The following is a 230,686-nucleotide window of genomic DNA, read 5'->3' as shown; positions in this document are numbered from 1 at the left end:
TAAATGAACCAGCCCGCGACTAACGCACCCACACCAATCGCAATAGCAGTGGTAGGTGACAGGCCAGAGCCTGGTGCAATCAGATAGATTTCTGCGTTGAGATAATAAACAACCGCCAGTAGCAACACACCAGTAATCCAAGTGAAGTATGCTTCCCATTTAAACCAGTGCAGGTGCTCTGGCATTTCTGGTGGCGCAAGCTTGTACTTTTCAAGGTGGTAGATACCACCGCCATGAATTGCCCACAAGTCGCCTGACAGGCCAGTTTTCGGGTTAACGCGGTTTAGGTTGTTCTCCAACCAAACAAAGTAAAACGATGCGCCAATCCAGGCGATCCCGACTATCATGTGAACCCAGCGAATCGCCAGATTCAACCACTCCGTGATATGTGGATCCATAATAAACTCCTATTTACTGCCAACGCTTTCCATCACAAGGGAACCCTGTGATGGGCAGTGCCAACATTACAACGCTTGTTCCATGCGTTGCTCTTCATCCGTGCTGCTGTTGCCTGGAATATCTTCCAGATGCAGAGAGACCAAATCGGTGTCGAAAAACACTTCATCACAGTTATGCCCTTCACCACCTCGATCGACGATCAAAAACTGATCACGCTCGGTCAGCGCCAACACCGGGTGGTGCCAAACACCTTTGTGGTAATTGACACCTTGTCGGCCATTGCTGATAAAGGCACGGCTTTGCGACAACTGCGGGTCATCTCCTTTCGGTGCAACAACAATTAAATATGGTCGCCCAAGCAACGGAACGAAGGCCTGTGAGCCAAGCGGATGACGTTCCAGCATTTTTATCGTTAACGGGTAACTCAGCGGCGTGGCCTGAAAGATACTGATGATGGCTTCACCACCTTGATCTTGTACATCCGTGCTCGCTAGCTTGTGGTAACGACGGGTCGAGCCGTTATTGATCATAAAGTAGTCGCTGTTTTCGACTTCAATAACGTCTCCAAATTCTGCAAACGCCTCTTTGGTGAGTGGCTCTATTTTTAATCGGCGAATTCCATTGCTCATTGTGCTTCCCTCGCTTATTCCGCTTTAGTTCCAAATAAACGCAGACGGCTAATACCACCATCCGGGAAGATATTCAGACGAACGTGCGTCACAGCACCCAGTTCATTCACTTCAGAGACAAACTCATGAATGTCGTGTGCCTTGAGCTTCTGCGCAGGCAAAAGTTCACGCCAGAACAGGCTTTGTGTCGCTACTTGGTCATCCGTGCCACCTTTAACGTAGGCCGCCTGAATAGAGCAGCTGTCTGGGAAGTTGCCTTTAAAGTGCGCAGTATCCACCACAACACGGTCAATATTGCCAGCATGGCCCAGCGCAACGATCACCCAGTCATTCCCTGGAGTACGTCGACGTGCGGTTTCCCAGCCATCCCCCATATTTTCGCCTCGTCCAGGGCCAAGAATGTTTGATTTATTACCATAGTGCTCGTCACTACATGCCAACGCACGACCACCATTTTCAACAGCGGCTAAGTCCACTTTCTGCTGAGCATCAATGCGGTCCCAATCCACGCTTGGTCGGCCGTAAACACGAAGACGTGCAACACCGCCATCTGGATAGATGTTAAGACGTAAGTGAGTGAACACTTCGTCGCTTTCAATTTGCTCAAGGTGATGATGGTCGCCTTGCAAGCTCATTGACGGCAGAATTTCTTGCCACTCAGTGGCATCCGTTGGGTCGCCATCTGGTGAGTAACACGCATCAATAGATGCCGATGGTGGGAAGTTGCCCGTAAAGAAAGAGGTATCGATATCAACGCCTGCAATTGTGCCAGCTAGGCCTAGACGAATCACACAATAGTCGTAGCCTTCACCACGTTTACGGCGGCTTTCCCAGCCATCCATCCATTTACCATTATCGTCATAAACACCCTCCTTCCACTCCGGCGCTTCACGGCGCAAAAGGCGGCTTTTATCAGCAAAGAAATCGTCGGTCGCGTAAATAGCTTGAGCGCCCAGTTTGTCATCAGCGAGGTTTATGTATTGTTCAAAATCTAAGGACATTTCCTTCATCCTTCCAATTAATCAAAAATAGGTTAAGTGAGTCAGTTATCTGCTCTCTAGAGAGCGTTATTACGGGATAGTCGCCAGCTCTGTGACTTACATATCTCGCAGGCGAAACAGCGCAATCTTGTTGATTTCCTGAATCGCAGTAGCAAACTCAGTTTCACTATCATTTCCTAATCGCATCTCGAACGACTCAAGAATTTGGTAACGATTGGCCCCTTTCACAGCCATAATGAAGGGAAAATTGAAGCGACTTTTGTAGCTGTTGTTATAAGTGGTAAATTTCTCGAACTCGTCCGCAGAGCATTGGTCAATGCCCGCCCCCGCTTGTTCAGCAGTCGAGGCTGCGGTCAGTTCCCCATTAACGGCAGCACGTCCGGCTAAATCCGGGTGAGCGTTAATCAGATCCAGTTGTTGATCTTTGTCTGCACCCAGCAAGGTTTTAGCCATACGCAGGTGCAAGTTTTCAATTTTGTTGTCTTCGGTATTAAGCCCTTGATCGAATACCGATTCGGCCACCCATGGGCTGTGCTCATACACATCACCAAAATGCGAGACAAATTCCGCGCGAGCCATCTCTGATGGTTTACAAGTACGAAATTCAGTCATATTACTTCTCCTTTTTTGGTGTGTATGGGTGGTGCTCATGCCAGTGGTGAGCAATATCAATGCGGCGACATAGCCACACATCATCATGTTGTTTTACGTAATCGAGAAAACGCTTGAGTGAAGCAAGACGACCGGGTCGACCAATCAATCGACAATGCAATCCGACCGACATCATCTTCGGGGCGGATTCCCCTTCTTCATAAAGAGTGTCAAACGTGTCTTTCAGATACTGGAAGAATTGCTCACCAGAGTTGAACCCCTGAGCGGTAGCAAAACGCATGTCATTAACATCCAAAGTGTATGGAATCACCAACTGAGGACGACCCGCTTCAGTGTGCCAATACGGCAAATCGTCATCATAGGCATCGGAGTCGTATAAGAATCCGCCTTCTTCCGCCACCAAACGGCGGGTATTTGGCCCAGTGCGACCGGTATACCAACCGAGTGGTCTGCTACCTGTGATCTCTTTGATGATTTCAATCGCTTTTGCCATGTGGTCACGCTCTTGTGACTCATCCATGTACTGATAATCAATCCAACGATAACCGTGGCTACAAATTTCATGGCCTGCTTGCACCATGGCTTCTGCCACGTCAGGGTGTCGCTCAATCGCCATAGCCACCGCAAAAACGGTGAGTGGAATTTCGTATTCGTCAAACAGGCGTAAGACACGCCACACACCAGCACGACTACCGTATTCATAGATAGACTCCATGCTGATATGGCGCTCACCCTTAATAGGTTGAGCGGCTGGGATTTCAGATAGAAAGGCTTCGGACTCGTCATCTCCATGCAGAAGGCAACGCTCACCACCTTCTTCATAATTCAATACAAATGACACTGCGATACGAGCACCGCCCGGCCATTTGGGATGCGGAGGATTCGCCCCATAGCCAACCAGATCTCGTGAATAATCCTTATCCATTCAGGCTCTCCTTAAAAAGCTTGGCGCGATTGTAACGCCACATCAACTTCATACATTCATTGTATACAATAAAATATCTTAATGTAAAGATTTTGTTGCTAAAGTTACTTTTTATCAACATAAGCATATTAATCAATTAGTTACAAATAAACGCACTTCAATACAGACGAAATTACACTTCACATAATTCATTTTTCAATTTATCCACTAGTAACATTTTTATAACAACGAGCTTTACTATATGAATATTTTGTGTACATATATAGGTATCCAACAAAGTTTAAAAACAACTTTGTATACAATTTAAAATAACCTCAAAGCTAAGGAGAGCGCGACGCGCGAACAGGAATTATGGGAAAACTAACCACACACGTATTGGATACAATGCATGGCCTGCCAGGTGCAGACATCGAAGTTGAACTGTTCCGAGTGGAAGGTGACAACCTAACCAAGATTAAAACCGTCACGACTAACTTTGATGGCCGCACTGACGCGCCTGTTTTAGAAGGCGAAGCTTTTGAACTTGGAAAGTATCAGCTTGTTTTTCACGTTGCCGATTATTTTCGCAACAAAGACGTCGACCTGGGCGACATTGCCTTTCTCGATGACGTCGTGATCCGTTTTGGATTGGGTGAGAAAGATGCGCACTATCACGTGCCGCTACTGGTTTCACCGTATAGCTTCTCGACTTATCGGGGCAGCTAACTCAATAACGATAAGCGTCACCTAACAGCGTCATATAACTATTCAATCGGGATAATTGAAGTTCGTCTGAGACAGAGAAGTCCGGGCGAAGTGCGGTCTTCAATTGAAGAAACACCAAAATAAAAGGACTTGCTGACATGAATGAAAGCAAAGCAGAAGTGCTTAATACCGAAGGTCAACCTAGTGGCTTTTTGGAGCGCTTTTTCAAACTGAAAGCACATGGAACCAGTGTCAAAAATGAAATGATTGGGGGCATCACCACCTTTGCCACAATGGCGTACATCATTTTCGTAAACCCTCAGATCATGGCCGCTTCTGGAATGGATTCAGGCGCCGTCTTTGTCGCAACCTGTATCGGTGCAGCCATCGGCTGTCTATTAATGGGGCTGTTTGCTAACTGGCCTGTCGGTCTGGCACCGGGTATGGGCCTCAACGCGTTTTTCTCATTCACCGTTGTCAGCGAAATGGGTTACAGCTGGGAAGTGGCACTAGGTGCGGTGTTCCTCTCTGGTATCCTGTTTGTCGGGATGAGCTTCTATAAGATTCGTCAGTGGATCATCGAAAGTATTCCTGAAAGCTTGCGCTTCTCTATGACAGCCGGTGTCGGACTATTTCTTGGTCTGATTGGTCTTAAAACCGCAGGCATTGTCGTCGAAAACCCAGCAACTTTGGTCTCACTAGGCGATTTCACCAAGCCAGATGCCATGCTCGCTGCCATCGCATTCCTTATCATCGCTGTGCTCAGCGAACGTAAAATCTTCGGTGCTGTTCTTATCGGCATTCTGAGTGTGACTCTGATTGGCATGATGCTAGGGCTGGTGCATTACAACGGCTTCTTCTCTGCACCGCCAAGTATTGCTCCAACCTTTATGGCAATGGACATTTCTGGCGCATTTAATATCTCAATGGTGAGCGTGATTCTAGCCTTCTTGTTCGTCAATATGTTCGATACTGCAGGTACCCTGATGGGCGTGGCAGAGCGAGCACACTTGATCAACAAGGAAACAGGTAAGATTGAAGGCCTAAGCAAAGCGTTGAAAGCCGACAGTATCTCTAGTGTGGCAGGAGCGTGTGTAGGTTGTCCTCCGGTAACTAGCTATGTTGAAAGTGCCGCTGGTGTAGCTGCGGGCGCTCGTACAGGTCTGTCTGCCATTGTGGTTGCTGCGCTTTTCCTCGCGGCAATATTCTTATCGCCTCTGGCGGGGATGATTCCATCGTACGCGACCGCTGGCGCACTGATTTATGTAGCCTTTGTGATGATGAGCAGTATGCAGCACGTCGACTGGAAAGACTTCACTAATGGTGCTCCTGCTGCGATTACAGCACTGATGATGCCACTGACCTTCTCGATTGCTAACGGTATCGCGTTAGGCTTCATCACTTACACTGTGCTCAAAGTTGCCACGGGTAAAACCAAAGACGTCTCTATCTCGATGTACATCCTGACAGTCATCTTCGTTGCCAAGCTGATTTACATCTAATTCATCTCCACCACCTCGCCTGAGCTTCTGCTCAGGCGAGACTGTTACACGTAAAATCCATCGACCCTACGCAGTTTGTAGAAGTCTGTCACCTGTTTAGTGGGAGCATTCCCCACTCAACGAGAGATAACCAATTACGCCAACTCTCTCTGAGGTAAAACAAATGAAACTTCTGTACACGCTTGACCAAAAACCGCCTCATGGCATCACTTTACTCCTTGCACTCCAGCATATGCTGGCGTCTATCGGCGGCATTGTTGCCGTTCCTCTCATCGTCGGCGCCTCTATTGGGCTTCCCAACGAAGAAATTGTTTCTCTGATTAATGCCGCCCTACTCGCCTCAGGTATTGTCACCATAGCGCAGTGTCTCGGCTTAGGTCCGATTGGTATTCGCTTACCTGTGGTAATGGGCTCCAGTTTTGCGTTTCTTGGCGTCGCCATTGCGATAGGCCTCGAAGGCGGTGTGGCCAGCATCATGGGATCGGCGTTAATCGGCTCACTGGTGGTGATTCTCGCCAGCTTCTATATGGACAAGGTACGCAAGCTCTTCCCGACCGTGGTCAGCGGCGTGGTCGTCACCTTGATTGGTTTGACCATATTGCCAGTCGCAATGAACTGGGTTGGCGATGCGCCTGCCGCCAGTGAAAACTTCGCGACACTACCCAAGCTTTTCCTCGCCATAGTGTCACTGGGCATTGTGGTCGCGGTATCAGTTTACTGTAAAGGTGCCGTTGCAGCATCCGCCATCGTTATTGGTCTGGCTGGCGGTTATATCGTTGCCCTTTCCATGGGCATGGTCAATCTGGACGACGTCTCGACCGCCGCTTGGGTCGGTGGCCCAGAACCGCTTAAATACGGTTTAAGCTTTCACGCCAGCGCCATTGTCAGTATGAGTTTGGTTTACATTGTCGTGATCGCAGAAGCCACAGGCGACTTCATGGCGCTCGCCAATAACTGTAACAAGCAAGTATCAGGTAAAGATTTACAACGTGGCTTGCTGGGCGATGGCCTCGGCAGCACGCTTGCCGCAATTCTTACCGCGATGCCACTGGCTTCATTCAGTCAAAACGTTGGTATTGTCGGCATTACCGGCGTTGCCAGTCGATTTGTCGTTGCTGCAACTGGTGGCTTGCTCATCCTAGGCGGACTCTTCCCGAAACTGGCTGCGATTGCCGTCACCATTCCAAAGCCGGTATTAGGCGGCGTCGGTTTTGTGATGTTCGGTATGATTGCTTATGCTGGGATTCGTATGCTGATCACAGCCGCGGACACCAAACGTAACGCTCTGGTGATTTGTGTTGGCCTTGCTTCAGGTTTGGCGGTCACGTTTGAGCCGCGTCTGCTACAGCACTTACCACATGATATTGCTAACTTCCTTCACTCAGGTATCACAACGGGCACCATCGCAACCGTTCTTCTGCATCAACTGTTACCTAAATCGAGCCGCAGAGAAGAGCGCGATGCACTCAAAGAGAGCCGCGATCAAGTGCAAGAAGAGCTGGCACAGTCTAAGAAAGAAGAGCAGACACCAGACGCACAAAGCCCGTTGAAAGCTCAGCAAGAATAACGACTGTTTCGGTTGTTCCTCTCTAGAAGCAACCGAAACACACTTAGCGTCAGACCAGTCTGGCAATAACTCAACCTAAAATCGATCAAGACCCTCTCCCCTGAAATGGCTGAGATGGCTAAGGATTACTATGAATGGAAACCATCTGGATTAAGAATCCACTGGCAATTTACACTGCAAATCATCAAGACGCGCAAGGCGGCTTGGTGGTGCAGGGAAACAAGATTGTCGAACTTATCGCAAAAAACGAGACGCCGTCTCATCAGATAGATTACGTCGTCGACGCCTCGCACCATGTGGTGACCCCCGGCTTAATCAACGCCCATCATCACTTCTACCAGACTCTGACTCGCGCCTATCCTGATGCCTTGAACAAAGAATTGTTCCACTGGCTGCAAAGCCTGTACCCAGTGTGGGCGAATCTAGACGAAGAGATGATGAGTGTCGCGACTGAATTGGCACTGGTGGAACTGATGCTATCTGGCTGCACCACGGCATCCGATCATCACTACCTACTGCCAAACGGACTCGAACATGCGATTGATCTTCAGGTTGAAGCGGCGCAAAAACTCGGCGTACGAGCCATCTTTACCCGCGGTTCAATGAGCCTCGGCGAAGATGAAGGTGGCCTTCCTCCTCGTCACACCATTCAGACAGAACAAGCGATTGTCGATGACAGCCAACGCTTGATTCGCCAATACCACCAGCACCACGATGGCGCCATGACGCAAATCGCCCTCGCGCCGTGTTCGCCCTTCTCTGTAACCACAGATCTGATGAAGGAAACTGCTTACATTGCCGCGCAGGAAAACGTCATGATGCATACGCATTTGTGTGAAACACTCGACGAAGAAGATTTCTGTCTGCAGAAATTCGGCCTGAGACCCGTCGACTATCTCGAAGACGTTGGTTGGCTGAATGATAGAACCTGGCTGGCACACGGTATTCATTTCAATCAAGAAGAGATTCGCCGTCTTGGCAAAGCAGGTGTGGGGATCAGCCATTGTCCGACATCGAACATGATGTTGGCATCGGGGATCTGCAAAAACAACGATTTGGAGGCCGCTGGCGTCAAAGTCGGTTTAGGTGTCGACGGTTCGGCATCCAACGACGGCTCTAACATGATTGCCGAAGTTCGTATGGCGATGTACTTGCAACGATTGCAATACGGCTCAGCCAATGTTACCCATTTCGACGCCCTTCGCTGGGCAACACAAGGCTCTGCTCGTGCCATGGGCCGTAGCGATATCGGTGAGCTGGCCGTCGGAAAACAAGCCGATCTTACCATGTTCAAGCTCGATGATATCCGTTTTTCTGGCAGTCACGATCCGTTAGCCGCTCTGATCTTATGTGGCGCACAGCAAGCAGACCGAGTTATGGTCGCGGGCCACTGGCGCGTGCTAAATAGTGAAGTGATTGGTGTCGACTTGCATCAGCTACTCGAGCGGCATAAACACGCCGCCGCACGTTTGGCGAAAAAAGCACTCGGTGAATAAACCTAATTCAGCCCTAGCATCACGCTAGGGCTTTTTATAAGATAGATTCAATTCCATTATCCAAAAATCCCCTAATGAAACTGATCCGTTGACGCTTTTTCCTCTTTCTATTTAAACAATCACTTTGTTAAATCTGAAGGGGTCGCTTGCGACCTGAAAAAGGAACAATATGTACAACAAGACGACAAGTTTTATTCAAACGGATGGGTTCAGACTAAAAGTCATTGAGCAAGGCCAAGGACCAACACTTCTGATTATCGGTAGTGCAGATTATTACTACCGCATTATGCCTGTCGATATCTATCAACATTTTTGCTGCGTATTCATTGATCACCGAGGTTTTGCGCACTGCGAAAGGCCTGTGAATTTAAATGACGTGTCATTGGAACAGATATCGCAGGATGTTGAACTAGCCTGCAGACAACTCCACGTAGAACGTTGTTGGGTGATGGGACATTCTGGCCATGCCTATATGGCTCTCGACTTCGCCTACCGATTTCCAACTCGCGTAAAAGGGTGTGCTTTAATCGGCGCTTCGCCAAGCTTATCAGAGGAAATACGAACTCTGCAGATGGCTAATTGGGAAAAACATGCCTGTCAGGATCGCAAAACGGCCTTTGAGAAAAGCATTGCGTTGTTGGAAGGCGATATTCAGCTTGAGCCACATCGAAAGTTTTCCCATCTCTGTCGGAGATTAGGTCCAATGCGCTGGTTTAATCCAGACTTCGATGAGCTCCCATTGTGGCGAGATATTCCAATGCATACCGCATTGCTCGATAAACTATGGGGCAATGAGTTCGCTTATTTGGACATCAGCGCCTACACGCAAGCTATTGCGCTACCCACACTGGTGCTAGGAGGTCTTCAAGATTTCAGCATCGCGCCACTTTCAGCGTGGTCAGACGTTCACCCTCCTTTCTGCAACGCAGACTTTATCAGTCTACCAGAGTGTGGTCACACTCCGATGTTGGAACAGCCAGACGCATTCATTACCGCCTTAAGGGACTTTATCACTCACTAAAACTTGGCCTCGGGATACTTCCGAGGCTTATCTTTTGTTGATAACTCGATCTTCCCCACCGAATGCTTCGAGCGCTTTCATTACACTGGTGTATCCAATTTACACTGCAAATCAGACTCTCACCCACCCGAGTAGGTAGATACAGGATTCACTCTCAGTATGGAAACACTCTCAATTGCACAGGCTCAGAAGCTTGCTCTACTGTCCCAAGGTTTACCACAAAACCCGAAATCAGGTGGTGCGTTACAAAACACGCTTTCAACATTTGAGCGTATCGGTTATGTGCAAATCGACACTATCTCGGTCGTCCAGCGCGCCCACCATCACACCTTGTGGAGCCGCAATTCAAAGTATCAACCCAATCACCTCGATAAGCTGGTAAAAAATCGTTCTGTGTTTGAATACTGGTCTCATGCCGCCGCTTATTTGCCCATGCGAGATTATCGCTTCACTCTGCCACGTAAACAGGCCATAAAATCCGGAGACCAGAACCATTGGTATCGCCGCGACAACCAGTTAATGAATGACATCATGAGTCGAATTGAGCACGAAGGGCCATTAATGGCAAAAGACTTTGAGTCTGCGGGCGTCAAAAAACAGGGCTGGGGAACCAAACCCACTAAGCAGGCGCTGGAGAATCTCTACATGCAAGGTGATTTAATGATCACCGAGAGACGCAACTTCCATAAGGTGTACGACCTGACAGAACGAGTCCTGCCGCCAGGAATAGATACCTCAATGCCAAGCGACGAAGAATATGGGCGCTATTTGGTGATGAATTACCTCAGAGCGCATGGTTTTGGTCATCTGTCGGAAATCAATTACCTGCTCAAAAACACTAAGCAGTTGGTCAGCAACACGATGAAGCAGTTGTGCCAACAAGGTGAAATTTTCCCATTTAAGGTCGACGGCCACACCTATTACACGTTCCACGGCGCGTTGGATTTGCTTGGTAAGCGCCTCAATCGCCAAAAGGCCAAAATACTCTCTCCGTTTGATAATTTACTGATCCAGAGAAAACGTGCTCAGAAGATTTTCAACTTCGATTACCTGCTTGAGTGCTATGTGCCAGCGGATAAACGCCAGTTTGGTTACTTCTGCCTGCCTGTCATGTGGGATGGAAAGTTAGTCGCTCGTGTTGATTGCAAAGTAGACAAGCCAACCTCGACACTTCAGGCGCTAAGCTTACATATCGAACCCACACTGAGAAAGCGAGATGACTTTCACTCTGCCCTCGAACAAGAGCTGTCGGAGTTTGCCCAGTTCAACCAGTGTGAGCAGTTTAAAATCCAACAGATTCACGCTTAACCTTCAGATACAAACAAACCCCGGCCAGTGTCTCTGGTCGGGGAATTGAGTTCACTCAAAGGCAGTGGTTAACTCAAATTAGAACACTTTTTTAATTGCGGCATCAGCGCATTCCACATCTAGGTGACCACCCGGTGCTCCACCTACACCAACTGCACCGATTAGGTTGCCATCAAGCTGAACAGGAACACCACCCGCTAAGAACAGCAAGTTGTCATCCATATTTTGCAACGGCTGCATAATCGGCTTGTCAGCTATCAGCTTCATCAAGTTCCCTGACGGCTGTTTCATACTGGTCACAGTAAAGGCTTTCTTACGTGAACTGTCTAAGGTGTGGATGCCTGCACCGTCTGAACGAAGCTGAGCCAGTACATTGCCCGATAGGTCAACCACCGTCGCGGATACTTTGTAGCCTTTCACTTCACATTGATTAACGGCTTCTTTTGCCAGACTAAAAGCGGACTGAGACGAAATTTGCGTCACTGATACGGTGTGGCCTTTATCTGCGGCTGACGCATTAAAAGACATAGAAAGGAAGCCAAGAGACGCTGCTAGTACGCTAAGTTTGATAGTTTTCATGTTCACTCCTGTAAGGTAGACCTTGTTTGATTCGACAGGTACATCCTAACTAAGGCTCTATTACTGAAGACTTTCCCAATCATTACAAAGCTGTAATGTTGGTTAAATTCATGAAAGGTTGTTGGTAGAGTATGAAGGACTGTTTAGGGAGAGTGAGGAAATGGACAGCTGATGAAAATACTTTTGATTGAAGATGACACCCACATTGCACGCTTTCTTATCAATGGCTTCCAGCAGGAAGGCTGTACAATAACACACGCCACCAACGGCGTTGACGGATTGCATGAAGCCATCAGCGAATCTTACGATGTGATTGTGCTCGACATTATGCTGCCACAAAAAGACGGCTTTGAAGTCTTGGCTCAACTGAGAGGAGAAGGCCATGCAACACCAGTTCTCATCCTGAGCGCAAAACACTCTGTAGATGAAAGAGTCAAAGGGCTGCAATCTGGTGCGGATGATTATCTGGTCAAGCCGTTCGCTTTTCCGGAACTGCTAGCTCGCTGTCAGTCACTGGCCCGCCGAGGTCAGCAGAACCCTGCCCAAAGTTATCAATTGAGCTACAGTGAGTTATCGCTGGATCTGCTCAAACACTCACTTGAAAGAAATGGCGCCTCGATTCAACTCAATCAACGAGAGTTCATGTTGATCAAGCTGATGCTGGAAAACCCTGAAACCGTCATTTCAAAAACCGCCATTCTTGAGCAAGTCTGGGGGCATCAGTTTGATCCGCAGACTAATGTGGTGGATGTACTGGTATGTCGTTTACGCAGCAAAGTGGATAAAGGCTTTGATACCCCATTAATTCATACACTCAGAGGGGTTGGCTATGTCCTCAAGTCACAACATTGAGCAGGCACTGGCTAAGGCTCGCAACACGCTACTGATGCGTTTTATGGCGATCTTATTGCTGTGCTTGATACTGGTTGAAATAGTGGTGGGTGTGATGTTCTTCTTCGATTTATACCGCACCGAAAAGAAAATCCTCAACTCAATGGCCACAGAATACCAGCGTATTCTTACCTACGATTCAGCCGATCAACTGATTCACGTCATGACTGCCAATCCGCATCGCCTGATCGAAAACAATATCGCGGCCTTTTCTATTTCGAAAGAGCCTGCGGCAAGCCCCAACTTTGTCGCTGGTGATAACAACTTGCCAGCCGACATCAAACTCAATGATTACGTCACAGATGATAAATCCTGGTTCACGGCTTTCATTATTAACCCATATATGTCGCTGCAGATTAAAGGAGAAACGCTAGATTTTTGGTTAGTTCTCGACAATCAACCGCGTTACGCTATCGCCTATAAACAATGGCTGATGACTTTGTACGCTTTAATTGTGTTGGTTGCTATCACTACTTTGTTCACTCACCGCATTATTCGCAGCGCGATGTCACCACTGGTTACGCTCGGAGATTCGCTGGATAAGCTTAGCCAAGGCAAATTAGAGATGACGGACAAACCAGCCGCCACGCCGCAAGGGCTGAGCGTCATCAGTGCCAGTGTGCATGACGCTATCGCCCGATTGCATCATGTCACCACTACACTCAATACGACCGTCGATGCCATTGCTCATGATATCCGTACTCCCTTATCACGAATTACGCTCTCTTCACAATCCGCGCTGTTAGGCAGCAAAGACCCCCAGCAGATGGAGCACGCTTTATCTGATTGCGCTGAATATGCAATGCAGGCCAGCAATATGCTGACCGCTCTAATGAAGCTCAACGATGAGGTCACCGGCAAACGTCAGCAACAAAGCACCTCAACCAATGTCTCTGAGGTTCTGAAAACCGTTGTGAGCTGGTATGAAGACGTAGCGGATGACAAACAGATTCAATTGCAGGCAATAGCTGACGACAATCTCATCATTCAATCAGACCCAGAAAAACTCACACAGGCGCTGGTGAACTTGGTCGATAATGCAATTAAATACACCGAAACAGGCGGAAAAGTTAGTCTAAAAGCCGATAAAACCAGTGATCATCACGTTCAGATTCTTGTCTCTGATACGGGTATTGGTATCGACAAACAGTATCAGGATTTGATTTTCGAACGACTCTACCGCGTCGATGCCAGTCGCAGCAACATAGAAGGGTACGGACTGGGCCTATCACTGGCCGCCGCTATGGTTGATAACTTAGGTGGCAACATTCAACTGGTGTCTGAACCGAATCAAGGCAGTACATTTACGATTACGTTGACCGCGAACTCAAACAGTAATTGATAAAAAAGGGGACAAGCGTCCCCTTTTTAAATATCACACAGTTTATCGGCTGTAGCGCCATAGGCGGAACTTCACCAACAAATTAAACATCTTATTGTCCCATGGGGCAGCAATCATACTCGCGAGATCGATTTTCCCTTTCTTCACCACACCTTTTGCTTTGCTGAAATTCAGAAAACCCTCTTTACCGTGGTAATGTCCCATTCCTGAAGCGCCCACGCCGCCAAAAGGAATATCGTCTGCCATCACATGAATCATAGAATCGTTGATGCAAGCACCGCCAGAATGAGTCGTATCAAGGAGCTGATTTGCCCGGCGCTGATCATCATCGAAGTAATACAGTGCCAGTGGTCTCTCGCCCGCTTGAACGTACTCAGTCACTTCCGACATATCCGAATAGGTGATGACCGGAAGAATCGGACCGAAGATCTCTTCCTGCAGCACCAACATGTCGTTAGTTGGATTAAGCACAAGCGTCATTGGCATTTTTCGAGTGCCTGAAAAATCTTCATTTGCAGGATTTATCTCAATTAAGGTGGCGCCTTTGTCCTCTGCATCTTGCAGATACTGCTGAAGTCGATGCAACTGGCGTTCATTAATGATCGCAGTGTAGTCCTGATTGTTTTTCATGCTTGGATAACGGCTGGAGAACACGTCACTGAATGTCTCGCAAAACTCTTCCACTTGAGAGTGATGACAGAACACATAGTCAGGAGACACACACACCTGACCGGCATTAATTGCCTTACCAAATGCGAGACGTTTGGCCGCTTCTTTGGCGGAATAGCTATCGTGAATAATAGCGGGCGACTTCCCTCCAAGCTCCAGTGTTACAGGCGTTAAGTTCTCTGCCGCAGACTTCATCACCAATTTGCCCACGCTGGTTGCTCCCGTAAACACTAGGTGGTCAAAAGGTAATTTGGTGAACGCGCTGCTGACCTCAACATCGCCTTCCACGACTGCCACTTCATTCTCATCAAAAATTGAACCTAGCATCTCTTTCATTACCGTAGACGTCTTCGGAGCAAATTCTGAGGTTTTGATCATGGCTCGATTGCCTGCCGCCAGAGCACCGATAAGAGGTGATAAACCAAGAAAAATCGGGAAGTTCCAAGGGACAACGATGCCAATCACACCGAGTGGTTGATATCTAACTTCAACCCGAGACGGCTTAAGGGAAAGAGGCACATGGCGTTTTTGCGCTTTCATCCATTTGCGTAAATGCTTTTTGTTGTATGCAATACCTTCCAATGCAGCAAGAATCTCAACCATCATGGTTTCCGCCGAGCTGCGGTTACTGAAGTCAGCGCTGACAGCCTCAATAAGCTGATCTTTGTAGTCCAACACCGCGTAGTTCAGCTTCTTCAGCTTAGCGATACGCTCATCTGCATTTGGCATTGGGTTTTCTGCAAATGCTTGTTTCTGAACGTCAAGCACCTGACTTAGGTAGTCAAATGAAGAGTGTGTGTGGTCTATCATTACGGCTGTCATAGTTCTGTCCTCCAATCTGATTTACACAAATTATACGAAGAGAACGGCAATAAAATAATTGAATATTTTTCTTATCCGTTACAAAAATTTGGAATAACCAAGTTTATACTGGAGCTATGCACAAAGTTTGTCGGTGTTGAAAAGATCCTTCATTAGCCAAACTGTACCAGTGGCATACAATCAATAGCCATGAAACCTAGAATCACCCCACACTGACTCATTTCCTAATGTGCTATGTGGCCGACAATTAAAGAGAAGAACTATGCTTGATGTTTCGGATATAAAGCTGCTGCAGAAAGTGACAGAATTGGGCAGTATTAACAAGGCCGCTGACGAGCTTTATATGTCGCAGCCAACTTTGAGCAAGCGTATTTCACGACTAGAACAGACTCTTAACGTAAAGTTGTTTTTCCGTCATAGCTCAGGAATGCAGCCGACTGATGTGACTAACTACCTGATAAAAAACGGACAGTTGGTGCAGGCCAAATTGGATTCAATGTGCCGACACGTTGAACGACTTGCCTCTCTGGAAGGCGGTAAGCTGAATATCGGTGTTGGGCCTATCATCGAACAACTTTACTTTCCCAAAGTCCTATTGGACTTTGTCGAGCAAACCAGTCAGGTCAAGACGTTACTCAAAACCGCGAATGCGAGTGAACTGCTCACTATGACAATGGATGGTCACCTCGATGTCGCAGTAGGGCCATTTAACATTGATGACTTACCCAATGAGCTTATTTCAGCCCCTGTGCAAGGTGCGCCCATTGTGTTTGTCGCTCGCCCAGAGCATCCATTGTTTAGCGACAAGAAACTCAATTGGGATAAGCTTAAACAGTACCCAGTGATTGCTCCTGATGCTGGCAACACACTTAAAAGCTATCACTCAAGTCAGTTCAACAGCGATTTCGTCCAGATAACCTGCGATAACTACACCACATCGAAATCTCTGGTGAAGACATCAGACTTTATCACCGCGGGTCCCAGACTGCTCTTTTCCCGCGAGATTCAAGAACAACAGTTAGCTGAGATTCCTCTAGAATCAAATATTTACTGGCAGTCATCGTGGATAGCACGGCGAGAAGCGGTCTACACCCCAACGGTCAACAAATTCATTAAGATTCTGGAATCTAACGCGCTCGCTGGAGGCTAAGTTCAGCCAACACTGGCCTGAGCGTAAAGGCTTCAGGCCAAATCGTTACACTGCAAAGTTAACGCATTGCTTCAAAGCTAAGTGGGTCCGCGTTACCATCACAATCAAACTTAGCGACATGCTCGTACCCCTCTAACGTCATCGGTACACCACTTTTCGCATTCCATTCAAAACCGCATTGCTTGCTCTCAATCAGGCTGTAAATGTAGCTGCTACTAATAGACAACGGGTCGCCGTCATTGCTGCAATCAAACTTGGCTATATGCTCATTACTGCCCATTGGGCTTGGCGTACCTTTGGCGGCATGCCATTGCAATCCGCAGGAAGAGCCATAAATATTGGCATAGATGTAACCGTCTTCTATCTGCACAGGATCAGCTGAGCCATTACAATCAAATTTTGCCACATGCTCGTAACTGGCTAGCGCTATCGGTGAGCCCTTGTCTGCATCCCACTCCAAACCACAACGCTTACTTTCAATCGTCGCGTAAACTTTTTGTGCCTCTATATCACCAACAAGAGGAAAACCATCAAGGCGTAATCGGTTTTGCTTGATACCGAGAAACTCTAAAATCGTTGGTACAATAAAAGTTTGAGCTGGCAGGTTATACAGGCCGTCAAAGTCTTGGTTCACCACGGAAACATAAGACTGATAGCGGCTGTGCAGAGGTTGGTTGGAAGCAATAAAAATGGTCTTTTCACTCGAGGTTTGGTTACCATGGCCACTGCCTGTTCTCGCATTGCGGCCATGATCAGTGGTGACCAGAACCAGCCACTCCTCGTCTTTCTCAGTCTGGCGTTTCTCAACCGCATCTAGCAGCTTACCCAGTCTAGCATCGCTGTCTGTAATTGATTTGTCGTACTCATCACCCCAGCCATGGCTATGACCTGCACCATCAGGCTCATCCAAGTGAACAAAGATGAAGTCAGGGCTGTGAGAGCCTAGGACTTCCAGCGTTCGATTCACACTGTAATCGTCACCGCCCCCTTCAGAATGGGCTGCTAACAGAGGCATATCTGCAGGGAAATAAAGCGTATTGATGGTCCCCCAGGTCGAAAATGAGTACATCTGAGCTTGGTCTTTGGCGTTGTGAATCTGACGAAAGATACTCGGCCAGTCAGCATCGGCGGGGCCGACACTATTACTCGAAATGCCGTGTTTGTTGACCCAAACACCAGTAAGAATCGTTGTCCAACCCGGGCCACTACTGGTCTTCTGTTCACTAAATCGCCCTTTAACACCTCCAGCATAAGCTTTCGTGATCTGGAGACGATCAAAAGCAGGGGTCGGCAATTTAGCGATATGTTCAAACTGCATGCCATCAATGCCAACCAGCAATACCTTCTTATTGCTGGCCTGCGCAGTGGTGGCAAAGATGAAGATTAGCGGTAGCAGCCAACGTAACGTTATTAGTCCTTTTGTCATGATTGTTGTTCCTGTGGAGTTAAACACGCGGACGATTTAACACAGCATTCATGACATCAATGTTATCTGGTGATGAATTTTAATACGCAATAAAGTCAATAAGATGGAGGCAATTCCATCTACATATGTGGCCTCATCGCAGTAAGGTTATATTCTAACGCGGAGCTGATCAGTTTCGGGGTCGGCAGCTTTGGGTTTCCCGCGCTAGGCTGATGAACAGAGCCCTGATCGTGCAATTCATCACCAAGCGTCGTCTTATAAACCAACTCATCTGGGCTGCTTGGTTCGTTATGACACAGGTACACTTCGGTCGAGTCTTTGAGTTCATATATCTTAGATAATGACTCAAATGTCGGGTCGCTATCTTTAGCCGAATCCCCTTCTCCAGAATGAAGATGTGAATCACCCACGAATAATGCATCACCAATTTTAAAGGTAAGATCAGATGGTGGATGACCGGGAGTTTCTAACACTTCAATATGAGAATGGCCAAAATCCAATTGTTCATTTTCCAACAGGAAATGCTCAAAATGATAAAGATCGGTAAGTGACAAATCATCCTTGCAGCTAGCGTATACCTCTTTGACATGATCAGAAATGTAGATTGGCGCTTGTAGTACTTTGCTGAGGTAGAACGAACCCGACAAATGATCAGCATGAATATGTGTTTCAAGAATCGCGGTGACATGAAGTTGATTTTGTTCAACGTGGTCAATGATTTGCTGCGCGGATTCAAAACTGATCTTACAGTTTTCCTCATCATAATCAGCAACAGGATCAATCACTATCGCCTCATTGGTGTCCGAATCTGCCACTACATAACTCAAGCTACCGGATTCAGGATGAAAAAAGTGCTGAATGTTCTGGGTTGTCATTATGCCCTCCCGCAAAGACCGCTTTTCATTGAACGTAACTTTGAGTTTAGTCGCGATTGGCGTTTAACGAGAGGTGCATAGACCATAATTTAATCTCCTTTTTAGGGAGAAAAAATACACTGAGATTTTTTCTGTTTAAGAATCAGGCCAGTACCAATTTGGAGATGAAAGAGGGTCCAAACCCGGAATAATCGTCTGACCAAACTCCTTGTCTAGCTGAATAGCATTGCATTCTGGATGCTCGGCCAACGCCGCAATCAAACGTGGAGCATGAGACACAACCCAGACCTGAGTATTCTCGGCCGCGTGAGAAATTAGACGCGCTAAAGCAGGCAACAAATCTGGATGAAGACTGGTTTCTGGCTCATTAAGAATCATCAAGCTTGGTGGTCGAGGCGTAAGAAGAGCGGCCACCCACAGCAAGTAACGTAAAGTCCCATCTGACAACTCAGCACCACTCAATGGTCTAAGCAAACCATTCTGGGAAAACTCCAACGAGAATCGACCATCAGCCTGATTCACAATACGGATGCTGGCGCCGGGAAACGCATAGTCGATTGCTTTATAAAGTACCTCTTTGTCACCAATTTCGATAATGGTCTGTAAAGCAGCAGCCAGATCGCGGCCGTCATGGTGTAAAACCGGAGTACGAGTCCCAAGTTGAGGTTGTCTGGCGGGGGCATCTTTGTCAGTTCTGAAATGATCGTAGAAGCGCCAGCCGCGAATCGTTTCCCGCAGCATAAATGCCTCTGGCGTTGCCATTGGGTCGGCAATTTGATCAAACAGGCTATGATAAGTGGCGATGTGGCTTGATATGACTTGCCATTTTCGTCCTTCACGCGCTTTAATCGCAGGCCCATTTCGGTCTATCAGTGCACTGGCAGGTCGATATAAAGGACCATTCCAAATACATTCACGTTTAATCTCTGGGTCAAAGCCAAACATTGACATCGTCGGCGCTGGTAAACCTAATGAAATCGCGTAGCTGAACTCTTCAGTGGCAAAGCCAAGTTTGAGGCGTTTGACCTTCTGCCTTACTGTCGCTTCAATGGCATGTTCGCCTCGCTTCATCGAGTTGGTTATCTTTTCCGGCCCCGCCCAGAAAGTTGAATCTAGGCCACCTTCAGTCGCGAGCGCAGACACCACACCACCTTGCGCTGTATCCGCCAACAAACGAAGTGCTTTATACAAGTTGGATTTACCGGTGCCATTGGCGCCCGTTATCACATTCAATCTGCCTAGTGGAATAACCAGATTTAGAATCGAACGATAATTATTGATCGCCAACGCTGTAATCATATTCACATCTCGTTTAAATAAAATAAAACATATATTGAAAAACTATTAATCGAACGTTAACATTCAATCGTCTACATGTCATGCGGCCCCCAGTATTGACAAGCTCCACAGTGTGGACCCTACCTTTTTGTGAGACATTCAGCCAAAACCTTTCAATTTAGTCATTTAGAACGGTAAACCATTCATTTTAACTAACCTTTTGGTTAGATTGATGTGCGCTTTATTTTATATCATTGCTTATCTTTTTTGTTGATTCAGGTTACATCATGGGTGTCACAGTTTGCGCAAATGGGCTGAGCGTGGTCCACAAGGGATCGGGAGGAGAAGCAAATGCGACTCTCCCCGACGTTTGTTTGACGACAGTAGGTAATTCCGTTGTACCAATTCCATATGGTAACAATGCGAAGTCGGCAGATCTTGTCGGCGGGACCACAACGGTATCTATGGATGGTGGTAATAGTATTGCCATCAAAGGCAGCAAATTTGCAGCAAGTACTGGTGACGCCGGTGGTGATAAAAAAGGCGTGTCATCTGGCACGATTGAGTCCGAAGCTGAATTTATCTCTGCTTCCCCAACCGTCACAATGGAAGGGATTGGTGTTTGTCGCCTGACGGACCAGATGACCATGAATATGGCTAACACCATGTGCCTTGGTGGTGTACAAAACCCTTCCGTCTCTGTCACTGAGGATCAGGAAGGCACCTACACACTCGAACTCACTTGCAAATACCCCAATGGACAGCCTTACGCGAATGCACCATTTGAACTGAGAGAGTCAGGCGGTGGGCCAATTGGCGCAGGTGTACTGGATGCAACAGGTTGTGGCACCGTCAGCGGCTTACCTCTAAAAGAGTGTATTTTGGTGCTAAAAGAGACCGCAGACACCTATACCCCGAACGCAACCTTGCCAGAAAACGCCCCAACAGAGACATACGAAGATTCTCATGACTTTTGTACTTTTGTTGCGGGAAGAAGAGCGCCGTTTTGGGAAGACAAAGTCGGTGTTGCCAATGACTGGGGCATCTTGCTCTCGCCTTCTTTTAGCGATGATGATTTCAAAGCTATGGTCTACGAACAAAGCCGAATCTTGTCACCCCATGTCGTCAGCAAAAATCATTCTAACGATTTCTCCGAGTCTTTCGTTTCATCCCTTTTCCACATTCAGGAAGATCTTGAATCACTAGAAAAGTACGAATCTCTACTTGAACTCCTTTTCGAGAAAGTGCATGAGAACGGCGATATCCTGCGCATCCTGTTCCAGGCCGATCTTCTGGACCCGCCTTCTGAACTGCTTGCCAAGCTACGTTTGTTGGGTACAGGTAATACCATACAGCACCTTCAACTGGTTCTTTGGACACTCATCAACCAACAGCTTTGTGGCTTTATTGATGACTTGATAGCTGCATTGGACATGCGATTAGAGTTTATTCAGGCGCAAGCTGAGGCTCGCTCTCTGACCGCAGTTCAAGAAGGCGTTCAAGGCTATCGAGATGGCATGAAAGTGATGTCTCGTGCGCTTCCTGATGTCTTCAGTGAAATCCTCACCCAGGCTAACGATAAGCTTTTAACCATTTCAGGCATGGCGATTGGCACCATAGTGAATGTCACGGGTCAATCAGGTTTCGCAACGAACTCAGGTGAAATCAACGCCGTTGTCTACACCAAAGCCAACAACCTCAACCGTCCTTCTTTCATTGTCTTTGACGACGTTTTCTCAGATTAAGGTATGACCTCATGGATGCAGTTTTTCCTATAACACAAAGAAATGGCGAGCCCTATCATACACTTAGTGATTTCACTAAACTGTTCGACCAAGTTAAGAGTGGTCGTTACCTCCTAGGGCAAGGTTATGGTTGGCACAGTGGTGTTCACTTGACGTCCAAGATGGTGCCTTGGGGTAAAGGATTAAGACCTATCCAAGCAATGATGGATGGGAAAATTGTCGCTTATCGTATTCACGCTGACTACCAAACCACCACATACAAAGACCAAGAGCTCAAATACAGTAACAACTTCGTTCTACTGGAACATGAATACAAAAACCCTGAGAAAGATGACGAAGTCTTTAAACTGTACTCTCTCTACATGCATCTTGCTCCGCCATCCGATATCGGGGCTAATTCATCGCTGACGACTCGCTATAAGTTGGTTGACGATGGGTGGAACGTCCGAACGTTTAAACTTGGTGGTGCTCCTGAAAGAGGGAAAGTGGAAAGCAAAGTCTCTATGTCAAGCGGTACGGTTTTGGAGTATTTGCATGCGGAAGAGCAAGAAACCGTAGGGTTTGAAATTGGGGGCCACACTTATAAGATGATTAAGTGCCGCGTTGTTCAATTGGGTGACTCCCCTTCATCTAGCGAAAAGAAAATGAAAGGCAAAATCGTCTGGTTTGCGGCAGGCAAAGACAGCGATTTCGATATTCTTAACGACACTTCTGTGATGGTCCCAGAGCCTGTCTCTGAACCAGAGTGGATGTCTAAAAATGCCGCCTCATTGCGCGATGGCAGCGTCGTAACACTGGGCCTCCCCTTACCACTCAACATCGACTTTGGCGCTATCGAAGTGAAAGCGGGGGACGAACTGGGCTATATGGGGCTTCACGAGTACAGTAACGATGCCCACGCCACCAAGAAAGAAGATAACCGAGTCCACATAGAGCTATTTTCCGTAGAAAAACCGCCTGAGTTTTTCTTAAAAAAGATTGCCCCAAAAAATGCAGAAGAAAGCCCTCTTATCACCATTGACGGCAGTGGGAGTGATGGCGCTCTGAGCGTATCCAATGCGTTCTATAGCCAACTGCTCGAAGAGCTATCCAAAGGTGAAGAGATTGATTTCTCGGCATTCAAACCAAGAGAAGCCAAAGTTTACTTAGAAAACAAACGTAAACACTTTGAACGCGTTATCGCAAAGCACCCTTCTGACTGGTATACAGACGTCACTAAAGAAAGCTATTCTATGATTCATCAACTCGCCAAAGAAGTGATGGATGAAAAGTACATGACAGGTTTTGTTTCTGAAAAGGACTATCTAGAGTCACCTTGGCGTAGTGAGGTCATGAACCATCACGAAATATTCTCACAGCATGAACTAGAAAGAGCGGATAAGTTTTCCTGGATGCAAGACACCCAAAGCAAGATTACGCTCCCAGACGATAAAAGTGTCTGGCATTATTGGCCTTTTTCCGTTTATAAAGAAGAGCTTATTACGTTTGATATGGTGTATGCTGCAAATCTACAACGAGATAAGCATCAGTGTCTGGCTGTTTTACCGTTTTTAAACAAATATGCAAAAGCATACGGTTTAAATGGCAGCAATGTAATTGCACACTTTCTATCACAAATAGGGCATGAGAGTCATTTTAAAGCAGCAACTGAGAACATGATGTATTCAGCGAAAAACATGCGGAAGACATATGGTTGTAGACGTGGGGCTAGATACTATGACCCGGATACGGATACTTGCAAATTAGGAGTGTTGCCTGGAAGAGAAAAGCTCTGGAGCCATGAAAGTGATTACGCTAAAAATCCCGAAGCTTTAGCAAACTACGTCTACTCTGAACGTATGGGTAATGGCAATGAAGCCTCAGGAGACGGTTACAAATATCGAGGTAGAGGACTCATACAGTTTACAGGTAAGGATAAATACAAGGCAATAACACAGTTTCACAATGAGAATAACCCTGAAGATCAGAAAGATTTTGTCGCTAACCCTGAATTACTTGCAGACAATTTGGATTATGCCGTTTCATCTGCATTTTATTACTGGTATGTATTTAGAAATATAAAAAATGAAACTATAAAAACTTCCTCTGTTGAAGAGGTCACTTATTTAGTTAACGGTGGTTACAATGGGCTTGAAGATAGGATTAAAAGATATAATGAAGTATGCAAGAAGATGGGTATTAAAAGTGATCAATAGGTATTTATTATTAATAACAACTTTATTCATTTCTTTATATAGCCATGCTAACGAAACTCCTGTACCAATAAAGACAGAAAGTGGATATCTAATAGAAATAAAAGAACAAGACAGTGAATACTACCCACTAAAATTGTCAATTAGTAAAAATGGAATTTTTAATAAAGTTGATGAATATTCATATGAAGGTGGAACACCGATAGTCGATTCAATGAAGATAGTTAACTTAGAAAACTCTAATAACCTTGTAGTTCTCGTATATTGGAATGTTGCAAACCCTGAATTAAGAGGAACTGTTTATAAAACCTACGTTTATACTTTAGAAAATGACGTTCTTTCCATAAACAAAAAAATCACTAATGATAATAATCTAGAAGGTTTCGAAGGTTTATATAATGAAGGTGAAGGTGGTAATGGTCAATATCAACTAAAAGAACTACCAGAAGTAGAAGAATATCTACTATCTAAATATTCTCAATCTAGTAAAAAAACAAGCGAGTTATCTATGTGTAATGAAGGTACAGAAGAAGTTTTCTCATGCACTTTAGAAAACAATAAACAAGTATCTTTATGTGCCCTTGGATCTAGTTTTATTTATCGATATGGAACTCCAGATAATATTGAACTTGAATATCCTAATGATGGTGAAAAACCTCTAGATTGGCGCTTAATTCAAGGCCCTAGCCTGAAGCAAGAAGTATTTTTCAACAGAGGAAAATATAATTATGCTCTCAGCTACTCAATGGATGTTGTCGATTTACTTTCTGCTGAATTTCAAGATACCTATGCTTTGGACGTTGAGCATAATGGAAAATCCATCTTTTCTAGAACATGTAAAGAAGTATCAAAGCCATTTCCTCCCCATTTTGGAGCGAGCTTTCAATAACAAACTTTTTATCACTTTAAGGATAAGTAAACTTTGGTCAGATCTTGGATGATAATCGGATGCAGTCTTTTGCTAGGCTGCACTACAACCTATCGGTTGGAAGACGTAACCCAAAAAGAAGGGGTAACAATAGATAAGCAAGCTTTTTCTCAAGGAAAGATCCAACCAATATCCGGTAAGGTGCAGTCAATAAAAAACGATCAAATATCTACTAATTGGTTTAAAGATGGCAAGCTAACAAGAGAACAGCTTTACACTGGATCTGAGCAATTAATAGAGGATGCCAGCTATGATGATAACGGCTCACTCCATGGTTTCTTCTACTCTAAAACTGACTCAACTGGAAATGGTAGTGAAGGAAAATATATACATGGTGTAAGGCACTATGCTTGGAAAGATTGGAGTAATAGACGGACAACGGCCTCCAAATTAGATGTAGAATTTGAGTTTGGTGTCCAAAAATCAAATATTGATATCATACGTAACAAAATGGGGATAGATCTTCCATGGAAGTTTACATTTAACGAAAGCACCACGTTCTCTAATCTATATTCTCAAGATATATTCCATCATACTTTTTCAGAGACCCTCAACGGATGGGCTGAAAGTAAAAATAAATATGGTATTACTAGGGCGTTCTTCAATAATGGTAAGTTCATTGCTTACTGGAAGTTTGATCGAAAAGGTAGGGCTCAACGTTATATGGAGCTAGATGGTAATAATGGAAAGAAGGTTTGTAGCTTTAGTCTAGGAAAAATTTATAGCTGTAAAAGTGAAAACTCAAAAGGAGTTATACAAGGGTTTCAGTTAAAGACTGATGGAACAAAACGTACATATACTATCTATCACGTTAATAATGGTGTATTAAATGGACAGTTTCTCGAATGGTCAGAGCGAGATAAAAAATTAGTCCGTGATGAATATATAGATGGTGTTTTTTCTTCATCAACTACAGCCATATCTAATAGTTTCTCTATAAATTATGATTGGCACGGCAAAAATCCCGGCAAGGAAAATATAAAAATCTTCGAAGATAAACGCCAAATAGATAAAAAATTCAGCGGTTGGGCAGAGATATATAATATATATGACTTACTATATTTTCGTGGTCAATACCTAAATGGGAAACAGGTAAAAGCTTGGGATTTTGACTATTACGGTAAATTACGTAACTACAACGAATATAGTGAAGATGGAAAAAAAACTAACTTTTACTTCAATAATGGAAAACTTGAACGTTACACCCAGTATGACTCTAACGGAAAAATGTATGGTACAAGGATTACATTAATTGCATTGAGAGAACAAGAACCATACTACTTAAAAACTGATGTAGATTTACCACTCAAGAAACCAGAAAAATACTTCTGGAATGCACCACTAAAACGCTACACATTGCTTAGCGAGTTCCAGCAGAACTAAAAAAGCGCCCCGTCCTTTCTCTGCTTACACAAACATGCCGGTATCGGATATCTCAGGCATAAAACCGTTATCGGCTTAGCAGGTTCAGGAAGGAGCGCTTAACTCGTTAGATGGGTAGTGGAATCAGCTCCAGACCCAGCACGCCACTGATGCTCATCACCACCAGCAGAGAGACTTTAAACACCGATTTCGACCATTGGACGTAATTGCTGTAGTCAACCTTGCGAAACGTCACCTGTGTCCACATAAAGCACATAACAGCGGCAACCGCTAGGTACTCATAGCCAGCCTCTCCCAATAGGAATAGAGCCAGTGAGACGGCACCAAAAGCCACAACATATGCCTTCATATGGCGATGAGCTTTGTTGATGCCTTCTTTCACTGGCAAAACCGGAATGCCCGCGTCGCGATAATCTTGCATACGGAACATCGCAATCGCGTACGAGTGCGGCATTTGCCATAAACAAAACATGGTAAACAGCAGAATGGCCTCAAGGCTGATGTAGTTTGTTACCGCCAGATAGCCCACCAAAGGTGGCACTGCACCGGAAATGCTACCCACTAGCGTGCCGTACACAGACGTGCGCTTGTACCACATGGTGTAGAAAAACACGTAAAACACGTAGCCCAGCAGTACTACCACTGCTGACAGCGGATTGGCGAGCTGAAACAACAAGGCGGTCCCGCTGAGCAGCATCACCAAGGCATAAACAAAAGCAACATCGATATTGATGTTACCTTTGACTGTTTCACGATTCTGAGTGCGCTTCATCTTTTGGTCGATGTCTCGGTCAAAGATGTTGTTCACTACGCAGCCTGAAGCAATCACAAGCCCGACACCAGCGAGTGTCGCCAGTAACAAGTTCAGACTTGCGTGCTCTGTTTTTGCGGCAAGGAAAAACCCCGCCGCAACAGATATCAGGTTGCCGAAAATGATGCCCGGTTTGGTAATAGACAAATAACTTTTCAGCATACTCTGGCCTACAGCTTCATGTTGACGTTCATGTTGTAGATGATCCACACCGAGCCAGCGATAAGAATCAAGACAACGATGGCTGTAAACATCAGTGACACTAGGTTCCAGCGACCATCGGAGGTTTTTACTTCCATATGCAGGAAGTACTTAAAGTGCACAAAGATTTGTACCAGAGCACAACCAAACAGAAGAACATATGTCGCCGTGTCAGGCAGCGATTGCGTCCACACAAAGTAGAACGGAATCACGGTCAAAATCAGAGATGCAACGAAACCTTTAACGTAATCCGACGCACCCGTTTCCAGATGTTGATCCATTACATTACCCCCAACAAGTAAACGATGGTGAAAACACAGATCCAAACAATGTCTAGGAAGTGCCAGAACAGGCTCAGGCAGTTAAAGCGCATCGCCATATTGTCGTTAAGACCTTTCGTCGACAGTTGGTGATAGCACACCGCCAGCCAGATAAGACCAAACGTCACGTGCAGGCCGTGAGTGCCCACCAGCGTGAAGAACGCAGAAAGAAATGCGCTCGCCTGTGGGCCGTAGCCCTCAGCAATCAAGTGATGGAACTCGTACACTTCCATGCCAATAAAGCCAAGCCCGAGCAAGAAAGTTACTTGCAACCAACGCTTTAAGCCCGCGACATCTTTGCGTTTCATCGCAATCATGCCAAAGCCAAACGTAATACTACTGAACAGCAGCAGCATGGTTTCAACGAACACAAATGGCAGTTCGAAAATATCTTTACCTGTCGGCCCGCTAATCGAGCCGCTTTCTAGTACTGCGTAAGTCGCAAACAGGGTCGCAAACAGTACGCAGTCACTCATCAGGTAAACCCAGAAACCAAACAGTTTGTTGCCGCTGGTATCGTGGTGATCATGATCGTGAGACGCGATGTTAGCTTGCATACGTCACCTCCAGATCGTCTTTCTTATTATCATCTTGCACAGGTTTTTTATTCGCTTCTTCAAACTGAGCACGGCGCTCAGCTTCAATCGCTTTTATCTCTTCGACTTCAACGTAGTAGTCCACGTCATCGTTGTAGCTATGTTGAATACAGGTCACGATGATGCCGACGAAACTCGCTGCTGCCAGCCACCAGATGTACCAAATCATCGCAAAACCAAATACCAGCGCCCATGCAGACACATAAATACCTGTAGGCGTGTTCTTCGGCATATGGATGCGTTCGTATTCCACTTCTTTGGTTGGGTCGAACTCACCGCTCTGCTTCTGATACCAGAATGCGTCTAGCTCGTCGCCTTTTGGTAAATGCGCGAAGTTGTAGAACGGCGGAGGTGAAGACGTCGCCCACTCAAACGTACGGCCACCCCATGGGTCACCTGTCAGATCACGATTCTGTTCGCGATCACGGATACTGACGTAGATCTGGATGAACTGGCATATGACGCCCATCGCAATCACAGCAGTACCTGCCGCAGCAACAGCCAGCAGAGGGAAGTACTCTGGGTTAATGTCTTGGCTCAAGCGACGAGTCATGCCCATAAAGCCCAGTGCGTACAGTGGTAGGAAAGCCATCAGGAAGCCGACAATCCAAAGATAGAATGCACGTTTGCCCCACGCTTCGTTCATCGTGAAGCCAGTCGCTTTCGGGAACCAGTAAGTGATTGCCGCAAAGCAACCAAACACCACACCACCGATGATCACGTTATGGAAGTGCGCGATTAGGAATACTGAGTTATGAAGAACAAAGTCAGCCCCCGGAACCGCCATCAGTACGCCAGTCATACCACCGACTGAGAAGGTGATCAGGAAGCCCACCGTCCACATCATTGGTGTAGTAAAGCGAATGCGGCCTTTGTACATGGTGAACAACCAGTTGAAAATCTTCACCCCGGTTGGGATGGAAATGATCATGGTTGCGATACCGAAGAAGGCGTTAACGTTCGCACCCGATCCCATAGTGAAGAAGTGGTGCAGCCATACAACAAACGCCAGAATAGTGATCACTACCGTTGCCCATACCAGCGAGGTGTAACCAAACAACTTCTTGCGAGAGAAGGTTGCGGTCACTTCCGAGAACACACCAAAAATTGGCAGGATCAGGATGTACACCTCTGGGTGGCCCCATGCCCAAATCAAGTTGACGTACATCATCACGTTGCCGCCAAGATCATTGGTGAAGAAATGGAATCCGAGGTATCGATCCAGTGTCAGCAATGCAATCGTCACTGTCAGGATTGGGAACGAGATGATGATGAGGATGTTGGCACATAGAGACGCCCAAGTGAAAACTGGCATCTTCATCATTGGCATAGACGGAGTGCGCATACGCAGGATGGTGGCGAAGAAGTTCACACCCGTCAGCGTGGTACCGACACCAGATATTTGCAAGGCCCATATCCAATAATCGACTCCAACTCCTGGGCTAGCATCAATACCCGACAGTGGCGGATACGCTAACCAGCCAGTACGACCAAATTCACCTAAGCCTAGCGACATATTGGTCAGGATGACACCAACAATAAACAACCAGAAACTGAGGTTGTTCAGATACGGAAAGGCAACATCACGAGCACCAATCTGCAACGGAACAATGATGTTCATCAGGCCGATAACCAGAGGCATCGCGACGAAGAAAATCATGATCACGCCGTGCGCGGTGAAAATCTGGTCATAGTGATGAGGCGGCAGGTAACCCGCTTCACCCGCAGAAGACAGCAACTGCTGACTGCGCATCATGACGGCGTCGGCAAATCCGCGCACAAGCATCACCATCGCAACTGCGATGTACATAAAGCCGAGTTTTTTGTGGTCTACTGACGTAAACCATTCGTTCCACAGGTACTGCCATTTCCCTGCTTTGGTCACCGCGACAACCACTGCCAAACCAACCAAAGCGACAATCGCTAAGGTGATGACGATGATGGGTTCGTGGTATGGAATTGAATCGAGAGTTAATCTTCCAAACATTACGATTGTCCTTGGTTTTCAGGCAAACAGTTCATTGAACCAGGATGCTGGGTCACGACATCAGTAAACAAAAACGGTGGCACACTGGAGAACAGCGTGACTGGCTCAGCGACACTTGGTGCTGCCAGCGAACGGAATTGCTCCCAGTCTTCGATGCGATCTGGGCTGGCTTTCACCTTCTGCACCCAGTTCAGGAATGCCGCGCGATCAGGCATAGCGGACGCAGTAAACTTCATCTGCGAGAAACCTTTTCCGCTGTAGTTTGAAGCAAAGCCTTTGTAATCGCCTTCATGGTTAGCAATCAGGTTCAGCTTGGTCACCATGCCCGGCATCGCGTAGATCTGTGTCCCAAGGCGTGGGATAAAGAACGCGTTCATAATGTTGTCTGACGTCAGTTTGAAATTGACCGGGACATCTTTCGGAAACGCAACGTAGTTAACCGTTGCAATGTGTTCTTCCGGATAGATGAACAGCCATTTCCAGTCGAGTGACACCACTTCAATCGTCATGGGTTTCACATCACTCACCAGAGGCTTAGACGGCTCCAGTTCGTGCGTTGAACGCCATGTAATGGTGGCAAGAATCGCGATGATGATGATAGGAATCGTCCATACCACCACTTCGATCTTGGTCGAGTGAGCCCATTCAGGCGCGTACTCTTCGTCGGTGTTAGTTGCGCGGTATCGGTAGGCGAAGTAAATCGTCATCAGAATCACTGGGATCACAACGATCAACATCAGCAAAAGAGCGGTAATAATCAGCTCTTTTTCCTGGACACCAATAGCACCTTTCGGGTCAAGCAAAGCAGAATTACATCCTGAGAGCAGCAGAATGGCGGTCACCAAACTTCCCCTCGACAAGATGCGTTTATATCTTGAGGCTTCCATTAACTTTCTCGATGTTTGTCCGGTTGCAGGGCAATGCCTGAAGGCCGGTTGTTATAGTCATTAGAATGTTTATGTGTTGAGCATGTGCAGCATCGCAAAGCAAAGTGTGGGGTTATCAAATAAGCAATCCGGTTAAAAACCATGCTGCTTATATGGTTTAATTGTTACACTTCGAAATACAATGTTACATTCTGCGCATTATGCTTAGATCGAAATTGAAGCTCATCTGTCGAACTTGGAAACTAACCTTCCATTAATGAAATTGACGTATTGATGAACAGCCGCTTATCGCCCACAACACCGTTGACGTGCCACATAAGAAAGCCATGAAAGGTAAGGGATAGCTGCCGATTAACAGTTCAATTGAGCAATAAGTCATTTGCTCGCGTTTAACTGGCTAAACAGATCGATCTACAGATAGATAAATGTGATATTGATCACATTAAGGAATTCACGTAGTTTTTGGTGGGTATTCACTGTAAAAATCACCCATAGCGCCAATGCATTCACCAATAAAATCATTACGACCTTATCGACGCTATGATGAGCAATGCGACTGCGCGCCAAGCAGAGAAGGTAAAAAAATCCCCATCATATGACGGGGATTGGAGATGAAAGTGAAGTGAGCGAAAAGCTACTGAAAGCGTTCTCCAGCCGCAGCAACAAACGCCATTTCGACCAAGAGATCGGGATTTGCCAGTTCGACTTTTACACATGCACGGCTCGGTGCTGCTCCTGGCGGAAACCAGTTATCCCACTCTTGGTTTAACGCATCAAAATAAGCAAAATCAGTTACATATATGGTGACTGATAAGATGCGGGACTTATCACTGTCGACGCTGCTGAGCATCTTCTCTGCCTGAGCGAAGATCTGCTGAACCTGACCTTGCATGTCAGCAGAGGTATCACCCTCTGCCACTTCGACAAAATGCGCGATGCCGTTAAATACGGTCACGTCAGACCAACGTTTGGTCGGGTTAATTCGGTGTACTTGTTTCATTTGATTCTCAATATTAGTGCTCAATCAGACAAACAGGTGCATCAATTTGGCACTGGTAATTTGCCGGACTCAGGAGACCTGTTGATTGGCAACGTAGGTAGCTAGCGAGATTATTAGAATGTTGATTGGCGACAATTAGCCAGTTGCCATCAGATGATAGCGTAAAGTCCCGCGGAAACTGGCCCTGACAATCTTGCGCCGCTAACCACGAAGGTAACCCATCTACCAGCTCGAAAATACTAATCGCATTCTGCTGACGACAAGAAACGTAGATAAAGCGCTCATCACAAGACAGCTTGATCGCTGCGGCGGCCTCTCCTTTTGGCTGGCCGGGCAGCAAGTCGCACTGGTCTACCATACGCCAGTGGTTACCTTCCTTAGTCAGCGTAATCAGCGTTTCCGCTAGCTCGCATACAACGTAAGCCATGTCTTCATCGCCATTCATCACCAGATGCCTAGGGCCACAGCCGGGGGGCAGTGAGATGGTTTGATGAAGTTGGAACTGGTCACTTTGTGTATCAATGTCATAGAGATGCAGCGAATCACTACCCAAATCGACCACAGCCAACTGAGGTGTGTGATTTAAAAACTGCACCTGATGAGCATGCGGCGATTGCTGACGCTCACTGTTAGCGCCTTTACCATCCACAAACAGGTCCGCGACGAGTTTGAGCGGCTTTCCATCGCCATCCAGCACGTAGACATTCACATTTCCGGAACCATAATTGGCCACCGCCACATATCGCTGCTGGCAATCCACATCAATATGACAAGGGTAGTCACCTTCAATGGCCAACACGCCAGAACGAGCATCCGACTGAAACACCAAAGCAGCGCTGTCGGTACGGCAAACTTCAGAAAATGTATAAAGACCAGAGGAAGTATGAGTGAGGTAAGAGGGATTGCGTATCACCATGGCATCATCAAGTCGTGTCAGTTCCCCCGAAGAGGTGTTTAGACTCACTTGAGCAATGCCTTGGCTCTGACTTGGATCGTCGGTATAGGTACCAACATAAAAATGTAAGTGATTACTTGCTTTCATTATTGACCAGATAAATAAAACATTAGATTCTTAATACATTGCCGCCAACACACGTTGACGGCAATGCCAAAAGTCAATTAGTTGGCCAGTTTGTGAAGTAACATCTCGGTCGGTTTGACAATCGCCACAATGGTTTCATCAAGAATAATGGCGTTATCATCGATGATGCGTTGATATTCAGCCACATCACTCGCACGCAGTGTTTGTCCTTGCTTTGCTGCTTCTATCAAAGTCAGAGCTAACTCAGAAACTCGCACTGTCGCGTCTGACACCACCACGGTATCCACTGATGCCACATTGGCAGCAAAAATCGGTTTTGCCTGCTGCGCCGCAAGCTTGGCAGTCTGGTAATGAAGTGCCAACTTATCCAGTGCAAGAGTGTCCCCTTTGGCGAACGCTTCAACCAAATCGTTCATCTCGTACACCGTGAGGCTTTCCATCGGTAGCGCATCCGCAAAACGATTTAGACGCTCGTACTTGTTGTACAAGTCACCTTTGTTTGGTGTGGAGATCCACTTCTCCCAATGACGTGCGTAGTACTGCGCGGGTTCGATGTAGTTCGACAACGTTTGCAACGGTGCAACATCAGCACTATTCGCCAGACGCTTGAGCATCATGTTGGCATCCGCGTGATGACGAAGGCCCAGCGAGATTTCAGACCAAGTGTCCATCACTTTCATGCGCTGATACATGCTGCGCTCATCGGTCAACTCCTGACTAGACCAAAGGCGCTCTGCAATCGCATAGCTACGAGGCCACAGTCGATGTTCGATGGTGGTTGAATCCAGATTCTCACCCCAGACGGTAATCTCACCACCTAAAATCAGATCCTTCTCATCACCTTCTAGTACTGCTGGATAGCCACCGTTTGGAGCAGGAATCACGCTGCCTTTCACGTCGCTACTTGCCACTAGCTCACCCGTTGCAGGCCAGCGCACGTTACCAATCAACTGGTAGCTGCCCTCTTTAAGCTTGCCGCCTGCAAACTCATAGTTGAACTCGGTGTACGACATAAAGTTATCGAAGTGACCACGGAATTTCACACCCGGGACGTATTCTAGAATATGCACTTCCTGACGTGATTTGCCGTTGTAGTCGGTAAAGGCTCTGAATGAACCGTCTGCCGCTTCAATAATGGTCAGGTTACCCTTACGCGGACCGCCCTTATTGCGTGGTTTAACCCAGTCGTAGGTGGCAAACTTTTCACCTTGATGTAACTTGTCGTCAACGGTGATGCCGCTTGGCATTGGGTCATTGCGATAGTGGTAGCTGGTCGGTTGTGGTTGATCCAGATAGTAGCCGGTCGAAAGCACACCCTGATAGCCCTGCTTCGCCGCGCGACCAATGCTGTCGTGACCACGCCAGCTCTGGATGACAATCGATGTAGGCAGATCTTTATGCCAGATCTCATCCCAGCCCGTCATCTTCTTACCACGCTGTTCAAGCATCTTTTCAACTTTGGTGTTGAGGTAAGATTGCAGGCCACGCTCACCATCCAGCTCGTTGTCAGCGATAAACTGCTGGATGCGTGGGTTTTCTTGCCACTGTTTATAATCCGGCTCATCACCACCGATGTGGAAATACTCGTCTGGGAACAGTTCAACCACTTCATCGAATACACTGGCCAACATCTTGTACAGCTCTGGGTTAGTTGGATCCATCAGAGGTTCAAACACACCCCAGCCACGTTGCTGCGGGTAGGATTGCTCACCAAGGCCAGACATGAGTTCAGGATAGGCATGCGCGACAGCAGAAGCATGACCCGGCAGGGAAATTTCAGGAATGACACGAATACCAAGATTGCGCGCGTAATTCACCACATAACGGATTTCGTCTTTGGTGTAGTAATCACCATCAGCCGTCTCTTGCCACAGTTTCTGGTAGTTATCGAGCTGAATGCGAATCCCTTGGTCATCCCAGATATGCCAGTGGAAGACGTTCATCTTCGCGGATGCCATTGCATCAAGTTGACGCAGAATCACGTCCAATTCAATAAAATGACGCGCAGTATCATAAGAGACACCACGCCATTTGAAACGCGGTTCATCCTCGATCTCTACATTCGGTACAAAGTAACCGGAAGCGTCTGTGGTCACCAGTTGTAGAAACGTCTCCAGACCATGCAAAGCGCCGTATGGGCGCTCGGAGTCAATACGGATTTGGCCATCTTTGATCGACAGCTGATAAGACTCATCACTCTCAACGTTTTGTACTTCATCTTTCGGTGCCTTACTGATATCAATTACCAAGGTAGCCTTGTCTTCCGACTCAGCCTGCCAGTGGAGCATTGGCAAACCCGTCTGACGATAGAGGCGATCCACCGTTCGTTTGGCGTTGAACTGAACACGTTCAGAATCATAGCCTTTGATGTAAATGCTGAAAGATTTGTCGATTGCGACCTTGCCCTCGCCCAATTCCACTGTTTGTGGATAAGGCATCAGATTAAGGTCTGTGTTTGGAGCCATAGCCATTGTCATAGGGGCCGCCATTAAACCAGAGATAACCAGTGCTAATGTAGCTTTCTTCATCCGTATTCACCCACTGTTTGCTTTTATTCGTTATTGTTTTCGATTCATATCACGCTACGTGCGCGACTGCTTCACGAACCAGTTGACCAATTTCTTCCCATTGTTCGTTCTCAATCAGCTTTGGTGCGACCATCCAGGTGCCACCACAACAAACAACGCGCTCGATCGCTAGGTAGTCGTTCACATTACCCTTTCCGATCCCACCTGTTGGCATCAGGCTGACATCCACATACGGCGCCAGTAACGACTTAACCATCGCGACACCGCCAGACGCTTCTGCTGGGAAGAACTTAAGGAAATTCAGACCAAGTTCTAACGCTTGCTCAACCTGACTCGGGCTGTTAACACCCGGTACGATTGGCATGCCAACTTCCTGACAGCGACGTACCGTATTAGGATTAAGACCCGGTGCTACGACAAATTCTGCGCCAGCTTGTTGCGCTTGTTCGATTTGTTCTGCGTTGAGCACCGTGCCCGCGCCGATGCACATTTCAGGGTAAGCTTCGCGCATAGCTTTGATCGCCTCTGCGGCCGCTTCAGTTCTGAAGGTTACTTCCGCCACTGGCAGGCCGTTTTCAACTAACACTTTGGCAAGCGGAATGGCTTGCTCAACGCTGTTGATTTGAATCACTGGAATTACTTTGAATTGTTTAAGTTTGTTGATCATTTCGATAGTCATGTTGCTTACCAAAAAATTTTATTGAGTCAGATGGGCCATCGCTTCACGAGGAATGATGGCGCCAGAATATTGAATAACAGTCGCGGCCAGCTGATGGCCTAGCGTTGCAGAAGATTCGGGCGTTAGACCCGTTAACCGGCCTGCAAGATAGCCCGCGGCAAAAGAGTCGCCAGCGGCACAAGTATCGACAACATGAGTGACACGTTCAGCGCCGACCGTACAACGCTCAGGCTGCGCTGCATCAAAACGGATAATCTGGCAAGGCTCACTGCCTCGCTTGATCACCACTTCTCTGCAACCAAAACGCTGACAACGTTGCTCGACACTTTCTTCGTCGCCCCAGACACACTGATCGTCGTCTTCCGTGATGAGAGCAATATCAACCAATGGCAATAGCAGGCCATACCAATGCCTTGCCTGTTCCGCGCTCCACAGTTGAGGGCGGAAGTTGTTATCGAAGATGACTTTGCCACCACGCAGAGCAAAGCCCTTTAACTCCTGAATTAGGCGTTCTTTACTTGCGTCATCAAGAATGGCGAGGCTGATACCACTGAGATACACGTATTGCACCTCTTCCCGCATCATCGCCTGTTCAAGTTTATTGGCAGACTCAGTCGCTAAATAGCCTTTCACGGCAGCGCTATCGCGCCAGTACATAAAACTGCGTTCGCCCGTTGCATCAGTTTCCACCATGTACAAACCAGGCAATTTGTTTGCAAAGCATTCCACCAAATGGGTTTGAATGCCCTCTTGCTGCCAAGCCGATAACAGCTGCTGAGATAACTTGTCTTCACCCAGCCCGGTGGCGTACGAAACCGATAATCCAGCTTGCGCGGTTAAGCGCGCCAGATACAAAGCAGTATTGAGCGTATCGCCGCCAAACCCTTTGCGAAGAGGTTCGCCGCTCAGCTCAATCATGCACTCCCCGAAAAAGGCGATATGGGGTTGAGAAACTTGTGTCATGAATACTCGACCTGTGAATTAGAGGCAGCGGTCAGAACAGACCGCCGCCGTTTAGAAAGGATTAGGCACTTTCCGCTGCTTTGCGGTTTTGTAGAGACTCGTCGTTTTGTAGTACGCCGTTTTCTGACAGTTCCATTTCCATCAGAGCGCGCTCGTCATCAAGAATCGCACGTGCCATTTCTGGAGATACCTTATTCGCTGGTGTCATCAGGCTAACAACCACACCAGCAAACAATGCAACTGCACAAGAAGGGATCACAGGGTTACCCCAGTAAGCGGTTAGGTCAGCGCTTAGCATCACAGTGAAAGACGCTACCGAAGCACCAATTAATGTTGCTAGTGCCCCCTGCCAGTTGTAACGCTTCCAGAAGCGACCCAACATACCGCACACAAACATGCCCGACATGACGGTAGAGATCATCTTAGTGATGTAGCCAATGATGTCGTTCGAGGTCAGGGCAAACAGCAGAGCGAAACCAATTACGATCACCAATGCCAGACGAGAGTAGTTCAGCATTGACTCTTTGTTTGGCACCCGACCCGTGAACATTACATAGACATCGCGCAGCAGGATAGAGACACCCGCAATCGCGTCCGAACTTGCACTTGACATGGTCGCAGACAAACCCGCAATCAGAACAATCAGGCCAACACCAACAGGAAGCACGGTTGCTGCCACGTAAGGGAAGGAGAAGTTCGGATTATCCAGCGTCGGGTCAATCGCGTGAGCGGCCATACCAATCACAGCTGGGATGATTGAGAAGAATAAGTACAGAATGCCTGAGCCGACGAATGAACGACGGATAGTCGGCACATCTTTACCCGAGTAGATACGCTGACGGAACGATGGTGTTGCCAGTACGCCGACACCAATTACTACAGCCAGTGATAGCGCTGGCACCACGCCAAGCTTTTCAATCGCTAGGAAGCTGGTCGCTGCAGGGTCCATTGCTGAATACAGGTTCTCAAGACCACCAATGTGTTGTACAGACAGCACCGCCATCAGGATAAAGCCAACAAACAAAATGATTGCCTGAATAGTGTCGGTCCATACCACAGCGGTGTAACCACCGATCACAACATAAATGGTAAAGGCAGCAGCGATGATGATCTTAGCGGTGTTAAGGTCAATATCCGCGATCCACGCTAGATACATACCGCCACCCAAGATGTGAGCGCCAAGCCAGCCGATTGAAGCGATGAAGATCAGCAGACCAACAACGTTCTTGACGATGCGATTTGCACCCACGTAATAAGCCAACTCTTCACTCATGGTCATGAAGTTCAGTTTACGCACTGGCGCAAACCAGAGTGCCAGTAACAAAATACCAATCGCACCACCGATACCATAGAGCGCACCCGCCCAGCCGTTAGCGTAACCAAAACCAACAGCCCCCATACTTGAGCCAGTACCCACCATAGTGGCAACGGTAGTACCTAATACTAAAAACAGAGGTAAGCCGCGTCCGCCTAACAAAAAGTCTTCACCTGATTTTTGGTTACGGGAAACAAACCATCCTAACCAAATCAGAAATACGACATATGCGCCGAAACCGGTAAGAAAAAGTGTGCTATTCATTGAACACCTCTCAATATCAAAGTCCATCTTTCAGAGTGATATAATTCCAGCAGCTTTAATTAAGAATAATAAATACAATTATTAACTTGTTATTTTATTTGCTTATTAAATGCAATTATTAGCACTGCGAATTAGAATTATATTTGTAGGGAGAGAGTGCCGAGAATATATTAACAGGGAACAAATATTTCCCGGCACTCTTAATAGAGTTTTGTGACGTTTATCGGCGGTCTTCGCGATAACAAGTCACATCTACTTCGACTTTCACATCTACCACCAAATCACACACCATACAGATGCGTGCTGGAGGATTTGCACCGAAGAACTCTTTAAATACTTTGTTAAAAGACTGGAAGTAACGCGAGTCCGTCAGCACGACCTTCACGTGTACAACGTCTTCTAGGCCATAGCCCGCTTCTTCCATGATATCGACACAGTTCTGAATCGCTAGACGTGACTGGTCAACGATACCACCTTCAACCACTTCGCCATCAACCATAGGTGTCTGGCCTGAAACGTAAAGGAAACCGCCAGCTTCTGTTGCACGGGCAAATGGTAGATGTTGACCACCAGTACCGACACCGCCTTCTACACCATATCGTTTAATTGACATAATATTCTCCAGTTTTAAATCTATTACTTCTGATTTATATATTTAGCTTGTTTTCAGGTATTTAATTTCTATAAATAAATACACCGTTTCTATTCTCAGTGACTTCGCCTTTTAAATAAGACAGTTCACCATTAACAAATACCGATTCTATTCCTTCTGCTACTGAAATAGGATTTTCAAATGTAGCGGTATCTTTTATCGTGTCAGGGTTAAATAAAACCAAATCGGCAAATGCGCCTGGTTTTATTTCCCCGCGATTTTTTAGGTTATATCGGCGTGCCGACATGCCTGTCATTTTGTGGATCGCTTCCGCTAGCGAAAACAAAGCTTCTTCACGGCAATAATGGCCAAGAACTTTAGGGAACGTGCCCCACAACCTTGGGTGCGGGTGCGGATCGTTTGGCAAACCATCCGAACCGACCATAGTCAGCTTGTACTTAAGGACACGTTTAACATCCTCTTCATCCATGCAGTGATAAACCGCACCTGCTGGTTGAATCGCTTTAGCGGCTTCAAGTAACGGCAACGCCATTTCGTCAGCAATGTCTTTCAGCATTTTCCCCGCATGCTCGGGCTTGGCTTCAGACCAGGTAATGAAAATATCAATCTCATCAGTCACCTGTTTGAGATCCAACGTGGAAGAGCTGGCAGAATACGGATAACAATCGCAAGACACATCTTGCTGCTGAGATACCTTGTCCATCAAATCCAGTACCTCAACAGTACGACCCCAGTTCCCAGCTCCGGCACACTTAAGGTGGGAGATAACCACTGGCACTTTAGCGTACTGACCTGTCTCGAACGCTTCTTCCATCGCACTGAGAATTTCTTCAAACTCAGTACGCATATGTGTGGTGTAAATACCGCCATGCTGACCGAGAATCTGAGCCAATCTCATCACTTCATCTGCAGTAGATTCTTTGGCGCTGGCATATGCCAGACCTGAGCTCAGACCGAGTGCTCCTTCTGCCATTGCCTGATCTAACGCAGCACGCATCTGAGCAATTTCGCTATCGGTTGCGGTGCGCTGCAAATCATCCATCACGTTGTTACGCAATGTCGTATGGCCAACCAAGGCAGCAACGTTGACCGCTGGGTGAGCATCTTGCACTGCCTTGGCATAAGTGGCGAAAGTCGGATACTCAAAGTCTTCTTGCTTACCCAACAAATTCATTGGGTCAGGTGGATCATCTGCCAACACGGTCGGGCTCGCACTAATACCACAATTGCCAACGATCACCGTCGTTACACCTTGGCTGATCTTTGGCAAGCAGTCCGGGTAGCGAATCACATTGGTATCATCATGGGTATGGACATCAATAAACCCCGGAGCCAGAGCAAGGCCTGAACCATCGACGACACTGCGAGCCGTAGTGCTATCGAGCTGACCGACTTGTTCAATTCGATCCTGACGAATAGCCACATCGGCAATAAATGGCTTGGCGCCCGTACCGTCAAAGACTTCTACACTTTTGATAATGGTATCGAACAACTTTTCACTCTCTTCGTCCGTCGTTTTCATAACCTCCATATTAATAATTCACACACTAGAATCAGTGACAAAACACACAAACAATCTCAATTTGTTTGATAGTTTCTAACATTTAATTTATTCTTGACAACATCAAACATTAAATATCAATAACTTAAGTCATGTTAGAAGTGAGCTCCCCATGATAACGGATAATCAAAAGTGTGATAAAAACTATCAAAAACAAGAAATGGTAACGCCAGGTTACGGCGAAAAAGCCCAGCCCGTCGCCTGCAATGACGACGGTTTACACAGTTTGGTCAACGAAGAGATCACTCTGCCTGCAGCAGTGATCAAAGCCTCTTCACTGCAAAATAATATCGATTGGATGAAAGACTTTGCATTGCAGCACGGAGTCAAGTTGTGCCCACATGGGAAAACCACCATGACACCGGATTTCTTCTCTCAGCAGCTCAACAATGGTGCTTGGGGCATTACCGTGGCGACACCGGCTCAAGCAGAAATCGCCGTTGCAGCGGGCGCAAAGAATGTCATCATGGCTAATCAATTGGTGGGTAAAGCCAACATGGCCGTGATCGGTAGCTTGCTACAAAACAACGATGTCAACTTCTACTGCTGTGTGGACTCCACGCGCAATGTGCTGGCACTAGAAGCCTTCTTTTCAGAGCATGAGCAACAACTCAATGTGCTGATTGAATTTGGCGTAGAAGGAGGCCGATGTGGCTGTCGCAGTCAGCAGCAAGTTGCCGAGCTCGCTCAGTTGATTCACCAACAGTCACATCTTTCCCTGCGTGGTATTGAAGTCTATGAAGGCGTGATTCACGGAGACAATGCCGAGCAGGACATTCGAGATTTTCTAGGCCAGACTCTTCATCTCACCAAACAGTTGCAGCAAGACCTTCTGATCGATGGTAAACCTCTGGTCACTGGCGCAGGCTCCGCTTGGTATGACGTGGTATCCGAGTGCTTTTCCCACCTTAAGGAGTTTGATGCCATAATTCGCCCGGGGTGCTACGTCATCCACGACACCGGTATCTACCTCGATGCTCAAAACAAAGTCATGCAACGCGCCCAAACCAATCAGGGCATGGCCTGCGAGCTGGGCGGAGATCTTGAATCTGCGCTTGAAGTGTGGGCGTACGTCATTTCCCGACCTGAGCCGACCAAACTAGTGGCAGGCATTGGCAAACGGGATGTCGCTTTTGACGCTGGCTTGCCGATTCCTGAACGTGCCTATCGCGATGGGCAAGCAATTTCGGTTTCAGGCGCGGTAACAACCGCAGTTATGGATCAGCATGCCTTTATCGAAGTCGACGCCAGCAGTGAACTGGACGTGGGTGACGTGATTGCCTTTTCTACTTCTCACCCATGCCTGACGTTCGACAAGTGGCGTGCTATTGCGGTGTGTGATGATGAGTTCAACGTGACACATTGGGTCAACACACGCTTTTAACCCTATTTCAGGTATACTGTGGCACAAATCAAATGGCGGCCAACTGACTCGCCGCCATCATTGGACAGGAAGACGTTTTGAGCTTAGAAGTCGATATTATTTCTCGAATTACAGAACGATTTAGCGCCCTTCGTGACGCTGAAAAAAAAGTCGCCAAACTGATCATGGATGATATCCAGAGCGCAGCCAATGCCAGCATTACAGAATTGGCAGAAAATGCACAAGTCAGTGAAGCGACCATCACCCGCTTTGCCAAAGCAGTGGGCTGCAAAAATGTTCGTGATATGAAGATCAAGCTGGCTCAGACTCTGACCGTCGGACAACGCTTTATTCTTGAGCCGCCGGATCAAAGTGGTTATCAAGGTATTTACGAGTCGATCAAGCAATCACTGGACGTCAACCGCAACCTAATCAATGAGCAGGATATCGACACTGCGGTCGGCTGGCTGCACAACGCACGCCAAGTGATCACCATTGGTATGGGCGGTGGATCTACAATTGCGTCGCAGGAGATGCAGCACAGGCTGTTTCGGTTAGGCTACCCTGTAGTTGCTTACAATGACGGCCTGCTATCACGTATGATTGCCGCCACCGCAGATAATAACGATGTGTTGGTGATGCTCTCAGCAACAGGCTACACGCCAACCATCATTGAAACGGCAGAACTGGCCAAAGAATATGGCGTCAAAGTCATTGCGATTACACCCGCTGACTCGCCACTGTCCGAGATTGCCGATCTGACGCTCCCTATCGAGCACAAAGAAACTGACTTTATCTACAAACCTTCAGCATCACGCTACGCCATGCTGGCACTGGTTGATGTGATTTCTATGGCTTTGGCTGTCAATCATAAACGCCGCTCACGAGACAAACTGCGCCGCCTAAAACTGGCGCTTGATTCTTACCGTGGCGGCCTTGATAGACAACCTCTCGGCGACTAAAACAAAAAAACCTCAGCAAATGCTGAGGTTTTTTGTTCGCTAAACGTTATTTAATCCCATACTTCGCCAGAATCTTATCAAACGTACCGTTAGACTTAATTTCCGCCAACCCCTTATTGAAAGCATCTATGTACTCCGCATTGTTTGGGTTAGCCAAACCTGATGTAACATGCAGCGGATTCACAGAAAGGGCGTTACTGGTAAACTCAAAATCATCGAGATTCATGCCTGCACCTGACAAGGTCGACTTCGCGACGAGTTCATCTTCCAACGTCAGATCGATTCGTTTCGCCATCAATTTTTTAGCATTCGCCACTAAATCATTCGCTTCTGGCTTTTTAAAGTTAGAAGCGCCAAGAAAATCATCGCCATAGCCGTAGTTACGAATGATACCAACAGTTTTGCCAGATAAACTGTCCATTCCGTTGTACTCGAATCCGTCACCTTTTCGCTTAATGAATTTCAGTGAGTTCTCTAGATAAGGCTCGCTGTAATTCAGATAAGACGTTCTTTCGTTCGTGAACCATGTGGCAACTAACACATCGACACGGCCACCTTTCACTTCATTCAATGCGCGCGTCCAAGGCATGATCTTAAAGTCCACGTCATGACCTTGAGATTTGAAAGCTTCAGTAATAATTTCAACTGACACCCCGGGATTGGCGCTATCTTTTTGCACAAAAGGTGCCCAAGGGTCCTGTGCAGCCGTAATCGTGGCAGTATAACCAGTGATTGAAAATAGGGCCGTGAAAGCCAGTAGTACGAAATTTCTCATAACATATCCTCTATGAATTACCTAAGTGCGGAATTTCGCCATATGACTGGCGATACTCTGGCTTAAGCCCAGCACTTCTTGTGTCCTTTGTGCATTTTGTGTCGCACCTGAAGACACTTCGTTGGTTGCTTCCGATGCTTCTACTATCGCTTGACTGATTTCCTCAACTGCCATCCTTTGCTCATCCGTTGCCTGAGAAATTTGGCCACTGCGGTCTGAAATAATGGTGATTAAGGACTGCACCTCTCCAACTGAAGCTTGAGATTCACTGACGCGCGATGCCGTCGCCTCTAACAGGGTCGCAATACGGGTAAGTTCATCTTCAACGGATTTGGTTGCTACTCCGAGCGCGGTAATATTTTTCTGAATCTGCTCTGTCGACTCGCTGGTCTTCACAGCAAGGTTACGCACTTCATCGGCCACGACTGCGAAGCCTCTACCTTGCTCACCTGCTCGAGCAGCCTCAATAGCGGCATTGAGCGCCAGTAGGTTGGTTTGCTCTGAAATATCATTAATCACGTTCAGTACAGTGGTGATTTTCTCGCCTTCTTCAATCAATATGTGCATCTCTGCATTCACGTGGTTCATCTCTTCACGCATATTGATGATATCGTTCGCAGAACTTTCAATGGCATCATTAACGCTCGATGCCAGACCTGTGGCGGTTTGAGCCTGATCAGCCGTTTCTGAGGCAGTATCAGCCACCGTTGATACCGATTGATTCAGCTCGGTAGCGGCAGCTGCCACTGTGGTGAGCTGCTGCTTTTGGGATTCTAGTTTCTCAGCATTGGTTCGCGCTGTTGCGCCATTCGCCTGTGCTTTCTCACCCAAAGCTTCAGAGGATTGATTTACGTCCTGAACAATGACTCTCAACGACTCGGTAAAGCTATTGATGCCGTTAGTGATTTCGTCGAACTCTCGATATTTCGCCGGAGCAAGTTTGTTGGTTAAATCACCATCTCCTGAAGCTAAATCTTTTATAACATCAGTCAGTTCAGAAATCGGCCTTAGTACAGTCATCGACAACACAACGATAATGACGATAGAAATGATGATGTCGAGAACGATTAACTCAATGATATTCGTCCGCAATGAGTCTGCCAGCTTGGCATCCATCGCATGAGTATCAAAATAAACGACTACTTTACCGACCTTGTTTTCTTCACCATAATCGACAAACGTCAGCTCTGTAGTCATGCTGTTTTCAGCTAGATAGGCGTCTTTGTTTGTCACATCAACCAGTTGTTTCTCGTCCCCTTCCCCAGTCTGAGTCAAAAACAATAATTCACTTTCCTGCGCGTCAATTAACTGAATCGCGGATATTTCAGCGAGATCGAGTTCAGCAGCCATAGCAACCTTGGCTGTGTCTAAATCAAAATCCCAAACGGCTTTGGGCAAACTGATCGACATCCTCTGGCTGGTATTTTGCACGTTAACCAACAGCTCTTGATGTAAATTATCTTTAAAATTCTGATATTTAATAAATGCTGAGACCAGTAATACCAGCGTCAATGCCACGATTACTTGGGCCAAAAATACTACCTTTAATCTTTTCAAAACTTGCCCCTTCTGATTTTCGGCAGTTATCTAAAAAAGTAGTAAGTGATTAATCAATTATCAAATTGAAATAAAAATGAGACAAACATCACACCAAAGTGAGTTTATGGCACTCCACCTTATAAAAAGTGTGGAATTAGGAAGGAAGCGATTAGAAGTCTGATTATGCCTAGACTTACACGTCAATTGTGGAGTTCATATGATCGGTAACTTATGGGTAGACACTGACTTCAATCAGGTTACTATCCGGGTCGAGAAAGTAGACCGAGCTAATAGCTCCAGTCGCGCCCGATTTTTCGACTGGTCCCTCAACAATCCTAATATTTTGCTGCTGTAAGTGAGTAATCACATCTTCCAGTGACCAGTGTGTGATTAAGCACAGATCACCTGAGCCGACCTGAGCATGATTACGGGGTTCCTGACCTAAGAGCTGAAGATTGATTTTCTGATTACCGAACCTCAATGCTTTACGACCACCAGCAAAAGTTACCTCTTCCATTTTTAATACACGGCGATAAAACTCAACCGAAGCTTTAATATCCGAAACGGTAAGAACAATGTGATCAATATGGCTAATCATGAAACCCTCCTTATCTAGTTGTACCCTAACTCAATACAATGGCTGTGCTATACCAATGAACGGTATACACAAACCTCACGTTTTTCACCGTGTACCTCAACCGTCCGGTCTTCCTGATACTTAATCCCCAGTTTTTCAATTACTGACTTTGAACGCTGGTTGTGCACCAAATGCTGAACTTCAATCTCGACCAGATTCAGGTGCTGTTTGGCATACTCAATTAAGGCTTGGGATGCTTCAAACGCGATGCCTTTCCCCCAATAGGGTGTCCCTAACCAATAACCAAGAATGCCAACACCTTCTTTCAGTGTTGGAAGGCTGACGGCGCCAATGATGTCGTCACAACCTTTAATTGTGATGGCAAAAACAACCGCCGTTTTCTCGCTAAAATGATGAATATGTGTCTTGATCCACTCCACGGCCATATTCGATTCGTACGGGTGAGGTATATTCGCCGTCATCTCCGCGATAACCTTTTCTCCCGCTAAATGGGCCACTCTCTCGCTGTCTGATAAACGAAAGGGTCTTAGGACTAATCTGTTTGTTTCTATATTGGGTTGCATTGCATGCCTTGGTTTACAGTGTAAAAATGACAAGCTTTAAAATATCAATAGCAAAGCTCTACCTGAGTATTGATCGTCATAGTGAGTTCAGAAACAGACTCATCATCAACTCGATAATAATCTGTCATTTCCCCAACAATTCGAAATCCATGTTTGAGATAAAGATTTTTAGCGGCAAGATTGACTGATAACACATTTAAGTCGAGCCAGACGATCTGCTCATTGCGTTGACAAAACTCGATCACGGTTTGGATTAGCCGACTGCCTAATCCCATTTTCCGGCACTCCCGCTCTACGCCCATCCCTAGCCAAACGCGATGAGAGCAATAATCTTCCATATGATGTCGAAGGTCAATGTGGCCACAAATCTTACCCTGTACGTCTTTCGCTAACCAGAGTTGTCTCCATGCAACGTCAGAAAACTCAACGCTCACCCCGTCTATAAACTTTTGCTGTGTTTGAGTCGGAATGGCCCTGTTTGTACGTGATAGTGGCTGAAAAAGTGGTGTGCCATCGACACCATTTTCCGCAAGTTGATTTTCAAGGTAAACAAAAAACTGAGGTAAATCACTCTGCTCAGCTTGAACAATAGATATCTGCATCTGAGTATTCTTCAAAAGTAAATCGATTACAGCTTCAGTTTGAAGCCCTCATGGCTGGGTAGAAAGCCCAGTTTTTCGTAAAAACGCAGCGCATCGGGTCTCTGTTTATCGCTAGTCAGTTGCACCATAGAGCAACCTCTTTGCTTCGCAAGTTCGATGGCATGCTGAAACAAACACTCACCTAGTCCCTGACCGCGAAAGTTTTCATCCACTCGTACCCCTTCAATCAAGCAACGCCAGCTTCCCTGATGCGTTAAGTACGGAATGTATGTCAGTTGTAGCATTCCAACCACCCGTTGCTCAAACACGGCAACGATCAGTTCATTGTTTGGGTCTCGGTTAATCTCAGCGAAAGCCGTCTGGTATTTATCGAATTGCGTCTTATCTTCACGCTGCTGACCTAATGGATCGTTGGCCAGCATACCAACGAGAGCGCCTAAATCATCCTCAGTCGCCGATCTGAATATCAACTCCATGTGTTTCCTTATTTTTCTATTTCTTCAAGCAATTGTGTCGCAATGCGTTCTATCTTCTCCAACGAGTGGTCACTCTTGTCTAACAAGAGCAAATCCGCCAATTCTGGATTCTCCCATTGTTTACCTTTAATAAAACAGCGCTCCGACAGCTTATCTAGCTTAAGGTCTTTCAACTCGAAGCTCAGCTCTGTCCAGAGCAATGACAGCTCTCCTTCAGTATCAATATCTCGAATAGGGTTCTGCTTTTGTTTTCTGATGTAAATGGCAGTTTTTCGACTCGCAACCACCACCTTACGCAGCGCAGCGGTTGACTCCAGCTTTCGGGATTGCTTCGCACGCTTCAGGTTAGATACCCAGGTTCCGGCATGCTTCACTAACTCCCAAAGCGACACACTGGTGACCAGTTCGATCAAATCATCTTCCTCTCAACATGGATTAACTGACACGCTCAAGTTAAGCGACATTATCAGACACTATGCAACAACACGAGTTTGTCGAATTAAAAACGTGCCTCAGGTAGGAAGTCTTAACGATAAAAATGGGCACACTAAGGTGCCCGACAGGAGCAGTACGTTCTTGGGGGAAGAACTGAACTAATTATTTGCGAGGAGTGAGCATGCCTTGTGTGACAATAAAGTCGATGATGGTATTCAGACCATGGCTCTCTTTGAGGTTAGTGAATACATAAGGCTTGGTTGGGCGCATGCGTTGCGTATCTTGCTCCATCACTTCCAATGAAGCACCGACATAAGGTGCGAGGTCGATTTTATTGATCACCAATAAATCTGAACGCGTAATACCCGGGCCGCCTTTTCGTGGAATTTTCTCGCCTTCGGCGACATCAATCACGTAGATAGTTAAGTCCGCCAATTCAGGGCTAAACGTCGCGCTGAGGTTATCACCACCACTTTCGACAAACACGACATCCAGATTCTTATGTCGCTTTGCAAGCTCTTCAACCGCAGCTAGGTTCATGGAAGCATCTTCCCTAATTGCCGTGTGCGGGCAGCCTCCGGTTTCAACACCAATAATTCGATCCGGTTCGAGTGCTTCCGCGCGGGTGAGAATCTTAGCGTCTTCCTGTGTGTAGATATCGTTGGTAACCACAGCGATATTAAGCTTGTCGCGAATCGCTTTACATAGCACTTCCAATAGCGCCGTTTTACCCGACCCCACTGGGCCGCCGATACCCACTCGCAGTGGTTGTTTGTAACTTTCCATATTAAAACCTCTGATTAAATTCCGTTATGAGCGAAACAGCCGCGTGTATTGCGTTTCGTGAAGGCTGCTTGCGATAGATACCGAAGGTGTAAAGCTGCCTATCATCCAGTCTTCCGTCTGCTCGGCTTGCAACAGCGCTTGAGGAAACAACTCACTCAGGTGAATCAAAACGCGCTGTCCGTCAGTTTGCCCTAAAGGCACCAGTTTCACGCCTGCCATGACCAAGTTTTCAGCCCAGCTCCACAGGTAGCCTTGCTTCAAAGCCAGCGGATCAATGTTCCAGTGCTGCGCGGCAATACACAGCCCTAATAGCTGATTCATTTCCAACTCTTCATCGATAAAGCAGGCATGCTCAATGTCCAATTGCTTGAGCAGCGTTTTCAGTGCCAAACCTCGCTGACGCTCTTCAGCTCTTAGCTCACGGGTTTCCCGACTGGAATAAAGTAGCTCGCTGCAATGACGTATTTTCTCCATGTCATCGTCTCGAAGCGCCTGCATATACTGCTCGATTAAGGGCAGCTCCAATGTCGCCACGCTATTAAGCAACATGTTCGCTAGCCAATCCTCCATCGCATGCCGTCCGTCGACCCACCCCGCTTCTACGACCCATTCCAGACCTTGCGAGTAGGTAAAGCCGCCAATAGGTAAGGAAGGGCTGATGAGCTGAAAAAGTCGGTATAGCGCTAAATCGGATTGCGTTTTCGTTGGCTCCATATTATTCAATTAGATCAAAACCAATGCACTGACACCAGCAACCCCTGCCGCTAACCAAGGGCTGAACATTGCTCGGCCAAGCTGCATGCCTAAAAGAATCAATGCACTTGCGCTGGCCACCATGCCGGCAGCAAACGCAGACACCGCACCTTGCGCTTCCACACCATGGGCGTAGCCGTGGAAAAAAATCAGCCCAATACATAAGGTGACAGCCAATCGCATCACATTCTCAGAAGCGTGAAAGGCTTGCCAGATAGCGCCACTGACCACAAACAGAGAAGCGCCAATAGCAAGCTCCATGGCAGAAAATCCGCCCATCACCTGCCCTGTTGTCAGCCCCACAACCAAAGACATTAACGCGGCCGCTACGAGGCCGATTTGGCGCTTAACCGACGTGCGAAGACAAGCAATCAAAATACCAAACGCAACGAGCATAGTAAGGTGATCAAAGCCTGTGACGGGATGCGTCAAGCCTGAAGAAAAAGAATGACTATCGTGCCCCGGATGAGCCAGAACAGGTGTTGAAATCAGAAGCAGCGGCAGCACTGACGTAAGTGTTTTTTTCATAATAACTTCCTTGTCGTTTTTGTAGTAAGTAATTCGTTTTATTGGCAGTTAATGGTGGTGATGGTGCCCACCAGAACGGCCACCATAAGCACCACTTTCTGGCTCAAACGGAGCTTCTTCCGTCGTGACATTTGCGCCAAGCCCTTCCACCATCTCATCCAGAACATGATCATGTTGATAGCGCACCCAGCCAAACTCGACTTGCAGTGGTACATGGCGATTACCAAGGTGATAAGCGACACGAGTCAGCAGGTGCAGATCACTGCAGTACACCGTCGATACCTTCTCAGGCGCGGCTTTGACTTCAACCACCATGCCGCACTGACTTTTTAGCTGCTCACCACCACGTAAAATATGCCCGCGAGGCAGAAACAGCCCCGCTTCCCGACCATCATCCAGCTCGACCTTAAGACGGCTTTTAATTCGACTGTCAATCGGCAGGCTGAGAAATGCGTTGGGTTGTATTGTGATTTCAGTATTGATTTCGGTTAGCTCAATCATCTCGCTCCCTCATTGATGGTGTTAAAACAAAAAATATCGTTGTGCCATAGGTAGCACGTCGGCAGGCTCACAAACCAACAGCTCACCATCAGCACGAACCTGATAAGTTTGGGAATCGACTTCGATCTTTGGCTGCCAGTCATTGAGCTTCATGTCGGCTTTGCTGATATCGCGGCAATGGCTGACGACACCAATCTGACTGCCAAGCCCAAGCTGCTGAGCAACACCGTCACGCTGTGCCTCCTGAGAAACAAACAGCATGGATGTGTTCTGGCTCGCTTTGCCGTAACTGCCAAACATACTGCGATAGTGAACCGGTTGAGGGGTTGGGATCGACGCATTCGGGTCCCCCATTGGCGCCATGGCAATCATGCCACCTTTGAGAATCACGCTAGGTTTGACACCAAAGAAAGCGGGCTTCCACAAAACTAAATCCGCTAGCTTACCCACTTCGATCGAACCAATTTCATGGGCCATACCGTGAGTAATCGCCGGATTTATTGTGTATTTAGCGATATAGCGGCGAAGACGGAAATTATCACTGTAAGACGAGTCCTCAGCCAGACTGCCACGCTGGACTTTCATCTTGTGCGCCGTTTGCCATGTACGGGTGATCACTTCACCAACTCGGCCCATTGCTTGTGAGTCCGACGCAATCATAGAGAAAGCACCAAGATCATGAAGTATGTCTTCAGCGGCGATGGTCTCGCGGCGAATGCGAGATTCCGCAAACGCGACATCTTCGGCAATCGAAGGAGATAGGTGATGACACACCATCAGCATATCGAGGTGTTCATCCACGGTATTAACCGTGTAAGGGCGTGTCGGGTTGGTTGATGATGGCAAGACATTCGACTCACCCGCAGCGCGGATAATGTCAGGTGCATGGCCACCACCGGCACCTTCGGTGTGATAGGTATGGATAACACGATCACCAATCGCACCCAGCGTCGACTCCACAAAACCAGACTCGTTAAGCGTATCGGTATGAATCGCAACCTGCACGTCCATTTCATCGGCGACCGTCAGACAAGTATCAATTGATGCGGGTGTTGTACCCCAATCTTCATGCAGTTTAAGCCCCACTGCACCTGCCGCGACTTGTTCTCGCAGGGCTTCTGGTTGGCTGGCATTCCCTTTGCCGAGCAAGCCAAAGTTCATCGGAAACTCGTCAAGAGACTCAAGCATACGATGCATGTTCCACGGCCCCGGAGTACAGGTCGTCGCATTGGTTCCGGTATTGGGGCCAGTGCCGCCACCGATCATGGTTGTCACACCAGACGCGAGCGCTTCTTCTATCTGTTGCGGGCAGATGAAATGGATGTGAGAGTCGATACCGCCTGCGGTCAAAATCGAGCCCTCTCCTGCCAGCACTTCCGTCCCGGGACCAATCACAATGGTCACTTCTGGCTGAACATCTGGGTTGCCCGCTTTGCCTATCGCTTGAATTCGACCGTTTTTAATCGCGACATCCGCTTTCACAATCCCCCAATAATCAAGAATGACAGCATTGGTGATCACTAAATCGGGTGTTTCAGCGCTGGGTCTCTGACTCTGGCCCATGCCATCGCGAATCACTTTACCACCACCGAATTTGACCTCATCGCCGTATACGGTGAAATCCTTTTCTACTTCAAGCCATAACTCAGTGTCCGCGAGACGCATGCGGTCGCCCACTGTTGGCCCAAACATTTCGGCATACGCCTGTCGGGAAATGCTTGCCATTACCTATCCTTGTGTTTGCTTTTTCGTTGTTCAGGCGATCACTAATCCAATTTGCCCATAACTTTGCCCTGAAAGCCGTATACGTGCTGGCTGCCTGCGTATTCGACGAGTTCGACGCTGCGAGATTGCCCAGGTTCAAAACGCGTCGCAGTGCCTGCTGGGATATTGAGTCGATAGCCACGACAAGGCGTTCGATCGAACACCAAGGCATCATTGACTTCATAGAAATGATAGTGGGAGCCGATCTGCACCGGACGGTCGCCAATGTTCTCAACGCTCACCTGAATGGTTTTACGTCCGACATTGAGCTCAATTTCGCCAGCTGCGGTTTCAATCTGACCGGGCACAAAGCCGGATAAATGAGTGGTTGTTCCTGCCATATATCCCCCTTAGACAATCGGCTCGTGGACCGTGACCAGCTTAGTTCCGTCAGGGAATGTCGCTTCTACCTGCACATCCGGAATCATTGAGGCCACTCCTTCCATTACGTCTTCTACCGTAAGTAGGGTGCGACCAAAATCCATCAGTTCAGACACGCTTTTGCCTTCACGAGCACCTTCGAGAATGGCACTGCTGATGTAGGCAACAGATTCGGGGTAATTAAGTTTGAGACCTTTTTCTTTGCGACTTTGCGCCAGCATGCCAGCGCAAAATATCAGTAACTTATCTTTTTCTCGAGGTGATAATTCCATGTTTGTCCTTATGTCGCCCAAATCCTCGGTGGATGTGGGAGAGTGCCTGTCCATTGCTGACGTGCCTGCTGCCACACGAGCTGAAAAATGTTGAGGATCACTTCACTCCAGTGACCCAATGCTCGAATCACCACCAGCTCTTCTAACTGTGTCGCAGCGATGATGACTTTGTCTGTGCCCACTTGGCTTTGTATGTTAGAGAGCAAGCTCTGTACCAAATGGAAAAAATCGTCATCCTGTGAGGAAATGTAAAGCGTTCCCGACATAGGAAATCCGAGAAGGCCTTTTTGTTTCATATACTTATCACCACCTCGAATATTTAACCCCTCGGTCAGAATTTTTTTGCCTTGGCGATAAATCTCTGTTTTTCCGACCAAATGCCCTGAGGAAAATCCCTCATTTAGTGCAGGACGTCCAAAACAGTGCATCTCCCAGCCCACAAATTGTGCATCCTTTTCTAAGTGAATCTGAGTGTCTAAACGCGCGTGCGCATCGGGGAAAAAAATGTTCTCCTGTGGCAGCCATTCGAGTAATCCACCACTTTCGACAGTCAGGACTTGTTGCTGGTGCGCGTAGCGCTGTTCGGAGCGGTAAAACTTCGTTGCCCCCGGCGTTGTCACTAAAGCGTGTGCCCCTTGCGCAACTTGTGTGTCAATGCGTAACGTGTCACCACCCACGACGCCACCGGGAGGATGCAATAGATAGGTGTGGCAAGCCTTACCTTCAGGGTAAAGCGGACGCTGAATCGCCAAAGGCCCTTGTTGCTGGCGTTCGCGAATCACGGTTTTGTCACCACGATCCGTAAACAGCAGTTTGAGTTTCGCTTTCCAGCCAGATTCAGTATCAGATTGAATCAGCTTATCCAGTCGCTGATTGTTGTTTTCGATGGCGAACGCCACCGCAGGATCACACATCATACTGTCAGATACTCCTTTATCAGTGTGTCATTCAGTTGGCCCATTTCACCCTGAGCAACATTCCGTCCTCGGTCGAGAATGCAGAATTGGTCACCCACTTTGCGTGCAAAAGGCAGCTTCTGCTCAACCAGCAACACCGTCAGGCCGAGCTTTTCGTTAAGCATGCGTATAATGTCACCAATTTCCTGCACAATATTGGGCTGTATCCCTTCCGTCGGCTCATCGAGGATCAAAAGTCGCGGGTTGATTACCAAAGCACGACCAATCGCAAGCTGCTGTTGCTGGCCTCCTGATAAGTCACCACCTCGTCGATGACGCATCTCCTTAAGAACCGGAAACAACTCATAAATAAACTCAGGAATCTGCCTGTCGCCCTTATCTCTGATAGGTAAACCAACCTGAAGATTCTCCTCAACCGTCAGCATAGGGAATATTTGCCTGCCCTGAGGGACATAGCCGATTCCAAGTCTTGAACGCATTTCCGCATCCACATTGAGTAATGAATTACCTTCCAGAGTGATATCGCCACTCTTGCTCGCCACCAAGCCCATGATGCACTGCAATAGTGTTGTTTTTCCGACCCCATTTCGGCCCATCAACACGGTGCATTTTCCCTCAGGGATGGTCATATTCAGATCCCATAGCGTGTGACTCTCGCCATAGAACTGATTCAGTCCAGATATCGTCAGCATTCTATTCCCCTAAATAAACCTGTTTCACTTGTTGATGTGCCTGTACTTCATCCATGGTTCCTTCAGCCAGCACATGTCCCTGGTGGAGCACAGTGACATGGCTGGCGATGGAACGGACAAAGTCCATATCGTGCTCGACCACAACGACGGAATGCTTACCTGCCAGAGAGTTAAGCAGTTCAGATGTGCGATCCATTTCTTGATGCGTCATACCAGCGACAGGTTCATCAATCAGCAGCAACTTAGGGTTTTGCATAAGCAGCATACCGATTTCCAGCCACTGCTTTTGCCCATGAGAAAGGTTTCCAGCCAGCGATTTCGCACAGTCTTGAAGGTGGATAAGGCTCAGTACCGACTCGATCTGATCCCTTTGCTCACCAGTCAGGTTGGCGGTGTAGGTCCCCCAGACTGAGCGCACACCGGACATCGCCAGCTCAAGATTTTGCCAGACGTTGAGGCACTCTATGACGGTCGGCTTTTGGAATTTACGACCAATCCCAGCGTTGGCAATTTGTGCTTCGTTCATCTTTAACAAATTGATGTTCGCTCCCAGCCAGACAGAGCCTGAGTCGGGTTTGGTTTTACCAGTGATAATGTCCATCATGGTGGTCTTGCCTGCCCCGTTTGGGCCGATAATGCAGCGTAATTCACCTTCACGAATGTACAAATTCAGATCATTGATTGCCTGAAAACCATCAAAGCTTTTATTGACGCCTTCGACGTAGAGCAAGATGTTGTGGCGAGTATCAATCAAGGGGTGATTGTCGGGCTTTAGAAAAGGAAAAACTTGATCGCGGCGAGTCAGAGTACGCATTGATTCACTGATCTGCCCCGGTTGAGTATACGCATTCATACCAGCGCCTCCTTGTCAGTCTGCTGACTGGCCTTTTTGTTGGACCATGTAAAGAAAGCGGATTTATCGCTGATAAAACCCATCAAGCCTTTCGGGAAATACATGGTTGAAAGCACAAACAAACCGCCCAGCGCGAATAACCAGACTTCGGGAAATTCAACCGTAAACCAGCTTTTGGCGTAGTTGATCAGCAGCGCCCCAACAATCGCACCAAACAATGTCGCTCGGCCTCCCAGCGCTACCCACACCACGACTTCGATAGAGTTGAGTGGCGCAAACTCACCGGGGTTAATAATACCGACCTGAGGAACGTATAAAGCCCCAGCAATACCAGCAATCACAGCTGAAAGGACAAACACCCACAGCTTGATGCCATCAACGTCGTAGCCCATAAATCGGGTGCGAGACTCTGTATCACGGATCGCCAGTGCAACACGGCCGAGGCGACTGGCGACAATCGAACGGCACAGCAGGTAGCTGAAAATCAGCGCTATACCTGTTGCAATAAACAACGCGATGCGGGTTGAGTCCTGTTGCAAACTAAAGCCAAGGATATCTTTAAAGTCCGTTAGGCCATTGTTGCCGCCAAAGCCCATTTCATTGCGGAAGAAAGCCAGCATCAGAGCGTAAGTCAGTGCCTGAGTGATGATCGACAAATACACACCAGACACCCGTGAACGAAACGCCAGATAACCAAACACATAAGCCAGCACGCCCGGAACCAACACCACCATCAGGCTGGCAAACCAGAATTGATCAAAGCCATACCAGAACCATGGCAACTCCTGCCAGTTAAGGAACACCATGAAATCCGGTAGTTCAGGATTGGCGTACACGCCGCGATCGCCAATCTGACGCATCAGATACATACCCATCGCATAGCCACCCAGCGCAAAGAAAGCGCCGTGGCCTAAGCTGAGGATCCCGAGATAGCCCCACACTAAATCTACCGCCAATGCCAACATGGCGTAGCTGAGATACTTACCTAGCAGTGAAATGGCAAAGGTTTCCACATGCAGAGGGTGCCCTGCTGGAAGCAGAACATTCGCCAGTGGTATCAACACTACCGCAGCCAGAATCGCCAGCAGCGTCAGTTGCCCGCCTTTGTCTCCAGCCAGAGAAGAGAGAAGAAATGATCGTGACAGACCATTTTTAAGTACTTGATTCATAGTCTGGTTACCCCTCTGCTGCTCGACCGCGCTGCGGGAATAATCCGCGAGGGCGCTTTTGAATGAATAAGATGATGAACACCAGCACCAGAATTTTCGCCAGTACCGCACCCGCCCATGGTTCTAAGAGTTTGTTGAACAGGCCAAGGCTTAAGCCAGCAACCAGCGTGCCCCATAAGTTACCGACACCGCCAAACACCACCACCATAAATGAGTCGATGATGTATGCTTGCCCCATATTCGGACCGACGTTGGTCAACTGTGAAAGTGCGACACCTGCGATGCCTGCCACACCAGAGCCTAAACCAAAGGTCATGGCGTCAACGCGCTCCGAGCGAATGCCCATTGCTCTCGCCATCGAACGGTTCTGCGATACTGCACGCACTTGTAAACCTAGTGGCGTCTTCTTCAACACCATGACCAAGCCAATAAACACCATGGCGCAGAATAGAATGATGTAGAGGCGATTAAATGTCAGAGACAGCATTGGGTTGATTTCCAGCGCACCAGACATCCATTCTGGCGTACTAACAGAGCGGTTAAGTGGAGAAAACACCGAGCGAACCGCTTGCTGCAGAATCAAACTGATACCAAAAGTAGCTAACAAGGTTTCAAGCGGTCGGCCATAGAGGTGACGTATCACCGAACGTTCAATGACAATACCGACTAACCCCGAGACCAGAAACGCCATTGGAATAGATAGAATCAGCGCTAGCCCAGTTTGTTGAGGCAATAACTGCTGCATAACGTAAGTGGTGTATGCGCCAAGCATGATCAGCTCACCATGAGCCATGTTGATCACCCCCATCACACCGAAAGTGATCGCCAGACCAATCCCAGCTAAAACCAGCACAGAGCCAAGACTCAAACCGAAAAACAAGGTTTCTACGCCTGAGTAAAAGCGCTGACTTTGCTGATAGTCGTCTAGTGCTCTTTGCGCAGCAGCAATCACAGCCTGATCCTGTTCACGGCTTAACACCTTGTTAAGCGTTTTTAGCACTATGGGTTGCTGGTAATCCGCCAGAATCTCAATCGCTGCGATGCGTGCCTTGGTATCCGCATTCAAAGCGCTATCCACCGCCAACGCCAGATGCAAAGCTGCAATCACTGATTCATCGCTTTCAGCCTTAAGTTGCAGCTTAAGCAGTGCGACCGTGTCCTGACTCATCTTCGCCATTAAGGCATTCACGGCACTAACGCGTACCGAGGGCTCTGGGTGGTTCAAGTCGAGCGAAGCTATTTCAAGGCGCAATATTCCGCGCAATTTATTGTTCACTCTCACTTTTTTAAACTGACGTTTATTTTCAATCACATAAGTTTCATTACTCCAGACATTCATTGCCTCAGAGCCAGCAGCCGGAGACGATGTGATATACAGTGCCTGCTCGCGGGGTTCACCCGGCGCCTTAAGATGGTAGAGCTGACCATTGAGCCAGGCAGAAAGAATAGGGTGAGCGATATCGGCAGGCTGAGTGCGCACCAGCCAATAGATGGCCTGCTGTTTTTTGGCGGTGCTTTTACCAGTCAGAATCTTTGAAAATTCCGATGGGTTTATTGCTGGCCCGTTATACGCGAAAGCAGTCTGAGATATAAAGGGTAGCCACACCAAGGCTAAACAGACCACCAGCTTTTTAAGCACCCGAACTAAGCTTGTCATGAATTGTATCCTTACAAGACATATGGCAGAAAAGAAAAAGCAGCGCCGTAGAGGTTGCCCTCCTTGGCGCCGAAGGGAGACATCTAATTTGTGCTACCTGCACATTTATTGGTTTCAACATTAAATGCGCCGCAAGAAAACGGCTTAGACCAGCTGGAATAAAGCTTGGCGGATTCCGGTAAGTATTGTGACCATGCATCCCCTGCAACCAGCCCTGTAGTTTCCCACACCACGTCGAACTGACCGTCATCCTGAATTTCACCAATCAGGACGGGTTTGGTGATGTGATGGTTTGGTAGCATGGTTGAGTAGCCGCCAGATAAGTTAGGCACAGACACCCCAATTAAGGCATCCTGCACAGCTTCTGAGTCCGTGGTGCCAGCGTTCGTCACCGCTTGCGCCCACATATTAAAGCCAATGTAGTGCGCTTCCATAGGGTCGTTGGTCACACGTTTTTCGCTGGCGATAAACTTCTGCCAAGCTTCAACAAACTCAGCGTTGTTATCAGTATCGACACTCATGAAGTAGTTCCACGCCGCCAAGTGACCAACCAGTGGCGCTGTATCCATACCAGACAGCTCTTCTTCACCCACAGAGAAAGCCACCACAGGGATATCTTCAGATGAGACCCCTTGCGCCCCTAACTCTTTGTAGAAAGGTACGTTAGCGTCGCCATTGATGGTTGAAACAACGGCGGTTTTCTTACCTTCAGCACCGAACTTCTTAATATCCGAGACAATCGACTGCCAATCAGAATGACCAAATGGCGTGTAGTTGATCATGATGTCCTGTTCACTGACACCTTTACTCTTAAGGTAGGATTCCAAAATCTTGTTGGTAGTGCGAGGGTAAACGTAATCGGTACCCGCCAGCACCCAGCGCTCAACTTCCAGCTCTTCCATCAGATAATCCACTGCTGGAATCGCTTGTTGGTTTGGCGCAGCGCCAGTATAGAAAACGTTTTTCGAAGACTCTTCGCCTTCATACTGAACAGGGTAGAAAAGAATGCTGTTGAGTTCTTCAAAAACCGGCAGCATGGATTTGCGCGATACCGAGGTCCAGCCCCCAAACACAACGTCCACTTTCTCTTTTTCGATCAGCTCACGTGCTTTTTCAGCAAACAAAGGCCAGTTGGAAGCCGGATCGACCACCACAGCTTCAAGCTTCTTGCCTAGCAGACCGCCCTTTTTGTTTTGCTCCTCAACCAGCATCAAAACAGTGTCTTTCAAAGTGGTTTCGCTGATTGCCATGGTGCCAGAAAGGGAGTGCAGAACGCCGACTTTAATCGTCTCTTCCGCCTGAGCAGCCCCCGCCGCAATTGCCAGTGAAGTGCCTAATGCAGCAAGCTTAAGTTTGAACATCATGTTCATGTTGGATATCTCCTTATAATGAATGGTTATTCAACCTTTCGGTATCTGAGAAGAGAAATCCAAGAACAGTGCCAAGCTTAAAACCCACACTAAATAACAATTAATTTATTGATTTTTAAGTAATTAAAATTCAAACCCACCAAGTTAGGGCGGAGAGTAGAATGATATTTGCTGCATAGTAGTGCAATCACATAACTATTTTCACCATTATGGCGATATGGCTCGAAAAGTGTGTGGGGGGGGGATTGAGAAGAACTATGTGGGAGGGCTGAATCTATAACAAGCTTCTGCCCCATTGTGTTTTACGTTAAAGCTTTATTGTGCAGCAGTCACCTTAGTGTTTGAATTACATTCTGTTATGAAAAACACATTAAGTTGATTACCCCCCCTACATACGCAGCCGACGTAAATAAGCTTAAGTACTCAATGTAATATCGAGACCGATAACATCAGTCACCTCTTTCTTGTATGGAACATATCGGAATCGTTTTTTGCAGGAGCGTAAAACAACGTGCTAACTGGTAAAATGAACAATTCCAAGTTCTACAGCTTTACCAATGTTTACTTTGCCTTGGACTAAAGCTTGTAATGCAGCTTCACTCATAAGCATGACGGATGATGGCTTGGCTGAAACGGGTGAGACATGAATCTCAATATTTTGATCGGGGGATACCTTAGTCCATAAATGGCTGTCGATAAGATAAATATATGACACAGACCGAAGTTCAACTTGCTGCTTCTTTGCAATTAGTTTTAGCCACCAACTCGCGCGTCGTAATCCTTGCTTACCTTCAAGAGTTTCAACGCTTTCAAGATAGTTTTTCGCTAACGCATCTTGTGTTGCCATTGCAATATCGAGTGAACCTGGAAAGCTTTCGGTAAAGGGGTTATTGAACTGCCCATCATAGGAGCAAGCATGAGTCGCCATGCTTGCTCCTAATGTAAGGCTCAACAATACCATTGGGTATAATGCCTTCATATTACCTTCCTAGGGTGTCACAATATTGAACCAGAAATTGAAGGTATCAAGCATACCAACAAAATCTTTGAACACTTTCTTATCACCGTTGAGCTTAATATCCCCATTGGAAATAGCCTTCTCAAGAGTGGTTACACCAAGTTGTACGTCATCAAGCGTTGCTTTGGTTAAAGTGAGCGAAACATCTGGATCATCATTGAATTTCGTTGTGTGGTTAAGCACTGAGTTTTCGATATACAAGGTATATTTTTCACCAAGATCGGTGAAATTGATGTTAATGGTGTAGTCCTTGCCTGCCGCTTTTTCTGGAAGCAATCGAACCGCAAGATAGTCGAATAACATCTCCGGTGGCATATTTTTGATGATGTCAGGAGAGGCTGTATTGGTTCCACCTGCAGATGGAGTACCGTTTCTTAATTCATATGCACCTTGTAAGTAGACGGAACGCCAAGGGCCAGACTCAGCTTGATAGCCAAGTTGCTCATAAGTATCAGCCAGTAATGCTTTACCGTTTTTACTTTGAGGGTTTGCAAATACAACGTGTTTTAACACTTCCGCTACCCATCGATATTTTCCGTTATCGAAATCTTGTCTCGCTTTGTCGATGACGGTTCTTTCCCCACCCATATATTCAACATATTTTACCGCAGCATTCGTCGGTGGAAGGTTATTGAGGTCTGATGGATTACCGCTGTACCAACCCATGTAGCGTTGATAGACGGCGCGACTGTTGTGGCGCAGAGTTCCGTAGTAACCACGAGTACTCCAATTATTCTCAATTTCATTTGGGAATTGAATTATTTCAGAGATTTCAGAACCAATGTAACCTTGATTCATTAAGCGAACGGTTTGGTCGTGAGTATATTTGTACATATCGCGTTGAAGCTTGAAGTACTCGACAATTTCTTCTTGTCCCCACATAGGCCAGTGGTGACTTTGGAATTTAACTTCGACTTCGTCGCCCCACATTTCGATGGTTTCATTTAAGTAATGTGACCATTTCAAAGCATCGCGAACTTGTGCACCACGGAGGGTCAATATATTGTGCATGGTATTGGTACTATTTTCAGCCATCCACAGTGCTTTTTTCTCAGGGATCCAAGTATTTATCTCTGTTGGTGCTTCAGACCCTGGTGTGTATTGGAACACCATTTTAATACCATCAACAACGTGCTCTTCACCTGTTTTTTCGATAATCAGAGTTGGGCGAATTAGCGTCGCAAGGCCGGTTGAGGTTGTTTGACCTAAGCCCCCGTTGACACCACCTTCAGGATTACGTGGCAACAGCGCGCCATACATATAAATTGCGCGTCGACCCATTGCATTGCCAGCGATGACGTTTTCAGAAACTGCATGCTCCGTAAATCCGTGTGACGCGATAATCTGTACTTTGCCAGCTTCTACATCGGCTTCATCAACAATACCTCGAACACCGCCAAAGTGATCTATGTGGCTGTGGCTATAGATCACCGCAGTAACAGGGCGCTCACCAAGTTCTGCGTTGATAAATGCTAACGCCGCTTTAGCGGTTTCTTGAGAAATCAACGGATCAAAAACAATCCAACCATTTTCACCTTCAACAAAGGTAATATTGGTCAAGTCATAGCCGCGAACTTGGTAGATACCGTCAGTAACTTTAAATAGGCCGTTTATAACGTTTAGCTGAGCATTACGCCATAAACTAGGGTTAACACTATCCGGGGCTTTGGCATCTAGTGTAATGAACTTTTTATACTCTTCTAAATCCCAGACAACGTCCCCATTTTCATTAGTAATGGTGACAACATCTTGCTTGGCGATGAAGCCCTTTTGAGCACGTTCAAAATCTTTGGTGTCTTTAAATGGCAGGGTTTTATAGAGTGCTTGATTAGTATCAATAGTGGCTTGAGTTGCAGGTTTCGACTCTGCTGCGACAACTCCTGTAGACATGACCAACACTAGCAACGAGTTCGTTATATTTCTCATAGAGTGTTCCTTCACTATATGCATGGTTATATTAAATCAGCCTATTAGTAGGTAAATATTTATTGCTAATAGGATTAGTTTTTAATATGCATCAAAATGCATTTAACATAGTGACCATACATTAGAAGACATGGTTATGCCACATGATATTCAATTTGGTATATATCTGGAATTCACGCTTTCTAAGAAATAGGCCCCAAACCTCATGTCTTGCTTAAAAACGTATAGAGGATGAATAAGCTATATGCACTAGAGTAAATACTTAGCAATACCTCAGCTAATCCGCTATGCACCAATTTAGTCAAATAGGTAACACAGAAATGTCCAGAAATGAGTCGATATAATGAGGGTTAATCCTTTGGAATCCGCCTTTATTCGTCATCGAGTTACGACCGACTCAAAGAAGTTTAAAATATTTATGTGGATCAACGTATTAGGCATGTGGAGCTACATAGTTCTTATTGCAAGTCTAATATTTTTAAAGTAAACGGGGTACATGCCTTAAATCATATGGGAAGCGATTGCTTAAATACTCATGTGTACTATCAAAATATAAATTTTATACCTTTCAGCATTCGGTTAATTTGCTGTCACTTTATGAGAGCCCTTACATAGCCTTACAAAGCCATACAATACTCACTGCGGTTTTAAATTAAGCTGTTCTTCTTCGATGAACAGATTTTGTACGTTCCTAGAATTCAAATTTCTTCAAGAAAATACTTATCTTGCTAGCACTATTGCGCTACGTTCATCTAGAAGTTATAAAAATGTTAATTAGGTGGGTCAGATTACCGCATTCGATACCTTCTTGTTATAGCGTATTGAGAGTTCATACGCCCACTTAAGTAGCACTTCGCATCATAGGATGCATATCTAAGATGTTCATGAACGAACGAGGAAACACAGCACTTTTAGGATGGTATAGGCACAGAAAAAGTACACCGAGTGGGGAGATAAACCAATGTATAAAAATGATGCTATTGCAAGTCTAAAACAATACAACAAGCTGGATGAAGTTGAAGTAGAACCTGGAGATATACTGATATTCAAGGTATTTCCTGGCTGGGCATTTGGTCAAATCGAACTCGGAATTACATGGGGGCAAAAGCTCCTACATAAGAAGTCAGCTGATGAAAAGTTTGGGATAAAGCTTAGAGGCTCATCTACTTCTGAACATGCCGCCATTGGTTTGTCAAAAGACTTGTTAGCAGAAGCTGCTGGAGAAATTCACGACACTGATGACATACCAAACAATGCCGCGATTGTATTTAAATGTAAAAACAAAGACTTAGCCGCGGGTGCTGTGACGGTCACTAAGGCATTGTGCAGAATGGATGTGGGTACAAGACCCAGCAATCTAACTATGCTTGACGGTAATTATGATATGGAAGGCGCTAAAAAATCTTTGTTTAAAGAAAGAGCCTTTAAGTCGACTACCAATCAATTTATCGAAGACATTATCAGCTTCGTATATGGAAGCAGCAATGTTATCCCTAACATGTTTTGTTCACAGCTCGCTGTAGCGGCATATGAGAGTGCATCCGTGGCCTTGTATGGTAAAACTTGTTTCGGCTCAGATCCTAGAGGCGTCACTCCTAAATATTTGGAGCACATTCTTAACACCAGCGGGAATTTTTATCTCGCCGGACGGCTAAAAATCCCTCCTCTCATTCTTCACACTCACAAAGTGATAAAAAAATATGAACATGCTAGAAAGTGGAAGCAAAGCCCTGCATCTATAGAACTAGTAGAGGTTTTAGAAGAAGCATGGAGTATGCAAGCAGAAGATAGAGAAGGTTATGGCATACTATTGCATGTTTATGAGACGTACTTTGGGCTTAATGTAAAACCAGAGTATAGGCATGAAATGCGTGAACTAACTCCTGATGAACTCAATGCGCTGCCAGCCATAAAAGCATTGCGTATGAAACCCAAAAGAAATGGTCGCTTGTACAATATGGTTTTCCAAGAGATCGCGCCGTTAGAATATTTCTTGTGATAATTGTGATTTTTCAGTGCTAAATTGGTGTTAATCTCCAAGGTAACAATAAGGGCGTAACCATTAATTGGTTACGCCCTTTTTTTGATCAGATAAAACCAACTAACTTCAGTCGCTAATTCGCATAAGTGAGTGATTACTTACGCTTTACCCTTCACTCCACAGCCTTTAATCACTAGCTGGGTGATAAATTCAGCGGCTTGTTGGTAATCGCCATTATCCAGCGTGTCTTTCTGCATAACGTTACAGATCTGCCAGCTGAAATCTGCGTAAGTCTGCGTCGCTGCCCAGATGGTGAACATCAGGTGGTGTGCAGGGACTTTATCCATCAGCCCTTCTTCACTCCAGGTCGCGAACTTATCCAAAATCATCTGTGACTGCTTAAACAGCTCCTGCCCGATATCTTCTGGCAGCACCTTAGCACCAGACATCACTTCATTAGCGAACACTTTAGACGCGTGTGGGTGGTCGCGTGAAATACGCAGCTTAGCTTCAATGTATTGAGTTAAGGCTTCGACTGGGTCGTCGAGTTCTTCAATCGGGCTAGAGGCTTCCAGTAACGGCTGAGTCACAGTCTGGAGCACAGCATAGTAGAGCTTGTCTTTACTGCTGAAGTAGTAGAACACATTAGGTTTAGGGATATCTGCGGCTTTTGCAATATCCGCCATCTTTGTCGCTGCGTAGCCATGGGTGGCAAACTGTTCACTCGCGACATCGATAATCAATCCCTGATTTTTCTGCCTGATACGAGACATTGTTATTCCCTATACATCTGGTGTAACGACATACTAAACAATATGTTAAGAGAGACAAAGTGGTGGGGATAAAAAATCCCGAAGTAAGCACACCAGGAGCCTGCAATATGGAGCCCGAGGAAGGTGTAACTCCAACCTGCTGTCTTACGACGGGAACGCGTATAAAAGGAGACGAAAAACTACGCGATTTAGTAATGAATCATTTAGGAGCAGCGACTACGGATTCAAGCCATGAGAGAATCAGCAGGACCGCTACCCCATGGAACGATGCGGGAGAGGAATCCACATCGTCCCGACAGGAATTAGTCCCTGATTGAGTGGCCTGAGCGTTTCTCAATCGCTTTAATCAGCGCAGAGTGGTCCCAGTTCTGGCCGCCCATTGCTGCACAATCTTCAAACAGCTCCTGAGCATTTGCCGTATTTGGCAGTGCTACATCCAGCTCTTTTGCACCAGACAGCGCAAGGTCTAGATCTTTCTGGTGCAATGTAATCTTAAAGCCTGGGTCGAATGTGCCTTCCACCATGCGCTCGCCGTGCACTTCAAGAATCTTCGAGTTGGCAAATCCGCCAAGCAATGCCTGACGTACACGCGCTGGATCGGCGCCCGCTTTTGACGCAAACACTAAAGCTTCAGATACAGCTTCGATGTTCAGAGCAACAATGATTTGGTTAGCGACTTTACACGTCTGACCTGCACCATTTTCACCGACTAGCGTGATGTTTTTACCCATTACCTCAAACAGTGGACGCGCTTTATCAAACGCTGATTGCTCACCACCAACCATGATGCTCAGTGAGGCATTAATAGCACCCACTTCACCACCTGATACTGGTGCATCAAGATATTGCGCGCCACTTTCGTTGACACGTGCCGCAATCGCCTTGGTTGCGATTGGTGAAATCGAGCTCATGTCGATAACCAGTTTGCCTGCTGCGCCACTTTCGTTTAGGCCAGCTTCAACACCGTTCTCACCGAACAGTACGTCTTCCACCTGCGGCGTGTTTGGCACCATCAGGATGATCGCGTCCGCCAGACGAGTCGCTTCTGCTGGTGAATGACAAACCAGCGCACCAGCTTCAACAAGTTCAACCGGTGGCGGGTTGAAGTGATCAGTCAACACAATGTCGTGACCCGCTTTTTGCAGGTTGATCGCCATTGGCTTACCCATGATACCTGTACCGATAAATGCAATTTTCATAATATGTTCTCCGTAACGTTAACCGCACTTAGCGGTATAGGTTTAGCCAATCTAAGCCTTCAGTTGTGGTGGTTTTTGGCTTGTATTCACAGCCCACCCAACCTTGGTAACCCAATTCATCCAGATGTTTGAGGACAAATGGGTAGTTAATCTCACCAGTTCCCGGTTCATGACGGCCTGGGTTGTCTGCCAGCTGCACGTGGGCGATCTGGCCGATGTTGGCACTCATGGTTGGCGCTAAATCCCCTTCCATGATCTGCATGTGGTAGATGTCGTACTGAATGAACAGATTGTCACTGCCCACTTCTTTAATCACTGCTTTGGCCTGCTCAGTAGTATTGAGGAAAAAGCCCGGAATATCACGAGTGTTAATCGCTTCAATAACCAGTCGAAGCCCTGCTTCCTGCAATGCTTGAGCGGCGTATCTGAGGTTAATGACAAAGGCTGCATGCGCATCCTGTTGGCTGACACCAGCAGGCGTAATCCCCGCCAGACAGTTGACCTGCGTATTGCCCAGCACCTTGGCGTACTGAATGGCTAACGCAACGCCTGACTGAAACTCTTCGATGCGTGACGGATCACACGCAATGCCGCGGTCGCCAGCATCCCAATCACCCGCCGGAAGGTTGAACAGCACCTGTGTCAGGTTGTTTTGCTCCAGCTTCTGTTTGATTTGCTCAGCATCAAATGCGTAAGGGAAGAGGTATTCCACACCGCTGAATCCAGCCTGAGCAGCAGCGTCAAAGCGCTCAAGGAAATCAACCTCGGTAAATAACATGGATAAATTTGCAGCAAACTTTGCCATAGTGATGTCCTTTTTCTTGCAGCCCTTTCGGGCTGCTTCAGTATTTTGCGATAAACAGATTATTGATTGGCTAGCGCGGTTGGTGCGTCGTCGATGCTGTCTGCCAGAGATTCAAACTCGTTGATGGCATCAATCTCTACACCCATAGAAATGTTGGTCACGCGCTCAAGAATCACTTCCACCACAACAGGTACTTTGTGTTTGTTCATCAGCTCTTTCGCTTGTGCAAACGCGGCCTGCATCTGTTCTGGGTCAGTTACACGAATCGCTTTACAACCTAAGCCTTCAACCACAGTCACGTGGTCAACACCGTAGCCATCAAGCTCTGGCGCATTTTGGTTTTCAAACGCCAACTGAACACAGTAGTCGATATCGAACTGGCGCTGTGCCTGACGAATCAAACCTAGATAGGAGTTGTTCACCAATACGTGGATGTATGGCAGGTTGAACTGAGCGCCTACCGCTAATTCTTCAATCATGAACTGGAAGTCGTAGTCTCCCGAAATTGCCACGATGTCGCGGTTTGGATCCGCTGCACGCACGCCTAGAGCAGCTGGTGTTGTCCAGCCAAGCGGACCTGCTTGACCACAGTTGATCCAGTGGCGTGGTTTGTAAACGTGAAGGAACTGCGCCGCCGCAATCTGGGACAAACCGATAGTGCTGACATAGCACGTATCGCGGCCAAAGGCTTTGTTCATCTCTTCATAAACACGCATTGGTTTGATTGGCGCGTCAGTGTAGTGTGTCTTACGCAGCATGCTCGATTTACGCTGCTGACATTCCGCCACCCAAGCGCCACGATTAGGCAGTTTGCCAGCATCACGCCACTCACGAGCCACTTCAACCAGCAATTCCAGCGCTGCTTTGGCGTCAGAAACGATTCCAAGATCCGGACAAAACACGCGGCCAATTTGAGTTGGTTCAATATCGACGTGAACAAACTTGCGGCCCTTGGTGTAGACATCCAGTGAACCAGTGTGTCGGTTCGCCCAGCGGTTACCAATACCGAACACGAAATCCGATTCCAGCATAGTCGCGTTGCCATAGCGGTGCGCAGTCTGCAAGCCCACCATACCGGCCATCAGTTCGTGGTCATCCGCAATGGAGCCCCAGCCCATCAAGGTTGGGATAACAGGCACGCCAGTGATTTCAGCGAACTGTTGCAGTAGCTCTTCCGCACCAGCGTTGATTACGCCGCCACCTGATACGATGACTGGGTTTTGTGACTCACACATCATCGCCATCGCTTTCTCAACCTGCGCACGTGTCGCTTTTGGTTGATACGCTTCTAGCGGCTCATAGGTGTCGATGTCGAATTCAATTTCCGTTAACTGAACATCAAGTGGAAGGTCGATTAGAACCGGGCCCGGACGACCAGAACGCATTAGGTGGAATGCCTGCTGGAAAGCACGCGGCACCTGAGCGGGCTCTAGAACCGTCGTCGCCCATTTGGTGACTGGTTTCGCAATGGATTCAATATCCACCGCCTGAAAATCTTCTTTGTGCAAACGGGCTCTTGGCGCCTGACCCGTAATACATAAGATTGGAATGGAATCCGCCGACGCTGAATACAGGCCAGTGATCATGTCTGTCCCTGCTGGGCCAGATGTACCGATACAGACACCAATGTTGTCTTGATTAGTACGGGTGTAACCCTCCGCCATGTGTGATGCACCTTCCACATGTCGTGCTAACACATGATCAATACCACCAAGCTTTTTCATTGCCGCGTACATAGGGTTGATGGCAGCGCCTGGAACGCCGAAGGCAATGTCTACGCCTTCCTTTTTCAATACTTCTACCGCTGCTTCGATTGCCTTCATCTTTGCCATGCGAACCTCCATTTCAATTGTATACAATCCAAAGATACTTTGTGTACTATGAATCAATTTCTAAATATAGCAACCCCATTTGCAACATTTTTTCAACATAGAACATTTACCCTAAGTGGTTGCTAACCCCATAACACAAAGAAACCATTACTTTACATAAAATATCTTTACGTAAAAATAATTTCCCAGACAAGTAAATGAAAAATAAATGTTAAATACCCTTTGATTGTTTACAAATTTTCCCATATAAGTATTCGTGTAAATAATTTTTGTACACAAAATCGATCAATATTGTTTAAAGGAGACGAACAATGAATTTGAACGATCTAGCCGAAAGAGAAGAAACTGCCTGTCTGGAGGTTGTCGGTCATACAGACAACCCAGGCTATAAGGAGATTCTGTCAGATGAAGCCCTTTCTTTTCTGACAGTATTGGTAAACCGATTTGGCGCCCGTCGTGACGCTTTGCTGCAAGCACGCGAGGAACAGCAAAAGCAATACGATGCGGGTGCATTGCCAGATTTCAGAACTGACACTCAGGCGATCCGTGATGACAAATCATGGAAAGTGGCAACACCACCGCCAGAGCTATTAGATCGCCGAGTAGAAATTACCGGCCCAGTAGACAGAAAAATGGTTATCAATGCGCTGAACTCCGGCGCGAAAGTCTTTATGTGCTGCTTTGAAGATGCTTCTTCACCGACATGGGAAAACATGGTCGAAGGGCAAATCAATCTCAGAGACGCCAATGCAGGCACCATCAGCTACTTTGACGACAAAAAAAATAAGCAATATGAGCTGAATGCCAACCCTGCCCTACTGATCGCTCGTCCACGCGGCCTGCACCTGCCAGAGCAATCAATCCAATTCAATCAACAAGCGATTCCGGGCTGTTTAATGGACTTCGCTTTGTACTTCTATCACAACTACCAGACCCGAGCGCAACAAGGTCTGGGCGTTTACTACTATATTCCTAAGCTAGAAAGCATGGAAGAAGCAAAATGGTGGGATGACGTATTTGCTTTCACTGAAGATCACTTCGGCGTGGCACGTGGCACGATCCGCGCAACCGTACTGATCGAAACACTGCCAGCAGTATTCCAAATGGAAGAGATGCTCTACGCCATGCGCGATCATATCGTGGCGATGAACTGCGGCCGCTGGGATTACATTTTCAGCTACATAAAAACGTTGAAAAACCATCCAGATCGCATCCTGCCAGATCGTCATGTGGTTGGTATGGATAAAGAGTTCCTCAATGCTTACAGTCAGTTACTCGTCAGAACCTGCCACCAGCGTGGTGCGCTGGCAATGGGCGGTATGTCGGCCTTTATTCCTGCCAAAGACCCACAGGAGATGGAACGCGTCACCGCTAAAGTGATTGAAGATAAAGAACGTGAATCACGCAATGGTCACGATGGCACTTGGGTCGCTCACCCTGCTTTAGTCGACTTGGCGATGTCTGTGTTTGATAAAAACCTTGAAGGCAAAGTCAATCAGCTCGATTTCGTCAGCCCTGCGCACGAGATTGGCGCAGAGCTGCTACTTAAACCATGTGAAGGTTCGCGTGACGAAGCTGGCGTGCGCAAGAACATTCGCATCGCTCTTTACTACATTGAAGCATGGATTCAGGGCTCAGGTTGTGTACCTATCTATGGTCTGATGGAAGATGCGGCGACGGCAGAAATCTCACGCGCGAACATCTGGCAATGGATTCATCACGGCGTGAAGCTGGATGATGGCCAAACCTTCAACAAAGAATTATTCCACACGTGGTTGTATCAGGAACTCGACACTATCAAACAGGAAGTGGGTGAGGCTCGCTATGCGGCAGGCCGCTTTGAACAAACTGCTGACCTTTTCTATAAGTTGTCTACTGCAGAAGAGTTCGCCACCTTCCTGACCTTACCTAGTTACGAGCTTCTGCAAGGAGCCGCGTAAACAAAAAATCAGGAGATAACATGGGAAGTTTAACTCTAGAACAAGCACTAGCCGTCATTGACGGTACTTTTCAGGCTGGACAAAAGAGCCAAAGCGCCCCTCTGACGGTCGCTGTACTCGACAGCGGAGGAAAGCTGATTACGTTGCAACGACAAGATGGCAGTAGCATGATGCGGCCAGACATCGCAATCGCAAAAGCATGGGGTGCTCTCGCGCTCGGCTGCTCCTCAAGAAAGCTCGCTCAAGACGCAGACAACCGCCCCGCGTTTATCTCCGCCGTAAACGTTCTGGCACACGGTAATATGGTCCCCGTTCCTGGTGGCTTACTTATCCGTGATGCTGAGCAGAACATCCTCGGTGCAGTCGGGGTCAGTGGAGATATCTCCGACCTCGACGAAAGCTGCGCCCTGCGTGGTATTACTCACGCCGACTTGTTCTGTGATGAGAACGCGGCATAACCCTTCATCAAAAGCGGCTCCGGCCGCTTTTTTATTACCGTTAACGGCCCAACACGGGCAGTTCTGTCAACATTTCCTGAAGTAAATCCGAAAACGCATCAATGACTGGCTGTTTGCGCTCATTGGCAATGTCATCAGGCCGCTGGATCACGCCGTACTGATAGCGAGGCAAGTCCAAGATCGGCAGCGCTCGAATCTTGTGATTATCCATCCCTTTGAGCATGGTGCTGTTGGCAATCGACACGCCAATCCCTTCCGCCACCAGTGAACAAGCGACATCGACAGAGTGCGCTTCAACAACGATTTCCGGAAACAGATTACTGCGAGTAAACCAGTTCATCACATCATGACGAGTACTGCTCTTACGCCCGATCATGACCAGTTTCTGATCGCGCAAGTTGTCAGCGTTGACCGAATGGAATGCCTCGAACTCATGGCCCTCGGGAAACACACACATCGCAATCCCTGAATCCAGTGCCGTGGAACGAAACTTGGAATGATTGCTGATGCGGGTAAACCCAACATCGGCCTGACCGGAATAGACACTTTCTTCAATCGACTGATAATGGCTGGAAAACAATTCAACCGACACGTCAGGAAATAGCGCCACCAGCTGCTTGATAAGTTTGGGGGCCAGTGACTTGGCAAAGGTATAAGGCATCGCAATCTTGAATACTTGCTTCGCTTTGCGTCCCCTTTTGATTTCCGACGCCTGACTCTGGAGCTGTTCCATACCCTCTAAAACGTGCAGTGCGTTTGATAACAAATTGAGCGATTCGGGCTTAATTTTCAATCGTCCTCGGTCTCGTTCAAAGAGATCCAGATCAAGCTCCTTTTCCAGCTGAGCCAACATTCGACTCACACCAGATTGAGATAAGTTCAATTGCTCTGCCGCCAGACTGGTTGTCCCAGCTTGGCTGATGGCTTTAAGCACCCGAAGTTGTTTCGCCGTTATATTCATCTGGTTCCATTTAAATAAGTCACTTTAGTCATACATCTATGACTATTCGTCATTGAATTGAAAACCCTAACACAAAAAAATATGTTGCAGAAATGTTGTAGGATAGAATGTGACGAAATGGAGATTTAAAGTGAGTGAAGCGATATCACCAGCTCAACAAAATGTTACTGAACAACCCAAGAAGAAAGGTAACTTAAACCCTGTAATCATCCTGCTGTCTGTCGTTGTGGTAGCAGTACTGATGACCTATTTTTTCGATTCCGGACAGTTTGAACGTAACGGCAAACTGATCATTCCCGGCACCTACCAAGTGCTGGAAAAAGACGTCTCCCCACTCAACCTGATTGGTATTTACCCTCAAGAAGGCGAAGCTCAAGCCGTCAGTTTGCTTGATGCGTTAGTCAGTATTCCTCAAGCCATCACCAAACAAGCTGGCATGATTTTCATGGTGCTGTTTATCGGCGGCATGTTTGGCGTACTCGACAAAGTGGGCGCCATTGAAACAGGCCTTGAGCGCACACTTTCTGCCACCCGCGGTAACGTCTACTTATTGGTACCGATCCTGATGGTGGTGTTTTCCATGGGCAGTACCTTCATGGGGATGGCGAAGGAGTTCCTGCTCGTGATACCTATGGTCGTCGCCATGGCAACAAGACTGGGACTGTCAAAAATTATCGGTCTGGCGATTGTCACCATTCCGGTTAAAGTCGGTTACTTAGCATCGATCACTAACCCTTATGCCCTATCCGTCGCTCAGCCACTGGTTGATGTGCCGATATTCAGCGGTATGGGGATGCGTATTTTCGTTTACGTGGTACTGATGATCATCGGTGTGGCGTACGTGCTGCATAGTATTCGCAAAGAAGCGCGCACAACGGAAATCGTCGCGCAATGGGACAACAAACCTCTGCCAGTTCGCCATACGCTTGTACTAACGGTTCTTGGACTGGGCATCGCCTTTCTGGTCTATGCTTCACAAACGTGGAAGTGGAAATACAATGAGTTATCTGCGTATTACATCTCGCTTGGTGTGATTTTCGCTGTCATCGGCGGCTTGTCAGCCAATGACACCATCAACGCTTTCATCAGCGGTATGAAAAAGGTTCTCATCGCAGGCGTATTGATCGGGCTCGCCACCTCTGTCGCTATTGTCCTTGCGCAAGGTAAAGTGCTTGATACCATCATCTACCACTTAGCCGGAGTCATCGGTGAAGGCCAACCAACGCTGGCTGCCTATGGCATGTTCTTCTCTCAGTTGGTCATCGACGTGGCGATTCCATCCACCTCTGGGCAAGCCGCCGTCACTATGCCAATCCTTGGTCCACTCGGGCAGCTTTCCGGTGTCGACCCACACACCACGGTACTGGCCTTCCTGATGGGTAACGGGGCGACAAACATCATTACACCGACTTCCAGCGGACTACTGATCTTCCTTGCGACGGCACAAGTTGGATGGGGACAATGGGCGAGATACATCTTCCCATTCTTCCTCATCACCATTGCGTGTGCCCTGGTCTTCCTATCTATCAGCCTACACGTATACGCCTAAGGACATCTCATGAAAGCAGTAACTGATGTCAAAATCCGTACGCGAGACGGAGAAACACTCGCGACCGATATTTACTTTCCAACCAACGGTGAAGGCCCATGGCCCGTGGTAATGGAGCGAACGCCTTACGACAAAACGGCGCCTTCTCGTTCTGAAGTCACGTTGCAAGGGCATAAGGTCTCCCGTGAAGAAATGGCGCAGGCATTCGTTGATAAAGGTTTTGTGTGTGTCTTTCAGGACTGTCGCGGCCGTTATCAGTCCAGCGGCACCTTTACCAAGTACATCAACGAAACCGAAGATGGCTACGATACGTGTGCATGGCTAGTTGAGCAGTCTTGGTGCAATGGAAAAATAGGTACCATGGGGCTGTCATACGCCGCCCACACTCAGCTGGCACTTGCGTGTCTCAATCCTCCGGGGCTGGCGAGTATGGTGATGGATTCAGGGGGATTCTCCAATGCCTATAAGTGCGGTATTCGTCAGGGCGGAGCGTTTGAGCTCAAGCAGGCGACATGGGCCTATCGCCAGGCACTGGTGAGCCCCAAAGCCGAGCAAGATCCTGTGGTAAAAAAAGCGCTGGAGCAGGAAGACATTCGCGAATGGTTTAAGTACTTGCCGTGGAAAGCGGGCCAGTCGCCACTGCGCCATGTGCCTGAATATGAAGCGTATCTACTTGAGCAGTGGAAACAGGGCAGTTTCAGTGATTTCTGGAAAAAGTCCGGCATCTACGCGCTTGATAGCTATCAGAACATTGCTGATATTCCGGTGTTGCTCATGTCGAGCTGGTACGACGTATACGTTAAAAGTACGCTGGAAAACTACACGGTGTTGAGTGAAAAGAATCGCTCTCAAACAGCATTGATCATGGGGCCTTGGCTTCATGGAGACCGAAATACCACGCATAGCGGTGACGTAGAGTTCGGTCAGGACGCCTCATTTGACGACAACATTGACAGCAACTGGCTGGATTTTCGCGTGAAGTGGTTTCAGCGCTGGCTGCTTAATGATGACCGTCATACGTTTGCCAACGTGCAGGTGTTCCAAATGGGCGGCGGTTCAGGTGAAAAAAACCAACTGGGCCGGCTTCAACACGGAGGCCAGTGGCTAAGCAGTGATCGCTGGCCAATGAAAAACACCGAAGCTCAGAACTGGTATCTGCATCGACAGGGCCAGCTGACCCAGCAGGCTCCGGCCACAGACAATCACATCAGCTATCTGGCCGATCCGAGCAACCCAGTCCCCACTATTGGCGGCGCGTTAACCTCGGGTAAGCCAGTGTTTGAAGGTGGTGCGTACGATCAACGTGAAGATGTTCGCTTTTATGGTACCAAAGGCAACCATCTCCCCCTTGCCGCACGTTCGGATGTGCTGGTGTTTGAGACCGAACCACTCGCTGAAGATTTGATTGTGTCAGGAAAAGTATCGGCGAAACTGTTTATTGAATCCGACGCGCCGGATACGGATTTCACCATCAAACTGGTGGATGTTTATCCGCCAAGCGAAGACTACCCGCAAGGCTTCGCGATGAACATCTCCGATGGCATCTTTCGTTGTCGCTACCACAAGAGCTGGCAGCAGCCAGAGCAGCTTTGCCGCGGCGTGATTTACGAAATTGAGGTTGAAGCGTTTGCCACTCAGAATTGCTTCGCGCAGGGACACAAACTGCGATTAGACATTGCCAGCAGTAATTTCCCTAAGTTTGACGTCAACCCAAATAGCGGTGAACCCGAAGGTGAGGCGTATGCCAAACAAGTGGCCAAAAACACCATTCACTGTAGCCACAGTCATTCATCAATGTTGACCTTGGAGATACTCCCGAGCTAGAAAATTAAGCCCCTATTTATGGTAGGGGCTCTATTCGCGCTTTCGGCAGCTCTTACCCATGGTCAAAACACGCTGATTTCAATTTCTAAGTGCATTTCAGATACTTACCACCATCAGCAAAATTCATCTTTGGTTGATTAAAATACTCATTATCTATCAGTAAGTTACCAGGTATTGATTTCGTTACTGGGTTAAATATTAGTTAACCTAGGTTAAATTTATTTGAATTTTATTGATCGCAAAAACTCGTTCTAATGCGCGTGATTTTTAATCACCCAGCCTGCTTTATTAACCTAAGGCTTAGGAGACGTTTTGCGAAAGTCCATTCTTGCCCTGATCTTTTGTTCGCTGCCTGTCTTTGGGGCCGCCGACGATTACCAAAAACTCGCAAACATGTGTATCGCTTGCCACGGCAGTGACAACAATACTGCGTTTCCTTCTATCCCTAATCTGAAATGGCAGAACAAGCTCTACCTGACCAAACAGCTCTCCAACTTCAAAAACGGCCAGCGTCAGGATGCCACCATGACCAAAGTCGCCCAGTTGCTGTCTGAAGAGGATATCGAAAAGCTGGCCGATTACTTTTACACCCTGAACCATCAAGAGTAACCCCATGAGTTTAGATAGAAGACAATTTCTCAAGGCGGCCCTTTCCGCCACCGCCGTATCTGCGTTACCTGTATCTTGGGTGTTTGCTGCTAATCGACCGGAAAACGTTGCGGCTTTGGATATCAGCGCACTAACTTGGGCCAAAGCGGAAGATCTGCCGGATTACTACACGGTACTCAACACGAATCCGCTCAATGCTTATCCGCCAGAAAGCATGCTCGCGCCTCCTGTCACACCAGCAGGAGTGCCTTTTGTGCGTTGGAATGGTCAAATGCCGGACTTTTCTCAAATCGACCCAGAAACCTGGACATTTGAAGTGAAGGGAGAGTCGGTCAAGCAAAGCAAGACATACACCATTGCTGAGCTCAAATCTAAGTTCAAACATCACACCCAAAGTCTGGTATTGGAGTGCGGCGGTAACAGCCGCAATAACTTCTACCCAAGCACTAAGGGGAACCAGTGGAACAACGCTGGCGTGTATTGTGCCGAATGGACAGGCGTACTGCTTAGTGATGTGCTCAAAGACTGTGGTATCAAAGATGATGCGGTCTACACAGGCAACCATGGCTTTGACAAGCACTTGAGCGGTAAAGGCGAAGCCATCTCGCGTGGCGTGCCTATCAAAGCCGCGATGAACGACAACGCACTGATCGCGTGGGCCATGAACGGCGAGCCGATTCCTTACCTGCATGGTTACCCGCTACGTGTCGTCTTTGCGGGCCGACCAGCTTCCGTCTCACAAAAGTGCGCCACTGGGATCAGCGTTCGCAATCAAATCCACGATGGCCACAAAATGGCCGCCCCGGCTTATCAGGTGCCAAAATACCCGATTGCTCCCGGAGAGAAGGTCGATAATAAAGACTTTCGTATCATCGAAGAGATGATCGTCAAATCACTGATCACCTCACCTAAAAGCGGCACTGAGTTTGCTCTGGGTAAAACCGTCACGGTCAGCGGCCATGCATGGGCAGGTATGAGAAGCGTGGAGAAGCTTCAGGTGAGCTATGACTATGGCACGACATGGCATGACGCTAAACTGGAGAAGCCCGTCAACAAAGGCGCATGGCAACAATGGCAAGCCGATTTGGAACTGCCAATGGCGGGGTACTATGAGATCTGGGCTAAAGCAACCGACAGCGAGGGCGACAGCCAGCCCGTCGTCCAACCGCAATGGAACCCTAAAGGTTACCTGTTCAACGGCTGTCATCGTATTGCCATCAGGGTGTCGTGATGAAAAGGGCTACAGGCAAATCTCGTGCGATATTTATCGCCTCACTGCTGGCGTTATCTGCACTCAGTGTGCAAGCGGAAGACGAAGCCAAGCTGACACCGGAACAGAAATACGGTGTCGATAAAGCTTCTGGGCTGATCATGGCGCCGGGGTGGGAATTGGTGAATGGCCAATGTAACGCCTGCCACACGAGTCTTATTGTGGCTCAGAACAGCGGTGATAAGGAACAGTGGCGAGAAACGATTCAGTGGATGGTGGACACACAAGGACTGTGGGATCTGTCAGACACTTGGGATCCGGTACTCAACTACCTCAGCACCTACTATCAGGATCAGGGCATCGATATGAACAAGTATCGACGTAAGCCGATTGAAAGTGCTTTGATGCCGCCAATGCGGGGAAAAACACAATGACACGCTCAATGTTTCACGCGCTTTGCCTAACGGGTGTATCTGCACTCTGCATCGCAGTATTGTCTGCTTGTTCAGAGGAGCCAGCAGCTCCGACACAACCATCAGACGCACTGTCAGTTGAGAAACCATCCGATACTGAGCAGTCACCTGAGGCTATCATCGATATCGCGGCGGGAGAGAGCTTGGTGACCAACCTCTGTAGCCAGTGCCATGGCGACAAAATCATCCCTTTCGTCCAGTCATACCCGAACATAAAAGGGCAAAAGGCGAATTATATCCTTAAACAGCTACGCGAGTTCAAAACAGATAAGCGTCAGGATCTGTATATGCAGTCGGTGGTGAAATCTTTGTCCGATCAGGACATGAAGAATGTCGCCGCCTTCTATAGCACGTTAGAACCGCTCGATCTTTACGATAAAAGCAAAGATTACCGTTAGGAGGATAAAGAAAGCTCTAACAGCCAACAAGATAAGTAAAGTTAGGTAAGATTGACCCGATGGGCACCAACTGTAGCGCCCATCGGGTCATGATTTGAGGTTATTCGAACTGAGTCTGCCAACCTTTGAGGATCTGATTAATCTGGTGCTTCTGGTTCGAGTTCATGCCTTTTACCAGTTTTTGCTGCACTTCAGCATGCTCTTCAATGATTTTATCAATCAAGGTGAATCCTTCATCCGTCAGTTGCACAGTAACACTGCGTCGGTCTTCTTTACTGTGCTCACGCACAATCAGGCTTTTAGACTCTAATTTATCCAGACGATTGGTCATCGCACCAGAAGTCAGCATCATTGAATCAATTAATTCAGAAGGGGTCAGGCGGAATGGTGAGCCACTGCGACGTAAGGTCGCCAGTACATCAAACTCACCTAGCTTTAAGTCATAGCGCTTATGTAATTGCGTGACTTCCGTTTCCATATATTTGGCAATTCTGAGCAGCCTGCCCATGATGGCCATGGGTTCAGTATCTAATTCGGGCTTTTCCTTTGCCCATTGATCGACCACTCTATCTATAGCGTCCATGAACAGATTTCTCCACTAAGAAAATGACGTTTCGAAGTATCTTAACATAAAGATACTTTACAAACAGAACTTTTAGGCGTACATTCACGCAAAAATATCTTAACGTAAAGATAAAAGATTATGAATATATTACTGGCTATGATCCCCGCCTTCTTCTGGGGAACAACATACGCAGTGACACAGTATAGTTTGACCGACTGGCCTCCACTACTACTTGGCGCCATTCGAGCATTGCCTGCCGGACTATTGTTACTGATGATTAAGCCGTCTCTGCCAAAAAAAGGAGACTGGCAAATTCTCTTCAGTCTTGGACTGATTAACATTGCGACCTTCTTCGGTCTGATTTTTGTTATGGCATTAACCCTGCCCTCGGCAATCTCAGGTGTCGGTATGGTGTCTGTACCGGTATTTGCCATGGTGTACAACTGGGTGGTCAACAAAAACCGTCCAAACTCTATTCAAGCTGTCTGTGGTGCTGCGTTGGTTGGTCTGGCGTGGATGCTATTCTCTCCAGGCTCCATCAGCCTCGACCCGATTGGTTTGGGTGCCATGCTGGCTGCCATCATGTGTATTGTTGCGGGTAGCTCTCTGACCAAGTCATTGGGCAATCGCATGCACTGGTGGACAGTACTGACATGGCAACTGATTCTCGGTGGTGCAATTTTGTCTGTTGCGGCAGGATTTCAGGCTGTCGTGGACCCAGCGCAATACAGCAACGCACTGGGGAATTTCTCACTACATAATGGCTTAGGTTTATTGTGGGTGGTAGGTCTTAATACGGCACTGGGATACGGCATGTACGTGTGGCTGCTGCAACGCATGACAGTGGTAGACTTTACCTTTGGTGGTATTGCCAACCCAATTGCTGGCATCTTAACGGGACTGGTGCTGCTGGGTGAATCCTTTAGCCCATTCCAGTACAGCTTGATGATTGGCATGATTGTGATGTCGCTTCTGCCACAGGCTATACTGGCACTGAGACAAAACAAGCCGTCGCCAGCACAATGTAAATCTAGCTGAGCAGATTACATCTATTGAAAAGGGCCACGTTAATGTGGCCCTTTTTGATTAACTAAAGGTGTCAGAAACAATGGCTGACTGTTCAATTGAATGAAGATAGTTAATCCACTCTTCGACTGGCAGAGGTTTAGCAAAATAATACCCCTGTGCACATCGGCAGCCAATCTGACGTAGGGTCTCTACATGAGACTCGGTTTCTACCCCTTCGGCAATCACTGAAAACTCAAGAATTTGTGCCAACTTAAGCACCGCTCGGGTAATTTCGTAGTCAACTTTTGAGGAATTCACATCTTCGATAAAACTCCGATCAAGCTTGATGCAATCTGCTGACAGATTTTTGAGTACCGACAGTGAAGAGTAGCCTGTTCCAAAGTCATCAATCGCAATCTTGTAGCCTTTCTCACGCAAGGTCGCAATAGTTCTAACGCAGGTTTCAAAATCACGCATCATGTCGCGTTCTGTGATTTCCAGTAGCAACTGATGCGGCTGGCAGTCGGTGTCATCCAATATCTGTTGCAACTGTTCAGCTAAATCAGTTCGATAGAACATACGCGCTGAAAAGTTGATAGAGAACAGCACACCTTGCAAATCGATACCCGCTCGCTGCCACTGAGTGATCAGATTCGCGACTTTTCTGAATACCCATTTATCGATCTCAGTAATTAAATCCGTTTTCTCGGCCACTTCAAGGAATTCAGCCGGTGGCAGCATCCCCAATTTAGGATGATTCCAGCGCACCAATGCCTCGGCCCCAACAATGGTGTTTGAGTCTAAATCGACCTTGGGTTGGAAATACACCACTAGCTCTTCATTAGCAATCGCTTGACGAAGGCCGATATTGGTCTCAACCAAGTCCGTCACTTCATGGGTCATCTTATCCGCGTAGACTTTGTACTGATCTCGGCCACATCGCTTCGCGTGGTACATAGCCGTATCCGCATTACGCACTAAGGTTTCACCATCCTTACCATGGAGTGGGAACTCACATACACCGATACTGGTAGAGACAAAAATCAGGTTGTCTTCAATGTAATACGGCTTGCGCAGCGCTTTGTTGATTCGCTCCGCCAGGGCTTCACCATCTTTGAGATTGGCATCAGAGATAACAATCATAAACTCATCACCGCCCATACGTGCGACAAACCCTGAGTCTCCAATAATCTTCGTCAGAATTTCAGAAATGTTTACTAGTAAGTTGTCCCCAGAAGCATGACCCAAAGAATCATTGATGGTTTTGAACTCGTCAGTATCGAGGTAGAGTAGAACGAAAGGAGCGCCACTTTGTTTGCTCTGTGCGATTTCACGTTCAAGCTGTTTCGTTGCCAATAAGCGGTTAGCCAAACCAGTCAGCGGATCATGGTGCGCGAGAAAGTCGAAATTCTTTTTCTCATCATGCAGCTCTAAATAAGCATCTGACAGACGAGAAGCCATGTTGTTGTAGGCACTTTCTATGTGTCCCCACTCGTCTTGGCGCCCTAAGTCGATCGGTTTTTTAATTGAGTCAGACTCAAGGCGATCAAAACCGTCCTTCAAATCATCAAGTGGTTTTCGAATATGACGACGCACCACATGACTCACCAACAATACTGACAGCAGAACTGCAGCAACACTCATGGTGACGGCATTGAGTCGCGATGCTTCTATCTCTTTTTCCAGCTTTTTGGTTAACTCAAGCGCCTGATTTAGTACTCGCGCTTCCGTGTTCTCGACCATGTTCAGTAGCTGAGTTTGTGCATCCACCAGCGAGGCCATCACAATCCAACGCTGTTCCAGATTAGCGCGAATACGTCTCAAGGCTGCGTTATAGCGTTTAACCGTACGATTGATACGTTTCTTCTGTGACACGACCGCTTCAGTTTTGATATCGACGTTTTCCAGATGAAGCAGGAAGATATCGAGCTCTTTTTCAACTTCAATCAACAGCACTTTTTCTGTTTCAGGGGTGATTCGGCTGTGTATATCACCGACCATTTTACCGGCAGAAAGAAACGCTTCGCGCAACATATTCACTAGGTCTAACTCATTGTTATAGCGCATAAAGTCAGGCTCATTAATGTGGCGAAGCTTGCTGTCAGCAATCGCAAGTTCCAGTTGATCCAACTGCTCTGCTAAGGTGTCGTCAATCTCATGAGTTTGCTTAAGAATACGATTTAACGCTAAAGAACTACCCAGAAAGCGATGGAAGCTTTCGATAAATGCATCAATCTTGAGTGAGAACTCCTGATTAGTAGAGAGGTCGCGCAGTCGCTGAAGTTGGAAGTCGACATTAAAAGCTTCTTCCGACAAGGTGGTTTCACTGAACAAGAACGTCTGCTCAAGCAGCTTAACCCTTGAAGTCAGAGCAAATACCCGCCGACTGATCTCGGAGTTCACGATCAGATCTGACACATGCGATGTGGTCTCCGTTTTAAGAGTCGACTCAACAGAGTGGAGCGAGCGAATGACCATAAACACCGCGAAGCTGACGATCAGCAAAGAAAGCAGGTTGGAAACAATCAAGCGCTGAGTTAGGTTGATAGGGCTGAATTTCATTGCGGCTTCCATATACTCAGATACGCTTCGCGATAGCCGTTTTGCGGATCATAAATCCCCGTATCTTTTTGACTGATTAACTCTGCAACATTGTCAGGCGTGACTAGGTGTACAGGGGCGGAGTAACCGCTAGGCGGCATGTTATGAAAGGCTCGATTAAGCTCATCAATGATTTGCCAACCTTGTAGATAAAGGGGCTCAGGTACAGTGGCAAGCTGAAAGAAATCACTGTCGATACGCTTGTACGCTGCTTTACTGCCATCTCCAGCAGAGATGTTCTGTGGAATAGGCTTGTTCTCTTCTAAAATCGACTCCAAAGAAGGAATCGCGTAATCAATGTACAGATCGTTGATGGCGAGTATGTGGGTAATTTCATCGCCATGTTTTTCCCACAATTGATCGAGTACAGCTGGCATTTGTTCAGCAATTTTATCCAACGGTAGCGCTTTAAGCTCTAACACTTTACACGTTTCACAGCGCTCAATTGCCGCAACCATAGCATCAGACTTAATCGTCGCGATCTTGTAGTTCGGATCGGTAAACACCAACGCATTCACCAAGCCATTGGAGTTAACGATGGCCAGTAATGCAGCTACCTCCGCAACAGCCAATGGATCAGTGGTGATGTTCATGTACAAGCCAATATCTGGATTGCCCCCTGCTAGCTCCGTGGCATGCCAACCAATAACCGTAATGCCTAAGCTTTCAGCAAGTTTGAGAATATCTTTATGTCGGTGCGCATCAATGCCACCTAACACAATCGCATCGGGTTCAAAGCCAATCGCCTTTCTTATGGCGGCCCCCTGGCGCACCTCTGAACCGAGACCGTCAATAAACCTTAAGTGCCAATCCAAGTGAGAAATAGCCTCAGACATGCCTTTCGCAACGCCATACACACCGCCATTGCGAAGGTCTGAAGCAACGAAAATGATGTTTCTGTCGTGAACAATTTTAGGGCCAGAACTAGGTCCATCCCACGCCTGATCGCTAGCTATTGCAAGCGTTACTTTATCTTTGGCATAGGTAAAAAAATCGGTGTCAGTTGTGTCTGCAAATAACGGCAAGCTACAAACAGAGGCGAGCAACACGCTCGCCAAAATTAAAACTTTATGCATATTAATTATAAAAATCTTTAACTCATAATTTTTATATATTTATAATAATGTTAATACACAATCAAAACATTTGGTAACAAGTATGCGATTTCACGTTAATAGAGTGCTAACAGCCGTGCTGACGGGTACTCTATGTGTTTCATCTTTTGCTTTTAGTTCAGAGACTTCCCACACTCAACAAGATAAAATCAAGCTTGAAACATTTCAAAAGACAGTCAGTGGGGAACCGGTCCCTTTAAACAGGCCTTCAGCCGATAAACCAATCAAAATCGCCTTAATTTACCCAAGTGCGGATATTTCTGATTTCTGGGTACGCAACTACACGGCTCTAGTCAAACGCCTCGAAGATCTCGACGTACCTTTTGAAATCGTTCAATACACCTCTAAACAAATCGAACACTCATTGCAAACGCAATACACCAAACAGGTGTTAAACGCTGCTAAGCCCTACGATTTCGTGATTTTTGGCCCGTCAGAACTCGGCTTGCAGTCAGGAAACATCCAGAAGTTGTCTGCCTCCGATAAGTTCAAAACCTTTATCTGGGCTTTCCATACTCCAGATTCTCAGTGGCAGCACCAGCCAGATGCGTGGTTTGATTTCTCCAGTGCAATGGGCGCAGAGGTATTGTGTGAACACGTTGTCAAACACCTAGGTAACGAGGTCGACTTTGCAGCCAATCGAGGTATTCCTGGCATTACAGATACCCAACGTTCTCAAGGGTTTATTGACTGTGTAGAAGAAAAAGGAGACTGGCTGACAGCCTATGAGCATTTCGGTCAGTACCAAAAACTCGGCGGCGCTGATGGTGTCAAACTGGTGCTGGATAATTTCCCTGAAGTCACCATGATTCACAACGCGAATACTGCGATGACAATGGGCGCGGTAGATGCCTTAGGGGAAGCAGGGAAGCTCTCTGACATTTATGTGACTGGCTGGGGTGGAACAGCGAAAGAAATTGAAAAAATACGCTCTGATGAATTAGATGCGACGCCGATGCGCATGAGCGATGATCTCGGCGTCGCAACAGCTGAAGCCATCAAATTTCATCTGGAAAGTCGAGCAGAAGAATTACCACAGATCTATCTTGGCCGCATTACCGTCGTGCATAGTGACATGGACCATACTGAGCTCGATAAACTGACACGTGAAGCCTTTCGATACTCGGGGTCAAATAATTAAGAGCATTCACCACCAATAAGCACAAACGCCATGACAATGTCATGGCGTTTCACTTTACACTGTAAACACAAGTTCTCACTGTTAATCAACGTAAATAGGCTTATCAGGGTTGGCGAGATAGTCAAACATCATCTCGATGTCTTCGACTAATACGCGTCCTTGGGAGAGTTGAGGAAGCTCATCCGGTGCAAAAAATTCAATCTCAGAAATCTCAATATTAGTCGTCGCGTCACCAGATACAAAATCGCACAGAAAGAATAACTTATAGATATGAAACGGAAACTCAGGTTGATAGTTATGTATCGCACGATCTTTCACCGCCACCAGCCGAGGGTTATTCACCACATAACCCGACTCTTCCAATACTTCACGCACAACACCTGCTTTCGGTGTTTCACATACATCACCCCAACCACCGGGTAGCGTCCAGCAATTATCCTCTCTTTCTCTGACTAAGAGTATTTTTCCATCCTTGATCACCGCAGCACGTAGATCTATTTTTGGTGTTGGATAACCTGATTCCGGAATAAACAGTTTCTGTACCTGCTCAACTGGGCTGCCACTCAAATGAGCAAACATTTGATGGGCAATCTCATCTAACTGGTGGTAGCGCTCCAGATCGTACTTATCTCTACCATACGTTTCGCCAGCCTGTGCGATAGCTTTAATTTGTTTAGCCCAATCTAACCAAGGTTGCATTTACGTTGACCTTCAAAAATCCAAAGTTAGCGTCCATAATAACGCTTTCGCTGGGCAGGTATTCGCTGATCATCTCACTACTGGCATTTTTCACCAGATTCTGACCAAGCTCCATTCAGCAATAACTCATAGAAGCACCGCGCTGCTGGGCCGGTTTTGGCACCTTTGGGTAGAGTAAGATGAAGCGGGACCTGATAACAGTCACTCTCCTCCACATTAAGTACTTGCAGTTGTCCCTGATTTCGCTTGGCAACAATGTGAGTCGGCAAACGGCAAAAACCCACACCCTGCTCTACCGCGCGAAAGGCGTGGTCAAAGTTATCGACAGTAATTCTCTGGTTGGATTTCAGCCAGCCGACATTTTGCGCCTGCTCATTGGTTTGAGGCGCGCCAAGATCGCGAATAACGATCTGACAATGCGTTGCGAAATCAGCCATAGTTAGACTCGCTTGCTGAGCAAGCGGGTGTTCAGTCGACACAACAGGAACCATGCTGGTCAGCGCAAATGCCTGTGCCGGATAGTTGGTGACTGGTAGGGTAATGATGGCAATATCAGCCTGTGCACTAGTGACCATGTCAGATGTTTTCGATAGTGACGTTTCCACAACCTGAATCGAAGTCGCGCTGTTTTGCCTGAGGTAATGTGCCATTGGACGATAAAGCAAAAACGGATCGCACAAGTGATCCATTGCAACAGTTATTTCAGACTCAACGCCAGCTGCGATCTGCTGGCTAAGATCCTCAAGTTCTCTTGCCTGATCCAGCATGCTATTTGCTCTACGCAGCAGAGACTGGCCATGGTCAGTCAATGTTGCTCGCTTACCTTTTACTTCAACAAGCTGAACACTGAGTTGCTCTTCCAGCTTTTTGACCGAGTAAATCAAGGTCGTATGGCTCTTATTGAGTGCGACCGCGGCGGCCTGAATGCTACCAGCTCTGTCTATCTCACGAAGCGTGACCCATTGCTCTAACGTGCTTTTTAGTCTCACCGCTTTAACCTGTCAGTTTTTTAGACAATTATACGCAATATTATGAACTTTTCTGTTTATTTTTTATAGGCAACAATCATCCCAACAGCAACCAAACACCACTTACGGAGAAACCATCATGAAACTATTGCAAGTCGATTTTGAATACCACGGTCCGATGGGAGAAGAAATGTCTCAGGCGCTGATAAAGCTGGCTGAGTCAATCAATCGCGAACCGGGCATGATCTGGAAAATCTGGACTGAGAGTAAAGCTGAAAAGCTCGGCGGTGGAATCTACCTGTTTGAAGATGAAACCTGCGCTCAACGCTATCTTGAGATGCACGCTGCACGCTTAAAACAAATGGGGGTCGCAGAAGTACGCGGCATTATCTTCGACATCAACCAACCACTGACAGCCATAAACCAAGGCCCTGTCAATCAGCAGGTAGTACAATGAACAACAAAACCTTCCTAACCCTACATGGCGGTATTTATACTGCCTTTGCTATCGCCCTATTCTTTCTGCCCCATGTGATGTGGCCGATGTATGGCGTAGAAATTAATGATCAATACGCCTACTTCTTATCTCAACATACCAGCATCTTTTTGGGCGGGGTGGCAGCTGTCAGTTTGTTGCTGCGCCACATTGAACACAGAGAAACAATGCGTCAGCTGTTTAAAGCTCTGGTGGTGACCAACCTACTTGGCCTCGTAATCACCGGCTACGCAGGGTTTATCGGCATTTTTGTCGGTTTTGGCTGGAGTGACCCGGCGTTTTTCACTCTGCTGACCATACTGAGCTATCGGCAACTCGCCCAGCAATAACGTAGTGACGAGCGCCTCTTATGATTAGGCGCATCGTCCTTGTCTCGCCTTTCATCCATTTACTGCGTAGAATACGCGCTCTTTTCCATCCCCAAACATTTATAGGCAGACAAGTTTGCATACAGTAGAACAACTAAGAAATGGCCAGCTGGCAGGCATTCAGCGCCTTCAGCTTTCTGAGCAATTAACTGAGTTACCACGTGAGATCTTAACGTTATCTGACAGCTTAGAGATCCTCGATGTGTCCAACAACCTACTGTGTGAACTGCCGGAATGGCTGACTGAACTTACCCAACTCAAGATTGTTTTTGCTTCCAATAACCGTTTTACCCGTCTTCCTTTGGTGCTCGGTCAATGTGAACGGTTAGAAATGGTTGGCTTTAAGAGCAATCAAATTGTCCGTGTCGCGGAAGAATCTCTACCAGAGCAACTCCGCTGGCTGATTCTGACAGATAACCAAATAGAGCAACTACCAGAATCTTTAGGCCATAGACCACGACTGCAAAAACTGGCGTTAGCGGGTAACAAGATCACGGCTCTGCCAAAGAGCTTTAAAAATTTGCTTAACTTAGAGCTAGTCAGGCTGTCAGCCAACCAAATCGATGTGTTTCCTCAAGTCTTGCTTGAGCTGCCAAAACTGGCTTGGATGGCATTTGCAGGCAACCCATTCTGTGAGCGTCTGTCACACAACGAAAGTGTCCCTCAGATCTCATCGGCCAGTTATTCAATGAATCACGTGCTTGGCCAAGGCGCTTCTGGGGTAATCTCACACGCAAACTGGCTCGATAAGGATTTTGATTTCCCAGCAGAAGTAGCGGTAAAAGTGTTTAAAGGCGAAGTAACCAGTGACGGTTACCCGCAAGATGAGTTACAAGCTTGTCTGCAGGCTGGACATCACACTAACCTAGTCAAATCGATTGCACAGTTGAGCGAAGATAACCACCTTGCGCTCGTCATGGAGTTAATCCCATCAGATTATTTTAATTTGGGATTGCCGCCGACTCTAAACACCTGTACGCGTGATGTATTCAAACCGGAATTTATCCTTAGTGCCAAAAAGATCGAATACATCGTTGACCAAATGCTCAACGTTTTCAGCCACCTGCATGACAACAAAGTCTGTCATGGTGATTTGTATGCCCACAATGTGTTGATCAATGCACAAGGTGAGATGATATTCGGCGATTTCGGGGCAGCTTCAGTCTATGACTATCTGACTGACGCTCAGCAGCAAGGTGTGCGCCGTGTTGAGGCCAGAGCTTTGAGTCACTTTATTGAGGACCTACTGTCAGTTTGCGATCGTAATGACATAGGTAGCACCAGTCATCAACGCTTAAGTAACATGATGCGTTTGGCGGGCTAACCAATGTATGGGTGAGTCACTGTGGCTCACCCGATTTGATCGATTTCGTCTTGTAAGGCTTCCAGCTGTTCAAGAATGGCTAAAAATTTCTCTCCGAACTCTGTAACCTGATACTCCACCCTTGGTGGCAACTCGTTATAAATCACTTTATCGAGTATTCCAAACTCCACATTGCGCTTAAGACACTGGTTCAACACCTTCGTCGATAGCCCCTCAACATTGCGCACCATTTCTCCCGGTCGATTTACACCTGCAGCGAGTAATTGATAGACCGTTAGCGACCATTTGCAGCCATAGATTGCTTCCACCATTCGGGCACTGCTTTGGGGTGCAGTTTTTCTCGTAAAAAGTTTTTCTTTGTTATTCATAAAGATGTACCAAAAAGTACCTACCCTACTGATTTGTACTTACTATTCAGTGATTTACATTGCTCCTAATATTAGCACGTCCGAATCAGTCAGGAGAAAGAAAAATGACATACAGTAATCGAGGTACAGCACTCATCATTGGTGGTTCGAGCGGCATGGGTTTTGAAACCGCCAAGCAACTGCTAGAAAATCAAGTCCCAGTCACGCTAGTAGGAAGAAATGCCGACAAGCTAGCACAGGCGGCTAGCGAGCTTGGTGAGTTGGGCATGGTAAAAACGCATCAGGCGGATTTATATGATGCAGACTCTGTCTCGCAACTTGTGCAAAACATCCAAGACTCTCAACAAACCATCGGTTATTTAGTCAATGCTGCGGGCTACTTTAATCCCAAAGCCTTCATTGACCATACTGAACAAGATTATGATCGCTACCACCAGCTTAATAAGGCGATATTTCAAATCACGCAGGCCGTTGCGCAAAAGATGATTCAGGCCAACCGTGGTAGTATTGTCAATATTGGTTCCATGTGGGCGAAACAAGCGATTAAAGCCACACCTTCTTCCGCCTACTCAATGGCTAAAGCGGGTCTACATGCGCTGACTCAGCACTTAGCGATGGAATTGGCGGATTATAATATTCGAGTCAACGCTGTCTCGCCTGCCGTGGTAAAAACGCCCATCTATGAAGCGTTTATTGACCCTAAAGAAGTCGATCAGGCTTTGGAAAGCTTTAACGATTTTCACCCGATAGGCCGAGTCGGAACCGCGGCAGATGTGGCGAACAGCATCAGCTTTTTGCTCTCGGATCAGGCAAGCTGGGTAACAGGAGCAGTCTGGGACGTGGATGGCGGCGTGATCGCAGGCCGTAACTAATGCATATCAACCTAAGGAGTAACTGATGCTCAATATGAACTTTGCCCAGCGCGTCGTAATTGATACTGAGTCGATGCCTTGGGTTGCTAGCCCAGCCAAAGGCGTTTGGCGCAAACCGCTAGAGCGAGAAGACGCAGAATCCGGTCATACAACCAGTGTTGTACGCTACGATGCGGGCTCTCGTTTCAACACGCATCCACATCCAATGGGAGAAGAAATATTCGTCTTGGAAGGTATCTTCTCCGATGAACAGGGGGACTACCCCGCAGGCACCTATCTGCGTAATCCACCAGGCAGTCAACACGCTCCTTTCAGCGATCAAGGTTGTACCATCTTGGTGAAACTGAATCAGTTTGATGAGAGAGATAGCGCGAGCATCAGGGTGAACACCCGCACGCAAGCTTGGTTACCTGGAATTGGCGGCCTTGAAGTGATGCCATTGCATGAGTTCGAACATGAACACGTCGCTTTGGTAAAATGGCCAGAGGGAGAAAGATTTCAGCCGCATCGACATTTTGGCGGTGAAGAGATCTTTGTCCTCTCAGGAGAGTTCGCCGACGAACATGGCCGCTACCCAAAAGGGAGCTGGTTACGTAGCCCACATATGAGCGAGCATTTTCCTTTTGTTGAGCAGGAAACAATCATTCTGGTCAAAACAGGGCATTTGCCCTTATTACGCTAAATGATTCGATAAAATGGCCATCTGGTTAACCTAGATGGCCAGTTCAATCACCCTACTTTCCACCGGCTATATCAATGAACGAACCAGTCACAAACGACGCTTCGTCAGACAACAACCATGCTATCGACTGAGCAACCTCTAGTGCCGTACCACCACGTCCAAGCGGAATTTGAGAAGCGAGTCGGTCTACACGCCCTGGTTCACCGCCATCGGCGTGCATCTCAGTGTAAATGCAGCCCGGCCTGACGCCATTGACTCGAATATCACGTTCAGCCAGCTCTAGAGATAAACCTTTAGTTAAGGAATCCATCGCGCCTTTCGATGCCGCATAATCGACATACTCAAACGGCGCACCCGTTCTTGATGCTGCCGAAGAGACGTTGACAATCGCCCCTGAAGCATCCAGTTGATTGATAAACGCTTTACAGCACAGGAAACAACTCACCACATTGGATTCCATCACCTGTCTAAATCGGCCTACATCGACCTTATTCAATGTCGTTTGCTGGAACAATACACCCGCGTTGTTCACCAGATGAGTCACCATACCAAAACGAGCGTTGACGGCACTGAACATAGTTTCAACTTGACCTTCATCAGACACATCCGCCTGATGCGCGAACGCACGACCACCTGACTGAGTTATCGCCTCCACAACCTCATCAGCACGCTGGTGGTTTTTAAGATAATTGACACACACCGCGTAGCCCTGCTGCGCAAGAAGCTTGGCAGTTTCTGCTCCAATCCCTCTTCCCGCGCCTGTAACGATGACCACTTTATCCATCTGCTCGTCCTTTCCTTATCTTTTCTATTAGGTTGGTTTTACACTGTAAAATGCGTCGGTTCCTGCATTTTCGCCACACCACTCATTAAACGCTCAACCAGTAAGGTCAACGCCTTAGGTTGGTAGCGCCTTTGCTTGTACACCAGATACGCCTGTCTCACACTACGCTGATACTGAGGCAAAACCCGAACAATATTCATCCCTTTATGGACGTGCCTAAACGGTAAAGAAGCCACACCCAGCCCTTTTTCAACCGCTCCGCATACCGCCAGAATATCGTTAACAATCAACTTAGGTTTGACAGTCATGACATCAACTAAACGTTCTTGTTCGTAAATCGAGATGTCTAATGCATGATCGACACTAACCCAATCCAGTTTGCTGAGTTGCTGTAAATCTTCCACAACGCCCACCTTCTCTATGTATTCAGGGCTGGCAAAAAATGCATGACGAGCTTTAAACAAAGGCCTGGCTATCATGTCATTCATCTCTGCCAAATCGAAGGTGATCAATAAGTCTCGGTCAGTTTGGGGAACGGCTTGCTCCTGGCTGAGCACTAAGTCGAGTGAGACTTTGGGGTAATCAACCAGAAACTGCTCAACGACATCCCCCACAAAAGCGCGGTAGAAGTTGTGTGGGATCGCTAACTTTATCTTGCCGGAAACTTGCTGCGTATCTGAGACCATTTGGCCAAATCCAGACTCGATCGACTCCATACCGCTCTGCAACAACTCAAACGCCTGAACACCACTTTGTGTTGCGACCAGCTCCCTTCCCTTCTTCTCAAGCAATCTAATATTCAGACGCTGTTCTAAGGTCGAGAGGCGGCGCGACATAGTTGATACAGGCAATTGCAGCTTCTTAGACGCTGCCAGTAAAGAACCTTCTTCTACAACGCAACAGAACAAATAAAGGTCGTCGATGTTTCCAAATATGGAATTCATGCTTCTAAACCTGCTTATTTTTTTCACTTATGGCTAGTTATATCCTTAATGACAACATAAGAACAAGCAGAGGAGGCGAAATATGAGTCGCAAACATTTTTGGATTTCAGCCCTACTTTCTTCATTGACTATGGCCGTCATCATGTCTGGATTAATTTCTGGCTATAAACTTGGTTTTAGTAGCGAATGGCCAGCGATCTGGCTCGACAGTTTTATTCTTGCGTGGCCAGCAGCACTCGTACTCAACCTGACCGTATTACCGCTAATACGTAAGCTCTCAAACTGGTTAGCTGGAGTAGGTACTGTATCACAAGCCTAACGCTGGATTTTTGAGATTGGAGGGAGCGCCTGGTTGTACTCCCTCTTCTACGATTTTGAAGTGCTTATGGAATAATGATGTCGCGCAGTTGCTGTTCTCTTTGAGCAGTGAGCCAATTTAAGCATTGCTCTTTTAGCGACGGATGGGGTGCAGCCACCAGACGACAGGTCGCATCTCGGTGCTTTATCCATTGCCTTTGAACCTCTCGCAACTCCAAAGATTGAGGTTTTGGCAACGCATACTCTGGTGATGGCAGCTTGAGATAGTCCATCACTTCTTGATAAGTCGCATTTAGACGCCTATCCGTTTCTGCCAGAGGTGTAGGTACGCTCTCGATGTTGCCCCGAACCGCTTTTTCCAAAGCTTCTAGGTAATCGTTTTTCTGTTCTTGGATGGAATCCGTTATCCACGCCGCTCTCCCAGAACCGCCATGCATTTCTTCTTGCTGTGCTTTAAGAGTGATAAAGGTCGTCATTTCGTTATAAGCAGCCTCCATCAATCCTGAATAGTTACCTGAGAGTTCCGCCTTTAAAGAACTCAGAACACTCTGGCGCTGTTTTTCTTGCTTGTCCGCGATTCGCTGAGCGCAATACCCCATCCCTGCTCCACTTGTCACGTATTGACATAGATCGAACGTCACCACTTGGTTATCTTTCCAGTGCTGATAGTAATCTTTGACTGCATATGACAGCTCAGCGGGAACCCAACCACCACGGGTGATGAGCCAGAAAACGAGCTCTGGGTCTGGTTTACCAAACACGCTACCTTCACGCGAGGCCTGTTCTGCCAGCTCCCAAACATCATAAAATGGCCAGTCGCCATCTTCATCCTTTACGCCATACCTCTCGATAAACGCTTCTACGTCCCGCTCAGGTAACTCTGCAGCATAGCGAATCGTTTGGATTTTCTGTTCTTCATCATAAATTGATAAAGCGGGGTTGTGTTGTTTGGCCTTCTGATAAGTCTCAAGCGCACTTTTAGGGTCTGACATTGATATACTGCCCGCTCTAAAGAACACCTTCTCAAGGTAGTTGTCTAGTGCCTCTTGATGGCCTTGCAAAGCGGCTTGCTGATAGTGATAGACACTCTGCTGGTCAGACAGGATGTATTGGTAAGCGAGCCTGAAATGCGCCTCAGCGCTGCCCTGTTCTGCGGCCATCGTGTACAACGATTTGGCTTGCTCCTTTTCACCCTGTTCATAGAGTGTATTGGCTCGTTCGAGCACATCCGTCTGTGCAGAGATGGCGGGAAATGCTACGTAGCAGCTAAGAAATATCGCAAGTCGTTTACTCATCTGTCGTCCGGAACCTTATCTAACCAGCATCTATTGAAAGGTTTTATTACCTAAAAGACAACGGCTTGTCTAATCAGATGATGAGTTTTCTCAGTGTTCAGAAACAAAAAAAGGAATCACGAGGATCCCTTTTTTAGCAATTTTTTAGCACATGTTAGTGTGTCAGAGATTACAGCTCAGCGTTGTGGTAAACCTGCTGAACGTCATCACAATCATCTAGCATGTCGAGGAATTTCTGGAATTTCTCTGCATCTTCACTCGCAACAGGCGTGTGAGTTTGAGGAACGAATGTAATTTCTTCGACATCAAGCGTTAGATCTGGGAAAGCGCCGTTTAGAGCAGTCTTAGTTTTGAAGAACTCCGTGTGAGGAGCGAATACCGTAATCACGCCATCTTCAAGTTCAACGTCAGTAACATCCACATCATCCATCATTAGCGTTTCTAGAATGATCTCGTCATCATCGCCTTTGAACTGGAATACCGCTTGGTGATCAAACATATGCGAAACTGAACCTTCAACGCCAATTTTCGCACCTGTTTTAACAAAACACTGGCGTACATCTTGGAAAGTACGGTTACCGTTATCTGTTAGACAATCAACGATAACACTAGTACCGCCAGGGCCGAAGCCTTCGTAACGTGCAGGAACGTAGTCTTCACCGCCTCCACCGTTGGCTTTATCAATTGCTTTGTCGATAACGTGTGCAGGAACTTGGTCTTTTTTCGCTTTTGCGATCAGGTGCTTAAGAGACAAGTTCATGTCTGGGTCTGCACCACCATTTTTCGCGCACATGTAAATTTCTTTACCGTATTTGGAATAAACTTTAATTTTTGCGCCAGCTGTTTTCGCCATCGAGGCTTTGCGCACTTCAAAACTTCTTCCCATCGGGATGTTCTCTCTAATTCAATTTAACGCGAAGGATTTTAGCAAAAATCGAGACCATTTCAATTTCTCGATGTCTTGCACACAGGACGTCAGGCGACACCCATCACTCGCTTGTACTTGGCTACAGATTCGAGAAAAGATGCTCGTTCATCTTCATCTCTGATTTTATCCGCTTGCTGATCAATTTCATCTGGCCCAGCTTTCGCTTCACGCAGCTTCCAGACTAAAAATGAGGCCTGTTTATCAAGCTCAATTTTGTTTTTTTCGTTGGCCGGGAGGGTAGATAAATTAATCGACATACAAAGGGGCTGAATCTGCAAAAATATGGAGAGGGAATATAGCACATTCGTGACTTAAATGGACATCAAAGCGCGGCGAGTGAGTTAACTAAGATCAAAAAAAGAAAAATTAAGGGTGGCTATTTGAGCCACCCTTACGTCGATTATCACTGTCATCACATCTAGTGCAGTATGCCTAGGTCTTTCGCTTCCTCTATGGTTAAGCCGCTTTCGCGAATCTCTCTTAATGCTTCAATACGACGACGAGCCTCCGCCGACTTAACACTTTTGGTTGGCTTCTGTGATTGTACTTCTTCCGTGAAGTCCCACTTGTCTGTGATTTTAGTCATTTCATCATGGTCAATAGAATTAATGGACATTGTAACCTCCGAACAAACCATGCAAGGGACAGCTAATCTGTAGCAAAAGCTCGCCGCCCTTGTTAAGAATTTTAGCTTCATAATGTGATTGCGCTAATAGTTCGTGCACAGTTACTGTTTTTTGTATAAATAAGCTTTGCGCGTGGCCAAATGGCGAAGTACATTTAAGGGATTCCCCCTAGTATTTGTAAGGCGATCCAGCTCTCACTTTTCACGCCAACTCCAGTAGTACTTCTCCCTCACAAATGACAAACCTGTTCACATACTGAGCGTTTTTCGAGTCACTTCACTGTTTTAATCACCACTTCTTTTCAGTCAAAAATTAACAGTTAATGATAATCATTCTCCTTTAATTTTAGGTAAGTGTGATTATGAGTGATAAAGAGCTAACGCATGCGGTACATCACGACCCGATCATTCAGGTTCGTGATTTATGCGTCGATTACATAACGGACAACGGCGACTTTCGCGCGGTGAAATCCGTCAGTTTTGATATAGGCAAAGGTGAAATATTCGGTCTCGCGGGAGAATCAGGTTGTGGCAAAAGCACTATCGCTTTTGCAATCAATCGTCTCCACAAGCCGCCCGCGTTCATTTCTGAGGGGCAAATCCATTTTGACGGTCAAGACCTGCTTAAACTGTCAGATCGCCAGATAAACGCGATTCGTTGGAGCGAAATTGCAATGGTTTTCCAAAGTGCAATGAATTCGCTAAACCCAGTTCTGCCCATTCAGGAGCAGTTTGCCGACGTGTTGCGCCACCATAAAGGCATGAGTGACCTTGAGGCGAAAGACAGAGCGGAAAAGCTGCTGGATCTGGTTAATATTCCACGAGAACGGTTAAGCGAATACCCTCACCAGTTCAGTGGTGGCATGCGCCAGCGACTCGTGATTGCGATTGCGTTATCGCTTAACCCAAAGCTGATCATTATGGACGAGCCCACAACCGCACTGGATGTGGTGGTGCAACGTGAGATCCTGCAACAAATCTATCAATTGCGTGAAGAGTTTGGCTTCTCAGTTCTGTTCATTACCCATGATCTGGCACTAATGAGCCAGTTGTGTGATCGGATTGCCATCATGCGCCATGGAGAGATTGTGGAAATCAATCAGTCGACTCAGATCCGTAACCATCCTCAACACCCTTACACACAGAAACTATGGGCGTCATTCCCCAACATTCATCAAGGTAAGCATCACGTACAAGGAGCGACGGTATGAGCCAGCCGATTATCCAACTCAACAATGTTGTCAAAGAGTTCACGATTGGCGGTGGTTTCGCCGCGCAAGATAGATTTAAAGCACTGCAAGGCGTCAGTTTTAGTCTGCACAAAGGCAAAACTCTGGCGCTGGTCGGTGAGTCTGGTTGTGGAAAAAGCACCTGTGCACGCTTGATCACCAAAGTCCACTCTGCCACATCAGGAGAGATCCTGTTTAACGGCAACAACATTGAACAGATCCAGAGCCGAAAAGCCCTGCTTGATTATCGCAGTAAAGTGCAAATGGTGTTTCAGGACCCGTTTGGCTCACTTAATCCAACTCATACCATTGCTCACCACCTCACCCGCCCACTTAAGATCCATAAGCAGGTTAAGAGCAGCCACGCCATCCCGAAACGATTGACTGAGTTATTGGACTTAGTCGAACTCGCGCCAGACACATTAGAAAAGTACCTTCACCAGTTAAGCGGAGGCCAGCGACAACGGGTGAATTTAGCGCGAGCACTAGCAGTTGGCGCGGAAGTGATATTGGCTGATGAGCCGACGTCGATGCTTGATGTATCGATCAGGCTTGGCGTGCTTAACCTGATGCAACGAATGAAAAAAGAACTGGGTATCGGCTTTTTGTACATCACACATGATTTAGCGACCGCTCATTACATCGCGGAAGAAACCGCCGTGATGTACAAAGGCCAGATTGTTGAGTGGGGTGACACACAGGCGATCTTAACCGATCCGCAACATCCTTATACCAAGCTGCTGATCTCTGCGGTACCGGATCCTGATCTGCCGTTTGGTAATCTGGTCAAGAGTGAACCAAACTACTCTGTAGACGCTGATCAAATTCGCGCGACCAGCGCGGTAGTGCAACAAGGCTATGATCAAATTGGTCCAAATCATTTTGTAAAACATTGGGTTAAAGCTGCATGATGACGCTTGATAACTGGGTTTCACACATCGACAACTGGTACCAAACACAGAAGCATGATCAAGGTATTGAAGCTTTAGTACTGAGTGTGCCTGACGAAGTATGGGGCCCAGAGATTAGCGAGCTACAAAGTAAAGCCATTGCCTGCTGGCTGGATGCTTGTTTGCGAGTTTTCCATTTTGAGCGCTACTCACAACCTGATAAAGCTTACCAGTATCTTCAGCTTGCCTACAGCAAACTTCAATTGTGCGCCTGTAACCCAGAAACAGAGTTAGCACTTAAAGACTGGTGCATGAAACGACTGCAAAACCTGACGGTGGTCAGTTTAGAATTTTGCAATCAACGCCCCGAAGCACATTGGCAAAGTCAATCACATCAACTGATTGAGTCACACGTCCAGTTTATGGCCGCACAAAGCTGGAATGAATCTCGGAACGATGATCAAGAACTTTACGAACAGCGGCATTGATAGGCAGATCATTCAGTAGCAAATTCATTCAGTAGAAAATGGCAGCGACAAGGCTGCCATTTACCTTGAAAACAACAGCACTACATTAGTACATGGATTGCCAGTTTGGGTGATCGAGCCAGTTAAGCCCTGGCATATCTGGGTGAGGATCATGGCGCAATAGCCAGTCGTGTAGGGTCTGTTGTAAATCTGTATTAATGTAGTCCACGTTTGCTTTCGTCAGCTCGCCCCAAATTTTGTTATGGGTTTCAGGATCCCCTTCTGGGGTTGCCCAGAAACGAATCTTCTGCATATTACTATGCGCAGTCGTCACAATCCGTTCGAGTTCCACCAGTGCAGCATCAGGCCACTCCCCTTCCCCATTGAAATCACCAAACTGTTCTTGATCAAAGTAATCAAAATTGTTGCTAATCAATGGCATTAGAGTAGGTGAATAGCCCTTATCAAGATCGCTCAGTCGCCCATCAACAAACGAATAACGGGTTTGCTGTTGATCCATCAACTCGATCGGACGATTGCCGGAGATGATCGCAGTGACAGGGCCCTGATACACTTTGCCATCTTGATAGCGGCTGAATACATCCGGATACTTTGCAAGTACCTCTTCCACAGCCTGCCAAGTCAGAACATCTTGAGTCTTGATATCAATCAGCAGGACTGCGGTGTAGTTCCAACCATCATACATTTGGTTCTGGTTATTTCTGACGTGTTCAACTATCGGCTGAACATAAAGCTCGTCAAATTTCCACTCGTGAACAAGGTCGTCGTCATCATGGGCAATCAGAACCTCCTCATAACCTTCTTCATAGTAAACATCGGCTTCAAAACTCCCAAAACCCAACTCTGCCGCGCCATAAAAAGGCTCATCTCGATAGTAATCATTATGAGAGTGAGAACGAACTGTCTCCACGGTATCGGTTTCAGTCTCTGTTTCATTACAGGCACTCAACACTAAGCAGCTGAGTACGATAAGTACTACTTGTATAGGCTTCGCAAATTTCATCATTTTTCCCGATTATTCAATAAACAAACTGAATCACTGCATTGGCAGTGCGAGGGACATCATTTGAGCAATAAGTGACACTTCCATTAACGAAAAATGACCATGTGCTAATTAATATGAATGAGTTAAAAGGTGGAATAAGAATCTGATTTAGATAATAAAATTACATTCATGCTACTGATTTTATGGCTGGGATAGCGAAACTCAGTAGACACCAAACAGATACAGGGAGATCGCTTAGAGGCGAAAGCATGATCAAGGGTGTATCTTGATCATGCTTTCGATCAAAGAAGAATTTCAGGCAAAAAAAAAGCGAGTTCATAAGAACTCGCAAAATATTCAGAATGAATGTAACAATATGAGCCAATCTATCAGGGATAATCCAAATCCCTCATTCATCAGAAAGGACAAAAGGTTGTCTATTCGGGATAAATATTATCCAACTCTCATGCAACCAATGTCAGTTCATTGTCAGGGGAATGTAGTAGATATGTCTATTCACCACAGGTATGTAACAGCCTGTATCAAGCAGTAAGCAGATATAAAAAAGCCAGCAAGAATTTGCTGGCTGATAGAAAACGCGGGCTATTCTTCACTTATACCGCCACTTCGTCAAGCACTCTGAACACGGTCTCGTCCAAATGCCCTTCATGCACCTGTTTGCAAACTTTACGTCTTACCGCAAGGCCGGCAATCAGGCGTTCAATGGATAAGTGTTTGTTTTCACTCTGACCATTGTAGAGCTCAATCAACTTACTGAGCGTTTCGTATGGGATGATCTCCTCCCCTACTCTGAGGAAATCGAGCTTCTCTATGAGCTCCTGACACTCTTCTTGGATGGAATTGTGAGAATGCCCGGTCATCGCAGCTAAAGCCGTTATAGAGCGTTCTAGAGCCTCTGGAGAGGTATATTTAGAGAGAGTAATCGTAATTTCATCGGCATTGATCTCAACCAGATGCTTACGCACTTTGACTCGTCGTCCTAATTTGCCCTTAGGAGAGCGCTCTTTACGTTGGATAGGTTCAAACTCACCATCAATGATCTGTGACATCTCATCCAACTGCTGCTTGGTGACCATCTCGTTACGCAGCGGGTTTGGCAAGGTCGGCGCCATGTTGCGTTTACCTGCATTGGTAGTGCGCGCACGGGAGTAACGTAAGACTTCTTCAGCATCGCACTTAATGTCGAACTGATAGTCTTTGATCTTACCATCTTCTTCCAGCGTGGAGATCGTCAGATGATAACCCCAAAGATTGACCTCAAACAGATCTTCATTACCACTGCCTTCGGATAACTTCTTGAGTTCACGGATCAAATCCATTGAGAATCGACGCCACTCGATGTTGCGTGCCAACTTCTGATTCAATGTGCTAAGAAGCATCACATCAGTATGACGGCGTGACATCCGGCTACGGAAGTAACTGTACAGTTGGAAAACCAATGTATGTTGCTTCAAGATCTCTGGTGGGAACAGGAAGAAATAATCACGGGTTAGCAGCTCTTCATAGAAAGAAGGCTCCCAGACGAGGATATACAGGTTCGGTTTAATACGAATTTCGCCGTCAGCGCCTTCTGTTGGTGCCTCTTCTGATGCCGTAATGGTCCGAGCCAGAAAACGGAAACGATCACTCTTGAAGCCTTCTGGCATGTTCTCACTCAACCAACGGCCCGTCAGCTCATGCAGTTGAAAATCGGTAAACTCAATACGATCAATACTGTCGCGGATCGAATCTCGCGCAGGTCCACTATCCTTCTTACCACGTAATGAAAGAATGTCTGTAATATATAATGGCGTCTTATTCGGAGTTTGCTTGGCATCCAATTGATATTGGTGCTGGTGGTGCTCATGGTACTGAACGGTAAGCGTGAACAACGCAAACAACGTCATCAGATCGTCCACCGTCATAATGTTTTTCGATGATCGTGTTTCGATCACTGCTTTAGTGCCAGAGATCGAAACCATGCTTTTCTGGTATTGCTTACGGGTGCGTGGCGGAGCCAATGCCTGATCAATGATACCCGCCCAATTGGTTGGCGAAACAACAAACTGATCCGCCTCATCTTTCATTGCAGGTGGCGTATTAAGGCCATGTTCATTCAACAGACGCTTATTCACATGAGTTTGTGCTAATGCCTTGGAGCGTTTCTGTTTTTCGCTCTGTTTGACGGATTCCGTCATCAGGCTGGTGGCGCCTAATGCAGTGATCAATTGGTTAGGATTTACGAAACGGTGCAGCATAGTTTTGCCAGCAAGACCTTCTTCAAAACGAACCGGGATCTGTTGGAACAAACCGATATTTACTGCAGCTCGCAGACGTTGCTGAATGGCAGCCCGAGTCAATTGACCGTCAGTGGCATCAATCAACTCTGTGGTAGAGACCAGTCCATCTTTGCTACTGAAGCCTTGTAAAGAAATAAGATTCAGAAGTTCAACTATGCTTTTAGTGACGCCTTTGAAGTGCTGATATTGCTCAATCCAATTCACTGCGGCTTCGGACACCTCAAACATATGTCCGTCTTTATGGCTTCTTGGAGCCTTAATCAGTACTTTTTCTTCTGAACTCATTTATTATGATCCGTATCACACTAGCCGTAATATCGCTATGGTTCCGAAAGAATAAAGAAAAACAGATCATAAATAAAGAAAAAACTTGTTGTTTTAAATAACTGATCTTTCTGATTAAAGTGATCTTAAATGATTATATGATCTAATGATCTGGTAAAGAGTTTGCTTGTAACTTCATGTTATTCATAATCTTTTTTTATCCACTGCTGAAAGCATGATCATGAACACCTCGAAACTATGATCATCAAATGACTGAAAGCATGATCAAACCTTTTCAGAACGATGATCATTAGTGTTACGAATGCATGATCAATATCGAACCCGAAGCATGATCATCGTAGACTCACAATTTATCCACAGAGCGAAACGAACACACCCGAAATGGATGCTTCATTTGATGGGGAATTTGAGTGTAGAACACGAAAGAATGATCAAGGATAGCCTGTGTGTGCATGTGAATTGATGTTTTCTTCACCAATCTGAAATCCATCTGACATACATTGCTCATTTTGCAGGGAGTAAATCTGACTAACATCGGTGTCGAAAGCATGATCAAGAAAATCGAGCCATGTAAGGTTCTTCTCTCTTCGTTACTCGATTTAACGTGAGATACCAGTACATACAGCGACATCTCTTGGTTCATCTGCATTCCGCCGTAATTCGGACTGAAATTATCATGCTTCCGAGCGTCATCGTTACTTGATCATTGATCCGAATAAGGATCATTAAAACTGAAGGTATTTAACTGTCTCAAACACATCGAATTTTCCTTGATCATGCTTCCTATAAGCGATTTTATGCCTGAAAGCATGATCACCGTAATTGCCTTGATCATTGTTTCGGAAAGTCGCGAGCATGAGGAGTTGTTGAGTTTACTCTCTATCAGATTAAGTTCATTGAATTAGGAAGGACTAGCAAGTCAATATGGTGTTCGTCTAGAGTCGAAATTACACAGGCCGTAAAATGTGAGCATATAACAATCGTTCCGGGAAATTTTTCTCTTTTTCATCGATTTTTTATTTACAATGTAAATAAGTGATACTGTAACACTTTAAATGTAGTCGAATATTAAAGGGCTTTTACACATCTAAAATGGTCAATTTTTGACAGGTTTTGTTGTGTATTCATTAAATCGATTGAAAACTCTCTTATTAATGTGATTTGCATCTATAAATGTCTGTTCACCTTTTTGTTGTTATTGGTTGATTATGCTGTACAATTATCAACAGACACTAATAACGGAATTTGGCAATGAAAAGAGAACAGACAATTGATAGTCTCATTCAACTCGCTGAACAAACTGCACAGGTTCAGGCTGACCGAATAGAGATCGTTTTGGAAGAGCGCAGCGATGAGCATTTCCCGCCTATGTCGAAAGCATTGATGGAAACTCGTTCAGGTCTGACTCGTCGTAAATTGGATGATGCGATCAGTAAACTCGAGGAGTCCGGTCATCAGTTTACGAAGAATAATGCGAATCACTATTCTATTTCACTGCAAGAAGCTCACATGTTGATGGACGCGGCTGGCGTTGCGAAATTCCATGAGCGTAAGAAAAACAATGACAATAAACCGTGGATTATCAATGTACAGAACCAGAAGGGTGGTACAGGTAAATCCATGACGGCTGTGCACCTTGCGGCGTGTTTAGCATTGAACTTAGACAAGCGTTACCGTATTTGTCTGATTGACTTGGATCCACAAGGTTCATTGCGTTTATTCCTTAATCCACAAATTAGCCTGACTGACCACGATAACATTTACTCAGCCGTGGATGTGATGCTCGACAACGTGCCTGAAGGCGTCGAAGTCGACAAAGAATTCCTGCATAAAAATGTGTTGCTTCCTACTCAGTACCCGAACCTGAAAACCGTATCGGCGTTCCCGGAAGACGCGATGTTTAACGCAGAAGCGTGGCAAAATCTATCACAGAATCAATCTCTCGATATCGTAAAACTATTGAAGGAAAAGCTGATTGATCAAATCGCCGATGATTTCGATATCATCATGATTGATACCGGTCCACACGTTGATCCACTCGTGTGGAATGCGATGTATGCATCTAACGCACTGCTTATCCCTTGTGCCGCTAAGCGTCTAGACTGGGCATCTACGGTAAACTTCTTCCAGCATCTCCCGACAGTATACGAGATGTTCCCAGAAGACTGGCAGGGGCTTGAGTTTGTTCGTTTGATGCCAACGATGTTTGAAGATGACAACAAGAAGCAAGTGGCCGTTCTGACGGAGATGAACTACCTGTTAGGCGATCAAGTGACGATGGCCACTATTCCACGTAGCCGTGCTTTTGAAACCTGTGCCGATACCTACAGTACTGTATTTGACCTGACAACTGGCGATTTTGAAGGTGGTAAAAAGACGTTGGCGACAGCGCAAGATGCTGTTCAAAAGAGTGCGTTAGAGCTTGAACGAGTTCTGCATAGCAACTGGTCATCACTAAATCAGGGGTAATTAGACAATGGCAATTAAAACTTCAGATTTAAACGCAAGATTGTTTGGTAAAGCCAATAAACGCCATGTAGCAACGCCTCAGGAAGCGCAAAAAGCGGCTAAAGAGCAAGCGCAGGTGATTGAACTGGCGGTTGCAGGCGAGGAGATGGTTACGTTTGAGCTGGTACGCATTTCGGCCAGCGATATAGCGGAGCAGACGGTTGTATTTGCAGAAAATGCCCGTGAGCAATCTTTCCTAAATGAACATGCGTTGTCCGATGTTCTGGCAACATTAAAAGAACGTGGACAGCAATACCCAGCCGTTGGCCGTAAGCGCGAAGACGGTAAGATTGAAGTCCTTGACGGTAGCCGCCGTCGTATGTCTTGTATCTTGGCCGAAAAAGATTTCCTCATCTACGTTGCTGAAAACATCAATGGTGAGCATGCAAAATTCTTGTCCGATGTGGCGAATGCCCACAAGCCTTTGTCTTTATATGAAAAAGGCAAAGAGATGCAGGCGAAGCTGGAAAGCGGTGAGGCAGAAGATCAAAAAGCACTAGCTAAGATGTTCCAATGCAGTGAAGCCTTGGTGAGTGGCGCATTGAAAGCCGCGGATCTGCCGTTAACGCTGCTTCAGGCCTACCCAAATGTAGCTGATTTAGGGCGTCCGACGATTGTGAAGCTTCACAAGCAATTCAATGAACTTAGTGAAGCAAACCGTGGCAAGCTTTTAGATAAGTGTCAGTCAACGGACGGTTTTGTTTGGCAACGCAGTCAAGCTCAGGGCGTTGCACGTATTACGAAAGAAGTTTCTGAAACCCTTGAACAGTGGATTGAAGAGCTTGCGCCAAGTAAACGTTCAGCCAGCCGAAAAATAGAGTTAGTTAAAGGGCGCGCCAGTTACAGTCGCAAAGGCGCAGACTTAGCACTTAATCTGAAAAAAGTGGATGATGCACTGATGCAAGAGATTCTCGACTTTGTATCGACTAAACTCAAATAGCGTTATTGTTACCTGACAGAAAGCCGCACTTTGCGGCTTTTTTTCTACCTCTCATTTACGCGTCTTAGTTGTTATAATTCGCTTATTCTCGGAACTTTGACAACGGCCATGCACAATTATTTTTCTCAACTTATTCAATCCGCCAATAACGCGAATCACAGATTTGGAGTGGTGCTGAAAGGCAGTGTTGACTGGCAGTCTAATACGTTGTCAGCCCTTAAAGAGTTGTTTTCAAATTCTGCTATTTATCAGCTGGGTGGGAAAAGTGACGATGATAATGTACATCTGGTTACGTTTAAGCAAGGGCAGAGGTTACTAGGGCAAGAGTGTGGCCTTCTCATTTGCGATTTTTCCGATGGATTTGACGCAAATTCCTTTAGTGCCGCATTGGGCTGCGTAACCGGTGGTGGCTTGGTTGTAATAATACCAGTTGATTCCGATTCTCTTTCGTTGTCAGAACAATGGTTCGATATTGCTTTAGGTTCGCTGATTCAGGTTGAGCAATCTAAGCCTTTGCCTGAATTACCTCAAATGGAGAGTGCCAGCGCTGAACCTTTAGCACAGCAGAAAGTCGCGGTTGAGAAAATACGAAAAGTCGTTGAAGGGCATCGCAAACGTCCTTTGGTGATGACCGCTGACCGTGGGAGAGGGAAGAGCAGTGCTCTGGGGATTGCTGCCGCTGAATTGATGGAAGCGCGTAACCTCCACATTGTCGTGACTGCGCCGAGCCTTGCGACAGTGTCTCCTGTGTTCGAACATGCTCATCGTCTGCTTCCAGAGGCGGCCGCCAAAAAAGGTTTCATTCAATTGGGTCAATCGACACTGACGTTTATTGCGCCTGATGCACTACTTCGAATGCCTCCTGAATGCGATTTGCTATTGGTTGATGAAGCCTCCGCAATTCCAATTCCAATGTTGCAGAAAATGGTCGAGCGCCACCACCGTTGTGTGTTTTCGACAACGATTCATGGCTATGAGGGGTGCGGACGCGGTTTCACACTCAAGTTTCAGGCTTGGCTCAGACAGCAAAGACCAGGTGCGGTGTTTTATCACTTGGATCAGCCGATTCGCTGGAATGAGAATGACCCTGTCGAACGTTGGCTGTTTGAGACTTTTTTGCTTAATGCCGAATTGGAGACGCCGCCTCCCACTGTTTTACCGCCAATTAAATTGGAGCTAATCGACAAGCAACAACTTGTGGTTCAGCCTGATTTACTGCGATCTTGTTTTGCGTTACTGGTAAACGCTCACTATCAAACATCACCAAATGATTTAATGCTGTTGCTTGAAGATGATGCGATCCAGCTTTATGCGGCATTCTCAGAACAATATTGCCTAGGTTGTATGTTAACGATTAAAGAGGGTCAGTTAGAAGAGCCTTTAATTAAATCGATACAACAAGGACAAAGAAGGCCAAGAGGGCATTTGGTACCAGTGATGCTAGCCAATCACCTTGGTTTAACCCAAGCTGCCAGCCAGGCAAGCCTCAGAGTGATGAGAATTGCTACACACCCTGACTATCAGCAGCAGGGGGTTGGCTCTGCCATGTTAGAACAGTTGACGCAACGGTCAGGGAGTCAGTTTATGTCCACCAGCTTTGGAGCGACTAGTGAGTTAATTCGCTTCTGGCGTAAGAATGGTTTTGTTCCTGTTAAGTTAGGTGTGCAAAGAGATCAAGCGAGTGGCTGCCATTCAGTGGTCATGGTCAAAGGGAATTTCGATTGGATTTCGGTGGCCGAGCAGCATTTTCATCAGTCTATGCGTTATCTTTTCGGTGATGTATTCGCTGATATTGAAACTGACATTGTACGTAATCTATTGCGTAAGGAAGATGCTTCCGTAGCAGAATGTGAATTTGAGAGGCTTGTTAGAAACTATAGTCTGGGCGGGGCAGGGTTCGAAAGTGTGGCTCCGTTTATCGCTAACTGGGTGCTGTCCTCGAACAAAGCAATAATAGGTTGCTCATCTCTTGTGATCCGTAAGGTGTTGCAGCAACGCAGTTGGCAAGCGTGTAGTGAAGAATTTGGTTTTACTGGGAAAAAGCAAACCGAGCAGCAATTGAGAACAGATATACAGGTCTTGTTAGATATCGGATGAAAACGCCCGAATTTACACTGTAAAAGGGACCGATTTCAGGCTTTACCCTACTAGAACAGCGTATAAAAAAGAGGAGAATATATCTCCTCTTTTATTGTTTAAATGTTTCTTCTTAGTACGAATAGTTACTCACCTTGAGCACAGTTTGAGCCTCTGTTCGGCTCGATGATGATGGAGAAATATCTTCAATTTTGAAGCTGGACAGCAGTTGTATAACACTGTTGACTTGTTCTTCCATTGACGTACTGTTTGCGGAAGCTTCTTCTACCAATGCTGCATTTTGCTGAGTCATATCATCCATGTCTTTAATGGTCTCATTGACCTTAGAAATTCGATTGCTTTGAGTTGAAGAGCCTGCTGAAATCTCAGCAATCATAGACGTTACTTTTTCTACCGAGGAAACGAGATCTTTGAGTGTCGAACCAGATTCATTAACCAGCTCCGTACCTTCTTCCACTTTGGATACGCTATCTCGAATCAATTCCTTGATCTCTTTGGCTGCTTGAGCTGAGCGTTGAGCTAGATTGCGTACTTCTCCTGCGACGACGGCAAACCCTCGTCCTTGTTCACCAGCCCGTGCTGCCTCTACGGCAGCGTTCAGTGCCAATAAGTTAGTTTGGAAGGCGATTTCATCAATGACACCGATAATGTCTGAAATCCGCTTACTGGAACTATTGATTTCTGCCATGCTTACTACCGCTCGCTCAACAACTTCTCCACCACGTTGTGCTTTGACTTGAGCATCTCGCGCTAAGTCAGTTGCCAAACTGGCGTTGTCGGCATTTTGTTTTACCGACTCAGTCATATCAGACATCGACGCAGAGGTCCGTTCTAATGACGCGGCTTGGTCTTCGGTTCGGTGGCTCAAGTTAACAACACCGCTTGATAGTTCGCTCACTGAGTTGTTGACGATACCGGCTGATTGGCTAATGTTTTTAATCAGTTCTAGCAAGTTTTCAATACTGGTATTCACGGCTTCCTTCAATACAGCAAAATCACCTTGGTAATTACCTTTCACTGTGCTCGTTAGGTCGCCATCTGCTAAGCGAGCGAGAACTTCTTTGCATTCATTCGTTGGTTCAACCATGGCATCCAATGTTTGGTTCATTCCTTCAACAATTTGCTTGAAGTCACCTTGATGGCGTGAGGTGTCTGCCCGGTTATCTAGCTTTCCTTCAACCGCCGCAATCGCTAATGCGTTGGCGTCATCGATAAGCTGTTTAATGGCGGCAATACATGTATTGAGGTTGTTTTTGAGTAGGTTAAAGTCACCATTGTAGTGTTCTTCAATAGGTGAGGATACTTGACCTTTCGCTATTTGATCGACGCAATTTGCTGCCACCGTGAGCGGTGTGACAACCGCGTCTAGCGTGCTGTTGACCCCTTTGATGATGGTTCTGAAATCACCTTGATGCTGAGTTTCATCGGCTCTTGCTGATAGCTGACCTGCGATTGCTGCATCTGCTAGGTTGTTGGCATCTTTGACCAGAAGGTTGATAGCTGAAATACAGGTGTTTAAGTTATCTTTCAGTTTGTTGAAGTCGCCGCGGTACTCATCGGTGATTGTATCGGGGATCTGGCCTAGGGATATTTTCGCCACGCAATCTGCAGCGATAGCTAATGGTCCGACGATGGCGTCGAGAAGCTCGTTAATACCATCGCCAAGATCGTGCATAAAGCCACTCAGGCGGGTGGTATCTAAACGAGTGCTGAGTTGGCCTGATGCAGCTGCACGTATGACATTCTCAACTTGCAGCTCTGCATCACGTTGCTCCGTTAAATCATCCCACTCAATGACGGTTCCTAGGCGAATTCCATTTTCGCCCATTACCGGATTCGCAATGACTTTGTAGATTCGCTTGTCGATGTTGATCTCTACAGCCACAGTTTTATCTATTGATTGAAGAATGCGTTGGTATTCAGTTGTGTGACTGAATAGACCAATGTTTCTACCTAGTAACCTTTCAGGGTCAAAACCTTTAATGGCATTGCTGAAACTTGATACATTTCGAGCAAATTCTTGATGCATCGCGTGATTCAGGTAAATGAGATCGTTGTTGTTATCCGCTACCATCACACTTGCGGATACTTGATCAAGGGCCTGACGAATACGGCTATTTTCTTCTGCTTGTACTCGCTCCTGTTCCATTCTCTTTTCAAGGTCACGTTGCGCTTGGAGAAGATTTTCCTGCATGGTTGAGAGGGCTTTGAGCAGCATACCTGATTCATCATTCGAGCTGGCATTAATTTGATTGTTCAGTTTCCCTGAAGCGATAGAGTTGGCTATTTGTACAGCAGCTGTAATCGGTACGGTAATACCTTTTTGCACTACATAAACGACAAGTGCTGTCAGTAACAGTGCAGCTACCATTAAAATGATATCTCTTGTGAGTTCGGAACTCGCTTTATCCGCATAAGCTTGTGTTAGGGTGATGAGATCATTTGCCAGTTTATCTTCTACTTGCTTGAGCAGATTGATTTTTGCTGTTTGCGCTTTGAACCACTCTGCCGGGTCAACACCAAAGCCCCCAATCATAGCGTATTCAATAGCTATCTCACGAAAAGAGGCCGTTTCTTCCATGATCGGTCCAGTCATGGTTCCGCGGTATATTTCTAGTTGTGAGGGCGCTGCGAGGGTTTTGAATACACTAGTATAATTGGTCTGAGCGGATACAAGATTTTGGAAGCGTTCATACTGACGCCCTTGGAACTCATCATTAGCAAATACCCCCATTAACAATGCACGTTCAATACCTGCTCGTTCTTTACTTTGCAAAAAGTTTGCATAAGCTGCGGCCATAGAGCTGAGCTCTCCACTTGAACTGGCTTTAGAAAGATGAACAATGTCACCCAAGAACTGGGCATTCATGTCTGTATAGAATCCAATTGCCTGGCTTTTAGGTATCTCAAGGGCGTCTATCTCTGTCCGCTTCGAATCCAATTCATTCAGTACAGAGAGGGAATGATCCAACTGCTTCTCAAAGGCTGAGCCATAGATAGAAGGATCAAAACTTTGCATGAACAACCTGAGCTGATCTCTCTTTGCATCTACGGTTCTGCGTTGATCTTGAACTTCATTTGAGAAGCGTAAGCCGCGGCTGTCCATAAAGCCGGCGGTAATGCCTCGCTCTTTTTGTAACTCATGCACGAGAGCACTAGCTTTAACTGAAAACTCTGACAGCATCAGTATGTTGTTATCTTCTTCAACGAGAGCAACGTTTCTCATCACCTGTGTTTGGGCAAAATAGACTAAACACACAACCGGAATGACGATAATTGCCATTAACTTCCAACGTAGTTTGAGATCAGCAAAAAGGTTCATAGACTCTTTCCTATCATCCGTCCACTTAAGCGCTGATAAGCGGTATTGAGTTAATTAAACTTAATAATGAAATATGAGCGTAGTTTAATATTGATGTTATTGCGTAGCGATGGTGGGGAATACTCTGATGTGGCTCAATAATTGTGATATTCGATAGGGCAAGCAATAGGTTTACAATTTACATTGTAAACTCTGAAGTGCTAGATTTCTTGGTTGATAGATTTAACAAAAGGTAGATGTTTTTGATTTGTTTGCAAATATTCCTTTATCTATAAAAAATATATGGAAATTATTTTGTCCGTCATTAATGAACTAACCCTTTAAAAAACAAGGTAATTAACCTTGCTTTGAACGTAAATATATGACTTTTAGTTCATAATTTGATTTTGTTAATTTGCTAAATATCTATTCCTTCCTACACTCAAAATTAAGCGAAAAGCTTCCATAACGGCTAGGAAATTATAAGAAAAGTGTAGGTAGAAACATGGAATGTTTACTTCCTGAGTCTCTAGACATTTCTACAGTGCTAGACACAACGACTCATTATCAAGAATGGTTTGCCAATCACGACTCTATTCAGTTAAACGCTAGTTCAGTGGCGAGAGTGGATGCGGCTGGCGTACAACTACTCTCTTCTCTTTTTATTTCCGCAAAGAAGAATCAACGAGAAATTCAGTTGCTTAAACCTAGTGATGTTCTACTTGAAGGCATCGATACGCTAGGTTTGCAAGACGTGTTTGAGCTAAAACTAAAGTCGGAGAGTAATCAAAATGACTAAGATTCTTGCAGTAGACGATTCTGTATCCATTCGCCAGATGGTGAGCCACACGTTACGTGATGCTGGCTATGAAGTCGAAACCGCAAATGATGGTCGAGATGCACTCAACAAAGTCGCGAGTAGCAAATTTGATGTGGTCATTTCGGATGTCAATATGCCCAATATGGGAGGGTTCGAGCTTGTTAAGGCGCTGAGAGATAAGCCTCAGTACAAGTTCGTTCCTATTCTAATGCTGACGACTGAAACCAGTACCGAAAAAAAACAACAAGGTAAATCAGCCGGAGCAACGGGATGGCTAGTTAAGCCATTTAACCCAGAAACGCTTCTAAAAACTCTAAAACGCGTTATCTAAATCAAATAATTCATTAACAACGTCATCTGGCAGGGAAAAAAGCTTATGGCTTTAGATATGGAACAATTGCGCAAGATGTTTTACGAAGAGTGTCGTGAAAATCTTGAGGTGTTGGAAGATGTGTTACTTAATCTGGATGTGACTTCTCTCGATGAAGAATCCATTAATACCATCTTTCGTGCTGCTCACTCGATTAAGGGAGGAGCAGCAACATTTAACTTGTTTGATATCAGTGAATTTACCCACTCTGTAGAAGCCTACCTAGATCTGGTCCGTAATAATGAAAAAGAGCTCACTGCAGAGACTGTCGATCTGCTACTTAAAAGTGGTGATTGTATCCAGAGCATGCTGGAAGGGCATGAACAAGGCAGTGAAGTAGACACAGCACTGCAAAAAGAGGTCAGTGCGCAGCTTCATGAGTTACTCGGTGAAGCGTCTGTGGATTCCGAGCCTCATAACGAAGAACTCTCTGAACAAACAACGAATAGTGATGATTCACAACCAGACACTTCTGGCGGTGAAGGTCACTGGCTGGTGACTTTTGAACCCCACCCTGAAATGTTTTTTAGTGGCAATGACCCGCTAAGAATACTCCGCGAGTTAAAAGAGCTTCATGCTTCCTGTCAGATTACGGTGAATACAGAGTCTTTGCCTGAAATTGAAGCGATCGAAGCTGAACTTTGCTACCTCAAATGGCAAGCAAGTCTTGATGTTGAAGTAAAAGAAGAGGAAATCCGAGAGATTTTCGAATGGGTCGAAGATGAATGTGAGCTAACGGTCGAGTTTATCTCCGCTATCCCTGCCACAAATACAGCAGCTCCTGAGGAAGTTGAGGAGCCTCAAACTTCCGCTACAAAAGACCCCTCTGCAACCAAAGAAGTGGCGGCACAAGATTCAATTAAAACCGAGCAGAAACCAACAAAAGTTGCGAAAACAGAGTCAAGTGTCAGCTCCATTAGAGTGGATATAGACAAAGTTGATAGCCTGATCAACTTGGTCGGGGAACTTGTTATTACTCAATCGATGCTTACTGAGATCGGCAATGATTTCACGATTGATAAGCTAGAGAAGCTCAAGGTTGGATTAGCGCAACTGTTGCAAAACAGTAAGGACCTGCAGGAAAACGTACTGAACATTCGCATGTTACCGATGAGCTTTGCTTTCAGCCGCTTCCCACGTCTGGTCCGTGATCTATCGACTCGTTTAGAGAAACAGGTTGACTTGCAAATTCAGGGCGAGCAGACAGAGCTTGATAAGACGGTACTAGAGCGCATTGTGGATCCTTTGGTTCACTTAGTCAGAAACGGTATCGACCACGGCATAGAGTTGCCTCAAACACGATTGGAAAGGGGTAAGAAAGAGCAAGGCGTGATCAAGCTGAACGCCTATCACCAAGGTGGTTCTATTGTCATTGAAATTAAAGATGATGGTGCTGGCTTAGATTGCGACAAGCTTTGGAATAAAGCCACTGAAAAAGGTGTTCTCGCGCCAGATGCGCGTCGCGAAGACATGAGCGAAAAGCAGATTATGAATTTGATTTTTGCACCAGGTTTCTCTACTGCAGAAGAAGTTTCTGATATTTCGGGCCGAGGTGTCGGCATGGATGTGGTGAGAAGAAACATCGAAGAGTTGGGTGGTCACATTGAAGTGGAATCGGAGTTGGGAGTCGGAAGCTGTTTTACGATCAGCTTGCCACTGACGCTCGCTATTCTTGATGGCCAGCTGGTAAAAGTCGCCGGCGAGGTGTACGTAATCCCACTGTTGACGATAGTAGAATCGATTCAGATTGACCCCGAATGTATCAAGCTTGCCTCTGGGGGAATTGAATTGTATCGCCTGCGTGAAGAGAACATTCCGATCCTTCGTCTGCAAGAAGAACTGGAGATGGGACAGAGTGGTTCTCTGGATGCTCGTATTCTCTGCTTCGTTGAAGCAGCTGGTAACCGTGTAGGCCTTCTATTAGATGAATTGCTCGATCAGCAACAGGTCGTGATTAAGAGCCTAGAATCTAACTACAGCAAAGTTGCTGGCATTTCAGGGGCCACTATTCTCGGAGATGGCTCTGTATCGTTAATTCTCGACATACAGGGCTTGATCACCAACTTCCTCAAACGAGCATCTGACTCAACGCACAACGGCTTAGCAGCATAAGGGGGCGTGATGGAAACAGCAACAGAGGTTAACTCTCGTCAGGCGATTGAAGCTCAGGCGCAAGCCGTTCTAGAACAAGTGAGCGAAGAAGGGGTTTCTGAAAGTGCAGACTTCTTAAGCTTTAAGTTGGCGAGCGAATTGTATGGCGTAGAGATAAAAGATGTTGAAGAAATTCGTGTCTGGGAGCGCCCAACACCAATACCGCGAGCACCACGATATGTGAAAGGGGTTATCAATCTGCGAGGAATGATTGTGCCTGTGGTGGATTTACGTAGCCGGTTTGAAATCGGTGAATGCGAATACCTGCCAAGCACAGTTGTGATTGTCTTGCGCTTTCAGGCAGAAGAAAGTGAACGCCTAATGGGCTTGGTGGTTGATGCTGTGAGCGATGTCGTTAGCCAAGGGCAAAATGAGCTTTATCCAGGAGTGGGCGAGTCTGCTGTTTCTCCTTATCTTCAAGGGCTGATAAATGTAGGCGAGCAAGTCATGTCATTGCTCGATACTGAAGAGCTTCTCAACATAGAGCGAATTTTGAGGAAAGAGCCATGATCATACCGCAAGAGTTTTTGAGCTTTGTGTTAGGGGATGACGAGTATGGCGTGCCCATTCTTGATGTCCGTGAAGTTCGTGGCTGGAGCTCGGTACGTGAAGTGCCCAACTCTCCAGATTATATGCTGGGTGTACTAGAGATTCGTGGAGAGTATGTCCCGATAGTTGACCTACGTTCTCGATTCGGATTACCCCCAGCGCAGATCAGTGCAACCACGGTGGTGATTGTTCTCAATGATGCAGAGATGCATCCGTTAGGTATCATCGTTGACGGTGTCTCCGAGGTCTATCCGCTAACAGATGAACAAATAAAACCTGCACCGCACGTATCCCACTCAGTTGACCACAGCTATATAAGAGGTATTGCGTCAGTCGAAAATGGTCATCTGATATTAATAAAACTTGAGGCTCTGTTTGATGTATCAGAGCTTGTTGTACCTGACCAGAACGAAGAGAGTTGGGCTTAAAACACGTCAAACGAAGCAACCAGTGAGAGGTGACTCATGGCATTTTGGAATCGGAAACCACAGCCTGCTACTGCGGAGCAATTTGCTTCGTCTGCGCAGGATAGTTTAATGGATGAATACGAGCCGGAAAGTAATAAAGGGTTGTCTAAAGAGCAACTCTTCTCAGCGTTGAACGCAGCGCAGACAGCGCTGATGATGATCGATCGGGACTTTAAAATCACCTATGTGAACCAGAAGTCGATGGATCTGCTGAAAACACATGAGGCGCTGTTTCAGTCTTTCTGGCCTAACTTCCGTGCCGATGAAGATTTTCTGATGGGCTATTGTATTGATGGTTTTCACTCAAACCCAGCACATCAGCGCCAAATGCTGTCCAACCCTTCAAATCTGCCTTACACCACTACTATTGAAGTCAAAGATGTAAAAATTGAGCTGAATGTCGGCGCGATCATTGACGGTCAAGGTAACTATGTTGGTAACACACTGGAATGGTCTGATGTTACTGCTGCGGTAGCCCAGCAAAACGATATTGCCAGACTGCAAGCTGCGGTTGATCAAGCCCAGACGGCAATGGTGATGATAGACCGTGATTTTAATATTACGTATGCCAACCAAGAAACTCTCAAGTTGTTTGGTAAACATGAGGCAACATTACGAACTGTCTGGTCAGGCTTTACGGCTTCAGAAGACTGGTTGATGGGGCGCTGCATCGACGAATTCCATAAGAATCCAGCACACCAAAGACAATTGTTGTCTGACCCATCGAATTTGCCATACAAGACCGACATTCAGATTGCAGACTTAACCATCGAACTTAACGTCGCTTCAATAACTGACTCACAGGGAAATTACATCGGTAATACTCTGGAGTGGTCAGACGTAACAGCGATGCGTGCTCAACAAGATGACGTGGCCAGGCTGCAAGCAGCCGTTGATCAAGCCCAAACTGCGATGGTGATGATAGACCGAGACTTCCTTATTACTTATGCCAACAAAGAAACCATCGAATTGTTTGGTAAGCATGAAGCGAAGCTACGAACAGTTTGGTCAGGCTTTACAGCATCTGAAGAGTGGTTGATGGGACGTTGTATTGATGAGTTCCATAAGAACCCTGCCCATCAGAGACAGCTTCTCTCGACGCCGAATAATCTCCCTTACAAAACCGATATTGATATTGCGGATATCAAAATAGAGCTTAATGTTGCTGCGATTACTGATGCGCAAGGTAACTATATTGGTAATACACTTGAATGGCGTGATGTTACTGAAGAACGTGCAAAAGAGCAGGAAGTTGGTCGTTTAGCATCGGCGGTGAAAGGGATGACCACTAATATGATGATGGCTGATAAAGACGGTATTATTCAGTACCTCAACCCGGCATTATCGACATTACTTAAATCCAGAGAAAGTGATTTACAAAAAGCACTGCCTGGATTTGATGCCAGCAACTTGGTTGGTAAAAATATCGATGTCTTCCATAAAAACCCCAGCCACCAGAGGAACATTATTAGTAACCCGGACAGGCTTCCATTCAGTTCTAACATCGCCGTCGGAGGACTGGAATTTAATTTGACCTGTATTGCTATGCACGATGCTCAAGGCAACTATATCGGCCCTGCATTACAGTGGGAAGATATCACTGAGCAGCAAGATGGTCAGCGTCAGGTTGAAGCGTTGATTCAGCGTGCAATTTCTGGAGAGCTTAACGAGCGGATTGATACCTCTGTATACAGCGGCTTCATGAAAGAGCTCGGGGATGGCATTAATAACTTGCTCGACACCATGGTCGAACCTATTGGTCAGTGTATTGATGTCATGAGTCGTGTTGCTGACGGCGATTTAAATACCAATATGTCTGAGGATAACAAGGGCGAGTTTGGTCGACTGTCTGATGCGGTTAACACCTCGATACTTAACCTGCGCAACATGGTCGATAAGATCACCCAAGCTTCGGCACGAGTCGCTACCGCTTCTACGGAAATAGCGGAAGGCAACAATGATTTGAGCCAACGTGTTGAAGCACAAGCTTCTAATCTAGAAGAAACTGCCGCAAGCATGGAGCAGATGACAGCTACTGTTCGCCAAAATGCTGATAACGCGAAAGGAGCGAATTCTCTTGCGGAAGACGCGACTAAGAAAGCGAGTAAAGGTGGCGAAGTGGTCGGTCAAGCAGTCTCAGCAATGTCCGAAATCAACACTGCGAGCAAGAAAATTGCTGACATCATTGGTGTTATCGATGAAATCGCCTTCCAGACTAACTTATTGGCACTGAATGCTGCGGTGGAAGCTGCCCGAGCTGGCGAGCAAGGACGTGGTTTCGCAGTGGTTGCAGGTGAAGTTCGAAACTTAGCGCAGCGCAGTGCGGCGGCGGCAAAAGAAATTAAAGGGTTAATCAAAGATAGCGTAGAGAAAGTGGATGAAGGCTCCAGATTGGTGGATGAGTCCGGTGATACCTTGAATGAAATCGTTGAGGCAGTCGAGAAGGTGACAGAGTTAATCGCACAGATTGCTTCGTCGAGCTTAGAGCAATCGACAGGTATTGATGAGATCAACCGCGCTATCACAACGATGGATGAAATGACTCAGCAGAATGCGTCCTTAGTTGAAGAAACCTCGGCAGCTAGTCAGTCGCTGAAAGATGAAGGTAAGCAACTTATTCATCTGATGAACTTCTTTGCTTCTGACGACAATGTTGCCACCTTTGATTCACCAAAGACGAAAGACTCTGGGCATCAAAGCAGCAATGTAAGGGAAATCAGGACACCACGCGTTGCTAATGCAGGATTCAAAGCGGGTGAGGAAGGGGACGAATGGGAAGAGTTCTAACTCGTGAAGGAGGAGGGGCATCTGCAACTGAGTTTGAGCTAACGGATAAAGATTTTAAGTTTATCCAGTGGTTCATGCACAAGCATGCGGGCATTTACTTCTCTGATCGAAAGCGAACCATGGTCTATGGACGCATTAGCCGCCAGCTTAGGCGGCTAGGACTCACTCGTTTCTCTGAGTACAAATCTGTTATTGAACAAGACAATAGTGAACGAGTGAGGTTTATCAATAGCCTTACGACGAACAAAACCCAGTTTTTCCGTGAATACCATCATTTTGAGTTTTTAGAAAATGTGATGTTGGATGAGTGGCAGAAACAAGGGGTTGAAAATATCAAAATCTGGTCTGCAGGATGCTCGACAGGTGAAGAACCATACAGTTTCGTTTCTTCCCTTTACTGCTCCAATGCCTTTAACCAGTTCAAACAGGTATCCATCACGGCAACAGATCTTGATACAAAAGTGCTCTCTCATGCGAAGCAGGGGATCTACAGTGATGAGGCGATTTCATCTATCCCTAAACAATATCTAAAGCCCTGTTTCTTTAAAGGAAGAGATGGTCAGCAGGGAAACATAAAAATAGCCAAGGGGCTGCAAAAACACATCCAGTTTCATCAGCTAAACTTGCTAGATAAGTGGGACTTTAGACAGCCTTTTGATTTGATTTCGTGTCGTAACGTGATGATCTACTTTGATAGGCCGACCCAAGAAAAACTTATCAGAAGGTTTCATCAGCAACTTAAACCTAATGGGATTTTATTTATCGGGCATTCCGAAAGCGTCGGAGCCTGTAGCGATATTTTTCGTCACTTAGGCAAAACCATCTATGTGAAACAATAGGGGCAGTTATGATTGGGTTAAAGACCGGAAAGCCAAAGTACGAAAATAGCCACTTTAATCGTTTTTATCACCCTCAAAAAGAGAAGCACATGATCAAAGTGTTTCCTGGAGGGCTTTACTGTACCCATGAGGATGAGTTGATTGCAACGGGGTTAGGGTCATGTATCGCGGCTTGTGTTTGGGATGATTATGCAGCGATAGGTGGTATGAATCACTTTTTGTTGCCATTCCATAACCATTCGGAAATTAACTCGTGGCGTCCAGATGAAGTCGTATCTACGGCATCGCGTTACGGTAGCCATGCAATGGAAATGCTGATTAATACCCTAATTTCTCAGGGTGCAAGACGTTCGTCACTCAAAGTTAAACTGTTCGGTGGGGCACAGATGTTGGGTCGACACTCTATGATTGGGGAAAAAAACATCGCGTTTATCCTTAACTATGTTGAGCAGGAAAACTTGCCAGTCGTCGCTCAAGATTTAGGGGGCGTTGACCCACGCAAAATTATATTTAACCCGCTAACAGGGCAAGCTTGGTTGAAACGCATTCCTTACACTGAAATTCATCACTTGCAACAAGAAGAAGATAAGTACGCCAGTCAGTTGGATAAAGAAAGTCATCGTCCTCATGATGACGATGTGGAGCTGTTCTGATGAAGAAAATTAAAGTACTCGTGGTTGATGATTCTCCGGTTTTCAGAGCCTTACTTGCTCAATTGATCAATTCCGATCCCGAGCTTGAAGTTGTAGCGATGGCAGAGGATCCGTATCAGGCTAGAGATCTGATCAAGATTCACAATCCTGATGTACTGACGTTAGACATTGAAATGCCAAAAATGAATGGGGTGCAATTTCTGAAAAACCTCATGCGTTTGCGTCCAATGCCTGTCGTGATGATATCGACCCTTACTCAGCATGGGGCTGAGCCAACCCTGACGGCATTGGAACTTGGGGCTGTGGACTATTTCCCTAAGCCAGCGGTGGATAACACGGGAGATATGGTCAATTACAAAGATCATATTAATGACAAGATAAAAATGGCTGCGGGCGCTAACGTTTTTCAGGATAGAACTAAACATGCGCCTTCACAGACAATTGCTCCTAATAACTTAAGAACCAAAGTTGAAGTGATTGCGATAGGTGCCTCGACAGGTGGAACAGAAGCAGTCAGGCAAGTGTTGTCTGCTCTGCCTTCAGGGTTGCCACCGATTGTCATAACGCAGCACATTAGCGCTATGTTCAGTGCGTCTTTTGCCCAGCGTCTCAATGACAACAGCGATATTCAGGTTAAGGAGTTGTCGGCGAGCAAAGCCCCATTAGTCAATGGATGCGCGTATGTTGCTCCGGGAGATAAACATTTAGTCGTCATTAAGCGTGGCCAACATTTGTATTGCCAACTGGATGATCGTCCAACAGTGAACCGACACAAACCATCGGTCGATGTGATGTTTGATACTGTTGCAGAAACGGTCGGAAAGAATGCCATCGGCGTCATCTTGACTGGTATGGGGCAAGATGGAGCGCGAGGAATGCTTAAGATGAGAGAAGAAGGGGCAATGACGATCGCTCAGGACAAAGCTTCTTCCGTTGTTTGGGGAATGCCGCGAGTTGCGGTTGAAATGAACGCTGCGCAACAAGTGCTGAGTCTTAAACAGATACCTCAGCAGATATGTGATTGTCTAAAGAAATAAGCGCCTGTGCGGGCACAACGTCAGGGATGTACTATGAATAAAATAACAATGACCCCAAAAATCCGCTACGCCCTTGCTATAGGGACGCAGATTGTATTGCTTGCTATCGGGATGACGTTGTCATCGTCGATTGCGCATGTCGCTGTTATGGTGCTTGCGGCGGCTATACCATGGTTTGTTTTCCCTAGAGAGGCTTCTACGCCAAATAAGTCTGAGTTAACTCAGTTCCGTGAAAAGTCATCTCAGGACGAAAAACAGATCAGCCTACATGTCAGTGAAATATTGAAAAAAATATCCCTACAATTAAATGAACCTTTAGATCATCAACATGGTGTTGTTGATGAATCTGCAGAGACGCTAAATGAAAGCTTCTTTGAGTTGCAGAAGTTAGCAGAGGGACAAAATGCAATTGCTGAAGAGCTAGTGAGTAACATTATGGGTAATAAAGATAATGCCTACGATATTACCCAGGTCTTGCCCAAAACAGAGACCATCATTCGCCAGTTCGTTGACACACTCATTAATATCTCTGAGAAGAGCATTTCCGCAGTACATAGTATTCATGACATGTCCGATAAGTTGGATGCGGTGTTTAAATTGTTAGCGCAAGTTCGTGGCCTATCCGAACAAACCAACCTGCTCGCTTTGAATGCTGCGATTGAAGCAGCACGTGCTGGGGAGGCTGGGAGAGGTTTTGCTGTTGTGGCGCAAGAAGTAAGAAACCTTTCTGTAAAAGCAGAAGAGCTTAACTGCGAAATAGAGAAGGAAATTAATGTCGCTCAGGATACGGTCAAAGAAGCGAATAAAACAGTTGGGGAGATGGCATCAATCGATATGACGGAAGCGATAGAGTCTAAGGAAAAAGTGGATGATATGCTTCAGGGTGTCAAAGCGGCTAATGCTGTCGTTGAACAGGAAGTTCAGAAAATCAAATCCATTGGGGTCACGCTGCACACACGTGTTGGTGACGGTATTCGGGCGTTACAGTTTACAGACATCATTGTCCAACAGGGTGATTACGCCAAGATCAGTGTTGATTTCCTCGATCAGGTAACTGAAATACTGGTAGCTCATGCCAATGGCAGCTTAGACCCTGACGAGATGAAACAGGCTGTGGCAGATCTGAAATCAAATATAGAACATCGCGGGGCTCCTGCTGCTTCTCAGGAAAGTATTGAAGAAGGAGAGGTAGAGCTATTTTAATGGGTCATGCGTATACATATTGTCGTGAAGGCGGTGCAGTCTTCGTTGTTGAAAAGGAAATATTATGTCGGTAGAAGCTGAAGTTGATTCAAATTCCAAGCAAGTAACGATCTTAATTGAAGGGGCTTTTGGATTTAATCTAGTCCAAGAGTTCCGTCGTTGTTATTCAGATAAGAAGGATTTTCGTTTTACCATCGATTTACGGAAAGTCGATTATATAGATAGTGCAGGGCTAGGTATGCTGCTTAATATGCACAACTATCTTGAGCAGGATGACGGGATGATCCGGATTACCAATACCTTGCCACAGGTGCGAAAGATACTGACCATTTCTCGTTTTGATAAGAAGTTTTCTATCGAATAGCGGTTAAGGAGGGTCGTATGCATGTCATGATAATTGACGACCACGCTACGAATCGAGAATTGTGTCGATTCATGCTCAGCGAAATGGCGCAAGAAGTCACGACGTTCGAGAATGGTGAAGGGGTCGTGGAGGCAATGCTCAAGATGCCGTCTCTGCCAGATGTCATCTTGTTGGATGTAATGATGCCAGTGAAGGATGGCTTTACGACAGCACAGGAAATTCGTGATGCGTTCCCTAATCTTCATATGCCGATCATCTTTCTCACTGTACTGGATGATCACGATTCGTTCGAGCGATGCCTGACGTTAGGTGAAGACTTTATTCCTAAGCCCGTTGAGAGAAGTGTGCTAGTGGCGAAAGTTCAAGCTCACTATCGAGTTGTAAAGATGCACAATGAGGTGAAGGAACATCGTGATGAGCTAAGTAAGTTTCACGAGCAAGTTCGCTACGACTATGCGATCGCGGAGTCGATTTTCTCCAATTTAATGGATGAAATGAGTTCTCAAGTGAAAAGCATTTATGGCATCAACTACATTTCTACCCCATCAACTGTTTTCAACGGAGACTTGATCGTTGTGGCAAACCGGCCGCATGGGGGAGTATACGTGATGATCGCGGATGCTACGGGCCACGGCCTTCCGGCTGCTATTTCGGCTATTCCTGCAACCCGAGCGTTCTTCTCTATGGCTTCTAAAGGTCTTTCTTTGGGAGAGATTGTTCGCGAGCTCAATGACGTATTGGTACGTTTCTTACCCATGGGGATGATGTTGGCGGCAAGCGTGTTTGAAATTCGTGCTAACGGGTTTGAAGTTTCTTGGTGGGGCGGTGGACTACCTGATGGTTATCTATTGGATAAAGATGGCTCGATCAGCCGAAAACTGGTTTCCACGCACATGCCGCTTGGTGTTTTGAAATCTCATGAGTTTGAATCGGATCTAGTGCACTTCAAAATGGAGCCAGACCAAAAAATCCTCTGCTACACCGATGGTGTGATAGAAGCTGAAAATGGGCTTGGAGAGCAATTCGGTCAAGAGCGTTTGGAAGAGGCATTAACGTCTGGGAGAGCGATGATCCCAACGCTGTTTGAGTCGGTGAGAAAGTTTGCCAATCGTAATGTGGGTGATGACTTGTCTATTTTGGCTATGGAGTTTCCGATTTCAAACAGCAACGATAAAGTGGTGCAGCAAAGCAGCTTTTATCTTAGCAAAACTCCGGCACAGTCAAAGATGCGTTTCCCAGCATCTGTGCTTAAGTCAGTGACGGTGATGAGTGAAGTCAGACAGTTTCTGACAGGTGTGATGACAGGGCCACATTTAGATTTGGTCTGTTCAGTGTTGTCTGAGCTGTTTGCTAACGCGATTGAGCATGGGTTATTGCATTTAGACTCGAAGATCAAGGAAGAGCCCGATGGCTTCTTCACCTTCTATCAGCTGCGCGAAGAGAAGCTTAAAGAACTGTCTGAAGAGCTTTGGGTTACGTTATTTATCGATTATAAGCCAGAACAAAAACAGCTGGTCTTAGAGCTGGAACATAATGGTGTTGGATTCGATTACAACAAGTTAAAGCAAAGTATTGATAAATCTTTGACGCATGGACGAGGGATCGTATTAGCTTCAGAACTATGTGATTCACTGGACTATTCGAAACAAGGAAAATGTGTGACGGCGGTATACAGCCTAGATGCTAAACACCATTTCCCGAGCTCAGCTTAATCATATTTACAGTGTAAAAGCCCTTGAGAAGTGACCTAAGCCTTACTTTGTCACAAATTTAATACTGTATTTCACGAGGATTATATAAACTAAAGTTATAGGGACTGGATGAAGTAGGCTGTAAATGTGGGACAAGTTAGTCAGCTTATCTGATGATAATCAACAGGTTATTGCTAAATTGCGACCAGATATGAATATCGATGGTCGCTTTGACAGCAAAGGTGTTGAAGAAGCGATTGCGGGCATCGGTGCGACCGATTTTTGCGTATTGAATGATGAAATTACTCGATTCATTAACTGTGCAAAAGAAGGCAAAAGCGAAGCTTTGGTTGGCATTGCTATCGCGGAAATCAGAGATGCTGTGGTTGAAGTCGTTTTATCGGATCACGATATGTTAGCCAGTATGGTAGTCACTGGTGCTTATCGCGGTTCGCCGCTTAAAGGGCCTCAGATTGTACACGCATTAGCCCAAGCTCACGTCACTAAAGGAATCAACAAATTAGCACTGAAAAAAGTGTTAATGATGAGCCATCAACTCAAACCGGGTGAGACCTTTACCCAACCTGTCGCCAAAGGCAAAAACCCTGTTCAGGGACAAGATGCAAAGTTTATCCCACTGGTCAAAGACATCACTAAGCAAGTTCTGGCTCCTTCACAAGACGCAGATGGCAAAGTCGATATGTTGGATCTCGGTGAAACGGTCACCGTAGAAGCGAAAGCTCGGTTGATGAAGCGCATCCCCGCGACTAAAGGGACACCTGGTATCACAGTGCAGGGGAAGCCTATTCCACCCAAGCCTGGCAATGATGCGATGCTGAAAGAATCGAAGGGTTCAGAAATCTCATCTGAGGATCCCAATCTCCTTGTCGCTGCAGTTTCCGGTATGCCTATGATCAAAGAGCGTACAGTCGAAGTGGAAGACGCGCTTTGCTTGCCTGCAATTGGTGTCGCTACCGGGCATGTAAAATTCAAAGGCAATGTAATCGTCACTGGAAACATTGAGTCCGATATGATGGTTCGTGCAACTGGAAACTTAACCGTTGGTGGTTTTATCGAATCGGCAGATGTACAGGCACAAGGCGACATAGATGTGGCTAAAGGTATCATCGGTCATAACGTTTCTGAAGACCAAGCGAAAAGTTGTCATGTAAAAGCGGGTGGCTCTATTACAGCAAATTACGCGCAATTCTCAGAACTTCAGGCTGCTGAAAATATCAATCTTTCAGTCCACTGTATGAACAACGAAATTCGCTGTGGTAAAGATTTAACCGTCTCTGATGCCGCCGAGAAGCAGGGAACTTTAAGTGGTGGCCACGCAAAAGTAGGTGGGAAGGTGACGTGCGTTAACCTAGGTGTTGAAGGTGATACTGCAACTTACATCAATGCGTTTGCGCGTTATCAGAACTTCAAAGAGCGCCAGCAAAAATACAAAGAGCAATATAAGCTTGCCCAAGAAGCGACTATGGATGTGGTTCGTCGGGAGCTGGAATTTAAGAAAACACCGAAAGCAGAACGCAGCGAAGAAGAAGCAGAAAACATTGAGAAACTTAAACTTGAATCCAATGCACGTCTAGAAAAAGTGAAAATGGCGCGAGACAAACATGAGTTAGAGTTTGAACAAGCGCTTGAAGACAACATCGTAGATGTGAAAAACAAAGTTTATACCCATGTTACGGTTCAATACGGTGAAGAAAAAGTTATCACCAAGCGAGTGCATGGTACGAGTACGTTTTCCTTTAACCAGTACGAAATTAAATGTGCTGCCGCTATGGATGAAGAGGCGCTTGAACAGGAGTAACTCAGGCGGATTTGATAGAAAAACAGCCAGCATTATGCTGGCTGTTTTTATTTTCTGAGTGCAGCGAATAAGTTCTGGTTACGATGCTTGGTAGCGTAGGTTACTAGAGCGATGACTGCACAAGACATTAAGACCTTTCCAAGATCTTGTATTTGCCCAGCGATAGCCAGACCAATACCTATCTGTAGGTAGTAGATAAGCCCGAGAATCGCGCCGCCGCTGCCTGCATGTTGCTTGTAATCTTTTAGTGCTGCGCTGATTACATTGGGAATCGCGATACCAAATGCCATTACGACCAACATCATTGCGAGAACAAAGTAGATACTGTTCAGAGTCAGATAGATACTTATGCTCCCTAAGCATAGCAATGAAAGGGCTAGGCCAATCAGAGTTGATGGCTGCGTATGCTTGTTTAGCAGGTATTTATTACAGTAGCTGCCAATCATTGTACCAATCCCTAAAGCGATGCCGCTGTAGCCAAATTGGGCAGAGCTATAGCCAAGCTTAGCAAAGGCGAATGCGCCCAGTTGGTAATAGGAAAACAGCGCGATATTGAAGACTGCAATCAAGATGGTGGAGTACCATATATGGCCATCTTTGAGCATCCTCCAGCCTAGCTGGTGGAGATTAAGTGGCGTCTTCGATTGCTGTGTTTCTGGTAACCTGAAGAGGTTGTAGAACAGTAGTAGGATCGCCATGCTAAACAGAGCAGAAAATACGTAGGTGTGTCCACCAGCTTGAGCAAGCTGTCCACCTATGGCCATTCCTATTACGGGACTGATCGCGATTCCCATACCCATCAGCCCAAACACTTTAGCCAGAGCTTCTCCGTCAAATACATCTCTCAATATCGTTTGAGTGACCACCGAGCCAACGGCAATGCCAAATGCGCTGGCAATTCGCGCAGCAATCAGATACTCAAACTGGTCGGTAAGCATTGCGACTAAAGCGGATAAGCCGTAAACCGCAATACCTGCTAGCATTGCTGGCCGTCGGCCCCATTTATCCGCAGCTACCCCCCAAAACACAACGCCTAGTGCAAATGCGATGAAATAGACAGATAACGTTTGCGAAGCTTGCGAATCCGTGACTGAAAAGGCCTCGGCGATCGAGTGGAGTGCTGGGCTGTAAATCGTTTCCACGATCTGCGGAAACATGAGCATTACGAACATCAGCCTGAGTGAAGGCTTGTGCTTCATGATACGTCCTCAATAAATTTAACTTGAGACGCAGTATAAGGAGCACTACTATTTTTCTATTAACGATAATAATACAAAAAACATCAAAATAAGGACAATGGTGTGCTGATCGATGAACATTCTGTGATAGATCCCGACAGTGTTAATTCTAAAGTGGTGGGCATTGCGGCTGATCTTGGCAGACACGACTCCGGCTTACACAAACACCAAAAAGGACAGTTGCTATATGCGCCAAAAGGCTGCATGAATTTCGCGTTGTCGGACTCTATTTGTATCCTTCCTCCCACGAAGGCAGTTTGGATTCCACCAAACACAATACATCGTGCTTTTATGACCAATGTTGTGGCATACCGCTCGTTGTATTTTGATTGTGACGCTTTCTCTTGCCCTGAAGCGATTACCATTATTGAAGTCAGTGAGTTACTGAAAGCACTGATTAACAAGATGGCTTTCTGGCCTATAGACAAACCTGAATCGGGAATGACCAACTACACCGCTCTGTTTTGGGAAGAGTTTAGTCAAAGCAAAACATACTCTTACGAGTTGCCACTGCCCACAGACCGGAGATTGAATGGGTTCCGTCGTCAAGTCTCGGATGAAGCCTTTCTCGCACCAGATTTGGTGACGTTAGCTAACTCTGCGGGAGCCAGTCCTAAAACCATTACTCGGATCTTCAAGGCCGAAACGGGTATGTCTTATCAGGAGTGGAAGCAGCAATGGCGAACCCTAAAAGCCATCGAGCTTCTGTGCCGTGAACGTCAGGTTAGTGATGTCGCGCACTTGCTAGAATTTTCTTCCGACAGCGCCTTTATCGCGTTTTTTAAGAAACAAATTGGGCAAACACCGCTGAACTTCATGAAATGTAACGCGTTTCCATAATGTTCAAAATATGTCTGAAATGTCCCAATTATTTTCGTCTTTCGCCGTTTTATGTCGTCTAAGGTTAGGAACAGTACATTAAATGACCCTCAGGCGAGTAGCTATGTTTACGACAAAACCGCAAAGAAACGATATTTCAGACAAATTTATCAAGCACGACAGCAAGATACTTCAGCAGATATACGGGACTGATGATGTGTTGCCTTATTGGGTAGCGGATATGGACTTCCCTGTTGCTCACCCGATCACTCAAGCTTTGGCTCGGATCGTTGAACGTGAGAGATACGCTTATGAATTTGACTCAGAAAGTGTGTTTAAAGCCATTTCTGACTGGAATAAGCAGCGCCATGGTTTGGATCTTAACCCAAGTTACTTTGTGCAAGTGCCAGGAATACTGAGCGCGATTGCATTGATGATCCGTGAGTGGTCTAACAAAGGCGATGGTGTGCTTATTCAGGTACCTGTCTATCACCAATTTAGAAGGCTGATTGAGTCTGCTGGACGCAAAGTGGTTGCTAACCCGCTTGCATTAGAAGATGGCCAATATCAGCCGGATTTCGACGACTTTGAAGCTAAATTGAGAGAGGACAACGTCAAAATTGTTCTGCTCTGTAACCCTCATAATCCAGTCGGACGCGTTTGGACTCAGGATGAGTTAGCGAAGCTGGTGGCGATTGCGGCCAAGTACAATGTTATGGTGATCAGTGATGAGATTCATGCCGACATCGTTTTTGAAGGCCATCAATTCAACAGTATTCTCACCCAAAACTACGATAACGTTGTGTCGATCATTGGCTCGCCAGCAAAGAACTTCGGTCTGAACAGTATTGCTAATGGTTATCTTTATACAGAAGACCAAGCACTGCTCGAAGAGATTAAGTCCACGGTGGCCTCAATGGCATTGGATCACGGTAATACGTTGACCAATTACGCCACCATTGCTGCATACATTCATGGTCAGGCTTGGTTTGAGGGGTTTCTCGCTTATACACAAAATACCATCGACTGGGTTGAGGCTTACATTGGGCAAAACCTACCACAAATAAAAATGTTTAAACCGCAAGGAACGAACCAGATCTGGCTCGACTTTTCTGGGCTCGATCTAGAGCCCGAAGCACTGAAAAGTCTGTTGTTCACACAAGCGAAAATGGGGCTGACACCTGGTGGATGGTTTGGGGAGAAGAATCCCAGCTTCTATCGAATGAACATTGCGTCGCCATTGGAACAGATCGAGAAATCGTTCCACGCATTATCAGCGGCGATAAAAGAAGTGAGTTAGCAAAGTAAGAGGAGGCATTGCCTCCTCTCATTAGAAGGGGTAATGACCGAACATATCGTCGATCAGTGATTCCAAAAGTTCAGGGTTGTTGTTGGCTTTCCCATAGGTTCTCAGACCTGCGATCTGGATCTGAACGTGACTGGCGAGTCGCTGAGTGTCTTTATCTGCACTTAATTCCCCCTGTTGCTGAGCTTGTTGCAGTACTAATTCAAACTGACGCTCCATTAATCTTAAAGAGTGTCTGGCCTCATCCAGTAAATCTTGGTTAGCTTCGGTAAGCTCAGCAACGGATTTTGCCAGCATACACATGCCATCTGGTGCGCCTTTTTGCGATTGTAAAACAAGATGTTTAACGAAAGCCTTGAGTGCTGCTAGGGGAGAGTCGTTTTGGGACTTGAACTGCTCTAGTTTCGATATACCCATTTGGGTGTAATGACTTAACGCTTGTTTAAATAGTTCTTCTTTACTGCCGAATGCCGCGTAAATACTGCCCGGACGCATATCAATCACTTCCTGAAGGTGGCGCATTGATGTGGCATGGAAGCCTTTTTCCCAATATAAATGGGTGGCTTTATCGATGACTTGCTGACGGTCGAATTTGGCAGCATTCCCCATAATTGTTCTCTGGTTATTTTGAACGATAGTTCAAATTATAGTTTTTTCCCTCGCAAGGGTAAAGTAATCAGGACAACTGTCGTCTTCCTATCCTGCTGCCTTCCAGTTAATCCACAGTTTAAATATGACTCTGTAATTATTTGAACGAGTGTTCAAAATTAAACTTGAACAGTCGTTCAAGTGATTCTATAGTAAACATCGAAATACGAGGAAGGGGTTCCTTCTCTGAATTAACGTGAATATGGCAGGACATCATTATGAGTGAATTCAAATTACACAGTGTGGAAAGTGCGCCAGAGGCTAGTAAAGCGATTCTAGAAGGTGCTCAGCAACGCATGGGACGCATTCCTGGGCTTTATTCTGTTATGGCGGAATCGCCAGAACTGTTGCAGAGCTACACGCAGCTCCATCAATCTTTCACTAGTACCTCATTTGATGAGGAAGAGCTGACCGTTGTGTGGCAGACCATTAACGTTGAGCATGAATGCCACTACTGTGTGCCGGCCCATACTGCCATTGCCCATTCAATGAAAGTTGATCCTGCATTAACTGAAGCGTTGCGAAATGGTCAAGCGATGCCTACAGAGAAGCTTCAGGCGCTCCATGACTTTACCTTGAGTGTGGTTCGAGGCCGAGGAAATGTATCTGAACAAGAACTATCGGCATTTTTTGCAGCTGGTTATGGTCAAAAGCATGTACTTGAAGTGATTCTTGGCTTGTCTCAAAAGGTCATTAGCAATTACGTTAATCGCATCGCTCAGACGCCAGTCGATGCCATGTTTGAAGCTTACGCCTGGAAAAAATAGTCGAGTTGCAGGGTGGCACAAATCAGATTATTTGCCGCCAGTGACCTATAGTTATCAATGCTCACTAAGACGTGAGCATTGTTATAAGGAGCGTGCAGTGAGTAAGACATTTGCCTTCGATGTGTATGGCACTTTGATTAATACCCATGGTTTGATCGCTTTGCTAGAAGACTGGATTGGAGATAAGGCATCAGCATTTAGCCAGACTTGGCGTGACAAACAGCTGGAATACTCTTTTCGTCGCGGCTTGATGAAAACGTATCAACCGTTTTCAGTGTGTACTCAACACGCTTTAGATTACAGCTGTGATTACCACAACGTTGAGTTGTCTGATGAACAAAAAACACGACTGTTAGAAGGGTATCTGAGCCTGCCCGCTTTTGGAGATGTGGCCGAGGCACTTAAGCGCCTCAAGGCAGCGGGTCATCGACTTTTTGCTTTCTCCAATGGCGAAACTCAAGCCGTCAATACACTGCTTGACCGAGCGGAATTGCATGCGTTTTTTGATGGTGTCATTAGCTGCGAAGATATCGAAACTTTTAAACCTAATCCAGATGTGTATCAGTATCTGATTGATTGTACGGGTGCTTTTAATGTCTGGCTGGTATCGAGTAATCCATTTGATATTCTCGGTGCAATGTCATCGGGCATCCAGTCTGTGTGGGTTAAGCGTAGCGAGGAAGCGTTGTTTGACCCTTGGGGCATTGAACCTACCCGTACCATTTCTACACTTGAACAACTCACTACGGATTAACATCGCAGGGTGCATGAGTCTCGCATGCACCTCCCGCTTCTCTTGTCGCTGTAAATACAATCTCGTTTGTAGTCTGCTGGTCAACCAATCTCTACACTGGCCATTACGACCGACAATGAAAAGTGCTGTAAAGCCGTTCAACAAAACCACTCACAGGAAGTGAGTGGCCAATGTTAAAGCGCTATTTTGCTGATCGCTTTTTTACCACACTCTTCTTCAATAAGAGGGTTAGGTGCGCCAGATAAGCCAATGGCACCAATGACGGTACCTTTGTATGTAATGGGTAGCCCACCCGTTAGGATAAGAATATCGTCTTCCATTTTACCCAACTGGCTAAACCCTTTTGCTTCAACTGCGCCAGTTAACGCTGAAGTTGGCGCCTTAAGGGTGGCGGAAGTATAGGCTTTACGAAAGCTGGTGTGAACGGTGTTACTACCAGTGCCTTCGCCACGATAGAAATAGAGTAATCGACCTTGATCATTGACAACGGAAACCGAAATCGGGACGTTAACAGCATTGCACTCAGCGATGGCTTCTTTGGCAATTTGTTCTGCGACATTGGTGGGCAGGTAGAATTTGCTTGGTATCTCCGCAGCGTGAACGGATGAGATTCCAAGAAGTAGGCTGGCAAGTGTCGTGGTGAACTTGTTTAACATGGGCTCTCCTAGGTGTTAATTCGTTGGAGAGGTATATATACCCATCGGTGTAAAGACGACTCTACAATTTGGATTGTGTTTATGGAAAAGAATCAGACAGAAGGACAAAGTGAACTGTTGAGCTCAAGTTTTGAGCAGTTAGATCCTTCACTGCGTGCCAAACTTGAGGGCACTCAAAGCAAAGTTCTCTACGCCGAAAAACAATATATTCATTATGCAGGTGATGAGGCCAAACATCTGTTTTTCGTTAACCGTGGGGCGGTGAGAATCACCAAGTGCAGTGAATCTGGTAAAGAATTCATTATTAAGGATCTCACTCAGGGTGAGTGGTTTGGTGTGATTGGTTGTTTTGGCGGTGGTACGAGACCAAATGATGCGATTGCTTTAGCCGAAACCGAGTTAATTCAGTTCTCATTGACGGATTTTATGGCTGTGGCTGACCAAAACCCTCAGCTGTGGCATTGTATTAGTCACCAGTTGGCTCAGTATGTGGTTCATTACAACCGAAGGCTGGAAGATATCGTGTTCCAACCTTTGATGGAAAGGACGAAAGCCATGTTGGCTCAGCTAAGCCGTTGGCAAAATACCGACACCTTAGCGATGAGCCAAATGGATCTGGCCTGTTTACTGGGCGTGACTAAAGAAGCGGTCGGATTACAGTTGAACAAGCTGCAAGCAGAAGGTGTTATCTCATTGGGTTACAAAAAGATTCACATACACGCTTCTTTTGACCGAAATCCAACCGTGTAAATATTGGAAAATCATACGGCCTGACGCTCTTTCTGCACCAAGGCCTCATGAGTACTGAATCCACGTACAATGTTGCCCAGTGTAATGGCGGCGAAAGCGATAATTACAAAACTCAGGTGCCATGCTTGATTCAAACCCAGTGTGACCAGTGCCATGCTGACGATAGATGAGATGATCATTTGTCCGCCACCAGACATGGCCGCCGCTGCTCCCGCTTGTTTCTTGTAGGGTTGCATTACCATTGCTTGCGCACATGGTAGCGCTATCGCATTGCCTAAAATCATCAATAGTTGGCCGAACATCAGATAGAGCGGCTCAAGCGGGCAGAAGAAAAACCATAGGGCTGAAGCAAGGTGCAACACAGGTGTGCACAGCAGCATTTTCTTACTGCCAATTATCGGCCTTACTCGATTACAGATACTGGTACCTGTCAGCATGCCCAATGCTGGAATGAGTGCCCACATGGCGTATTCATCTGATGTCATCCCAATCTGATCTTGCATGATAAACGGCATCACTGAGACGGTAGTGATCATCAGGCTGAAGTTTAGCCAGCCGATACTGGCGAAGCTGATGAAGTATCGGGAGGTGACTAATTCGCGATATTGTCTCAGCATATTAGCTGGTGAAGGCATAGGCTTGGTTTGGCTTAACGTTTCGTCAAAGCGAATCACAATGATCGCCCATGCGATTGCTACATAACCCAACAATGAGACAAATACCATGCTCCAGCCAAAGTGAAAATTGATAAAGCCGCCCAATACTGGTGCTATCAAAGGTGTGATTGACGCCGCCATAGCGATGTAAGAAAGGGCGACAGGCAGTTGAGCACCACTGTAGCGATCTCTGGTTGAGGCTCGGGCCAATACCGCGCAACAACCCGTTCCTAAGCCTTGCAGCAATCGTCCAAGTACCATGCCGGTAAATGAGTCGCTGAAGGAGATAATCAGCACTAAGCCTGTCATTGCAATCAATAAACCTGCTAGCAATACCTTTTTGCGTCCTAGCGAATCGGATATAGGACCGTATAGGAACTGTGAAGGCCCAAAGCCAAGTAAGTACACACTGACTAACAACTGAGCCTGGTCGAGTGAGATGCTAAAGTCGCGAGCTATCCACGGTAGTGAAGGAAACACCAGCCCCATGCTTAACTGGCCAATACTGATGATTAAGCAGGCGAGCAGAATGGCTCTTGGCTGGATAGAATTACTCATCATTTTCCCCACAAGCAGACGGACCTTGTGCTCGGCGTTTTAGGCAGCCCTCATCATCATCTTGCTGGAGCCTGGCTTTGACTCTTTTCACCGTCGATAGACTCACATCGCATTGTTCTGCCACGCTATGTAGTGTTTTACCTTGCATCAAAAGCTCGGCAATCCGGCGATGTTTCTGCTTATCAGCTGGGCGGCCACGGAATTTCTGTTTCCACAGTTCTGGGTTATCTTTGAGCTGCTTACGCCCCATTTCGGCAGCAAATAAGCGATGCTGAGTCTGCACTTGCCCATAACCCGACAGTAGGGCGAGTAGAGTTTGGCTTTGTATTGTGTTGGGTTCGATTCGCAATGGCTCACACACGGTTTGTAAATTGACGCCTTTGTTTTGAAGTCTCTCCACCACGCTGAGCGCCTGACTAAAATCATGGCCAAATGCACTTAGCCACCAAATGACCACGGTATCGCCGGTTTTTAGCGTGTCTAAAAGCTTTACGAATTCAGGACGCTCCATCGCTGGAACGTATCCACGCACTTTGTCCTGAAAGTGTTTTGCTTCAGGAGTGCAACTCTGCAATTGCTCAAGTTGCTGAGAGTAGGCTTGGTTTTTTGGAGAATATCGAGAGTAAAGGTACGTCGCCATAAAAATGTTTTGGTTCATTTGGTGTGATAGGTCATAAATATAGATAGGCTCATAAATAAGATCAACACCAAATGAACCATTACCATGGAGAGATGGCTTAACCTATTGAGAAAAGGAGAGATAAATTTTGGGCGTCAGAAGCGTTCTGAGCACAAGTTCGGAAAGAGGTTACTTTAGCGTGTGGCTCAAGAACAGGTCGACACAACTCTTGATGTATTGATGCTTTTGTTCGTGAGATTCTTCGATGTTCTCACCGAGATAGCGCCAGTAGACCGCCTTGCCATGAAACATCAGCAGTAACTGAATGGCGCTTTGATGACTGGAGACATCAAGTTGAATGGTGCCGTCTTCAACTTTCTTATCCAGATATTGCTCAAGCATTTTGGTTGTTTGAATCGGGCCGTACTCTAAATAGGTAGCGGTAAACTCTGGGTGAGTATCGATGTTGCTGACCGCATTTCGATACGTTTGTTGTGCGCCTGGGTTCAGCAGAGTTTGGTGAAAACCCATCCCAAATTTCACCAAAGCCTCTTCAATTGGCAGGTTGAGGTCGAGCACCGCTTCATTCGCTTGATATTCCAAGCATTTGTTTCTCATGCACGTTTCAAACAACAAGTCCTTGGTTTTGAAATGCGAGTAGATGGTTTGTTTCGAAACATCAGCGAGCTTCGAAATACTATCCATACTGGCACCATAGCCGTGGACACCGAATAATTCAGTGGCCGCTTGGAGAATTCTTTGGCGTTTTAATTCACTGGCACTTGTCATCGATCTTTCGCAATTTGCAGGACACGAGCCAAACATATCAATATCAAACTGGACAGTCTAGTTTTGTTGCTGTTTAATATGTGATCAAACTAGACCGTCTAGTTTGATTGTTGATTTTTGGTTAACGAGGCTGACTTATGCTGTATCAGAATAAAATGGCGACAGCGCTGGTAATGACAACTCTATTGCTGGTTTCTGGGTGCTCTGAATCCGTGGGTGAAGAACCTAAACCAATAAACCTCATCACCGTAGACTCAAAAAACATTGAGAAAAGTGATGGATACGTTGTCCCGAGAGAATATGTCGGCGTTGTTCAGGCAGCGCAGCGAGCAAACCTTGGTTTTGAGCTGGCAGGGAAAGTGCTCAGTATCAATGTGGATGTGGGTGATCAAGTTAAGCAAGGTGACATCTTAGTGACTCTGGACACTCAATTACTTGATGCTGAGAGAAATGAGCTGTTGGCACAACTGGAAGAGATCCGTTCTCAGGCCAAATTGACCGACAGTAACCTTAAACGTCAGTATTCGCTGCAAAAGAAAGGTTTCAGTTCTGAGTCTGAAATTGATGCGCTCACCAGTGAGAAAGAGAGCCTTGCCGCTAACGCACTGCGAGTAAAATCTGCGCTTGAAGCCAATTCACTCAAACTAGAAAAGTCGATACTAAAAGCACCTTATGCGGGAGTGGTGAGCAAACGTTTTGTATCGATAGGTGATGTGGTATCCACGGGCACTGCGACCTTATCTTTACTGTCATCCGACAACAAAGAAGCGCTGATTGGTATTAATCGTAAAGACATCAAGAAATTCTCTCAGCTCAAAAATGTCAGCATAACCGTCAATGATAAGCCCTATGCGGCCACCTTACTTTCTCATCCTTCGAACGTTGACAGTAATTCTCGCAGTGTCGGGCTGCGTTTTCTTCTTCAGGACAGTGGCGCTGTTTTGGATGGTGAATTGGCTTATCTGACCTTTGAAAAATCGTACACCGATAGTGGATTCTGGATTCCTGCCACCGCACTGACGGATGGGGTTCGCGGTACATGGAATGTATATACCTTGGGTTCAGAGCAAGGGCAGAAAATTATCGAGCGAAGAGTAGTGAATGTTCTATTTGCCAGCAACGATTCAGTGTATGTACAAGGCAGCCTGAGTGGTGGAGACGAAATTGTGACGTCCGGGCTGCATAAGGTGGTCCCCGGCCAACCAGTGCAAACTGCTGAGTGAGTGTCGCCATGAAGTATCAAAGTATCCTTTCCAATACCCGTTTGATGATTCTTGCTGTGGCGTTTCTTATTGTCAGTGGCTTATCTGCGTTTCAGACTTTGCCCAGAGCCGAAGACCCGATTATTGCTAATCGCAACGCGACCATCACAGCGGTTTATCCCGGCGCGAGTGCGACTCGGGTGGAATCACTGGTGACAGAAGTCATTGAGAATAAGCTCAGGCAGATCGATGAAATTAATCTCATTACGTCGACGTCACGCATGGGAATTGCAGTGATAGGCGTTGAGCTGAATGAATCGATTACAGACTCCGATCCGATCTGGTCCAAAGTGCGCGATAAGCTGTCTGATGTAGAACCGGAACTGCCCGCGGAAGCTTTGCCGCCTGAATTAGACAGTGATCGCACCTACGCATTTACCACTATCATAGGTCTAAAATGGCAAGGCGTTGGTGAGCCTGAATTGCTCACGATGGGGCGCTATGCCAAAGAGCTGGGAACGCGTCTTAGAACCATGTCAGGTACCGAATTTGTGGATGAATACGGTCTCCCTGATGAAGAGATAGTGGTTAACCTCAATGTCAGTGATGCGGTTTCGCTTGGTGTCTCTGCCCAGCAACTTGCCAGTGTGCTTGAAGGCGCCGATGCAAAAAATTCCGCAGGGGAGCTGAATACTCAGGATACTCGCTATGGTCTTGAGCTGACGTCCAATTTGGACTCACTTGAAAGAATCCGTAACGTGCCTGTTGCGGTAGATGAAAACGGGCATACGGTTCAAATTGGCGATATTGCACAAGTCAGGCGCTCGGCCAAAGCCCCGTTTGATGAAATGGCGTTGCTGGATGGTCAGCCTGGGGTGATCGTTGCGGCGCGCATGCAATCTAATCTGCGTGTCGATAAATGGACACCAGCCGCCATGAAGGTGCTAGCGCAGTTCGAGCAAGAGCTACCAAAAGAAATTCGCGCCGATGTGCTGTTCAGCCAACAGGGCTACACCGAAAACCGCCTATTTGAGCTCAGCGAAAGCTTAATGATTGGTTTAGCGTTGGTATTGGCCGTTCTGCTGTTTACATTGGGTATTCGAGCGGCGGTTATCATCGCTTTGGCACTGCCTCTGACTATGCTGATGACGACCACTTTCATGAAGTTCCTCGGAATTCCTATCAACCAGATGTCGGTGACGGGGTTTATCGTTGCATTGGGCATCATGGTCGATAATGCAGTCGTGATGGTCGACACTATCCAAAGCTATCGATTGAAAGGCATGGCGAAGTTGGAATCGGCCATGAAGGCGATTCAACACTTATGGGTGCCGCTGCTTGGGTCAACGCTGACCACGGTGTTAGCCTTTGCGCCAATCTTTTTGATGCCGGGAGCTACGGGAGAGTTTGTGGGGGCTATCGCCCTGACGGTGTCGTTTTCTCTGATTGGATCTTACATCATTTCCCATTCGATCATCGCAGCGTTGTCGAGTGTCTTTTTGCCTCGTCAGCAGGAAGGCCACCACTGGTATCAGACAGGTGTGACTATTCCGGCCCTCAGCCGAGGGTTCTCTGCCTCCGTCGCTTGGTCGATTCGCCACCCTTTCCTTGCTGTAGGGCTCTCACTGGTGCTGCCGCTATTTGGGTTCTGGAGCACGTCTCAGCTTACCGAGCAGTTTTTCCCGACCTCTGACCGTGACATGTTTGAAGTGCAGGTATTTCTTCCTCCACAATCGAGTATTTACGCAACCGAAGCGACCACGGAGATCATTCAGGATTTAATCACAGCTGAACAAGGCGTTGAGCAGGTCCATTGGGTTGTCGGGGCTTCTTTCCCTTCTTTTTATTACAACCTGGTCGGCAACCAACAAAAAGCGCCATACTTTGCTCAGGCAATGGTGAAAACCGTCGATTTTCAGACCGCAAACGCCTTAATACCTAAGCTTCAAGCGCTGCTGGACAAGAAAGTGCCACAAGCTCAAGTGTTGGTCAGAAAGCTAGAACAGGGCCCACCGTTTAATGCCCCTGTTGAACTGCGAGTGTATGGCAACAATCTGGAACAACTCAAATCGATTGGTGAAGATATTCGCCTGCTCCTTTCTCAAGTACCCCATGTGACACACACTCGTGAGAGCCTGACATCCGGTGTGCCTCAGTATCGTGTGACGGTGGATGAGCAGGCGATCCAGATGAATGGGGTGAGCCTAAATCAATTTGCCGGCTTACTTCAGTCAACACTCGTCGGCCGAGAAAGTGGCAGCGTGATTGAAGGGACAGAGTCGGTTCCCGTCCGTGTTCGGGTTAAAGATGAGCAACGCGAAAGCTACAGTGATTTAAACAATCTTCGTTTTCCACTAATGCAAAGTGATGCAGAACTGGGCACTACCGTACTTAACTTATCCTCTTTGGAGCTGACACCAAGTCGAGGCAATATTACTCGTCGTAATGGTGTTCGCGTTAACACCATCGAAGGGTATATCGAAGCGGGAGTGTTACCCCAAACTGTGCTAAACGAATTTAAAAAAGCACTGGAAGGCTACTCGTTTCCTGCTGGCTACCGAGTTGAGTTTGGAGGCGAAGCCGCTGAACGTGATGAGTCGGTTAACAGCCTGATTGGTAATGTCTCTCTGGTGATGATTCTCATGGTGCTGGTTGTGGTGTTGTCATTCAATTCATTCAGGCTGAGTGCGGTGATATTTTTCGTCGCGGGACTGGCTGCAGGGTTGGGCATTCTTTCCGTATGGTTGTTCAGTTATCCGTTTGGCTTTACCGTCATCATTGCGCTGCTGGGGGTGATAGGTCTTGCGATTAACGCGGCTATCGTGATTCTTGCAGAACTCAGAGCGGATACCGATGCGCTCAATGGTGATTCAGAGGCGATTTTGGCCGCTGTCATGAGTTGTACTCGCCACATTACGTCGACCACGATTACGACTATTGGGGGCTTCTTGCCTTTAATTCTCGCTGGTGGTGGGTTCTGGCCGCCGTTTGCGGTGGCGATCGCTGGGGGGACGGCACTGACGACTCTGCTATCGTTCTATTTTGTGCCTTCCATTTTCACCTTGTTAACCAAGCTACCGCACAAAATAGCGGCTTAAAACATCGCCGCTCTGAACCACTAAGTTCATAGCGATGATTCACTTCAGAAAACCTAAGCACTTTGCTTAGGTTTTCTATTAGGTATCGACACAATAGTGACATGCAAGCTCATTAGCCTGCCCGATTTACACTATAAATGCGGGTTAAATATGTTGTTGTCCTTACCACCTGCGGTGACCCTGATTATCGCTATTGTTCTTGAAGTCTTCGCCACCTCTTGGTTGCCAAAAACGCAGCAGTTTACGGCGTTGTATCCTACATTGGGCGTGTTAGTGGGTTATGGAGTAGCGTTTTATCTACTTTCGTTGACAGTACAGAGCATGGCGTTAGGCGTGGCTTATGCGATCTGGTGTGGCGCGGGCATTGTTCTTGTCGCTGCTCTTTCCTGGCTGGTCTACGGACAAAAGTTGGATGTGTATGCTTTGGTTGGTATCAGCTTTATCCTGTGTGGGACGGTGATCATAAATCTGTTCTCCACCTCCGTTAGTCATTAATCTGTCATCTTCGCGTCGAAAATCTGCAACCTGATTGAAGTAGTTTTCAGTTTTATTTCAATCAGGTGAACGCCATGTTACCTCCTTTACGTGCTCTGGTCGCTTTTGAAGCGGTTGCCCGGCTTGGCTCGATTGGTGCCGCTGCTCGGGAATTGTGTGTTACGCAGGCCGCTGTAAGTCAACAGTTGAAAAGTCTGGAAGCGTTTCTTGATGCGACGCTGTTTGAGCGAACGCAAAAGGGCGTCAGGTTGACGTCGTCTGCTCAGCAGTACCAACCGATTGTTTCTGGCTCTCTAGCTCACCTTAAACTTCAGACTCAACTGTTGTTCGGTGAAAAGGAAACTGATGTACTGAGCCTCAGGGTGAACCACACCCTTTGCCATAACTGGCTTCTGCCGCGCTTACCGCATTTTTACAACAAATACCCTTTCATTCGCCTTGATATTCAGTTGGTCGACTGGCCTTCAACTACACCTTGTCAGAACGTTGATATCGAATTGACCAATGGCAAAGTAGAAAGTGAAGACACCAGTGCTGAGCGACTCTTTCAGGAACACTGGCAACTGGTGTGCAGTCCTGAGTTCAAACGTGTTTATCAAACTCAGCTTGATGAGCGTGATTTTTCACAGCTTCCTGCCGTGCAGGTCAAGGGATATCAGGAGAACTGGCTTCAGTGGCTAAGCCACAATCAGTTCGATGCGATGCTGCCCAAAGTTCAGCTCGAAATCAGTAACTCTCTGCATGCTTTGGAAGCGGTCAAACATGGTGTCGGCGCGTTGTTGGTAAGGTCGCTGGCGGTGTCAGAACTGTTAAAGAGTGGAGAGCTGGTATTGGCGGTGGATGCCTCTATGCCAGCGGAATCGGGCCATTATCTGATCACCAATAACAGTCGTAATGCCAAGGTCAATTTCTTTTGTGACTGGCTGCACCATCAGATCAAAGATGATGGCTTGGCTTAAAGATTTTCTTATGAGTGCCCATAAAAAAAATGAGGGGCACTCCAACAGGCTTGTCATATAGCGCACTTAGTTTATTGACATATCACGGAAGTACTAAGGTCAAACCATGAGTACCATCTCACAACAAATATCGAACCACCTCAAAGTGCTGTTGTTTACTGCACCACTGCTGATTCCACTGGTGGCTTTTTGGTTAGTGCCGTTCGGCTACTCCATTTATATCAGCTTTACAGATTGGGATTATATCTCGCCTGAATACGATTTCATCGGCTTGGAAAACTATCAGTATATGGTCGAGGATTTTGAGTTTACTCAGGCGTTACTCAACACATTTTGGTTTTCTCTTGGTGTGGTTATTCCGACTGTGGTGCTGGGGCTGATCTTTGCTTTACTGCTGCATAAAAACTTTGCGGGCAGCCAGTTTTATCGTGCAGTAATCTTCTCACCCTGGATTACACCAACGGTTGCGGTTTCGATTGTCTGGTCTTGGGTGTTTGAGTCCAAATCCGGTCTGGCGAATCAAATTCTGATGTCGATGGGTTTCGACAAGATTGCCTGGTTGGAGCAGGGCGATACTGCCATGGTCGCGGTGATTATTGTCACTATCTGGCAGGCCATCGGCTGGACAATGCTGTTTTACATCAGCGCGCTCAACAAAATCCCGAGTTCTCTCTATGAAGCGTCACTGATTGACGGTTGCAGCAGTCTGACTCGCTTTTTCAAAATCACCTTACCTCTAGTATCGCCGACAACTTTCTTCTTGTTGGTGGTCAACATCATCAATGCGGTTCAGGCGTTTGACCAGTTCCAGATCCTGACGCAAGGCGGGCCTGGTGGTGAGACTCGCACACTGCTTTATCTCTTCTATCAGCAAGCGTTTGAGCGTTATGAAATGGGGCCGGCGGCGGCGACATCATTGGTGATTTTCCTGATCACTGGACTACTGGCACTGGCAAATACCTACATTGGTAAACGCTGGGTTTACTACTGAGGATAGGATTATGACGACACAAGTTATGGATAGCGCGCCACGATTACGCCAGATAAATGGGTCACTTCAAGCGGCGACCACTGACCAGTCATTACCAGCTAGTCAGGAAACCGCCAGTAAGCGGCTGGAAATACAAACACTGACTTCGATAGGTAAGCACCTGTTCCTCGCCATATGCGGAACACTGATGGTGTTCCCTTTCCTCTGGATGTTGTCTGGTTCTCTGAAATCGAACGATGAGATTTTTGCCAGCCCACTGAATTTGATTCCGGAGCGATTTCGCTGGGAGACCTTTATTGAGACGTTCCATAGCGCACCATTTGGGCTGTACATTTTCAACAGCTTCAGTGTGGCGCTTTTTACGACTTTGCTAGTGATCATCAATTCTGCGATGTTCGCTTATGCCTTGACTCAGTTGAAATTCCGCTCAAAGACAGTGCTCTATTTTGTTGTGATGGGCTGTTACATGTTGCCGGGGGCGGTGACTTACATTCCATCTTACATCACGCTGGCGAAGCTGGGGCTGCTTGACTCACATATGGGGCTGGTGGTGTCTAATGCCGCGTCTATTTTTGGCGTTTTCTACCTGCGTCAGGTCTTCATCAAAATCCATCCGTCACTGATCGAAGCAGCACGCATTGATGGTGCTGGTGAGCTGAAAATCTTATGGGCGATTTTGCTGCCTCAATGCAGAGCAGCGGTCGCAACCTTGTTCTTGATTACCTTTATCACGAACTACAACAGTTACATGTGGCCGAGTCTGGTGATCACTTCACAAGAGTTGAACCTGATTGCAACCGGGATTCGCCACTACTTCATCGCCGAAGGCAATTACGGTCTTAACTGGTCGCAAATTATGGCAGCCAGCACGATTGCCGTATTGCCTTTGTTGATTCTATTCGTCTTGTGTCAAAAGACGATTCTTTCAGGTATCGCCGATAACGGCGTAAAAGAGTAAATGGAAATGAAACTAAAAACTCTCGCACTAGTGTGTGCTGGCGCAGCGAGCGCTTCAATGGTCTCGGGTAGCGTTCTGGCAAAAACGGAAGTGAATTTCTGGTATTCCGGCGGTACAAAACCTCAGAAGCTGATGACTCAGCTTATTGAAGAGTTTAATGCCAGCCAAGATGAATATGTCATCAAGCCAGCATTGCAAGGAAACTACACCGAAACTTATCAGAAACTGCAGGCAGGTTTGGCTTCAAAAACCGCTCCGGAAGTGGTTCTGCTTGACTCGGTCCGAGCTGAGGCGATGTATGAGCGCGGCTTGAGTCGTGATCTTAAACCGTATATGGACGCAGAGTTCAACTTCTCGGATTTTGTCGGGGCGTTTAAAGATCAGGTGACGGCTGAAGATGGAACAGTGATTGGCTTACCAGCTTACGGTACGACCCAGGTGTTTTACTACAACAAGAAAGTGTTGGCAGACAATGGCTTTACGGAGAAAGACCTGAGTACCTGGCAGGATGTGGCTAAAGTTGCTGAGAAAGTGACTCAGCGAGATGCGAAAGGCAACACGACTTTTTATGGCTGGGAACCGATGTGGGGTCAGGACAATATGATCGACGCCGCTTTCTCTAATGGCGCTAAGGTGATCAGCGATGATGGCAAAACAGTACTGATTGACTCAAAGCAATGGGTTGAAGTGTGGGACAGCTTCCGCAAATGGATTCACGAAGACCAAATCATGCGTATTCACCACGGTGGTCAGGGCTGGGAGTACTGGTACAAGACCATTGATGATGTCATGAAAGACAACGCCCTTGGTTACACAGGCTCATCGGGTGATCAGGGCGATCTCGATTTCACTAAACTTGCTGCAACCACACAGCCTGGTTGGGGTTCTCACCCATCCGCACCTCAAGCTGGTGCTCTTGTCTACGTAATGCCTAAAGGGACCGACGACAAGGCAGCACAAGGTGCGTTTGAGTTTATGGAGTTTTATACCAACGCTAAGAACACCGCGAACTGGTCTATGTTCACAGGTTACATCCCTGTACGTATGAGTGTAGAAAGCGTGCCTGAGTATCAGGCGTTCACCAAGGACAACCCACAAGCTCTGATTCCGTTAAAGCAGGCAAGCTTCGCCAGCCAGGATTTCCTAGACCCAACGAATGGCAAGATCATGGATGCCCTGAAAGTGGCTGCCGATCAGATTCAAATTCAGAACGTACCTGCTGAGAAAGCGCTGAAACAAGCGGCGAAGAAAGCGCAGCGTGCACTGGATAGAGCCAACCGTTCTTAATCTTGATAAGGAGCCTGCTTAGGTAGGCTCCTCCATCCTACAGTGGATTTAATTGGTGAAACCGATGACAGAATTTCAAGGTGAACTGACCTTCGGCAGAGTGTCGTTGTCGTTTATGGTTCCGCACGGTGCTGAGGCCGTTCAAATTACGGGCACGACTGTGACCAAAGGGTTCTTATACGCAGTAGCGTACGATAGCCATGGTCATTTTCGCGGAAAGGTATTGTTTGAAAAAGCGCATAAGTCGCTGAATATCTGTGCAGAGCAGTCAGGGTTTGGCGCGATTGACGGTGAGCTGATTGCTGGAGAGTGGTCTCTGGAGCTGTACAACCTTGAAGGTGAGTTTCGTTCCGAGCGGGCGATGCAGTATCAGGTGAATATCGCGTTTGATCAACCGGTTGATACTCTAGCTATAGACAGTGTCGCAACTGTAGGGTTGGATCATCAGATTTCTTTTGATTACAGCCGGTTATTGAGCTCAGAGTCTCGTTGGTATCGAGGTGATCTGCATGCACATACTCAGTTATCGGATGGACACAACACCCTTTCTGCTGCCAAGCAGATAGTCGAAGCGCAGGGCTTAGATTTCTTCTTCCTTACTGAACACAACATCTGCCAGCCAAGATTACCCTTGTCTGAGCAATGCCTGTTTATGCCTGCCCTTGAAGTGACTACAGACCTTGGGCACTTCAATGTTCATGGTCCACAATCTGCGCTGGATTTGCGTCATGTTGAGCATAGCAGCCAAAGTGTGATGGAAGCAGGACTGGCATTGGCCAACGCTTCTCATAGCTCTATTAGTGTTAACCACCCGATGATGAAGCCATGGCATTGGCATTATGCACCGCTCGAACTCGACAAAGTATCGACGTTTGAGGTGTGTTGCGATCCGACTTGGCCAACATCACCTAAAGCGACAAACTCAGCGCTTAAGGTATTGAACGAAATGTGGAATTGCGGCCATAGAATCAGCGCCATTGGCGGCAGTGATTCCCACCTAGAGCCTCATGAGCGCAATCCGAAAGCGACGGAACCTTCACTCTACGGTGACCCGTCAACCTTTGTGTTTAGTCATGGACTGTGTGGTGAAGGCATTCTCGCTGGGCTACGGAACGGACATGTCTATTTAGAGCGTCGCTGCGGTTTATCTTTTGCCATCAACAGCAACGAGTTATTACCCGGCTGCGATTCTAAAGGGCAGGCTTTGTGCTACCAGTTGGCTGTGGACGATGATGAGCATATTTATTACGCCGAATGTGTTGTCGATGGCGTTGTCGTTGCCAAAGTCACGTTGCACAACACCGAACAAATGCTGTTTGTAGAAGCAGGCTACTCTTGGTGCCGCATCGATATCCGCCGCGCCGAGAATGATGAATTTGAAGGCTGTATTAACGCCGTTTATGACGGCGACCAACCCATTTTTACTACGCCTCTGGTCAAAACCTGGGGTGAACTTATGGAGCGATTAAATAGTGATGAAGTTTAAAGCACTATTGTTTGATAAAGATGGCACTCTGCTGGAATTCCACAATATGTGGCTCAACGCTTCACGCAGTGCGTGCCAGACCGTAAAGGATTTCAGTGACACAAACCAGGGTCATCAAAACGTCACAGTTGCGGAGTTACTCTTAGCCATCGGCGTAGAGGGCGACTCTGTCGATAACCATGGTCTGTTGGCGTCCAATCCGGTGGAAGACACGGCCAAAGCTTGGTTCGAGATCCTACGCCCAGCTGTTTCTCTGGAAATGTTTACCCGTGTGACCAAAGAGGCGTTTAACCATCATGTCGCTAATCATCCCGAATGGGTTGAAGCGCTGCCAGGGGTAACAGAAAAACTAGATTCACTTAAGCAGCAGGGCATGATTCTTGGCATTGCTACCGCGGATACCAAGGACTCAACACTCTACACTTTGCAGCAATCTGGTTTGAGCGAGATGTTTGATTATGTCGGTTACTCGGATGGTGACATCGAACCAAAGCCAGCCCCGGCATTGTTGAATGCTTTTTGTCAGCAATGCGGTGTTGAGCCGCACGAAGTGATCATGTTTGGCGACACGGTGTCAGACATGGAATTTGGCACCAATGCGGGCGCGAAGAAAATCGGTGTTCTAACTGGAACCGCATTGGAAAGCGAACTGACGCCTGTTGCAGATCTGGTGATTCCATCGGTAGCCCATTTTGACCCACACGCATTTAACGAGTTGATTTAAGGATAAGCTATGGCGGAAGTCACGCTTAAAGGGGTGGAAAAAACCTACCCGAATGGATTCAAAGCGGTTCATGGTGTTGACCTGAACATTCGCGAAGGCGAGTTTATGGTGTTTGTTGGGCCGTCTGGCTGTGCTAAGTCGACGACCTTAAGAATGATCGCTGGCCTAGAAGAGATTTCTCACGGTGATGTCTATATCGGTGACAAACGCGTCAACGATTTACCGCCGAAAGATCGCGGTATCTCAATGGTGTTTCAGAACTATGCGCTATACCCACATATGTCGGTGTATGAAAACATGGCATTCGGGCTTAAACAGCAAAAACTGGCAAAGTCAGAAATTGAACTGCGTATTTCTGAGGCGGCAAAAACGTTAGAGATTGAGCATTTACTGCAAAATAAACCCGGTGAAATGTCAGGTGGTCAAAGACAGCGTGTTGCACTTGGTCGCGCCATGGTGCGCAAGCCAGATGTGTTTTTGTTTGATGAGCCGTTGTCGAACCTTGATGCTAAATTGCGAGTGTCTACCCGAGTGAGCATTGCTCAGCTGCACTCTGATCTCAAAGCGGAAGGGCAGAATGCAACCATGATTTATGTGACCCACGATCAGGTGGAAGCCATGACGCTTGGGGATCGCATTTGTGTGCTCAATCAGGGGGAAATCATGCAAGTGGATACCCCAATGAACTTATACCGCTATCCAGCCAACAAATTTGTGGCAGGTTTTATTGGCTCTCCGGCGATGAACATCATTAAAGCCCGTATTGATGAAATTGATGGTGTAATGAATGCCATAGCAGAGAGCGGTAACCGATGGACGTTGCCAGAAAGTAAGCAAGACTTAGCAAGGCAGAAAATCGGCCAGTGGGTGTGGTTTGGTATTCGCCCAGAGCATATTCAACTGGCGAACCATGATGCACCACTCTCAGAAGTCAACACTCAACGTCATCCTATTAATGTCGTGGAATCGATGGGGAATGAGCTGTACCTCTATTTCCAACTCGGTAATGACAAATTGATTGCTCGCGTGCCGCTTGATGCAGATCGCATGGTGTTTAATGGTGAAGAGGCGTTATTGAATTTTAATGTCTCTGAGTGCCACCTTTTTGATATCGAGACCGAGCAGGCGCTAGTGTAGCCGCACATAATATGACGAAGCCATCCGTTAAGGATGGCTTTTTTGATTTTTAACTCGCTGGATTAGTTCGGAATTGGCACAACCAGAATGTCGACCGGAGATTTGTTGATCAGGTGTCTTGAATAAGAAATGATCTTACTCCAGAAGTCCTGATGGTGGCCACATATCAGCAAGTCGACACGGTTTTCTGTAATGGTGTCATTGAGCTTATCGCCCAGATCGCCAGTCCCGACTAAAAAATGCTTCACAGGAAAATCTAGCTTGGTTTGGAATGCGCGCAACCATTCCATCGAGTGTTCGTTGAGTGGTCTGACGCTGGCGTCAGCGTGAATGTCGACCAGCTCTGGATAGATTTCTCCATGGGTGCCATCAATGTGAATCAGCGAAATCTCCGCGTCATGCTGCTTAGCCATAAATACCGCTCTTTCAATCAACACATTGCTCTCTTCAGAAAGTTCCAGCGCGACCAGAATATGTCGATATTTCATTACCATGTCCTCTTATTGAACTGACTCATTTCATCATAGAGCGAATCGCTGAAAAATTTTGTCTAAGAGATCGCGGAAATGCTACAAATTGCATTGGTTTGTATGTACAAATGCTCGCATGTTTCGTTAATCGGTCATCTTAAATCATGCGCTGTTTTTTTGTGTTGATAACCTTAAAAACTAGGAAATAACTATCTCACACCTCAGCCTCATTTTGTTCCTAAAATGTGAGTTACACTCAGTTCAGACTCGAAGTGAGAGAGAATATGATGACAACATTTCCTAAGCATTTTCTGTGGGGCGGCGCGATTGCTGCGAATCAGGTGGAAGGCAGTTTTGATCTTGATGGTAAAGGGCTGTCGACGTCCGACATGTTGCCCAATGGGATTCTCAGTCCACACCAGACGCGCCAACAACGCACCGAAGGTATTAAAGATCTGGCGATAGATTTTTACCAGCGTTATCCAGAAGATATTGCTCTGTTTAATGAAATGGGGTTCAACTGTCTGAGGTTGTCCATTGCTTGGACGCGTATATTCCCGAATGGCGATGAATCCGAGCCCAATGAAGAAGGCTTGGCGTATTATGATCGTATCTTCGACGAATTAGCGAAACATGACATTACGCCTTTTGTCACCTTGTCTCATTATGAGATGCCTTACGCGTTGGTAGAAAACTATGGCGGTTGGGCAAGCCGTGAACTGATTAGCTTCTTTGAGCGCTATGCTCGTACCGTGTTTGAACGCTATCAGAACAAGGTCAAACTGTGGTTGACGTTCAATGAAATCAACATGTCTCTACACGCGCCATTTACCGGTGTGGGCTTGGCTGAAGAGGCTAGTGAGCAGGCCATTTATCAGGCAATACATCATCAGCTTGTCGCTAATGCAAAAGCGGTGAAACTATGCCATGAGATTATTCCAGATGCCAAGATAGGTAACATGTTGCTTGGTGCACTCAATTATCCGTATACCTGCAATCCCGACGATGTCATCGCGGCGATGCAGGAAAATAACAAATGGCTGTTTTTTGGTGATGTCCAGACTCGTGGTCGTTACCCAGGTTACATGCTTCGCTATTTCCGTGAAAAAGGGATTGAGATCGATATGCAGCCAGGTGATGTAGAGGAACTGGCGAGCGCCAGCGTTGACTTCATTTCATTCAGCTATTATGCGAGTGGCTGTGCTAGTGCAGATCCCAAGCAGAAAGAGGTCGGTAACATTGTCGACAGCGTGCCAAACCCGTATTTAGAGAAAAGTCAGTGGGGTTGGCTGATTGATCCTAAAGGGCTACGCATCTTGCTTAACTTTCTTTATGACCGCTATCAGAAGCCGTTGTTCATTGTTGAAAATGGGCTTGGGGCGCGCGATGAAATCAACGCCAATGGGGAGATAGAAGATGATTATCGCATTGCCTATCTCAATGATCATTTGGTTCAGGCCAGAGAAGCTATATTGGATGGAGTGGAGCTGATGGGCTTCACCAGTTGGGGCCCTATTGATCTGGTTGCCAATTCCACTGCGGAAATGAGTAAGCGTTACGGCTACATTTATGTTGATCGTCATGACGATGGAAGTGGCACATTAGAGCGTAAGCGCAAGAAAAGCTTTTTCTGGTATCAGGACGTTATCCGAACTCACGGAGCATCGCTAAAGTCTTGAAATAAAGGAGCCATATGGCTCCTTTACTTTACCCTCCGATATGAGAGGAAGAAATCAATGGCAGACTTTAAGTCTTGCTGCTCTTTCAGATTATTTTCTGGCTCGCTTGAGAGACTAGTTGATTTGGGGATGTTGACACTCTTCGTACATAACGCTTACCCGTTGTTGTTAAAGTAATCGCCAATGTAACCAAATGTAAATATATTGACAGGTGTAGGACGAAAAATCACCGTCAATTTGTTCCCCTATTATGAAGTTCAATCGACAACGTACCCACATGCGCAATCATGAGTGGGAAGTTAAGCTATTCCAGCGCCGCGCGGTCGTGGCTTTTATTGCGATGATCGCCCTATTGGGTGTGCTGGTGGCAAACCTCTACCACTTGGAAGTCAAAGATTTTGACTACTACCAGACCCGAGCAAATGACAACCGTATTCAGGTTCTGCCTATTTCTCCTCCTCGAGGGCTGATTTATGACCGCAACGGCCATCTCATAGCCAAAAACATTCCTGTTTATGTGTTGGATGTGTTTCCGGATAAAGCGCTCAACCTCGAACAATCCATTGTTAACTTGCAAAAATATGTCGATTTATCACCAGAGCAGGTGAACCAGCTTGAACATCTACATCGCAGGCGTTTCAAGGCGGTGACCATAAAGGGGGAGCTATCTGAGTTGGAAGTGGCCCGTTTTTCTGCGCATCAACATGAATTTCCGGGCTTTGTAATCAACGCTGAAATGAAACGTTTTTATCCTTATGGTGCGTCACTGACGCATGTTGTAGGTTACGTTTCTCACATCAATGATCGCGATATTGAGCGTCTCAAGCGTCAGGATGAGTTGTCTAACTACCGGGCAACGAAGAACATCGGCAAGCTCGGGATCGAGCGCTACTACGAAAAAATGCTCCACGGCGAGCAAGGCTATGAAGAAGTTGAAGTGAACAGCCGTGGTCGAGTGATTCGCACCCTTGAATATGTGCCCCCTGTGGCGGGTAAAGATATCGTTCTGAACATTGACGTCGATTTACAGAATTATGTCTACAAACTGTTGGGAGACAGGCAGGGCAGTGCGGTGGTACTTGACCCGAAAGACAACAGTGTACTGGCGATGGCATCCAGCCCCAGTTATGACCCAAACCCTTTTGTTGATGGGATATCAGGGCCTGCGTATCGTAAATTACTTGAAGATGCTCACCACCCATTGGTCAATCGTGCCACCCTTGGTGTGTATCCGCCCGCCTCTACAGTGAAGCCCTTCATGGCGATTGCTGGGCTGACTGAACATGTCATCAGCCCTACTACGATTCGTAACGATCACGGTCGTTGGCAGATTCCTGGCTCCAGTCGTCATTCCAAAGCTTGGCGTGACTGGCGCCGCTGGGGGCATGGTGATGTTGATGTCACGCTAGCGATTGAAGAGTCGGTAGATTCGTTTTTCTATCAGATGGCTTACGATTTGGGGATTGATCGTATCTCGGATTGGATGGGGCTGTTTGGGTTTGGTCAGCTGACAGGCATAGACATTCTTGAGGAAACGGAAGCCAATATGCCGACCCGAGAGTGGAAACAGCGCCGCCATCATCAACCTTGGTATAAAGGGGATACGGTGCCTATTGGTATTGGACAGGGTTACTGGACGGCCACACCGTTGCAAATTGCTAAAGCGACATCGGTATTGGTAAATCACGGCAATGTCACGCCACCTCATCTGCTGAAAGCGGTCATTGAGCATGGTCAAAGCTTTGAGTCTGCGACGTTAGTTGATGAGCCAGTGACTAACAACATGAAACAAGTGGATGACAGTTCATGGGATATTGCTCTGAATGCAATGCGACTGGTGAATGAAGGCCCAAGAGGTTCAGGCCGAAGAGCGTTCAGAGGGACCGAGTATTGCAGTGGTGGTAAGTCGGGAACCGCACAGGTTTTCGGCCTGAAGAAAGACGAAGTCTATAACTCCAAAGAATTGAGTCACAACCTTCTCGATCACGGCTTGTTTACAGGGTTTGCTCCGTGTCGCAATCCTGAGTATGTCACGACAGTCGTCATAGAACACGGTAATGGTGGTTCCAAAGTGGGTGCGCCGTTTGTTCGAAATGTGTTTGATCACTTGCTGACTGAAAAGGGTAAACATGCCCCCAGAAAGCAGACTTAAGTGAGAGTTTCTACGTATTAACCCATCTATAGGATGAATTTTTGATGATCGGTAGCGAGTTTCAATATTGTCATCTAGATTCATATGGTTAGTTGGAAAATATGAGTAGGGATAAGAACATGAAGCGACTTTTGTCTCAGTGGTCTGTTACCAATCGTTTGGTTGCTATTTTCGTTGTATTTGTCGTCACTATTGTTTTGATTGCGACCGATATTATTGTGACTTTGGAAAAGAATAAGCAGGATGGCACGGTGATTAATGTTGCTGGCCGACAGAGAATGTTGACCAAGAAGTTTGCCAGTGAGGTCATGCTTTCTGTATATGAGGGGCATAAGTCAGCTCATTCTCAGCTCAATTACGACAATACCATCAAACTTTACGAGACCTCGCTCAAGGCGTTAAAAAGTGGTGGCCAGACCTTCTCAGATTTACCGATGAAAAATCCGATTAACCTTGCTGAAAGTACAGCAGAAGACTTTAAAAACAGGCTCAACACGGTAGAGCAGCTCTGGAATACGCAAAAAGCCATGGCTTTTTCTTTGCTGCAACAAACGGACAAGCCGACGGAGGAGCAGGTTGATAAGTTTATGTTGGCCAATCACAAAACACTCGGAGCGATGCACCAAGCGGTACTTAGCTATAACCGCTATGCAGACGCTAATGTGAAAGGCTTGAAGCAAGACATTTTAGTCATCTCTGGTGTCGGCATACTGCTCGTCATTGTGCTTTCTTACTTGATTGGGAAAAGCTTAACACAGCCAATTCATCAATTGGTCGCGGTGAGCAGAGACACAAGAAAAGGTGATCTGGAGGACAAAGATCATATCAATGAGCTGGTCAATAATAGTGAGCTTGGCCTGTTGGCGAAGAACATCCAGTCGATGAGACACGCATTGTCTTCGGTGGTCAAAGGTCTCAAAACCAGTGCGGACAACATCTCTAGTTTATCGAGTCGAGTTGAGTCTCTGTCGCAAGAGGTGAATGAGAGCTACGATGATGAGAAACGCAAATACGAAGAGATTGCTCAAATTTCAGATGGTTTGGTGGATTCCTTTGATCGCGTTTCAGGGGTGGTTGATCAAACCTTGGAGTCTGCCGCTCAAAGTCAAACCAGTGCAAAGCGTGGCTTAGATTCAGTTCACGCCAATATGAAAGCGGTAGAGCTAGCGTCTGCTGAGTCGCATAAAGTGTCTGAAAACATTCAGGAACTGAGTTCTGTTGCCGAGCAAGTGTATAGCATAATTGATGTTATCCAGACCATTGCCGAGCAGACCAATTTATTGGCACTTAATGCTGCTATCGAGGCTGCACGGGCAGGTGAACAAGGGCGAGGCTTTGCCGTTGTTGCTGATGAAGTCCGAATGTTAGCCAGTAAAACCAATGACTCAACCGGGGAAATCAGTAGCTTGCTCAATGATTTGACAGAGCGAGTGAAAGTCTCTGTTGAGTCTGTGGCGCAACTGCAAAAAGAAGTAGAAAACAGTAAGCAATGCAGTAGTGATACTGCGGATAACATCGATAAGATTTCCAACTCGATTACGTTGACGGTCGAACAACAGAATGAAATTGCGGCACTTATTGATGAGCAGTCTCGAAGTATTCACGATCTCAAACAAGCACAGGACTACCTGTCTAACCTTCTTCAGAACACCAATAAGAAGATCATGGACAGTTCCCACATTGCGGTTGATATGAGTGATATGGCGAAGGGTATCTCATCAACCTTAGATGATTTCTCGTTGTCTGCTCGGAACGTTAAATCATGATTTGAGTTTGGGCTAGTAGTGTTAAGTCTCTGATAAAAGAAGCCCCTATATGGGGCTTCTTTTATTGTGCAGGAGTAAGGTTTCTGTGCTTTAGAAACACAAAAGCTGGCAACGGATTGCCAGCTTAGACGTTGATAGCCTGCTAGAGCAGGCTGAAAGGATGCACGTTACTTCTTATTTGTGTCTTTATTGGCGTCTTTCCAATATTGAATTCGGACACGATGAAGTTGTGCTTTTCTCATTTTCTTCATGATATTCCCTCACTTTTTAATGGCTTGCTCGTCACTGAGCATATGTGAATCAAGTTCCTCATGAACAAGATTTAATGTAGCGACCAAATTCGAAGATCGCTAGGGTTTAGATCACATTTTTTTGTATGTACGTCATACCTTATTTATATAAAGTGAATATGAGCTCACTTTAATAGGATTGCAATGTAACTAAAATAAAACTGCAATACCGCCTTTATGTAATAGAAACAATACTTTAACGCGATTGTCATTTTTACTATCTATCATCTGCTCGCTATTAATAAAAAACATACTCGAGCAAGGAGTCAGCAATGTGGAATCGCGATGAGCAAGATTCTCAATTCAGCCAAATGATCGAGGCGAGACTGTCACGTCGTCGTTTCTTGGCTGGTACTGCAGCAGTGGGTGCAGGCGCGTTTCTGTCGCTTAACCCAATCACTAAGGCATTTGCCGCAGACAAGAAAAGCGCACTACTGAATTTTGACGCTGTTCCGGCTTCTACAGAAGATGCGATTATTGTGCCAAAAGGCTATAAAGCAACACCTTTGTTATCTTGGGGTGACCCTATATTTGCTGATGCGCCAGAATTCGATCAGAGCGGTAAGCAAGACTCAAAAGCTCAACTACGCCAGTTCGGTGACAATACTGACGGCATGAGCTTATTCCCAATCGCGAAAGACCGCGCCGTAATTGCGGTTAACAATGAATACACCAACTACGAATACCTGTTTGACCATGGCGGTAAAGCGATGACCGCAGATGATGTCATGAAATCACAGGCCGCTCACGGTGTGACTGTGTTTGAAATCGTCAAATCTGGTGGTGAGTGGAAGCTGGACAAAAACGGTAAGCGTAACCGTCGAATTACCGCTGCTACAGAAATGAAGCTCACAGGTCCAGCAGCTGGTCACGATTTGATGAAGACCAAGCTCGATCCGACAGGTATGAAACCATTGGGTACATTCAACAACTGTGCAAATGGCCAAACGCCATGGGGCACGTACCTGACATGTGAAGAGAACTTCAATGGTTACTTTGGTACCAGCGCTAGCGCTGAAGTCTCGGACGACCATGTACGCTATGGTGTTGAACCTAAGCCTAGCAAATACCAATGGCATGACACCGATGAGCGTTTTGATGTAGCTAAGCATCCAAATGAACCACATCGCTTTGGTTGGGTTGTTGAGATAGATCCGAACGACCCGACTTCAACACCGCTTAAGCGCACTGCACTAGGCCGATTCAAGCACGAAAATGCAGCATTGCTGATCAATGACGACGGCCATGTGGTTGTCTACTTGGGTGATGACGAACGTGGTGAGCACCTTTACAAGTTCGTTTCTAAGAACAAATATCAGCCAGGCAACAACACAGCAAATCGCGATCTGTTGGAAGAAGGGACATTGTATGTCGCCAAGTTCGAGATGGAAGACGCTGAACTGAAGGGTAAAGGGCAGTGGCTGGAGCTTACATATGGTAAGAATGGCCTGACGAAAGAAAATGGCTTCCATGACCAAGCGGAAGTGGTGACCTTTGCACGTAGAGCGGCGACTCAAGTTGGTGCAACCACAATGGACCGCCCAGAATGGGTTGCAGTGCACCCTGACAACCAACACGTTTTCTGTACGTTGACCAACAACAAAAACCGTGGTGTAAAAGAAGGCCAACCGGTTGGTGGACCAAACCCTCGCAAAGAAAACCATTATGGTCAGATTGTTCGCTGGGTACCGCAAGGTGGTGACCACACCAGCGAAGGATTTGAATGGGATCTGTACCTAATTGCGGGTAACCCAAAGGTGCATAAAGGCAACCTTTATGCAGGTAGCGAGAACATCAATGAAGACAACATGTTCAACAGCCCAGATGGTATTGGTTTTGATAAAGCAGGGCGTCTGTGGATTCAAACCGATGGTAACTACTCCAACAAAGGCGATTTTGCAGGCCAAGGTAACAACCAGATGTTGTGTGGTGACCCTATGACTGGCGAGGTTCGTCGCTTCCTGACTGGTCCTGTAGCGTGTGAAATTACCGGCCTGACCTTCTCTGAAGATTACAAGACGATGTTTGTTGGTGTTCAGCATCCAGGTGAGAAAGGTGCTCCGTCTCACTTCCCTGCTGGTGGTAACAGCAAACCTCGCTCAACAATTATGGCTATCACACGCGAAGATGGCGGTGTAATAGGCGCATAAATACAAATTCCTTTAGGGAATACTTGCACTACTTCAAGGGGCATTTCGCCCCTTTTTTGATCTTTGAGAAAGGCTAGCAAGGATAAATATGCGCAAATGAGCATAAAAATTGTGATCTTATGGCTGCTAACCACTAAATGTAGTTGCTCAGTTTGTACGGTATAACTATATTGAAAAGGTGCCCACATAATTTAAAGGTGTAGAGACCCGAGTAAACTCACAGAGTTGATACGAAAAATTGAACGAAAACGAAACACATGGCTCAGTGATGTTCCCACTGAGGGTGAATCGAAAGCGTCTAAGAATAAAGTATTTACAAAGGCCTTTTAGCTCATCGCTCCGGCGACGCCACATCTTAAGTTATCGGTACGTATGTTGATAACCAAGGAGGAGGTTTGGCTATGGTTGTTCTGGGTTTAGTAACTCTGGGTATCGTTGTTTTCTTTGCTTGTTGGGTATGCCAACACGGTCTGCCAGTTTTTGGCATGCAGCTGGATGAAACTGATCAGCTACTCCTTGCGGAAGCCGCTGGAAAAGACGTATTGGAAGCATAAATTTCATTTACTTATGGATATCGCAAAAAGGAGCCATTGGCTCCTTTTTTAATGTCAGAAATTAGCCGTGGAGTTAGTCTGAGCGGCCACGCCCCGCAATCTTCCATTTATCGACAACCTCACCTTGCCTAACCACGTACAAATGGTCGAAGTTGTTCAGCGTGGTATCGCAGTGGCTCGGAGTTAAAGCGAGCGTCTCGCCGATACTAAGTGGATTGTCTTCACTAAGATGAAGAATGCCATGCTCATCCCCACCACATTGATAGGTAAGATCAGGGCGAGATTCAACAATCGGCATACCTAGATCAATTGAAAGTGACTTCATACCCGCATCAATAACGGCGCGTTGCGGGGTTGGGTGGCTAATCACGGTACTTAACACTTTGAGTGCAGGATTGAACTGTTGGTTAAGATTTGCATCTTGCTCATCGCCAATATTGCAATAAGAGTTATCCATAAACAGATAAGAGCCGGCTTGTATCTCAGTGTACGCTAGCCCCTGATAAGCTTGGTACGTCCCAGTGCCGCCTCCACTGATGATTTCTGGGGCAAGATGGCGTGGCTTTAATTGAGTATCGATAAAATCAAACAGTTCAGTCACTGCGGAGCGTGCTTGTTGTTGTCTCTGTTCAAAGCCTTTGATCAGTTGTAAGTGACCGCTGTACGCCTGAATCCCAGCGTAATGAACCCCTTCGGTATGAACGACTTTCTCTATGAGCTTCAGTAGTCCTTGACCCACAGCGACACCGCATCGCTGCTGACCACTTTCGACTTCAATCAAAAGGTTGACCGTGACACCTGCCTGCTTAGCTAGCTCAGCGATTGATTCCACATGCTGAGGGTGATCAATAACTTGATAGAGCGTGGCTTGCGGGTATTGGCTATGAAGATCTATCAGACGTTGATACTTAGCCTGACCTGCAATTGGGGTTGTGATTAGGATGTCAGTGATACCACCTTGAAGCATCACTTCCGCCTCTCCTAGCTTTGATGTACAGATGCCTTGTGCACCATGTTCAATTTGCTTGTGGGCCAGTTGTGGGATTTTATGCGCCTTCGTATGAGGGCGCAGGGTTAAGCCTAGTTGATTAATTCTGCGTTGCATCTCAGCTAAGTTATGTTCGACAGTCTCGATGTCGATAAACAAAGCCGGTGTATCGATGTGTTCTAGTTTCATTTTTTCATACTTATTGTTTTTTGAGCCGCGCTAGATTAGCACTCAGACAGTCATGTTGATTAAGAATATTGTTAAATATTGGTGCTTTAAGATCGTTAGCAAATTGAAAATGAGTGATCGACTTTTGTTGTGTTTTGCATTTCATATTGAGAATCAGATTGTGCTCTGATTTTGTCAATTTCTATCATTATGAATTATATGCACTTTTGTGCTTATATTTATTTCCTGTTTTTTGGCACGTGGCTTGCCTTAATCAATTTACCTAGCTTGATTCAATATGCGTTCGATTTTGACAAGTGTAATCAGAGAAAATAGGAGAAGGTTATGGCTCATTCAACTAACACACATCGTTTCAGAAGCGCTGTAAACCGTGCAGATACCTATGCTCTGACTGATACTAAATTGTCTAGTACTCAAGGCTCAAGAGCTTATCGTTTGGCATCACTGTCGCTTTTACCTAGCCCTCCAGAGGGAGTTAGAGATAGAGTAAGCCGAATGCTCGGCAAGAGTTTTCATCAAGCAGATTCTGAGTACGCGGAGGAAAAAAATGAGCTTTCAGAATGGACACCTTCTCCGCTATTGATTGATTCAGGAAGACTTCTTATTTCGAGCGGCCATCGTCGCCAGACCCAGTTCGACCCCAATAGCGTTGTTGCAGGCAAGGATACGCTCGGTTCGCTCAATATTAACAAAGATGGGTACTGGGATTATTCGGTTTACAATATCAAGATGCAGTTTCTCAAGCAGGGTGAGCGTAAGCTTGAAAGTTTCTCTTTATACTCTGATGCAGGCGACCCTATTACTGTGACACTCACTTTGATTGGTGTGGAAGGCGGTGCTGTGATTGAGGAGCTAGCAACAGAAGTAACCATAGGTTAGTCGTGATGAAAGTAAGGGGAAATTTCTTTCATTATGGTCGTAAAGCGTTGTGGTAACTGGCGATGTCTTTTGGTCAGAAAATATAGGGTTTCTACAACTTCATGTTCTGCCTGATAAATGGCAATTTTGTCTCTATCTGAAAATGAATCGAGAGCACTTTTAGGCAACACAGTAAACCCAAGCCCTTTTGCAACAGGTAACAATATTTGGCTCAGCTGATTGATATACCCCGTGACCGGAATATCGTCGATGTTGATCTTCTCTAGCAAAGGCTCACCACACTGGGCAAAGTATAGAGAGAGATAGTGAATAGCATCGGGATGCTGAATCAAACCAATCGCTTTCAAAACCTCAGGTGTTAAGCTGTTTACTGCCATTTTGGCAGGTAGCATCAGGCAAAGAGGCTCGATGCCCAATATCTCTGATTCGAAACGAGAGTCGGAAGGAATGTGAGTAACGATCCCAATATCACTCTCTCCAGATAACACATCAGCTAAAATCTTATGATGAGGAGCGGCTTCGAGTTTTGGAACTAGCTTCGGATATTTACATTGTAAATTAAGAAGATGCGGATAGAGCAGTAACGCCAGAGAGCCAGAGCAGGACAGCGAGACGTTGCCTGAATAAGGGTCTTCAATATTGAGAGAGTTAAGTAGTTCAGCCTGTTGGCGCTCAACTTCTAGGGCATAGAGATAGACAGATTGCCCGGCTTCTGTGATTTCAAATGTTTTGTTGTGTCTGGCGATGAGAGCATGACCGCATGCTTGCTCAAGCTTTTTGATGTGCTGGCTAACCCCTGGTTGGGTCATAAAAAGCCTTTCAGCGGTTTTAGTGAAGTGGCCAGTATCGATCAGTGTTTGAAAGGTCTTCAGCCATAGTGGGTTGAGCATCGTCATCGTTTAATAACAAAAAATTATGCTTAATAGTTTATGTGATAACGTTAAGTTTTGGTAGTAAGAGAAGAATGGCGAGATGTGTTACCTCGCCATCTAGAACTAAGCTGCGTTGAGCTGAGTGGCGAGATCCCTGCCGTTACCGCGGAATTTATCGACGGTTGGTGCAAAGGCGGCGGAAACATGAAGTAAGCGAGAATCTGGATGCTCAGCTAGGTATCGCGCTTTCGCATCATCGCTGTCTAGTTTATCCCAGTCACGATGGATCGAGCGAGCAAAGTGCAGTGTCGTTGCCATTTTAGGAGACAGCTCTGCGTCTCTAGGATCATGATAATTAGCGATGGCGTCCACCATAGGGTCAGGGAACTTCCAAGTCTTCGCCAACTTAGCACCCAGTGTCGGAGCGGTAATATCCAGCACTTCTTCTTGTACTGAAATCGCGTCTTCTCCTGCCTCTGCACGTTCATGTATTTTGACTGCGGCATCAGGCACCAAAGTATGAATCATCAGCTCGCCGATATTGTGAAGAATACCGGTAGTGAACACTTCGTTGGAATCCATCCCTGTCTCGTCGGCAATCTTGCTGGCGATAACGGAAATCTCGAAGGTGTCTTCCCAATACTGGTCCATATCCAGTGTTTTGATTTTAGGGAATGCACCAGAAAGCACTGAGGCGACTACCAGAGTTCTTACTGGACCAGTACCGACACGAAGCAAAGCCTCGTTAACGGAAGAAACTGTTTTACTGCCGCCGAAATGGGCAGAGTTCGCCATACGTAGCAATCGAGCACTCAATACCTGATCGGTAGCGATTTTTCTCGAGAGCTCGCCAAAATCGACCTCGTCCTGATTCACCATATCAAGTAGCTCTTGTAGTACTTTCTGGATCCTAGGTAACTCGTTAAGACGCGAAATTAAAGCCTCCTGACTCATTAGCACTCTCCTTTTTTATTTATGAGCTTTCTTACTATAGAACAGTAAATTAGTTTCATACAAAGTTGTAAACGAAGAAGTTCTTAAAATATTTTAATAACAAAAAATTATTAAAATAAGAATAATTGATAATTTTTAATCGATATATTCTTTGCCTAATATGTACTCAACGAAGCGGGAGAGTCCCCGACACAAAGAGCAAAGAAGAGGTCTACATGTCTACTCCATATCCACGTAATTTTTCTCATATCGGTATTTCGGTACCTGACTTAGAAGCAGCAGTTAAATTTTATACAGAAGTACTTGGTTGGTACCTGATCATGGAACCTACCGAAATCGTTGAAGACGATTCTGCTATCGGTGAAATGTGTACTGACGTATTTGGTGCGGGTTGGGAGCGTTTCCGTATTGCTCACCTTTCAACGGGTGACCGTATCGGTGTTGAGCTGTTTGAGTTCAAGAATCAGGAAAATCCAGAAGACAACTTCGAATACTGGAAAACAGGTATTTTCCACTTCTGCGTTCAGGATCCTAATGTGGAAGAGCTGGCAGAGAAGATTGTTGCAGCAGGTGGTAAGAAGCGCATGAAAGCGCCACGCTATTACTACCCAGGTGAGAAACCTTACCGCATGATCTACATGGAAGACCCATTCGGTAACATCCTTGAAATCTACTCTCATAGCTACGAGCTGCATTACTCAGCAGGTGCTTACAAGTAAGCTATTCAGCCACTCATGTTTATGAGTGGCTTTATTCTTTGAAACTAAGGACAAATCAATGAAAGCGATCACGTACCAGCGCGAACAAGACACGTTCACAGTCTCCGAATTGCCGCAACCTAATCTTCAGTCACCATTTGACGTTTTGGTAAGAGTCCATGCGGTGGCGCTAAACCCAGTCGATGCCAAAGTAAATTTTTGGCATGGAATGGTCCCTGATATGAACGACAATTTCGTTGGAGGGTTGGATGTATCAGGGGAAATTGTTGCGATAGGTCAACAGGTAACTGGCTGGGCTGTGGGTGATCGAGTTCTGTATCACGGAAATATGCGCCGTGTGCATGGCGGGTTTGCAGAATATGCGCTCCAAGATGCACGCACCCTCACGGCGCACCCTAATGTTCCTGCTGAATTTGCTGCAGCAACTCCATGTGCAGCGTGGACAGCCTATCGCGCTTTGGTTGACAAGCTGAATATTGAATCTCGTAGTAGCATTTTCATTGCCGGTGGCGCTGGTGGTGTAGGTAGTTTCGCCATTCAACTAGCCAAACATTTTGGTGTAAGCAAAATTGTTACTACGGCCTCAACAGCAAAACACAGCTATGTGAAAAAGCTCGGGGCAACCCATGTGATTGATTACCGAAGTGATGATGTCGCTGAGCAAATCATGAATCTTACCGATGGGCTTGGTGTGGACGTCGCACTAGATTGTGTTGGTGGTGACAATGATCTGCTAGCGGCATCAGTATTGGGTTTTGAAGGACAAATGGTTGAGCTGGTAAAAACCGTGCAGCCTGAGCTTTATCCTGATGCTTTTCTGAAAGGTCTTTCATTCCATCAACTTAGCTTAGGCTCTGGCCATGTAAATGGTGAAAAAGGCCGCAATGATATGGTTGCGGCCGGTAATGCGGTTTCTAAACTGTTCGAACTGGGGATACTCGAAACGCCAGCACTGCAAGTGATTCCGTTAGATCAGGTCGGGGATAAGTTGGTAGAAATTCGAAATCAACGCACCACGGGTAAAATTGTCGCGAAATTGGTGTAACCATTGATGGCAAAAAAGACAAAAGTGATTTGAGTTTTTTGCCATTTTTCATCAGTTAATTACTCGCAATAATTGCACCGTTCAACTCATTCAGAAACAGGAAATACCATGAAACACATTCCTATGCTAGGTGCCGGTACATTTAGACTGGAAGGTCAGACGGCATTTGATTCCGTTATGATGGCGCTTAAAGCCGGATATCGTCATATCGATACAGCTCAGATTTACGGTAATGAGCAGTCGGTGGGTGATGCAATGTTGGCGTCTGGCATTGCCCGAGATGAGATTTTTCTTACCACTAAAGTGTGGATGAACAAACTGTCGAAAGCAGAGTTCCGATCCAGTGTCGAAGAGAGTTTGAATAAGTTGCAAACCTCATACATTGATTTGCTATTGATTCATTGGCCGCTGAAAGATGAAAAAGTATCCATGCTAGAGTATCTGACAGAGTTGAAGGCGGTGAAAGAGGCGGGCCTGGTGAAGCATATCGGCGTTTCTAACTTCAACAACCAGCAGCTAGAACAAGCGATAGGTATTTTGGGAGCAGGGGAAATTTTTACCAATCAGGTAGAAGTTCATCCATATCTGCAAAACAAGAAGGTGGTTGAGTTCTGCAAACGCAACGATGTATTGGTTACGGGGTATATGCCGTTTGCGTATGGTGCTGTTTTGAAAGATGAAATCATTCTTCAACTGGCGAACAAGCATGGCGTAACGGCAGCACAAATTGTGTTGGCGTGGATGCGTCAAAATGAATTCGTGACGATTCCATCATCGACTCGACAGGCCAATGTTGAAAGCAATCTCGAGGCGAAGAACGTGCACTTAAGCCACGATGATATGGCATTGATTGCAACATTAGATCGCAATCAACGTCTTGCCAATCCAGACTTTGCTCCAGAGTGGGATTGAATGACTGCGAGCACTTTTTGCGAATTTAAAAGTGCATTCGCTTTTTAATTACTGTTATTATCAGCGGGAAATAGTCGGGGAGCCTTAGGGCTGAGATCGCATTGCGAGACCCGTAGAACCTGATTCAGTTAGCACTGACGTAGGGAACTATTAGCACCGATGTTTGAGTATTCTCGCTTTGGTGCACTCGCTTTTTATGATTCGATCTTCCCTTTTATTGATCACTTCATGTTTGGCTGAGAGTTCCTGTACGTCTTGTAATAGGAGCATCCATGCCACATTCACAAGACACACCACCCATTGTATTAACCATCGCAGGATCTGATAGCGGTGGTGGCGCTGGTATTCAAGCGGATATTAAAGCCATATCTGCGACTGGCAGTTACGCGTGTTCTGTCATTACGGCCATTACCTCACAAAATACGCTTGGCGTAAGCGCAATTCACCCGATTCCTCTGGAGCATATTGAAAGTCAGCTCGACGCCGTGTTTACGGATCTCAATGTGGTTGCTGTTAAAGTCGGGATGTTGGCTGACGCGCGGATCATTAAGGTCGTTGCGGACAAAATCAGACAGTACAAGCCTACTCATCTGGTGGTTGATCCTGTGATGGTTGCAACCAGCGGTGATCTTCTTCTGGAGCAGTCGGCGATTAGCACATTAAAAGAGCAGTTGATCCCGATGGCGGATCTGATCACCCCTAATCTGCCTGAAGGGGCGGCTTTGATTGATGGCGCTGTGCCAGAAAACGAAGATCAAATGGGCAATATGATCGAAGAATTGCGCGCACTCGGTGCCAAAGCGGTATTGCTGAAAGGGGGGCATCTAGAAAAAGATGACAACAGCAATGATTTGCTGATCTTAGCGCAAACGAGTGAGCTTCTGAGTGCCAAACGATTCCCGACGAAAAACACTCATGGAACAGGCTGTACCTTATCTTCGGCGATTGCGTCTTATCTTGCGCAGGGTAATAGACTGCACAAAGCCGTGTACTTAGGTAAGCAATACATCTCGCAGGCCATCGCTCATGCTGATGAACTCAATGTTGGTACGGGGCATGGGCCGGTCCATCATTTCTTCTGTGGACACATCAATGTTCGCTGAGCCGATTGGGATCGAAATTCAGCGAGCCAGCTTACAGTACACGGACAATCCAGCCCCGACATTGGCGTACTTCTCTATGTCGATACCCGCTGGGCAGTGGACGTGTATTTTGGGGCGCAGTGGCTGCGGGAAAACTACCTTGCTACGTTATCTGGCAGGTCTGTTGAACGACAAAGCGCACTGGACCGGAGAACTGACGCTCAGTCATAGCCATGCGCTGCAAGGCCAGATTGCTTACATGGCCCAACAAGACCTGCTGCTACCATGGCTCAATGTTCTGGATAATGTTTGCCTGAGCAGTAAGTTTGGCAGCGCTCAACCTGACAGAAATCGAGCGCTGCGATTGCTGGAGCAAGTCGGATTATCGGATCAGGCGGCGGCTATGCCTGTACAGTTGTCAGGTGGTATGCGTCAACGTGTGGCGTTGGCTCGCACGTTAATGCAAGACAAGCCTGTGGTACTCATGGATGAGCCTTTCTCTGCGCTAGATGCGGTGACGCGACATAAATTGCAGACATTGGCCGCTGAGCTGTTGTGTGGCAAAACGGTGGTGCTGATCACCCATGATCCACAAGAAGCGATTCGACTGGCCGACGCTCTGTACATCCTCCGCGGTCAGCCCGCTTATGCCGAATCACATGATGTTCCAACCACTCAGCCGCCTCGTGTCATAGATGCAGAATGTGCGCAATTGCAGCAGAACATCCTCAATTCGTTGGAGGGTGATTATGAGTGATATGACTCAGTTTGACGCCATTCGACGCGACGTAGTGAAAAAAGAACGTCTGACACACCCTGCGCTACGGTTGACGATCAGTACAGTCATAATTTTGGGGCTTTGGCAGTTAGTGGTGGTGATGTTTGATATGCCAAGCTTTATTCTCCCTACGCCGCTTGACGTGTTTGAACGCCTCGTTAGCCGCTTTGACGTATTGATGAAACATACGCTAGTGACTGGTCAAGAAATTGTGTTGGGTCTGTTACTTGGCTTGTCAATGGGGCTGTTCTTCGCTTTACAGATGTTGTTATTTAAACCGCTCAAGCGCTGGTTATTGCCGATCCTAATTGCCAGTCAGGCGATTCCTGTGTTCGCGATTGCACCTGTCTTGATGTTGTGGCTTGGCTACGGTATCGCATCAAAGGTCGTGATGGCGGCGATGATTATTTTCTTCCCCGTGACCACATGTTGCTACGACGGCTTGAGAAACACGCCGACAGGCTATCTCGATCTGGCAAAAACCATGGGGGCGAGCAAATGGCAAATGTTGAAGCACATTCAACTCCCAGCGGCTCTACCAACTCTGGCTTCCGGTATACGTGTCGCTGTGGTCATTGCACCTATTGGCGCTGTGGTCGGAGAGTGGGTAGGTTCCAGTGAAGGTTTGGGTTACCTGATGCTGCAAGCCAACGCGCGCATGATCATTGATGAGATGTTTGCGGCGCTGTTTATTCTGGCTTTGTTGTCTGTCTCGCTCTACTTCATTACCGATAAATTACTTAAGAAACTGATTCCTTGGGAAAATCAATAAAAGAAAGGACACTCCCGTGAAAACAAAAAAAATACTCAGTGCAGTGGCACTACTTTGCTCAACATTTTCTGCTCAATCGCTGGCGGAAGAGAAAAAACTCACTCTGATGCTGGATTGGTTTGTTAACCCGAACCATGGCCCAATCGTGATTGCGAAAGAGCGTGGCTACTTCAAGCAGCAAGGCATTGATGTTGATATTCAAGAGCCCGCTGACCCAAGCACGCCACCTAAGCTGGTGGCTGCTGGCAAAGTCGATCTGGCGATCTCTTACCAGCCAAGTCTGACTATCGACGTTGCTTCGGGTTTGCCGCTTATTCGTTCTGCAACTCTAATCGCGACACCGCTCAACACTCTGATGGTGCTAGACAATGGTAAGAACGACAATCTGGCCGACCTGAAAGGCAAGAAAATCGGTATTGCCATCGCAGGCAATGAAGAAGCAACTATTGGTACTATGCTGGCGCAAGACGGTGTGAAGTTCGCCGATGTGGACATCATCAATGTGGGCTGGGCACTCTCTTCTTCATTGGCATCAGGAAAAGTCGATGCGATCTGGGGTGGTCTACGCAACTTTGAAACTAACCAGCTCGCGCTTGAAGGCTACAAAGCGAAAGCCTTTTTCCCTGAAGAGCACGGTGTGCCAGCCTATGACGAGCTGGTGTTTGTGGCGAACGCCAAAACTCATGATGCAGAGGCTATCAAAGCTTTCAACAAAGCGCTTGAGCAAGCCACCACTTACATTGTTAATCACCCACAAACGTCGTGGAAGGAGTTTGTTGCTTATGCGCCAGACACTCTCAACAATGAACTTAACCAACGAGCTTGGAACGATACGTTAACCCGTTTTGCACTGCGTCCTTCTGCGGTTGATCTTAAGCGCTACGACGATTACGCCCAGTTTATGTATTCACAAAAGATCATCGAGACTTTGCCTAAAGCCGCAGACTATGTGCCGGAGTTTAACTAATGAAATATCAGGATCTTATCGAAGCTTGTCAGTCGGACTGGCAGGAATACACACAGCATGACTTTGTGCAGCAGCTAGCAAAAGGCACTTTAGATCAGCACAGTTTTCTTCACTATCTGAAGCAGGATTTTTTATTTCTCAAACAGTATGCGCGTGCTTACGCGTTAGCCATCTATAAAGCGCGCACGCTGGAAGACATGCGTCGTGCCTTGCCGAGTGTGCATGCTCTGTTAGATTCCGAAATTGGTCATCATGTAACGTATTGTGGTCAATGGGGGCTAACGGAATCTGATCTGGAAAACGAACATGAAGATTTTGGAACCGTTGCTTACACACGCTATGTGCTTGATGCAGGCATGACAGGTGATTTAGTTGACCTGTACGCCGCGCTGGCGCCGTGTTCGATTGGCTATGCGGTGATTGGAAAAGCGTTGATTGAAAGCAATGACACCGTACGAGAAGGAAACCCTTACGCAAGTTGGATTGAGCTTTATGGCGGTGAAGAATTCCAAAGTGGTGTCGCACAAGGTGCAGAGCATTTTAACCAACTCTTAGAAGAGATTGATCTTCATAGTCAGCGGGGACAAAACCTGATTGAAGTGTTCAGAACTGCGACTCGGATGGAAGTAGCGTTCTGGCAGCAAGGTCTGGATGCGAAGTAGTTTAAAATCCTGATGAAGCCTCGCCTTTTGGCGGGGCTTTTTTATGCCTGTTACTTGCTTGCCTCGTCGAATTGATTCCGATGTTAGAGATGTGGGAGAGACTATTTACTCTAAAAAATAATTAGGTCACTACTCTCTTAGTTGCTATTTTTACTAGATAGATTCTAATAATATCATTAATTACATCAATAGGTTGGAGAGGAAATATGAAGGACAAAATTGTTGCTAACTTTTCGCAGGTGGATGTGATGAAGGCGAAGAAAGGGACATCCGCTGCAGCAACGAATGGTGCTTGTCATAACTTCAGTATCGAGTGGCTTAGCTTTATGTTCGAGAAAAAAGGCGACGCTAAGCAACGCATGAAGCGTTTATCTGCTCGTGATGGTGCAGGTAACCCGGTTTTACAGAAGACGTTTGCGTCCCGTTGGTCGGAAGGTGGGGCATCTTATCAGGTTGCAGACAGGATGATGATTTCACTGCGTGGCTTAAAAGAAACCGCACTCTTGTATGATTACACCCACTTTAATATCAAAAATATTGTAAAGGCAGTGACTAAGCCGCAGCACGCTGGCTTTATCTATTCTTTCTGGTTCCCAGGAGCCGTTGTGGGTGCTGCCGGTGCACACACTATTGCTTTTTATCGTTCTTTATCACCGAAGCAAGGCAGCTTGAAAACGGATAACGACACCGTCTATATTTTTGAACCTAACTATGGTGAGTTTGAAGTGCCGAGTAAGGATTTTGAAAGCTGGTTGAAGAAGCTGGCGACCTTCTATGCACCTTTCAATGCGCATATGGTAAAGACGGTGGCTAAAGCCTAACCCTAGATTTAACCTCTAATAAGCCTCGCTCATCAGCGAGGTTTTTTTGATTCCATTTATTGTTCTCAACTCAGTGTGAGCAAAGTTATGGTTATCACCCCACTCAACATAGCAAGAAATATCAAAAAAGCGTGGAGTGGATTTTCTAAATTACATCTCAGGCAACGAAGAGAGCAAACCCGCTCAAATTAAGGAGATGTTATGAAAATCACTAAAACAGTCACGATCAACAAACCTGCAGAACTAGTCTGGGACCTGATTGCTCATCAATTTGATAAAGCCCACCTGTGGATGGACCCGATCCCACATTCGTACGAAATTGGAACCGGTCATAGCTCAACCGGGGCTCCGATGGAAGGCCGCATCTGCAACCTGAGTAAGAATCCAAATGGCGCTAAAGCAAAGGAAGTCATCACACAGTACAACGAAGCAAACAAATCTCTGACGTTTGAAATTACGCCCATCAATGTGCCAGCCATTGTGCCAGTGAAAAAGAATCAGGTGCAAATGACGGTTCGCTCTCTTGGAACCAACAAATCCGAAGTAATTTGGTATGCCCAACCGCAACTTAAATTTTTCGCTTATCCATTCTACCCACTGCTCCGCTTAGCGATTCCCGGTGCATTTGGCAAATTACTCAATGGTTTGAAAACCTATTCCGAGCAGTCACTGCCTAACCAACAAAGCTCAGCGGCTTACACGCAATAATGATAGGGATGAAAGGGCATTAAGATGAAGAAAATGAACTCGATCAAACCTTTGGGAAACATAGCGCTAGTGGCAGGTACGGTGTTGCTTGGAGCATGTTCAACCATTGCGCCGGAAGGCAGCGCGCCACAGTACACCTCTCAGTATGATCACACCTCCACCACTGTGAACGAGTTTGATATTCGTTCTGTGACCAGTGCGCCGGAGCAAATTGTCCTGATGTTCAGGGTCAACTCATCGCCGGATCGAACCTTTGAACTGGTGTCTGAAATTGATCAACTGGCAACTTGGTTTACGGGCATCAAGAACCCTGAGATGGATAACTCCAAGTCACTCAATGGACCGTTAGCGATGGGCACGCATTCGGTGCGCAGTTGCAGCTTGGACGATGAGATATTGTATGAAGACATTGTTTACTATGACAAAAATAAGCGCTCCTATGCTTATACGATTGACATGGAGCGTTCGACAGTTTCGTTTCCTATCACAGAGCCTTTATCGCTGTTTACGGTTGAATCTGATGGTTTAGGTGGCTCATTGGTCACGTGGCGCCATTACTTCCACAAGAATGTCAGCTTAGTAGCACCAGTGCTTAATCTGATAATGGAAGGGATGATTCTGGAACCTGCGGTGGAAAACTTATTTGAACAAGTGGGTGGTGAATGGGTAGAACCTACTACCGTTTAACTCTAACATTACAAACAGATAAGTTAGGAGGATGAAATGCAGCGTTTTTTTAAAAGTATTGAATATATAGAACAGCACTTGTACGACAAAATTTCTGTTCATCAGATCGCCGCTGCGTCTCATTACTCCACTTATCACTACAGTCGGGTATTTAAAGCTTTGGTCGGAGACACACCTAAAGAGTATTTGCGTAAGCGCCGTCTCACAATGGCTGCCAAGCGCCTGCTCACAGAAGAAGTCGGCATTCTGGATCTTGCTATGGATTGTCAATTTGATTCACAGGAAGCGTTCACACGTGCATTCAAAGCGCTGTTTAACATGACGCCTGCGCAATACCGAAAAATGAACGAACCTTTCCGTTTGTTGTATAAAAATCAAATTAACGAAGATGATCTCAGTTTTCTGCAGAATCGTATTAGCATGGAGCCGGAAATCATTACACAGCCGGCCATAAAGCTGGTGGGAATCGCCAATCAATATACAGATGAAGACCTCAGTCTGCCTCGTCTGTGGTCGGGGTTTGCACCATACCGAGACACTATTGCAAACCGCGTGGGCGATGAGTTTTTCGGTATTTATGAGTCATATGAAGAGGCTGAGGAAGGCACGACGTTTGTCTATATCTGTTCCGCTCGGGTAGAGAATTTCGAACAAGTGCCAGAAGGTATGATCACGCGTGAGATGCCAGAGCAGACTTACGCTCGTTTTACCCATAAAGGGCCAATTGCCCAGTTGGAAGAAACACTGCGTTATATATGGGGCAGCTGGTTACCGAAAAGCGCTTATGAATATGAGGAAAAGCCGGACTTCGAACTCTACCCAGCTGGCTTTAACGATGCTGACCCTGAGAATAAGCTGTATCTGAATATTCCAGTACGTAAGAAAAGTTAGGTTGCAATGAAATCGACGATTCTCATCACAGCGGTCTTTGGGGCTGCTTCACTTAGTGGCTGTCAGGCTGTCACTTCTTCTTCAGTGGATTCATTGCCGCCTGTTTGTCGAGATTATGCGGCTGACCAGATCGTTGCTGTGCTCGGGGAAAGCCCGGAACTGGCAGGAGAGTGGTATGGTGATTGGGCGTATTTCCTCAATCAGTTTGCTGAGCAGAATCCGCAGATAAGAATCGTCTCTGGGGCTGATGCGGCAGCGTTTAATCTTGCGCCGTATACTTTGATACTGACACGTCAGAGTAAAGGTGAATACCGACTTAAAGAAGTGTTAGACCCGCCATATTATGACTATGCAGTGGCTAGGCTTAGGGGGGATGATATTAAAGGGATTTTACGTCATTTCGAGTTGGAGCCATACCCCTCTCAGGTTGATATTGTGTGTAAAAATCGGATCAAACAATAGATTTTATAAATGTCCGTTAAGTGAATATTTTTACATGAAATAGCTGTTTGTGATTACATAGGCAAGCCGGTTCGATCTTTCACCGAATTGACATTGAGTTGATAAATTTTCCACGTTACGTCGACTAATATTCAGCATCTTACTGATTCGGTGTGGGACGTCACGGTGAAGAATTTTCTGATCGAAAAACAATATGGTATTGGGCTTCTGGGTGTATTTCTTTTGGTTATTGCACCGATGAGTCTGTTGGTTAGCCATATCGATTTATTGAGCTCAGTGTCCTACCCACTTGGTCTGACATTTACGTTGCTGACAGATTCCGCGGGATCTAAAGGGTTTCTCTTCACCTTATTAGTTTTGGTAGCGATCTCGTGGAAGCTGATCCCTAACCGTGTTGAGTGGCTAAGTAAAATGGCTCAGCTTGGTTTGATCCTTCTGATCGGTTTTGCCAGCAAAACGGCGCTAAAGCAAGCTACAGAAAGCCCTCGCCCATACACTGAGCTGTTAACGCACCAATTGCTGATCCCACAGCCATCCCACTTTTACAATCTGAGCACCGTCCAACAGCAGCATGTGATCGATGATATTTCTCATAGCGTGAGCTCGTGGCGAACTCGCCATTGGTTAGGCGAGAAAGACTACTCATTCCCTTCTGGCCACACGATTTTCGCTGCAATTTGTCTGGCGTTTTTTGGCAATCTGTTTATTCAAAAAAGACGCTATGGTTTGGCCGCTGCACTGAGTGTGTGGGCGGTAGGTATGGCATACAGTCGCCTTTGGCTGGGAATGCACCGACCGATAGATCTCGTCGGCTCGGTTTTGTTTGTACTGATGCTGTATATATTGGCCCCCAAATTTGATCGGATCACTGAAAAGCTTTCTCTTCGTTGGTCTCAATTAACAACCTGATTCCAGCTTTACCTAACTGCCCTTGGCCCTGCGAGTAATGTCCTTACTTGCGGGGCTTTTTTTATTAGCTCTTGACTATACTTTCTATATTAATCCGTAGTTTTTATAAGTCTTTTGTAACTAAAGTAGCAAAACAGACCACATAATTGATAAAACTCGCTATTATTTATCTTGTTTATGTAATTATCACTTTTGGCATAAGTAATTTATGTGTCGTTATCGTTTGGGCAGAGGTTTGCATGCAGATAAAACTATTAAAGCGTCTGATTAAAGACAAAATGTTTGGTAAAACCAAGAACACAGCACTGGGCGTTCAGGTCGCACAGATGGCCGATGCTCGCATGGGTGCGATGTACATGCTAGCCAGTACCGAAATTACCAAAGTGGCGAAGATTTCCAACGCGCACTTTTTTGAAGCCTTTGTGGTCGGAACTGAGCCCTTCGTTGACTTTAAAGATGCGGCAATGGGACTGCTGAATAAAACCGATACCATGACCAAGCTGAAAAACAGCAAGGTCGCGAAAAAGATGTCAAAAGCGGCGGATAAAGTAGGTGAGATCACTTCAGCGATTAAGGAGAAGCTGAAACGACTATTCTCCGAGTTCTTCCGTTCTTTGCTGGATAAAGTGAAGAACATCTATGGTGACTTGTTGCATGGCATCGAGTGGCTCGCTGAAGTCGGAACTTGGCTGGCGAGTGAATTCGCAGGTACCTTCTCCAATATCATTCCGGGGTGGGGCTATGTACAAAGTGCATCTGGGCTTTACTCTGCGGCGAAAAAGTCAGTGCTGAAATCCAAAGACCTGATTTCACAAATCTACCGCGGCCGTGGCGTTGAGCTGCTGGGTGGTCACCCGAGCATCATTTCAAATGCTTTGGCGCGCCACTCTGCAAAAGGTGCTTTGGGGGGAATCAAAGACTTTACTATGGGTGTTGCTGGTATTGGCCTTCAGGCAGCAGGTGATGCTGCCGCAGGGGTAGGATCATTGATCAGCTTAATCACCAGTATTCTTGAGCGTATTATCAAACTGGTGGACTTCTTTGTTCAACGTAGCCTTCTGGCCAAAGTTGTTAAACGTGCTAAGAAAGAGTGGAATAACCGTACTGCGCCAAGCAGCTTAGTGAATGATCATAAAATGTTCTCGGAATGGTTCCAGAGTGCGGTGATTACCACGCCTGTTGTCGCGGCTCTGGTGATGGGCAGTGGCTTTGTCGGCCACCCCTATAAGTTTGCTCAGTTGCTGACACCTAAGCTTGAAGTCGTGTCGCAAGGTGACTTTGATAAAGCGGTCGTTTATATCGATAAGCTTAAATCTCTATCGAGTAAATATGTCCAGGAGTATGTCGATAGCTATAAGATTGATTTCACTAGTAAAGATGGTGTGGTCAATGCGCGCTTGAATGAATTGAAGAAAGGCAAAGGGTTATTGGATGGCCATGAATTTGCGGTGAAATCCGCGACGCCAGCACCCGTTCCCGTTTCAGTTTAATGTGGGAAGAGTAACAAACGGGCCAAAAGGCCCGTTTTTTGTGTCTATAGGTTTAGAATACCGTCGCCAGAATGTCGCTCAATGCCTTGTACGATAGGTGTTTCTGACCAATGGCGTAGTTCTCCTGCATGTGCTGCTGACGTAGGGCTGTGTCGAATAGGTATGCTTCGGTTTGTTCTGCGGCTGCACCGATGCGCTGCAAAGAGACTTGTGCGAGGTTGTTGTCATCCCAGCTTAGCTCATCACCGAGGTCGATAATATGGAAGCCAAAATGTTCGATATCTGTTTTGTACACCGGGTAGCGATAGACCACCTGAGGAACGTTGGCTACCAAACCTTCTAGGAATTGGTTCCCCCAGCCTTCGAGCCAGCTTGGGTAGGTGACGATATCGGCGTGAACGTAGGCGTCCCAAAGAGAGTACTGTTTGATGCCGATTTTATCACCACGTGAATGCTCGATACGGTGGTTGATGTCCAGTAGCTCAACGTTCATCTGCTGAGCTTTCGCTTTGAGTTTGTCGTAGTATTCGTCTTCTTCGTTCATTCCCGCTAACACGAGAATTATGCGACTATCAGATTCAATTTTTTGTCCACGATACAGCGACTTACCTACCCATTGTGGTAGCTTTTTCTGAAGATTAGCTATCAGGTCGACGGCCAGCTCGATCCCCTTACGAGCCACGATGCGTGTTGCTTGTAAGACAACGATGTCTTGTTCGCGAATACCGAATTCGCTTCTCAGATCTTGGTTGTAGTCGTCGATTTTCCAATCACAACCATCGAAGTCGAAGACATTCGGTACCACTGTTGAGTCATAACTCGTCGCATTTTTCAGAGATTCATTTGCCAACTGGTTGATGACACAGTGCTTGTCCTGTGGACGTTGCGGAGGAAAGTGCTTGTCGAGAATACGTTGGATACTCGGGTAACAAGGCTGGCTGAACTTCTCGCGTTCCCAGTGGAAGTCATGGTGATGATTGACTACTTTGACGCCTGTGTTTTCTACTGCTTTTTCTAGTCCAATCGCAGCGGCCAAACTGTGGCCAACAGCGAAGATGTTATTGGGAACAATCACGTCGATGTCGAGCTTTTCGATAATCGCTATTGCTTGTGTCGCGATCTCTTCCGCTTGGCCGTAAATCGCGGCCAGCAACGCTTCTTCGCTTTCAAAGTAGGTTGGCGCTATGAACGCATCCTGAGTGATTTTTGCGTTCAGCTCGTCTTCGTAACGTAGCGCATCAATGCACTCTGCTTCCACACTGCCAGAGCTACCCGCCATGTAAAAGACGTCGTGACCCTGCTGCTCCAGTGCCCATTTCCATTTATCCATTTCTAGTGACACACCATCGGTTTCACCGACACGATAGTGGGTTAACAAAATTCGCATGACTTATAGCTCCATTACAACTGTTGAATAAAGGTTTAACCCTTGTGTGTCGTTGCCGGGAGCATTTCGACTGCCCGCAGCAACGCGGTTTAAAATATCCATTGAGACAGTGCCGTTACCGACGTTGACTGCGTAGGCTTTCATTGCTGAACCACCGTCAATCGATATGGCATTGCGTATCGTCTCACCGTCAAACAGGTCAATATCAGACTGAGACAAACGGCTGACTAAATTCGCTACATCGACAATGTTCACTCCAACACTCATTTCATGGCGGCCATCAAACAGAAGATAGCCCACATGGTTTTCTGTTTCGATAAACAAGCCGCCCGGTTCACGGATGATGGCATCAAAGTTATTGGTTTCTTTGCCTGTACGTGACAGAGGCGCGTCAGTGTTTGCCACCTCATCAAGGGCTTGCTCTGCTTGCTGAGCCGTAAATGCTGCGCCAGTCGGGACAATACTTTGGCCGTCGATTACGGATGGCACCAGTCCGGCAAGAATTTGTGCATATTCGGCGAAATCACATTGGTGAGAGTATGGCGTGACCGAGACAGGTGTATTTGTCTCCAACCCATGTGGGTAAAGCGCGTCAAACAGGCAAGACTTGATTGAGAGCACCACGCCAAAGGATGGCAATGGACATTCTCCGCGCCACACCTTAACGACATGCTCGTGCGGACGCTGGCCATCTCCTTGGTTACTAATGAAAACATTGACGCGCTCTTCAAGCGGGAGCATAGGAGAAAATTCGACTAATGGCCCTTTGTGGCTGAGCGGAAAGTTGACATTGAAGAGTGCAATATCGTGTTGATCGACCTTGTCTAATGCTGGGTTGATGTTCTCAACTTTCAGGGTTTGCCCTGCGATAGTGAGATCATACGCATGGCATTGGATGGCCGGTAGAATCTTGACTTCGCCGCTATGTTTCACGCCAATACCAGCACTATGCGCGCTCTGAAAACCCGCACTCTCGACTTGTCCCTTAGCATCGCCAAAGTAGTAAAAACCGAGGTAAGCCAGCCTTTCCGGTAACTGATGTTCCGAGGCAGGGTAGCGTCTGCTGTGTGACCAGATATGGTTGCCGACGTTGAGCTCTTTCGTCATGAAGTAACCAAGGTTGCCCACTAAGCCGCGAAAGGCTTTGCCCTCAGCCAACCGGTCTCTCAGGTTAGCGAGCTGGTTGCCCTCAAAGTGATAACCGATGCTAGTCTGCTTGAGCTTCTCTTGTTTCACCCATGCGAGAGTTACTGAGGTAGTGGAAAGTGGTTGTGGCTCTTCTACTTGCGTGTAATCTTGCGGCCCAGGCAGTGATTCTGGATTGATCGCTGGCATCTGAAAATGCACGCGTTTGAGTTCAATTTCTGGTTGTGACTGTTGAGTTGACTCGAACAGCTCACTCAGGTCTGCTTCAAATGTTGGCTCTGTATTAGGGTGGAGCGGATTACCAAGCGGGCCCTGTGCCATTTTGAATCCTGTCAGTGCGTTGGGATTGAAGTAGGCACCGGGTGCGATCGTCTGCGTTTTCCAGTGCTCTGCCGAGAGCTTTTGGCACACATCGGTTGAAATTTGGTTGGTTTTCGGGCTATGTGTCTGATTTTTCATGGGTGTTTTACACGCTTAGGAACAGAATTTAGGCAGGGCGTGATCAATCACGCCCTATAGGGTCGGTTAGGCCGCGGAGTAAGCCAGTTGGTAGAGCGGAATCATGGCTGCCCCCGTCGCCGCCATCTTGTCACCTGACAAGGTAGCGGGAGTGATATTGGGCATGGTTTCTTCGTCTTCCAGATAGTGTTGCAGTGATTCCATGCTGGCGGTGTGTAGCTCCTGAACCAGTTTTGGTGGCAACAGACCGCCGACGATGATCTCTTCTGGGTCACAGATGGCACGAATGGCTTGCAGCGCAGACACCAATTGTTGCTGCGCGTTTTTCTTCCATTCGGTGACTTTTTCTGGATTCTTCGATAACAAGGTCGACAGAATCTCTTCGCGATGTGGGCTCGGCTCTGACATGCCTAAGTAGTCATACAAGCAAGAGAGAGAAGGACGGTTGTTGCGATCTGGGAATAATTTACCGATACGGCCCGCGTTTCCGCCTGCACCGCGATAAGTCTGGCCATTGAAGAAGTGGCCGCCACCAATCCCGTAGCCAAGATAAAGGTAGAAAAAGTTCGCATGGCGAGCACGTTTAGAGCGCACAGATTCCCCCAGTGCGGCGGCGTTACCATCGTTATCTATCCAACACGGGCAGTTGAAATGTTGGCCGATACGTTTAGGAATATCGATGTCTTCCCACTTTTTCAGATGCGGTGGCATGGTGATGCTGTTGCTGCCTTGAACAAAGTTACAGCTGGTGGTCATGCCGATGCCGATCAGTTTATCGAATTCTTCGGCAAATGCTCTAGACGTCACCTGAAGTAGGTCAGAGAGTTCATCAATGGCCGATTCAGGATCAGAGAAAATGCCGCGAATTGCACGGGAAAAAACGCTTTCCCCGGTAAAGTCGACCAATTCAATACTGATTTTTTCAAGTTCAATATTGATGCCGAGACTGTACGCGGCACTTGGATTAATACCCAGCTCAATGCCCGGCTGACCGCGTGAACCTTTTTGTTTACCCGTTACCTGAATTAGCTCATCATCGAGCATCTTCTTGGTGATTTTCGTGATCGCAGCTGGCGTCAGGCCACTCTTCTCTGCGATTGCGGCGCGTGTTGTTGGCGCATTGCGATGGATTATCGATAGTATTTGACGCTGTGTATCGGAGCCAAAATCAATCACATTCAATCCTTAACCCGTTAGGTTTAATTTTATTGTTCGTCTGGTGGAGAGCGTGACAAAGTGCAAGCACACCACCTAATCGTTCTATTTGATTAATCACTAATCAATGTCATTCAAGTGACTAATCGAATAGGCCCGGCCGAAACCGGGCGTGAATTATTACATTAATACGTTCTCTACAAACGCTTTTTTCGCTTCAGTTGCGTAGTCTGAAGTAAAGAATTCAGAGCTGTAGCCTCGTTGGGTTTTATCGACTAATGCGTTTGAGTCATCAGCGTCTGGGTGTTGAGGGGCTGCGCCGAAGGCCGTATTCAACCCTGTTTGTGCTTGCGCTGAGGTGATCCAATGGATGAAGACGGCAGCGGCAGCTTTATTTTTGGCGTTCTGTGGCATCATGATGATGTTGCCACCACCCGGCATACCAAATTCAGGAATGTAGAACTTGATGCGCTTAGTGATCGCTCCTTTCTTCTGTAGGCCCGCAAGATGATCTTCCCACGCTGGTGCCATCGCGATTTCACCATCGTTGATTCGAGTCAGGCTGTCTGCGTTCGATGCGGTGATGACAATGTTGTCTTTGTGGTCATCAAACCACTGCCAAGTCTTAGACCACTGTGTCATCGAAGACTTATCCATTTTGCTCTGGAAGTAAGCGTCGTTGTTGCCCGATACGTGGTAGATGGCACGCTGGATGAACGCGTTACCAGCACCACCTTTGTTCGGATCGTTAACACCAAACTGCTCTGGGTGGGTTTCGATCCAGTTTGTCAGGTCATCAAATGACTGAGGTAGTGTTTTCTCATCGACACGCATTGGGTCGTAAGCAAATCCCGTCTGGTTGCCCCAGAAGGCATAAGCGTAGCCTTGGGTGTCAACACCCACCAAGTTAGTACGTAGCTTGTCACTGCCTGGAATAATATCCGTCAATGGGCCGTAGACCAGGTTGCTTTGCATCATCATTGGCAGCTTGACGGTATCGAGCGCCATCACATCAATAGAACCTTGCTCTCTTTTCCCTTCTGCAAGCAGCTTGTTACTGTTACCAGCTTCGTTGCCTTCTGGTACACGCACTTTGATACCGTACTCTTTCTCGAATGAGCGGAAGAACTGGCGGAATTCTGGTTGGAGGTACCAGATGTACGCGCTGACCATCTTCTCTTTTTTGGCTTGTTCTACGATCTGATCCCAAGTCATCTCGTTCAGGTCATACGCGAGTGCATTGGTCGATAAACCGGCAGTGGCTGCAATGGCAGCAGTAAGAAGCAATTTTTTCATTGTTGTGTCTCTTATAGATTTCTATGTTTAGGGGTACATTCGTTATGGATCAGGCTTTGCCTGTCGACTCTGCCAGATAGTTACCTTTCAGCAGGCGTTCAATAATTAGCATCAGAATCACGTTAGGAATCACCAATATCAGAGAGACCACCGCCGCGTTCGGACGAATAAAGGAGTAACCTAAGTAGGAGTACAAAATGGTTGGAACGGTAACGTAATCCGGTGAACCCAGTACAAAGGCAATGTTGAATTCTTCAATACTGATCACCAGACAGAAGATCAGTGACGCTAGCAGACCAGGCTTCAGCATTGGCAGGTAAGCGTTTTTGAATGTCGTCCAAGAGTTACCACCCAAGTCGCGGCTCGCATCGATCAAGTCTTGCGGTACGCTTTTAAAACTCGCCGAAAGAATACGGATCGCATAAGGCAACGCCAGAACAGTGTGGCCAATAACGATACCGACGTAGGCGTTTGAAAAATCAAGGGCAATTAACATCGAACTGAAGAAGACACCGATGATCATGCCAGGCATAACCAGTGGCAGTAGCGTGATGACTTCCGCCACGCGTTTGCCTCTGAAATCGATACGGCCTAACGCGTAAGCGGTCGGTAGGGCCAGTAGTACGGTCAGAATCGCAACCGCTGGAGCAATGGTGTAGCTGTTTTGCAGCGCTTCAACTAGGCCTGAGTTCTCCCACATGTCTGTCCAGCGGCCAAATGAAAGAACCTGTGGAAGCACATCTGGGTAGCTCCAAGGGTGCTCAGGGTCAACCAGAGACCACAATAGTGCCATGATGAAAGGAACACCCAACCAGAAGAAGTTGACCGCAATAAACAGACCGATGGCGATCTTATTGATCAGCTTGCCATTGGCGGTTTTTACTTTCGGTTTGCTGCTGTTTGGCAAAGCTTTCGATACCAGAGAAGTCATTATTTTAATCTCCCTTTCTTATGAGCGAGTGGAGCAGTTAATAGAGAGATAGCCAGAGCAGCGACAACTGCGGTGACCATTATGATCACAGCGATAACCGCGCCTTTGTTCCATTCCATAAATTCTGTCGATGTGATGTGCATCAGCATCGATAGTGAATAGGTGTTCTTCGGGCCCGCGATGGAGTAGAACGAGTAATCACCCAGTGCGCCGATAAAGATCAGAATCAGTGACACCTGAAGCGATGGAATAGAGATCGGGAATATAATGCCTTTAAAGCGGCTCCAAGCTGAAGCACCTAGATCAGAGGCAGCATCAAGCACGTCATTTCGAATGGAGTTCACTGCACCCGCCAACAAGATCATGGCAAATGGCAACTGTTTCCAGATTTGCAGCATGATTACGCCCCAGCCGAAATCGTCATTCTGCATACGAATCGGTTTATCTGTAATGCCGACAGCCATGAGCATCTGGTTAACAATACCGTGGTAAGAGATCACGTTAACCAGAAGGAAAGCTGCTACCAAGCCTGGGATGAACATAGGTGCTCTTAACACACCCGTGATGGTGGTTGAGCCTGGGAACGGTTTACGTAGCCACAGTACCAGAGGATAGGCCATCGCTACGGCGCCAAGTGCGCCAATCACTGAGACTTTGACTGAGTAAATCAGAGATTTGTGTAGTTTGGCGTCGGCCAATGCTTCTTGCCAGAAAGTGAGGGAGAAACCACTTTCGCCCATCATATTGTGGAAGCCCAGACTTTGTGCGACCACCATGTAGAAGGTGGAACCCATCAAAAGCATGATGGTGCCAACGCCGGGAAGCAGCATCAGCCACACTTTCCAGCTTGCGATGTTTTTGTTCATGCGCTGACCTCTTCTAGGAAACGAATGCCTTTTCTTGGAATGGAGAAGTTCAGTGATTGATCATCAAATACCGGCTTCTTCGGTAATTGAACTCGCACTTCCATAGTTGAACCTTCCGCTGGCTGTAGCACCAAGTCAGTGACATTGCCCATAAAGGCCATTTTCTGTACGTTAGCGGCAAAGCTATTCTCACATTCGCTGGTGGCGATCTCGGCATCTTCCGGACGCCAGCTCACATAGATATATTCGCTTTTTGGTCTCTCATCCGATTCAACAACGAATTGCCCCAGTTCTGTGTCAATTTGGTAGGTATTGTCCTGATCTAGGGACTTCACCTGTGCAGGCATAATGTTAGCGGCGCCAATGAAATCGGCGACAAATCGGTTAGCCGGACGGTAGTAGATGTCTTCTGGCGAACCAATCTGTTCAATACGGCCTTTGTTCAGAACCACAATCTTATCCGACATCGCCAGTGCTTCGGCCTGATCGTGGGTTACGTAGATGGCAGTCAGGTTGTATCGCTTTTGCAGTTCACGAATTTCGAAACGAACCGATTCACGTAGTTTGGCATCTAGGTTAGACAGAGGCTCATCGAAAAGGATAACGGCTGGTCGAGTTACCATCGCACGCGCCAGTGCAACACGCTGTTGCTGACCACCAGAAAGCTCACTTGGCATCTTGTGTGCGTGTTCATCTAGGTCCACCTGAGTGACAGCTTCTTCTACGCGGGTGATTTGATCTTGCTTACTGACTTTCTTCTGCTTGAGACCGAAAGCGATATTGTGATCAACACTCAAGTGAGGGAATAAGGCATAAGACTGGAAACACATTGAGGTGTTACGTTTTTCTGGAGAAACCGTATTGACCACCTCGTCGCCAATGATGATTTCGCCAGAATCAGGCGTGTGGAATCCACCAATCATCTTGAGCAGTGTTGTCTTGCCACAACCGGATGGACCCAGAAGGGTAACCATTTCCCCTTCTTCTGCAATAAAGCTGATGTCTTTTGACGCTACAAAATCGCCAAAGTTCTTACAGATGTTTTTAAGTTCTAGTCGTGACATTCGATTGCCTTTTTCCTGTCGAAGTTGTTCTAGCATCAACGCGTAGAGTAGAGAGCTAATATGACAATTATATTAACTAAGTTAATTTAATGTTTTTGTGAAAGTGTTCACGACTTAAGCTTTGCTAGGGTTTTACTGAATAAAAGAGCGCAGAAATGTGATCTTGTTAGGGGAAAATGGCGATATTGATTAAAGGTGTTAATTTAATTGCATGAAAGAATAGAGCTGTCTATTCGACAGCTCTATGGTGAGAGATTACTTTGACTGTAATAGGATTAAAATTTGTTCGGTCTTTACTTTCATCAGTTCCACGTCTGCTCTGGATTCAACGTTGAGGCGCACGACTGGCTCCGTGTTGGAACTACGTAGATTAAAGCGCCAGTTGGTAAACTCCATGCTGACACCATCGGTGTAATCAACGGTGAGTGCGTCTTGCTCAAATATGGCCTTGATACGTTGAATAGCTTGATTTGGGTTATCCAATGTTGAATTGATTTCACCAGAAGATGGGAAGGCTGCGATGCGCTCAGCTACCAAGTTCGACAGAGGTTGGCCCTTGCGACAGATAAGTTCGCTGACCAGTAGCCATGGAATCATGCCGCTATCACAGTATCCGAAATCACGAAAGTAATGATGCGCGCTCATTTCTCCGCCATAGACCGCGTCTTCACTGCGCATTCTTTCTTTGATAAAGGCGTGGCCTGTTTTGGACATGACCGCTTCACCACCGCTTCGCTCGATTATATCGATGCTATTCCATGTTAAGCGAGGGTCATGGATCACCTTTGCACCGGGGTGCTTGGCAAGAAATGCATCTGCCAGTAGGCCAACAATATAGTAGCCTTCGATAAACTGGCCTTGCTCATCAAACAAGAAGCAGCGGTCAAAATCACCATCCCAAGCGATGCCCATATCGGCTCTGTGCTCTAGCACTGCGGATGATGTAGCGTGGCGGTTTTCAGGGAGCAGAGGGTTCGGAATGCCATTGGGGAAATTGCTGTCCGGCTCGTGGTGAATTTTAATGAGCTCAATTGGTATCTGCAGTTGCTGAAAGCGCTCTTCCAAAGCATCGATCACGTGTCCAGCGGCGCCATTACCTGAATTCACGACCAGCTTCAGTGGCTTGATATGGTCTTTGTCGATATAGCTGAGCAGGTGTTCGGTGTACTCGTTGAGGTGAGAGGCTTGCTGGTAGCGGCCTTTTTGAACTGGTTCAATAAATTCAGCCAGTTCTGCCAATACCTGAATGTCTTTTAAGCCAGTATCGCCACTGATGGGTTTGGCATTTTCCCGAACTAACTTTAAGCCGTTGTAATCTATAGGGTTATGACTGGCGGTAATTTCAATGCCACCGTCTACATCCATGACTTGTGCGGCGTAGTAGATCTCTTCGGTGCCCGTCAGGCCAAGATCGATGACATCGACACCGGCATCAATCAAGCCATCGGACAGTGCCAGTTTAAGTGGTTCAGAGGTGGCTCTCGCGTCACCGCCAACCACGACTTTCTTGGCACTCAGATATTGACCAAATGCCCGACCGATACGATACACCACATCGTAGTTGAGCTCTTGTTCGAGTTTGCCTCGAATATCATAGGCTTTAAAGCATGTTAGCTTTTCCATTCATTACCCTTATATATCAGTGCATTATTGATTAGCTTTCCTGCCTGTCTGACAGGTTGGTGGGCTTATCTGGGTAATGGTTTGTCGCCAATAAAGGGAACCAATTCCCTGTAAAGCTCACAATTTTACTTTTTTGAATAAATTAACTTAACTAACTTAACTTATTGGGGGTAGTATATATCGAAAATTATGCGGAGAGCTACTCATGAACTATGCACCAGCGGTTGGGGTCAAATTTAATCAAGACGGTACAGTCCGACACTTCCCCGGCAACACTTTCATCTGTCATATTGATCAATCTATTGATTTAATTGCTGAACTTGAGTGGGCACAAAGCCAGCTTAAAGCGATGCAATGTGCTGCTAAGTTTTCGTTTTTGCCGATTTCTTCAATGCATATGACGGTGTTTGAAGGTGTATGTGATCAGGTCAGGCAGCCAGAGAAGTGGACCAGCAAATTGCCCCTTGACGCGCCTTTAGCTCAAACTACGGATTTTTTTGCTAGCGCAGTGAGCCAGATCGGGGCCCACTCAGGTTTTGAAATGATGTTTGATTATGTCTATAACTGCCCGGTTGGTGGCACGTCAATTCGAATTAAACCGGCGACGGACGAATCAGATCTGGCCCTGAAAAATTGCCGTGAACAACTAAGAGCATCAACGGGCATCAACATGCCTGAGTTTGACGATTATCATTTCCACATCACGCTCAGCTATCGCATTATGGAGCTTGAAGAGAGTGAAAAGGTCGAGTTGCAGCAAGTTGCTGAACGTATCTCAGAGCGCTTTTCTCAGTCCTTTGGTCGACTGAAACATGGCGCTGTAGAATTTTGTCGCTTTGATGATATGTTTAAGTTTGAACCACTATTAACCTTATCCTAAACATGGATTTGGCGGCGTGACTCATTGCGCCGCTACCTTGATATTCAGCTAAATATCACAGTTTTTTACTCAAGTATTCATCAATAGCGTTCAAACTCAGCAAGCTGAGCGTTGAGTGCTAAGCTCATAGTTAATCATTTCTAAAGAGCAGTACTGATGAAAGAGCCTGACTTTCCTGATAACGAAGCACAACGAATCAAAGACCTTCATTCTCTTGATATTCTCGATACCGAACCTGAAGAACGTTTTGATCGTGTCACCCGTATTGCGAAGCATTTGTTTGATGTGCCGATTGCGGTAGTGAGTTTAGTAGATAACCATCGTCAGTGGTTTAAGTCATGTATTGGCCTCCCTGTTCGTGAAACCGCAAGGAATGTCTCGTTTTGCGGACATGTCATTAATGATGACGGCCCTTTCATTATTAATGATGCCACCAAAGATCCGCGTTTTCTTGATAACCCGCTTGTTATGGGCGAGCCTTTTATTCGGTTTTATGCAGGCGTCCCTCTGGTCTATCACAACCAGAGTAAGCTCGGCACGTTATGTATCATTGATACGAAACCGCGTGAGTTGACCATGCAGCAAATGGCAGACTTAGTTGATTTGGCAAAGGTGGCCGAACAAGAGCTGGAAGCAACCATTCAAGCAACGCTCGATCCTCTGACGCAAATTTCCAACCGTCGTGGCTTCTTCGAACTCAGTGAGAAGTCAATGGACTATTGCCGAATGGGCGGTTTTTGTGTCGCGCTGGCATATTTTGACTTGAATGACTTTAAAGCAATTAATGATAAGTTAGGCCATAAAGCAGGCGATGAAGCACTGCAGAAGTTCGCTGATTTAATGGCGAGTTCATTCAGCGACTCGGATGTTTTTGCCCGTATTGGTGGCGACGAGTTTGTGGTCTTCATGTCTGGCCTAACCGAAAAAGTGGCTGAAATTGCGGTGAAACGGTTTAGAAAATCGGTTGAGCGATTTAATGATGAGGAAAACAGAGGTTACGAGATTAAATTTAGTGTCGGTATTGTCGTCGCTAAGCCGTCTTCGGATATGTCGATTGATTCTTTACTTGAAGAAGCTGACAAACGGATGTATCAGGAAAAGTGCGCCAGCAAATAGCACTTTTCCTGACTAACAAGCTTTACAAATCACGCATTAAAATCTCATATTCTTCATTAGCTTCAGATATTAGATGGTGCAACTCAGTCGCATCTCTATCATCCAGATCCATCTGCCACTGGTGTTGTGCTTCTTTTCCTTTAATGCGTGTTTTACCATCCAACTTTTCGAAACTGATGTCACACAGCTCCGTTTGATGATGCTCATTTTTTTCAATAATATCAACATCTAACAACCCCGTCGGGTTGACCTCTATATGAGCATGGAAATGGTTTTTGTCTTGTAATTCGTAATCCCTAAATGTTGAAATCATGCTGTCCTCCTTATCTAGTTTGCTGACGCGTTTTACAATTGTAGGACACAGTTTTTGAACAATTGGTGAAATAATCGTGAAGCTTGATCCAGGTTAAACAGCTGTTCAAAATTCCGTCACGGATTTCAGTCTTTTCTCGATCGCATCTATGGCTCTGATCACCGAAGTTGGAGGAGACTTGGAGTAAGGATGAAGCGCATAGACATTATTGTGTATCAGCTGTTTTTGTTTAAAACAGGGTCGCAAGTCTGGATATTGGCTGAGCATAAAGTCTGGAAGTAAACCAATCCCCATATCTTGCCGAATAAGGCTAGCCACCTGACTGACCGTGTTGACTTTATGATGGGTGAGGTAGGTAAGCTCAGTTGCATTGTCGCTGTTGGTATCGTGAAAAAGGTGTGTGATGGTTTTTGGCTGCCAGTTGTTGGCGATGTACTTAGCGGTTTCAGGCGATTGATGACTTTCAACTGACTGGCATAACACATCGCAAAATTGACCAATACGCTTTTGTTTTACATTACTGTCCGGCGACTCGCCAACTCGGATGGCTAAATCAATGTCGTGTTGCATTAAGTCCAATTGCTTATCTTCAGCGACTAAGTTCAGTGATACATCGGGAAAAGGAGCAAAAGCATCACTCAGGGCAGGAACAACAATACTCTCCATTAACGCAATCGGCGCGGTGATAGACAGTTTGCCGCTGGGCTCTTTTTGTAATTGGCGAATGTCATCCCAGGCTGTCGACATAACGTCGTTCATTGTGATGCAGTGTTGATAAAACCTTTCGCCCGCAGGAGTGAGTGACTGTTTACGAGTGGTGCGCTTTAACAAATCGGTCGCGAGCTCATTCTCTAGTTGTTTAAGGTGAGTACTCAGTACTGATTTTGACAACTCCAATTTTTCAGCAGCCTTCGAAATCGAGCCTGCCTCGACAATCGCTTTGAAGATCATCATTTGTTTGTGCTTGTTCATTATTGTTCTCTTTATCCAAACAGTGATTTCTAATTTATCTGTTTTTCTACGCTAATCCTAGGCCTAAACTTCTCCCCATCAGACAAGAAGGAGAAACACAATGAGTCAATCAGTATTAGAAGCGTGTCAGGCAGGTATCGAAGCGTGGAAAGCAGCATTTAATCGTCAGGATGCAAAAGGGTGTGCAGAGCAATACGCCGAAGGCACAACCATGATCGCCAAGCCATTTGGTACGTTTGAAGGTCGCGAGCAAATTCAGGCGTTTTGGCAAAACATCATTGACCAAGGCTTTAGCGATGTATCTTACACAGATACGACATGGGAAAAAGTCGATGACAATAACTATATCTTGTCGTCAAAGTGGACGATGAACAAAGCATTCGGTGTCGTACATAAAGAAGTGTGGACACTGCAAGAAGATGGTAAAGCTCGCTTAACTTACGATGAATTCGAAGTGCTGGGCGAACGATAACAAAAAGGGGATACGCATGGCGTGTCCCCTTTTTGATTTCTTTTTGTCACATTAAGCAAACAGGTAGCTGTATAGGAAGCCAGCGCCGATCGCCATGCTTAGGATGACAGTCAAGAATGCAGCAATCATCTGATTTTTAAAGATAGATTTAAGCAAAATCACTTCTGTTAAGCTTGCCCCCGCGCTGCCGATGATCAGTGCCATCACAGAACCCAGCGCCATCCCTTTTTGTACTAGTGCCGCACTTAGAGGAATCACCGCTTCAGCACGAATGTACAGTGGGATGCCGATGATGGCGGCGACTGGAATCGCATACCACTTACCCGCGCCTGCGTATTCTGCAATCAAGTCTGTTGGAATAAATCCGTAGATAAATGAGCCGATCGCAATGCCCAGCATTAGGTACGGGAATACTTGCTTAAAGTCTTTCCAAGTCGAGTGCCAGATTTTTACCCAGCGATTTGGCTTACGCTCTTCAACTAAAGTCGCGGTTGCACTGCCGTCTGCTGAGCAACTTGCAACACCGACTGATGGTTCTGCACTTGCGCCGCAGCTGGACTCTTTTGCCATTGCTGGCGCTGGTTCACCACAGCTCGATGTCCCACACGTGCCCTCTTTCTTCGGTGCAGGTTTGCTTTCACCACAGCTTGTTCCACAACTGCTGGCTTCTGCCGCCTGATACGCCTCCGGTTTTACGTAACGTTCAAAACCGAGTTTCTCTAATGCGTAGCCCGCAACAACAGACACAACCATAGCGATCATGAAATAGAACAGGGCGACTTTCCAACCAAAGGTTACGACAAACAAGCCAATGATCACTGGATTAAGCAATGGGCTACCAAACAGGAAGACCATCATAGGGCCGAATCCTGCACGCGCTCGAAGCAGACCTTTAAGGAAAGGAATGGTTGAGCAAGAACAGAAAGGCGTGATGGCGCCCAGTAGTGCTGCTACGACATAGCCTTTGCCATTACGCGAGCTCAGGATCGACTGGATCTTTTCTGGTGTAAGGAACTCTTGTAACACGCCAACGATATAGCTGATGGCAAGAAACAGGATGATTAGTTCAGTCGCGAGAAAGGCAAACATATCGAGTGCTTCACTGGCCATGGACATAAATTCATTGTTCATAAGGTGACTCCAAATTCGAGTTTTATGAATCTGAACGTTTCAAATTCATTTCTATTTTTCTCGAATTATAGAAATAAAAAACAAATGATCAAGAAAAATATTTCGATAAAAATCGAAATAAAGGGCGTATCTAATAATATCAATCAGTTAAAAGGGGGATTTTTTCGCTAACCAGTTACTTTACTGGCAAACACATGTGCCTCTGTTGAAATGATCGCTTCGACTTCGTTAATCAGCCATTTCAGAGCTCGGTTATGCTGATTTCTTCGGTGCCAAGCGACGGAAATGGTAGGAGATGGGACAGAAATGGGCATTGGCTTTTGAATCAGTCTCCCTTTCTCTATTGCTTTGCTGGCCACGGTAAACGGCAGAACACTGATCAGATTGGACTCTTCCAATAAATCCATGGCACCAGAAAAACTATTGACAGTCATCGCGACACGTCGCTGGCGTCCTTTGAGAGCCAGTGTTGAGTCTACAGCACCACTTGGATCACCAGAAAGTGAGACCAGCAAATGGTCTGCCCCACAAAAATCTTCCAACGAAAGCGCACGCTCTGCGAGTGGATGATCTGGCCGCATGACACAGGTAAAGTGGTTATCGTAAAGGTGTTGAACTGAAATCTGCTCGTGATTCGTAGGGTAGTAATCCAAGACAAGATCCACCTCAGCTTCCAGCAGTAATTTTTGTCCATTCCCTTGAAAAGGGACGGCATATAAATCTATAGCTCGCGCTCTGTCCTCGATGATCGCTCGCAATCGTGGCCAGAAAAGACTGCTGATGCCATCGGTTAACGCCACCCTAAGCTGAGTTGAAGAAGTCATCGGATCGAACTTAGGTGGAGAAACGGTATGGCTGATCTTATTGAGAGGTTCCGCTACCTCTTGCCAGAGCTGCCTTGCGTAAGGAGTGGGCGTGACTCCTCTCCCATGTTTGATAAACAGAGGGTCTTTCCACGCGTAGCGCATTCGAGAGACGGCTTTCGACACAGAAGGCTGGGTCATTGCTAATTGCTCTGCTGCAATGGTGATGGACTGCTCACGCATGATTGCGTCAAAGATAACTATCAGATTTAAATCAATTTTAGCCATACAACTCATTCCTATGTGGAATAATGTTTATATCAACTATTAATTAGAAGAAATAGGTTATTAGTTGAATACTGAAGCTGTTCTCATCACAGATAAGGAAGAAAGTTATGAAAGCAGCATTCATCAAACAATATGGAGATGTCATTCAACTCAATGTTGGTCAGTTGGACAAGCCAGAACCATCAGCCAATCAGGTATTGATAAAAATCGTGGCATCAGGTGTGAATCCAGTCGATTTTCATATTCGAAATGGCATGATGGCTGATACCGATACACATGTGTTACCACAGGTATTAGGCTGGGATTGCTCCGGTGTTATTGAGCAAATTGGTGATGACGTGAGTGGGTTTAAGCCAGGCGACAAAGTTCTTTCTTTCACTCCTATTTCAGAGCAGGGCACCAACGCTGAATATATCGCGGTGAACGCAGAGCTCGTAGTAGCAAAACCAGAGCGAATGAGTTTTGTTGATGCGGCTGCTTTGCCATTGGCCTCTGTTACTGCTTGGCAAGGATTACATACGCATGGTCACATCAAGCAGGGGCAAACCGTTCTTATTCATAATGCTTCTGGTGGTGTTGGGGCATTTGCGGTGCAAATAGCCAAAGCCGCTGGGGCTTACGTCGTCGCTACAGCCTCTCAAGCGAAACTGGACTACATAAAAACATTGGGGGCGGACGAAGTGCACGATGAAAGCCTGATAGATTGGCACTCGACGATGAGGTTCGATTTGGCTTTTGTCGCAAAAGCAGGTGCTTATCTGCTTCATCGCACGGTTTCTTGTGTTAAATCAGGTGGCCGAATTGTTTCTACGTTTGATGAGCTTTCAGAAGGCGAAGTCGGCATTTATGGTATTTCGTTCACAAGAATGTGGGTCGAAAACAGCGCTGATGATCTTAACAAAGTACTCGGCCTGTTCAATGTGAACCAGTTAATCATCCCGATAGATAGTGTCTACCCCCTTGAGGACATCCAGCTTGCCCATAAACGTTCTGAGCAATACAAAGCTGTTGGAAAAATTGTGCTGACCGTTGATCCGAAATTGAAATATTAGATATAGCTTGCGGCTCCTTTGAGCTGCTTTTTTACTCAATGCCTGCATTTTAAAGGGTGTCACGTATTTTCATTATAGTGAACTTCTTAAAGCTATTTTCTCTTTAAGTTAAATTGGTTGCATATTTGTATTTATTTTATAAAATCCGCGTTTTCATCAAATTGCGGACATCAGCCGTGGGAATATATGGAAGTATTAAAACTCAAGGAATTGATTTGCTAAACAAGGGCGTTTTGTTCTCCACTAATGCCTTTTGGTTTAACGCTCAATGTTCAGAAAAATGGGCTCATCAGTGGGCGAAGCGAGCTGAAGCATGGGCAACTGAACATAAGGTGGTGGTTTAGTAATGGCAACTTTACTCCCTTTTATCTATTTGCTTGTTGGAATTCTGATTGGCAAAAGGCAGTTAAACGTCAAAACGTTTTCATCTCTCGTACTCACTAAGATAGTGATACCTTTAATTATCATCTGGAACATCTCCCTTCATTTAGAGGAAATGGCATGGGTTATCGCATTGACGATGGTGTCTATGCTAGCGATATTCGCTTGGCGACACTGGATGGGAAAAGATGCAATTCGAAGTTTATGTTTTTGCTATCTGAATATAGGTTGGTTGGGTTTGCCAATTGCCCACACATTGCTGGGAGATGAAGCTGCTAGATTCGTGTTAGCTGCGTATATTGGAAGCTCTATTGTGGGTAACTCAATTGGCGCGAACTATCTAAAAAAAGAAGCATTCTCGATTTTAAAGATTCTGAGTTCACCACCGGTGATTGCTTTACTTATTGGTTGTTTGTTGATTCCAGTTGGGAGCGATATCGAAGTGTACGGATACAATGTATATGTCGTGTCCAAGTTCCTGATGAGCTTTTTAGGCATGATGATACTTGGTATCTGGCTTTCTGAAACAAGTTTAAAGAAAAGCGATGTGTTGGCTTACACCAAGTCTTATGCATTTAGAATTGTGATATTGAGTACAGTGGTTCTTGTCGTTTTTGGCATCGGCCAAATATCAAACTCAGAGATTGTGCATCAACAACTGCCGTTGCTGTTTTTAATCTGTCTGCTTCCACCTGCTGCTAACATTATTGTGCTGGAAACCTCCTATCTGGGCACAGGAACCAGTGCAGCAAGAATTTCGGTAGAAACCATGGTAAGTATCGTGGTGATTGCGGCTTACGGCATAGTGGTGCATTCGTTGAGCTTATAAAGAGGCATCAGGGACATAACGATTTGCGGTGTTTGTTACGAATATCAATTTGTTGAAGGACAAATTCGAGTATTAGTAGTGATGTTGAGGCGAATGCAAAGGAACCAATAATGAAACCTGCTCCAATCAAAGATTTGATTACATATGATGACTTTTCCAAGCTGGATATTCGAGTCGGTACAATTACACAGGTCAGTGAAGTTGAAAAATCAGACAAGCTGATGAAACTGACAGTCGACTTTGGTGATCATACTCGCTCAATTTTGGCGGGGATCAAGCAGGAGCGAGCAAATCCACGTGAGATTGAAGGCAAACAAGCTTTGTTTGTTGTTAACCTTCCTGAAAGAAAAATGGCCGGTGAACTTTCGCAAGGTATGCTATTTGATATTGGCTACGAGGATAAGATAACTCCGTGCCTAGCCATGCCAGAGTCTGAAGTGCCAAATGGCTGTCGAGCGGGATAGATTCCGTGGCGTAGGTCCAAAAGCAGCGTGTATAGCGCTGCTTTTTTGTTGGCTGAATTAGCTGAACAGTTGAGTCTTAGATAAACGAACTAAGCGTTATATCGCATGTACGGATTTATAGCTTGGGTTCTGGTTTTCCATGTGGTATCGAAGGTCATCTAACACTTGCCCAAAGTTCTTTGATAGCCCTAATTTTAGAAATGGGTAAGCTAGGTAGCCAAATGTGGACAGTTCAATATTAGACTCCCAGGTAACCAAACATTTTTCTGCGGACACTTCTTTAACAGAGAGCGTGACAATGTTTTTCTTTACCGGAAATATTTTCGGAGCATTGAATGGCACGACATCAAACTGAAAGCGCATATCCTGCTCTGAAAAGTACAAGATGTTTTCTTTTGCTTTGAGGCCATTTGGCTTGTCTGTGAACTCGCAGACACGACCCGCAACAGGTGCGCCATCTAAGACATTGCCTTCTTTCAGCGCATAGGAGTCGACAACAAACCCCATCCACGTGTGCGCATGTTCGAACTGATCTGCAACAATTTTCCACACATCAGATGATTTACGATTGATTTCAACTACTTTTAAGATATTCATAATCACATTCCTCTAGGTCTGACATATCAGATTGTTCAATCAGTATATGTGGACTAAAAATGTGACGATATAGATAAAAATGCGCCTTTATGGTGCGTTTTTGAACCAATTTCAGTATGGACGCTAAGTACCGTCTTCGCATTAAAATAAGAAGCCGACTGGTTTAGTCGGCTTTTCAAACGCGTCGTTATTATTGGCTACCCTCTAGGAGGTGTCCCTTCTCCGTTTGAAGCAACGACGTCGATTTGCATCAGTGCATTCATGGCAATATCAGAGACTCCAACGACGGTTCTTGCTGGTAGATCTCCTTCAAAATACGCTGCGTAGATTTCGTCTACGATGTACAGGTCTTCAATATTACGCAGTTGAATATTCACTTTTACAATGTCATCCATCACATGATCAATGCTTTCAATAATGGCTTTAATGTTGTTCAAGCATTGCTGTGCCTGTTCTTTCGCACCACCAGTCACCAACTGATTAGTTATGGGGTTCAGGGGTAACTGAGCCGCGATGTGGTTATAGTGAGAAAACGCAACGGTGTGAGTGTGTAATGCATTGAAAGGAGCGCCGTCAGTATTGTGGGCCCGAATGACAATGCCGTGTCTGTCTTCGACTTCTTGTGGTGGTGTGCCGTCACCATGCGAAACGACAACATCCATCTGAACCAAGGCATTCATTGGTAATGCTTTTGCAGAAACGATGGTTCGAGCTGGTACATAAGCGACGCTGCGGGCGATGGCTGAATCAGGGAAGAAGGTTGTATAAACCTCATTGACGATGTCCAGATTTGCCAAATCAGTCAGGTAGAGTCGTACGTTAACGATATCATCGTATGGGACATCAATGCTTTCCATCACGGCTTTGATGTTTGTTAAGCATTGCTTAGCCTGCTCTTTCACTCCGCCTTGAATAAGGCTGCCAGTGGCTGGGTCTATCGGCAGTTGTGCCGACAAATTGTTGTAGTGAGAAAAGGCCACTGTTTGTGTCGATATCGCACTTGTTGGGGCTTTGTCAGTATTTCTGGACAATTTAATCAAGTTGCAAGGTGCTTGTGGTGCCGTACCTTCACCATTTGAGATCAGGGCATCCATTTGAACTAACGCATCACTTAGCGGCAAGGCTTCAACCGCGAGCGCGGTACGTGTAGGTAGATGTTGCTGGAAGTAGTTAGCATAAACCTCATCAACCGCGTCTAAGTCATTTATATTTTTAAGGAAAACGTTAATCTTTACGACGTCCTCAAGCGTGTGATCGATGCTTTCAACAATCGCTTTGATGTTCTCTAGGCATTGTTTCGCCTGTTGCTTGATATCTCCAACAATTATCTCTCCTGTTTCTGGGCTGACAGGCAATTGGGCCGAAATATTGTTGTAGTGAGAAAACGCCACAGTTTGCGAAGATAGCTCGCAGATCGGTGCGCGTTCGGTGTTTCTTGAGACTTTAATGATACCGCCACTCATGTCGATGTTTATCCTTCTCTGTTGTCCGTAGATATCTTTGTATCTTTGGTAGGGTTTATGTGTTGGATGAGAGTGACGAGATAGTAGGTGAATAGACAGCTGGCAATTGTGATAAAAGTCAAAATACAATTTGGCAGGTAGAGCCTAGAAAAGCAGGATTTTTATTCAATCAAAGATAAACTATCCAGAAATAATTATTCCTGTTGGCGATCGTGGTTATTTCTTTTGGAATATTCCACTTGGGGTGCATAGCTAACCAGCGTGACATTTTATGGATAGCCGATGTTTCTTCTTGTTCTGGTGATGAGTTCACAAGAATGCGGCTGATACGATCATTTCTACACTTTATTGGTGTTGTTTATTCCTAAATAGGTACATAAATACTATTCATGGGTATTGAATAAACTCCGTCACGTTGCTACTTGAACGCTGAGCTTTATTATGAAGTGGCATACCGACAGTGATTTTCCTGGAAATGATCTGTCAATCTTTAGTAACGCTCGATATGTAAACAATTGGTGTGGCGTCATGTTTTAGGTAAGATTGGTAGCAGCTTAAAATAGCGTTAAATTAATGAATCGGTAGTGAGTGCTCGCATATATACCATCAAAAGGAGAGGTTTGGGTTTAATGTTGATTGATAGTAAATGCAAATGCAGGGTGAGGTATAAGATAAGTTAGGCGTATATTATAGGCTGTCAAAAAGATAATAAGAAAACTTAAAGAGGTTGAAATGGATTTCAAAAGCTTAGCAGGTGTTGTTCTAGTCGTTTTGATATGGGGGTTAAACTTTTCCGTTATTAAGTTTGGTCTTGAAGAAATCCCACCAATCCTATTCTCTGGAATGAGATTTCTTGTTGTTGCTATACCTGCAGTGTTTTTTGTTCCTTTCCCTAAAACATCAGTATGGAATGTCATAGGCGTAGGGTTATTTTTAGGTGTCCTAAAATTTAGCTTCCTGTTTGTGGCTATGGAGTCAGATGTCTCAGCGGGGCTTTCGTCACTATTACTGCAAGCGCAAGTCGTGTTTACTATTTTGCTCAGCGTATTGCTGTGGAAGGAATCATTGAACCGATATCAACTATTTGGGATGGCGGTAGCTTGTATTGGATTCAGTCTCTTCTTCTACACCGCGGGAGGTAACGCAACGACTTTAGGTATAACACTTATTTTATGTGCTGCTGCATTTTGGTCAGTCTCAAATCTGATCATGAAACGAATGGGTGATGTGAACTTACTGCATTTCATGGTCTGGGTTAGCCTGATTCCCCCAATCCCTTTATTCTTGATTTCTTGGCTATTCGAAACAAATGAGCCTTTGATGATATTATTAGCCACAACAGAGAAATCGTGGCTGTCTTTGCTGTATGTAAGTTACATCTCAACTTTGGCTGCTTTCGCTTTGTGGGGATGGTTACTCAAAAATTATCCTGCTGCTGTTGTTACCCCTTTTGCATTACTAATACCTGTGGTGGGCATTGTTGGCTCAAGTCTGCTTTTGAATGAGCAGTTAACCGACTTAGAGACGCTAGGCGGTGCACTGATTTTACTTGGATTGTCAGTCTCAGTGTTAGGCTTAAGGCTTTGTACCTTCATATCTCAGCGCCTAAGATTGCACAGAGCGATATAGCGGTTTTAATCCCCCAGACAGGTTGATTTCCATGGTTCTATCAGCCAGTGTTTCTGAGGCACTGGCTTTGAGAAAGGACGTGGTTTTACTCTTCGGCTGTGGCTTCGTGAATGGCTTGTTTTGTGTCGCCCCACACTTTTGATGAATCATCTTTAACGCCTTGCCATGTGTTGGAGCAGCCGCCAATTAGCAGAGCAATAGCCGTCACAATCAATGATACTCTCATTTTTTATCCCTTAATTAGCACGTTATCTTGTGACTATATCAAAAACGGGTTGGCTAAATGTGAAATTCATTTCAGGATTTGTTTTCGAAAAAACAGGAATCGAGGATTAGGTGGCTACTATTAATGAGTTACTGCTGAAAAATAGCATGCCCATATTAGGATGTTCTGTTGAGTACATTGCAAAACACATATATTTCGATTATCTTGGAAATAATGTTTTATGTAGGAGTGACTGATGGAACTTGAAGTTGTCGCAAAAGCGTTGAAAGAGCTAGGCCACCCAACGCGTCTTTCCATCTATAAAAGTGTTGTTAAAGCTGGGTTTCAGGGTATTGCCGTTGGCGCGATTCAGGAACAGCTGAATATTCCCGGCTCGACGTTGTCTCACCATATCTCCAGTTTGGCATCGGCAAATTTAATCAGCCAGCGTCGTGAAGGCCGCACACTTTATTGTGTTGCAGAGTACGAGAGCCTAGAAGGAGTGATTGGTTTCTTACAAGATGAGTGTTGTGCTGATGAACGTTGCTAACCCCACCTTAAAACTTGAAGATGTCTGGACTCAGTATCAGCAAGCGGTTAAGTCCTTTCTTCATTCCAAAGTCAGTAACCCCGATGATGTCGATGATCTTCAGCAAGAGATACTGATCAAAACCTATCAGAACCTGAACACAGTCAAAGACACTGAGAGTGTCAAATCCTGGCTGTTTCAGCTCGCCAACCGAACCATCATTGATTTTTACCGCAAGCGAGCCCGCCAGCAGCGTGACGGTGAATTGGAAGCCAATGATTTGTGGTTTGAAGAGCAAGAAAAGTCCATCGATCAGGACATGATGAAATGCATCAAGCCTTTCATTCAGGCGTTACCTGCCGATCAATCGGAACTATTGGATGCAGTGGAACTGCAAGGTGCAAGTCAGAAACAGCTTGCTGAGAAGGCCGGTGTGAGCTACTCCACGCTGAAATCTCGCGTACAGAAAGGCCGTACAGAGCTGCGTAAATTGTTCGAAGGCTGCTGTTCTCTTTCTTTAGATAAGCACGGCAATGTGATCGATTGTGAAGAGAAATCAGAGAGTTGTGGTCGTTGCTAAACCTATTGGTTGGACTTTTCTAAAATAATTTCGCCGTTTTATCGTCTTCCTTTTCTTGGCCTCGTCTTAAGGGTGTAAGTGATGCAAAAGCATCGATTCTTAAGATACAAGAGAGTGTACAAGATGATTAAAGTAGTTAGCTTCAAAATTTGTCCGTTTGTTCAACGTGTGACTGCTGCGCTGGAAGCGAAAAAGATCCCGTACGAGATTGAGTACATTGATCTGAAAAACAAGCCGCAATGGTTCCTTGATATCTCACCTAATGGCCAGGTTCCGGTCATGGTAGCGGAAAACGGTACAGCGCTGTTTGAATCGGATGCGATTATTGAGTATATCGAAGATGAATTCGGCCCGCTTGAACAAGGGGTAACAAACGAGCAGCGTGCATTGGATCGTGCATGGAGCTATCTAGCGTCAAAACACTATTTGGTTCAGTGCAGTACAATGCGCAGCGCGGATGAAGCGACCTTGACAGAACGTGTCGAGAAGCTGGCAAAAGCGTTTGCCAAGGCGGAGAAACAGTTAGCTGGGCCATTCTTTAAAGGCGAGCAGATGAGTAATGTGGATATGGCTTGGCTGCCGCTGTTGCATCGAGCGCACATTATCAAGTCACGTACCTGCTTTGACATGTTAGAAGGTTTACCAAAAGTTCAGGCGTGGCAGAACAAGATTCTGGAGTCTGGCTTGGTAGAAAAAACCGTCGCAGAAGACTTTGAAGAAGCATTTACCGGCTTTTACCTGTCCGATCAGACTTTCCTAGGTAAAGGTGAAGATTGCACTGCCAACTCAGGTTGCGGCACGGATTGCTGTTAATTGGTTTGCCGCTATGCCCCGGGTAATTAACCGGGGCATTTTTCATGCTAAGTCTGCCCAACGCATTATCCAAACAAGATCAATGCTGTTGGGATAGCCAGTGTGAGGCTTAAAGCTGTTCTTAAGAACCAAATTACAATCAGGTGACTAATTTTTAGAGGGAGTTTTGTCGATAGAATACACGGGATTGATGCGGACATAAAAAGGATAGAAGAAACGCTTACGACTCCCGTAACAAACCGAGAAACTAGGTCTGTGTCTTGCATTATCAACGCAGGCAAAAACATTTCTGCCAGCCCCGCTGCAATTGCGCTGGCGAGCTCCGCACTATTGTTGATACCCCATACCCAAATAAACGGATAAAGGGTGAATCCTATCCAGTCAAAGATCGATGTATATTTTGCTCCAAGTAATCCAATAAAACCTACTGACATAATTGAAGGTAGAATGTTAAGCGTCATCATTAGGCCATCTTTAAGGTTGGTCATGATGCTTACGCGAATGCTGGGTGCTTCATCGGCTGCTTTCAAACCAACCTCTAAAGCAGATCTAAGTGTTACTTGGGTTCGATTAGTTGGAATCTCGGTGCTTTTTTCGTTGTTTAGCGTTGATAGGGGAGGGAGCCTGGCTGTTATGGCTGTGACTAAGAATGTGATGATTAGAGTTACTGCAAAGTAAGTAGCCCACATATCCATCAAACTTAAGGCTTTTGCGACAATAAGCATGAAAGTGGCTGAAACAGTAGAAAAACCTGTAGCAATAATGGCTGCTTCGCGAAGTGAATAATGTCCAGAAACGTACATTCTATTGGTTATAAGCAGCCCAATTGAGTAGCTACCAACAAATGAGGCCAGTGCATCAATTGCAGAGCGACCAGGGGTTCTCCAAATTGGTTGCATGACTTTTTGCATTAGTGCGCCTATCGATTCCATCATTCCGTAATTGACCAGAAAAGCGAGAAATATAGACCCAATTGGGACGATGAGACTGACAGGAATAACTAACTTCTCAAATAAAAAGGGAAGCATGTCTGGAGATTGAAATTGTGTAGGCCCAATTTTTGTGACTGCTAAAAATCCAGCGATCACTCCAATCCACTTTAATATTAGAAAAATTTGCTCGGTGCGATTGTTTCTCCAACCCGAGTTAAATAGTGGGTACAAGGCACCTAGAGTTATCATCAACAACGCATACCATGAGGTATTGGCTCCTAGTTGGTTTTGCGCAATCTTCACGATGTGGTCGATCGGAATGCTCTGTAAGCCACCTATGGTGATGGGTGCAAAAAAGACAAATATACCTATACCACTAAGGCCGAAAAGTCGGCACCAAGAGGATAGATGTGGTTTTTGATGTTCTAATAGCTGGTTCATAGATTTCCCAAGTACACTGACGTAATGATTTTTATCGTTTTCTATACGATATATATGCATTTGGGAGAGTTAAAGAGCGTCAACTCACTGAAGAGAAACATAGTTAGAGTTTTTGCATGCTTTGGAAGCGGACTCACTGACGGAAGCAATGAAAGAGTATCTTATTTCTTGGAGTTTCTTTTGAGGAGTCGTTGTACGTCAAAGATTTTCTCCATAACTTCTGAAATTATTCTCTACAATAATCAGAGTAACAAGGAGAAATACTTATGATTACAGCGCTTTACGCGTCGATATTAGCCGCATTGATGATATGGCTGTCGATACAGGTAATCAAACAGCGTCGCAGTGCCAAAGTTGCCTATGCAGATGGTGGAGTGAATGCCCTTCAGGTCGCTCGCAGTGCTCAGGGCAATGCGATGGACTATATTCCGATCACTTTGTTCTTAATGGCAATGGTTGAATTTAACGGTGCCAGCCCTTGGATGATTCATCTGGCTGGAATTGTATTTGTCATTGGCCGACTCATGCATGCTAAGGCGGTATTGGCTGAAAAGCTCAAAGGTCGAATTACCGGTATGAAGTTGACCTTTCTGGTTATGGCGGTGCTTATTGTCCTTAACCTTGTTTATCTGCCTTTTGGAAAATTATGGTAATGCCTTTCAAAGTTCCGCCCGCTTGGTCTCTGGTACTGGTTGGCCTAGTCCTCAATATTCTCGCGATTGTCATGTCGAGTGTTGTGTTGGATAGGTTGAGTGCTCAGATTGCGACTCTGGCAGAGCAGAAAGACGAAAATATCTATTCGATTCAGCTCGCTTGGAGCAGTGTCGAAACATTGGAGCGCAAACGCGAGGCTATTTTGCTGCACTTGAATCAGGTCGGTGACGATAAGATCGATGATGCGTTACAAACCGCGCTTCAAGGCCAACTGAGTGCTTGGTTAGGTGGAAGTGTTCCGCTGATCAGTCGTGAAAATCTGAGTCCATTAATGATGCAGATTAATCAGGCTCAGCAGGGTTATCGCAATCAGATTGATGATTATTATCTGAAGAATCTTACCATTACCGAAGTGATGGCGGCTTTGAATGAGAAAATCGCTTGGTACAAAAATATTGGTTTGTTTTTGCAAGTTTTTGGCCTGACTTTGATTCTGGCTCGAGACTTGGCCAGAAAGCCTTGATTAAACAAAAACGCCTCCATTATGGAGGCGTTTTTGTTAGCGGAATAGCCAGCGCCTGAGAGGTGTTTTGCTCATTGTGGTGACGAAAGTTAAGGTTAAGAAAACAGTCCCGATCAACACTGCCGCATCTTTGCTTGCCCCAGTCATGCCTGCCATCCCGGTGATATTCATCATCAAAATAATCATTGGAAGATGCGATACGTAAATTGCCAGCACATATTTTGACAGCGATGTTATCGCCCAACCTTTTCCTAGTTCTGGTTTGGCGAGTAGCCAAAGAAAGCAGCCGAGGCTCCAGAGTAGAGTGCCGAACAGGTAGTCGTTCTCGTTAAACGTATGGCCTAAACTTGATAGCCAGTAAGCTTCACCGAAATGAATCGCCATACCCGAAAGTGCTATGAATAAGGCTTGTCTGGCAGTGACAGAAACGTTTTGCTGGCGAATGAGTAAACCTGCGGTAAACAGCAATGTACTGAAAAACGGGCCGTTACGAGTAAAAAAGGGCGCCCACATCTCAGTGACCAGTTGGTAGCTGCCTGCTAGCGTGCCGTATAGGTAGAGCAAAGCGGCGACAGGAAGCATCCAGCCGAGCATGTCTTTATGAATGAAGAACGCACACAGGGTTGCCGCCAGCATTAAGGCAGGCAAGAACCACAAGTGTACCAAGCCTCCTTCCATCAGCGAGTTTATCGGGTTTTGTGCCAGAAAGTGCCAATAGCCTTGTCTTTCAGCTAGGTAGCCATGTTCGAATAAAACACCGAAGTTGAATGGCATCAGCAGGCATATCAGACTCCAGACTACAAAAATTCTAAATAATGGTGTTATGTAGCGCTTGAGCGTTTCTATTGGTGCGGCACTGAGCTTAGGTTGAATCAGGTAACCGGCTATGAGGAAAAACAGTGGCACAGCGAAGCGCGTCGTCTGGTTAAAAATGTAGCCAAACCAAGGCGTGCCTTGATATTGCCAATAGGTGAGGAACATCTGACAGTGCATCGCGAGAATCGCAAAAATGGCAATAACACGACCCAGCTCAATACTGTGAATTTTATCTTTTTTCATCGCAATATGGATAAGGAATAATTTGCGCTTACGCTAACAGTTTTGGGATGCCGATAAGCGGTGTCAGGTCAAACTACTCGGGCGTTTCCTTGGATATTGAGCCAATTCTGCGAGTCGGGTCGAGGCCTTACAATTGTTACACTTATCGGCTGGATTCCTGACTATCGAGACATTTATAGATTGCAAAAAAGTACGAACGTGCTAAAAATAAAAAGAGTGAATAAGTGAGAGTATGATGAGCAAAGGTAAAGTAACCCGAGACAATATCCTGAGTAAGGCATTTGAATTGGCGAGCGAGAACGGGCTGGAAAGCCTTACGATCGGTGAGTTGGCCAAGCAATGCGGTATGTCGAAAAGTGGTTTGTTTGCTCATTTTAACTCCAAAGATAACTTACAGATCGCGGTTTTGGAGTATGCAAACCTGATTTTTACCCAACGGGTGATTGCACCAGCGAGAGAGCAAAGCAGCGCCCTTCGTCAGGAGCAGAAGATTCGTACTCTGCTGGATAATTGGCTTGGTTGGAATCATTCATTTCAGGGCAGTTGCATGTTTTTGGATGCATGGAAAGAGACCAATCCAGAAGCGAACCCAACGCAACAAGCTTTGAAAAAAACCATCGCGACTTGGGTCGAGTACTTGAGAATTCAGGTCGCAAAAGGGGTAGAAAATGGTGAGTTTCGCCAAGATCTTGACCCGAAACAGGCCACCTTTGAGTTGTATGGCTTGTATTTAAGTGCTCACTTGTTCTATTCGATTCACGGAGAGCACGAGAGTTACCAACATTTCTGGCAAGGCGTTGAACGCATGATGACAAGCTGGAAGTAAGCATTAGCTGGCTGAGCCATTAGTCTGAACATAAACTGGGCTCGGCCAATAAATTAACTAAAAATAGCACGGTCGTTCGCTTTTTAGTGAGGCGAACCCGAAAAGGATAACGACCATGAGTGAGAAGATTTATTTTAATACCTCGAACAAGTTCAGTGTTAAGAAGAGCTTAGTTAACCTGACGACACGCTTGCATCACACGCTGGCACCGAGTCACGCAAAGCAGACGGCTCGCAAATTGCTGCTGACGCCAGCGAGAACGAAACCAAAGAATGCTCAACCGGAAGGCTTAGTCATAGGCGAAGTTCAATCTCAAGAAGGGCCACTTAAGACTTATCAACTCGGTCAAGGCCCGGTTTGGGTGCTCACTCATGGTTGGTCTGGTACAGCGAGCCAGTTCTTCCCTTTGATGGAGCATATCGCTTCACAGGGCTATACTGCACTGGCGTACGATCATCCCGGCCATGGTGAAAGTGGCGGTTTATACGGACATATTCCGGCGTTTGTGCATGGTTTGGAGGCAATTCTTGATAGCGTTGATGAAGTGGCAGGTTTAGTGGGCCACAGTATGGGAACTGCTTCAGCGATTGAGTGCCACCATCAGAAACTGGTCGACAAGCCATTACTGCTTATCGCTCCGGTATTGGATTACCTTGATAACCTGTTTGGCAGCGTCGCTCGCTCAGGCTACTCAATGCGTTTGTTTAGTGCGGTAGTCTCTGAAGTGGAGGAGCAATACCGCTACCCGATTCAGTCGATTGACCCATACAACAAACTGAAATTACGCCAGTCGAAAACCATCATAGTGCATGACGAAGGGGATAAATTTACTAAGTTCTCTGTATCGCAGAAAGCGGCACAGGACATGGAAAATGTCACCTTGGTCGCGACTCAGGGACAAGGCCATGGGCGGGTAATGAAATGCCCTCAAGTCATGCAAAGTTTTGATGAGTTGATTGCGTAATAGACAAATTGGTTATAAATAAAACTCCAGCTATTTCATTGTTTTAACAGGGTTAACCTCGTTTTTGATATGGTTAACAATTTCGAAATGAAAAATATTTCCTCATGAGCTTATGTGGGACCATTTGCATTGCCATCTGGCCCTCATGAGGAAATATAATAATGAATAGAAATGATAGTGTTCCATTGCCCACAAACACTCGGGAGTGGCTGTTAAACCGCAACAGCCTGATTGTTCTTGCCAATGTCGCCTTATTCGCGACCCTCTACTTTACACTGCCCTTCGAACCTCAGGTCGTTCTTGGTCTGAGCATGTTAACGTTTATCGCCATTCTCTGGCTCACTGAAGCACTGCACGTAACCGTTACCGCTATTTTGGTGCCTGTTATGGCCGTTTTGTTTGGTGTGTTTGATACTCAAACGGCCCTAAATAATTTTGCCAATTCCATCATCTTTCTGTTTCTTGGTGGCTTTGCATTGGCTGCAGCGATGCACCGTCAGGGGCTAGATAAAGTCATAGCCGATAAAGTGTTGCTCATCGCTAAAGGAAAGATGAGTGTCGCGGTGTTTATGCTGTTCGGCGTGACTGCTGCGCTGTCAATGTGGATCAGTAATACCGCGACCACTGCGATGATGTTGCCGTTAGTGCTGGGTGTCTTGAGCAAAGTGAATTCCGAAAGTGGCCACAAAACTTATGTGTTTGTCCTGCTCGGGATCGCTTACAGCGCCAGTATCGGCGGAATTGCGACCATCGTTGGCAGCCCACCAAATGCTATAGCGGCGGCAGAAGTGGGGCTGAGCTTTACAGACTGGATGAGTTTTGGCCTGCCGACTGCCATCATCTTGCTGCCTATCGCTGTGGCTGTGTTGTTTATGGTGCTTAAGCCAGACCTGAAAGGTCAGTTTGAACTTAACAATGAACCAGTAAACTGGGACAAAGGCAAAATTGTCACCTTGGGTATTTTTGCTGTAACGGTTTGCCTGTGGATTTTCAGTAAGCCAATCAATGCGTTGATTGGCGGGTATGCTAAGTTCGATACGGTTGTCGCTTTGGGTGCGATTGTTGCGGTTAACTTTGCTCGCGTGGTGCATTGGAAAGACATCGAGAAGACGGCTGACTGGGGCGTATTACTGTTGTTTGGTGGTGGTATTTGTCTTAGCAACGTGCTTAAGGCAACCGGTACCAGCGTTTTCTTAGCCAACGGTTTGAGTGAGTTGATTTCACACCTAGGCATCTTCTTCATCGTTGCGGTGATCGCTGTATTTGTGGTCTTCTTGACAGAGTTTGCCAGTAACACCGCCAGTGCAGCGCTGCTTATTCCCGTATTTGCCAGCGTGGCAGAAGCATTTGGATTATCGCCAGTGGTGCTGTCTGTATTGATCGCCGTGGCGGCCTCTTGTGCCTTTATGTTGCCTGTCGCCACCCCGCCCAATGCCATTGTGTTTGGCTCCGGGCATGTTCAGCAAAGCGAAATGATGCGCGTCGGCCTGATCCTCAATATTGCGTGTATTGTCGCTCTTACCTTTATCGCCATGACGTTCTGGGCGTAATAGAAAAGGGAGCTGTTTAAAGCTCCCTTTTTATCTCTGACTAAGATTTCTTCAACTTAACCTCCACCCTCAGCCCACGCTGGTGGTTGAGAGTCGCGTTACTGAACTTAACTTCACCGGACATCTTTTCTATGGCACTGGTGACGAAACTTAGCCCTAATCCATTGCCCTCTGTTGAGCGGCTCGCTTCCTGCCTGAAGAACTTCTGACCGAGCTTAGTTAAGCTTTGCGCTTCCACACCGCCACCCTGATCGGCAATGGTCAGTAAGATGTGATCATTGTCGGCATAAGTGTTGATTTCAATCGCTCCTCCTATTGGGGAGAATTTTGCTGCGTTATCGATCAGGTTACACAACACCTGAAACAGCAGCTCATCGTTTGCCATGACTTGTAAATCGGACACCAGATTTAGCGTCAGGTTAAGTTGTTTTTCTTCCATAACTGGTTCATACAGCTCGTGAACACTGTTGATGACGGTACAGAGATGATTGGTCTGAAGGTCTAGTGTTTCACTACCTCGTTCAAGACGGTTTATTCGCAGCAGCGTATTAAAGGTGTGGACCAGTTTTCCTAGTGTGACTTCCAAATCAACCAACTGAGGGTTTTCAGCCGCTAACCTTTGCACTTTATTGTACACCGCTGTAATCGGAGTGCGTAAATCATGGGCAATGTTATTGGCTTGCTCGCGAGTGGTATTGACTTGCTCCTCAATGCTATCCAGCATCAAGTTAATCTGTTGGCTGGTTTCTGCTAATGGCCCACTGAGCTGATTGATTTCAATCCGCTGACTGAGACTGTTGGTCTGCTGAATTTTATGGCTGGTGGTATTGATGTCGGTAAGGCGCGCTTTGATGTTACGCAGCATCAGCATGGTGATCAGATAACCCACAATCAGGACGGCCCCTATGCTCATCAATAGCAAATTGATCGTGTTGGTAAAGGAGTCGAAGTAGTCCAAATTCAGCGAGATATACATGACTTGCCACTGTGACTGGTTAGGCAGCAGTAGCATGATTGTCGTGTCGTTGTTGATTGGGTGAGCGAGTTCTGGCTGCTCAATCTCAGGGTCGCTTTGCAGCAGTTCGATCATTTTCCTTTCGGCTTCAGCATCATCTAAGCCACTGAAGGTGATACTAAAACGTACATCCGATAATGAGAGCGCGTCAGCGTCTTCATCATCTGGCAGCATACCGAGATCATCGAGCAGAGAGGCTTCACCTTTGGCAACATCCCAACCTTCTGGAATCAACTCTTCACCGAGCGTGCTGCTGAGTTGCTCATTACTGACTTTGGGGCCAAGCTGATAATAAAACAGGGGGTTGCTCTCTTGCCGAACCAGCTCTTTGAGCACGATAGACTGCCCGTCGTCATACCATAGGTCTTCGACCATTCTGGCTTCTGATTCCAGTAAGGGGTAGGCACCCACATCCAATACCCAGTTGCTGAGCTCATTTTTGGCAAACAGAATGATCAGAATTCCGGCCATTACCAGAACGCCATAAAATGAGATAAATTTCTTAAACGGATCAGTCAGGAACATCGTTTTTTACCTGAAGAATGTAGCCCGCGCCGCGCACGGTGTGGAGAAGAGGAGTGTGGCCATCAAGGTCGATTTTCTTTCTCAGACGACTGATATGAACATCTATGACATTGGTTTGCGGGTCAAAACTGAAGCTCCAGACTTTTTCCAGCAACATGGCTCGGGTGATGACTCGCCCTGCATTGTTCATCAGGTACTGGAGGATCTGAAACTCGCGATTGTTAAAGCTAATCACAGTGTCGCCGCGTTTTGCCTGACGGGACAACAGATCCAACTCCAAATCGTCAATCACTAAAACCTGGCTATCGGTTTTGTCAGAGTTGCTATTGGCTCTTAAGGCAAGTAGTTCAACCCTAGCCAGTAGCTCTGAAAAGGCGAACGGCTTGACTAGATAATCGTCGCAGCCGTTGCGCAGCCCGTTGACACGTTCTTCGACACTGTCTAAAGCGCTGAGAATTAGAATAGGTGTCTCTTTACCACTGGAGCGAATCGCTTTCACCATTTGTAAGCCATCAACTTCTGGCATCATACGGTCAGTGATGATGACGTCGTAGTCAGACTGCATGACACTGATCAGGCCCAGTTTGCCATTCTCGACAACGTCTATCTGATGACCGCTTTGGCTAAAGCTCTGACGCAAAAAGTCAGCCTGCTCCTGATTGTCTTCAACGAGTAATAGTTTCATCTATGGATATACCCACTGCTTTGCCCTGACGATGGCCAGGGCGTTAGATATCATCGACTTAATATACGCTGATGATGAGATAATCTTAAATTATAGTTCTGCCATGTTGTGCATTTCGACATCCTCGTTATACATTTCCATGTCTTCAAAGGACTCTTGGTAAATGGAGGTGACTTTTAGAGTGTTGCCGTCGATCTGCAGCATCGTTGCTTCCTCAGCGTAAGATTTGTCCATCAGCATCACTTGATAAACGACACCGACCGGCTGATATTCTTTAAACGCTTCGCCAACCTGTCCACGAAAGTTGTTCTCAACAAATGTCAGCACGTCCAAAAGGCTGTATTTGGTTGAGCTGGTGTCGACGACTTGGCTTGCACCACCCTGACCGTCGAGTTTGACCAATTGTGGTGGATTGGCTTCTTCGACTTGAGCAATGTATTGATCTTTACCATTTTCATCGACTGCCAAAGCGATGTACTCATATTTGGCTGGGTATTCACGTTTGATTTGTTGCAGTGCTTCGACCGCGCTGAGGGCTGGACCGCTTTGGCTCTCGCTTGCGATCGCTGGCGTTATCATAGTGAGTGAAAGGCAAATGAAAGCAATGGATGATTTAAACATAGTGTAATCCTCGATCTGTAAGGGATGTTGTGTTGACCCAAACAAGATTACGTGACGGAACTAAATCCCTTCTGACCTGAACATTACAAATAATTCATCTAACTGTTCATGCGGGCGATGAATGTTTTTGGGGTATACAGTGAAAGAAAAGTTGCCTAACTTTTGACCTTGCTCAAAGTATGTTATGGCGAAAAATAGACGTGCTACTCATACTTAAGAGGTATAAACACGGAGTGCAAGTGATGAAAAACGAACTCGACCCGACCAAAGTACTTCACGCGTATGAGACGGTGATGGCAAACGGGACGCCGACTGAATACGGCAAGATGTATGAAGGGGTAGAAGCCTTCTCGGACTATGACGGATACAGTGTGTATCTACGTGGTAACGGCGTTGAGCTTAAGATCGGTTTCCACAATACCTATCATCTGGAGTACGATCAGGAGCATCTGCGTGATACTTTTCTGAAGAAAGTCGCGACCCTAGCGAAGTAATGCATTCGCGATATGAAAAGCCCCGTGATACGGGGCTTTGTCTTTGTTACTAATCTTCTTCGGCCAAGCTAACATCTTCAGAATAGTCTTCAATGGCGTCTGGCTTATTGCGACCATTAAGGGTATGAAAACGCTTACGACCACGCGCTAACTGCACATACTTCAGCCAGACTCGCTCCAGTTTTGATTTCGCTTTACCTGGATTTTCTATCACCTTAATGAAGTGCTTTTCCTCGGCATTTTCCGGTTCAAGTATCCGCATCTCCAAACCCTGCATCGTATCCCCATAAAGCGTTAGGATTTCCTCTTCTGCAAGCGTAAAATCCCCGGACTTGGCAAAGCCGCGTGGGAATTTGGTGTTGTCATAAAAACGTTTTTTGCCGTGACGAAATAGAGTGTCAGACATTTTGATAGCCTCTATAAACCTACTTGGTTGAACTAAAACGAAAAGTAGGCGTAAATTTAACAAAAGAAAAACAAAACCTTTTTATCGTCTCAATTAAACACTTTTATGAAGGTTAGATAACAGTTTGTTTAACGGGAAAATAAGTGAAACCCATTATTGTTATCCTTTAATGCTCTTTACTGAGGTATTTCGATGGACGTCAAAGTCTTCAAAACATTTTTAGAACTGGCCAATGTGCGTCACTTCGGGCGTGCGGCGGAGAACCTATACATCACTCAGGCTGCTGTGAGTGCGCGAATTAAGCAACTGGAAAGCTATTTTGATACCCAGTTGTTTATTCGTGACAGGAACAATATCAAACTGACGTCGTCTGGTGAACGTTTGGTGAGTTACGCCGAAGTCATGGTGGCGACCCTTCAACAAGCAAAGTTGGAGTTGTCTTTGGAAAGTGGTAAAGCGTTACAACTTACGATGGGCGGAACGCCAAATGTCTGGGATGCCTATTTGCAAAACTGCCTGAGCATTGTGACGGATTCGTTTGGTGGTTACGGGTTTATGGCTGAAGTGATGGGGCGAGAAGCGCTGAATCGCAGCTTGCAGGAGAGAACACTGGATATGGCGTTCGCGTTTGATCAGATTAAAGCAGACGAACTGCACTGTAAAAAGGTGGCTGATATCGTTTTGGTTCTGGTTTCAACAGAAGAGCATACGCTAGAGAGTGTATTTGAGGATAAGTATGCTTATGTTGATTGGGGAACCAAGTTTGCATCTGAACATGCTGAGCGACATCCGAAAATTCCAGCACCTTATTTGAGAACCTCGACTGCACGTATTGCCATGGACTTCATTCTTGAAAAGGGAGGAAGTGCTTACTTACCTACATCACTAGTGGAACCGTTTATTGCCAGTGGGCAGCTGTTTAAAGTGGTGGGTGTTGAGGACTGGCACCGACCCATTTACTTAAGTTACCGCAAGGCGAGCTCTTCGGTTGAAGCGATTGAGCAGGTGGAGGAGTTGGTGAAAGACATTGACCCGATTACCGCGTACTCATTACAACAAATGGCGGATTTGTCATTAGATGAATAAACAAAAAAGCCCTCGGTGTGCCGAGGGCTTTACTAAATCGGGTTAAACCAATTCAGCCAACTGCTTCAGTGCATCTTCACGGGCTACGGCTGCGGCATCTTCACCCATGTTCAGGGCCTCTGCGTAGACAAACTCAACGTCAGTAATGCCAATGAAACCTAGCATTGTCGTCAGGTAGCTTTCGATTGAGTTACGTGGCGAGTCTTTGTGCAAGCCACCACGTGTAGTCACGACGATCACTTTCTTGTTTTCGATTAAACCAACCGGGCCTGTCTCAGTGTAAGAGAAGGTCACGCCAGCACGAGCAATTAGGTCAAACCAGTTTTTAAGCTGAGTCGGTACCATGAAGTTGTACATAGGTGCACCGATGACAATGGTATCTGCTGCTTTTAGCTCATCAATCAGTTGGTTAGATAGTTCTAATACCGCTTTAAGATCATCTGATAGGTCATTGCCGTCACTGCGCAGTGCTGTGGCGACATTCATATCAAGCACGGGTAAAGGTGTCGCGGCTAGGTCGCGCTCAATAATGCCCGATTTGCCTTCAAGAGCGTGATCGATCAGCTGGTTCGATTGAGAGTGAGGGCCCAGAATGCTGGATTTAAGAACAAGTGTATTCGTCATAATCATGTTTCTCTGTCTAGTCAGGCTGGATTCAATCGAGCCTTTGTGTCTGTTGCAACTGAGTTTAGGTTTAACGGAGGCGAGAAAAAATCCACTCTCTTCGAGGGAGATATTCGAAATTTTTGAATGACTTTGTTTGATGTGTAAAGCGGCTCACCTTGAGACTAGCCCAGATGAAAATATTCAGCCTGAGCCCCATGGCAGTGGTCAAAGTGAGCCTTATTCTTAGCTATTTTCTTGGTTACCTTATTATTCTGCGAGGGTTTGCTTTCGAGCGAAACATAACGCGTAAAGCGCTGGGACAACAATCAATACCACGGGCAATGAGAACAATAAGCCATAGCCGAGTGTGAGTGACATTGGCCCCATGTAAACATCAGTTCCGCCCAGCCCATACGCCAATGGTAATAGGCCAGCTACCGTGGTGATGGAGGTGAGCAAAATCGGGCGCAGTCGACTCACTGACGCTTCAACCACTGCATTGAGGGCCGCAAGCCCTTCTGCTCTGAGTTCGTTGATGCGGTTAATCAGAACCAACGAGTTATTAACCACAACGCCTGTCATACCCAGTACTCCGATCAAAGCGAACATAGACAGAGGTTGCAGGTGAACCACCAACGCCATTAATGCAGCAACGACCGCAAAAGGGATCACCGACATCACCAGCAATGGCTGTAGCAGTGAATTGAACATGATCGCTAAGACGAAATAGATCGCGACGATAGCTGCGGGGAAGGCGACAACAAAGCCACTCATGGTTTCGTTAGTGCTTTCCGCTTCACCACCGACATCAATTGTGATGCTCGATGCGTATTTGCCATTTAGATCACTCAGAAGCTGATTCGAGAGTGCGACAGGGCTGACGTCGTCGCTGGTGATTTGCGCAGTGACCGTGACTTCACGTTCACCATTGTAGTGCTTAATCAATCGCGGTGCCTCAATCTGCTCAACCGTCGCCAATCGGCTGAGTGGAACTCGGTCACCATCGGTGGTGTAGATTTTGGTCGTACTCAACTTTTCTATATCTCGATATGGAGCATCAAGTAAAAGTCGGATGTCGACTTCCTGATCGCCGAGCCAGGTTGATGTGACGCTATCACCATCAAATGCTAGGCGTAGTGTGTTGGCTAAGTCAGACACGGTCAGATTGTAGGTCGCGAGCCAGTCGTATTGCGGCACTATATTTAGCTGCGGATCTTTGAGGGCTTCATTATTGGTGATGTCTGCAACGCCGTTTTGCTGTTCTAACCATTGGCTGACCAGTTCGACGGCCTGATCACGTTCACTGGTGGTGCCGCCAAGAACACGGATTTCGACTGGCTCTCCCGGAGGTGGCCCGCCTGCATCAATGGAGAATTTAACGAACAAGCCCTTTTTCTTCATTTCCAACTGATGATTGAGATCTTCAATGATCTGAGCTGCACTGCGCTCGCGCTGATCATAGCTGGTCAGTGTGACAACGCCTTCACTGACTGGTGTTTCGTAGGTCATATCCCAGGAAACCAGTTCGCTGTCAGGCAGAGAAGTGATGGCTTGCTCAACGGCGCTGTGGGCTTCACGCACTTTGTCGAGAGGTGTGCCCGGTTCGATTTCTGTATAAATCTCGATGTATTTCGCTGATTCCGAAGGGAAAATATCTAGCTTCAAGGTGCTGATTAACCCTAGTGAGCCAACACAGCACACAATGGCCACAAGCAAGACCGTTTTCTTGAATTTCAGACAACGTGTGAGAAGTGCGGTGTAAAATACGCTAATAGCGGCGAAGCGGTCAGGTTTGTCGTTGCCTTCTTTACTTTCTAATGAGCCAGATAAATGCGCGGGCAGGGTAAAGGTACATTCCGCCATGGAAAACAGCAGCGCTGCAATCACGGTGATTGGAATCACCAAGACCGCCTTACCCATCACGCCGGGGATAAAGGCCATCGGGATAAAGACCAGAGCGGTTGTGGTTAAGCTGGCAATGATGGGTTTCATTACCTTTTTGGTGCCTGAGATTGCGGCCTCGACGCCTTTTTTCCCTTTTTCTCTTTCCTGATAAATACTTTCTGCCACCACGACGGAGTCATCGACAATAATGCCGACAACCAACAGCAGTGCGGCTAACGTGATACTGTCTAAGTTAAGCCCGATGACAGGCAACACCATCATCACGCCAAACACACAGAATGGAATCGACACCGACACCCAGAACGCGATTTGACGCTTAAGAATCAGGCTTAAGACGAGTAAAACCAGCACCAGTCCGATCCCGCCATTGGTGGCGACAATCGAAAATTTATCGTTCATGTCATCGGCAATGTTCTCACTGATCTCGAACTGGAACTGACCGTTAAGACGCGTTTGCTCTTTCTCTAACAGTGCTTTGACGTTCTCAACCGTGGCAATGATATCGGCATTGCTGCTGTTGGTGACGGAGAAAATAATCGCATCTGAGCCGTTGACTGTGCCCTTCTGTGTAGCTTTGGCAAAGGTATCAATCACAGTGGCGACATCTCCAACTTTGACTATGGTGCCGTTGCTGAGGCTTTTGACCACTATATCGCTGATGTCTTGTGCGGTTTGTACTTGTGTCATGGTGACGATTTTTTGCTCTCGACTCCAAGACTCCACCACACCACCGGATTGGGACAGGTTGTGCAGCTCTACAGCCTGACTGAGATCGTCAAACGTCACCTGATAGCGGCTGGATTTTTCAGGATCAATCTGAACCCAGAACTCACGCTCGTTATAGCCAAACATTGTCACTTTACCGACGCCGGACACATTGTTGAGGCTCTTTTCTAGCTGGTAAGCGTAATTCTGTAGCTGCGCCTCATCGTCTTCTGGGTTCGATAATCCAACGCCAAAGCGCAATATGTCGAGTGAGGATGTTTGCATCTGAGTGACGACCGGAGGATTGGTGATGTCTTCCGGTAACCCTTCAACTCGGTCAACCGCTTGCTGAATGTCGCGCAGAATGCGAGCAGCGTCTTCGCCGGGCAAGAATTCTACTTCTATCGCCGACACACCATCCGTCGACTGGGAGGAAAAATACTTGATACCTTCAACACTACGCAGTTCTTTTTCTATCGGATTGGTAATGTTGAGCTCAACATCCTGAGCGGTGGAGACTGGGTAAAAGGTTTCTATGTCCGCTGAGTCAAAAGCGATATCAGGGTACTCTTGGAGTTTAAGAGTATAGAGAGAAGCGGCTCCGGCCAGCATCACCATGATGGTAATGATGCGGGCTAAAAACTGGCGCGTGGCAAAGTAAGCAATCAGTGATTCCATTGTTCCTCCCGATCTTAATCTTGCGCGTTAGCGCTGATTGAGTTTGATGGAAGTGAAGTCGTTGCGTAGACAGACATGCCTGGCTTGAGGTGGAAACCCGGATTGTCGACTTCAATTTCAATCGGATAGGCGCGGGTTTCGGTATCCATTTCCACCCCGATGCGTTTAATGGTGGACTGGATGCGGTTGCCCGGTAATGTTTCGGTCCAGACTTCAATGGGTTGCCCGACATTGAGCTCTTTCATATCGTGCTCACTGGCAAGCAAGCGTATGGTCAAGGTATCAATATTGACCAGTTGATAGAGTAGGTCGCCCTGACTGACCCAATCACCAGATTCTGCGCTCCGGCTGACGACAAAACCTTCGATGTTTGACGTTATTTTGGTGTCACTCAGATCTTGTTCCGCTTCTTCAAGCTCGATCTTAGCCAGATCGACATTGGCTCTGGCATTGAGGTATTCCGCTTTGGCGATATCCAACTCGTTGGCAGATAGGCTTTTTTTGCTGACCAGCTCCTGATAACGTTCAAACGTGGCTTTGGTCAGTTGCAGATTGGCTTGGGCTAACTCTAGGCTGGCTTTCTTTTTGGCTACTTCAAAGCGAAAATCCTGCACTTTGATTCTGGCTAGAACCTGATTTTTGCTAATTAAGTCACCCAGTTCGAGCAGTGCAGACTCCACCACACCGTCGACTTCAGCAACGATGCTTTGTCTGTGTTTGCTTTGCACCTGACCAATCAACTCAATGGCGAGAGCGGGTCCGGTAATGAGAATGCCTGCGATGGCGAGAATCGATAGTTTTATGTTCATGGTGGTCTCCCCGTGTTCTATGACAGAAAGTCTGAATTTGGGGATGTCGACTTTTTGTCGAAATGTATTCGACAGCACTGAGATTCTCTTTCACACTCAATTTGACATTTTTTCGACAAGAGCGATTTCACCATGAATGAAACACCATCATCGGAGCTGGATATGCTAGTAGATAGTCGAATTCTGGTCGTCGAAGATAACGAGGAGTTGCAGGGGATTCTGGCTGATTTTCTCGAAGTGAAAGGGGCTGAAGTCGATTTTGCCAGTAACGGCTTGTTAGGGCTTAATCTTGCGTTAAAGCATGAATTTGACGCGATTATTCTTGATGTGATGATGCCGAAAAAAGACGGGATGCAAGTTGCCAAAGAGTTGAGAGACAATGGAATCACTACGCCAATTTTGATGCTGACCGCACTCAATGGGCAGCAAGACTTGCTGGCCGGATTTGAATCTGGTGTCGATGACTTCGTCAGTAAACCATTTCAGTTTCCAGAGTTGGAAGTCAGGTTAATATCGCTGATCAAACGTTATAAAGGCAATGTTACCCGTACACGCTTAAACTACGGCGATCTGTCGATTGAAGAAAAGACCCATCGAGTTACCCGCCTTGGTATCGAGCTTGACCTGACACCGGCAACCTATCAAATCTTGCTGATGCTGGTGAAAGCCAAAGGAGAAGTAGTATCTCGTGACTCGTTGATTCAGCAATTGTGGGGGGAAGACGCGCCAGACAAAGATATTCTGCGCAGTCATATCTATCTACTGAGAAATGTACTGGATAAACCGTTTGACTACCCTATGTTGGTCACCGTACCTAAGTTTGGGTTTAAGTTGGTGGCACAATGACTTGGAGAAATAAATGGCGCCAAAAGCGTCACGGAAATTCGATTGAGAGTGTGAAATTCCGCTTGATGATTCACTTTTCAGCGATTGCGCTGACCACATCGTTTTTGGTCTTTTTTGCTTTCTCGATTGGTTTGGTACTGCAAGAAGAAGAACAGCTTGAAGATCACCTCCGCTCTTTTCAGCAAGTCGCGATAAAGCACTATCAGCTGGAACAGGTGCCTATGTCCTACCTCAGCAAACATGTGATTGCCTATTATGGAGAAAGCTATCTGAGTAACGCGGTGAAAAGAATGAAGCCTTTCGCGCCGAATCAGGTTAAACGCGATTACCACATCAATGAAGTCAAGCGGGATATCAAACCGAATATTCCCGACTTTCTATTAGATTCCTATGACCTTCACGGTTACGTCGCTTTTTACTTTGAGTTTGAATATCAAGGGGCGGTAATTCCGACCTATCTTGCTATTGATTCTTTTGCCCTCGACTTTGGCGATGATAACTGGGATACGCTGATGGGTATCTCAATGCTGCTGATGGTTTTTTTACTTTTAGTGCTGAAAGCATCTCTGAAGCGAGTATTTGCTGGGTTGATGTCGCCCATCTCGACGTTGTCTGAGCAATTAGCAGAGAAAAAGGAGCAAGATTTTGATGTACCTGAACAGGCGATTGATGAAATCAAGCAACTGACTCGCCATCTTAACGGTTACAAACAAAAGAAAGAGCGCTTAGCAAAGCAGGAACTGATGTTTGCCAAATATGCCAGTCATGAATTAAAAACACCCATTTCAGTGGTGCTTGGCGCAGCAAACCTGCAAAACATGAAATCCGATACCGATTTTCAGGCGAGGCAGCGAGAGCGTATTCTGAAAGCGGCGACTGGAATGCAGGAAACGGTGGAAGTGCTGCTTAACATCGTTAAGCAGGAAAATGCCAATCGCAACGATCAGTATTTCGATGTGGTTGAGAAAGATATTGTGATGGAGCGTTATCGCCAAAAACTGCAACCGGGCGTCGATCTGACTCTGGAGATCGAAACCGGGTGCCAGATAAATCTTCCGATGAGTGTATTGAATATGGTTTTAAAAAACCTGATTGAAAACGCGCTGAGGTTTACCGAGCAGGGCGAGATTAGTGTTACCATTGATTCACACTCGATAAAAGTGACCGATACTGGGTCTGGCTTGAGTGATAAGCCTGAAACAGAGCATGGTTTAGGGTTGTTGATTGTTAACCGTATCTGCCAGAGTTATGGCTGGAAGTTTGAATTGCAAGACAGCCCAAAACAGCAGGGCTGCCTTGCTCAAATGACCTTTACTGGGCACTTTAACTCTTAAATAAGCCGTTAATCTTAGTAAAGTTTTTCAGGTTAGGGAAAATCTCTGATAGCGCGCTGTCCGATGCTCCCAACCAACTTCCGAGCGCTGCGGCGTACTGGTCAACGGAAGTCGTTGGAATTAGCCTGCCGTTGCCCGCATCTTGGTTATGTCCGAACGTCGGGGGTGGCATAGCCCCGATGATTTGACGACCTTGCACCGCGCCACCAATCACAAAGTGATGGCCGCCCCAGCCGTGGTCCGTGCCATCGTCATTGACGGCCAAGGTTCGACCAAAATCTGAGGCCGTAAATAGGGTGACTTGATTCTCTAGCCCGAGCTCTCGCAGTGCGGAATAAAATGAGGTGATCGCTGCACTCATTTGCTGTTGTAACTGTGGCAGGGTCGTCGCTTGATTGGAGTGAGTATCAAAGCCCCCTAAATCAACCGAAAAGATCTGACGCGCCACACCCAGTTGATGCCGCGCAGCCATCGTATTGGCAACGCTCCACAGTTGGCTGCCCAGCTCTGTTTGAGGAAATTTAGTCGCAATGCGGACACCACCAGTGGCACGGTTGTAGCTTTGGTTGGCATCAAAGGACTGCATCATTTTACGAGCTAGATCCTGTTGAATGGGTTTTGATGAAACATAGTGGGAGGAACGAAAATGTCGCAGAAGGTGCGCTCTCAGTTCGCCATCGGCTTCTTCCAGTATGTAAGGTTGCCTTGCTTGCCCACCCTCTACTCGGTAGGGGTAGCTGCGGGCTCCGGTTAACAACAGCTCACCAGACCCAGTTGAAATGTTATTGAATGGCGTGTCTGGCGAGTGACCACTTCGGGCCAGAGCATCACTAAGACGGCCTCCCCATCCGTAGCGAGCACCTTCTGGAAGCCCCGACATCCATGTAGATTGCTGGTCATTGTGAGAAAACAGTCGAGCGGGTTGAATGTTTGGAACGCTGTCATAGTTGCTGGCATTGGTCGGCCGAATTAAAGGGCCTACATTCGCAATCACCGCGGCGTGTCCTTGCTCGTATAGCGAGTGAATACCGGATAATTCTGGGGGGAGCGCATATTGCTGCTGGCCTTCAGTACCGCTGAGTCGATTAAGGTCTTCTCTGGCACGTTTCGTTTTGCTGTTCAGTAAAGGCCGGCGTACTTTAGCCCATCGCTCATAGTTTGGTGCGTCGTAAGGAATCACAGTATCGTGGTTATCCATTCCCCCGTAGAGGAACATACACACCAAGGCTTTGTACTCGCTGGGCGTGTCAGCTTTTGCCACAGAGCTGTTTAGTGACGACAGTAGCCCAGCAAATGAAGCCATACATGGGGTCATAGTCGCTGCTGCTATACCGCCTTTTAAGAATTTTCTACGGTTCATAATCCGTTACTCCTCAGTACTGAAATAGGTAGTCCGGTGACGTCATGACCATTAGGATGGCAAGCTGGACTCGCAGTAAGCGATCCTCGTTTGAGTCGAGTTCGTTGATGCTAGTGGCAATAGAGCGCTTAGTATCGGTCGACAGGCGGTTACCGGTCAGAAGCAGGTCTAAGTGTTGGACCAGTTTGTCGGGGTGGCGAGCAAGTTGATACTCGTATTGATAGCGAGCGTGAAAACTCTGTTTTACTTGTGAGCGGCTGACCTTTTTGCCTTCTTCAGCCAGCTCAGCCTGCGCGTCGTCGATATCTTCCTCTACCATATTGTTGAAAATAAAATGAGTGAGAAAATTGCTGTAACCGGGAAGGCTGGAGGCATTAATTAGTTGCATTTCCGGAGCGGTTAAGCCCATATCGGCACTGTGACTGCCCGGAGGGACATAGCCGGGGCGGAAGTAGTTAAATACCGAAGGCGAACGATAAGGGTGTTGAGAGAGCGCGTCTGCACTGTCGGTTGACCAGAGGTCGAGCTTAAATTGAGGAGTGACTTTTCTTATCTCAAAAGCTCGGGCCCATTGCGTGAAAGTGAGTATGGGTTCCCTCAGTTTGCCATATTGAGAAGTAGGATCTTGGCGTGTTTCAGGGTCAAATAGGATAGCCGCCAATGTTGCTCCTAAGTCGCCTCGTTGCCGAGTGCCAACGACTTGCCCATTTGGTAAGGTGTACCAACCCGCATCAAAGCTGTCGGCAACCCGCTTAACGTAAGCTGGGGATGGGTTACTGGAGGTCAATCGTTTGATTAGTTGAGTACTGAAAAATGGTGCAACATTTGGGTGAGCGAAGATATGATCGAGTGCTTGCTGAATCGTTTGTCTGGCGGGAGTATTGGCCGCGAGGGTTTTTCCTAGAAAGTGTTTTTCTGCCTGAGAGTGATCCCCAGTGCGAATGATCATTGGTTTGAGCGCTGCGTCCATCCATGCATCGTGGCGTTCATCTTCATCGAGCGCTGCTGGCACGTCGAGGTCAAAGCCCGTAAACACTTTGGCTAGGCCGGTAATGTCCCGATTGTTGTAGGCTTCGATAGGCTTTCCCTGACTGTCAGTCTTCTGCGTCCCATCCTGATTGAGTAAGGTGACGCCAATACTGAACAGTTGCAATAGCTCACGAGCATAGTTTTCGTCTGGTACTCTCCCTGTTGCTGGGTCTGCTTTTTTGCTGCCTATATACGTTAGGTAGTAGCCCATGGTGGCGGAATAGGTAATGTCGTCCAATAGCGTTCGATAGTTGCCGAAAGCGTGTTTAATCAGCAAATCCTGATAGCGGGCAATTGCGGTTGGCGTTTCAGCAAGCACCTCGCCCCCTTTCGTCGAAATGACAAAAATCTCAGACAGCGCAAAGGCCATGCGTTGTCGAAGCTGATCATTGCCAGCAATCGCATTCGTCCAGAAACCAAACGTAGGTGATTCAAACACAAAAGCGCTCAACTCGTCTTCTGAGTCTCGGTCGGCTTGTGCCAGTTCAGTCTGAACATAGGGCATCAGATAACTTGGGCGCTCATCGAGCTGATTTAGGAACCACTGCGACTGCCCAAGCTGGCATAAACGGGCCACTTCGGTGCGGTTTGCGCCAAACGTTGATTGATTCAGAAAACGCACCTGGTGCGAGGTATCGGAATTCTGGCAATGCCAGTTTTGCTGAGTGTTCGTTGATAGCGCGCCCTCGTTTGCTTGTTCATCCTCTGAACTCTGACAAGCAGCCGTCAGTAATACGTTCAGTAACAGTATTACCGATAACTTGTAATTCAATGGCATGGCCAATACTCCTTTCCATAAGGCTTGAAAGGAGTATATGTATCTGGCGTGCTAGCGCGGTTTACATATCAGGGCAGCTAACCTTACAAATTTGTATGGTTAGTGAAAAACTGAATATTAAACACTGTTCCTTGAGTCTCGGGTAACAAAGTAATGGAGGCGCCATGAAGATGAGCGATACTCTGAACCAAGCTCAACCCGAGACCATTGCTGGCGTTACTTCGGCTGGTGTCGGCGGTGTAGAAGCGTTCGAAAATTCTTGCTTGGTGCTGAGAGGCGATACCCGGGCCATCGTCTCCCAGTTGCAGAGTTAAACCTGATTCAGAAGGCTGTAAGTGCACCCATATTTTGCCACTTTCTTGGCTGTACTTGAGGTTGTTTTCAAACAGATTAATGATCATCTGGCTCAGCAGTTCATTATCCCCAGAAAGCATTATTCCGGGCACGATAGCACTGGTGAGCTGTAAGTGATGATCTTCAAAGACAGGCTGATAACTCTCCACCAGATCCTCAACAAGCTCGGACAAATTGATGGGTGTGAAATGCGCTTTCCGCTTGCCTGATTCAATTTCGCTCAGGCGCAGCAAACTGTTAAACGTTTTAAGCATCTCTGCGACTTGAGCTTGGGCTTTCTCGATGTGTTGCTCTGAGTGGTCATTATCCATTGCCATCAGCTGGAGCTGATTGGCTAACCGGGTAAGCGGTGTTTTCAAATCATGGGCGATACCCACCGTCACGTCTTCGATATTGGTGTGGAGGTTTTCGATTCTTTCCAACATATGGTTGATGTTTTCTGAAAGGCGATCAAACTCATCGGCATGAATGGATAAAGGAACTCGTTGGCTAAGATTGGTGGCGCCGATGGACTCTAATTCGTCCGACAATAGATCAAGACGCTGATACACTTTGCGGCTCAGCAGGTAGGCAATCAGGACAGACAAGGGCAGAGCGGTCAGGCAGACCCAGAGTAACCCACTCGACAGTGTGTTGAAGATGGATTGGTAATCGTAACTCTCGCTGGTGGCAACGATCAGTGTGACATCTTGGTCCAGATCTTGGCGCAAAGTTCTGACCTGATACGTTTCTTCGTATGGTTGATCCTCTTCGTCATAGTGAGTGATCTCAAGAGGCTGCCAGTTCCAACCCGGAAGCGCTTGGTGGAGAGGTTCAAAACCGTAACTTTGGTCGCCGAATTTAAGGTACATCACATAGAGATTACGTTCCATCCGGTTGTGCCAAAAGTCAGGCTCGTTAATTTCCTCAATTTCCAGCCCCAACTCTTCGATTAGCCAGTCTATGCCATTGTCACTGATTTCTTCCGCCAGCCAATGGAACGTGTCGCGTTGTTCTTGCTTGTCGATCTGATTGGTGCTGTACAGGAAGGTTCCACCAACTACCCCTAACAAAATCAACGCCGACACAAAAAACAGCGCAGAGGAAATCAGCGTATATTTAAAAATGGACGAACGCCAAAGTGTGGTTGGGTTGGTATTAGAACGAGAGGACATAGCCAGCCCCGCGTACCGTTTTGATCAGTTCCGTATTGAATGCCTTATCGACTTTGTTTCTCAGGCGACTTACGTGGGTCTGAACCAGACTGGTATTGGGGTCAAACTGAAAGCCCCAAACCTGCTCCAGCAGCATGGTTCGGGTTACCAACTCACCTTGATTAACCATCAGCAATTCCAGAATTTGGTATTCACGGGGCAACAGGTCTACTTCTGTGCCTGAATGGGTCACTTTGCGACTGAGCTTATCTAGCGTGAGTGGGCCGGCGGTTAACTGAGTTGAGGCTTGACTGACTGGCTGGCGCCTCGCTAAAGCTTTGACTCGCGCGTTTAATTCTTCGAAGGCAAAAGGTTTGACCATGTAGTCGTCGGCACCGGCTTCGAGGCCAGCGACTCGATCACCAATACTGTCTTTAGCGGTGAGAATGAGAATGGGAGAGTGTACTTGGCTTTGCCTGAGTACGCGTATCGCGTCGATACCATCCATGCTGGGAAGCATGCGGTCAAAAATGATAACGTCGAAAGACTCGCTCGCGGCGCGAACGAGTCCAGTTTTCGCATCAGGTTCGTGACAAAGAGAATGGCCTTGTTCTGTTAAGCCTTTATGTATGAACTCAGCAATCTCTGCGTCATCTTCAACCAGCAGCAATTTCATGCTTTATGTATCCTTCCAGTTCACTGTTTACATAAATTGAATCAATGAATGAAGGATACGTCCACTTCTTTGTCTGATTGAATGAGTGTTCCTGAAGTGAAGTTGTGTATTACAAGTCCATCAGGCTTTCAATTGACTCCTCAATCGATAGATTATGGTAGGAGCGAATGGTCTGACCATCAGTCGCATCAATCAATATATTGTTGATACCTGACTGACCATGTTGTTCAATGACGCTGAGGCTTTGTTCGACGTTGTCATACGTAAGGGTGAGATTATCTTTTAGCACTATCGTGCATGTGTGCAGGTTCATAGCCAACTTCCTTATTATTTGTATCATCTGCATTTTAACTCTAGAAGAGTTTAAACTGATAGCAAATTCGATTAACTTCCGAAAATGGCTAGTATTAAAAAGTGAGCCGATTAGACTCGTTTTAAGAGTTTGAAAGATGTCGGGATTAAGAGTGTGAACGGATTATCATCAATATCGCTGCAAGAGTGTCAAAGCGCCCGTCAGGCAAGAGATGCACGCTTCGATGGTCGCTTCTATGTGGCGGTTAAAACCACGGGCATTTTTTGTCGTCCCATATGCCCAGCCAATTTACCAAAAGAAGAAAACGTAGAGTACTTTGTCGAGAAAGCGCAGGCGCTTCAGGCAGGCTATCGACCTTGCTTGCGTTGTCGTCCTGACAGTGCGCCAAGCTCTTGGGCATGGAAAGGGGTCGAAACTACGTTTCTTCGTGCTCTGAAAATGATTGAACAAGGGGAGTTGCAGACGTCCAGTCTGGCTGAATTGGCTGAACGTCTTGGGATTAGCGACCGCTATTTAAGACAGCTGTTTCAAGACCACCTAGGAATGGCACCAAAACAATACGCCCTTTACCACCAACTGATGTTTGCCAAACAACTGCTCCATTCCAGTTCTATGTCGGTGACGGATATCGCGTTCGCCAGTGGATTCAACAGTGTGCGTCGTTTTAATGATGCCTTTAAGCAGGTTATTAAGCTGACCCCGACTCAGGTCAGAAAAGAGCAGGTTGCCTCTACGATGGAGAGTAGCTACATCGATTTGGCGTTTAAAGGGCCTTTAGATTGGCAGCATATGCTGGATTTTTACCGCCTGCGAGCCATTAATGGATTAGAGCAAATCAGCGACGAAAGCTATCAGAGGAAGTTTGAGATTGAAGGGGCGAAAGGCTGGTTTGCGATTCGCTATCATAAACCCGGAATCATGCGGGTAGAGTTTGAGCTATCTGATACCCGCCGCTTGAAAGCGTTGGTGAATCAACTGCGCAGAATGTTTGACCTAGATACGGACATTCTGACCATTGAACAGAAACTGAATGCGCTGAATCCAAGCCTTATACAGCGTAGCGGGATTCGTATTCCTGGCGTCTGGAGCACCTGGGAAGGTGGCGTCAGAGCTATTTTAGGCCAGCAAGTGTCGATCAAAGCGGCCATTGGCCAACTCAATCTGTTGGTTCAAACTCTACAACCAGATGGTGTTACGCATTTTCCCACACCACAAGAGGTGGCTACTGCGGACCTTTCTTTTTTACGTATGCCGCAAAGTCGTAAAGAAACATTGGCACGCTTTGCGCAGTTTATTGTAGAAAACCCTCAAGCGAGTCTGGAGCAATGGCTTGATGTAAAAGGAGTTGGCCCGTGGACGGTAAGTTACGCCAGATTGAGAGGTGCCTCTGAGCCCAACTGTTTCCTAGAGGGTGATTTAGTGGTCAAGAAGGCCCTGAATCAATTCCCTGAACTGGATGCTGAAAGCGTATCTCCATGGGGGAGTTACGCCACATTCCATTGCTGGAGTCACGCATGAACAAGAGTTATACCACCTTTAAAACGCCGCTTGGACAGATGACGATTCAGGCTAATGAGCAAGGTTTGTTAGGTGCTTGGTTTGAGACTCAGACCACACAACCTGAAGAGTTAGGCAAAAACGATAAAGAACATCCTATACTTATTAAAGCAATCAAACAGTTAGACGAGTATTTTTCCGGTAGCCGAAAGGAATTTGATCTACCATTAGCAGCAGAAGGAACGGTGTTTCAGCAGCAGGTATGGAAGGCATTAACGACCATACCTTTTGGAGAAACGTGGAGCTATCAACAGCTTGCAGATGCCATTGGTAACCCAAAAGCAGTGAGAGCTGTGGGGCTAGCAAATGGTAAGAATCCTATCTCTGTGATTGTGCCTTGCCATCGAGTGATTGGTAAAAGCGGTAAGCTAACTGGTTATGCTGGTGGCTTGGAAAGGAAGGCGGCATTGTTAAAGATAGAGCATTGGGAACCTGAGTGATGCGGTTAGAAAAAGGAATTTTCTCCTTGCTAGTAATGCTTTTGCTGCAAGGGTGTTTTGAAGAAAAGCTTGATCGAATGATCAACAAACAAACCTATGAGTTTGAAGGGGTATATGAAAATTTGTATACCCAAGATTTACTGATGTTTAAAGATGCCATGGTCACGATTAGTCGCGTCGGTGCGCCAGATGTCACCAAACCTTTTGTGGTGGACGATAACTTTCTTACCATAACAATGCGCAACAACTCCAAAGAGAAACGTGAAGACATTGTTATGCGCATTCATGGGGAAAATGAGGCGCTCACTTGCAGCACCTGTGCAAGATACCAACTGGCAAGTGTGTGGCAGAAACGCTTGGAATAACCACGTACTTGTTTAGATGCAATTGAAAAGGACAGCCATTTGGCTGTCCTTTTTTGTTGTAGAGTGCTCAGTTGCTTCAGAACAATGCAGAGTTGAGCATCAGATGGAGCGCAATACTGACGGCATAGCCAATACCTATCACAGGTGCCCATTTGAGATGGCCGAAGAAGGTATACTTACCATGCGCAGCCCCCATCAGCGCAACCCCAGCAGCAGAGCCTATTGATAGCAAACTGCCACCCACACCTGCGGTCAGCGTAACCAGTAGCCAGTTACCCATCGACATGGTTGGCTCCATGGTCAGGACGGCAAACATAACTGGGATGTTATCGACAATGGCAGACAAGATCCCCACCATGACATTCGCCCAGATCGGATCCCACTGGGTGTACATCACTTCAGATACTAAACCTAGGTAGCCGAGTAGACTCAAGCCGCCGACACACATCACTACGCCATAGAAGAAAAGTAACGTATCCCACTCCGCATGAGAGACTCGTCTAAACACATCGAACGGTACAACTGAGCCTAGACGTTTCAATGCGATGTCATCACGATTGGCAATCGCAAGCGCTGCTTTCTTATGCAGCGATGCTTTAAGGGTTTTACGAAGGAAAAAGCCGAAAAATTGTAAATAAGCCAGACCCATCATCATGCCAATCACGGGTGGGAAGTGCAGTACGGCATGGAAGGCGACGGCAGTAGCAATAGTGAGGATAAATAAGCCCACAATTCGGCGTGCACCACGTTTTAGCTCTACGTGCTGGTGGACAACATCCGGTGTGGTGCTCGGCACGAACATCGACATGATTATCGCCGGTACAACGTAGTTGGCGACGGAAGGCAAGAACAAAGGCATAAACTCAGAGAAAGAGACATAGCCTGCCTGCCACACCATCAATGTCGTGATATCACCAAATGGACTGAAGGCGCCGCCGGCGTTGGCAGCGACCACAATATTGATACACGCTAGGTTGATGAATTTGGGGTTATCTCCGGCGACTTTCATCACTACGGCACACATCAATAAAGCGGTAGTGAGGTTGTCGGCAATCGGAGAAATAAAGAAAGCCAGAACACCGGTTAACCAAAATAACGACTTGTAATTAAAGCCTTTCCCAACCATCCACGCTTGTAGTGCATCGAATAATCGCCGCTCTTCCATTGCGCTGATATAGGTCATAGCGACTAGTAAGAACAGCAATAATTCTGCGTATTCCAGCAGGTTGTGCTCCAGTGCTGACTTGGCGACTTCAATTTGACCATGTTGCGAATAGACGTAACCAATCATGGCCCATATGAGGCCCGCCGCGAGCAGGACAGGTTTGGACTTTCTCAGTGACAGGTACTCTTCCAGCATCACCAACGCATACGCACAGGTGAAAATCAGAATGGCCACATAGCCGATGGTAGATTGAGTTAAAGGTAAGGTTTCTTGGGGGCTGTTGGCTGCAAAAGTCGAAAAGGGAAGTAATAAAAGGGCGACAAAAGCGGACCACTGCAATTTCATACTTTCACTCCTTGAAAGAAGATTGTTGTTATGGTGGAGCCATTCTAAAGAGGTTTTGGCGATGGGTATGTGAGATAGGTTTGATCTGATTGAATTGTCGCCAGTTTTTATCAATAAATGAATGATTTATGAATCATGTTGATATGCATTGTTGAATTTTATGTGCAGATAAAAGCGCTGATTATGAACATAATCACAAAATAAGATAATAGAACTCTGGTCAGAGTTGCCCCTTCTAAGTAATTGATACGGATCATCACTATAGCGTACGATTTAAAACAAGATCCTATGTGTCCTGTTCCACATAAAACATAGGTGATATATGTCCGATCCAAACATAAAGCAGCGTAAAGTAACCTGGGGATGCTACGTTGCTCTCGCATTTGCTGTCATATTCTTTTCTGGCTTGATGAAGTCCGGTGAATGGTATGGTGTGCTTGATTTTACAACTCTCAATGGCTCGTTCGGGCAGGTTGCGTATAACGTGACTGAAACGGCGGATGGCGTTGAAGCTGCAACGACGTCACTGCGCGGTAAAGGCGGTAGTGGTGCACGTGATGGCTTTATCTTTGCATTAACTTTGATTCCAACCGTCATGTTCGCACTGGGTGTGATCAATGTCCTTGAGCATTACGGTGCACTAGATGCTGCTCGTAAATTGCTTACTCCTTTATTACGACCTTTGATGGGAATACCGGGTAGCTCCGGCCTTGCATTGATTGCGTCACTGCAAAGCACTGATGCCGGAGCTGCCATGACGCGCCAACTCAAGGATGAAGGTCGTCTGACTAAACGTGAAACCGATGTATTTACCATGTTTCAGTTCACTGCGGGGGCGACTATTGTTAATTTCTTCTCTTCTGGAGCTGTGTTGTTCACGCTGACTTTGGCTGATGGGTCGCTGGCCGTGACATCGTCAATTGGTCTCGCTGTAGCCATTATGTTTGTCTTTAAGTTTGTTGGCGCCAATCTGTTTCGCATCTACCTCAACATCACTGAAGGTAAACAAGATAAAGATACGCAACGTTTACAACAGGAGGCTGCACAATGAGTGAAGTGAAAACGAGAAAACCCATGGTGACGGATATTTTTGTCGAAGGAGCAAAGAAAGGTTGGGTGATTGCAACGACTTCAACGGTGCCAAATGTTCTGATGGCGTTTGTAATCATTAAAGCACTGCAAATCACAGGAGCGTTAGACATGATGGGGACGGTCTTTGCACCCGTTATGGCGATATTTGGTTTGCCCGGTGAAGCTGCTGCCGTATTGATTGGAGCGTGGATGTCGATGGGAGGTGCTGTTGGTGTAGTCATAACCTTGTTTGATCAGGGCATTCTTAACGGCGCACACATTGCGATTTTGGCCCCAGCGATCTACCTGATGGGTTCACAAGTCCAGTATATGGGACGTATTATGGGGCCAATTGGTACAGAAGGCCGCTATATTCCAGTTATGATCATCATTTCAGTGCTTAATGCATTTGGTGCGATGCTGGTTATGAATCTGTTTGTTTGAGTTTTGCTGAACGAATTAAAGTATTTAAGCCAAAGTGACATACCGCTTTGGCTTTTTCATTCCAGTAATATCACCACAGCTAGTCAGATGGCGTAATCATTGAATTAAGAAAATCTTGATGTTCAGCCCACTTTAGCCTGAATACACATAGTTTGAGCTGTTTAAAGTTGTAATTCGGATTTGGTGATGTCCCAAGTTGTATCTGAGCGAGAGGATTAGCAGAATGAATGCAGTGACTAATGTATCTCAAAGAGCATTTTTGCAAACACCTGTTGAGGGGGGCTGGCTTATCACAAAATGAAGACCATGATGCTGTTTTCTGCCAATTATTCGGCTCTCAAGAGGGAGGAGGCAACTCAGACTGGAGGGAACATCATTCGTGATTAGGGCTGATAGGAGGGGGACTGAGCTCCTTCGCTGACGCATATGGAGTACCGGTTCCTTACACTAGTGGATTAATACCAGGCGTGTTCAGAACATAAACGGCTTTTTTGTAATGCCTACTCCCCTCAACCAAATTTAGGTTGAGGGGAGTTTGTTTTATTTTTGTACGACCACTAACTGGTAAACAGCTGCCCCTTCATAATATCCTCCGCTTTTTGGGCGTAACGATGTTGCCATTAACAAACTTGTATTAATTCCAAACCAGCCTGCTAAGTAGTTTTCTGGATCATTGAACTCATCGTTAAGATCATAGATGTTGCCTTTGCTATCCCAAAGTACAGGTCTTAGGAATAGGTCTCCACTATCGAAAGATGATGAGGTTGCTCCTGCAATGTAGTCATTCTCTAAAACATGAGTGGTTCTTGTTCCACCGTAAGGAGATTCTTCCATAGGCAGTCTTTGCTTCGAGTTGATGTTATACCTCCAAGGGCTTGCATAACTCATGCGGTCGACACCGGTCATTAGACCTGAATTGTTCGCGGCCGTGGCGAGTGTTCCCCAAGGGTAGTCGGTTTGATCGAGGATTACTTGTGTCCTTTTACCCTTCTTATCCCAGTAAGTTGCTGTTTCATTATTGATCTCATTGCCATGGCTACTCCCGACCACAAGGCTCTTGTTGTTAAGATCGGTCGCTTCCGACATAGAATTATCAGAAGTGCTTTCTAGGATCTCTAAGCCTGACTTTTCATCCCAACGCCAAGCAAGTGTAGAGCGAGCCCCTACCATATTTGGAAAGACTGAGGTCCCAGCAATTTTTCCACTTTCGTTGATACTAATGGATTCCTGAATCATCTGATCTGCCATTCCAAGCTCATTTTCTTCAATGAACTTCTGAATAGGGGTGTCTACTTCGTCTTGTAAACTCTGGACTTCTCCTTTCTTAGTCCATATCGCGGAATAGCAAGTGTTTGAGTCGCAGACTTTAGCGGTAGCATCACCACTATTGTTAATATCTAATGGTTCAGACCTGATAATATCGTCGGTGATAAGCCACTCTACACCATTGCTTTCACTCCATCGAAACATCGCACGTACGTAAAAGTCAGGAGTATCTGGCCATGTGCTATTGCTATCCACAAATCCAATAACATGGTTACTATCGCTTACGACTCTTGGGTAGTCTGGTATATCAGCGACCTTTTTAAATTCAAAAGTAATGTTGTTGGGTTCTACAGTTTGTTCTTGATAGTTAGCTATTGCCATTGGAGAGATAAAGGGTGCGAGAGCGATAGCTACACCGATCATTTTCATGTTGTTCTTCCTTGTGTATTAAGTGTATTTCATTGGTTAGTTAGCCCCCATATCGTTGATTACAGCCAATTGTTTCTCAAATGTTAAATTGTGATTAATTTTTAATTGCTTGATTGTGGTGCTATGAATTCTTTGGTTTTTCTACGCTATCGTTGATATTGATGTTGTTTTATATGAAGCATATAAAAGCAGCAAATGTATTTGATTTTATCTTTTTCAACCTTTTTTTATTTTTGTGCACCAAAATGAATACTTAGTCGGTATTTGTGAGTGGAATTTCACCGTGCATCTTTATGTAAGATGGGTGTTTTATCAATTGGTATTAATTCTCATTTGTGAATTTGCTAGGATAGACAGATCCCCTCTTATTTGACTGAGATGCAGCATGGTGACAGGCAAGTCCACAGAACGACCTTCTAACGTGTTTAGCCGGATAAGCAAGGTACTGTCGTTTATTCATCAGCACATCAGTGAACCGCTATCGTTGGATGATATTGCACGCCAAAGCTGTTGGTCACGTTGGCAACTGCAGCGCGTATTCCAGACCGAAACAGGCATGGCGGTGGCCACTTATGTTCGAGAGCTCAAGCTCAGCCAGGCTGCAGAACGGTTGATCGACACTTCCGATAGGGTGATTGATATCGCTCTGGAGCTTGGTTTTAGCTCAGAAATCAGCTTCAGTCGCTCGTTCAAGCAAGTGTTTGGCCTCAGTCCCAGAGCTTATCGTAAACAAGGTCTCAGAACGGGGTTACGTAAACCTATTCAGGTCTCTCAACGCACGGCTGAAGAGGCCTGCCCTCTTTTCGTTGAAGTGAGAGTGGAATCCAAAAATGAGTTTTTCCTAAAAGGACTTCATGGTGAAATTAATGGCCTATTCGCACTCAATCCTGACTTTCAGCAAAAAGTCCCTGCATTGTGGCACCGATTAGAGCAAACCCTCCCAGACGAACCTGAGCGGCCGGTTGCTTTAACAGGCGTCATTGATATCACTCAAAGCCATTTTGACGGCAGTAATATGGAATATTGGGCAGGGGTGGAATTAACCGATGATCTGTTGTTGCCTCAACTACCTTCTGCCATCTCTTCTGAACTGAGTACTTTGGTGGTGCCTGCGCAAACGTACGCGGTTGT

218 protein-coding genes and 1 riboswitch (2 of these 219 running past the window's edge) are annotated in these 230,686 nt (G+C 46.4%); of the genes, 112 read left to right on the top strand and 106 right to left on the bottom strand.

What is annotated here, in order from left to right:
* From FIU99_RS22010 to puuE, 5 genes are all read right to left on the bottom strand, one after another.
* Positions 1-398 carry the start of a urate hydroxylase PuuD gene (locus FIU99_RS22010; protein WP_006961852.1) on the bottom strand. Its footprint begins 913 nt before the window's first position, so only the first 398 of its 1,311 coding nucleotides appear in the window; it begins with the start codon at positions 396-398; the stop codon falls past the left edge of the window.
* A gap of 66 nt (positions 399-464) precedes the next feature.
* On the bottom strand, positions 465-1,028 hold the full coding sequence (locus FIU99_RS22005) for an ureidoglycolate lyase (RefSeq protein ID WP_006961853.1): 564 nt from the start codon (positions 1,026-1,028) through the stop codon (positions 465-467).
* A gap of 14 nt (positions 1,029-1,042) precedes the next feature.
* A complete protein-coding gene (alc, locus tag FIU99_RS22000) occupies positions 1,043-2,029 on the bottom strand; it encodes an allantoicase (protein WP_021455252.1) in 987 nt (328 codons plus the stop codon).
* A gap of 96 nt (positions 2,030-2,125) precedes the next feature.
* Entirely contained in the window at positions 2,126-2,641 is a 516-nt protein-coding gene (gene uraD / locus FIU99_RS21995; protein WP_021455251.1) for a 2-oxo-4-hydroxy-4-carboxy-5-ureidoimidazoline decarboxylase, read from the bottom strand.
* A 1-nt stretch (position 2,642) separates the two neighbouring features.
* Entirely contained in the window at positions 2,643-3,566 is a 924-nt protein-coding gene (gene puuE, locus FIU99_RS21990) for an allantoinase PuuE (RefSeq protein WP_006961856.1), read from the bottom strand.
* 351 nt (positions 3,567-3,917) lie between these two features.
* On the opposite strand from puuE, the gene uraH reads away from it, so the two are divergent.
* The 6 genes from uraH to FIU99_RS21960 all read left to right on the top strand — a co-directional run bounded on the left by uraH (position 3,918) and on the right by FIU99_RS21960 (position 11,144).
* On the top strand, positions 3,918-4,271 hold the full coding sequence (gene uraH / locus FIU99_RS21985; protein WP_006961857.1) for a hydroxyisourate hydrolase: 354 nt from the start codon (positions 3,918-3,920) through the stop codon (positions 4,269-4,271).
* Between the two features lie 137 nt (positions 4,272-4,408).
* Complete coding sequence (locus tag FIU99_RS21980; RefSeq protein WP_006961859.1) at positions 4,409-5,752, top strand: NCS2 family permease; 1,344 nt, start codon at positions 4,409-4,411, stop codon at positions 5,750-5,752.
* A 163-nt stretch (positions 5,753-5,915) separates the two neighbouring features.
* Complete coding sequence (locus FIU99_RS21975) at positions 5,916-7,319, top strand: nucleobase:cation symporter-2 family protein (protein WP_006961860.1); 1,404 nt, start codon at positions 5,916-5,918, stop codon at positions 7,317-7,319.
* 134 nt (positions 7,320-7,453) lie between these two features.
* A complete protein-coding gene (locus tag FIU99_RS21970) occupies positions 7,454-8,815 on the top strand; it encodes an 8-oxoguanine deaminase (RefSeq protein ID WP_006961861.1) in 1,362 nt (453 codons plus the stop codon).
* Between the two features lie 169 nt (positions 8,816-8,984).
* Positions 8,985-9,836 carry an alpha/beta fold hydrolase gene (locus FIU99_RS21965; RefSeq protein WP_006961862.1) on the top strand — a complete coding sequence of 284 codons (852 nt, stop codon included), beginning with the start codon at positions 8,985-8,987 and terminating at the stop codon, positions 9,834-9,836.
* Positions 9,837-9,995: 159 nt separating this feature from the next.
* Positions 9,996-11,144 carry a winged helix-turn-helix domain-containing protein gene (locus tag FIU99_RS21960; protein ID WP_006961863.1) on the top strand — a complete coding sequence of 383 codons (1,149 nt, stop codon included), beginning with the start codon at positions 9,996-9,998 and terminating at the stop codon, positions 11,142-11,144.
* Positions 11,145-11,222: 78 nt separating this feature from the next.
* Here FIU99_RS21960 and FIU99_RS21955 read toward each other — a convergent pair whose 3' ends face one another.
* A complete protein-coding gene (locus tag FIU99_RS21955) occupies positions 11,223-11,723 on the bottom strand; it encodes a heme-binding protein (RefSeq protein WP_006961864.1) in 501 nt (166 codons plus the stop codon).
* Positions 11,724-11,894: 171 nt separating this feature from the next.
* Here FIU99_RS21955 and FIU99_RS21950 point away from each other — a divergent pair, with 171 nt between their 5' ends.
* Both FIU99_RS21950 and FIU99_RS21945 read left to right on the top strand, forming a co-directional pair.
* Complete coding sequence (locus tag FIU99_RS21950) at positions 11,895-12,575, top strand: response regulator transcription factor (RefSeq protein WP_006961865.1); 681 nt, start codon at positions 11,895-11,897, stop codon at positions 12,573-12,575.
* Positions 12,553-13,956 (top strand): cell wall metabolism sensor histidine kinase WalK, encoded by a 1,404-nt coding sequence (locus FIU99_RS21945; RefSeq protein WP_006961866.1) that lies wholly within the window; start codon positions 12,553-12,555, stop codon positions 13,954-13,956. The genes FIU99_RS21950 and FIU99_RS21945 overlap by 23 nt, the downstream gene beginning before the upstream one ends.
* A gap of 42 nt (positions 13,957-13,998) precedes the next feature.
* Here FIU99_RS21945 and FIU99_RS21940 read toward each other — a convergent pair whose 3' ends face one another.
* Positions 13,999-15,447: a coniferyl aldehyde dehydrogenase gene (locus FIU99_RS21940; protein WP_006961867.1), complete on the bottom strand. Its 1,449-nt coding sequence runs from the start codon at positions 15,445-15,447 to the stop codon at positions 13,999-14,001.
* Between the two features lie 262 nt (positions 15,448-15,709).
* Here FIU99_RS21940 and FIU99_RS21935 point away from each other — a divergent pair, with 262 nt between their 5' ends.
* A complete protein-coding gene (locus tag FIU99_RS21935; RefSeq protein ID WP_006961868.1) occupies positions 15,710-16,597 on the top strand; it encodes a LysR family transcriptional regulator in 888 nt (295 codons plus the stop codon).
* 58 nt (positions 16,598-16,655) lie between these two features.
* Here the strand turns inward: FIU99_RS21935 and FIU99_RS21930 are convergent, their stop codons facing one another.
* The 3 genes from FIU99_RS21930 to FIU99_RS21920 form a co-directional block, all read right to left on the bottom strand.
* Entirely contained in the window at positions 16,656-18,023 is a 1,368-nt protein-coding gene (locus FIU99_RS21930) for an alkaline phosphatase family protein (protein ID WP_152472553.1), read from the bottom strand.
* Positions 18,024-18,142: 119 nt separating this feature from the next.
* A complete protein-coding gene (locus FIU99_RS21925) occupies positions 18,143-18,898 on the bottom strand; it encodes an MBL fold metallo-hydrolase (RefSeq protein ID WP_021455242.1) in 756 nt (251 codons plus the stop codon).
* 135 nt (positions 18,899-19,033) lie between these two features.
* Entirely contained in the window at positions 19,034-20,197 is a 1,164-nt protein-coding gene (locus tag FIU99_RS21920) for an AAA family ATPase (protein ID WP_152472552.1), read from the bottom strand.
* Between the two features lie 266 nt (positions 20,198-20,463).
* Here FIU99_RS21920 and FIU99_RS21915 point away from each other — a divergent pair, with 266 nt between their 5' ends.
* The 4 genes from FIU99_RS21915 to FIU99_RS21895 all read left to right on the top strand — a co-directional run bounded on the left by FIU99_RS21915 (position 20,464) and on the right by FIU99_RS21895 (position 26,424).
* Positions 20,464-21,921: a DUF4150 domain-containing protein gene (locus FIU99_RS21915; protein ID WP_152472551.1), complete on the top strand. Its 1,458-nt coding sequence runs from the start codon at positions 20,464-20,466 to the stop codon at positions 21,919-21,921.
* A gap of 11 nt (positions 21,922-21,932) precedes the next feature.
* Positions 21,933-24,116: a hypothetical protein gene (locus tag FIU99_RS21910; RefSeq protein ID WP_251768414.1), complete on the top strand. Its 2,184-nt coding sequence runs from the start codon at positions 21,933-21,935 to the stop codon at positions 24,114-24,116.
* The gene (locus FIU99_RS21900; RefSeq protein WP_152472550.1) at positions 24,046-25,002 is read left to right on the top strand and encodes a hypothetical protein; all 957 of its coding nucleotides are present in this window, start codon (positions 24,046-24,048) and stop codon (positions 25,000-25,002) included. The genes FIU99_RS21910 and FIU99_RS21900 overlap by 71 nt, the downstream gene beginning before the upstream one ends.
* Before the next feature lie 69 nt (positions 25,003-25,071).
* Positions 25,072-26,424 (top strand): hypothetical protein, encoded by a 1,353-nt coding sequence (locus FIU99_RS21895; protein ID WP_152472549.1) that lies wholly within the window; start codon positions 25,072-25,074, stop codon positions 26,422-26,424.
* 106 nt (positions 26,425-26,530) lie between these two features.
* Here the strand turns inward: FIU99_RS21895 and cyoE are convergent, their stop codons facing one another.
* The 13 genes from cyoE to FIU99_RS21830 form a co-directional block, all read right to left on the bottom strand.
* Positions 26,531-27,397 carry a heme o synthase gene (cyoE, locus tag FIU99_RS21890; protein WP_152472548.1) on the bottom strand — a complete coding sequence of 289 codons (867 nt, stop codon included), beginning with the start codon at positions 27,395-27,397 and terminating at the stop codon, positions 26,531-26,533.
* An 8-nt stretch (positions 27,398-27,405) separates the two neighbouring features.
* A complete protein-coding gene (gene cyoD, locus FIU99_RS21885; protein WP_152472547.1) occupies positions 27,406-27,717 on the bottom strand; it encodes a cytochrome o ubiquinol oxidase subunit IV in 312 nt (103 codons plus the stop codon).
* Complete coding sequence (cyoC, locus tag FIU99_RS21880; protein ID WP_006961884.1) at positions 27,717-28,313, bottom strand: cytochrome o ubiquinol oxidase subunit III; 597 nt, start codon at positions 28,311-28,313, stop codon at positions 27,717-27,719. Before cyoC ends, cyoD begins: the two co-directional genes overlap by 1 nt.
* A complete protein-coding gene (cyoB, locus tag FIU99_RS21875; RefSeq protein WP_099608113.1) occupies positions 28,303-30,339 on the bottom strand; it encodes a cytochrome o ubiquinol oxidase subunit I in 2,037 nt (678 codons plus the stop codon). The genes cyoC and cyoB overlap by 11 nt, the downstream gene beginning before the upstream one ends.
* Complete coding sequence (cyoA, locus tag FIU99_RS21870) at positions 30,339-31,226, bottom strand: ubiquinol oxidase subunit II (protein WP_080568982.1); 888 nt, start codon at positions 31,224-31,226, stop codon at positions 30,339-30,341. The genes cyoB and cyoA overlap by 1 nt, the downstream gene beginning before the upstream one ends.
* A 634-nt stretch (positions 31,227-31,860) precedes the next feature.
* Positions 31,861-32,226 (bottom strand): RidA family protein, encoded by a 366-nt coding sequence (locus FIU99_RS21865; protein ID WP_152472546.1) that lies wholly within the window; start codon positions 32,224-32,226, stop codon positions 31,861-31,863.
* Between the two features lie 13 nt (positions 32,227-32,239).
* Positions 32,240-33,268, bottom strand: coding sequence for a lactonase family protein (locus tag FIU99_RS21860; RefSeq protein WP_099608115.1), 1,029 nt, complete (start codon positions 33,266-33,268; stop codon positions 32,240-32,242).
* A 77-nt stretch (positions 33,269-33,345) separates the two neighbouring features.
* The gene (locus FIU99_RS21855) at positions 33,346-35,796 is read right to left on the bottom strand and encodes a beta-N-acetylhexosaminidase (RefSeq protein WP_152472545.1); all 2,451 of its coding nucleotides are present in this window, start codon (positions 35,794-35,796) and stop codon (positions 33,346-33,348) included.
* Between the two features lie 49 nt (positions 35,797-35,845).
* The gene (locus FIU99_RS21850) at positions 35,846-36,475 is read right to left on the bottom strand and encodes a bifunctional 4-hydroxy-2-oxoglutarate aldolase/2-dehydro-3-deoxy-phosphogluconate aldolase (RefSeq protein WP_152472544.1); all 630 of its coding nucleotides are present in this window, start codon (positions 36,473-36,475) and stop codon (positions 35,846-35,848) included.
* Positions 36,476-36,493: 18 nt separating this feature from the next.
* The gene (locus FIU99_RS21845) at positions 36,494-37,438 is read right to left on the bottom strand and encodes a sugar kinase (protein WP_152472543.1); all 945 of its coding nucleotides are present in this window, start codon (positions 37,436-37,438) and stop codon (positions 36,494-36,496) included.
* A gap of 61 nt (positions 37,439-37,499) precedes the next feature.
* Positions 37,500-39,017 carry a sodium:solute symporter family protein gene (locus FIU99_RS21840; RefSeq protein ID WP_019275236.1) on the bottom strand — a complete coding sequence of 506 codons (1,518 nt, stop codon included), beginning with the start codon at positions 39,015-39,017 and terminating at the stop codon, positions 37,500-37,502.
* 220 nt (positions 39,018-39,237) lie between these two features.
* Positions 39,238-39,630, bottom strand: coding sequence for a RidA family protein (locus FIU99_RS21835; RefSeq protein WP_006961895.1), 393 nt, complete (start codon positions 39,628-39,630; stop codon positions 39,238-39,240).
* A gap of 61 nt (positions 39,631-39,691) precedes the next feature.
* Positions 39,692-41,152, bottom strand: coding sequence for an amidohydrolase family protein (locus FIU99_RS21830; RefSeq protein WP_152472542.1), 1,461 nt, complete (start codon positions 41,150-41,152; stop codon positions 39,692-39,694).
* A 151-nt stretch (positions 41,153-41,303) separates the two neighbouring features.
* Between FIU99_RS21830 and FIU99_RS21825 the strand changes: the two genes are divergently transcribed.
* Together FIU99_RS21825 and FIU99_RS21820 are read left to right on the top strand one after the other, a co-directional pair.
* Positions 41,304-42,575, top strand: a complete 1,272-nt coding sequence (locus FIU99_RS21825) for an amino acid deaminase (protein ID WP_006961897.1) — start codon at positions 41,304-41,306, stop codon at positions 42,573-42,575.
* A gap of 77 nt (positions 42,576-42,652) precedes the next feature.
* Entirely contained in the window at positions 42,653-43,516 is an 864-nt protein-coding gene (locus tag FIU99_RS21820) for a MurR/RpiR family transcriptional regulator (protein ID WP_006961898.1), read from the top strand.
* Positions 43,517-43,562: 46 nt separating this feature from the next.
* Here FIU99_RS21820 and FIU99_RS21815 read toward each other — a convergent pair whose 3' ends face one another.
* From FIU99_RS21815 to FIU99_RS21710, 22 genes are all read right to left on the bottom strand, one after another.
* On the bottom strand, positions 43,563-44,291 hold the full coding sequence (locus tag FIU99_RS21815) for a transporter substrate-binding domain-containing protein (RefSeq protein WP_006961899.1): 729 nt from the start codon (positions 44,289-44,291) through the stop codon (positions 43,563-43,565).
* Between the two features lie 21 nt (positions 44,292-44,312).
* A complete protein-coding gene (locus tag FIU99_RS21810) occupies positions 44,313-45,848 on the bottom strand; it encodes a methyl-accepting chemotaxis protein (protein ID WP_152472541.1) in 1,536 nt (511 codons plus the stop codon).
* A 211-nt stretch (positions 45,849-46,059) separates the two neighbouring features.
* A complete protein-coding gene (locus tag FIU99_RS21805; protein WP_006961901.1) occupies positions 46,060-46,428 on the bottom strand; it encodes a VOC family protein in 369 nt (122 codons plus the stop codon).
* A 47-nt stretch (positions 46,429-46,475) separates the two neighbouring features.
* Entirely contained in the window at positions 46,476-46,991 is a 516-nt protein-coding gene (locus tag FIU99_RS21800; protein ID WP_080555948.1) for a GNAT family N-acetyltransferase, read from the bottom strand.
* 44 nt (positions 46,992-47,035) lie between these two features.
* Positions 47,036-47,587: a GNAT family N-acetyltransferase gene (locus FIU99_RS21795; protein ID WP_039952286.1), complete on the bottom strand. Its 552-nt coding sequence runs from the start codon at positions 47,585-47,587 to the stop codon at positions 47,036-47,038.
* Positions 47,588-47,619: 32 nt separating this feature from the next.
* Positions 47,620-48,069, bottom strand: a complete 450-nt coding sequence (locus FIU99_RS21790; RefSeq protein WP_006961904.1) for a GNAT family N-acetyltransferase — start codon at positions 48,067-48,069, stop codon at positions 47,620-47,622.
* A gap of 8 nt (positions 48,070-48,077) precedes the next feature.
* Entirely contained in the window at positions 48,078-48,482 is a 405-nt protein-coding gene (locus tag FIU99_RS21785; protein ID WP_006961905.1) for a hypothetical protein, read from the bottom strand.
* A 184-nt stretch (positions 48,483-48,666) separates the two neighbouring features.
* Positions 48,667-49,290, bottom strand: a complete 624-nt coding sequence (gene ureG, locus FIU99_RS21780) for an urease accessory protein UreG (RefSeq protein ID WP_006961906.1) — start codon at positions 49,288-49,290, stop codon at positions 48,667-48,669.
* A gap of 24 nt (positions 49,291-49,314) precedes the next feature.
* Positions 49,315-50,004 carry an urease accessory protein UreF gene (locus tag FIU99_RS21775; RefSeq protein ID WP_006961907.1) on the bottom strand — a complete coding sequence of 230 codons (690 nt, stop codon included), beginning with the start codon at positions 50,002-50,004 and terminating at the stop codon, positions 49,315-49,317.
* 9 nt (positions 50,005-50,013) lie between these two features.
* Positions 50,014-50,571: a HupE/UreJ family protein gene (locus FIU99_RS21770; RefSeq protein WP_006961908.1), complete on the bottom strand. Its 558-nt coding sequence runs from the start codon at positions 50,569-50,571 to the stop codon at positions 50,014-50,016.
* Between the two features lie 48 nt (positions 50,572-50,619).
* Positions 50,620-51,072 (bottom strand): urease accessory protein UreE, encoded by a 453-nt coding sequence (gene ureE, locus FIU99_RS21765; RefSeq protein WP_006961909.1) that lies wholly within the window; start codon positions 51,070-51,072, stop codon positions 50,620-50,622.
* A gap of 21 nt (positions 51,073-51,093) precedes the next feature.
* Positions 51,094-52,797 (bottom strand): urease subunit alpha, encoded by a 1,704-nt coding sequence (gene ureC, locus FIU99_RS21760; protein ID WP_006961910.1) that lies wholly within the window; start codon positions 52,795-52,797, stop codon positions 51,094-51,096.
* Between the two features lie 41 nt (positions 52,798-52,838).
* Complete coding sequence (locus FIU99_RS21755) at positions 52,839-53,177, bottom strand: urease subunit beta (protein WP_006961911.1); 339 nt, start codon at positions 53,175-53,177, stop codon at positions 52,839-52,841.
* A 9-nt stretch (positions 53,178-53,186) separates the two neighbouring features.
* The gene (ureA, locus tag FIU99_RS21750; protein WP_006961912.1) at positions 53,187-53,489 is read right to left on the bottom strand and encodes an urease subunit gamma; all 303 of its coding nucleotides are present in this window, start codon (positions 53,487-53,489) and stop codon (positions 53,187-53,189) included.
* Between the two features lie 8 nt (positions 53,490-53,497).
* Positions 53,498-54,406: an urease accessory protein UreD gene (locus FIU99_RS21745; protein ID WP_006961913.1), complete on the bottom strand. Its 909-nt coding sequence runs from the start codon at positions 54,404-54,406 to the stop codon at positions 53,498-53,500.
* Entirely contained in the window at positions 54,403-55,098 is a 696-nt protein-coding gene (gene urtE, locus FIU99_RS21740; protein WP_006961914.1) for an urea ABC transporter ATP-binding subunit UrtE, read from the bottom strand. Before urtE ends, FIU99_RS21745 begins: the two co-directional genes overlap by 4 nt.
* 1 nt (position 55,099) lies before the next feature.
* Complete coding sequence (gene urtD, locus FIU99_RS21735; protein ID WP_006961915.1) at positions 55,100-55,951, bottom strand: urea ABC transporter ATP-binding protein UrtD; 852 nt, start codon at positions 55,949-55,951, stop codon at positions 55,100-55,102.
* Positions 55,948-57,120, bottom strand: coding sequence for an urea ABC transporter permease subunit UrtC (urtC, locus tag FIU99_RS21730; RefSeq protein WP_006961916.1), 1,173 nt, complete (start codon positions 57,118-57,120; stop codon positions 55,948-55,950). Before urtC ends, urtD begins: the two co-directional genes overlap by 4 nt.
* Positions 57,121-57,127: 7 nt before the next feature.
* Entirely contained in the window at positions 57,128-58,777 is a 1,650-nt protein-coding gene (gene urtB, locus FIU99_RS21725) for an urea ABC transporter permease subunit UrtB (protein ID WP_006961917.1), read from the bottom strand.
* Between the two features lie 83 nt (positions 58,778-58,860).
* The gene (gene urtA / locus FIU99_RS21720; protein WP_006961918.1) at positions 58,861-60,147 is read right to left on the bottom strand and encodes an urea ABC transporter substrate-binding protein; all 1,287 of its coding nucleotides are present in this window, start codon (positions 60,145-60,147) and stop codon (positions 58,861-58,863) included.
* A 514-nt stretch (positions 60,148-60,661) separates the two neighbouring features.
* Positions 60,662-61,126: a hypothetical protein gene (locus FIU99_RS21715; protein ID WP_039951918.1), complete on the bottom strand. Its 465-nt coding sequence runs from the start codon at positions 61,124-61,126 to the stop codon at positions 60,662-60,664.
* A 9-nt stretch (positions 61,127-61,135) separates the two neighbouring features.
* Positions 61,136-63,091 (bottom strand): alkyl/aryl-sulfatase, encoded by a 1,956-nt coding sequence (locus FIU99_RS21710; RefSeq protein ID WP_039951919.1) that lies wholly within the window; start codon positions 63,089-63,091, stop codon positions 61,136-61,138.
* 961 nt (positions 63,092-64,052) lie between these two features.
* Between FIU99_RS21710 and FIU99_RS21705 the strand changes: the two genes are divergently transcribed.
* Positions 64,053-65,090, top strand: coding sequence for a hypothetical protein (locus FIU99_RS21705; RefSeq protein ID WP_006959836.1), 1,038 nt, complete (start codon positions 64,053-64,055; stop codon positions 65,088-65,090).
* Positions 65,091-65,230: 140 nt separating this feature from the next.
* On the opposite strand, the gene FIU99_RS21700 is transcribed toward FIU99_RS21705, so the two are convergent.
* From FIU99_RS21700 to gcl, 4 genes are all read right to left on the bottom strand, one after another.
* A complete protein-coding gene (locus FIU99_RS21700) occupies positions 65,231-65,845 on the bottom strand; it encodes a TetR/AcrR family transcriptional regulator (RefSeq protein WP_006959837.1) in 615 nt (204 codons plus the stop codon).
* A 302-nt stretch (positions 65,846-66,147) separates the two neighbouring features.
* A complete protein-coding gene (locus tag FIU99_RS21695; RefSeq protein WP_031342638.1) occupies positions 66,148-67,047 on the bottom strand; it encodes a 2-hydroxy-3-oxopropionate reductase in 900 nt (299 codons plus the stop codon).
* Positions 67,048-67,072: 25 nt separating this feature from the next.
* A complete protein-coding gene (hyi, locus tag FIU99_RS21690; protein WP_006959839.1) occupies positions 67,073-67,849 on the bottom strand; it encodes a hydroxypyruvate isomerase in 777 nt (258 codons plus the stop codon).
* A gap of 59 nt (positions 67,850-67,908) precedes the next feature.
* Positions 67,909-69,681, bottom strand: a complete 1,773-nt coding sequence (gcl, locus tag FIU99_RS21685; protein WP_006959841.1) for a glyoxylate carboligase — start codon at positions 69,679-69,681, stop codon at positions 67,909-67,911.
* Positions 69,682-69,992: 311 nt separating this feature from the next.
* Here gcl and aceB point away from each other — a divergent pair, with 311 nt between their 5' ends.
* On the top strand, positions 69,993-71,621 hold the full coding sequence (aceB, locus tag FIU99_RS21680) for a malate synthase A (RefSeq protein WP_006959843.1): 1,629 nt from the start codon (positions 69,993-69,995) through the stop codon (positions 71,619-71,621).
* A 20-nt stretch (positions 71,622-71,641) separates the two neighbouring features.
* Positions 71,642-72,079, top strand: a complete 438-nt coding sequence (locus FIU99_RS21675; RefSeq protein WP_006959844.1) for a heme-binding protein — start codon at positions 71,642-71,644, stop codon at positions 72,077-72,079.
* A gap of 40 nt (positions 72,080-72,119) precedes the next feature.
* Here the strand turns inward: FIU99_RS21675 and FIU99_RS21670 are convergent, their stop codons facing one another.
* On the bottom strand, positions 72,120-73,040 hold the full coding sequence (locus FIU99_RS21670; RefSeq protein ID WP_006959846.1) for a LysR family transcriptional regulator: 921 nt from the start codon (positions 73,038-73,040) through the stop codon (positions 72,120-72,122).
* Positions 73,041-73,170: 130 nt separating this feature from the next.
* Between FIU99_RS21670 and FIU99_RS21665 the strand changes: the two genes are divergently transcribed.
* The 6 genes from FIU99_RS21665 (at position 73,171) to FIU99_RS21640 (ending at position 79,103) form a co-directional block, all read left to right on the top strand.
* Positions 73,171-74,589 carry a YfcC family protein gene (locus FIU99_RS21665; protein WP_006959847.1) on the top strand — a complete coding sequence of 473 codons (1,419 nt, stop codon included), beginning with the start codon at positions 73,171-73,173 and terminating at the stop codon, positions 74,587-74,589.
* Positions 74,590-74,598: 9 nt separating this feature from the next.
* On the top strand, positions 74,599-76,413 hold the full coding sequence (locus FIU99_RS21660; protein ID WP_152472540.1) for a CocE/NonD family hydrolase: 1,815 nt from the start codon (positions 74,599-74,601) through the stop codon (positions 76,411-76,413).
* Positions 76,414-76,725: 312 nt separating this feature from the next.
* The gene (locus tag FIU99_RS21655; RefSeq protein ID WP_006959850.1) at positions 76,726-77,022 is read left to right on the top strand and encodes a c-type cytochrome; all 297 of its coding nucleotides are present in this window, start codon (positions 76,726-76,728) and stop codon (positions 77,020-77,022) included.
* 4 nt (positions 77,023-77,026) lie between these two features.
* Complete coding sequence (locus FIU99_RS21650) at positions 77,027-78,253, top strand: molybdopterin-dependent oxidoreductase (protein ID WP_039951828.1); 1,227 nt, start codon at positions 77,027-77,029, stop codon at positions 78,251-78,253.
* Positions 78,253-78,666, top strand: a complete 414-nt coding sequence (locus tag FIU99_RS21645) for a cytochrome C (protein WP_152472539.1) — start codon at positions 78,253-78,255, stop codon at positions 78,664-78,666. The genes FIU99_RS21650 and FIU99_RS21645 overlap by 1 nt, the downstream gene beginning before the upstream one ends.
* Positions 78,663-79,103 carry a cytochrome c gene (locus FIU99_RS21640; protein ID WP_006959853.1) on the top strand — a complete coding sequence of 147 codons (441 nt, stop codon included), beginning with the start codon at positions 78,663-78,665 and terminating at the stop codon, positions 79,101-79,103. The genes FIU99_RS21645 and FIU99_RS21640 overlap by 4 nt, the downstream gene beginning before the upstream one ends.
* A 100-nt stretch (positions 79,104-79,203) precedes the next feature.
* Here FIU99_RS21640 and FIU99_RS21635 read toward each other — a convergent pair whose 3' ends face one another.
* Positions 79,204-79,686, bottom strand: a complete 483-nt coding sequence (locus FIU99_RS21635) for a MarR family winged helix-turn-helix transcriptional regulator (RefSeq protein ID WP_006959854.1) — start codon at positions 79,684-79,686, stop codon at positions 79,204-79,206.
* 120 nt (positions 79,687-79,806) lie between these two features.
* Here FIU99_RS21635 and FIU99_RS21630 point away from each other — a divergent pair, with 120 nt between their 5' ends.
* Entirely contained in the window at positions 79,807-80,706 is a 900-nt protein-coding gene (locus FIU99_RS21630) for a DMT family transporter (protein ID WP_039951830.1), read from the top strand.
* Between the two features lie 48 nt (positions 80,707-80,754).
* Here the strand turns inward: FIU99_RS21630 and FIU99_RS21625 are convergent, their stop codons facing one another.
* Positions 80,755-83,238: a bifunctional diguanylate cyclase/phosphodiesterase gene (locus FIU99_RS21625; RefSeq protein WP_006959856.1), complete on the bottom strand. Its 2,484-nt coding sequence runs from the start codon at positions 83,236-83,238 to the stop codon at positions 80,755-80,757.
* Positions 83,235-84,353 carry a substrate-binding domain-containing protein gene (locus FIU99_RS21620; RefSeq protein WP_006959857.1) on the bottom strand — a complete coding sequence of 373 codons (1,119 nt, stop codon included), beginning with the start codon at positions 84,351-84,353 and terminating at the stop codon, positions 83,235-83,237. Before FIU99_RS21620 ends, FIU99_RS21625 begins: the two co-directional genes overlap by 4 nt.
* Positions 84,354-84,435: 82 nt before the next feature.
* Between FIU99_RS21620 and FIU99_RS21615 the strand changes: the two genes are divergently transcribed.
* Positions 84,436-85,533, top strand: a complete 1,098-nt coding sequence (locus FIU99_RS21615; protein ID WP_039951831.1) for a substrate-binding domain-containing protein — start codon at positions 84,436-84,438, stop codon at positions 85,531-85,533.
* 81 nt (positions 85,534-85,614) lie between these two features.
* Here the strand turns inward: FIU99_RS21615 and FIU99_RS21610 are convergent, their stop codons facing one another.
* Both FIU99_RS21610 and FIU99_RS21605 read right to left on the bottom strand, forming a co-directional pair.
* Positions 85,615-86,232 (bottom strand): NUDIX hydrolase, encoded by a 618-nt coding sequence (locus FIU99_RS21610; RefSeq protein WP_006959859.1) that lies wholly within the window; start codon positions 86,230-86,232, stop codon positions 85,615-85,617.
* A 77-nt stretch (positions 86,233-86,309) separates the two neighbouring features.
* Entirely contained in the window at positions 86,310-87,221 is a 912-nt protein-coding gene (locus FIU99_RS21605; protein ID WP_006959861.1) for a LysR family transcriptional regulator, read from the bottom strand.
* A gap of 118 nt (positions 87,222-87,339) precedes the next feature.
* Here FIU99_RS21605 and FIU99_RS21600 point away from each other — a divergent pair, with 118 nt between their 5' ends.
* The 3 genes from FIU99_RS21600 to FIU99_RS21590 all read left to right on the top strand — a co-directional run bounded on the left by FIU99_RS21600 (position 87,340) and on the right by FIU99_RS21590 (position 89,388).
* Positions 87,340-87,657, top strand: a complete 318-nt coding sequence (locus FIU99_RS21600; RefSeq protein WP_006959862.1) for a monooxygenase — start codon at positions 87,340-87,342, stop codon at positions 87,655-87,657.
* Positions 87,654-88,025, top strand: a complete 372-nt coding sequence (locus tag FIU99_RS21595) for a hypothetical protein (RefSeq protein WP_006959863.1) — start codon at positions 87,654-87,656, stop codon at positions 88,023-88,025. The genes FIU99_RS21600 and FIU99_RS21595 overlap by 4 nt, the downstream gene beginning before the upstream one ends.
* Positions 88,026-88,140: 115 nt before the next feature.
* Positions 88,141-89,388 carry a leucine-rich repeat-containing protein kinase family protein gene (locus FIU99_RS21590; RefSeq protein ID WP_006959864.1) on the top strand — a complete coding sequence of 416 codons (1,248 nt, stop codon included), beginning with the start codon at positions 88,141-88,143 and terminating at the stop codon, positions 89,386-89,388.
* 26 nt (positions 89,389-89,414) lie between these two features.
* Here FIU99_RS21590 and FIU99_RS21585 read toward each other — a convergent pair whose 3' ends face one another.
* Positions 89,415-89,756: a helix-turn-helix domain-containing protein gene (locus FIU99_RS21585; RefSeq protein ID WP_019277418.1), complete on the bottom strand. Its 342-nt coding sequence runs from the start codon at positions 89,754-89,756 to the stop codon at positions 89,415-89,417.
* Positions 89,757-89,860: 104 nt separating this feature from the next.
* Here FIU99_RS21585 and FIU99_RS21580 point away from each other — a divergent pair, with 104 nt between their 5' ends.
* Positions 89,861-90,628 (top strand): SDR family NAD(P)-dependent oxidoreductase, encoded by a 768-nt coding sequence (locus FIU99_RS21580; protein WP_006959866.1) that lies wholly within the window; start codon positions 89,861-89,863, stop codon positions 90,626-90,628.
* A gap of 25 nt (positions 90,629-90,653) precedes the next feature.
* Positions 90,654-91,310, top strand: coding sequence for a cupin domain-containing protein (locus FIU99_RS21575; protein ID WP_006959869.1), 657 nt, complete (start codon positions 90,654-90,656; stop codon positions 91,308-91,310).
* A gap of 52 nt (positions 91,311-91,362) precedes the next feature.
* Here the strand turns inward: FIU99_RS21575 and FIU99_RS21570 are convergent, their stop codons facing one another.
* Together FIU99_RS21570 and FIU99_RS21565 are read right to left on the bottom strand one after the other, a co-directional pair.
* Positions 91,363-92,094 (bottom strand): SDR family oxidoreductase, encoded by a 732-nt coding sequence (locus FIU99_RS21570; protein WP_006959871.1) that lies wholly within the window; start codon positions 92,092-92,094, stop codon positions 91,363-91,365.
* Positions 92,095-92,132: 38 nt separating this feature from the next.
* Entirely contained in the window at positions 92,133-93,038 is a 906-nt protein-coding gene (locus tag FIU99_RS21565) for a LysR family transcriptional regulator (RefSeq protein WP_152472538.1), read from the bottom strand.
* Between the two features lie 82 nt (positions 93,039-93,120).
* Between FIU99_RS21565 and FIU99_RS21560 the strand changes: the two genes are divergently transcribed.
* On the top strand, positions 93,121-93,357 hold the full coding sequence (locus FIU99_RS21560) for a DUF2798 domain-containing protein (RefSeq protein WP_006959879.1): 237 nt from the start codon (positions 93,121-93,123) through the stop codon (positions 93,355-93,357).
* A gap of 64 nt (positions 93,358-93,421) precedes the next feature.
* Here FIU99_RS21560 and FIU99_RS21555 read toward each other — a convergent pair whose 3' ends face one another.
* From FIU99_RS21555 to FIU99_RS21540, 4 genes are all read right to left on the bottom strand, one after another.
* Positions 93,422-94,651: a lysozyme inhibitor LprI family protein gene (locus tag FIU99_RS21555; RefSeq protein WP_152472537.1), complete on the bottom strand. Its 1,230-nt coding sequence runs from the start codon at positions 94,649-94,651 to the stop codon at positions 93,422-93,424.
* Between the two features lie 169 nt (positions 94,652-94,820).
* Positions 94,821-95,537: a YebC/PmpR family DNA-binding transcriptional regulator gene (locus FIU99_RS21550; RefSeq protein WP_152472536.1), complete on the bottom strand. Its 717-nt coding sequence runs from the start codon at positions 95,535-95,537 to the stop codon at positions 94,821-94,823.
* Positions 95,538-95,626: 89 nt separating this feature from the next.
* A complete protein-coding gene (locus FIU99_RS21545) occupies positions 95,627-95,836 on the bottom strand; it encodes a DUF3283 family protein (RefSeq protein WP_006959884.1) in 210 nt (69 codons plus the stop codon).
* Positions 95,837-95,997: 161 nt separating this feature from the next.
* Positions 95,998-96,195, bottom strand: coding sequence for a PA3496 family putative envelope integrity protein (locus FIU99_RS21540; protein WP_006959890.1), 198 nt, complete (start codon positions 96,193-96,195; stop codon positions 95,998-96,000).
* Between the two features lie 371 nt (positions 96,196-96,566).
* Between FIU99_RS21540 and FIU99_RS21535 the strand changes: the two genes are divergently transcribed.
* Genes FIU99_RS21535 through FIU99_RS21525 form a run of 3 tightly spaced genes read left to right on the top strand, consistent with a single transcriptional unit; the run spans position 96,567 to position 98,811 of the window.
* On the top strand, positions 96,567-97,415 hold the full coding sequence (locus FIU99_RS21535; protein WP_006959891.1) for an ABC transporter ATP-binding protein: 849 nt from the start codon (positions 96,567-96,569) through the stop codon (positions 97,413-97,415).
* Positions 97,412-98,344, top strand: coding sequence for an ABC transporter ATP-binding protein (locus FIU99_RS21530; RefSeq protein ID WP_152472535.1), 933 nt, complete (start codon positions 97,412-97,414; stop codon positions 98,342-98,344). Before FIU99_RS21535 ends, FIU99_RS21530 begins: the two co-directional genes overlap by 4 nt.
* Positions 98,341-98,811, top strand: a complete 471-nt coding sequence (locus FIU99_RS21525; protein WP_031342636.1) for a hypothetical protein — start codon at positions 98,341-98,343, stop codon at positions 98,809-98,811. Before FIU99_RS21530 ends, FIU99_RS21525 begins: the two co-directional genes overlap by 4 nt.
* A gap of 85 nt (positions 98,812-98,896) precedes the next feature.
* Here the strand turns inward: FIU99_RS21525 and FIU99_RS21520 are convergent, their stop codons facing one another.
* Together FIU99_RS21520 and FIU99_RS21515 are read right to left on the bottom strand one after the other, a co-directional pair.
* Positions 98,897-99,814 (bottom strand): phosphatidylinositol-specific phospholipase C/glycerophosphodiester phosphodiesterase family protein, encoded by a 918-nt coding sequence (locus FIU99_RS21520; protein WP_152472534.1) that lies wholly within the window; start codon positions 99,812-99,814, stop codon positions 98,897-98,899.
* 596 nt (positions 99,815-100,410) lie between these two features.
* A complete protein-coding gene (locus FIU99_RS21515; RefSeq protein WP_152472533.1) occupies positions 100,411-102,381 on the bottom strand; it encodes a replication initiator protein RctB domain-containing protein in 1,971 nt (656 codons plus the stop codon).
* Between the two features lie 1,251 nt (positions 102,382-103,632).
* Here FIU99_RS21515 and FIU99_RS21510 point away from each other — a divergent pair.
* The 3 genes from FIU99_RS21510 to FIU99_RS21500 all read left to right on the top strand — a co-directional run bounded on the left by FIU99_RS21510 (position 103,633) and on the right by FIU99_RS21500 (position 107,926).
* On the top strand, positions 103,633-104,850 hold the full coding sequence (locus FIU99_RS21510; RefSeq protein ID WP_006959900.1) for a ParA family protein: 1,218 nt from the start codon (positions 103,633-103,635) through the stop codon (positions 104,848-104,850).
* Between the two features lie 7 nt (positions 104,851-104,857).
* Positions 104,858-105,829, top strand: a complete 972-nt coding sequence (locus FIU99_RS21505) for a ParB/RepB/Spo0J family partition protein (RefSeq protein ID WP_006959902.1) — start codon at positions 104,858-104,860, stop codon at positions 105,827-105,829.
* Between the two features lie 108 nt (positions 105,830-105,937).
* Positions 105,938-107,926 carry a tRNA(Met) cytidine acetyltransferase TmcA gene (locus FIU99_RS21500; protein ID WP_006959904.1) on the top strand — a complete coding sequence of 663 codons (1,989 nt, stop codon included), beginning with the start codon at positions 105,938-105,940 and terminating at the stop codon, positions 107,924-107,926.
* 112 nt (positions 107,927-108,038) lie between these two features.
* Here the strand turns inward: FIU99_RS21500 and FIU99_RS21495 are convergent, their stop codons facing one another.
* Positions 108,039-111,248: a methyl-accepting chemotaxis protein gene (locus FIU99_RS21495; protein ID WP_152472532.1), complete on the bottom strand. Its 3,210-nt coding sequence runs from the start codon at positions 111,246-111,248 to the stop codon at positions 108,039-108,041.
* 484 nt (positions 111,249-111,732) lie between these two features.
* Between FIU99_RS21495 and FIU99_RS21490 the strand changes: the two genes are divergently transcribed.
* The 13 genes from FIU99_RS21490 to FIU99_RS21430 all read left to right on the top strand — a co-directional run bounded on the left by FIU99_RS21490 (position 111,733) and on the right by FIU99_RS21430 (position 125,977).
* Positions 111,733-112,026, top strand: a complete 294-nt coding sequence (locus FIU99_RS21490; protein ID WP_006959908.1) for a lipid asymmetry maintenance protein MlaB — start codon at positions 111,733-111,735, stop codon at positions 112,024-112,026.
* Complete coding sequence (locus tag FIU99_RS21485; RefSeq protein ID WP_006959910.1) at positions 112,019-112,378, top strand: response regulator; 360 nt, start codon at positions 112,019-112,021, stop codon at positions 112,376-112,378. Before FIU99_RS21490 ends, FIU99_RS21485 begins: the two co-directional genes overlap by 8 nt.
* A 45-nt stretch (positions 112,379-112,423) precedes the next feature.
* On the top strand, positions 112,424-114,529 hold the full coding sequence (locus FIU99_RS21480; protein WP_006959911.1) for a chemotaxis protein CheA: 2,106 nt from the start codon (positions 112,424-112,426) through the stop codon (positions 114,527-114,529).
* 9 nt (positions 114,530-114,538) lie between these two features.
* On the top strand, positions 114,539-115,078 hold the full coding sequence (locus tag FIU99_RS21475) for a chemotaxis protein CheW (protein WP_019277402.1): 540 nt from the start codon (positions 114,539-114,541) through the stop codon (positions 115,076-115,078).
* Positions 115,075-115,545: a chemotaxis protein CheW gene (locus tag FIU99_RS21470; protein ID WP_019277401.1), complete on the top strand. Its 471-nt coding sequence runs from the start codon at positions 115,075-115,077 to the stop codon at positions 115,543-115,545. The genes FIU99_RS21475 and FIU99_RS21470 overlap by 4 nt, the downstream gene beginning before the upstream one ends.
* Positions 115,546-115,653: 108 nt before the next feature.
* Complete coding sequence (gene aer2, locus FIU99_RS21465) at positions 115,654-118,371, top strand: aerotaxis transducer Aer2 (RefSeq protein ID WP_006959913.1); 2,718 nt, start codon at positions 115,654-115,656, stop codon at positions 118,369-118,371.
* The gene (locus FIU99_RS21460) at positions 118,356-119,210 is read left to right on the top strand and encodes a protein-glutamate O-methyltransferase CheR (RefSeq protein WP_006959915.1); all 855 of its coding nucleotides are present in this window, start codon (positions 118,356-118,358) and stop codon (positions 119,208-119,210) included. The genes aer2 and FIU99_RS21460 overlap by 16 nt, the downstream gene beginning before the upstream one ends.
* An 8-nt stretch (positions 119,211-119,218) precedes the next feature.
* Positions 119,219-119,863 (top strand): chemotaxis protein CheD, encoded by a 645-nt coding sequence (locus FIU99_RS21455; protein ID WP_006959917.1) that lies wholly within the window; start codon positions 119,219-119,221, stop codon positions 119,861-119,863.
* Complete coding sequence (locus FIU99_RS21450) at positions 119,863-120,900, top strand: chemotaxis response regulator protein-glutamate methylesterase (RefSeq protein ID WP_006959919.1); 1,038 nt, start codon at positions 119,863-119,865, stop codon at positions 120,898-120,900. The genes FIU99_RS21455 and FIU99_RS21450 overlap by 1 nt, the downstream gene beginning before the upstream one ends.
* 33 nt (positions 120,901-120,933) lie before the next feature.
* A complete protein-coding gene (locus tag FIU99_RS21445) occupies positions 120,934-122,103 on the top strand; it encodes a methyl-accepting chemotaxis protein (RefSeq protein ID WP_006959921.1) in 1,170 nt (389 codons plus the stop codon).
* 64 nt (positions 122,104-122,167) lie between these two features.
* Positions 122,168-122,467 (top strand): STAS domain-containing protein, encoded by a 300-nt coding sequence (locus tag FIU99_RS21440; protein WP_006959923.1) that lies wholly within the window; start codon positions 122,168-122,170, stop codon positions 122,465-122,467.
* A gap of 17 nt (positions 122,468-122,484) precedes the next feature.
* Complete coding sequence (locus tag FIU99_RS21435; protein ID WP_021457794.1) at positions 122,485-124,179, top strand: SpoIIE family protein phosphatase; 1,695 nt, start codon at positions 122,485-122,487, stop codon at positions 124,177-124,179.
* A 124-nt stretch (positions 124,180-124,303) separates the two neighbouring features.
* Positions 124,304-125,977: a DUF342 domain-containing protein gene (locus FIU99_RS21430; protein ID WP_006959928.1), complete on the top strand. Its 1,674-nt coding sequence runs from the start codon at positions 124,304-124,306 to the stop codon at positions 125,975-125,977.
* A gap of 47 nt (positions 125,978-126,024) precedes the next feature.
* Here FIU99_RS21430 and FIU99_RS21425 read toward each other — a convergent pair whose 3' ends face one another.
* The gene (locus tag FIU99_RS21425) at positions 126,025-127,176 is read right to left on the bottom strand and encodes a multidrug effflux MFS transporter (protein WP_006959930.1); all 1,152 of its coding nucleotides are present in this window, start codon (positions 127,174-127,176) and stop codon (positions 126,025-126,027) included.
* A gap of 102 nt (positions 127,177-127,278) precedes the next feature.
* Here FIU99_RS21425 and FIU99_RS21420 point away from each other — a divergent pair, with 102 nt between their 5' ends.
* Positions 127,279-128,055: a helix-turn-helix domain-containing protein gene (locus FIU99_RS21420; protein ID WP_006959932.1), complete on the top strand. Its 777-nt coding sequence runs from the start codon at positions 127,279-127,281 to the stop codon at positions 128,053-128,055.
* A 103-nt stretch (positions 128,056-128,158) separates the two neighbouring features.
* Positions 128,159-129,334, top strand: coding sequence for a MalY/PatB family protein (locus tag FIU99_RS21415; protein WP_006959934.1), 1,176 nt, complete (start codon positions 128,159-128,161; stop codon positions 129,332-129,334).
* A gap of 30 nt (positions 129,335-129,364) precedes the next feature.
* On the opposite strand, the gene FIU99_RS21410 is transcribed toward FIU99_RS21415, so the two are convergent.
* Positions 129,365-129,949, bottom strand: coding sequence for a TetR/AcrR family transcriptional regulator (locus tag FIU99_RS21410; RefSeq protein WP_006959936.1), 585 nt, complete (start codon positions 129,947-129,949; stop codon positions 129,365-129,367).
* 257 nt (positions 129,950-130,206) lie between these two features.
* On the opposite strand from FIU99_RS21410, the gene FIU99_RS21405 reads away from it, so the two are divergent.
* Positions 130,207-130,755 (top strand): carboxymuconolactone decarboxylase family protein, encoded by a 549-nt coding sequence (locus FIU99_RS21405; protein WP_006959937.1) that lies wholly within the window; start codon positions 130,207-130,209, stop codon positions 130,753-130,755.
* Between the two features lie 97 nt (positions 130,756-130,852).
* Positions 130,853-131,509: a haloacid dehalogenase type II gene (locus tag FIU99_RS21400; protein WP_006959938.1), complete on the top strand. Its 657-nt coding sequence runs from the start codon at positions 130,853-130,855 to the stop codon at positions 131,507-131,509.
* 173 nt (positions 131,510-131,682) lie between these two features.
* Here FIU99_RS21400 and FIU99_RS21395 read toward each other — a convergent pair whose 3' ends face one another.
* Positions 131,683-132,165, bottom strand: coding sequence for a heme-binding protein (locus tag FIU99_RS21395; RefSeq protein WP_006959939.1), 483 nt, complete (start codon positions 132,163-132,165; stop codon positions 131,683-131,685).
* Between the two features lie 81 nt (positions 132,166-132,246).
* On the opposite strand from FIU99_RS21395, the gene FIU99_RS21390 reads away from it, so the two are divergent.
* Positions 132,247-132,915: a Crp/Fnr family transcriptional regulator gene (locus FIU99_RS21390; RefSeq protein WP_006959940.1), complete on the top strand. Its 669-nt coding sequence runs from the start codon at positions 132,247-132,249 to the stop codon at positions 132,913-132,915.
* An 11-nt stretch (positions 132,916-132,926) separates the two neighbouring features.
* On the opposite strand, the gene FIU99_RS21385 is transcribed toward FIU99_RS21390, so the two are convergent.
* The 3 genes from FIU99_RS21385 to FIU99_RS21375 form a co-directional block, all read right to left on the bottom strand.
* Entirely contained in the window at positions 132,927-134,129 is a 1,203-nt protein-coding gene (locus FIU99_RS21385) for a multidrug effflux MFS transporter (protein WP_006959941.1), read from the bottom strand.
* On the bottom strand, positions 134,122-134,769 hold the full coding sequence (locus tag FIU99_RS21380) for a recombinase family protein (RefSeq protein WP_172974085.1): 648 nt from the start codon (positions 134,767-134,769) through the stop codon (positions 134,122-134,124). Before FIU99_RS21380 ends, FIU99_RS21385 begins: the two co-directional genes overlap by 8 nt.
* Before the next feature lie 168 nt (positions 134,770-134,937).
* The gene (locus FIU99_RS21375; protein WP_039951838.1) at positions 134,938-135,537 is read right to left on the bottom strand and encodes a TetR/AcrR family transcriptional regulator; all 600 of its coding nucleotides are present in this window, start codon (positions 135,535-135,537) and stop codon (positions 134,938-134,940) included.
* A 137-nt stretch (positions 135,538-135,674) separates the two neighbouring features.
* Here FIU99_RS21375 and FIU99_RS21370 point away from each other — a divergent pair, with 137 nt between their 5' ends.
* From FIU99_RS21370 to FIU99_RS21325, 10 genes are all read left to right on the top strand, one after another.
* Positions 135,675-136,760, top strand: a complete 1,086-nt coding sequence (locus FIU99_RS21370; protein ID WP_006959947.1) for an efflux RND transporter periplasmic adaptor subunit — start codon at positions 135,675-135,677, stop codon at positions 136,758-136,760.
* 8 nt (positions 136,761-136,768) lie between these two features.
* Positions 136,769-139,837: an efflux RND transporter permease subunit gene (locus tag FIU99_RS21365; protein WP_006959949.1), complete on the top strand. Its 3,069-nt coding sequence runs from the start codon at positions 136,769-136,771 to the stop codon at positions 139,835-139,837.
* A gap of 150 nt (positions 139,838-139,987) precedes the next feature.
* A complete protein-coding gene (locus FIU99_RS21360; RefSeq protein WP_006959951.1) occupies positions 139,988-140,332 on the top strand; it encodes a multidrug efflux SMR transporter in 345 nt (114 codons plus the stop codon).
* Positions 140,333-140,406: 74 nt separating this feature from the next.
* The gene (locus FIU99_RS21355; protein ID WP_006959953.1) at positions 140,407-141,291 is read left to right on the top strand and encodes a LysR substrate-binding domain-containing protein; all 885 of its coding nucleotides are present in this window, start codon (positions 140,407-140,409) and stop codon (positions 141,289-141,291) included.
* 106 nt (positions 141,292-141,397) lie between these two features.
* A complete protein-coding gene (locus FIU99_RS21350) occupies positions 141,398-142,282 on the top strand; it encodes a carbohydrate ABC transporter permease (protein ID WP_006959955.1) in 885 nt (294 codons plus the stop codon).
* Between the two features lie 10 nt (positions 142,283-142,292).
* Positions 142,293-143,240, top strand: coding sequence for a carbohydrate ABC transporter permease (locus FIU99_RS21345; RefSeq protein WP_039951839.1), 948 nt, complete (start codon positions 142,293-142,295; stop codon positions 143,238-143,240).
* A 6-nt stretch (positions 143,241-143,246) separates the two neighbouring features.
* Positions 143,247-144,527, top strand: a complete 1,281-nt coding sequence (locus tag FIU99_RS21340) for an extracellular solute-binding protein (RefSeq protein WP_152472531.1) — start codon at positions 143,247-143,249, stop codon at positions 144,525-144,527.
* Positions 144,528-144,591: 64 nt separating this feature from the next.
* Positions 144,592-146,013 carry a CehA/McbA family metallohydrolase gene (locus FIU99_RS21335; protein WP_006959962.1) on the top strand — a complete coding sequence of 474 codons (1,422 nt, stop codon included), beginning with the start codon at positions 144,592-144,594 and terminating at the stop codon, positions 146,011-146,013.
* A complete protein-coding gene (locus FIU99_RS21330) occupies positions 146,003-146,737 on the top strand; it encodes an HAD family hydrolase (protein WP_006959963.1) in 735 nt (244 codons plus the stop codon). The genes FIU99_RS21335 and FIU99_RS21330 overlap by 11 nt, the downstream gene beginning before the upstream one ends.
* 9 nt (positions 146,738-146,746) lie before the next feature.
* Positions 146,747-147,874 (top strand): ABC transporter ATP-binding protein, encoded by a 1,128-nt coding sequence (locus FIU99_RS21325; RefSeq protein WP_006959965.1) that lies wholly within the window; start codon positions 146,747-146,749, stop codon positions 147,872-147,874.
* Between the two features lie 62 nt (positions 147,875-147,936).
* Here the strand turns inward: FIU99_RS21325 and FIU99_RS21320 are convergent, their stop codons facing one another.
* A complete protein-coding gene (locus tag FIU99_RS21320) occupies positions 147,937-148,362 on the bottom strand; it encodes a universal stress protein (RefSeq protein WP_006959966.1) in 426 nt (141 codons plus the stop codon).
* Positions 148,363-148,631: 269 nt separating this feature from the next.
* Here FIU99_RS21320 and FIU99_RS21315 point away from each other — a divergent pair, with 269 nt between their 5' ends.
* The 5 genes from FIU99_RS21315 (at position 148,632) to FIU99_RS27390 (ending at position 156,935) form a co-directional block, all read left to right on the top strand.
* Positions 148,632-150,023, top strand: coding sequence for a glycoside hydrolase family 1 protein (locus FIU99_RS21315; RefSeq protein WP_039952025.1), 1,392 nt, complete (start codon positions 148,632-148,634; stop codon positions 150,021-150,023).
* A gap of 277 nt (positions 150,024-150,300) precedes the next feature.
* A complete protein-coding gene (mrdA, locus tag FIU99_RS21310) occupies positions 150,301-152,175 on the top strand; it encodes a penicillin-binding protein 2 (RefSeq protein ID WP_006959968.1) in 1,875 nt (624 codons plus the stop codon).
* Between the two features lie 119 nt (positions 152,176-152,294).
* Entirely contained in the window at positions 152,295-153,941 is a 1,647-nt protein-coding gene (locus FIU99_RS21305; protein WP_006959970.1) for a methyl-accepting chemotaxis protein, read from the top strand.
* A gap of 562 nt (positions 153,942-154,503) precedes the next feature.
* The gene (locus tag FIU99_RS21300; protein ID WP_006959972.1) at positions 154,504-156,381 is read left to right on the top strand and encodes a PhoX family phosphatase; all 1,878 of its coding nucleotides are present in this window, start codon (positions 154,504-154,506) and stop codon (positions 156,379-156,381) included.
* Positions 156,382-156,776: 395 nt separating this feature from the next.
* Positions 156,777-156,935: a hypothetical protein gene (locus FIU99_RS27390; protein ID WP_154351826.1), complete on the top strand. Its 159-nt coding sequence runs from the start codon at positions 156,777-156,779 to the stop codon at positions 156,933-156,935.
* 73 nt (positions 156,936-157,008) lie between these two features.
* Here the strand turns inward: FIU99_RS27390 and FIU99_RS21295 are convergent, their stop codons facing one another.
* Positions 157,009-158,112 (bottom strand): DSD1 family PLP-dependent enzyme, encoded by a 1,104-nt coding sequence (locus FIU99_RS21295; protein ID WP_039951844.1) that lies wholly within the window; start codon positions 158,110-158,112, stop codon positions 157,009-157,011.
* Between the two features lie 324 nt (positions 158,113-158,436).
* Between FIU99_RS21295 and FIU99_RS21290 the strand changes: the two genes are divergently transcribed.
* Positions 158,437-158,991 (top strand): VCBS domain-containing protein, encoded by a 555-nt coding sequence (locus FIU99_RS21290; protein WP_152472530.1) that lies wholly within the window; start codon positions 158,437-158,439, stop codon positions 158,989-158,991.
* Here the strand turns inward: FIU99_RS21290 and FIU99_RS21285 are convergent.
* Together FIU99_RS21285 and FIU99_RS21280 are read right to left on the bottom strand one after the other, a co-directional pair.
* Positions 158,988-159,881: a LysR family transcriptional regulator gene (locus FIU99_RS21285; protein ID WP_006959980.1), complete on the bottom strand. Its 894-nt coding sequence runs from the start codon at positions 159,879-159,881 to the stop codon at positions 158,988-158,990. The two genes, FIU99_RS21290 and FIU99_RS21285, sit on opposite strands and share 4 nt — an antisense overlap.
* A gap of 105 nt (positions 159,882-159,986) precedes the next feature.
* Positions 159,987-160,817, bottom strand: coding sequence for an HDOD domain-containing protein (locus FIU99_RS21280; RefSeq protein WP_006959982.1), 831 nt, complete (start codon positions 160,815-160,817; stop codon positions 159,987-159,989).
* Positions 160,818-161,032: 215 nt separating this feature from the next.
* Between FIU99_RS21280 and FIU99_RS21275 the strand changes: the two genes are divergently transcribed.
* From FIU99_RS21275 to FIU99_RS21205, 15 genes are all read left to right on the top strand, one after another.
* The gene (locus FIU99_RS21275; protein WP_006959988.1) at positions 161,033-161,536 is read left to right on the top strand and encodes a lactoylglutathione lyase family protein; all 504 of its coding nucleotides are present in this window, start codon (positions 161,033-161,035) and stop codon (positions 161,534-161,536) included.
* Between the two features lie 58 nt (positions 161,537-161,594).
* Positions 161,595-162,581, top strand: coding sequence for a zinc-binding dehydrogenase (locus tag FIU99_RS21270; RefSeq protein WP_039951847.1), 987 nt, complete (start codon positions 161,595-161,597; stop codon positions 162,579-162,581).
* 108 nt (positions 162,582-162,689) lie between these two features.
* The gene (gene dkgB / locus FIU99_RS21265) at positions 162,690-163,493 is read left to right on the top strand and encodes a 2,5-didehydrogluconate reductase DkgB (protein WP_006959994.1); all 804 of its coding nucleotides are present in this window, start codon (positions 162,690-162,692) and stop codon (positions 163,491-163,493) included.
* Between the two features lie 65 nt (positions 163,494-163,558).
* Positions 163,559-163,656, top strand: a riboswitch (TPP riboswitch).
* Between the two features lie 109 nt (positions 163,657-163,765).
* Complete coding sequence (gene thiD / locus FIU99_RS21260) at positions 163,766-164,596, top strand: bifunctional hydroxymethylpyrimidine kinase/phosphomethylpyrimidine kinase (protein WP_006959996.1); 831 nt, start codon at positions 163,766-163,768, stop codon at positions 164,594-164,596.
* The gene (locus FIU99_RS21255) at positions 164,586-165,332 is read left to right on the top strand and encodes an ABC transporter ATP-binding protein (RefSeq protein ID WP_039951849.1); all 747 of its coding nucleotides are present in this window, start codon (positions 164,586-164,588) and stop codon (positions 165,330-165,332) included. Before thiD ends, FIU99_RS21255 begins: the two co-directional genes overlap by 11 nt.
* The gene (locus tag FIU99_RS21250) at positions 165,325-166,125 is read left to right on the top strand and encodes an ABC transporter permease (protein ID WP_006960000.1); all 801 of its coding nucleotides are present in this window, start codon (positions 165,325-165,327) and stop codon (positions 166,123-166,125) included. Before FIU99_RS21255 ends, FIU99_RS21250 begins: the two co-directional genes overlap by 8 nt.
* 16 nt (positions 166,126-166,141) lie before the next feature.
* Entirely contained in the window at positions 166,142-167,092 is a 951-nt protein-coding gene (locus tag FIU99_RS21245; RefSeq protein WP_006960002.1) for an ABC transporter substrate-binding protein, read from the top strand.
* Complete coding sequence (gene tenA / locus FIU99_RS21240) at positions 167,092-167,754, top strand: thiaminase II (RefSeq protein ID WP_006960004.1); 663 nt, start codon at positions 167,092-167,094, stop codon at positions 167,752-167,754. The genes FIU99_RS21245 and tenA overlap by 1 nt, the downstream gene beginning before the upstream one ends.
* Positions 167,755-167,960: 206 nt before the next feature.
* The gene (locus tag FIU99_RS21235) at positions 167,961-168,575 is read left to right on the top strand and encodes a YopT-type cysteine protease domain-containing protein (protein WP_006960006.1); all 615 of its coding nucleotides are present in this window, start codon (positions 167,961-167,963) and stop codon (positions 168,573-168,575) included.
* A 201-nt stretch (positions 168,576-168,776) separates the two neighbouring features.
* Positions 168,777-169,283, top strand: coding sequence for an SRPBCC family protein (locus FIU99_RS21230; protein WP_006960014.1), 507 nt, complete (start codon positions 168,777-168,779; stop codon positions 169,281-169,283).
* Positions 169,284-169,307: 24 nt separating this feature from the next.
* Positions 169,308-169,970 (top strand): SRPBCC family protein, encoded by a 663-nt coding sequence (locus FIU99_RS21225; protein WP_006960017.1) that lies wholly within the window; start codon positions 169,308-169,310, stop codon positions 169,968-169,970.
* A 36-nt stretch (positions 169,971-170,006) separates the two neighbouring features.
* Positions 170,007-170,861 (top strand): AraC family transcriptional regulator, encoded by an 855-nt coding sequence (locus tag FIU99_RS21220; protein ID WP_006960018.1) that lies wholly within the window; start codon positions 170,007-170,009, stop codon positions 170,859-170,861.
* A gap of 6 nt (positions 170,862-170,867) precedes the next feature.
* Positions 170,868-171,323, top strand: a complete 456-nt coding sequence (locus FIU99_RS21215) for a hypothetical protein (protein WP_006960019.1) — start codon at positions 170,868-170,870, stop codon at positions 171,321-171,323.
* Positions 171,324-171,488: 165 nt separating this feature from the next.
* Positions 171,489-172,232, top strand: a complete 744-nt coding sequence (locus FIU99_RS21210) for a phosphatase PAP2 family protein (protein ID WP_006960020.1) — start codon at positions 171,489-171,491, stop codon at positions 172,230-172,232.
* 239 nt (positions 172,233-172,471) lie between these two features.
* On the top strand, positions 172,472-173,722 hold the full coding sequence (locus FIU99_RS21205) for a hypothetical protein (RefSeq protein WP_006960021.1): 1,251 nt from the start codon (positions 172,472-172,474) through the stop codon (positions 173,720-173,722).
* Positions 173,723-173,774: 52 nt separating this feature from the next.
* Here FIU99_RS21205 and FIU99_RS21200 read toward each other — a convergent pair whose 3' ends face one another.
* From FIU99_RS21200 to FIU99_RS21165, 8 genes are all read right to left on the bottom strand, one after another.
* Entirely contained in the window at positions 173,775-175,109 is a 1,335-nt protein-coding gene (locus FIU99_RS21200) for a glycosyltransferase family 4 protein (protein WP_006960022.1), read from the bottom strand.
* 3 nt (positions 175,110-175,112) lie between these two features.
* A complete protein-coding gene (locus tag FIU99_RS21195; protein ID WP_039951854.1) occupies positions 175,113-176,714 on the bottom strand; it encodes a hypothetical protein in 1,602 nt (533 codons plus the stop codon).
* A 66-nt stretch (positions 176,715-176,780) separates the two neighbouring features.
* A complete protein-coding gene (locus FIU99_RS21190; RefSeq protein ID WP_006960024.1) occupies positions 176,781-177,890 on the bottom strand; it encodes an ROK family transcriptional regulator in 1,110 nt (369 codons plus the stop codon).
* 159 nt (positions 177,891-178,049) lie between these two features.
* Entirely contained in the window at positions 178,050-179,165 is a 1,116-nt protein-coding gene (locus tag FIU99_RS21185) for an extracellular solute-binding protein (protein WP_006960025.1), read from the bottom strand.
* A 49-nt stretch (positions 179,166-179,214) separates the two neighbouring features.
* Positions 179,215-180,096, bottom strand: coding sequence for an ABC transporter permease (locus FIU99_RS21180; protein WP_006960026.1), 882 nt, complete (start codon positions 180,094-180,096; stop codon positions 179,215-179,217).
* Complete coding sequence (locus FIU99_RS21175) at positions 180,096-180,962, bottom strand: ABC transporter permease (protein WP_006960027.1); 867 nt, start codon at positions 180,960-180,962, stop codon at positions 180,096-180,098. The genes FIU99_RS21180 and FIU99_RS21175 overlap by 1 nt, the downstream gene beginning before the upstream one ends.
* Positions 180,959-182,026: an ABC transporter ATP-binding protein gene (locus FIU99_RS21170; protein WP_006960028.1), complete on the bottom strand. Its 1,068-nt coding sequence runs from the start codon at positions 182,024-182,026 to the stop codon at positions 180,959-180,961. The genes FIU99_RS21175 and FIU99_RS21170 overlap by 4 nt, the downstream gene beginning before the upstream one ends.
* A gap of 255 nt (positions 182,027-182,281) precedes the next feature.
* Positions 182,282-183,649 carry a phosphomannomutase/phosphoglucomutase gene (locus FIU99_RS21165; protein ID WP_006960029.1) on the bottom strand — a complete coding sequence of 456 codons (1,368 nt, stop codon included), beginning with the start codon at positions 183,647-183,649 and terminating at the stop codon, positions 182,282-182,284.
* A gap of 205 nt (positions 183,650-183,854) precedes the next feature.
* On the opposite strand from FIU99_RS21165, the gene FIU99_RS21160 reads away from it, so the two are divergent.
* Together FIU99_RS21160 and FIU99_RS21155 are read left to right on the top strand one after the other, a co-directional pair.
* On the top strand, positions 183,855-184,529 hold the full coding sequence (locus FIU99_RS21160) for a DUF1868 domain-containing protein (RefSeq protein WP_006960030.1): 675 nt from the start codon (positions 183,855-183,857) through the stop codon (positions 184,527-184,529).
* 156 nt (positions 184,530-184,685) lie between these two features.
* Positions 184,686-185,645: a sensor domain-containing diguanylate cyclase gene (locus tag FIU99_RS21155; protein WP_006960031.1), complete on the top strand. Its 960-nt coding sequence runs from the start codon at positions 184,686-184,688 to the stop codon at positions 185,643-185,645.
* A gap of 22 nt (positions 185,646-185,667) precedes the next feature.
* Here FIU99_RS21155 and FIU99_RS21150 read toward each other — a convergent pair whose 3' ends face one another.
* Both FIU99_RS21150 and FIU99_RS21145 read right to left on the bottom strand, forming a co-directional pair.
* Positions 185,668-185,958 (bottom strand): hypothetical protein, encoded by a 291-nt coding sequence (locus tag FIU99_RS21150; RefSeq protein WP_006960032.1) that lies wholly within the window; start codon positions 185,956-185,958, stop codon positions 185,668-185,670.
* A 105-nt stretch (positions 185,959-186,063) separates the two neighbouring features.
* The gene (locus FIU99_RS21145) at positions 186,064-186,930 is read right to left on the bottom strand and encodes a LysR family transcriptional regulator (RefSeq protein WP_006960033.1); all 867 of its coding nucleotides are present in this window, start codon (positions 186,928-186,930) and stop codon (positions 186,064-186,066) included.
* A 100-nt stretch (positions 186,931-187,030) separates the two neighbouring features.
* Here FIU99_RS21145 and FIU99_RS21140 point away from each other — a divergent pair, with 100 nt between their 5' ends.
* Positions 187,031-187,402, top strand: coding sequence for a nuclear transport factor 2 family protein (locus FIU99_RS21140; protein ID WP_006960034.1), 372 nt, complete (start codon positions 187,031-187,033; stop codon positions 187,400-187,402).
* A 51-nt stretch (positions 187,403-187,453) separates the two neighbouring features.
* Here FIU99_RS21140 and FIU99_RS21135 read toward each other — a convergent pair whose 3' ends face one another.
* Together FIU99_RS21135 and FIU99_RS21130 are read right to left on the bottom strand one after the other, a co-directional pair.
* Positions 187,454-188,533, bottom strand: coding sequence for a permease (locus tag FIU99_RS21135; RefSeq protein ID WP_006960035.1), 1,080 nt, complete (start codon positions 188,531-188,533; stop codon positions 187,454-187,456).
* A gap of 167 nt (positions 188,534-188,700) precedes the next feature.
* Positions 188,701-189,624, bottom strand: a complete 924-nt coding sequence (locus tag FIU99_RS21130; protein ID WP_006960036.1) for a LysR family transcriptional regulator — start codon at positions 189,622-189,624, stop codon at positions 188,701-188,703.
* Between the two features lie 107 nt (positions 189,625-189,731).
* On the opposite strand from FIU99_RS21130, the gene FIU99_RS21125 reads away from it, so the two are divergent.
* From FIU99_RS21125 to FIU99_RS21115, 3 genes are all read left to right on the top strand, one after another.
* Positions 189,732-190,676, top strand: a complete 945-nt coding sequence (locus tag FIU99_RS21125; protein WP_006960037.1) for an NADP-dependent oxidoreductase — start codon at positions 189,732-189,734, stop codon at positions 190,674-190,676.
* A 346-nt stretch (positions 190,677-191,022) separates the two neighbouring features.
* Positions 191,023-191,886 carry a hypothetical protein gene (locus FIU99_RS21120; RefSeq protein ID WP_006960039.1) on the top strand — a complete coding sequence of 288 codons (864 nt, stop codon included), beginning with the start codon at positions 191,023-191,025 and terminating at the stop codon, positions 191,884-191,886.
* Between the two features lie 110 nt (positions 191,887-191,996).
* Positions 191,997-192,350, top strand: coding sequence for a tRNA-binding protein (locus FIU99_RS21115; RefSeq protein ID WP_006960042.1), 354 nt, complete (start codon positions 191,997-191,999; stop codon positions 192,348-192,350).
* Positions 192,351-192,446: 96 nt separating this feature from the next.
* Here the strand turns inward: FIU99_RS21115 and FIU99_RS21110 are convergent, their stop codons facing one another.
* Positions 192,447-192,947, bottom strand: a complete 501-nt coding sequence (locus FIU99_RS21110) for an SRPBCC family protein (RefSeq protein ID WP_006960045.1) — start codon at positions 192,945-192,947, stop codon at positions 192,447-192,449.
* 197 nt (positions 192,948-193,144) lie between these two features.
* The gene (locus FIU99_RS21105; protein WP_006960047.1) at positions 193,145-194,410 is read right to left on the bottom strand and encodes a RidA family protein; all 1,266 of its coding nucleotides are present in this window, start codon (positions 194,408-194,410) and stop codon (positions 193,145-193,147) included.
* 732 nt (positions 194,411-195,142) lie between these two features.
* Between FIU99_RS21105 and FIU99_RS21100 the strand changes: the two genes are divergently transcribed.
* Positions 195,143-196,039 carry an EamA family transporter gene (locus tag FIU99_RS21100; RefSeq protein WP_152472529.1) on the top strand — a complete coding sequence of 299 codons (897 nt, stop codon included), beginning with the start codon at positions 195,143-195,145 and terminating at the stop codon, positions 196,037-196,039.
* An 85-nt stretch (positions 196,040-196,124) separates the two neighbouring features.
* Here the strand turns inward: FIU99_RS21100 and FIU99_RS21095 are convergent, their stop codons facing one another.
* Positions 196,125-196,265: a hypothetical protein gene (locus tag FIU99_RS21095; protein WP_006960052.1), complete on the bottom strand. Its 141-nt coding sequence runs from the start codon at positions 196,263-196,265 to the stop codon at positions 196,125-196,127.
* Positions 196,266-196,500: 235 nt separating this feature from the next.
* Here FIU99_RS21095 and FIU99_RS21090 point away from each other — a divergent pair, with 235 nt between their 5' ends.
* From FIU99_RS21090 to FIU99_RS21080, 3 genes are all read left to right on the top strand, one after another.
* Entirely contained in the window at positions 196,501-196,794 is a 294-nt protein-coding gene (locus FIU99_RS21090) for a helix-turn-helix transcriptional regulator (protein WP_006960053.1), read from the top strand.
* On the top strand, positions 196,781-197,353 hold the full coding sequence (sigZ, locus tag FIU99_RS21085; protein WP_006960055.1) for an RNA polymerase sigma factor SigZ: 573 nt from the start codon (positions 196,781-196,783) through the stop codon (positions 197,351-197,353). The genes FIU99_RS21090 and sigZ overlap by 14 nt, the downstream gene beginning before the upstream one ends.
* Before the next feature lie 123 nt (positions 197,354-197,476).
* Positions 197,477-198,166, top strand: a complete 690-nt coding sequence (locus FIU99_RS21080; RefSeq protein WP_006960057.1) for a glutathione S-transferase family protein — start codon at positions 197,477-197,479, stop codon at positions 198,164-198,166.
* Between the two features lie 65 nt (positions 198,167-198,231).
* Here FIU99_RS21080 and FIU99_RS21075 read toward each other — a convergent pair whose 3' ends face one another.
* Entirely contained in the window at positions 198,232-199,539 is a 1,308-nt protein-coding gene (locus tag FIU99_RS21075; protein WP_006960060.1) for a YjiH family protein, read from the bottom strand.
* Between the two features lie 266 nt (positions 199,540-199,805).
* Between FIU99_RS21075 and FIU99_RS21070 the strand changes: the two genes are divergently transcribed.
* Positions 199,806-200,192, top strand: a complete 387-nt coding sequence (locus FIU99_RS21070; protein WP_006960062.1) for an MAPEG family protein — start codon at positions 199,806-199,808, stop codon at positions 200,190-200,192.
* On the top strand, positions 200,192-200,716 hold the full coding sequence (locus FIU99_RS21065; RefSeq protein ID WP_006960064.1) for a hypothetical protein: 525 nt from the start codon (positions 200,192-200,194) through the stop codon (positions 200,714-200,716). The genes FIU99_RS21070 and FIU99_RS21065 overlap by 1 nt, the downstream gene beginning before the upstream one ends.
* Before the next feature lie 36 nt (positions 200,717-200,752).
* Here the strand turns inward: FIU99_RS21065 and FIU99_RS21060 are convergent, their stop codons facing one another.
* Positions 200,753-201,775 carry an acyltransferase gene (locus FIU99_RS21060; RefSeq protein ID WP_006960066.1) on the bottom strand — a complete coding sequence of 341 codons (1,023 nt, stop codon included), beginning with the start codon at positions 201,773-201,775 and terminating at the stop codon, positions 200,753-200,755.
* A 235-nt stretch (positions 201,776-202,010) separates the two neighbouring features.
* Here FIU99_RS21060 and FIU99_RS21055 point away from each other — a divergent pair, with 235 nt between their 5' ends.
* From FIU99_RS21055 to FIU99_RS21045, 3 genes are all read left to right on the top strand, one after another.
* Positions 202,011-202,601 carry a TetR/AcrR family transcriptional regulator gene (locus FIU99_RS21055; protein ID WP_021458559.1) on the top strand — a complete coding sequence of 197 codons (591 nt, stop codon included), beginning with the start codon at positions 202,011-202,013 and terminating at the stop codon, positions 202,599-202,601.
* A gap of 115 nt (positions 202,602-202,716) precedes the next feature.
* Positions 202,717-203,565, top strand: coding sequence for an alpha/beta hydrolase (locus FIU99_RS21050; RefSeq protein ID WP_006960070.1), 849 nt, complete (start codon positions 202,717-202,719; stop codon positions 203,563-203,565).
* 161 nt (positions 203,566-203,726) lie between these two features.
* A complete protein-coding gene (locus tag FIU99_RS21045; protein ID WP_006960071.1) occupies positions 203,727-205,115 on the top strand; it encodes a DASS family sodium-coupled anion symporter in 1,389 nt (462 codons plus the stop codon).
* A 40-nt stretch (positions 205,116-205,155) separates the two neighbouring features.
* On the opposite strand, the gene FIU99_RS21040 is transcribed toward FIU99_RS21045, so the two are convergent.
* From FIU99_RS21040 to FIU99_RS21030, 3 genes are all read right to left on the bottom strand, one after another.
* Positions 205,156-206,655: a HAMP domain-containing sensor histidine kinase gene (locus FIU99_RS21040; protein WP_006960074.1), complete on the bottom strand. Its 1,500-nt coding sequence runs from the start codon at positions 206,653-206,655 to the stop codon at positions 205,156-205,158.
* Positions 206,642-207,340: a response regulator transcription factor gene (locus tag FIU99_RS21035; protein WP_006960076.1), complete on the bottom strand. Its 699-nt coding sequence runs from the start codon at positions 207,338-207,340 to the stop codon at positions 206,642-206,644. Before FIU99_RS21035 ends, FIU99_RS21040 begins: the two co-directional genes overlap by 14 nt.
* Before the next feature lie 90 nt (positions 207,341-207,430).
* Positions 207,431-207,961 (bottom strand): hypothetical protein, encoded by a 531-nt coding sequence (locus tag FIU99_RS21030; RefSeq protein WP_006960078.1) that lies wholly within the window; start codon positions 207,959-207,961, stop codon positions 207,431-207,433.
* Positions 207,962-208,203: 242 nt separating this feature from the next.
* Here FIU99_RS21030 and FIU99_RS21025 point away from each other — a divergent pair, with 242 nt between their 5' ends.
* The gene (locus tag FIU99_RS21025; RefSeq protein ID WP_021458631.1) at positions 208,204-208,455 is read left to right on the top strand and encodes a DUF3081 domain-containing protein; all 252 of its coding nucleotides are present in this window, start codon (positions 208,204-208,206) and stop codon (positions 208,453-208,455) included.
* 49 nt (positions 208,456-208,504) lie between these two features.
* Here the strand turns inward: FIU99_RS21025 and FIU99_RS21020 are convergent, their stop codons facing one another.
* Positions 208,505-208,861, bottom strand: coding sequence for a DUF413 domain-containing protein (locus FIU99_RS21020; RefSeq protein ID WP_006960082.1), 357 nt, complete (start codon positions 208,859-208,861; stop codon positions 208,505-208,507).
* A gap of 192 nt (positions 208,862-209,053) precedes the next feature.
* Between FIU99_RS21020 and FIU99_RS21015 the strand changes: the two genes are divergently transcribed.
* A complete protein-coding gene (locus FIU99_RS21015) occupies positions 209,054-209,947 on the top strand; it encodes a LysR family transcriptional regulator (protein WP_006960083.1) in 894 nt (297 codons plus the stop codon).
* A 42-nt stretch (positions 209,948-209,989) separates the two neighbouring features.
* On the opposite strand, the gene FIU99_RS21010 is transcribed toward FIU99_RS21015, so the two are convergent.
* The 3 genes from FIU99_RS21010 to FIU99_RS21000 form a co-directional block, all read right to left on the bottom strand.
* Entirely contained in the window at positions 209,990-210,571 is a 582-nt protein-coding gene (locus FIU99_RS21010) for an FMN-dependent NADH-azoreductase (protein ID WP_082315462.1), read from the bottom strand.
* A 249-nt stretch (positions 210,572-210,820) separates the two neighbouring features.
* Entirely contained in the window at positions 210,821-213,841 is a 3,021-nt protein-coding gene (locus tag FIU99_RS21005; protein ID WP_006960085.1) for an efflux RND transporter permease subunit, read from the bottom strand.
* A gap of 14 nt (positions 213,842-213,855) precedes the next feature.
* Complete coding sequence (locus tag FIU99_RS21000; protein WP_006960086.1) at positions 213,856-214,650, bottom strand: efflux RND transporter periplasmic adaptor subunit; 795 nt, start codon at positions 214,648-214,650, stop codon at positions 213,856-213,858.
* Positions 214,651-214,782: 132 nt separating this feature from the next.
* Between FIU99_RS21000 and FIU99_RS20995 the strand changes: the two genes are divergently transcribed.
* On the top strand, positions 214,783-215,496 hold the full coding sequence (locus tag FIU99_RS20995) for a response regulator transcription factor (RefSeq protein ID WP_006960087.1): 714 nt from the start codon (positions 214,783-214,785) through the stop codon (positions 215,494-215,496).
* Positions 215,493-216,830, top strand: coding sequence for a HAMP domain-containing sensor histidine kinase (locus FIU99_RS20990; RefSeq protein WP_006960088.1), 1,338 nt, complete (start codon positions 215,493-215,495; stop codon positions 216,828-216,830). The genes FIU99_RS20995 and FIU99_RS20990 overlap by 4 nt, the downstream gene beginning before the upstream one ends.
* Here FIU99_RS20990 and FIU99_RS20985 read toward each other — a convergent pair.
* The 5 genes from FIU99_RS20985 to FIU99_RS20965 form a co-directional block, all read right to left on the bottom strand.
* Positions 216,820-218,190, bottom strand: coding sequence for a DUF1501 domain-containing protein (locus FIU99_RS20985; protein ID WP_006960089.1), 1,371 nt, complete (start codon positions 218,188-218,190; stop codon positions 216,820-216,822). The two genes, FIU99_RS20990 and FIU99_RS20985, sit on opposite strands and share 11 nt — an antisense overlap.
* A gap of 13 nt (positions 218,191-218,203) precedes the next feature.
* Positions 218,204-219,997, bottom strand: a complete 1,794-nt coding sequence (locus FIU99_RS20980) for a DUF1800 family protein (protein ID WP_006960090.1) — start codon at positions 219,995-219,997, stop codon at positions 218,204-218,206.
* Positions 219,998-220,080: 83 nt separating this feature from the next.
* Positions 220,081-221,505, bottom strand: coding sequence for a HAMP domain-containing sensor histidine kinase (locus FIU99_RS20975; RefSeq protein WP_006960091.1), 1,425 nt, complete (start codon positions 221,503-221,505; stop codon positions 220,081-220,083).
* Complete coding sequence (locus tag FIU99_RS20970; RefSeq protein WP_006960092.1) at positions 221,489-222,160, bottom strand: response regulator transcription factor; 672 nt, start codon at positions 222,158-222,160, stop codon at positions 221,489-221,491. The genes FIU99_RS20975 and FIU99_RS20970 overlap by 17 nt, the downstream gene beginning before the upstream one ends.
* Before the next feature lie 109 nt (positions 222,161-222,269).
* Positions 222,270-222,473, bottom strand: coding sequence for a hypothetical protein (locus FIU99_RS20965; RefSeq protein WP_006960093.1), 204 nt, complete (start codon positions 222,471-222,473; stop codon positions 222,270-222,272).
* A 153-nt stretch (positions 222,474-222,626) separates the two neighbouring features.
* On the opposite strand from FIU99_RS20965, the gene FIU99_RS20960 reads away from it, so the two are divergent.
* From FIU99_RS20960 to FIU99_RS20950, 3 genes are read left to right on the top strand one after another with little or no spacing between them, the layout of a single operon-like run.
* On the top strand, positions 222,627-223,991 hold the full coding sequence (locus FIU99_RS20960; protein WP_039952035.1) for a DNA-3-methyladenine glycosylase 2 family protein: 1,365 nt from the start codon (positions 222,627-222,629) through the stop codon (positions 223,989-223,991).
* Positions 223,988-224,470 carry a methylated-DNA--[protein]-cysteine S-methyltransferase gene (locus FIU99_RS20955; protein ID WP_006960095.1) on the top strand — a complete coding sequence of 161 codons (483 nt, stop codon included), beginning with the start codon at positions 223,988-223,990 and terminating at the stop codon, positions 224,468-224,470. The genes FIU99_RS20960 and FIU99_RS20955 overlap by 4 nt, the downstream gene beginning before the upstream one ends.
* Before the next feature lie 35 nt (positions 224,471-224,505).
* Positions 224,506-224,835: a hypothetical protein gene (locus tag FIU99_RS20950; protein ID WP_021456153.1), complete on the top strand. Its 330-nt coding sequence runs from the start codon at positions 224,506-224,508 to the stop codon at positions 224,833-224,835.
* 76 nt (positions 224,836-224,911) lie between these two features.
* On the opposite strand, the gene nhaD is transcribed toward FIU99_RS20950, so the two are convergent.
* The gene (nhaD, locus tag FIU99_RS20945; protein ID WP_006960097.1) at positions 224,912-226,345 is read right to left on the bottom strand and encodes a sodium:proton antiporter NhaD; all 1,434 of its coding nucleotides are present in this window, start codon (positions 226,343-226,345) and stop codon (positions 224,912-224,914) included.
* 322 nt (positions 226,346-226,667) lie between these two features.
* On the opposite strand from nhaD, the gene FIU99_RS20940 reads away from it, so the two are divergent.
* Positions 226,668-227,396: a nucleoside recognition domain-containing protein gene (locus tag FIU99_RS20940; protein ID WP_006960098.1), complete on the top strand. Its 729-nt coding sequence runs from the start codon at positions 226,668-226,670 to the stop codon at positions 227,394-227,396.
* A complete protein-coding gene (locus FIU99_RS20935; protein ID WP_006960099.1) occupies positions 227,393-227,860 on the top strand; it encodes a YjiG family protein in 468 nt (155 codons plus the stop codon). The genes FIU99_RS20940 and FIU99_RS20935 overlap by 4 nt, the downstream gene beginning before the upstream one ends.
* A gap of 540 nt (positions 227,861-228,400) precedes the next feature.
* Here the strand turns inward: FIU99_RS20935 and FIU99_RS20930 are convergent.
* Entirely contained in the window at positions 228,401-229,555 is a 1,155-nt protein-coding gene (locus FIU99_RS20930; protein WP_006960100.1) for a hypothetical protein, read from the bottom strand.
* Between the two features lie 385 nt (positions 229,556-229,940).
* On the opposite strand from FIU99_RS20930, the gene FIU99_RS20925 reads away from it, so the two are divergent.
* A protein-coding gene (locus FIU99_RS20925; protein WP_006960101.1) for an AraC family transcriptional regulator crosses the window boundary here: on the top strand, positions 229,941-230,686 show its 5' portion. Its footprint extends 187 nt past the window's final position; only the first 746 of its 933 coding nucleotides appear in the window; its start codon is at positions 229,941-229,943; the stop codon falls past the right edge of the window.

This window comes from Vibrio sp. THAF64 (genome assembly GCF_009363455.1).
Taxonomy (GTDB): domain Bacteria; phylum Pseudomonadota; class Gammaproteobacteria; order Enterobacterales; family Vibrionaceae; genus Vibrio; species Vibrio coralliilyticus.
This window is presented reverse-complemented; position numbering and strand designations above follow the sequence as displayed.

What these genes read in the sequence shown, in the direction of transcription:
- FIU99_RS22005 (WP_006961853.1), bottom strand. Translation starts at nt 1,028, where the DNA reads ATGAGCAATGGAATTCGCCGATTAAAAATAGAGCCACTCACCAAAGAG.
- alc (WP_021455252.1), bottom strand. Translation starts at nt 2,029, where the DNA reads ATGTCCTTAGATTTTGAACAATACATAAACCTCGCTGATGACAAACTG.
- uraD (WP_021455251.1), bottom strand. Translation starts at nt 2,641, where the DNA reads ATGACTGAATTTCGTACTTGTAAACCATCAGAGATGGCTCGCGCGGAA.
- puuE (WP_006961856.1), bottom strand. Translation starts at nt 3,566, where the DNA reads ATGGATAAGGATTATTCACGAGATCTGGTTGGCTATGGGGCGAATCCT.
- uraH (WP_006961857.1), top strand. Translation starts at nt 3,918, where the DNA reads ATGGGAAAACTAACCACACACGTATTGGATACAATGCATGGCCTGCCA.
- FIU99_RS21980 (WP_006961859.1), top strand. Translation starts at nt 4,409, where the DNA reads ATGAATGAAAGCAAAGCAGAAGTGCTTAATACCGAAGGTCAACCTAGT.
- FIU99_RS21975 (WP_006961860.1), top strand. Translation starts at nt 5,916, where the DNA reads ATGAAACTTCTGTACACGCTTGACCAAAAACCGCCTCATGGCATCACT.
- FIU99_RS21970 (WP_006961861.1), top strand. Translation starts at nt 7,454, where the DNA reads ATGGAAACCATCTGGATTAAGAATCCACTGGCAATTTACACTGCAAAT.
- FIU99_RS21965 (WP_006961862.1), top strand. Translation starts at nt 8,985, where the DNA reads ATGTACAACAAGACGACAAGTTTTATTCAAACGGATGGGTTCAGACTA.
- FIU99_RS21960 (WP_006961863.1), top strand. Translation starts at nt 9,996, where the DNA reads ATGGAAACACTCTCAATTGCACAGGCTCAGAAGCTTGCTCTACTGTCC.
- FIU99_RS21955 (WP_006961864.1), bottom strand. Translation starts at nt 11,723, where the DNA reads ATGAAAACTATCAAACTTAGCGTACTAGCAGCGTCTCTTGGCTTCCTT.
- FIU99_RS21950 (WP_006961865.1), top strand. Translation starts at nt 11,895, where the DNA reads ATGAAAATACTTTTGATTGAAGATGACACCCACATTGCACGCTTTCTT.
- FIU99_RS21945 (WP_006961866.1), top strand. Translation starts at nt 12,553, where the DNA reads ATGTCCTCAAGTCACAACATTGAGCAGGCACTGGCTAAGGCTCGCAAC.
- FIU99_RS21940 (WP_006961867.1), bottom strand. Translation starts at nt 15,447, where the DNA reads ATGACAGCCGTAATGATAGACCACACACACTCTTCATTTGACTACCTA.
- FIU99_RS21935 (WP_006961868.1), top strand. Translation starts at nt 15,710, where the DNA reads ATGCTTGATGTTTCGGATATAAAGCTGCTGCAGAAAGTGACAGAATTG.
- FIU99_RS21930 (WP_152472553.1), bottom strand. Translation starts at nt 18,023, where the DNA reads ATGACAAAAGGACTAATAACGTTACGTTGGCTGCTACCGCTAATCTTC.
- FIU99_RS21925 (WP_021455242.1), bottom strand. Translation starts at nt 18,898, where the DNA reads ATGACAACCCAGAACATTCAGCACTTTTTTCATCCTGAATCCGGTAGC.
- FIU99_RS21920 (WP_152472552.1), bottom strand. Translation starts at nt 20,197, where the DNA reads ATGATTACAGCGTTGGCGATCAATAATTATCGTTCGATTCTAAATCTG.
- FIU99_RS21915 (WP_152472551.1), top strand. Translation starts at nt 20,464, where the DNA reads ATGGGTGTCACAGTTTGCGCAAATGGGCTGAGCGTGGTCCACAAGGGA.
- FIU99_RS21910 (WP_251768414.1), top strand. Translation starts at nt 21,933, where the DNA reads ATGGATGCAGTTTTTCCTATAACACAAAGAAATGGCGAGCCCTATCAT.
- FIU99_RS21900 (WP_152472550.1), top strand. Translation starts at nt 24,046, where the DNA reads ATGGGCTTGAAGATAGGATTAAAAGATATAATGAAGTATGCAAGAAGA.
- cyoE (WP_152472548.1), bottom strand. Translation starts at nt 27,397, where the DNA reads ATGCTGAAAAGTTATTTGTCTATTACCAAACCGGGCATCATTTTCGGC.
- cyoD (WP_152472547.1), bottom strand. Translation starts at nt 27,717, where the DNA reads ATGGATCAACATCTGGAAACGGGTGCGTCGGATTACGTTAAAGGTTTC.
- cyoC (WP_006961884.1), bottom strand. Translation starts at nt 28,313, where the DNA reads ATGCAAGCTAACATCGCGTCTCACGATCATGATCACCACGATACCAGC.
- cyoB (WP_099608113.1), bottom strand. Translation starts at nt 30,339, where the DNA reads ATGTTTGGAAGATTAACTCTCGATTCAATTCCATACCACGAACCCATC.
- cyoA (WP_080568982.1), bottom strand. Translation starts at nt 31,226, where the DNA reads ATGGAAGCCTCAAGATATAAACGCATCTTGTCGAGGGGAAGTTTGGTG.
- FIU99_RS21865 (WP_152472546.1), bottom strand. Translation starts at nt 32,226, where the DNA reads ATGAAACAAGTACACCGAATTAACCCGACCAAACGTTGGTCTGACGTG.
- FIU99_RS21860 (WP_099608115.1), bottom strand. Translation starts at nt 33,268, where the DNA reads ATGAAAGCAAGTAATCACTTACATTTTTATGTTGGTACCTATACCGAC.
- FIU99_RS21855 (WP_152472545.1), bottom strand. Translation starts at nt 35,796, where the DNA reads ATGAAGAAAGCTACATTAGCACTGGTTATCTCTGGTTTAATGGCGGCC.
- FIU99_RS21850 (WP_152472544.1), bottom strand. Translation starts at nt 36,475, where the DNA reads ATGACTATCGAAATGATCAACAAACTTAAACAATTCAAAGTAATTCCA.
- FIU99_RS21845 (WP_152472543.1), bottom strand. Translation starts at nt 37,438, where the DNA reads ATGACACAAGTTTCTCAACCCCATATCGCCTTTTTCGGGGAGTGCATG.
- FIU99_RS21840 (WP_019275236.1), bottom strand. Translation starts at nt 39,017, where the DNA reads ATGAATAGCACACTTTTTCTTACCGGTTTCGGCGCATATGTCGTATTT.
- FIU99_RS21835 (WP_006961895.1), bottom strand. Translation starts at nt 39,630, where the DNA reads ATGTCAATTAAACGATATGGTGTAGAAGGCGGTGTCGGTACTGGTGGT.
- FIU99_RS21830 (WP_152472542.1), bottom strand. Translation starts at nt 41,152, where the DNA reads ATGAAAACGACGGACGAAGAGAGTGAAAAGTTGTTCGATACCATTATC.
- FIU99_RS21825 (WP_006961897.1), top strand. Translation starts at nt 41,304, where the DNA reads ATGATAACGGATAATCAAAAGTGTGATAAAAACTATCAAAAACAAGAA.
- FIU99_RS21815 (WP_006961899.1), bottom strand. Translation starts at nt 44,291, where the DNA reads ATGAGAAATTTCGTACTACTGGCTTTCACGGCCCTATTTTCAATCACT.
- FIU99_RS21805 (WP_006961901.1), bottom strand. Translation starts at nt 46,428, where the DNA reads ATGATTAGCCATATTGATCACATTGTTCTTACCGTTTCGGATATTAAA.
- FIU99_RS21800 (WP_080555948.1), bottom strand. Translation starts at nt 46,991, where the DNA reads ATGCAACCCAATATAGAAACAAACAGATTAGTCCTAAGACCCTTTCGT.
- FIU99_RS21790 (WP_006961904.1), bottom strand. Translation starts at nt 48,069, where the DNA reads ATGGAGTTGATATTCAGATCGGCGACTGAGGATGATTTAGGCGCTCTC.
- ureG (WP_006961906.1), bottom strand. Translation starts at nt 49,290, where the DNA reads ATGGAAAGTTACAAACAACCACTGCGAGTGGGTATCGGCGGCCCAGTG.
- FIU99_RS21775 (WP_006961907.1), bottom strand. Translation starts at nt 50,004, where the DNA reads ATGGAGCCAACGAAAACGCAATCCGATTTAGCGCTATACCGACTTTTT.
- FIU99_RS21770 (WP_006961908.1), bottom strand. Translation starts at nt 50,571, where the DNA reads ATGAAAAAAACACTTACGTCAGTGCTGCCGCTGCTTCTGATTTCAACA.
- ureE (WP_006961909.1), bottom strand. Translation starts at nt 51,072, where the DNA reads ATGATTGAGCTAACCGAAATCAATACTGAAATCACAATACAACCCAAC.
- ureC (WP_006961910.1), bottom strand. Translation starts at nt 52,797, where the DNA reads ATGGCAAGCATTTCCCGACAGGCGTATGCCGAAATGTTTGGGCCAACA.
- FIU99_RS21755 (WP_006961911.1), bottom strand. Translation starts at nt 53,177, where the DNA reads ATGGCAGGAACAACCACTCATTTATCCGGCTTTGTGCCCGGTCAGATT.
- ureA (WP_006961912.1), bottom strand. Translation starts at nt 53,489, where the DNA reads ATGGAATTATCACCTCGAGAAAAAGATAAGTTACTGATATTTTGCGCT.
- FIU99_RS21745 (WP_006961913.1), bottom strand. Translation starts at nt 54,406, where the DNA reads ATGATGTGTGATCCTGCGGTGGCGTTCGCCATCGAAAACAACAATCAG.
- urtE (WP_006961914.1), bottom strand. Translation starts at nt 55,098, where the DNA reads ATGCTGACGATATCTGGACTGAATCAGTTCTATGGCGAGAGTCACACG.
- urtD (WP_006961915.1), bottom strand. Translation starts at nt 55,951, where the DNA reads ATGAATGCGTATACTCAACCGGGGCAGATCAGTGAATCAATGCGTACT.
- urtC (WP_006961916.1), bottom strand. Translation starts at nt 57,120, where the DNA reads ATGAATCAAGTACTTAAAAATGGTCTGTCACGATCATTTCTTCTCTCT.
- urtB (WP_006961917.1), bottom strand. Translation starts at nt 58,777, where the DNA reads ATGACAAGCTTAGTTCGGGTGCTTAAAAAGCTGGTGGTCTGTTTAGCC.
- urtA (WP_006961918.1), bottom strand. Translation starts at nt 60,147, where the DNA reads ATGAACATGATGTTCAAACTTAAGCTTGCTGCATTAGGCACTTCACTG.
- FIU99_RS21715 (WP_039951918.1), bottom strand. Translation starts at nt 61,126, where the DNA reads ATGAAGGCATTATACCCAATGGTATTGTTGAGCCTTACATTAGGAGCA.
- FIU99_RS21710 (WP_039951919.1), bottom strand. Translation starts at nt 63,091, where the DNA reads ATGAGAAATATAACGAACTCGTTGCTAGTGTTGGTCATGTCTACAGGA.
- FIU99_RS21705 (WP_006959836.1), top strand. Translation starts at nt 64,053, where the DNA reads ATGTATAAAAATGATGCTATTGCAAGTCTAAAACAATACAACAAGCTG.
- FIU99_RS21700 (WP_006959837.1), bottom strand. Translation starts at nt 65,845, where the DNA reads ATGTCTCGTATCAGGCAGAAAAATCAGGGATTGATTATCGATGTCGCG.
- hyi (WP_006959839.1), bottom strand. Translation starts at nt 67,849, where the DNA reads ATGGCAAAGTTTGCTGCAAATTTATCCATGTTATTTACCGAGGTTGAT.
- gcl (WP_006959841.1), bottom strand. Translation starts at nt 69,681, where the DNA reads ATGGCAAAGATGAAGGCAATCGAAGCAGCGGTAGAAGTATTGAAAAAG.
- aceB (WP_006959843.1), top strand. Translation starts at nt 69,993, where the DNA reads ATGAATTTGAACGATCTAGCCGAAAGAGAAGAAACTGCCTGTCTGGAG.
- FIU99_RS21675 (WP_006959844.1), top strand. Translation starts at nt 71,642, where the DNA reads ATGGGAAGTTTAACTCTAGAACAAGCACTAGCCGTCATTGACGGTACT.
- FIU99_RS21670 (WP_006959846.1), bottom strand. Translation starts at nt 73,040, where the DNA reads ATGAATATAACGGCGAAACAACTTCGGGTGCTTAAAGCCATCAGCCAA.
- FIU99_RS21660 (WP_152472540.1), top strand. Translation starts at nt 74,599, where the DNA reads ATGAAAGCAGTAACTGATGTCAAAATCCGTACGCGAGACGGAGAAACA.
- FIU99_RS21650 (WP_039951828.1), top strand. Translation starts at nt 77,027, where the DNA reads ATGAGTTTAGATAGAAGACAATTTCTCAAGGCGGCCCTTTCCGCCACC.
- FIU99_RS21645 (WP_152472539.1), top strand. Translation starts at nt 78,253, where the DNA reads ATGAAAAGGGCTACAGGCAAATCTCGTGCGATATTTATCGCCTCACTG.
- FIU99_RS21640 (WP_006959853.1), top strand. Translation starts at nt 78,663, where the DNA reads ATGACACGCTCAATGTTTCACGCGCTTTGCCTAACGGGTGTATCTGCA.
- FIU99_RS21635 (WP_006959854.1), bottom strand. Translation starts at nt 79,686, where the DNA reads ATGGACGCTATAGATAGAGTGGTCGATCAATGGGCAAAGGAAAAGCCC.
- FIU99_RS21630 (WP_039951830.1), top strand. Translation starts at nt 79,807, where the DNA reads ATGAATATATTACTGGCTATGATCCCCGCCTTCTTCTGGGGAACAACA.
- FIU99_RS21625 (WP_006959856.1), bottom strand. Translation starts at nt 83,238, where the DNA reads ATGAAATTCAGCCCTATCAACCTAACTCAGCGCTTGATTGTTTCCAAC.
- FIU99_RS21620 (WP_006959857.1), bottom strand. Translation starts at nt 84,353, where the DNA reads ATGCATAAAGTTTTAATTTTGGCGAGCGTGTTGCTCGCCTCTGTTTGT.
- FIU99_RS21615 (WP_039951831.1), top strand. Translation starts at nt 84,436, where the DNA reads ATGCGATTTCACGTTAATAGAGTGCTAACAGCCGTGCTGACGGGTACT.
- FIU99_RS21610 (WP_006959859.1), bottom strand. Translation starts at nt 86,232, where the DNA reads ATGCAACCTTGGTTAGATTGGGCTAAACAAATTAAAGCTATCGCACAG.
- FIU99_RS21600 (WP_006959862.1), top strand. Translation starts at nt 87,340, where the DNA reads ATGAAACTATTGCAAGTCGATTTTGAATACCACGGTCCGATGGGAGAA.
- FIU99_RS21595 (WP_006959863.1), top strand. Translation starts at nt 87,654, where the DNA reads ATGAACAACAAAACCTTCCTAACCCTACATGGCGGTATTTATACTGCC.
- FIU99_RS21585 (WP_019277418.1), bottom strand. Translation starts at nt 89,756, where the DNA reads ATGAATAACAAAGAAAAACTTTTTACGAGAAAAACTGCACCCCAAAGC.
- FIU99_RS21580 (WP_006959866.1), top strand. Translation starts at nt 89,861, where the DNA reads ATGACATACAGTAATCGAGGTACAGCACTCATCATTGGTGGTTCGAGC.
- FIU99_RS21575 (WP_006959869.1), top strand. Translation starts at nt 90,654, where the DNA reads ATGCTCAATATGAACTTTGCCCAGCGCGTCGTAATTGATACTGAGTCG.
- FIU99_RS21570 (WP_006959871.1), bottom strand. Translation starts at nt 92,094, where the DNA reads ATGGATAAAGTGGTCATCGTTACAGGCGCGGGAAGAGGGATTGGAGCA.
- FIU99_RS21565 (WP_152472538.1), bottom strand. Translation starts at nt 93,038, where the DNA reads ATGAATTCCATATTTGGAAACATCGACGACCTTTATTTGTTCTGTTGC.
- FIU99_RS21560 (WP_006959879.1), top strand. Translation starts at nt 93,121, where the DNA reads ATGAGTCGCAAACATTTTTGGATTTCAGCCCTACTTTCTTCATTGACT.
- FIU99_RS21555 (WP_152472537.1), bottom strand. Translation starts at nt 94,651, where the DNA reads ATGAGTAAACGACTTGCGATATTTCTTAGCTGCTACGTAGCATTTCCC.
- FIU99_RS21550 (WP_152472536.1), bottom strand. Translation starts at nt 95,537, where the DNA reads ATGGGAAGAAGTTTTGAAGTGCGCAAAGCCTCGATGGCGAAAACAGCT.
- FIU99_RS21545 (WP_006959884.1), bottom strand. Translation starts at nt 95,836, where the DNA reads ATGTCGATTAATTTATCTACCCTCCCGGCCAACGAAAAAAACAAAATT.
- FIU99_RS21540 (WP_006959890.1), bottom strand. Translation starts at nt 96,195, where the DNA reads ATGTCCATTAATTCTATTGACCATGATGAAATGACTAAAATCACAGAC.
- FIU99_RS21535 (WP_006959891.1), top strand. Translation starts at nt 96,567, where the DNA reads ATGAGTGATAAAGAGCTAACGCATGCGGTACATCACGACCCGATCATT.
- FIU99_RS21530 (WP_152472535.1), top strand. Translation starts at nt 97,412, where the DNA reads ATGAGCCAGCCGATTATCCAACTCAACAATGTTGTCAAAGAGTTCACG.
- FIU99_RS21525 (WP_031342636.1), top strand. Translation starts at nt 98,341, where the DNA reads ATGATGACGCTTGATAACTGGGTTTCACACATCGACAACTGGTACCAA.
- FIU99_RS21520 (WP_152472534.1), bottom strand. Translation starts at nt 99,814, where the DNA reads ATGAAATTTGCGAAGCCTATACAAGTAGTACTTATCGTACTCAGCTGC.
- FIU99_RS21515 (WP_152472533.1), bottom strand. Translation starts at nt 102,381, where the DNA reads ATGAGTTCAGAAGAAAAAGTACTGATTAAGGCTCCAAGAAGCCATAAA.
- FIU99_RS21510 (WP_006959900.1), top strand. Translation starts at nt 103,633, where the DNA reads ATGAAAAGAGAACAGACAATTGATAGTCTCATTCAACTCGCTGAACAA.
- FIU99_RS21505 (WP_006959902.1), top strand. Translation starts at nt 104,858, where the DNA reads ATGGCAATTAAAACTTCAGATTTAAACGCAAGATTGTTTGGTAAAGCC.
- FIU99_RS21500 (WP_006959904.1), top strand. Translation starts at nt 105,938, where the DNA reads ATGCACAATTATTTTTCTCAACTTATTCAATCCGCCAATAACGCGAAT.
- FIU99_RS21495 (WP_152472532.1), bottom strand. Translation starts at nt 111,248, where the DNA reads ATGAACCTTTTTGCTGATCTCAAACTACGTTGGAAGTTAATGGCAATT.
- FIU99_RS21490 (WP_006959908.1), top strand. Translation starts at nt 111,733, where the DNA reads ATGGAATGTTTACTTCCTGAGTCTCTAGACATTTCTACAGTGCTAGAC.
- FIU99_RS21485 (WP_006959910.1), top strand. Translation starts at nt 112,019, where the DNA reads ATGACTAAGATTCTTGCAGTAGACGATTCTGTATCCATTCGCCAGATG.
- FIU99_RS21480 (WP_006959911.1), top strand. Translation starts at nt 112,424, where the DNA reads ATGGCTTTAGATATGGAACAATTGCGCAAGATGTTTTACGAAGAGTGT.
- FIU99_RS21475 (WP_019277402.1), top strand. Translation starts at nt 114,539, where the DNA reads ATGGAAACAGCAACAGAGGTTAACTCTCGTCAGGCGATTGAAGCTCAG.
- FIU99_RS21470 (WP_019277401.1), top strand. Translation starts at nt 115,075, where the DNA reads ATGATCATACCGCAAGAGTTTTTGAGCTTTGTGTTAGGGGATGACGAG.
- aer2 (WP_006959913.1), top strand. Translation starts at nt 115,654, where the DNA reads ATGGATGAATACGAGCCGGAAAGTAATAAAGGGTTGTCTAAAGAGCAA.
- FIU99_RS21460 (WP_006959915.1), top strand. Translation starts at nt 118,356, where the DNA reads ATGGGAAGAGTTCTAACTCGTGAAGGAGGAGGGGCATCTGCAACTGAG.
- FIU99_RS21455 (WP_006959917.1), top strand. Translation starts at nt 119,219, where the DNA reads ATGATTGGGTTAAAGACCGGAAAGCCAAAGTACGAAAATAGCCACTTT.
- FIU99_RS21450 (WP_006959919.1), top strand. Translation starts at nt 119,863, where the DNA reads ATGAAGAAAATTAAAGTACTCGTGGTTGATGATTCTCCGGTTTTCAGA.
- FIU99_RS21445 (WP_006959921.1), top strand. Translation starts at nt 120,934, where the DNA reads ATGAATAAAATAACAATGACCCCAAAAATCCGCTACGCCCTTGCTATA.
- FIU99_RS21440 (WP_006959923.1), top strand. Translation starts at nt 122,168, where the DNA reads ATGTCGGTAGAAGCTGAAGTTGATTCAAATTCCAAGCAAGTAACGATC.
- FIU99_RS21435 (WP_021457794.1), top strand. Translation starts at nt 122,485, where the DNA reads ATGCATGTCATGATAATTGACGACCACGCTACGAATCGAGAATTGTGT.
- FIU99_RS21430 (WP_006959928.1), top strand. Translation starts at nt 124,304, where the DNA reads ATGTGGGACAAGTTAGTCAGCTTATCTGATGATAATCAACAGGTTATT.
- FIU99_RS21425 (WP_006959930.1), bottom strand. Translation starts at nt 127,176, where the DNA reads ATGAAGCACAAGCCTTCACTCAGGCTGATGTTCGTAATGCTCATGTTT.
- FIU99_RS21415 (WP_006959934.1), top strand. Translation starts at nt 128,159, where the DNA reads ATGTTTACGACAAAACCGCAAAGAAACGATATTTCAGACAAATTTATC.
- FIU99_RS21410 (WP_006959936.1), bottom strand. Translation starts at nt 129,949, where the DNA reads ATGGGGAATGCTGCCAAATTCGACCGTCAGCAAGTCATCGATAAAGCC.
- FIU99_RS21405 (WP_006959937.1), top strand. Translation starts at nt 130,207, where the DNA reads ATGAGTGAATTCAAATTACACAGTGTGGAAAGTGCGCCAGAGGCTAGT.
- FIU99_RS21395 (WP_006959939.1), bottom strand. Translation starts at nt 132,165, where the DNA reads ATGTTAAACAAGTTCACCACGACACTTGCCAGCCTACTTCTTGGAATC.
- FIU99_RS21390 (WP_006959940.1), top strand. Translation starts at nt 132,247, where the DNA reads ATGGAAAAGAATCAGACAGAAGGACAAAGTGAACTGTTGAGCTCAAGT.
- FIU99_RS21385 (WP_006959941.1), bottom strand. Translation starts at nt 134,129, where the DNA reads ATGAGTAATTCTATCCAGCCAAGAGCCATTCTGCTCGCCTGCTTAATC.
- FIU99_RS21380 (WP_172974085.1), bottom strand. Translation starts at nt 134,769, where the DNA reads ATGGCGACGTACCTTTACTCTCGATATTCTCCAAAAAACCAAGCCTAC.
- FIU99_RS21375 (WP_039951838.1), bottom strand. Translation starts at nt 135,537, where the DNA reads ATGACAAGTGCCAGTGAATTAAAACGCCAAAGAATTCTCCAAGCGGCC.
- FIU99_RS21370 (WP_006959947.1), top strand. Translation starts at nt 135,675, where the DNA reads ATGCTGTATCAGAATAAAATGGCGACAGCGCTGGTAATGACAACTCTA.
- FIU99_RS21365 (WP_006959949.1), top strand. Translation starts at nt 136,769, where the DNA reads ATGAAGTATCAAAGTATCCTTTCCAATACCCGTTTGATGATTCTTGCT.
- FIU99_RS21360 (WP_006959951.1), top strand. Translation starts at nt 139,988, where the DNA reads ATGTTGTTGTCCTTACCACCTGCGGTGACCCTGATTATCGCTATTGTT.
- FIU99_RS21355 (WP_006959953.1), top strand. Translation starts at nt 140,407, where the DNA reads ATGTTACCTCCTTTACGTGCTCTGGTCGCTTTTGAAGCGGTTGCCCGG.
- FIU99_RS21350 (WP_006959955.1), top strand. Translation starts at nt 141,398, where the DNA reads ATGAGTACCATCTCACAACAAATATCGAACCACCTCAAAGTGCTGTTG.
- FIU99_RS21345 (WP_039951839.1), top strand. Translation starts at nt 142,293, where the DNA reads ATGACGACACAAGTTATGGATAGCGCGCCACGATTACGCCAGATAAAT.
- FIU99_RS21340 (WP_152472531.1), top strand. Translation starts at nt 143,247, where the DNA reads ATGAAACTAAAAACTCTCGCACTAGTGTGTGCTGGCGCAGCGAGCGCT.
- FIU99_RS21335 (WP_006959962.1), top strand. Translation starts at nt 144,592, where the DNA reads ATGACAGAATTTCAAGGTGAACTGACCTTCGGCAGAGTGTCGTTGTCG.
- FIU99_RS21330 (WP_006959963.1), top strand. Translation starts at nt 146,003, where the DNA reads ATGAAGTTTAAAGCACTATTGTTTGATAAAGATGGCACTCTGCTGGAA.
- FIU99_RS21325 (WP_006959965.1), top strand. Translation starts at nt 146,747, where the DNA reads ATGGCGGAAGTCACGCTTAAAGGGGTGGAAAAAACCTACCCGAATGGA.
- FIU99_RS21320 (WP_006959966.1), bottom strand. Translation starts at nt 148,362, where the DNA reads ATGAAATATCGACATATTCTGGTCGCGCTGGAACTTTCTGAAGAGAGC.
- FIU99_RS21315 (WP_039952025.1), top strand. Translation starts at nt 148,632, where the DNA reads ATGACAACATTTCCTAAGCATTTTCTGTGGGGCGGCGCGATTGCTGCG.
- mrdA (WP_006959968.1), top strand. Translation starts at nt 150,301, where the DNA reads ATGCGCAATCATGAGTGGGAAGTTAAGCTATTCCAGCGCCGCGCGGTC.
- FIU99_RS21305 (WP_006959970.1), top strand. Translation starts at nt 152,295, where the DNA reads ATGAAGCGACTTTTGTCTCAGTGGTCTGTTACCAATCGTTTGGTTGCT.
- FIU99_RS21300 (WP_006959972.1), top strand. Translation starts at nt 154,504, where the DNA reads ATGTGGAATCGCGATGAGCAAGATTCTCAATTCAGCCAAATGATCGAG.
- FIU99_RS21295 (WP_039951844.1), bottom strand. Translation starts at nt 158,112, where the DNA reads ATGAAACTAGAACACATCGATACACCGGCTTTGTTTATCGACATCGAG.
- FIU99_RS21290 (WP_152472530.1), top strand. Translation starts at nt 158,437, where the DNA reads ATGGCTCATTCAACTAACACACATCGTTTCAGAAGCGCTGTAAACCGT.
- FIU99_RS21285 (WP_006959980.1), bottom strand. Translation starts at nt 159,881, where the DNA reads ATGCTCAACCCACTATGGCTGAAGACCTTTCAAACACTGATCGATACT.
- FIU99_RS21280 (WP_006959982.1), bottom strand. Translation starts at nt 160,817, where the DNA reads ATGAGTCAGGAGGCTTTAATTTCGCGTCTTAACGAGTTACCTAGGATC.
- FIU99_RS21275 (WP_006959988.1), top strand. Translation starts at nt 161,033, where the DNA reads ATGTCTACTCCATATCCACGTAATTTTTCTCATATCGGTATTTCGGTA.
- FIU99_RS21270 (WP_039951847.1), top strand. Translation starts at nt 161,595, where the DNA reads ATGAAAGCGATCACGTACCAGCGCGAACAAGACACGTTCACAGTCTCC.
- dkgB (WP_006959994.1), top strand. Translation starts at nt 162,690, where the DNA reads ATGAAACACATTCCTATGCTAGGTGCCGGTACATTTAGACTGGAAGGT.
- thiD (WP_006959996.1), top strand. Translation starts at nt 163,766, where the DNA reads ATGCCACATTCACAAGACACACCACCCATTGTATTAACCATCGCAGGA.
- FIU99_RS21255 (WP_039951849.1), top strand. Translation starts at nt 164,586, where the DNA reads ATGTTCGCTGAGCCGATTGGGATCGAAATTCAGCGAGCCAGCTTACAG.
- FIU99_RS21250 (WP_006960000.1), top strand. Translation starts at nt 165,325, where the DNA reads ATGAGTGATATGACTCAGTTTGACGCCATTCGACGCGACGTAGTGAAA.
- tenA (WP_006960004.1), top strand. Translation starts at nt 167,092, where the DNA reads ATGAAATATCAGGATCTTATCGAAGCTTGTCAGTCGGACTGGCAGGAA.
- FIU99_RS21235 (WP_006960006.1), top strand. Translation starts at nt 167,961, where the DNA reads ATGAAGGACAAAATTGTTGCTAACTTTTCGCAGGTGGATGTGATGAAG.
- FIU99_RS21230 (WP_006960014.1), top strand. Translation starts at nt 168,777, where the DNA reads ATGAAAATCACTAAAACAGTCACGATCAACAAACCTGCAGAACTAGTC.
- FIU99_RS21225 (WP_006960017.1), top strand. Translation starts at nt 169,308, where the DNA reads ATGAAGAAAATGAACTCGATCAAACCTTTGGGAAACATAGCGCTAGTG.
- FIU99_RS21220 (WP_006960018.1), top strand. Translation starts at nt 170,007, where the DNA reads ATGCAGCGTTTTTTTAAAAGTATTGAATATATAGAACAGCACTTGTAC.
- FIU99_RS21215 (WP_006960019.1), top strand. Translation starts at nt 170,868, where the DNA reads ATGAAATCGACGATTCTCATCACAGCGGTCTTTGGGGCTGCTTCACTT.
- FIU99_RS21205 (WP_006960021.1), top strand. Translation starts at nt 172,472, where the DNA reads ATGCAGATAAAACTATTAAAGCGTCTGATTAAAGACAAAATGTTTGGT.
- FIU99_RS21200 (WP_006960022.1), bottom strand. Translation starts at nt 175,109, where the DNA reads ATGCGAATTTTGTTAACCCACTATCGTGTCGGTGAAACCGATGGTGTG.
- FIU99_RS21195 (WP_039951854.1), bottom strand. Translation starts at nt 176,714, where the DNA reads ATGAAAAATCAGACACATAGCCCGAAAACCAACCAAATTTCAACCGAT.
- FIU99_RS21185 (WP_006960025.1), bottom strand. Translation starts at nt 179,165, where the DNA reads ATGAAAAAATTGCTTCTTACTGCTGCCATTGCAGCCACTGCCGGTTTA.
- FIU99_RS21180 (WP_006960026.1), bottom strand. Translation starts at nt 180,096, where the DNA reads ATGACTTCTCTGGTATCGAAAGCTTTGCCAAACAGCAGCAAACCGAAA.
- FIU99_RS21175 (WP_006960027.1), bottom strand. Translation starts at nt 180,962, where the DNA reads ATGAACAAAAACATCGCAAGCTGGAAAGTGTGGCTGATGCTGCTTCCC.
- FIU99_RS21170 (WP_006960028.1), bottom strand. Translation starts at nt 182,026, where the DNA reads ATGTCACGACTAGAACTTAAAAACATCTGTAAGAACTTTGGCGATTTT.
- FIU99_RS21165 (WP_006960029.1), bottom strand. Translation starts at nt 183,649, where the DNA reads ATGGAAAAGCTAACATGCTTTAAAGCCTATGATATTCGAGGCAAACTC.
- FIU99_RS21160 (WP_006960030.1), top strand. Translation starts at nt 183,855, where the DNA reads ATGAACTATGCACCAGCGGTTGGGGTCAAATTTAATCAAGACGGTACA.
- FIU99_RS21155 (WP_006960031.1), top strand. Translation starts at nt 184,686, where the DNA reads ATGAAAGAGCCTGACTTTCCTGATAACGAAGCACAACGAATCAAAGAC.
- FIU99_RS21150 (WP_006960032.1), bottom strand. Translation starts at nt 185,958, where the DNA reads ATGATTTCAACATTTAGGGATTACGAATTACAAGACAAAAACCATTTC.
- FIU99_RS21145 (WP_006960033.1), bottom strand. Translation starts at nt 186,930, where the DNA reads ATGAACAAGCACAAACAAATGATGATCTTCAAAGCGATTGTCGAGGCA.
- FIU99_RS21140 (WP_006960034.1), top strand. Translation starts at nt 187,031, where the DNA reads ATGAGTCAATCAGTATTAGAAGCGTGTCAGGCAGGTATCGAAGCGTGG.
- FIU99_RS21135 (WP_006960035.1), bottom strand. Translation starts at nt 188,533, where the DNA reads ATGAACAATGAATTTATGTCCATGGCCAGTGAAGCACTCGATATGTTT.
- FIU99_RS21130 (WP_006960036.1), bottom strand. Translation starts at nt 189,624, where the DNA reads ATGGCTAAAATTGATTTAAATCTGATAGTTATCTTTGACGCAATCATG.
- FIU99_RS21125 (WP_006960037.1), top strand. Translation starts at nt 189,732, where the DNA reads ATGAAAGCAGCATTCATCAAACAATATGGAGATGTCATTCAACTCAAT.
- FIU99_RS21120 (WP_006960039.1), top strand. Translation starts at nt 191,023, where the DNA reads ATGGCAACTTTACTCCCTTTTATCTATTTGCTTGTTGGAATTCTGATT.
- FIU99_RS21115 (WP_006960042.1), top strand. Translation starts at nt 191,997, where the DNA reads ATGAAACCTGCTCCAATCAAAGATTTGATTACATATGATGACTTTTCC.
- FIU99_RS21110 (WP_006960045.1), bottom strand. Translation starts at nt 192,947, where the DNA reads ATGAATATCTTAAAAGTAGTTGAAATCAATCGTAAATCATCTGATGTG.
- FIU99_RS21105 (WP_006960047.1), bottom strand. Translation starts at nt 194,410, where the DNA reads ATGAGTGGCGGTATCATTAAAGTCTCAAGAAACACCGAACGCGCACCG.
- FIU99_RS21100 (WP_152472529.1), top strand. Translation starts at nt 195,143, where the DNA reads ATGGATTTCAAAAGCTTAGCAGGTGTTGTTCTAGTCGTTTTGATATGG.
- FIU99_RS21095 (WP_006960052.1), bottom strand. Translation starts at nt 196,265, where the DNA reads ATGAGAGTATCATTGATTGTGACGGCTATTGCTCTGCTAATTGGCGGC.
- FIU99_RS21090 (WP_006960053.1), top strand. Translation starts at nt 196,501, where the DNA reads ATGGAACTTGAAGTTGTCGCAAAAGCGTTGAAAGAGCTAGGCCACCCA.
- sigZ (WP_006960055.1), top strand. Translation starts at nt 196,781, where the DNA reads ATGAACGTTGCTAACCCCACCTTAAAACTTGAAGATGTCTGGACTCAG.
- FIU99_RS21080 (WP_006960057.1), top strand. Translation starts at nt 197,477, where the DNA reads ATGATTAAAGTAGTTAGCTTCAAAATTTGTCCGTTTGTTCAACGTGTG.
- FIU99_RS21075 (WP_006960060.1), bottom strand. Translation starts at nt 199,539, where the DNA reads ATGAACCAGCTATTAGAACATCAAAAACCACATCTATCCTCTTGGTGC.
- FIU99_RS21070 (WP_006960062.1), top strand. Translation starts at nt 199,806, where the DNA reads ATGATTACAGCGCTTTACGCGTCGATATTAGCCGCATTGATGATATGG.
- FIU99_RS21065 (WP_006960064.1), top strand. Translation starts at nt 200,192, where the DNA reads ATGCCTTTCAAAGTTCCGCCCGCTTGGTCTCTGGTACTGGTTGGCCTA.
- FIU99_RS21060 (WP_006960066.1), bottom strand. Translation starts at nt 201,775, where the DNA reads ATGAAAAAAGATAAAATTCACAGTATTGAGCTGGGTCGTGTTATTGCC.
- FIU99_RS21055 (WP_021458559.1), top strand. Translation starts at nt 202,011, where the DNA reads ATGAGCAAAGGTAAAGTAACCCGAGACAATATCCTGAGTAAGGCATTT.
- FIU99_RS21050 (WP_006960070.1), top strand. Translation starts at nt 202,717, where the DNA reads ATGAGTGAGAAGATTTATTTTAATACCTCGAACAAGTTCAGTGTTAAG.
- FIU99_RS21045 (WP_006960071.1), top strand. Translation starts at nt 203,727, where the DNA reads ATGAATAGAAATGATAGTGTTCCATTGCCCACAAACACTCGGGAGTGG.
- FIU99_RS21040 (WP_006960074.1), bottom strand. Translation starts at nt 206,655, where the DNA reads ATGTTCCTGACTGATCCGTTTAAGAAATTTATCTCATTTTATGGCGTT.
- FIU99_RS21035 (WP_006960076.1), bottom strand. Translation starts at nt 207,340, where the DNA reads ATGAAACTATTACTCGTTGAAGACAATCAGGAGCAGGCTGACTTTTTG.
- FIU99_RS21030 (WP_006960078.1), bottom strand. Translation starts at nt 207,961, where the DNA reads ATGTTTAAATCATCCATTGCTTTCATTTGCCTTTCACTCACTATGATA.
- FIU99_RS21025 (WP_021458631.1), top strand. Translation starts at nt 208,204, where the DNA reads ATGAAAAACGAACTCGACCCGACCAAAGTACTTCACGCGTATGAGACG.
- FIU99_RS21020 (WP_006960082.1), bottom strand. Translation starts at nt 208,861, where the DNA reads ATGTCTGACACTCTATTTCGTCACGGCAAAAAACGTTTTTATGACAAC.
- FIU99_RS21015 (WP_006960083.1), top strand. Translation starts at nt 209,054, where the DNA reads ATGGACGTCAAAGTCTTCAAAACATTTTTAGAACTGGCCAATGTGCGT.
- FIU99_RS21010 (WP_082315462.1), bottom strand. Translation starts at nt 210,571, where the DNA reads ATGACGAATACACTTGTTCTTAAATCCAGCATTCTGGGCCCTCACTCT.
- FIU99_RS21005 (WP_006960085.1), bottom strand. Translation starts at nt 213,841, where the DNA reads ATGGAATCACTGATTGCTTACTTTGCCACGCGCCAGTTTTTAGCCCGC.
- FIU99_RS21000 (WP_006960086.1), bottom strand. Translation starts at nt 214,650, where the DNA reads ATGAACATAAAACTATCGATTCTCGCCATCGCAGGCATTCTCATTACC.
- FIU99_RS20995 (WP_006960087.1), top strand. Translation starts at nt 214,783, where the DNA reads ATGAATGAAACACCATCATCGGAGCTGGATATGCTAGTAGATAGTCGA.
- FIU99_RS20990 (WP_006960088.1), top strand. Translation starts at nt 215,493, where the DNA reads ATGACTTGGAGAAATAAATGGCGCCAAAAGCGTCACGGAAATTCGATT.
- FIU99_RS20985 (WP_006960089.1), bottom strand. Translation starts at nt 218,190, where the DNA reads ATGAACCGTAGAAAATTCTTAAAAGGCGGTATAGCAGCAGCGACTATG.
- FIU99_RS20980 (WP_006960090.1), bottom strand. Translation starts at nt 219,997, where the DNA reads ATGCCATTGAATTACAAGTTATCGGTAATACTGTTACTGAACGTATTA.
- FIU99_RS20975 (WP_006960091.1), bottom strand. Translation starts at nt 221,505, where the DNA reads ATGTCCTCTCGTTCTAATACCAACCCAACCACACTTTGGCGTTCGTCC.
- FIU99_RS20970 (WP_006960092.1), bottom strand. Translation starts at nt 222,160, where the DNA reads ATGAAATTGCTGCTGGTTGAAGATGACGCAGAGATTGCTGAGTTCATA.
- FIU99_RS20965 (WP_006960093.1), bottom strand. Translation starts at nt 222,473, where the DNA reads ATGAACCTGCACACATGCACGATAGTGCTAAAAGATAATCTCACCCTT.
- FIU99_RS20955 (WP_006960095.1), top strand. Translation starts at nt 223,988, where the DNA reads ATGAACAAGAGTTATACCACCTTTAAAACGCCGCTTGGACAGATGACG.
- FIU99_RS20950 (WP_021456153.1), top strand. Translation starts at nt 224,506, where the DNA reads ATGCTTTTGCTGCAAGGGTGTTTTGAAGAAAAGCTTGATCGAATGATC.
- nhaD (WP_006960097.1), bottom strand. Translation starts at nt 226,345, where the DNA reads ATGAAATTGCAGTGGTCCGCTTTTGTCGCCCTTTTATTACTTCCCTTT.
- FIU99_RS20940 (WP_006960098.1), top strand. Translation starts at nt 226,668, where the DNA reads ATGTCCGATCCAAACATAAAGCAGCGTAAAGTAACCTGGGGATGCTAC.
- FIU99_RS20935 (WP_006960099.1), top strand. Translation starts at nt 227,393, where the DNA reads ATGAGTGAAGTGAAAACGAGAAAACCCATGGTGACGGATATTTTTGTC.
- FIU99_RS20930 (WP_006960100.1), bottom strand. Translation starts at nt 229,555, where the DNA reads ATGAAAATGATCGGTGTAGCTATCGCTCTCGCACCCTTTATCTCTCCA.